The 230686-nt window shown below is 52.5% G+C and carries 215 protein-coding genes, 2 tRNA genes, 3 pseudogenes and 1 riboswitch (1 of these 221 cut by a window edge); of the genes and pseudogenes, 89 read left to right on the forward strand and 131 right to left on the reverse strand.

The window, feature by feature from the left end; all coding sequences use genetic code 11:
* Positions 1-1759, reverse strand: a 1759-nt coding sequence (locus ACRBCU_RS02190) for a Clp protease N-terminal domain-containing protein (RefSeq protein WP_431363726.1), incomplete at its 3' end; no start/stop codon positions are given.
* A gap of 225 nt (positions 1760-1984) precedes the next feature.
* On the opposite strand from ACRBCU_RS02190, the gene ACRBCU_RS02195 reads away from it, so the two are divergent.
* On the forward strand, positions 1985-2251 hold the full coding sequence (locus tag ACRBCU_RS02195) for a hypothetical protein (RefSeq protein WP_431363727.1): 267 nt from the start codon (positions 1985-1987) through the stop codon (positions 2249-2251).
* A 66-nt stretch (positions 2252-2317) separates the two neighbouring features.
* A complete protein-coding gene (gene pyrF, locus ACRBCU_RS02200; protein ID WP_431363728.1) occupies positions 2318-3028 on the forward strand; it encodes an orotidine-5'-phosphate decarboxylase in 711 nt (236 codons plus the stop codon).
* Here pyrF and ACRBCU_RS02205 read toward each other — a convergent pair.
* On the reverse strand, positions 3025-3297 hold the full coding sequence (locus ACRBCU_RS02205) for an NfeD family protein (RefSeq protein WP_431363729.1): 273 nt from the start codon (positions 3295-3297) through the stop codon (positions 3025-3027). The genes pyrF and ACRBCU_RS02205 overlap by 4 nt on opposite strands.
* On the reverse strand, positions 3297-4193 hold the full coding sequence (locus tag ACRBCU_RS02210) for an SPFH domain-containing protein (RefSeq protein WP_431363730.1): 897 nt from the start codon (positions 4191-4193) through the stop codon (positions 3297-3299). Before ACRBCU_RS02210 ends, ACRBCU_RS02205 begins: the two co-directional genes overlap by 1 nt.
* A gap of 126 nt (positions 4194-4319) precedes the next feature.
* Here ACRBCU_RS02210 and ACRBCU_RS02215 point away from each other — a divergent pair, with 126 nt between their 5' ends.
* Entirely contained in the window at positions 4320-5576 is a 1257-nt protein-coding gene (locus ACRBCU_RS02215; RefSeq protein ID WP_431363731.1) for a DNA polymerase IV, read from the forward strand.
* A gap of 2 nt (positions 5577-5578) precedes the next feature.
* Here the strand turns inward: ACRBCU_RS02215 and ACRBCU_RS02220 are convergent, their stop codons facing one another.
* A complete protein-coding gene (locus ACRBCU_RS02220; RefSeq protein ID WP_431363732.1) occupies positions 5579-6442 on the reverse strand; it encodes an N-formylglutamate amidohydrolase in 864 nt (287 codons plus the stop codon).
* 151 nt (positions 6443-6593) lie between these two features.
* Here ACRBCU_RS02220 and ACRBCU_RS02225 point away from each other — a divergent pair.
* Both ACRBCU_RS02225 and ykgO read left to right on the forward strand, forming a co-directional pair.
* A tRNA-Val gene (locus tag ACRBCU_RS02225) sits at positions 6594-6668 on the forward strand.
* A 67-nt stretch (positions 6669-6735) separates the two neighbouring features.
* Positions 6736-6861, forward strand: a complete 126-nt coding sequence (gene ykgO, locus ACRBCU_RS02230; protein WP_024810264.1) for a type B 50S ribosomal protein L36 — start codon at positions 6736-6738, stop codon at positions 6859-6861.
* A gap of 66 nt (positions 6862-6927) precedes the next feature.
* Here ykgO and ACRBCU_RS02235 read toward each other — a convergent pair whose 3' ends face one another.
* The 9 genes from ACRBCU_RS02235 to ACRBCU_RS02275 all read right to left on the reverse strand — a co-directional run bounded on the left by ACRBCU_RS02235 (position 6928) and on the right by ACRBCU_RS02275 (position 16402).
* Positions 6928-7497 (reverse strand): hypothetical protein, encoded by a 570-nt coding sequence (locus ACRBCU_RS02235; RefSeq protein ID WP_431363733.1) that lies wholly within the window; start codon positions 7495-7497, stop codon positions 6928-6930.
* A gap of 293 nt (positions 7498-7790) precedes the next feature.
* Positions 7791-8969, reverse strand: a complete 1179-nt coding sequence (locus ACRBCU_RS02240; protein WP_431363734.1) for a phenylacetate--CoA ligase family protein — start codon at positions 8967-8969, stop codon at positions 7791-7793.
* Between the two features lie 40 nt (positions 8970-9009).
* Complete coding sequence (locus ACRBCU_RS02245; protein ID WP_431363735.1) at positions 9010-9834, reverse strand: ABC transporter ATP-binding protein; 825 nt, start codon at positions 9832-9834, stop codon at positions 9010-9012.
* Between the two features lie 73 nt (positions 9835-9907).
* Positions 9908-11185, reverse strand: a complete 1278-nt coding sequence (locus ACRBCU_RS02250; protein WP_431363736.1) for an ABC transporter substrate-binding protein — start codon at positions 11183-11185, stop codon at positions 9908-9910.
* 69 nt (positions 11186-11254) lie between these two features.
* Positions 11255-12331, reverse strand: coding sequence for a branched-chain amino acid ABC transporter permease (locus ACRBCU_RS02255; RefSeq protein WP_431363737.1), 1077 nt, complete (start codon positions 12329-12331; stop codon positions 11255-11257).
* On the reverse strand, positions 12332-12574 hold the full coding sequence (locus ACRBCU_RS02260; protein ID WP_431363738.1) for a hypothetical protein: 243 nt from the start codon (positions 12572-12574) through the stop codon (positions 12332-12334).
* Positions 12575-12576: 2 nt separating this feature from the next.
* Positions 12577-13563, reverse strand: a complete 987-nt coding sequence (locus ACRBCU_RS02265) for a branched-chain amino acid ABC transporter permease (protein WP_431363739.1) — start codon at positions 13561-13563, stop codon at positions 12577-12579.
* A 36-nt stretch (positions 13564-13599) separates the two neighbouring features.
* Positions 13600-14418, reverse strand: a complete 819-nt coding sequence (locus ACRBCU_RS02270) for an ABC transporter ATP-binding protein (RefSeq protein WP_431363740.1) — start codon at positions 14416-14418, stop codon at positions 13600-13602.
* Between the two features lie 10 nt (positions 14419-14428).
* Positions 14429-16402 carry an AMP-binding protein gene (locus tag ACRBCU_RS02275; RefSeq protein WP_431363741.1) on the reverse strand — a complete coding sequence of 658 codons (1974 nt, stop codon included), beginning with the start codon at positions 16400-16402 and terminating at the stop codon, positions 14429-14431.
* 184 nt (positions 16403-16586) lie between these two features.
* On the opposite strand from ACRBCU_RS02275, the gene ACRBCU_RS02280 reads away from it, so the two are divergent.
* Genes ACRBCU_RS02280 through ACRBCU_RS02290 form a run of 3 tightly spaced genes read left to right on the forward strand, consistent with a single transcriptional unit; the run spans position 16587 to position 20215 of the window.
* On the forward strand, positions 16587-18503 hold the full coding sequence (locus tag ACRBCU_RS02280; RefSeq protein WP_431363742.1) for a PAS-domain containing protein: 1917 nt from the start codon (positions 16587-16589) through the stop codon (positions 18501-18503).
* Positions 18500-19204, forward strand: coding sequence for a response regulator transcription factor (locus tag ACRBCU_RS02285; protein WP_431363743.1), 705 nt, complete (start codon positions 18500-18502; stop codon positions 19202-19204). Before ACRBCU_RS02280 ends, ACRBCU_RS02285 begins: the two co-directional genes overlap by 4 nt.
* 36 nt (positions 19205-19240) lie before the next feature.
* A complete protein-coding gene (locus ACRBCU_RS02290) occupies positions 19241-20215 on the forward strand; it encodes a formylglycine-generating enzyme family protein (RefSeq protein ID WP_431363744.1) in 975 nt (324 codons plus the stop codon).
* 41 nt (positions 20216-20256) lie between these two features.
* On the opposite strand, the gene bktB is transcribed toward ACRBCU_RS02290, so the two are convergent.
* The gene (gene bktB / locus ACRBCU_RS02295; RefSeq protein WP_431363745.1) at positions 20257-21441 is read right to left on the reverse strand and encodes a beta-ketothiolase BktB; all 1185 of its coding nucleotides are present in this window, start codon (positions 21439-21441) and stop codon (positions 20257-20259) included.
* Between the two features lie 225 nt (positions 21442-21666).
* Between bktB and ACRBCU_RS02300 the strand changes: the two genes are divergently transcribed.
* A complete protein-coding gene (locus ACRBCU_RS02300; protein WP_431363746.1) occupies positions 21667-22656 on the forward strand; it encodes a 2-hydroxyacid dehydrogenase in 990 nt (329 codons plus the stop codon).
* A gap of 53 nt (positions 22657-22709) precedes the next feature.
* Here the strand turns inward: ACRBCU_RS02300 and ACRBCU_RS02305 are convergent, their stop codons facing one another.
* A complete protein-coding gene (locus ACRBCU_RS02305; protein ID WP_431363747.1) occupies positions 22710-23744 on the reverse strand; it encodes a zinc-binding dehydrogenase in 1035 nt (344 codons plus the stop codon).
* Positions 23745-23971: 227 nt separating this feature from the next.
* Between ACRBCU_RS02305 and ACRBCU_RS02310 the strand changes: the two genes are divergently transcribed.
* From ACRBCU_RS02310 to ACRBCU_RS02320, 3 genes are all read left to right on the forward strand, one after another.
* Positions 23972-24871 (forward strand): LysR substrate-binding domain-containing protein, encoded by a 900-nt coding sequence (locus tag ACRBCU_RS02310; protein WP_431363748.1) that lies wholly within the window; start codon positions 23972-23974, stop codon positions 24869-24871.
* A complete protein-coding gene (locus ACRBCU_RS02315) occupies positions 24871-25614 on the forward strand; it encodes a sulfite exporter TauE/SafE family protein (protein WP_431363749.1) in 744 nt (247 codons plus the stop codon). The genes ACRBCU_RS02310 and ACRBCU_RS02315 overlap by 1 nt, the downstream gene beginning before the upstream one ends.
* Before the next feature lie 65 nt (positions 25615-25679).
* Positions 25680-26084: an acyl-CoA thioesterase gene (locus ACRBCU_RS02320; protein ID WP_431363750.1), complete on the forward strand. Its 405-nt coding sequence runs from the start codon at positions 25680-25682 to the stop codon at positions 26082-26084.
* Positions 26085-26101: 17 nt separating this feature from the next.
* On the opposite strand, the gene ACRBCU_RS02325 is transcribed toward ACRBCU_RS02320, so the two are convergent.
* The 8 genes from ACRBCU_RS02325 to cysQ form a co-directional block, all read right to left on the reverse strand.
* On the reverse strand, positions 26102-27532 hold the full coding sequence (locus ACRBCU_RS02325) for a nodulation protein NodH (RefSeq protein WP_431363751.1): 1431 nt from the start codon (positions 27530-27532) through the stop codon (positions 26102-26104).
* Between the two features lie 3 nt (positions 27533-27535).
* Positions 27536-29233: a beta-1,6-N-acetylglucosaminyltransferase gene (locus ACRBCU_RS02330; protein WP_431363752.1), complete on the reverse strand. Its 1698-nt coding sequence runs from the start codon at positions 29231-29233 to the stop codon at positions 27536-27538.
* Entirely contained in the window at positions 29230-30240 is a 1011-nt protein-coding gene (locus ACRBCU_RS02335; RefSeq protein WP_431363753.1) for a glycosyltransferase family 2 protein, read from the reverse strand. The genes ACRBCU_RS02330 and ACRBCU_RS02335 overlap by 4 nt, the downstream gene beginning before the upstream one ends.
* 44 nt (positions 30241-30284) lie before the next feature.
* Positions 30285-31532 carry a glycosyltransferase family 4 protein gene (locus ACRBCU_RS02340; RefSeq protein WP_431363754.1) on the reverse strand — a complete coding sequence of 416 codons (1248 nt, stop codon included), beginning with the start codon at positions 31530-31532 and terminating at the stop codon, positions 30285-30287.
* Positions 31533-31557: 25 nt separating this feature from the next.
* Positions 31558-32451: a UTP--glucose-1-phosphate uridylyltransferase GalU gene (gene galU, locus ACRBCU_RS02345; RefSeq protein WP_431363755.1), complete on the reverse strand. Its 894-nt coding sequence runs from the start codon at positions 32449-32451 to the stop codon at positions 31558-31560.
* Between the two features lie 133 nt (positions 32452-32584).
* Complete coding sequence (locus ACRBCU_RS02350; protein WP_431363756.1) at positions 32585-33814, reverse strand: glycosyltransferase family 2 protein; 1230 nt, start codon at positions 33812-33814, stop codon at positions 32585-32587.
* The gene (locus ACRBCU_RS02355; RefSeq protein ID WP_431363757.1) at positions 33811-34611 is read right to left on the reverse strand and encodes a 3-deoxy-manno-octulosonate cytidylyltransferase; all 801 of its coding nucleotides are present in this window, start codon (positions 34609-34611) and stop codon (positions 33811-33813) included. The genes ACRBCU_RS02350 and ACRBCU_RS02355 overlap by 4 nt, the downstream gene beginning before the upstream one ends.
* On the reverse strand, positions 34612-35409 hold the full coding sequence (gene cysQ / locus ACRBCU_RS02360) for a 3'(2'),5'-bisphosphate nucleotidase CysQ (protein WP_431363758.1): 798 nt from the start codon (positions 35407-35409) through the stop codon (positions 34612-34614). It abuts the gene before it with no gap.
* A 123-nt stretch (positions 35410-35532) separates the two neighbouring features.
* Between cysQ and ACRBCU_RS02365 the strand changes: the two genes are divergently transcribed.
* Both ACRBCU_RS02365 and gcvA read left to right on the forward strand, forming a co-directional pair.
* The gene (locus ACRBCU_RS02365) at positions 35533-36354 is read left to right on the forward strand and encodes an ABC transporter permease (protein ID WP_431363759.1); all 822 of its coding nucleotides are present in this window, start codon (positions 35533-35535) and stop codon (positions 36352-36354) included.
* Between the two features lie 298 nt (positions 36355-36652).
* Complete coding sequence (gcvA, locus tag ACRBCU_RS02370; protein WP_431363760.1) at positions 36653-37576, forward strand: transcriptional regulator GcvA; 924 nt, start codon at positions 36653-36655, stop codon at positions 37574-37576.
* Here the strand turns inward: gcvA and ACRBCU_RS02375 are convergent.
* Positions 37573-38175 (reverse strand): alpha-ketoglutarate-dependent dioxygenase AlkB family protein, encoded by a 603-nt coding sequence (locus tag ACRBCU_RS02375; protein ID WP_431363761.1) that lies wholly within the window; start codon positions 38173-38175, stop codon positions 37573-37575. The genes gcvA and ACRBCU_RS02375 overlap by 4 nt on opposite strands.
* 226 nt (positions 38176-38401) lie before the next feature.
* Between ACRBCU_RS02375 and dnaK the strand changes: the two genes are divergently transcribed.
* The 3 genes from dnaK (at position 38402) to radC (ending at position 42415) form a co-directional block, all read left to right on the forward strand.
* Positions 38402-40315, forward strand: a complete 1914-nt coding sequence (dnaK, locus tag ACRBCU_RS02380; RefSeq protein WP_431363762.1) for a molecular chaperone DnaK — start codon at positions 38402-38404, stop codon at positions 40313-40315.
* An 85-nt stretch (positions 40316-40400) separates the two neighbouring features.
* Positions 40401-41552: a molecular chaperone DnaJ gene (gene dnaJ / locus ACRBCU_RS02385; RefSeq protein WP_431363763.1), complete on the forward strand. Its 1152-nt coding sequence runs from the start codon at positions 40401-40403 to the stop codon at positions 41550-41552.
* Positions 41553-41653: 101 nt separating this feature from the next.
* Positions 41654-42415 carry a RadC family protein gene (radC, locus tag ACRBCU_RS02390; protein WP_431363764.1) on the forward strand — a complete coding sequence of 254 codons (762 nt, stop codon included), beginning with the start codon at positions 41654-41656 and terminating at the stop codon, positions 42413-42415.
* On the opposite strand, the gene ACRBCU_RS02395 is transcribed toward radC, so the two are convergent.
* The 3 genes from ACRBCU_RS02395 to secA form a co-directional block, all read right to left on the reverse strand.
* Positions 42412-43971, reverse strand: coding sequence for a phosphate ABC transporter substrate-binding/OmpA family protein (locus tag ACRBCU_RS02395; RefSeq protein WP_431363765.1), 1560 nt, complete (start codon positions 43969-43971; stop codon positions 42412-42414). The genes radC and ACRBCU_RS02395 overlap by 4 nt on opposite strands.
* A 27-nt stretch (positions 43972-43998) precedes the next feature.
* Positions 43999-45036: a hypothetical protein gene (locus ACRBCU_RS02400; RefSeq protein ID WP_431363766.1), complete on the reverse strand. Its 1038-nt coding sequence runs from the start codon at positions 45034-45036 to the stop codon at positions 43999-44001.
* Positions 45037-45155: 119 nt separating this feature from the next.
* Entirely contained in the window at positions 45156-47858 is a 2703-nt protein-coding gene (gene secA, locus ACRBCU_RS02405) for a preprotein translocase subunit SecA (RefSeq protein ID WP_431363767.1), read from the reverse strand.
* A 175-nt stretch (positions 47859-48033) separates the two neighbouring features.
* Between secA and ACRBCU_RS02410 the strand changes: the two genes are divergently transcribed.
* From ACRBCU_RS02410 to ACRBCU_RS02425, 4 genes are all read left to right on the forward strand, one after another.
* Positions 48034-48879, forward strand: coding sequence for a peptidylprolyl isomerase (locus ACRBCU_RS02410; RefSeq protein WP_431363768.1), 846 nt, complete (start codon positions 48034-48036; stop codon positions 48877-48879).
* A gap of 3 nt (positions 48880-48882) precedes the next feature.
* On the forward strand, positions 48883-50109 hold the full coding sequence (argJ, locus tag ACRBCU_RS02415) for a bifunctional glutamate N-acetyltransferase/amino-acid acetyltransferase ArgJ (RefSeq protein WP_431363769.1): 1227 nt from the start codon (positions 48883-48885) through the stop codon (positions 50107-50109).
* A complete protein-coding gene (gene mutT, locus ACRBCU_RS02420; protein ID WP_431363770.1) occupies positions 50106-50504 on the forward strand; it encodes an 8-oxo-dGTP diphosphatase MutT in 399 nt (132 codons plus the stop codon). Before argJ ends, mutT begins: the two co-directional genes overlap by 4 nt.
* Positions 50505-50632: 128 nt before the next feature.
* Positions 50633-50767, forward strand: coding sequence for a hypothetical protein (locus tag ACRBCU_RS02425; RefSeq protein ID WP_431363771.1), 135 nt, complete (start codon positions 50633-50635; stop codon positions 50765-50767).
* A 160-nt stretch (positions 50768-50927) separates the two neighbouring features.
* Here the strand turns inward: ACRBCU_RS02425 and infB are convergent, their stop codons facing one another.
* The 5 genes from infB to pip form a co-directional block, all read right to left on the reverse strand.
* Positions 50928-53411 carry a translation initiation factor IF-2 gene (gene infB, locus ACRBCU_RS02430; protein ID WP_431363772.1) on the reverse strand — a complete coding sequence of 828 codons (2484 nt, stop codon included), beginning with the start codon at positions 53409-53411 and terminating at the stop codon, positions 50928-50930.
* Positions 53412-54041, reverse strand: coding sequence for an RNA-binding protein (locus ACRBCU_RS02435; protein ID WP_431363773.1), 630 nt, complete (start codon positions 54039-54041; stop codon positions 53412-53414).
* Positions 54042-54066: 25 nt separating this feature from the next.
* A complete protein-coding gene (gene nusA / locus ACRBCU_RS02440) occupies positions 54067-55677 on the reverse strand; it encodes a transcription termination factor NusA (protein ID WP_431363774.1) in 1611 nt (536 codons plus the stop codon).
* Between the two features lie 2 nt (positions 55678-55679).
* A complete protein-coding gene (gene rimP, locus ACRBCU_RS02445) occupies positions 55680-56261 on the reverse strand; it encodes a ribosome maturation factor RimP (RefSeq protein WP_431363775.1) in 582 nt (193 codons plus the stop codon).
* 317 nt (positions 56262-56578) lie between these two features.
* Positions 56579-57556, reverse strand: coding sequence for a prolyl aminopeptidase (gene pip, locus ACRBCU_RS02450; RefSeq protein ID WP_431363998.1), 978 nt, complete (start codon positions 57554-57556; stop codon positions 56579-56581).
* 58 nt (positions 57557-57614) lie between these two features.
* Between pip and ubiG the strand changes: the two genes are divergently transcribed.
* Positions 57615-58361: a bifunctional 2-polyprenyl-6-hydroxyphenol methylase/3-demethylubiquinol 3-O-methyltransferase UbiG gene (gene ubiG, locus ACRBCU_RS02455; protein WP_431363776.1), complete on the forward strand. Its 747-nt coding sequence runs from the start codon at positions 57615-57617 to the stop codon at positions 58359-58361.
* 2 nt (positions 58362-58363) lie between these two features.
* On the opposite strand, the gene ACRBCU_RS02460 is transcribed toward ubiG, so the two are convergent.
* From ACRBCU_RS02460 to ACRBCU_RS02475, 4 genes are read right to left on the reverse strand one after another with little or no spacing between them, the layout of a single operon-like run.
* Complete coding sequence (locus tag ACRBCU_RS02460; protein ID WP_431363777.1) at positions 58364-58798, reverse strand: MarR family winged helix-turn-helix transcriptional regulator; 435 nt, start codon at positions 58796-58798, stop codon at positions 58364-58366.
* A complete protein-coding gene (locus tag ACRBCU_RS02465; RefSeq protein ID WP_431363778.1) occupies positions 58798-59628 on the reverse strand; it encodes a carbon-nitrogen hydrolase family protein in 831 nt (276 codons plus the stop codon). Before ACRBCU_RS02465 ends, ACRBCU_RS02460 begins: the two co-directional genes overlap by 1 nt.
* Complete coding sequence (gene grxC, locus ACRBCU_RS02470; protein WP_431363779.1) at positions 59628-59885, reverse strand: glutaredoxin 3; 258 nt, start codon at positions 59883-59885, stop codon at positions 59628-59630. Before grxC ends, ACRBCU_RS02465 begins: the two co-directional genes overlap by 1 nt.
* Positions 59886-59919: 34 nt before the next feature.
* Positions 59920-60663, reverse strand: a complete 744-nt coding sequence (locus ACRBCU_RS02475) for a ComF family protein (RefSeq protein ID WP_431363780.1) — start codon at positions 60661-60663, stop codon at positions 59920-59922.
* On the opposite strand from ACRBCU_RS02475, the gene ACRBCU_RS02480 reads away from it, so the two are divergent.
* Positions 60664-61461 (forward strand): SAM-dependent methyltransferase, encoded by a 798-nt coding sequence (locus ACRBCU_RS02480; protein WP_431363781.1) that lies wholly within the window; start codon positions 60664-60666, stop codon positions 61459-61461.
* Positions 61462-61518: 57 nt separating this feature from the next.
* On the forward strand, positions 61519-62583 hold the full coding sequence (gene hemH, locus ACRBCU_RS02485; protein WP_431363782.1) for a ferrochelatase: 1065 nt from the start codon (positions 61519-61521) through the stop codon (positions 62581-62583).
* Positions 62584-62756: 173 nt separating this feature from the next.
* Here hemH and ACRBCU_RS02490 read toward each other — a convergent pair whose 3' ends face one another.
* Both ACRBCU_RS02490 and ACRBCU_RS02495 read right to left on the reverse strand, forming a co-directional pair.
* Positions 62757-62942, reverse strand: coding sequence for a hypothetical protein (locus tag ACRBCU_RS02490; protein WP_431363783.1), 186 nt, complete (start codon positions 62940-62942; stop codon positions 62757-62759).
* A gap of 147 nt (positions 62943-63089) precedes the next feature.
* Positions 63090-63701 carry a L,D-transpeptidase gene (locus ACRBCU_RS02495; RefSeq protein WP_431363784.1) on the reverse strand — a complete coding sequence of 204 codons (612 nt, stop codon included), beginning with the start codon at positions 63699-63701 and terminating at the stop codon, positions 63090-63092.
* A 165-nt stretch (positions 63702-63866) separates the two neighbouring features.
* Here ACRBCU_RS02495 and ACRBCU_RS02500 point away from each other — a divergent pair, with 165 nt between their 5' ends.
* Positions 63867-64409, forward strand: a complete 543-nt coding sequence (locus ACRBCU_RS02500) for a CAP domain-containing protein (protein WP_431363785.1) — start codon at positions 63867-63869, stop codon at positions 64407-64409.
* Here the strand turns inward: ACRBCU_RS02500 and ACRBCU_RS02505 are convergent, their stop codons facing one another.
* From ACRBCU_RS02505 to ACRBCU_RS02540, 8 genes are all read right to left on the reverse strand, one after another.
* Positions 64410-64904, reverse strand: coding sequence for a L,D-transpeptidase family protein (locus tag ACRBCU_RS02505; RefSeq protein WP_431363786.1), 495 nt, complete (start codon positions 64902-64904; stop codon positions 64410-64412).
* A gap of 81 nt (positions 64905-64985) precedes the next feature.
* Positions 64986-65774: an ion transporter gene (locus ACRBCU_RS02510; protein ID WP_431363787.1), complete on the reverse strand. Its 789-nt coding sequence runs from the start codon at positions 65772-65774 to the stop codon at positions 64986-64988.
* A 19-nt stretch (positions 65775-65793) separates the two neighbouring features.
* Positions 65794-67020, reverse strand: a complete 1227-nt coding sequence (locus ACRBCU_RS02515; protein ID WP_431363788.1) for a class I SAM-dependent RNA methyltransferase — start codon at positions 67018-67020, stop codon at positions 65794-65796.
* A 15-nt stretch (positions 67021-67035) separates the two neighbouring features.
* The gene (locus tag ACRBCU_RS02520) at positions 67036-68874 is read right to left on the reverse strand and encodes an ABC transporter ATP-binding protein (RefSeq protein WP_431363789.1); all 1839 of its coding nucleotides are present in this window, start codon (positions 68872-68874) and stop codon (positions 67036-67038) included.
* A complete protein-coding gene (locus tag ACRBCU_RS02525) occupies positions 68871-70706 on the reverse strand; it encodes an ABC transporter ATP-binding protein (RefSeq protein ID WP_431363790.1) in 1836 nt (611 codons plus the stop codon). The genes ACRBCU_RS02520 and ACRBCU_RS02525 overlap by 4 nt, the downstream gene beginning before the upstream one ends.
* A gap of 132 nt (positions 70707-70838) precedes the next feature.
* Positions 70839-71984 (reverse strand): CCA tRNA nucleotidyltransferase, encoded by a 1146-nt coding sequence (locus tag ACRBCU_RS02530; protein WP_431363791.1) that lies wholly within the window; start codon positions 71982-71984, stop codon positions 70839-70841.
* Positions 71981-72580 (reverse strand): CoA pyrophosphatase, encoded by a 600-nt coding sequence (locus tag ACRBCU_RS02535; RefSeq protein WP_431363792.1) that lies wholly within the window; start codon positions 72578-72580, stop codon positions 71981-71983. The genes ACRBCU_RS02530 and ACRBCU_RS02535 overlap by 4 nt, the downstream gene beginning before the upstream one ends.
* Positions 72573-73550 carry an Hsp33 family molecular chaperone HslO gene (locus ACRBCU_RS02540; RefSeq protein WP_431363793.1) on the reverse strand — a complete coding sequence of 326 codons (978 nt, stop codon included), beginning with the start codon at positions 73548-73550 and terminating at the stop codon, positions 72573-72575. The genes ACRBCU_RS02535 and ACRBCU_RS02540 overlap by 8 nt, the downstream gene beginning before the upstream one ends.
* Positions 73551-73626: 76 nt before the next feature.
* On the opposite strand from ACRBCU_RS02540, the gene ACRBCU_RS02545 reads away from it, so the two are divergent.
* Entirely contained in the window at positions 73627-74073 is a 447-nt protein-coding gene (locus tag ACRBCU_RS02545) for an NUDIX domain-containing protein (RefSeq protein WP_431363999.1), read from the forward strand.
* Here the strand turns inward: ACRBCU_RS02545 and ACRBCU_RS02550 are convergent.
* Entirely contained in the window at positions 74066-75334 is a 1269-nt protein-coding gene (locus tag ACRBCU_RS02550; protein WP_431363794.1) for a PP2C family protein-serine/threonine phosphatase, read from the reverse strand. The two genes, ACRBCU_RS02545 and ACRBCU_RS02550, sit on opposite strands and share 8 nt — an antisense overlap.
* Positions 75335-75480: 146 nt before the next feature.
* On the opposite strand from ACRBCU_RS02550, the gene ACRBCU_RS02555 reads away from it, so the two are divergent.
* Positions 75481-75810, forward strand: a complete 330-nt coding sequence (locus ACRBCU_RS02555) for an Hpt domain-containing protein (RefSeq protein ID WP_431363795.1) — start codon at positions 75481-75483, stop codon at positions 75808-75810.
* A 1-nt stretch (position 75811) separates the two neighbouring features.
* Here ACRBCU_RS02555 and ACRBCU_RS02560 read toward each other — a convergent pair whose 3' ends face one another.
* Together ACRBCU_RS02560 and ilvA are read right to left on the reverse strand one after the other, a co-directional pair.
* On the reverse strand, positions 75812-76618 hold the full coding sequence (locus tag ACRBCU_RS02560) for an SDR family oxidoreductase (protein ID WP_431363796.1): 807 nt from the start codon (positions 76616-76618) through the stop codon (positions 75812-75814).
* Between the two features lie 9 nt (positions 76619-76627).
* A complete protein-coding gene (ilvA, locus tag ACRBCU_RS02565) occupies positions 76628-77866 on the reverse strand; it encodes a threonine ammonia-lyase IlvA (protein WP_431363797.1) in 1239 nt (412 codons plus the stop codon).
* Between the two features lie 116 nt (positions 77867-77982).
* Here ilvA and ACRBCU_RS02570 point away from each other — a divergent pair, with 116 nt between their 5' ends.
* Positions 77983-79200, forward strand: a complete 1218-nt coding sequence (locus tag ACRBCU_RS02570) for an argininosuccinate synthase (protein WP_431363798.1) — start codon at positions 77983-77985, stop codon at positions 79198-79200.
* A 6-nt stretch (positions 79201-79206) separates the two neighbouring features.
* Here ACRBCU_RS02570 and ACRBCU_RS02575 read toward each other — a convergent pair whose 3' ends face one another.
* Entirely contained in the window at positions 79207-79920 is a 714-nt protein-coding gene (locus tag ACRBCU_RS02575) for an HAD family hydrolase (RefSeq protein ID WP_431363799.1), read from the reverse strand.
* A 144-nt stretch (positions 79921-80064) separates the two neighbouring features.
* Between ACRBCU_RS02575 and msrA the strand changes: the two genes are divergently transcribed.
* On the forward strand, positions 80065-80727 hold the full coding sequence (gene msrA, locus ACRBCU_RS02580; protein WP_431363800.1) for a peptide-methionine (S)-S-oxide reductase MsrA: 663 nt from the start codon (positions 80065-80067) through the stop codon (positions 80725-80727).
* Here msrA and ACRBCU_RS02585 read toward each other — a convergent pair.
* Positions 80724-81599: a ribokinase gene (locus ACRBCU_RS02585; protein WP_431363801.1), complete on the reverse strand. Its 876-nt coding sequence runs from the start codon at positions 81597-81599 to the stop codon at positions 80724-80726. The genes msrA and ACRBCU_RS02585 overlap by 4 nt on opposite strands.
* 21 nt (positions 81600-81620) lie before the next feature.
* Positions 81621-83876: an NADP-dependent malic enzyme gene (locus tag ACRBCU_RS02590; RefSeq protein ID WP_431363802.1), complete on the reverse strand. Its 2256-nt coding sequence runs from the start codon at positions 83874-83876 to the stop codon at positions 81621-81623.
* A 128-nt stretch (positions 83877-84004) separates the two neighbouring features.
* On the opposite strand from ACRBCU_RS02590, the gene mutS reads away from it, so the two are divergent.
* Complete coding sequence (gene mutS, locus ACRBCU_RS02595; protein ID WP_431363803.1) at positions 84005-86650, forward strand: DNA mismatch repair protein MutS; 2646 nt, start codon at positions 84005-84007, stop codon at positions 86648-86650.
* Positions 86651-86696: 46 nt separating this feature from the next.
* Here the strand turns inward: mutS and ACRBCU_RS02600 are convergent, their stop codons facing one another.
* Positions 86697-87266, reverse strand: coding sequence for a nucleotide exchange factor GrpE (locus tag ACRBCU_RS02600; RefSeq protein ID WP_431363804.1), 570 nt, complete (start codon positions 87264-87266; stop codon positions 86697-86699).
* Positions 87267-87276: 10 nt separating this feature from the next.
* The gene (gene hrcA / locus ACRBCU_RS02605; protein ID WP_431363805.1) at positions 87277-88338 is read right to left on the reverse strand and encodes a heat-inducible transcriptional repressor HrcA; all 1062 of its coding nucleotides are present in this window, start codon (positions 88336-88338) and stop codon (positions 87277-87279) included.
* 114 nt (positions 88339-88452) lie between these two features.
* On the opposite strand from hrcA, the gene rph reads away from it, so the two are divergent.
* Genes rph through hemW form a run of 3 tightly spaced genes read left to right on the forward strand, consistent with a single transcriptional unit; the run spans position 88453 to position 90921 of the window.
* A complete protein-coding gene (gene rph / locus ACRBCU_RS02610; protein ID WP_431363806.1) occupies positions 88453-89166 on the forward strand; it encodes a ribonuclease PH in 714 nt (237 codons plus the stop codon).
* The gene (rdgB, locus tag ACRBCU_RS02615) at positions 89163-89777 is read left to right on the forward strand and encodes an RdgB/HAM1 family non-canonical purine NTP pyrophosphatase (protein WP_431363807.1); all 615 of its coding nucleotides are present in this window, start codon (positions 89163-89165) and stop codon (positions 89775-89777) included. Before rph ends, rdgB begins: the two co-directional genes overlap by 4 nt.
* A complete protein-coding gene (gene hemW / locus ACRBCU_RS02620; protein ID WP_431363808.1) occupies positions 89767-90921 on the forward strand; it encodes a radical SAM family heme chaperone HemW in 1155 nt (384 codons plus the stop codon). The genes rdgB and hemW overlap by 11 nt, the downstream gene beginning before the upstream one ends.
* On the opposite strand, the gene ACRBCU_RS02625 is transcribed toward hemW, so the two are convergent.
* From ACRBCU_RS02625 to hemJ, 7 genes are all read right to left on the reverse strand, one after another.
* Positions 90918-91808 carry a ParB/RepB/Spo0J family partition protein gene (locus ACRBCU_RS02625; RefSeq protein ID WP_431363809.1) on the reverse strand — a complete coding sequence of 297 codons (891 nt, stop codon included), beginning with the start codon at positions 91806-91808 and terminating at the stop codon, positions 90918-90920. The two genes, hemW and ACRBCU_RS02625, sit on opposite strands and share 4 nt — an antisense overlap.
* 11 nt (positions 91809-91819) lie before the next feature.
* On the reverse strand, positions 91820-92629 hold the full coding sequence (locus tag ACRBCU_RS02630) for a ParA family protein (RefSeq protein ID WP_431363810.1): 810 nt from the start codon (positions 92627-92629) through the stop codon (positions 91820-91822).
* Positions 92622-93236, reverse strand: a complete 615-nt coding sequence (gene rsmG / locus ACRBCU_RS02635; RefSeq protein WP_431363811.1) for a 16S rRNA (guanine(527)-N(7))-methyltransferase RsmG — start codon at positions 93234-93236, stop codon at positions 92622-92624. Before rsmG ends, ACRBCU_RS02630 begins: the two co-directional genes overlap by 8 nt.
* On the reverse strand, positions 93237-95096 hold the full coding sequence (gene mnmG, locus ACRBCU_RS02640) for a tRNA uridine-5-carboxymethylaminomethyl(34) synthesis enzyme MnmG (RefSeq protein ID WP_431363812.1): 1860 nt from the start codon (positions 95094-95096) through the stop codon (positions 93237-93239).
* Between the two features lie 12 nt (positions 95097-95108).
* Positions 95109-96401 (reverse strand): tRNA uridine-5-carboxymethylaminomethyl(34) synthesis GTPase MnmE, encoded by a 1293-nt coding sequence (mnmE, locus tag ACRBCU_RS02645; RefSeq protein WP_431363813.1) that lies wholly within the window; start codon positions 96399-96401, stop codon positions 95109-95111.
* Between the two features lie 21 nt (positions 96402-96422).
* Entirely contained in the window at positions 96423-97694 is a 1272-nt protein-coding gene (gene rho / locus ACRBCU_RS02650) for a transcription termination factor Rho (RefSeq protein ID WP_431363814.1), read from the reverse strand.
* A 133-nt stretch (positions 97695-97827) separates the two neighbouring features.
* Complete coding sequence (gene hemJ, locus ACRBCU_RS02655; protein ID WP_431363815.1) at positions 97828-98277, reverse strand: protoporphyrinogen oxidase HemJ; 450 nt, start codon at positions 98275-98277, stop codon at positions 97828-97830.
* A gap of 384 nt (positions 98278-98661) precedes the next feature.
* Between hemJ and ACRBCU_RS02660 the strand changes: the two genes are divergently transcribed.
* The 4 genes from ACRBCU_RS02660 to dnaQ are packed head-to-tail and all read left to right on the forward strand — an operon-like array spanning position 98662 to position 101363.
* Entirely contained in the window at positions 98662-99261 is a 600-nt protein-coding gene (locus ACRBCU_RS02660; RefSeq protein ID WP_431363816.1) for a Maf family protein, read from the forward strand.
* Positions 99258-100091, forward strand: a complete 834-nt coding sequence (locus ACRBCU_RS02665) for a shikimate dehydrogenase (RefSeq protein ID WP_431363817.1) — start codon at positions 99258-99260, stop codon at positions 100089-100091. Before ACRBCU_RS02660 ends, ACRBCU_RS02665 begins: the two co-directional genes overlap by 4 nt.
* Positions 100088-100681 (forward strand): dephospho-CoA kinase, encoded by a 594-nt coding sequence (gene coaE, locus ACRBCU_RS02670; RefSeq protein WP_431363818.1) that lies wholly within the window; start codon positions 100088-100090, stop codon positions 100679-100681. The genes ACRBCU_RS02665 and coaE overlap by 4 nt, the downstream gene beginning before the upstream one ends.
* Complete coding sequence (dnaQ, locus tag ACRBCU_RS02675; RefSeq protein ID WP_431363819.1) at positions 100674-101363, forward strand: DNA polymerase III subunit epsilon; 690 nt, start codon at positions 100674-100676, stop codon at positions 101361-101363. Before coaE ends, dnaQ begins: the two co-directional genes overlap by 8 nt.
* On the opposite strand, the gene secB is transcribed toward dnaQ, so the two are convergent.
* Both secB and ACRBCU_RS02685 read right to left on the reverse strand, forming a co-directional pair.
* Complete coding sequence (gene secB, locus ACRBCU_RS02680) at positions 101356-101850, reverse strand: protein-export chaperone SecB (RefSeq protein ID WP_431363820.1); 495 nt, start codon at positions 101848-101850, stop codon at positions 101356-101358. The genes dnaQ and secB overlap by 8 nt on opposite strands.
* 60 nt (positions 101851-101910) lie before the next feature.
* Positions 101911-102384 carry an FxsA family protein gene (locus ACRBCU_RS02685; RefSeq protein WP_431363821.1) on the reverse strand — a complete coding sequence of 158 codons (474 nt, stop codon included), beginning with the start codon at positions 102382-102384 and terminating at the stop codon, positions 101911-101913.
* A 106-nt stretch (positions 102385-102490) separates the two neighbouring features.
* On the opposite strand from ACRBCU_RS02685, the gene ACRBCU_RS02690 reads away from it, so the two are divergent.
* Genes ACRBCU_RS02690 through ACRBCU_RS02700 form a run of 3 tightly spaced genes read left to right on the forward strand, consistent with a single transcriptional unit; the run spans position 102491 to position 104761 of the window.
* Positions 102491-103138: a Tim44/TimA family putative adaptor protein gene (locus ACRBCU_RS02690; protein WP_431363822.1), complete on the forward strand. Its 648-nt coding sequence runs from the start codon at positions 102491-102493 to the stop codon at positions 103136-103138.
* Positions 103139-103179: 41 nt separating this feature from the next.
* Positions 103180-104172, forward strand: coding sequence for a murein transglycosylase A (gene mltA / locus ACRBCU_RS02695; RefSeq protein ID WP_431363823.1), 993 nt, complete (start codon positions 103180-103182; stop codon positions 104170-104172).
* Position 104173: 1 nt separating this feature from the next.
* Positions 104174-104761 carry a Smr/MutS family protein gene (locus ACRBCU_RS02700; RefSeq protein ID WP_431363824.1) on the forward strand — a complete coding sequence of 196 codons (588 nt, stop codon included), beginning with the start codon at positions 104174-104176 and terminating at the stop codon, positions 104759-104761.
* Here ACRBCU_RS02700 and ACRBCU_RS02705 read toward each other — a convergent pair.
* The 13 genes from ACRBCU_RS02705 to regB all read right to left on the reverse strand — a co-directional run bounded on the left by ACRBCU_RS02705 (position 104744) and on the right by regB (position 122133).
* Positions 104744-105964 (reverse strand): MFS transporter, encoded by a 1221-nt coding sequence (locus tag ACRBCU_RS02705; protein ID WP_431363825.1) that lies wholly within the window; start codon positions 105962-105964, stop codon positions 104744-104746. The genes ACRBCU_RS02700 and ACRBCU_RS02705 overlap by 18 nt on opposite strands.
* Positions 105961-107064 (reverse strand): alpha/beta hydrolase, encoded by a 1104-nt coding sequence (locus tag ACRBCU_RS02710; protein ID WP_431363826.1) that lies wholly within the window; start codon positions 107062-107064, stop codon positions 105961-105963. The genes ACRBCU_RS02705 and ACRBCU_RS02710 overlap by 4 nt, the downstream gene beginning before the upstream one ends.
* 64 nt (positions 107065-107128) lie before the next feature.
* Positions 107129-108436, reverse strand: coding sequence for an ATP-dependent protease ATPase subunit HslU (gene hslU, locus ACRBCU_RS02715; protein ID WP_431363827.1), 1308 nt, complete (start codon positions 108434-108436; stop codon positions 107129-107131).
* Positions 108433-109503, reverse strand: coding sequence for a hypothetical protein (locus ACRBCU_RS02720; RefSeq protein WP_431363828.1), 1071 nt, complete (start codon positions 109501-109503; stop codon positions 108433-108435). The genes hslU and ACRBCU_RS02720 overlap by 4 nt, the downstream gene beginning before the upstream one ends.
* Positions 109500-110057: an ATP-dependent protease subunit HslV gene (gene hslV / locus ACRBCU_RS02725; RefSeq protein WP_431363829.1), complete on the reverse strand. Its 558-nt coding sequence runs from the start codon at positions 110055-110057 to the stop codon at positions 109500-109502. The genes ACRBCU_RS02720 and hslV overlap by 4 nt, the downstream gene beginning before the upstream one ends.
* A gap of 123 nt (positions 110058-110180) precedes the next feature.
* Positions 110181-110501 carry a thioredoxin gene (gene trxA / locus ACRBCU_RS02730; protein ID WP_431363830.1) on the reverse strand — a complete coding sequence of 107 codons (321 nt, stop codon included), beginning with the start codon at positions 110499-110501 and terminating at the stop codon, positions 110181-110183.
* Positions 110502-110546: 45 nt separating this feature from the next.
* Positions 110547-113930, reverse strand: a complete 3384-nt coding sequence (addA, locus tag ACRBCU_RS02735) for a double-strand break repair helicase AddA (RefSeq protein ID WP_431363831.1) — start codon at positions 113928-113930, stop codon at positions 110547-110549.
* Positions 113927-116869 carry a double-strand break repair protein AddB gene (gene addB / locus ACRBCU_RS02740; protein ID WP_431364000.1) on the reverse strand — a complete coding sequence of 981 codons (2943 nt, stop codon included), beginning with the start codon at positions 116867-116869 and terminating at the stop codon, positions 113927-113929. Before addB ends, addA begins: the two co-directional genes overlap by 4 nt.
* A complete protein-coding gene (locus tag ACRBCU_RS02745; RefSeq protein WP_431363832.1) occupies positions 116862-117557 on the reverse strand; it encodes a nucleotidyltransferase family protein in 696 nt (231 codons plus the stop codon). Before ACRBCU_RS02745 ends, addB begins: the two co-directional genes overlap by 8 nt.
* Positions 117533-118558, reverse strand: a complete 1026-nt coding sequence (locus tag ACRBCU_RS02750; protein ID WP_431363833.1) for an aminoglycoside phosphotransferase family protein — start codon at positions 118556-118558, stop codon at positions 117533-117535. Before ACRBCU_RS02750 ends, ACRBCU_RS02745 begins: the two co-directional genes overlap by 25 nt.
* Positions 118555-119028: a tRNA (adenosine(37)-N6)-threonylcarbamoyltransferase complex ATPase subunit type 1 TsaE gene (gene tsaE, locus ACRBCU_RS02755; RefSeq protein WP_431363834.1), complete on the reverse strand. Its 474-nt coding sequence runs from the start codon at positions 119026-119028 to the stop codon at positions 118555-118557. Before tsaE ends, ACRBCU_RS02750 begins: the two co-directional genes overlap by 4 nt.
* 48 nt (positions 119029-119076) lie before the next feature.
* Positions 119077-120669: a PAS-domain containing protein gene (locus ACRBCU_RS02760; protein ID WP_431363835.1), complete on the reverse strand. Its 1593-nt coding sequence runs from the start codon at positions 120667-120669 to the stop codon at positions 119077-119079.
* Positions 120670-120738: 69 nt separating this feature from the next.
* Positions 120739-122133 (reverse strand): sensor histidine kinase RegB, encoded by a 1395-nt coding sequence (gene regB / locus ACRBCU_RS02765; protein WP_431363836.1) that lies wholly within the window; start codon positions 122131-122133, stop codon positions 120739-120741.
* A gap of 121 nt (positions 122134-122254) precedes the next feature.
* On the opposite strand from regB, the gene ACRBCU_RS02770 reads away from it, so the two are divergent.
* The gene (locus tag ACRBCU_RS02770) at positions 122255-122875 is read left to right on the forward strand and encodes an SCO family protein (RefSeq protein ID WP_431363837.1); all 621 of its coding nucleotides are present in this window, start codon (positions 122255-122257) and stop codon (positions 122873-122875) included.
* An 85-nt stretch (positions 122876-122960) separates the two neighbouring features.
* Entirely contained in the window at positions 122961-123515 is a 555-nt protein-coding gene (locus ACRBCU_RS02775) for an ActR/PrrA/RegA family redox response regulator transcription factor (protein WP_431363838.1), read from the forward strand.
* On the opposite strand, the gene ACRBCU_RS02780 is transcribed toward ACRBCU_RS02775, so the two are convergent.
* From ACRBCU_RS02780 to ACRBCU_RS02795, 4 genes are all read right to left on the reverse strand, one after another.
* Positions 123512-124066: a hypothetical protein gene (locus ACRBCU_RS02780; protein WP_431363839.1), complete on the reverse strand. Its 555-nt coding sequence runs from the start codon at positions 124064-124066 to the stop codon at positions 123512-123514. The genes ACRBCU_RS02775 and ACRBCU_RS02780 overlap by 4 nt on opposite strands.
* 41 nt (positions 124067-124107) lie before the next feature.
* The gene (locus ACRBCU_RS02785; RefSeq protein WP_431363840.1) at positions 124108-124830 is read right to left on the reverse strand and encodes a hypothetical protein; all 723 of its coding nucleotides are present in this window, start codon (positions 124828-124830) and stop codon (positions 124108-124110) included.
* Positions 124831-124981: 151 nt separating this feature from the next.
* Positions 124982-125470, reverse strand: coding sequence for an N-acetyltransferase family protein (locus ACRBCU_RS02790; protein ID WP_431363841.1), 489 nt, complete (start codon positions 125468-125470; stop codon positions 124982-124984).
* The gene (locus ACRBCU_RS02795) at positions 125470-126060 is read right to left on the reverse strand and encodes an HD domain-containing protein (protein ID WP_431363842.1); all 591 of its coding nucleotides are present in this window, start codon (positions 126058-126060) and stop codon (positions 125470-125472) included. Before ACRBCU_RS02795 ends, ACRBCU_RS02790 begins: the two co-directional genes overlap by 1 nt.
* Before the next feature lie 91 nt (positions 126061-126151).
* Between ACRBCU_RS02795 and ACRBCU_RS02800 the strand changes: the two genes are divergently transcribed.
* From ACRBCU_RS02800 to ACRBCU_RS02815, 4 genes and pseudogenes are all read left to right on the forward strand, one after another.
* Complete coding sequence (locus ACRBCU_RS02800) at positions 126152-126616, forward strand: YHS domain-containing (seleno)protein (protein WP_431363843.1); 465 nt, start codon at positions 126152-126154, stop codon at positions 126614-126616.
* Between the two features lie 108 nt (positions 126617-126724).
* Positions 126725-127707, forward strand: a pseudogene (locus ACRBCU_RS02805) (adenosylhomocysteinase); the annotation flags it as partial.
* A gap of 2 nt (positions 127708-127709) precedes the next feature.
* Positions 127710-128073, forward strand: a pseudogene (locus ACRBCU_RS02810) (adenosylhomocysteinase); the annotation flags it as partial.
* Positions 128074-128174: 101 nt separating this feature from the next.
* Entirely contained in the window at positions 128175-128804 is a 630-nt protein-coding gene (locus ACRBCU_RS02815; protein WP_431363844.1) for an extensin family protein, read from the forward strand.
* A 79-nt stretch (positions 128805-128883) separates the two neighbouring features.
* Here the strand turns inward: ACRBCU_RS02815 and ACRBCU_RS02820 are convergent, their stop codons facing one another.
* The 3 genes from ACRBCU_RS02820 to ACRBCU_RS02830 all read right to left on the reverse strand — a co-directional run bounded on the left by ACRBCU_RS02820 (position 128884) and on the right by ACRBCU_RS02830 (position 131136).
* A complete protein-coding gene (locus tag ACRBCU_RS02820) occupies positions 128884-129753 on the reverse strand; it encodes a sterol desaturase family protein (protein WP_431363845.1) in 870 nt (289 codons plus the stop codon).
* Positions 129754-129852: 99 nt separating this feature from the next.
* On the reverse strand, positions 129853-130485 hold the full coding sequence (locus ACRBCU_RS02825; protein WP_431363846.1) for a CDGSH iron-sulfur domain-containing protein: 633 nt from the start codon (positions 130483-130485) through the stop codon (positions 129853-129855).
* A 45-nt stretch (positions 130486-130530) separates the two neighbouring features.
* Positions 130531-131136: an HD domain-containing protein gene (locus ACRBCU_RS02830; protein WP_431363847.1), complete on the reverse strand. Its 606-nt coding sequence runs from the start codon at positions 131134-131136 to the stop codon at positions 130531-130533.
* 242 nt (positions 131137-131378) lie between these two features.
* Between ACRBCU_RS02830 and ACRBCU_RS02835 the strand changes: the two genes are divergently transcribed.
* A complete protein-coding gene (locus ACRBCU_RS02835) occupies positions 131379-131720 on the forward strand; it encodes a DUF2853 family protein (protein ID WP_431363848.1) in 342 nt (113 codons plus the stop codon).
* 254 nt (positions 131721-131974) lie between these two features.
* On the opposite strand, the gene ACRBCU_RS02840 is transcribed toward ACRBCU_RS02835, so the two are convergent.
* Genes ACRBCU_RS02840 through tsaD form a run of 4 tightly spaced genes read right to left on the reverse strand, consistent with a single transcriptional unit; the run spans position 131975 to position 134255 of the window.
* Positions 131975-132370, reverse strand: coding sequence for a DUF1761 domain-containing protein (locus tag ACRBCU_RS02840; RefSeq protein ID WP_431363849.1), 396 nt, complete (start codon positions 132368-132370; stop codon positions 131975-131977).
* 50 nt (positions 132371-132420) lie between these two features.
* A complete protein-coding gene (locus ACRBCU_RS02845) occupies positions 132421-132837 on the reverse strand; it encodes an EVE domain-containing protein (protein WP_431363850.1) in 417 nt (138 codons plus the stop codon).
* Positions 132837-133109, reverse strand: a complete 273-nt coding sequence (locus ACRBCU_RS02850; protein ID WP_431363851.1) for a YciI family protein — start codon at positions 133107-133109, stop codon at positions 132837-132839. Before ACRBCU_RS02850 ends, ACRBCU_RS02845 begins: the two co-directional genes overlap by 1 nt.
* Positions 133110-133160: 51 nt before the next feature.
* Positions 133161-134255, reverse strand: a complete 1095-nt coding sequence (tsaD, locus tag ACRBCU_RS02855) for a tRNA (adenosine(37)-N6)-threonylcarbamoyltransferase complex transferase subunit TsaD (protein ID WP_431363852.1) — start codon at positions 134253-134255, stop codon at positions 133161-133163.
* An 80-nt stretch (positions 134256-134335) separates the two neighbouring features.
* On the opposite strand from tsaD, the gene ACRBCU_RS02860 reads away from it, so the two are divergent.
* The 3 genes from ACRBCU_RS02860 to ACRBCU_RS02870 all read left to right on the forward strand — a co-directional run bounded on the left by ACRBCU_RS02860 (position 134336) and on the right by ACRBCU_RS02870 (position 137771).
* Entirely contained in the window at positions 134336-135019 is a 684-nt protein-coding gene (locus tag ACRBCU_RS02860) for a uroporphyrinogen-III synthase (RefSeq protein WP_431363853.1), read from the forward strand.
* A gap of 71 nt (positions 135020-135090) precedes the next feature.
* Positions 135091-136269 carry a COG4223 family protein gene (locus tag ACRBCU_RS02865; protein ID WP_431363854.1) on the forward strand — a complete coding sequence of 393 codons (1179 nt, stop codon included), beginning with the start codon at positions 135091-135093 and terminating at the stop codon, positions 136267-136269.
* 11 nt (positions 136270-136280) lie between these two features.
* The gene (locus ACRBCU_RS02870; RefSeq protein WP_431363855.1) at positions 136281-137771 is read left to right on the forward strand and encodes a heme biosynthesis protein HemY; all 1491 of its coding nucleotides are present in this window, start codon (positions 136281-136283) and stop codon (positions 137769-137771) included.
* Here ACRBCU_RS02870 and ACRBCU_RS02875 read toward each other — a convergent pair.
* Positions 137768-138547 carry a metallophosphoesterase family protein gene (locus tag ACRBCU_RS02875; protein WP_431363856.1) on the reverse strand — a complete coding sequence of 260 codons (780 nt, stop codon included), beginning with the start codon at positions 138545-138547 and terminating at the stop codon, positions 137768-137770. The two genes, ACRBCU_RS02870 and ACRBCU_RS02875, sit on opposite strands and share 4 nt — an antisense overlap.
* Positions 138544-139371: a glycosyltransferase gene (locus ACRBCU_RS02880; protein ID WP_431363857.1), complete on the reverse strand. Its 828-nt coding sequence runs from the start codon at positions 139369-139371 to the stop codon at positions 138544-138546. Before ACRBCU_RS02880 ends, ACRBCU_RS02875 begins: the two co-directional genes overlap by 4 nt.
* Positions 139372-139496: 125 nt before the next feature.
* On the opposite strand from ACRBCU_RS02880, the gene ACRBCU_RS02885 reads away from it, so the two are divergent.
* Positions 139497-142034, forward strand: a complete 2538-nt coding sequence (locus ACRBCU_RS02885) for a hypothetical protein (RefSeq protein WP_431363858.1) — start codon at positions 139497-139499, stop codon at positions 142032-142034.
* Between the two features lie 3 nt (positions 142035-142037).
* Here ACRBCU_RS02885 and ACRBCU_RS02890 read toward each other — a convergent pair whose 3' ends face one another.
* From ACRBCU_RS02890 to ACRBCU_RS02900, 3 genes are read right to left on the reverse strand one after another with little or no spacing between them, the layout of a single operon-like run.
* On the reverse strand, positions 142038-142808 hold the full coding sequence (locus tag ACRBCU_RS02890) for a sulfotransferase family 2 domain-containing protein (protein ID WP_431363859.1): 771 nt from the start codon (positions 142806-142808) through the stop codon (positions 142038-142040).
* A 41-nt stretch (positions 142809-142849) separates the two neighbouring features.
* A complete protein-coding gene (locus ACRBCU_RS02895; RefSeq protein WP_431363860.1) occupies positions 142850-143515 on the reverse strand; it encodes an ABC transporter ATP-binding protein in 666 nt (221 codons plus the stop codon).
* A gap of 3 nt (positions 143516-143518) precedes the next feature.
* The gene (locus ACRBCU_RS02900; protein ID WP_431363861.1) at positions 143519-144568 is read right to left on the reverse strand and encodes a capsule biosynthesis protein; all 1050 of its coding nucleotides are present in this window, start codon (positions 144566-144568) and stop codon (positions 143519-143521) included.
* A 225-nt stretch (positions 144569-144793) separates the two neighbouring features.
* Here ACRBCU_RS02900 and ACRBCU_RS02905 point away from each other — a divergent pair, with 225 nt between their 5' ends.
* The 8 genes from ACRBCU_RS02905 (at position 144794) to ACRBCU_RS02940 (ending at position 154779) form a co-directional block, all read left to right on the forward strand.
* The gene (locus ACRBCU_RS02905; protein WP_431363862.1) at positions 144794-145600 is read left to right on the forward strand and encodes an ABC transporter permease; all 807 of its coding nucleotides are present in this window, start codon (positions 144794-144796) and stop codon (positions 145598-145600) included.
* Between the two features lie 107 nt (positions 145601-145707).
* Positions 145708-148248 (forward strand): glycosyltransferase, encoded by a 2541-nt coding sequence (locus ACRBCU_RS02910; protein ID WP_431363863.1) that lies wholly within the window; start codon positions 145708-145710, stop codon positions 148246-148248.
* On the forward strand, positions 148181-148924 hold the full coding sequence (locus tag ACRBCU_RS02915) for a CatB-related O-acetyltransferase (RefSeq protein ID WP_431363864.1): 744 nt from the start codon (positions 148181-148183) through the stop codon (positions 148922-148924). The genes ACRBCU_RS02910 and ACRBCU_RS02915 overlap by 68 nt, the downstream gene beginning before the upstream one ends.
* A gap of 81 nt (positions 148925-149005) precedes the next feature.
* Positions 149006-149836, forward strand: a complete 831-nt coding sequence (locus tag ACRBCU_RS02920) for a flagellar motor protein MotB (RefSeq protein WP_431363865.1) — start codon at positions 149006-149008, stop codon at positions 149834-149836.
* A gap of 88 nt (positions 149837-149924) precedes the next feature.
* Positions 149925-151226, forward strand: a complete 1302-nt coding sequence (locus ACRBCU_RS02925; RefSeq protein ID WP_431363866.1) for a flagellar hook protein FlgE — start codon at positions 149925-149927, stop codon at positions 151224-151226.
* A gap of 18 nt (positions 151227-151244) precedes the next feature.
* Positions 151245-152669: a flagellar hook-associated protein FlgK gene (gene flgK, locus ACRBCU_RS02930; protein WP_431363867.1), complete on the forward strand. Its 1425-nt coding sequence runs from the start codon at positions 151245-151247 to the stop codon at positions 152667-152669.
* A gap of 74 nt (positions 152670-152743) precedes the next feature.
* Positions 152744-153676 (forward strand): hypothetical protein, encoded by a 933-nt coding sequence (locus tag ACRBCU_RS02935; protein WP_431363868.1) that lies wholly within the window; start codon positions 152744-152746, stop codon positions 153674-153676.
* Positions 153676-154779 carry a flagellar basal body P-ring protein FlgI gene (locus tag ACRBCU_RS02940; protein WP_431363869.1) on the forward strand — a complete coding sequence of 368 codons (1104 nt, stop codon included), beginning with the start codon at positions 153676-153678 and terminating at the stop codon, positions 154777-154779. Before ACRBCU_RS02935 ends, ACRBCU_RS02940 begins: the two co-directional genes overlap by 1 nt.
* A gap of 15 nt (positions 154780-154794) precedes the next feature.
* On the opposite strand, the gene ACRBCU_RS02945 is transcribed toward ACRBCU_RS02940, so the two are convergent.
* Positions 154795-155703, reverse strand: coding sequence for a rhodanese-related sulfurtransferase (locus tag ACRBCU_RS02945; RefSeq protein WP_431363870.1), 909 nt, complete (start codon positions 155701-155703; stop codon positions 154795-154797).
* Between the two features lie 83 nt (positions 155704-155786).
* Between ACRBCU_RS02945 and pncA the strand changes: the two genes are divergently transcribed.
* From pncA to pncB, 3 genes are all read left to right on the forward strand, one after another.
* Positions 155787-156392, forward strand: coding sequence for a bifunctional nicotinamidase/pyrazinamidase (gene pncA, locus ACRBCU_RS02950; protein ID WP_431364001.1), 606 nt, complete (start codon positions 155787-155789; stop codon positions 156390-156392).
* Positions 156393-156607: 215 nt separating this feature from the next.
* Positions 156608-158683, forward strand: coding sequence for a response regulator (locus tag ACRBCU_RS02955; RefSeq protein ID WP_431363871.1), 2076 nt, complete (start codon positions 156608-156610; stop codon positions 158681-158683).
* Between the two features lie 54 nt (positions 158684-158737).
* Positions 158738-160027 (forward strand): nicotinate phosphoribosyltransferase, encoded by a 1290-nt coding sequence (gene pncB, locus ACRBCU_RS02960; protein ID WP_431363872.1) that lies wholly within the window; start codon positions 158738-158740, stop codon positions 160025-160027.
* Positions 160028-160030: 3 nt separating this feature from the next.
* Here the strand turns inward: pncB and arfB are convergent, their stop codons facing one another.
* From arfB to ACRBCU_RS02990, 6 genes are all read right to left on the reverse strand, one after another.
* Positions 160031-160453 carry an alternative ribosome rescue aminoacyl-tRNA hydrolase ArfB gene (arfB, locus tag ACRBCU_RS02965; protein ID WP_431363873.1) on the reverse strand — a complete coding sequence of 141 codons (423 nt, stop codon included), beginning with the start codon at positions 160451-160453 and terminating at the stop codon, positions 160031-160033.
* 265 nt (positions 160454-160718) lie between these two features.
* Positions 160719-161351, reverse strand: a complete 633-nt coding sequence (locus tag ACRBCU_RS02970; protein WP_431363874.1) for a queuosine precursor transporter — start codon at positions 161349-161351, stop codon at positions 160719-160721.
* Positions 161352-161441: 90 nt separating this feature from the next.
* Positions 161442-162266, reverse strand: coding sequence for an esterase-like activity of phytase family protein (locus ACRBCU_RS02975; RefSeq protein WP_431363875.1), 825 nt, complete (start codon positions 162264-162266; stop codon positions 161442-161444).
* Positions 162267-162298: 32 nt separating this feature from the next.
* Entirely contained in the window at positions 162299-163171 is an 873-nt protein-coding gene (mepA, locus tag ACRBCU_RS02980) for a penicillin-insensitive murein endopeptidase (protein ID WP_431364002.1), read from the reverse strand.
* Entirely contained in the window at positions 163171-164532 is a 1362-nt protein-coding gene (locus tag ACRBCU_RS02985; RefSeq protein WP_431363876.1) for an MFS transporter, read from the reverse strand. Before ACRBCU_RS02985 ends, mepA begins: the two co-directional genes overlap by 1 nt.
* Before the next feature lie 55 nt (positions 164533-164587).
* Positions 164588-165124, reverse strand: a complete 537-nt coding sequence (locus ACRBCU_RS02990; RefSeq protein WP_431363877.1) for an acyl-CoA thioesterase — start codon at positions 165122-165124, stop codon at positions 164588-164590.
* Between the two features lie 124 nt (positions 165125-165248).
* Between ACRBCU_RS02990 and ACRBCU_RS02995 the strand changes: the two genes are divergently transcribed.
* The 3 genes from ACRBCU_RS02995 (at position 165249) to yaaA (ending at position 168455) form a co-directional block, all read left to right on the forward strand.
* Entirely contained in the window at positions 165249-165536 is a 288-nt protein-coding gene (locus ACRBCU_RS02995; RefSeq protein WP_431363878.1) for a YggT family protein, read from the forward strand.
* Between the two features lie 76 nt (positions 165537-165612).
* A complete protein-coding gene (gene recQ / locus ACRBCU_RS03000; RefSeq protein WP_431363879.1) occupies positions 165613-167655 on the forward strand; it encodes a DNA helicase RecQ in 2043 nt (680 codons plus the stop codon).
* A 29-nt stretch (positions 167656-167684) separates the two neighbouring features.
* Positions 167685-168455: a peroxide stress protein YaaA gene (gene yaaA, locus ACRBCU_RS03005; protein ID WP_431363880.1), complete on the forward strand. Its 771-nt coding sequence runs from the start codon at positions 167685-167687 to the stop codon at positions 168453-168455.
* On the opposite strand, the gene ACRBCU_RS03010 is transcribed toward yaaA, so the two are convergent.
* Positions 168443-170671 carry a response regulator gene (locus ACRBCU_RS03010; RefSeq protein ID WP_431363881.1) on the reverse strand — a complete coding sequence of 743 codons (2229 nt, stop codon included), beginning with the start codon at positions 170669-170671 and terminating at the stop codon, positions 168443-168445. The genes yaaA and ACRBCU_RS03010 overlap by 13 nt on opposite strands.
* Before the next feature lie 140 nt (positions 170672-170811).
* On the opposite strand from ACRBCU_RS03010, the gene ACRBCU_RS03015 reads away from it, so the two are divergent.
* The 5 genes from ACRBCU_RS03015 (at position 170812) to ACRBCU_RS03035 (ending at position 179997) form a co-directional block, all read left to right on the forward strand.
* Positions 170812-176247: an alpha-2-macroglobulin family protein gene (locus ACRBCU_RS03015; protein ID WP_431363882.1), complete on the forward strand. Its 5436-nt coding sequence runs from the start codon at positions 170812-170814 to the stop codon at positions 176245-176247.
* Entirely contained in the window at positions 176248-178290 is a 2043-nt protein-coding gene (pbpC, locus tag ACRBCU_RS03020) for a penicillin-binding protein 1C (RefSeq protein ID WP_431363883.1), read from the forward strand.
* Between the two features lie 133 nt (positions 178291-178423).
* Positions 178424-178618, forward strand: a complete 195-nt coding sequence (locus ACRBCU_RS03025; protein WP_431363884.1) for a YgaP family membrane protein — start codon at positions 178424-178426, stop codon at positions 178616-178618.
* A gap of 174 nt (positions 178619-178792) precedes the next feature.
* Positions 178793-179266: a rhodanese-like domain-containing protein gene (locus ACRBCU_RS03030; RefSeq protein WP_431363885.1), complete on the forward strand. Its 474-nt coding sequence runs from the start codon at positions 178793-178795 to the stop codon at positions 179264-179266.
* Positions 179267-179325: 59 nt separating this feature from the next.
* Positions 179326-179997: a Crp/Fnr family transcriptional regulator gene (locus tag ACRBCU_RS03035; RefSeq protein WP_431363886.1), complete on the forward strand. Its 672-nt coding sequence runs from the start codon at positions 179326-179328 to the stop codon at positions 179995-179997.
* Here ACRBCU_RS03035 and ACRBCU_RS03040 read toward each other — a convergent pair.
* The 9 genes from ACRBCU_RS03040 to ACRBCU_RS03080 are packed head-to-tail and all read right to left on the reverse strand — an operon-like array spanning position 179994 to position 188805.
* Positions 179994-180485 (reverse strand): hypothetical protein, encoded by a 492-nt coding sequence (locus tag ACRBCU_RS03040; RefSeq protein ID WP_431363887.1) that lies wholly within the window; start codon positions 180483-180485, stop codon positions 179994-179996. The two genes, ACRBCU_RS03035 and ACRBCU_RS03040, sit on opposite strands and share 4 nt — an antisense overlap.
* A 55-nt stretch (positions 180486-180540) precedes the next feature.
* The gene (locus tag ACRBCU_RS03045; RefSeq protein WP_431363888.1) at positions 180541-181266 is read right to left on the reverse strand and encodes an SDR family NAD(P)-dependent oxidoreductase; all 726 of its coding nucleotides are present in this window, start codon (positions 181264-181266) and stop codon (positions 180541-180543) included.
* Positions 181263-182036: a cyclase family protein gene (locus ACRBCU_RS03050; protein ID WP_431363889.1), complete on the reverse strand. Its 774-nt coding sequence runs from the start codon at positions 182034-182036 to the stop codon at positions 181263-181265. The genes ACRBCU_RS03045 and ACRBCU_RS03050 overlap by 4 nt, the downstream gene beginning before the upstream one ends.
* Positions 182033-183283 carry an SDR family NAD(P)-dependent oxidoreductase gene (locus tag ACRBCU_RS03055; protein WP_431363890.1) on the reverse strand — a complete coding sequence of 417 codons (1251 nt, stop codon included), beginning with the start codon at positions 183281-183283 and terminating at the stop codon, positions 182033-182035. Before ACRBCU_RS03055 ends, ACRBCU_RS03050 begins: the two co-directional genes overlap by 4 nt.
* Positions 183280-184449, reverse strand: a complete 1170-nt coding sequence (locus ACRBCU_RS03060) for a thiolase family protein (protein ID WP_431363891.1) — start codon at positions 184447-184449, stop codon at positions 183280-183282. Before ACRBCU_RS03060 ends, ACRBCU_RS03055 begins: the two co-directional genes overlap by 4 nt.
* Complete coding sequence (locus tag ACRBCU_RS03065) at positions 184446-186050, reverse strand: AMP-binding protein (RefSeq protein ID WP_431363892.1); 1605 nt, start codon at positions 186048-186050, stop codon at positions 184446-184448. The genes ACRBCU_RS03060 and ACRBCU_RS03065 overlap by 4 nt, the downstream gene beginning before the upstream one ends.
* The gene (locus ACRBCU_RS03070) at positions 186047-186520 is read right to left on the reverse strand and encodes an aromatic-ring-hydroxylating dioxygenase subunit beta (protein WP_431363893.1); all 474 of its coding nucleotides are present in this window, start codon (positions 186518-186520) and stop codon (positions 186047-186049) included. Before ACRBCU_RS03070 ends, ACRBCU_RS03065 begins: the two co-directional genes overlap by 4 nt.
* Positions 186517-187848 (reverse strand): aromatic ring-hydroxylating dioxygenase subunit alpha, encoded by a 1332-nt coding sequence (locus ACRBCU_RS03075; RefSeq protein ID WP_431363894.1) that lies wholly within the window; start codon positions 187846-187848, stop codon positions 186517-186519. Before ACRBCU_RS03075 ends, ACRBCU_RS03070 begins: the two co-directional genes overlap by 4 nt.
* Positions 187849-187860: 12 nt before the next feature.
* The gene (locus ACRBCU_RS03080) at positions 187861-188805 is read right to left on the reverse strand and encodes a PDR/VanB family oxidoreductase (RefSeq protein WP_431363895.1); all 945 of its coding nucleotides are present in this window, start codon (positions 188803-188805) and stop codon (positions 187861-187863) included.
* 121 nt (positions 188806-188926) lie between these two features.
* Between ACRBCU_RS03080 and ACRBCU_RS03085 the strand changes: the two genes are divergently transcribed.
* The 7 genes from ACRBCU_RS03085 (at position 188927) to ACRBCU_RS03115 (ending at position 196661) form a co-directional block, all read left to right on the forward strand.
* Complete coding sequence (locus ACRBCU_RS03085; RefSeq protein ID WP_431363896.1) at positions 188927-189421, forward strand: MarR family winged helix-turn-helix transcriptional regulator; 495 nt, start codon at positions 188927-188929, stop codon at positions 189419-189421.
* 124 nt (positions 189422-189545) lie between these two features.
* Positions 189546-190565: a TRAP transporter substrate-binding protein gene (locus ACRBCU_RS03090; protein ID WP_431363897.1), complete on the forward strand. Its 1020-nt coding sequence runs from the start codon at positions 189546-189548 to the stop codon at positions 190563-190565.
* Positions 190566-190642: 77 nt separating this feature from the next.
* Positions 190643-191149, forward strand: a complete 507-nt coding sequence (locus ACRBCU_RS03095; protein ID WP_431363898.1) for a TRAP transporter small permease — start codon at positions 190643-190645, stop codon at positions 191147-191149.
* Positions 191142-192455: a TRAP transporter large permease gene (locus ACRBCU_RS03100; RefSeq protein WP_431363899.1), complete on the forward strand. Its 1314-nt coding sequence runs from the start codon at positions 191142-191144 to the stop codon at positions 192453-192455. Before ACRBCU_RS03095 ends, ACRBCU_RS03100 begins: the two co-directional genes overlap by 8 nt.
* Positions 192456-192507: 52 nt before the next feature.
* Positions 192508-192969, forward strand: a complete 462-nt coding sequence (locus tag ACRBCU_RS03105) for a MarR family winged helix-turn-helix transcriptional regulator (RefSeq protein ID WP_431363900.1) — start codon at positions 192508-192510, stop codon at positions 192967-192969.
* A 9-nt stretch (positions 192970-192978) separates the two neighbouring features.
* Positions 192979-195129 (forward strand): thiamine pyrophosphate-dependent enzyme, encoded by a 2151-nt coding sequence (locus ACRBCU_RS03110; RefSeq protein ID WP_431363901.1) that lies wholly within the window; start codon positions 192979-192981, stop codon positions 195127-195129.
* Positions 195126-196661, forward strand: coding sequence for an indolepyruvate oxidoreductase subunit beta family protein (locus ACRBCU_RS03115; protein WP_431363902.1), 1536 nt, complete (start codon positions 195126-195128; stop codon positions 196659-196661). Before ACRBCU_RS03110 ends, ACRBCU_RS03115 begins: the two co-directional genes overlap by 4 nt.
* An 83-nt stretch (positions 196662-196744) precedes the next feature.
* Here the strand turns inward: ACRBCU_RS03115 and ACRBCU_RS03120 are convergent, their stop codons facing one another.
* From ACRBCU_RS03120 to ACRBCU_RS03140, 5 genes are all read right to left on the reverse strand, one after another.
* On the reverse strand, positions 196745-197077 hold the full coding sequence (locus ACRBCU_RS03120) for a cupredoxin domain-containing protein (RefSeq protein WP_431363903.1): 333 nt from the start codon (positions 197075-197077) through the stop codon (positions 196745-196747).
* A 181-nt stretch (positions 197078-197258) separates the two neighbouring features.
* Positions 197259-198182, reverse strand: a complete 924-nt coding sequence (locus ACRBCU_RS03125) for an aminotransferase class IV (protein WP_431363904.1) — start codon at positions 198180-198182, stop codon at positions 197259-197261.
* A gap of 100 nt (positions 198183-198282) precedes the next feature.
* Positions 198283-199179, reverse strand: coding sequence for a nickel/cobalt transporter (locus ACRBCU_RS03130; RefSeq protein WP_431363905.1), 897 nt, complete (start codon positions 199177-199179; stop codon positions 198283-198285).
* On the reverse strand, positions 199170-199817 hold the full coding sequence (locus ACRBCU_RS03135; RefSeq protein WP_431363906.1) for a DUF1007 family protein: 648 nt from the start codon (positions 199815-199817) through the stop codon (positions 199170-199172). Before ACRBCU_RS03135 ends, ACRBCU_RS03130 begins: the two co-directional genes overlap by 10 nt.
* 51 nt (positions 199818-199868) lie before the next feature.
* Positions 199869-200846: a zinc ABC transporter substrate-binding protein gene (locus ACRBCU_RS03140; protein ID WP_431363907.1), complete on the reverse strand. Its 978-nt coding sequence runs from the start codon at positions 200844-200846 to the stop codon at positions 199869-199871.
* Between the two features lie 56 nt (positions 200847-200902).
* Here ACRBCU_RS03140 and ACRBCU_RS03145 point away from each other — a divergent pair, with 56 nt between their 5' ends.
* From ACRBCU_RS03145 to ACRBCU_RS03155, 3 genes are read left to right on the forward strand one after another with little or no spacing between them, the layout of a single operon-like run.
* Positions 200903-201418: a transcriptional repressor gene (locus tag ACRBCU_RS03145; protein WP_431363908.1), complete on the forward strand. Its 516-nt coding sequence runs from the start codon at positions 200903-200905 to the stop codon at positions 201416-201418.
* Positions 201415-202170 (forward strand): ATP-binding cassette domain-containing protein, encoded by a 756-nt coding sequence (locus tag ACRBCU_RS03150; RefSeq protein ID WP_431363909.1) that lies wholly within the window; start codon positions 201415-201417, stop codon positions 202168-202170. Before ACRBCU_RS03145 ends, ACRBCU_RS03150 begins: the two co-directional genes overlap by 4 nt.
* On the forward strand, positions 202170-202964 hold the full coding sequence (locus tag ACRBCU_RS03155; protein WP_431363910.1) for a metal ABC transporter permease: 795 nt from the start codon (positions 202170-202172) through the stop codon (positions 202962-202964). The genes ACRBCU_RS03150 and ACRBCU_RS03155 overlap by 1 nt, the downstream gene beginning before the upstream one ends.
* A 142-nt stretch (positions 202965-203106) precedes the next feature.
* Here ACRBCU_RS03155 and ACRBCU_RS03160 read toward each other — a convergent pair whose 3' ends face one another.
* From ACRBCU_RS03160 to ACRBCU_RS03190, 7 genes are all read right to left on the reverse strand, one after another.
* On the reverse strand, positions 203107-205896 hold the full coding sequence (locus ACRBCU_RS03160) for a bifunctional aconitate hydratase 2/2-methylisocitrate dehydratase (RefSeq protein ID WP_431363911.1): 2790 nt from the start codon (positions 205894-205896) through the stop codon (positions 203107-203109).
* Positions 205897-206212: 316 nt separating this feature from the next.
* Positions 206213-207676, reverse strand: a complete 1464-nt coding sequence (locus ACRBCU_RS03165; RefSeq protein WP_431364003.1) for a mannitol dehydrogenase family protein — start codon at positions 207674-207676, stop codon at positions 206213-206215.
* A 31-nt stretch (positions 207677-207707) separates the two neighbouring features.
* Positions 207708-208712 carry an ABC transporter ATP-binding protein gene (locus ACRBCU_RS03170; protein ID WP_431363912.1) on the reverse strand — a complete coding sequence of 335 codons (1005 nt, stop codon included), beginning with the start codon at positions 208710-208712 and terminating at the stop codon, positions 207708-207710.
* Positions 208713-208735: 23 nt separating this feature from the next.
* Complete coding sequence (locus ACRBCU_RS03175) at positions 208736-209569, reverse strand: carbohydrate ABC transporter permease (RefSeq protein WP_431363913.1); 834 nt, start codon at positions 209567-209569, stop codon at positions 208736-208738.
* Positions 209570-209575: 6 nt separating this feature from the next.
* Positions 209576-210514, reverse strand: a complete 939-nt coding sequence (locus ACRBCU_RS03180) for a carbohydrate ABC transporter permease (protein WP_431363914.1) — start codon at positions 210512-210514, stop codon at positions 209576-209578.
* Between the two features lie 179 nt (positions 210515-210693).
* On the reverse strand, positions 210694-211974 hold the full coding sequence (locus ACRBCU_RS03185) for an ABC transporter substrate-binding protein (protein ID WP_431363915.1): 1281 nt from the start codon (positions 211972-211974) through the stop codon (positions 210694-210696).
* Positions 211975-212098: 124 nt separating this feature from the next.
* Positions 212099-213124 (reverse strand): LacI family DNA-binding transcriptional regulator, encoded by a 1026-nt coding sequence (locus tag ACRBCU_RS03190; protein ID WP_431363916.1) that lies wholly within the window; start codon positions 213122-213124, stop codon positions 212099-212101.
* A 1190-nt stretch (positions 213125-214314) separates the two neighbouring features.
* Here ACRBCU_RS03190 and ACRBCU_RS03195 point away from each other — a divergent pair.
* Positions 214315-216525 (forward strand): hypothetical protein, encoded by a 2211-nt coding sequence (locus ACRBCU_RS03195; protein ID WP_431363917.1) that lies wholly within the window; start codon positions 214315-214317, stop codon positions 216523-216525.
* Between the two features lie 264 nt (positions 216526-216789).
* On the opposite strand, the pseudogene ACRBCU_RS03200 reads toward ACRBCU_RS03195, so the two are convergent.
* The 3 genes and pseudogenes from ACRBCU_RS03200 to ACRBCU_RS03210 all read right to left on the reverse strand — a co-directional run.
* Positions 216790-217089 (reverse strand): annotated as a pseudogene (locus tag ACRBCU_RS03200) (thermonuclease family protein); the annotation flags it as partial.
* Between the two features lie 12 nt (positions 217090-217101).
* Positions 217102-217395: a thermonuclease family protein gene (locus ACRBCU_RS03205; RefSeq protein WP_431363918.1), complete on the reverse strand. Its 294-nt coding sequence runs from the start codon at positions 217393-217395 to the stop codon at positions 217102-217104.
* Positions 217396-217620: 225 nt separating this feature from the next.
* Positions 217621-217696: transfer RNA gene (locus ACRBCU_RS03210), tRNA-Lys, on the reverse strand.
* 106 nt (positions 217697-217802) lie between these two features.
* On the opposite strand from ACRBCU_RS03210, the gene dapF reads away from it, so the two are divergent.
* From dapF to ACRBCU_RS03230, 4 genes are all read left to right on the forward strand, one after another.
* On the forward strand, positions 217803-218624 hold the full coding sequence (gene dapF, locus ACRBCU_RS03215; protein WP_431363919.1) for a diaminopimelate epimerase: 822 nt from the start codon (positions 217803-217805) through the stop codon (positions 218622-218624).
* Positions 218621-219874 (forward strand): tRNA (N(6)-L-threonylcarbamoyladenosine(37)-C(2))-methylthiotransferase MtaB, encoded by a 1254-nt coding sequence (gene mtaB, locus ACRBCU_RS03220; RefSeq protein ID WP_431363920.1) that lies wholly within the window; start codon positions 218621-218623, stop codon positions 219872-219874. Before dapF ends, mtaB begins: the two co-directional genes overlap by 4 nt.
* Before the next feature lie 83 nt (positions 219875-219957).
* Positions 219958-220587 (forward strand): FMN-binding negative transcriptional regulator, encoded by a 630-nt coding sequence (locus ACRBCU_RS03225; RefSeq protein WP_431363921.1) that lies wholly within the window; start codon positions 219958-219960, stop codon positions 220585-220587.
* Between the two features lie 22 nt (positions 220588-220609).
* The gene (locus tag ACRBCU_RS03230) at positions 220610-221221 is read left to right on the forward strand and encodes a glutathione S-transferase (protein WP_431363922.1); all 612 of its coding nucleotides are present in this window, start codon (positions 220610-220612) and stop codon (positions 221219-221221) included.
* 43 nt (positions 221222-221264) lie between these two features.
* On the opposite strand, the gene ACRBCU_RS03235 is transcribed toward ACRBCU_RS03230, so the two are convergent.
* Positions 221265-221924 (reverse strand): outer membrane protein, encoded by a 660-nt coding sequence (locus ACRBCU_RS03235; protein WP_431363923.1) that lies wholly within the window; start codon positions 221922-221924, stop codon positions 221265-221267.
* 247 nt (positions 221925-222171) lie between these two features.
* Between ACRBCU_RS03235 and petA the strand changes: the two genes are divergently transcribed.
* The 3 genes from petA to ACRBCU_RS03250 are packed head-to-tail and all read left to right on the forward strand — an operon-like array spanning position 222172 to position 224907.
* Entirely contained in the window at positions 222172-222750 is a 579-nt protein-coding gene (gene petA, locus ACRBCU_RS03240; RefSeq protein ID WP_431363924.1) for a ubiquinol-cytochrome c reductase iron-sulfur subunit, read from the forward strand.
* Between the two features lie 14 nt (positions 222751-222764).
* Positions 222765-224090: a cytochrome b gene (locus ACRBCU_RS03245; protein WP_431363925.1), complete on the forward strand. Its 1326-nt coding sequence runs from the start codon at positions 222765-222767 to the stop codon at positions 224088-224090.
* A gap of 16 nt (positions 224091-224106) precedes the next feature.
* A complete protein-coding gene (locus ACRBCU_RS03250; protein WP_431363926.1) occupies positions 224107-224907 on the forward strand; it encodes a cytochrome c1 in 801 nt (266 codons plus the stop codon).
* Positions 224908-224963: 56 nt separating this feature from the next.
* Here ACRBCU_RS03250 and ACRBCU_RS03255 read toward each other — a convergent pair whose 3' ends face one another.
* Genes ACRBCU_RS03255 through thiB form a run of 3 tightly spaced genes read right to left on the reverse strand, consistent with a single transcriptional unit; the run spans position 224964 to position 228152 of the window.
* Complete coding sequence (locus ACRBCU_RS03255) at positions 224964-225659, reverse strand: thiamine ABC transporter ATP-binding protein (RefSeq protein WP_431363927.1); 696 nt, start codon at positions 225657-225659, stop codon at positions 224964-224966.
* Positions 225652-227199, reverse strand: coding sequence for a thiamine/thiamine pyrophosphate ABC transporter permease ThiP (locus ACRBCU_RS03260; protein ID WP_431363928.1), 1548 nt, complete (start codon positions 227197-227199; stop codon positions 225652-225654). Before ACRBCU_RS03260 ends, ACRBCU_RS03255 begins: the two co-directional genes overlap by 8 nt.
* Positions 227175-228152: a thiamine ABC transporter substrate binding subunit gene (gene thiB, locus ACRBCU_RS03265; protein WP_431363929.1), complete on the reverse strand. Its 978-nt coding sequence runs from the start codon at positions 228150-228152 to the stop codon at positions 227175-227177. The genes ACRBCU_RS03260 and thiB overlap by 25 nt, the downstream gene beginning before the upstream one ends.
* Positions 228153-228194: 42 nt before the next feature.
* A riboswitch (TPP riboswitch) is annotated at positions 228195-228297 on the reverse strand.
* Between the two features lie 382 nt (positions 228298-228679).
* Here thiB and aroC point away from each other — a divergent pair.
* On the forward strand, positions 228680-229780 hold the full coding sequence (aroC, locus tag ACRBCU_RS03270) for a chorismate synthase (protein ID WP_431363930.1): 1101 nt from the start codon (positions 228680-228682) through the stop codon (positions 229778-229780).
* An 84-nt stretch (positions 229781-229864) separates the two neighbouring features.
* On the opposite strand, the gene ACRBCU_RS03275 is transcribed toward aroC, so the two are convergent.
* The 3 genes in view from ACRBCU_RS03275 to ACRBCU_RS03285 are tightly spaced (at most 26 nt apart) and all read right to left on the reverse strand, a layout consistent with a single transcriptional unit that may run on beyond the window.
* On the reverse strand, positions 229865-230176 hold the full coding sequence (locus ACRBCU_RS03275) for a YciI family protein (protein WP_431363931.1): 312 nt from the start codon (positions 230174-230176) through the stop codon (positions 229865-229867).
* A 26-nt stretch (positions 230177-230202) separates the two neighbouring features.
* Entirely contained in the window at positions 230203-230637 is a 435-nt protein-coding gene (locus tag ACRBCU_RS03280; protein WP_431363932.1) for an SRPBCC family protein, read from the reverse strand.
* 3 nt (positions 230638-230640) lie between these two features.
* A protein-coding gene (locus ACRBCU_RS03285) for an ArsR/SmtB family transcription factor (protein WP_431363933.1) crosses the window boundary here: on the reverse strand, positions 230641-230686 show its 3' end. The gene runs 290 nt beyond the window's last position; only the last 46 of its 336 coding nucleotides appear in the window; its start codon lies off the right edge, out of view — the gene reads right to left on this strand; its stop codon occupies positions 230641-230643.

Below are 230686 nucleotides of genomic sequence, written 5' to 3' on the forward strand. Positions count from 1 at the left end.
GCGCGCGGCGCACCGCATTGGCAACGGAGGTCACCGCAGATTGCTGCCCGATCACGCGGCCATGGAGCGCATCTTCCATGCGAAGCAGCTTGTCGCGCTCGCCCTCAAGCATTTTGGACATGGGGATACCTGTCCAACGCTCAACCACCGATGCGATTTGCTCAGGGCGCACAGCCTCTTCGACCATCACACCGTTGTCTTCGCGATCCTCGGCATCACCCAATGCCTTTTCCAGATCAGGAATAACGCCGTAGGACAGCTCACCCGCTTTGGCGAGATTGCCCTCACGTTTGGCGATATCCAGCTCCGCGCGTGCTTGATCGAGCTGCTCTTTCAGATCACGGGCACCTGCGAGTTTATCGCGTTCCGCCTGCCACTGCGCGGTCATCTCGCTTGAGCGTTCTTGCAGATCAGCCAGATCTTTCTCAAGCGTTTCGAGACGGTCCTTGGACGCCTGATCATCCTCAAGCTTGAGCGCTTCCGCCTCGATCTGCTTTTGCATGATCTCACGGTCAAGCGCGTCCAGCTCTTCTGGCTTGCTGTCCACTTCCATACGCAAACGCGACGCGGCCTCGTCCATCAGGTCGATGGCTTTGTCAGGTAGGAATCGGTCGGTGATATAGCGATGCGACAAGGTTGACGCCGCCACAAGCGCGCTATCAGAGATGCGCACACCGTGGTGAAGTTCGTACTTCTCCTTAATACCGCGCAGGATAGAAATCGTGTCCTCAACGGTTGGTTCTTCCACCATCACAGGCTGGAAACGACGCGCAAGCGCTGCGTCTTTTTCAACGTGTTTACGGTACTCATCCAATGTGGTCGCGCCCACGCAGTGCAATTCTCCGCGCGCAAGTGCTGGTTTCAGCAGGTTAGATGCATCCATCGCACCATCGGCCTTGCCCGCGCCAACAAGCGTGTGCATTTCGTCGATGAAAAGGATGATTTCGCCAGCCGCAGACGTAACTTCGCTCAGGATCGCTTTCAAACGTTCCTCGAATTCACCGCGGTATTTTGCGCCAGCGATCAAAGCACCCATGTCGAGCGACATCAGCTTCTTGTTGCGCAGGCTTTCTGGCACGTCGCCATTGACGATGCGTAGGGCCAAACCCTCGGCAATCGCGGTTTTACCAACGCCGGGCTCACCAATGAGAACGGGGTTATTCTTGGTTCTGCGCGAAAGAACCTGCATCGCGCGGCGAATTTCCTCGTCGCGGCCAATGATCGGGTCAATCTTGCCCTGCTCCGCCATTTCGGTCAGATCCGTCGCGTATTTCTTGAGCGCGTCATAGCCTTCTTCGGCGCTCGCGCTATCGGCGGTGCGACCCTTGCGAATGTCATTGATCGCGGAATTCAAACTCTGCGCTGTCACAGCGCCAGCCTCCAGAGCCTCACGCGCCTTGGATTTCACCAGTGCAAGCGCCTGCAAAATGCGCTCAACAGGAACGAAACTATCGCCCGCCTTCTTGGCCAGCTTCTCGGCCTCATCCAGAACCTTGGCAGTCTGCCCATCCAAATAGACCTGCCCTGCATCGCCGCTCACTTTGGCGATCTTGCCAAGCGCTGTTTCAAGCGCTTCGACAACGCGCGCGGGTGCGCCGCCAGAACGGGTAATCAGGTTGGATGCCAGACCTTGGTCGTCATCCATCAATGCTTTGAGAATATGCTCAGGCGCGAGGCGCTGATGATCTTCGCGCTGTGCAATGGTTTGCGCCGCTTGGATAAATCCGCGCGAACGCTCAGTGAACTTGTTAAGGTCCATAGTCGTACTCCTTCTAAAGCGCCCGTCTAAATATTGCGCCTGCTTGGCAGCACGCTTGGCGTCGGGCCTCATCCATAATGTGGGTATTGCAGGTCATTCTATCAAGAGAGTGTCGCCACGATATTAACGCTCATTTGGACACATTTTGCCCAGATTCGCCTGTTTAAGGTCATAGCAGTTAACAATCAGAGGCTCCCAAAGCAGGAGCACAGCAGGAGCAAAACAATGATCGTAAAGCGTATCGACATCACGCCCACAAAAGAATTCACGCCAGAAACTGGTGGCGCTGGAAAAGTATCGTTCATTACAGACACAGGAGACGTAATCTTTGACTGTCAAATCAAACCCGGCCACGAAGCCGAAAAGCGCAACCCCGTCGTTGCCCTCATCTCCGAAGCAATGCGCCAAGTGCAGCGTATGCCGGAATATCGCATCTCTAAATCGTACATGAAATTCGCGCCCGGCGTTTTGCCAGCAGAATTCGCGCTGTAAGCCCTTCTGCTTGACCTGCACCGCCCCTCCGCGCGATAGGAGGGCGTATTCAGCAGGAGAAGCAATATGTCCGATGATCGTTTGATCGTAGCCCTTGATGTGCCAAACGCATTGGAAGGGCTAAAAATGGCCGAAACCTTGGGCGATACTGTATCGTTCTACAAAATCGGTCTCGGCATGCTGACAACTGGCGGACTCGCCCTCGCGAATGAGCTGAAGGCCGAAAAGGGCAAGCGTATCTTTCTGGATATGAAGCTCTTTGATATCGGCGCGACTGTCGAGGCTGCGGTGCGCGGCCTAGCGCAATTTGATCTCGACTTCCTGACCGTTCATGGCGACCCGCATGTTATTCGCGCCGCCAAAGAAGGCGCGGCAGGCAGCAACATGAAAATTCTTGGCGTAACGATCCTTACGTCGCTAGATCGCGGTGATCTGGATGATTGCCTGATCCGTGACGGCGCTGTGCCTGATCTGGTCGTTGATCGCGCGGGCCGAGCGCTGGACGCTGGCGCAGATGGCATCATCGCCTCCCCGCAAGAAGCGGCTGCCATTCGTGCGCTTCCAGAATCCGATGGCCGTTTGATTGTGACCCCTGGTGTCCGCCCAATAGGAGCCGAGCTAGGCGATCAAAAACGTGTCGCGACGCCCCTTAGTGCAATTTCTGACGGCGCAGATCATGTCGTAGTGGGACGCCCGATCCGTGATGCGAAAGATCGTAAAGCAGCGGCAGAAGCAATCCTTTCCGAACTTGCAACCGCAGGGCATAATCGCGCCTAGTCGTTAATATCTTCGTCGAAGACTTTCACCTGACCACTGCGCACGCCAAGCACGCGGCGCAGTGCGATCCATGAGATCAGTGATACAACAGCAAACACCAGAAATGTCATCGGCAGGCTAAGGCTGATGGCAGAGCCTCCGACCATCAGGATCAACCCGACCAAAGCCGCGCCAATCGCGAAGCCAAGGAAGATGAAGCTTGGCGCAAAGACTTCTAGGATGGCCAAAGCAACCGCCGCGATCATCCAAAATACCCAAGACGTCCACATTATTTGGCCCCTCCTTTGAGCATTTTGAAGGCATCGCCAAAGGCATCCATCGCGCTGGCAGGAACGACAACCGTTTGCGAACCATTGCTTGTTCCGAGCGCTGTCAGCGCCTCAACCTGTTTCAACGCCACCTGATACTGCGCCGCTTCCAAGCCGTTCTCGGCAATCGCGGCGGCCACAACGCCCGTCGCATAGGCTTCGGCATCGGCCGCAATGCGGCGCGCTTTGGCGATTTGTTCAGCGGCGTAAAGTTCTGCATCCGCGCTCAATTCAACGGCACGCTTTGCGCCTTCGGCCTCGGTCACCTGCGCGCGGCGGGCGCGTTCTGCGTTGAGTTGCTGCAACATCGCATCGCGGGTTGCTTGATCGAGGTTCACATCCAAGATTTCAGCGCGGGTCACTTCAATGCCCCAATCATCCACAGCGCTTTCGACAAGTTTTTTGATCTCGGAAATAAGCTGCGTGCGGTTGGACTGCACTTCGTCCAGCTCCATCTTACCGATCTCGGAACGCACCATACCCGCAACTGTCGTCGCAATCGCGCCGTCCACATCACGGATCCGGTACACTGTCTTTTCTGGCTCAAGAATACGGTAGAACACCGACGTTTCGACCTGCACCAACACGTTGTCGGCCGTAATCGCGTCTTGAACAGCATTGGGAAGCTGACGCTCAAGAATAGAAATTTTGTGCGCGACCTTATCAAGGAACGGCACAATCAGGTTGATGCCTGGCCCAAGCACCGAACGCAGACGCCCAAAACGCTCCACCACAAATTTCTCGGACTGCGGAACGATCCGCACGCCAAGCAGGATACAGATAATAATAAAGACGGCGAGCAACACGATAAACGTGTTCTGGCTCAGAAAATCTAAAGCAATTTGATCAAGCGACATAAATTTCTCCCTAGGATTATGTTCTACATAGGGATGAAACGGGCAAAGTTCAAAGACAGCTTGTTTGAATTTACGCGCCCACGAAGATAGTCTGCCTATTCAATTTAGACGAGGTGACGTCAACACATGCCCGCTCTTTGCAGAGATTGCCTGACAGATTTTGAAAGCGGCTCGCGTTGCCCCGCTTGTCGCTCTGTGCGGGTGATTGAGCATCCTGAATTGATGTCGCTCTCGATTGCCCATATGGATTGCGATGCCTTCTATGCAAGCGTGGAAAAACGCGATGATCCTTCGCTTGCGGATAAACCTGTCATCATCGGCGGTGGCAAACGCGGTGTGGTGTCAACGGCCTGCTATGTAGCGCGGATGAAGGGCGTGCGCTCCGCCATGCCAATGTTTCAAGCGCTGAAGCTCTGCCCCGATGCCGTGGTGATCAAACCCCGCATGAGCGCCTATGTAGAGGCGTCTAAGGCGATCAAACAGATGATGCTGGACCTTACACCTGCAATTGAACCGCTTTCGCTTGACGAAGCCTTCATGGACCTGCGCGGCACGCAGCGCCTGCATGGTGCCCCTCCTGCTGTGATGCTCGCGCGGCTTATCAAGCGCATGCGTGATGAGGTGGGACTAAGCGGATCAATCGGACTGTCCCACAACAAATTTCTCGCCAAGGTTGCCTCTGATTTGGATAAGCCACGCGGGTTTTCAGTGATAGGCGAGGCTGAAACCGCCGCGTTTCTCGCAGGAAAATCAGTGCGCATGATTTGGGGCGTAGGGCCTGCGGCACAAGCTTCGCTAGAGAAAGTCGGCATTCGCACTTTTGATGATCTTTTGCGTTGGGAAAAAGTCGATCTCATCGCACGGCTTGGCGGTACAGGCGAACGCCTCTATCACATTGCGCGCGGCGAAGATTTTCGCCGCGTCTCAGCCCATGCGCCTGTGAAAAGTATCTCCAAAGAAACAACCTTTTTTGAGGACACCGCCGATCTGGACGTGCTTGATGGGCATATCTGGCGCTTGTCCGAGCAAGTCGCAGATCGGGCCAAGGCAAGGGATCTTGCTGGACGCGTCGTAACCCTCAAACTCAAACGCGCAAACTTCAGCCAAATATCTCGCCGTTTGTCGCTTCGCGAACCAACGCAGATGACTGATCGAATCTACCGCGAATCGCGCGCGTTGTTCGACAGTGTCGCCAAAGAAGGTCCATTCCGTCTCATAGGCACCGGACTATCTGACCTGTGTAAAGCAGATGGCACGGCGGATATGAACGGGGATCTGCTCGATCCAAATGCAGAAAAGCGCGGCAAAGCCGAGCGCGCGACCGATGCGATACGCGCGCGTTTTGGATCGGATGCTATAAAAAAGGGGCGCTCGCTGCGCTGATTTTATTCTGCTGCCAATGGCAAACGATCTAGCCGCCCAATGTTACAAACATCAGCCAATACAGACTGCAAAGAGCGTTTGACGCAATCAAAGGACTCGTTCGGAGTAAGGTCACGCTCGTTCATATAAATCGATCTATCTATCTCAACCTGAACCGCGTGTTGATTGCGCGACGGGCGACCGTAGGTTTGTGTAATATATGCACCCGCAAACGGCGTGTTCCGCGATACAATAAACCCAGCATTCACAAAGGCCGCTTCAATTTGATCGACAATCAAATTGCTTGCTGAGGCCCCAAACCGGTCCCCCAAAACAACATCTGGTCGCGTCTGCGAATTTCGCGCAACCCCGTCAAGCGCCTCTCGGGGCATCGAATGAAAATCAACCAAAATGCCCTGACCAAATGTCTGGCTCGCCTCTTGGAGAAGGCTTGCCAGCTGGCCGTGATAAGGATGCCAGTAATCGAGTAAACGCTTGCGTGCCTCAGCCAAGGAAATCTTACCTCGATAGATGGCGCGACCATTGGAAACGACTCGTGGAATAACGCCGAGTCCCGACGCAACACGTGGATTATGTCCGCTCTTCGCAACGCCTTCAATCAAAGCAGAGTCCAGTTCTTCTGAACTCCTGTTCAAATCTACATAAGCGCGCGGCACATTAGCAGTCAGTAAAGGCGCACCAAATGTCGGGGCGTGATCAATAAGTTGATCGACAAAAGCATCTTCGGACGAACGGATGGCTAGCTCGCTCAATGCAGATCGGCGCATAAACGACCAAGTGTAATCGCGGCCACTATGCGGTGATGCGAATACGACGCTTGTAGAAAGCTCAATTGGCCGAATAAGTTGAAAGCCGGATCGTGGCATGAATGCTCCTGTTAGCGTGCTTGACTATAGCCATAACAAAGCAATTACCAAAAGCCCTTGATCCCGCGAACGACTCCTTTTATAGCCCCCGTACTGACGCGGGATTCTGCGCCCCATTTTGTATAGGGCAAGCGTTTCGTAACGGTTTCATGGGCGATTAGCTCAGCGGTAGAGCACTTCGTTGACATCGAAGGGGTCACAAGTTCGATCCTTGTATCGCCCACCATGAATTTTTGCCCATTTTGGGCGCTAACCCCGAGGCGCACGCAGCGCCGCGTATGAGGAGATAACCGATGAAGGTTAAAAACTCGCTCCGCTCGCTGAAGCAGCGTCACCGCGATTGCCGCGTTGTGCGTCGTAAAGGCCGTGTTTATGTGATCAACAAGACACAGCCTCGCTTCAAGGCCCGTCAGGGTTAAGAGCAAGTAGCTTTTGAATTGATTGGGCCGTCTCTTTTGAGGCGGCCTTTTCTTTTGCACCTATCTTTAACAACTTGTGACGCCTGCCTGACACAGTGTTTCGTGATCGGGGAACCAGATTTCTTCGAAAGGAACTGAAAAGGCGCGCTTAAGAAACAAGGAATCTACGCCGCGTTTCTCAAACATTTTTTGATCGCGCAACTGCTCTGTTTCAGTGTCGATCGTCTGAATTCCACTCAATAATTTGTACCCATGAAATCCAATCCGTCCTTCTTGCGTTAACCTTCGTTTTTCACCAGCAATGAACACAAGTGTGCATGCAGAAGAACAGGTTCCGCTGGTGAGTGTGTCCAACTTTGCCTCCGACACCAATCGGGCCATACCGCGCGCCGCCGCAATCCTTCCGCCGGCACTATCAAGTGACAGGGTCTTAAGCCGAGGGTTTTGATGAAGCGTCCTTTCCAACGCATCAAAACTATCGAAATCTATTGGGCCGAGCCAATAGACGACAGTTCCGCGCGTTTTTAAAACAGGCGCTTCAAGAGGGGGCATAGGTGGTCGCATGGCGCGCAGAGCGACGGCGCTTACCCAGTGATTTGCGCTGACAAAAAGGGCGATGATGACCGACAGTGACATCAACCAAAACGACAACGTCTGAGGATGCAATCGGATCAATCGAACCGCTAAGGCAATCGTGGCAATCAGGATGAGAAAATCTAGGCAGAAAATTCTTACAAATGCCGTTGAATCAATGCTCGCGTCGTTCGGAAGACCGAGAAAAACCCCCAGCCTCCCAAGCCACAAAAATGCGAGCGTTAACAGTATTTGAACTTCAGGCGATCGCCTCAACATACGTCAATAAGGCAACTAAGCACGCGAATTAGCAACATTCAAATTTGATGCACGTGTTTGCTGCCGTTCGATCGGTCTTAATCGTAGCTGCGTTGATCCTCGATCACCAAACCATCGCGCGGCAAAGCGCCGGGCGCAACGAGCTCTACGTTGCCCTTCATTTTGAGCGTGGATTGCACAGCGCTGGCAAAGCCGTTCGGATCAGTGTCAGACGTCTCGATCTGCACCGTCAGCACGTCTTTCTCAGCCTCACGCGTCGCAACAACGCGCGCGCGCGCGATTCCGTCATGGCTTGCGACCAGGTCAGCAACCTGTTCAGGGCGCACGAACATACCTTTGATTTTGGTTGTTTGATCCGCGCGGCCCATCCAGCCTTTGATCCGCATGTTGGTACGTCCACACGAAGACTGCCCTACCATCACCGCACTTAGATCGCCTGTCGCAAATCGGATCAAAGGGTAATCAGGGTTCAGTGACGTCACGATCACTTCGCCAACTTCGCCAGGTTCAACAGGGGTGCCTGTACCGGGAGTTACAATCTCAACGATCACGCCCTCATCGACAATCATACCTTCCGCAGCGGGGCTCTCGTAGGCCACATTGCCAAGATCGGCCGTTGCGTAGTTCTGCAAGCAAAGCACACCGCGATCTGCGTATTCTTGGCGCAAGGACGGGAACAAGGCACCGCCACCAACAGCGGCCTTTGTAATGCCCAACTCAATGCCCATCGCGTCAGCTTTATCAAGGATAACCTTAAGATAATCAGGCGTTCCAGCATAAGCCGTCGAGCCGACATCTTTAGCTGCGCGCACCTGCAATTCGGTTTGACCTGTTCCCGCTGGCAGCACAGTCGCGCCAACCGCGCGCGCACCGTTTTCAAAGATCGAACCAGCTGGGGTCAAGTGATAGCCAAAGCAGTTCTGAACAATGTCCCCTTTGCCAATGCCAATCGCATGGAGAAAACGCCCAATGCGCCACCAATCATGGCTGACACCGCCGGGCTCATAGATCGGGCCGGGGCTTTGGAAAACATGCGCAACATTGGACACATTGAGCCCACCGAATGGCGGCTTGTCCGCTTGCAGGCTCACAAGGTCAGACTTGCGAAACACCGGCAGCTTTGGAAGGTCCGCGATTGAGCTTATCCCGCTCGCATCTGCACCTGCACGCGCCAATTGCTCAAGGAGTGCAGCGCTTTGCTGCGTCATGCGTTCGTCAGCGGAACGTGTTTCTAACGTGTCGAAAAAAGAGGTCATTGAGCGGCTCGCAAGCAAAAGGGAAATCAGAAAGGGCGGCTTAGCTCAGCCAACGCTTGCGACGGCGGTAAGAGCGCACATCACGGAAGCTCTTACGGCCATCATCGGACATGCCAAGATAGAACTCCTTAACATCGGGGTTCTCACGCAGTTCGGCGGCAGGACCGTCCATCACGACGCGGCCGCTCTCAAGAATATAACCATAGTGCGCGAAACGCAGCGCGACGTTGGTGTTTTGCTCAGCCAGAAGGAAGGTCACGCCTTCTTCTTCGTTCACCTTTTTGACGATCTCGAAAATCTGCTCCACCAGTTGCGGAGCAAGACCCATAGAAGGTTCGTCCAGCAAAATAGTTTCAGGTCGGGACATCAATGCACGGCCCATCGCAACCATCTGTTGCTCACCGCCCGATGTGTAGCCCGCTTGGGACTTACGACGTTCCTTGAGGCGTGGGAAATAGTTGTAGACCATCTCCAAATCAGAAGCGATTGCGCCCTTGCCGTCAGTGCGTGTGTACGCACCCGTTAGCAGGTTTTCCTCAACAGTGAGGTGTTCGAAACAGTGACGGCCTTCCATCACTTGAATGACGCCAGAGCGGACCAAATCGGCAGGGTCTCGCCCCGCGAGATCCGCGCCGCGATAGCTGACGGAGCCTTTGGTAATGTCACCGCGCTCGGACTTCAAAAGGCCGGAAATCGCTTTAAGCGTCGTTGTTTTACCAGCACCGTTGCCGCCAAGAAGCGCAACGATACCGCCTTTGGGCACATGAAGGCTCACGCCCTTCAACACAAGGATCACGTGGTTATAGATCACTTCAATGTTGTTAACTTCGAGAAGTTTTTCGGTGCTCGGAGCAGCATCTAGCATGTCAAACGCCCTGTCATGAATTAGGTTAGGGGATGGTTCGGCCAGCATAGGGCCGGCCGAACCTTAAAGAGGCTTACTTGCAGCCTTCTTCGATTTTGTTTTCCGCAGCATAAGCCATGGAATCCGCGTCGATGAGTGGCTGGATCACGTCCATGTCGCTAGGTGCGAAGTCAGAGATCAATGTCCACTTTTTCGCAGCAGCGTCCCACTGAGTCATACCAACGAGACCTGGGCCACCGTGGTTCTCACAGGTGACAGAGAAAGATGGACCAAAGCCCGGCAGGCCAAGAGCAGCCATTTTCTCTTCTGTGATTTCCAGCGCTTCCATGCCGTCCATCATCATCGCAGCGTCGATATCTGCTGTGCCGTGGATACCTTGCGCTGTTTTCACAGCTTCAGCGGCAAGCATCGCAGCGTAAAGACCGCGGTTATAAAGAACCGTACCGATCTGATCGCCAGCGCCAGCCGCTTTGCCTGTGTCTACAACGTGCTTCTGGATGTCTGCGAAGACTGGGAAGTCATTGCCAACGCCGTGGAACGTAAGTGCTTTATAACCGTTCGCCTTGTCGCCTGCTGGAAGAACGTCGTTCTCAGAACCAGACCACCAGATGCCGATGAAGTTTTCCATGTTGAAACGGATGTTCGCTGCTTCTTGAACCGCAACTTGGTTCATGACGCCCCAACCGTACATGATCACGAAATCAGGCTTTTCACGGCGAATTTGCAGCCACTGTGATTTTTGCTCCTGACCAGGGTGGTCAACAGGGATCAACGTCAGATCATAACCGTGCTTTGCAGACAGCTCTTCCAATGTACGGATAGGCTCTTTGCCGTAAGCAGAGTTGTGATAAACCAGCGCAACTTTCTTGCCGCTCAGATCGCCCTGAGACTTAAGATAGTTGATCGCGCCAGATGCACCGTTCCAGTAGTTCGCAGGGTAGTTGAAGACGTTGCTGAACACTTTACCGTTCGCCGCAGATGTACGACCGTAACCCATTGAGTGGATCGCGATGCCGTCAGCTGTTGCTTTCGGGATCAACTGGTATGTGATGCCTGTGGAGAGCGGCTGGTATACCAACGCGCCTTCGGCTTTTGTGGACTCGTAGCACTCAACGCCTTTTTCTGTGTTGTAGCCTGTCTCGCATTCCAGAACACGCGCAGGAACACCGCCGATGCCGCCATCACGCTCGTTGAGCAATGTGAAGTAATCCGCATAACCATCCGCGAATGGGATGCCGCCAGCCGCGTAAGGGCCTGTGCGATAGGAAAGTGACGGGAACACAAGATCCGCCATTGCGGGGCCTGCGGCCATCAGCGCTGTAAGCGCCATTGTTGTTAGTTTCATCTTCATCGGTTTCATCCTCCCATGGTTATTCCGATGTGGCGGGCTTTCACCCGATATTGAACTCTGGCCCAACGCTTAGTGCGGGAAGGGCCAAAGGCGTAGTTTCTCTTTTGCAACGCGCCAAAGCTGGGCGATGCCGTGTGGTTCTGCGATCAAAAAGACGATGATAAGTGCGCCCACGATCACCAAGTTAAAGTGCGCAACGATATCTGTTGGCCACCCGAGCATATCCACACCGATCAGCTTAAGCAGAACTGGCAGCAGCACAAGGAATGCAGCGCCCGCGAAAGAGCCAAAGATAGAGCCAAGCCCGCCGATGATGATCATGAAGAGCACAAGGAACGATTTTTGAATGCCAAAGGCTTCGCCAACCTCAACCGCACCAAGATAGACCGCAAAGAAGAGCGCGCCAGAGATACCAATGAAGAAGCCTGATACGGCGAAGGCGCTTAGCTTTGCACGTAGCGGGTTCACGCCAATGATCTCAGCCGCAATATCCATATCGCGGATCGCCATCCATTTACGCCCCTGCATGCCTCGCGTCAGGTTACGGGCGATGATCGCGCTGATCGTCAGGAAGACGAGGCAGAACAGATAAGTCGCCCAAGCATCCGTGTTTGCGCCAGTGACTGGTACGCCAAAGACTGTGCGCTCTGGTGCGTTGATCTGACCAGAGGCAGAATAGTTGTAGAACCACTCAACCTTGTTGAAGAGCCAAACCAGAAAGAACTGAGCAGCCAGCGTCGCCACGGCGAGATAGAAACCTTTGATCCTAAGCGAAGGCAGGCCAAACGCCGTACACACAACGGCTGTAATTCCGCCGGACAGAATGATGTGGAAAAAGATGTTCACCTCAGGAAACGAGGTCATCAGCTTGTAGCAGGCATAGGCCCCCACAGCCATGAAACCGCCGGTTCCGAGGGAAACTTGTCCGCAATAGCCGGTTAGAATGTTCAGTCCAATCGCCGCGATCGAATAGATCAGGAAGGGCAGCAAGAACGCGTTTGCCCAATAATCATTGATCAGGAATGGAATGACGCCGAAGGCGACTGCCAGAACGAAGTAGTAACGATACCGGTCAAACTTAATCGGGAACGTCTGGTTGTCATCGGTGTAGGACGTTTTGAAATCGCCCGCTTCACGGTAAAACATTTATGCCGCCTCTTCGTCTGCGCGCTGATACACGCGGTTTGGTTTCTTGGCGTAGCCTGTCGCTTCGCTATGTCGGATCAATTGGAAGTATGCCCAAAGCCCGACTGCAGCCCCTGTTGCCGCAAGCACGGCAGCAATTGTCATTTGCCCGCTATCCGCTGGCTTGGTGGTGAGGGCGAGATAGCCAAAGGCCCAAAAGCCGCCCCATGCAATAACATTCACGATTGCGATGATCTTATGCATAGCTACACCCTCTCAATGATCTTCTCGCCGAACAGACCCTGAGGGCGGAAGACGAGGAAAATGAGAGCAAGCACATATGCGAACCAGTTCTCTGTCGCGCCGCCCACCATCGGGCCGATTGCGAATTCAAACAGTTTCTCGCCAACGCCAATGATCAGTCCGCCAACAATCGCGCCGGGAATGGACGTAAAGCCGCCGAGCATGAGAACAGGCAGAGCTTTCAAAGCGATCAAGGACAGTGAGAACTGAACGCCCGACTTTGTACCCCACATAATCCCCGCAACCAGAGCAACGAAACCCGCAACGGACCAAACCATGATCCAGATAAAGTTGAGCGAAACACCCACTGACAAGGCAGCTTGGTGATCGTCCGCAACAGCGCGCATCGCGCGGCCTTCTTTGGAGTACTGCGAGAAAATCACCAGCGCGATCACGAGAAGCGCAGCAATCACAGTGGCGACGAGATCGAGGTTATCGATGAAGAAACCGTAATCGAAGATGCCAAAGGTAAATTCATCAATCGCAAGGTTGATGCCCTGTGGCAGACCAACGTCGAGCTTCTTGATCTCAGAGCCCCACATCAGATCGCCCACACCTTCAAGGAAGTACGCAAGACCGATGGTTGCCATGAACAGAATGATCGGCTCTTGACCCACCAAGTGGCGGAAAATGTAACGCTGCACGATCCAGGCGAACAGCACCATCACTGCCATTGTTAAGAGAATCGCGAGCAGCGCGGGGACATGCCAGCCAAAGTGGTGAATTTCAGTGCCAAACACCGCGTTGATGATGTGGCTGAAGGGGATTTGCCCTTCCATGATGCCGACCAGCGTCAGCGCCGAGAACAGCGCCATAACACCTTGGGCGTAGTTGAAAATGCCGGACGCTTTGAAGATCAAAACAAAGCCCAGCGCGACGAGCGCGTAGAGAACCCCGGCCATCAGACCATTGAGGAAAACTTCCATCGCAAAGACGAGTTGTTCAGCCATTAGAAGGTCTCCAGAGTTTTAGTGTTGAGGATGAAATTAGTCATGTGCCACCCCCAAATACGCGTCGATAACAGCTTGGTTGTTGCGGATGTCGTTTGGCGTGCCGTCGCCGATCTTCTTGCCGTAATCCATCACAACAACGCGGTCGGATAGGTCCATAACAACGCCCATGTCGTGCTCGATCAGGGCGATTGTCGTGCCGAATTCGTCGTTCACATCAAGGATAAAGCGGGACATGTCCTCTTTTTCCTCAACGTTCATACCTGCCATCGGCTCATCGAGCAGCAGGATGGACGGCTCTGACACAAGTGCGCGCGCAAGTTCGACGCGTTTCTTCAAACCGTAAGGCAAACGCGCAACTGGCGTTTTGCGAATCGCTTGGATTTCGAGGAAGTCGATGATTTGCTCCGCCTTCTCGCGGTTCTCAACTTCTTCGCGCTCTGCTTTGCCCTTCCAAATGGACTGCGCCAGCAAACCTGAACTCATATTGTTCAAACGGCCCGTCATAACGTTGTCCAAAACGGTCATACCTTCAAACAAAGCAATGTTCTGGAATGTCCGTGCGATGCCCTGTTGAGCAACCTCGTAAGGCTTCATCTGCGGGCGCGGCTTGCCTTGGAACATCACCTGACCTTCTTGGGGCACATAAAAGCCCGAGATCACGTTCAGCATCGAGGATTTACCAGCACCGTTCGGGCCAATAATGGCACGAATTTCGCCCTGACGGATGTCAAAGCTGATGTCCTTGATCGCAACCACACCGCCAAAGCGCAGTGTGATGTTTTTCATTTCCATCACCACGCCGCCAATCGTGCGGCCATCCTCGGTGACGTATCCTTCTGCGTTATCCAGCATCATACGTTCCTTATTCAGCAGCAATCTTGGAGGTGGTCACAGGGACAACCTTCGCATCGCGAATTTCCAGTGTCGCCGTGATTTGACCCTTGCGGCCGTCTTCATAGGTGACTTCTGTTTCGGTGTAGATTTCAGATGAACCGTCATAAAGCGCGGTCACCAGATCTTCGAACTTCTCGCCAATGATCTTGCGGCGCACCTTTTGTGTACGGGTCAATTCGCCGTCATCCGCATCGAGCTGCTTGTGAAGCACGAGGAAGCGGTGAACCTGGCACGCAGACAACATCGGATCTTCGGCAACGGATTTGTTGACCGTCTCAACATGCTCTTGGATCGTGTCCAGAACCTTCGGGTGACCCGCGAGTTCCTGATAGGACGCATAAGCAATGTTGTTCCGCTCGGCCCAGTTGCCAACCGCGTTGAGATCGATGTTCACGAAGGCTGTGCAGTATTCTTTGCCAGCACCGAAAACGACAGTCTCAAGGATGTTGGGATAGAACTTCAATTTGTTCTCAACATACTTCGGCGCGAACATTTCGCCGCCTGCCATTTTAGCCACGTCTTTTGCGCGATCGATAATGCGCAGATGGCCTGTATCTTCCTCAAAGAAGCCCGCATCGCCCGTTGCGACCCAACCCTCCGGATCTTTGGTGTCAGCGGTGCTTTCAGGGTTCTTGTAGTACTCAACAAATGTGCCGGGGCTGCGATAGAAGACCTCGCCATTGTCGCCAATGCGCACTTCAACGCCGGGGCTAGGCACGCCAACCGTATCTGCACGCACTTGGCCGTCAGGTTGCTGCGTGATGAAAACACCCGCTTCGGTCTGGCCGTAAAGCTGCTTCAGATTGATCCCGAGAGAGCGGTAAAAGCTGAAAATCTCAGGGCCGATCGCCTCACCAGCGGTATAGCCAACGCGCACACGGCTAAAGCCGAGCGTGTTTTTCAGCGGGCCATAGACCAGCATATTACCCAGCGCATATTTCAACTTGTCCATGCCACTAACGGAATTACCGTCGAGGATATCAGGGCCAACTTTGCGCGCGTGCTCCATGAAATAGTGGAACATCTTTTTCTTGAAATTACCCGCGTCTTCCATGCGGATCATCACATTGGTGAGCTGGGTTTCAAAAACACGCGGAGGGGCGAAGTAGTAGGTCGGGCCGATCTCGCGAAGATCGGTCATCATTGTGCTTTCGCTCTCGGGGCAGTTGACGCAGAAACCAGTCCAATACGCTTGACCAAGCGAGAAGATAAAGTCACCAACCCATGCCATCGGCAGGTAAGCGAGGATATCTTCGCCAGCGCTCAGCTTATCAAACTCGGACGAGCTGCGCGCGACTTCGATGATGTTGCGGTTGCTCAGAACAACGCCTTTAGGCTTGCCTGTTGTACCAGAGGTATAGAGCATCACGCAGGTGTTGTCGTAGCTCAACGCGTCGCGGCGGCGGTTCAACTCTTTGATGTATTCATCATAAGCCGCGCGGCCTTGGTCTTGCACATGGGAGAACTGATGCAGCGTTGTATGGTCATACTTACGCAGACCGCGCGGATCGAGGTAAATCAGATGTTCGAATTGGTGCAGATCGTCCTGCACCTCGATAACTTTATCGACTTGTTCTTGGTCGGCAACGATCACAAAACGCGCGCCGCAATGATCGAGGACGTACTGCATTTCTTCGGCAGCCGCGTCGGAATAAAGAGGCACAGGAACAGCGCCAACAGATTGTGCTGCAACCATAGACCAATATAGATAAGGGCGGTTGCGGCCGATCACTGCAACAAAGTCGCCTTCATTCACACCAAGGTTTAAAAGCCCGAGCGCAAGCGCTTCGATCTCTTTTTCAGCTTCCGCCCAAGTCCAACTTTGCCAAATACCGAATTCTTTTTCACGGTAAGCGGCTTTGTCGCCAAACTTGGTGGCGTTTCGATGCAATAGCGCTGGAACGGACGTGAGTCCGTCAACGCCTTCCGACGTTTGTGACAATGATTTCTCCTCCCAATGCACGCTAGTAGACGCGCCAAGTCGCCTGTCGCGACTCGTTTGCCATACCGTGCCAGCAAATTCTTGAACGTCAACTTTTTCTGCAAGTTTTCTGAATCCTAACGAATTGTAACAATGCTTGCTCGGGGCTTTTCGCACCCCTCTTTCCGGTGGTAACGCTTGGAATATGAAGCGCACTGACACCCACGACGCGATGATCGCAGCTGGCTTGAATTTCATTCAACAAGCCATGTCGATTTTCGATTCCGAATTACGTTTGGTGCTTATCAACCGCCCGATGCAGCAGATGTTCAATCTTCCAAACGCGCTTGTTGAGCCAGGCGTTAGCTTTGAGAGCGTTATTCGCTATCTCGCGGAAGGTGGCGAATATGGCGTCGTCGATGACATTGAAGATTTTGCAAAGACACGGGTTAACTTGGCTCTCAACTTCGAAGCGCACTATATGGAACGCACCCGCGCAAACGGACGCGTCATTAGCGTCGAGGGTGCGCCCCTTCCGGAAGGTGGCTGGGTTACCGTTTATACAGACATAACAGAAATCAAGAGCCAAGAAGCCCTTCTGCGCGCGCGATCCGAGGTTTTGAGCGAACAGGTTTTGGCTCGCTCGGAAGAGCTATCCTCGACCAACCGTGCGCTGGCGTCGAGCAATGCTGCTCTTGAAGAAGCCAAGCATCAACTAACGAAGATGGAAGAACGCACCCGCCTTACAACGCAAATGATGCCCGCCCATATCGCGCATATTGATTTGAACGAACGCTACACTTTTTCCAATCGTCGATTGCAAGATGTCATGCCCGGCAGCACCGATGAAATCGTCGGACTCACCACGACGCAGGCGCTTGGCGCACCAACACAAGCCATCATCGGCCCGCATATTCAACGCGCTTTTGACGGTCTGCCATCGGTTTTTGAATTCACGCACGAACCAAGCTCACGCCGTATTCGCGTCGCGCTAACCCCTGATGTAGACGCAAAGACGGTTCAGGGCGTTTATGTTCTTTCGATGGATATCACTGAGGAAACCCAAACACGCGTTGCTTTGCAACAAACCCGTCGCCGCGAAATGGCGGCGCAACTGACCAGCGGATTGGCGCATGATTTTTCAAACCTTCTCACCATTATCCTTGGGATGCAGAGCAAGCTGGAGCGCATGCAAAATCTGCCTAGCGAAGCAGATCCCCTAATTACAGCAACCTTGTCTGCCGCACGGCGCGGTGGTGGGCTCTTGCATCGCATCGCCGACATGACAGGCCCGCGCAATTTCCGCCCAGCGCCAATTCGATTGTCGGCTTTTCTTAGCGAATTGCAGATCATGGCCAGCCCGACGATAGGCCAAGATCACCTGCTAAAGATCGAACAAGAAACTGAAGACGGTACATTCAACATCGACGCGGGGATGCTGCAAGATAGCCTGTTGAACCTTATTCTGAATGCACGCGATGCAACGCCCCCCGGTGGACAAATCACCCTTAGCGCGCGCGCGCTGCAAGACACTTGGTTAGAGCTGGAAGTTGCCGACACTGGCACTGGCTTTACCGAAAAAGCGTTAAAAAACGCCACACAACCATTCTTTACCACCAAGGGTGGAGAAGGTTCAGGACTTGGTCTTGCGATGGTCTATGACATGACCAAACTCGCTGGCGGCGACGTGCGCTTATTCAATGACGGCGGCGCGCATGTTGTGCTGCGCTTGCCGCTACGCCCTGCTGATGCGCAATTGCCGCCCGGCCTTGTTTTACTTGTGGAAGACAGTGAAGATCTGCGGATGTCGATCCGCGATATGTTGGTCGCACAGGGCCACTTGGTACTGGAAGCCACAAGCGTCCACGAAGCTGAAATGCTCCTCAAAACTGTCTCTGATATCGCTTATGTTTTATCTGATATCCAACTTAGCGGCGCTCGCACCGGGCTTGATTTGGCACAATTGACGGATCTACCCACAACGCTCATGACATCGCTTCCTGCAAGCGATCCGCGACATCAAAGCGCTGCTCGCTCAGGCGCGTTTCTGCACAAACCATTCGCCGAGGATGCACTGCGCGCCGCGCTTGCAAGTGCTGTCCTTAAGGAGACCTCGCAATGAGCGAACTACCATTTGTCACAATCCTCGACGATGAACCTGAAATCCGTGAAATTCTGACCGAAACGCTGGAGGATGCAGGTTTTCAAACCCTCAGCTTTGGACGCGCCCGCGAATTCGAAGCCGCCCTGCGCACAATGACGCCTGATGTGTGTTTGGTTGATCTCTCTTTACCTGACAAAGACGGGCTGACGCTCGTGCATCGGCTTGCACTGGAACAAGGCGCGATCGTGATTATCATTTCAGGCCGCGCACAGGTGCAAGACAAGGTGACTGGCCTTGAGCTAGGCGCAGATGATTATATCATTAAGCCTTTTGATCCAGGCGAAGTTGTAGCTCGCATTCGAGCGCGACTGCGAAAGAGCAAACCCGCTGAAGCCACATCAAACACCGCTCGCTTTTCAGGATGGACCGCTTTTTTCGATCGCTATCTGTTAGAGGACGATGAAGGCAGCGAAACCACGTTTAGTCATGCAGAAGGTGAAGTGCTGCGTCTTTTCCTTGAAAGTCCCAAACGCCTCATTTCGCGCGCGCAAATGCAAGACATGCTTGGGGGAGGTGCAGGCGAGAGTTTTGATCGCGCGATGGATGTTCGTATCTCACGATTGCGCACAAAGCTTCGCGAAGACCCAAAGAACCCGCAACTGATCAAGACGATTTATGGGGCAGGTTATATATTCCTTGGCGATGTAGAATGGCGCTAAGAACAAGTCAGTGCGCTGAGCGTTGAGGACAATCTTATGGGACTAAATGACGGCGCATGTTGCCCAAAAGGAAGCGCTGAAACTGGTCAGGCACCGCATCACATTTATCGCAACGCTGCCTTGGCAGTTCCTAAGGCATCTCCTGAGGTTCGCGATAAATTGCGTGAATCGCTCGTAGAAATCCGCGGCGGAATCTTTGAGATGGGTGCCCGAAAATCAACGTTTCCTGCGGATCTCGACAGCCCACGCGCTAAAGTTAAAGTATCGTCCTTTCTGATATCCCCGTACTCGGTCACGAACGCGCAATTCGCAGCATTTGTGTCCGACACAGGCTATGTGTCCGTCGCTGAGCGCGAAGGTTGGAGCTTTGTGTTTCACCTATTCCTCGATCAACCTAATAAATGGCAAATTTCGCCCCCCGGCCTGCCCTGGTGGCGCAAAGTAGATGGCGCTTATTGGGCGGCGCCACGTGGGCCAGAAAGTAGCTGGCATGACATTCCCGACCATCCTGCCGTCCATATCACTTGGTCAGACGCTTTGGCCTATTGCACATGGGCAGGGCTAAGATTACCGCGAGAAGCCGAATGGGAACGTGCCGCACGTGGGAAACTGGCAAAGGCTAAATTCCCTTGGGGGAACGCGTTTAGACCGAATGGCGAAACTCAGATGAATACGTGGCAAGGCGATTTCCCGAAGACTAACACAGGTGCCTTCTCTCGAACGGGAACTGCGCCTGTTACGGCGTATGAACCAAATACCTTTGGCCTATACAACATGACGGGAAATGTTTGGGAATGGGTTCAAGATTACTTTGGCCCGATCCCCAGCAGCGCAAAACGCCCTGTGTTTGATCCAACTGGCCCGAAAAATGGAGATTGGCGGGTCCAACGTGGCGGGTCTCATCTATGCCATGTCAGTTATTGTGATCGTTATCACGTCCACTCGCGTAGCTCCAATGATCCAGATAGCTCTACCGGAAATTGCGGCTTTCGTGTTGCTGCTGATATCTAAAAAGAAGCGAGGGCAATCGCCCCCGCTGCAATTTGTTTGATTTAAGCGATGTTTTCGATCGCCAGTGCAATGCCCTGTCCGCCACCGATGCACATCGTCACAAGACCATAACGACCGCCAGCGCGTTCCAGTTCATTCAACGCTTTGATTGTAATGATCGCACCCGTTGCACCAACGGGATGGCCCAGCGCAATTGCACCGCCATTTGGGTTTACCTTGCTCACATCCAAGCCAAGCTCTTTGTTGACGGCACAGGCCTGCGCCGCAAACGCCTCGTTGGACTCGACGACATCAAAATCACTAGCCTGCATTTTCAGGTTGCTCAGCAATTTTGTCACCGCGCTCACCGGCCCTATCCCCATAACTTCGGGACGCACCCCAGAATGCGCGTATCCAAGCAACCGCGCGCGTGGCTTGAGGCCCATTTTGTCAGCCGTCTCTGCGGATGCCAGAACCATTGCCGCCGCGCCGTCATTTAGACCAGACGCATTACCAGCAGTAACAGAACCATCCTTCCGAAATGCAGCGCGCAAATTCGCAAGGCTTTCGGCTGTCGTTGATGATTTTGGATGTTCATCAGTGTCAAAGGGCACCAACTCGCGTCGCCGCTTTACTTCGATTGGCATAATCTGACTTTTGAAGCGACCTTCTTCGATAGCGACAGACGCGCGCCGTTGGCTCTCCGCTGCAAAGGCATCCTGATCTTCTCGGGTGATCCCATGCTCGTCCGCAACGTTTTCAGCGGTCACGCCCATATGACCCGTTCCAAATGGATCGGTCAGCGCCGCGATCATCATATCCGTCATCGCCATATCGCCCATCTTCTGACCAAAACGCGGGGATTGGCTGGAAAAAGGCGAGCGCGACATGCATTCGGCACCACCCGCCAAAGCAAAGTCTACATCGCCAAGCATAATATGCTGCGCAGCTGAAACGATCGCCTGAGCGCCCGATCCGCAAAGCCGGTTAACCGTTAGCGCCGGACTTTCAATTGGGATGCCTGCTTCAACAGCCGCGACGCGGCTAAGATACATATCGCGACCCTCTGTATTGATCACATGACCAAATACCGAGTGACCAACGAGCTTTGGATCAATGGAGCTGCGCGCGATAGCTTCTCGTGCAACCGCCGCCGCGAGCGCAGTCGGCGCAGTTCCTGCAAGTGATCCGCCAAACGTGCCAATCGCTGTGCGCGCACCATCCAAAATTACAACGTCTTGAACCATTTTCTTTTCCTTCAAAGTTTAAGCCGAGCTTAGAGAAAAACCTACGGTGTTAACAGAGCCAGTCCTTCCGCGACGTGACTGATCGCCGCAAAGTTGCGAAACACACATTGCGAATAGGCATGGAAACCAACTACAAAGTTGCCTAACTTTTAAACAGCACGTCTCCCTGAACGGCCATACTTGGGCTGGCGAAAACAGATTGTTAAAGACTGAAGGAAACACTTGATGCCATCTACACGACTAAAGGTAATTGTCACGCGGCGCTTACCCGAGCCAGTTGAGAAACGATTAAGTGAATTTTTCGATGTTTCCTTGCGAGACACAGACGAGCCAATGACACGGGCTGAATTGGTGGAAGCAGTCAAGAATTGTGATGTTCTTGTCCCAACGCTCACCGATCGCATCAATTCCGGCCTCATTGGCCAAGCGGGCGAGCGCCTTAAGCTGATTGCCAACTATGGGGCTGGCGTGGATCACATCGATGTTCACACAGCGCGTCAACGCGGCATTCTTGTGTCCAACACACCTGGCATTCTGACCGAAGACACCGCTGATATGACCATGGCACTGATCCTCTCTGTGACGCGCCGCATGAGCGATGGCATCGCGCATATGAAGTCTGGTGAATGGCAAGGTTGGTCACCAACGGCCCTGCTCGGCAGTCGCATTTCTGGCAAGCGTTTGGGCATTGTTGGCATGGGTCGGATCGGCCAAGCAGTCGCCAAACGTGCAAACGCATTTGGGATGCAAGTACATTACCACAGCCGCCAACGTCAGCGCCCTGCAATCGAAGAACCGCTCGAAGCAACCTATTGGGAAGATTTGGACGAAATGGTCAAGCGCATGGATGTAATCAGCATTCACTGCTCCCACACCGCGGAAACATATCACCTGATGAACGCGAAACGCCTGAAATCGATGAAATCAGACGCAGTGATTGTGAATACGGCGCGCGGCGAAATCATCGACGAAAACGCCCTTAAGCGCATGTTGAATGATAAAGAGATCGCAGGTGCTGGATTGGACGTCTTTGAGCACGAAAACGATGGCGAGGGGATCGACCTGACGCCCCAGAGCAACGTCGTTCTTCTGCCGCATATGGCATCAGCAACAGTCGAGGCGCGCCAAGAAATGGGTGATCGCGTCGTACTGAACATCAAAACTTTCGACGACGGTCACCGTCCACCGGATCAAGTCATCCCAGCGATGGTTTAAGGCCTCGAAAACAAGCATAGGCGCTTTTGCAGTAAAATGCGAAAGCGCCTTTTTTATCTCGTAAAGTCGGTGATCACCGCAGTTCCGGGCCGCGTTGGTCCCTTCATCGCGCGAAGCTCAGCGCTCGCCGCAGACAAGGGCACAACGCGATCCAGCATCGGGGTCAGATCGACCTCACCGCGTTCTATCATTCCCAATAGTGACGGATACTTCCAAGCAGGCATGCCGCGTGTTCCATAAAACGCCAATTGTTTGGAATAGATCGCACGCATATTTATCGACATCACGCCATCCCCTGCTGGCATGCCAACGTGAACATGCCGACCAAGCGTAGCGAGACACTCGACCGAAGCATTTGTCGTCGCTTCAATACCTAGCGCCTCTAGTGAAACCTGCGCGCCGCCGCCTGTTATCTCTCGGATCGCTTCTGGTACATCTGTTTCCAGTGCATTTACCGCAGCGTCAGCACCAAGTTGTTTGGCATGAGTCAGTTTTTCCTCGACCACATCGACAACAACAACGCGCGCACCAAGCATTTTCGCTAGTAGCAATGCAGATAGGCCAATACCGCCAGTCCCATGTACAGCAACCCATTCACCGGCGCGTACATTGGCGCGATCCGTCAATGCATGCCACGCCGTTGTCACACGGCACCCAAGGCCCGCGGCAAGCGCGGGAGAAAGCGTTTCGGGTAAGTGAACTAGGTTATGATCAAACGGAACAGCCACATATTCGGCATAGGCACCAGGCGCACCAAAGCCGGGCACAATTGCGCTTTCGCACGCATTGGATGTACCCGTCTGGCAAGCAGGACAATCACCGCATCCCAAGATAAAGGGTGCGATCAACTTGTCGCCGATTTTGTGTTTTGCCTGCGCCCCCGCTTCAACAACGGTGCCACAATATTCGTGCCCCATGATTGAGCCATTCACCACCTTGGGGTGCCCCCCAACCCAGCCATGAAAATCCGATCGACACACACCACAAGCCGCAACCTCCAGCACCACGCCATTATCTGGGCAAGTCGGATCAGCGACGGTTTCTATCGACAGGTCTTCGTTGAATTCTCGAACGACAGCTGCACGCATCGTATGACCTTTCCTAGTCTTTAGCGCGCTGAATGCCACCAAACGTCGCCTCTACGGCAGTGCTCAGACCAGAGTTGAACCACGCTTGGCGTAGTCGGCAACTGCAGCAGTTACGCCAATTGTTGTTAGATCGTCGAGAAATTTGTAGCAGTAAGAATTTCTTTATTATAGTAAAATCAATTAACAAATCTTGTAAGAAAAACTTTCTAATTCCTGGGTGAGTGTCCATGACAATCAGGCTATTGCGAACTCTTGTTGCGATTGCAGATACGCGCACGTTCAGTGCTGCCGCAGATGTCGTGCATGTGACCCATGCCGCGGTGAGTCAGCAAATGCAGACCCTAGAGGCAAACTTGGGCATTGCCCTATTCAATCGCGAGACACGCACGCCCGAACTAACGCCAATTGCCCATGAAATCGTCCGAAATGCACGCAAACTCATCGCGGACTACGACAATCTGGTACCCTCGGTACTCGCAGATGATGGGCTGAGCGGAACTCTTACCTTGGGCGCGCTGCGCACAACGTTGACGGGACTTACCCCGCAAGCAATGGCGCGGTTGACGAAGCACTACCCCGATCTCACCCTTCATATCAGACCGGGGTTAACCGAAGCGCTTTTGACAGATATCGAAAGAGGAACTCTCGACGCGGCGATCATCACCAAACCACACTTGCTGCCGGTCGATATTCAATTTCGAGAATTATGCCACGAGCCAATGGAGCTAATCGCAGCCACCGAGGAAACCGAGACCGATCCGATCGTCCTTTTGACCTCGCGTCCCTTTATTCGTTTCAATCGAAATGCGGTTCTCGGCGCATTGATCGACAACTGGCTGCGAACCAATCAAATCCGCGTCTCTGAAACGATGGAGCTTGATAGCCCAGAGGCGATTGCCAGCATGGTCCACTCTAATCTTGGCGTGTCGATTGTACCCAATCTCGCGGTGAAGCCGCTCAATCGTATGCCTGTAAAAAGAATTTCCCTCGGTGCCGAAGCGCCTGTTCGCTCTTTGGGTCTGGCCTATCATAAGAACCAGTTGAAAATGCGAGTCATTGACGAGGTTTTTGCCGCTCTCTCAAACGTCGTTCAGGCGCAGCACCCTGTGAATGGAAGCGATTCCTAATGAGCTTTGAGGTCGCGCTTTTTCTCACATTAGGCGCTGCTGCGGGTGGTTTCATAAACGGCCTCGCAGGCACAGGCACCGCGCTGTTTGCGCTGGGCTTTTACTTGCTCGTTTTGCCCCCGATCAGCGCCGTGGCAATCGTCGCTTTGATGTCCGTTCTGGCTGGGCTTCAAGGATTATGGGTCGTGCGCCGTGAAATTCGCGCCAACCCGATCCGATTGCTCAGGTTCCTCATACCCGGCCTCGCGGGTGTTCCGATAGGACTTGCCTTGCTTTCGGCAATCGACGCAGGCGCATTGCGTATCGCGATAGCTGCGCTGCTTATCATATACGGTGGCTATTTCAGTTTACGCAAATCACTACCGGCATTTTCACGGCGAACGCCTATCATCGACAGCTGCGTTGGCTTCATCGGTGGCGTGTTAGGCGGCGCTGCGTCTGTATCTGGCGCACTTCCCGTCATTTGGCTGTCGCTGCGCCCATGGCCAAAGGCAGAAACGCGTGCGGTGCTACAGCCCTTCAACGTTGTCATTCTTAGCACGACAATCGTTCTGCTGTTTTTTAAGGGTGCCTATGATGACACATCCGTCAAAGCCTTGTTCATCACCATCCCCATCGGGATGATCGCCGCACAAATTGGGATTTTTGTCTTTAATCGGTTGAATGATGACATGTTCCGTAGATTGCTGATTGGCCTCACTCTCTTGATTGGTGCAGGAATTTTCGTAAGCGAAGCCTTTTGAGTAAGGCAATAGCCTGCTAACAGGCGCAAACTTTCTACAACGCAATGTTTAAAGGGCGCGTTTCAATGATCTATGAATTTCCGCAAAAAATTCTGTTCAAACACTGTGATCCCGCCGGCATCGTGTTTTATCCCCGCTATTTTGAAATGCTTAATGATTGTGTCGAAGCCTTCTTTGCCGACATTGGCTTTGCTTTCGAAGAAATCCACGAGATCGGGCGTGTCCCAACGGTTCAGATCGAAGCGCACTTTGCCAGCCCCAGCAAACACGGCGATGCAATGGTGATCGACTTGCAGCTTACCAAGATCGGAAGCAGCAGTATTGGTTTGGAGTTTCATGCGCATTGTGGCGGCGTTACACGCCTAACTGCGAAATCGACGCTGGTTTACATTAGCCCAAACAATCAATCACAGCCAATCTCAGATGAGCTACGCGCTGCGCTGATGCCTTATCTTCGCTCAGATCAATAGAGCGACGTGCAGCCAAATCAGGCCCAGCGCGAGAAACCGAACATGAGATAATCGCGCTGATAAGCATCATGAACCGCTTTTTCGATGTCGTCATTATAGACATCCGCCAGATCAAAGAAGAGCGGCTGGTCTTCGACCAAATCAAGATCACTCTCTTGCTCGCATCCCGCTGATTTTGCGAGCATCGGGAGCATCTCAGGCAATTGATCTTCGCGCAGCACCATATCCGGAAGGGCAAACTCACCCATATTAGAAATCGCCTGCGATTGGCTGCACCAATGCGCGTCAACGCGGATAGATGTTTGGCCTGATAGGTTCATCTTCACAAACTGTGCAAACGCTATGAAAGCCTCTTGATGAGCTGCAATATGCCAATTGCCACCTGGCTCTTGGCCCGGGATTGGCAACTTGTGAAAGCGGCGCAAGGTATTGCGGATTTTGCTAAAACTTCCTGCGCCAGTTGTCAGAATTTTAGTGCAGAACGCGTCATGCAATCGCGCAACTGGATGGCGTAGCACCGTAAACGTGCGGTGCCCAAGATGGTCGCGCTTCCATTGCCGCAAGGTCTTTTGATTGAAACCTGTTTGAAGCCCATCGACCGTTGTTCCATCCAAGGATGCGAGCCAGCTTTGCACCAGCGCCTCAGGTCCAGACCTTATCGGTAAATACAAAAGAGGGGATTTCGCGGCTGCGATATAACTTGGAACAACGGGCCCTCGACGTGGTTCGAAATTTGGAGTGCGCGAAAGATTGAAGCGATCAAGTCGCGCCAGACCACGTTCTAAATCACCGCGGTTTTCTACCTTTTCCTCCAAAGCAACAGGGTTCTGAGGCTTGAGTGAATCATCTAGACTGTCAAGGCGCGCTTCGATGTCTAGATAAGTCGCCAATCCGTTCATGACCTCAACACTTTGAAGGTCTTCATATGCAACATAGAAGGCCGTTTGGCCCGTTGCTTGAAGGCGATTGAGCAGAGTGACCTGAAACTCTTGCAACTCTTCTACATGCGTCTCGAATTCAGCAGCACTAAACGTCGCTTTCGCTTCGCGCCGGCGTTTGACGTTCGTCAGTTTCCACTGACCTGTTTCCTGCGCGATTTTCCAAGACACATAGCTTTCAAGCGGATTGCGCGTCAGAATAATCTTCGCGCAACGCGGATCGTCCAGGGCAATATCCATGACGCGAGGATCATGATCGTGAAAATAGCGAAACCCACCTAAACCATCTGAAAACTTCTTAATCGTTTCGATCAACTGGACCGGGCTGCTTTCACGCATCTCCCGCGTTACGCCCAAAATCTCGGTTTTATTCGGAAAGCCGATAAAATGCGGATTGAACGCTTCACCATGACACGTGACTCCATCCATTGCGTTCAAATTCGCTTCAAGGAAGTTCGAGCCCGTCCGCATTTCTGCAAAGACGATGAAGTAGTCGAAGTGTTCACTCATGATTTACTTTACCAAATATGGCTTGCGCGGTTTCTGAATGGACACAGCAGGACCATCATTGATTGGGAAATCACCCATAAGATGCGGATGCATCCCTTGGTTCTTAAGGTTTTGCAAAAACTGCCCAAAGCCTTTTAAGTCGGCCATTTTCGGAACCTCTGATAAACGACGTTGCGGGGCGTTGCCGATCTCGTCGATGATCGTTTGAAGCGGCTCCATAGGGCTTTCGATAAACTCTGCCATTGTCCAAATCCGAATGCGCGCTTTCGCATTTGGACTACGCAGTTTGTAAAGAAACTTGTTTTCGATCTTTTGCAGACGCGCAGCTTCGCGGCGCAGGTCAGAAAAATTGTGATTGGCACGAAACAAAGGTACGGCCCAAGCACCACTTATAACAGACACCTGCGCATTCGGATCTTTGCTGATCTTTGTGCTAATCTTCTGACTATCCATCGGCCCATACTGAAAGCACTGTCTTTCGCCGCGCGTATTCCAAATCAGGTTCGTAAGGAACGCCGCGCCATTGTAGTCACGCAGGTTAGGATCATCACTTAAGCCGCCGTTGATCACCTTTTGATTTCCTGAAAACTCAGCGCGTTCTGGCGAAAAAAGATGGCCGTGAACCTGCGTTCCCGTAGCCTTGGACAACCAAGGTTCAAAATCTTCAAACAGCTCTGTGAAGCCTTGAAACACAGAATAATTGGAGCAAGTCAGACCGTTTTCCCAGCCTTCGTTCGGGAAACGGCTGTGCATCACCAAACCCGCACGACCGCGCGTACGGCGCTCGACCGCTTTGGCGAAAATGCGGTCTATCTTCCCAGGATTAGGCTCGGCGCGCTTCATTGCACCGTCTTCGTCAGTCAAGAACGCGTTATAGACCCGATTGGCATGCGGCCAAATTTTGCGTGCTACAAAACAATCTGAACGGCGCAATAGCTGCAAGTGATCGTCATAGAAAATATGCGGCTTGCCTTGGAAATCAAACTTGGACAAGGTCAAAGAGCGGCTCTCGATGTTTGAAGAATACTGTCGAGATAACGTTTGAAAATAGCTCTCGTCAGGGATCCATACTTTTCGAAAATACCGATCATAAGTTGCGCGCTCTGGGTCTTCCAAGATCGCAGACAACGTTTGACGGGTCAGGCACCACCACTGCGATCCCATATGAGGCACGATACCTTTGGGAATGCGCCGCTTTAGCCCAATACGGCGCTGCAATGCGGTATATTTATCGAACAGGCGGCGTTGCGTTTTCCAAGAGAACGGGAACCGCATGGTAAAGCGTTCAATATCAAGACCGCCAACTGTCCACGGAACATCAGACGTCGTTGCGGATTCGATAAAATCAGTGCGCGGACGTGCGTCGAGATATTCAATTAGCTCACGCACGGGACGCAAAGGCAGACACGATCCCGAAGCCAGAAAAACATGGCGCACATCTGTAAATTGCGCGAGCATTTTTTCAGAAGCAACCTGCGTTGCCGCCGTTATGCCCCAACCGCCCCATTCGCAATAATGTCGCTTGCAAAAATCAATCTCTGGTACGTCTTGCATGGACGCTTGAAACTCTTGGTAAGTCTTGCGGTCCACCTTCTTGTCGACATGAATAACGACAGGGCACCCCGCCGTTGCCCAATGACGAGCAACTTGTTCAGCGCGGCCAAGGGCCGTGTGAACCAGCATGACGATACCAACACTCATGCCCAGTTCCCTTTGGACATAAGACCCAGAATTTCAAGTTGGCGCCAGTTGATGTATTTTTCTGACCACTTGCACCAGAGTTCAGGGTTCTCCGCCAAACGCTCCGCATAGGCTTGGTATTCAACGCTGGCTGAATAATGCTGCTTACGCTCTAGCTCTTCCTGCGCCTTTTCGGTGAACGTGTTCAGGAACTTCGTGTGAAGCAACACACCTGACGCTTTCTCACCACCCCATTCATCGTAAACGAGGTTTAAGCCACGTGGCAAAAGGTTATGGGTAGAGCTGACGTAAGTGTACTTGCGATCCCATTTCACCAGCGGAATTTTGTTAAGCGCAGGCGCTTTCTCTGGCTCATCACTAAAGAACACACGCGCGCGCGGTCCCCCTTGAATCCAAAGGTTTCCGAGTTTTTTGTTCTTTTCAATCGTGTAGTTGCCTGCATCAAACCAGCACGCCGTATCAATCGGGTTTTGCCCGGGCATGTATGGCTCGGCGTCAATGCGGCCCTTCGGGTACATATCCAAAAGCATTGCACTAAAGGATTTGATCGAGGATGCATCAAGCCAATCAGTCAAAGCGCGGATCGGACGCGTATCGCAGAACGGGAACAAGAAAAACTCGTCCGGATCAACGGTCAAGCACCAGTGCCCATGCGCATAACGCAACTGCAACCAGTTCAGCCAATCCACACCATAACGCGATTTCTTATAGCTGCTTCGACTGTGCCAAACAGAAACATCAGGCTGATCCGCGAGATACTCAAGCCCGCCATCATTGCTATCATTGTCCACAATGAAAAAGTGGTTCACGCCCATGTCGCGGTAATACTTGAGGAAGTATGGCAAACGCACATGTTCGTTGCGCATCGTGGAAAACAGGAAAATGTCACCTGGTTTGATCTGGCTGGTACGATTGCGGATTGGTTGCAACTCGCGACGCTTGCGGAACGCACGAATGCGCCAACGCTTGCGTTGCAGCCGAAGCCTATATGACCTGACGATGCCCACGTGTGCTCTGCCTCCTCATAACCCTATCAACCGCGCTGTTCCGCTTAACCAAAGTGTTTCAACACGAGGTTAAAATGTGCAGCCCACTGCGGCGGTGTAAATCGGGCCTGATCATTACCTACTCTACCTCGATCATCGCTATCTTTTTGCAGCAGTTTTTCAATCTCGGTGCGCCAAACATAGGCATTCGAGGTCTCTGCGTAAACGGGGAATTCTCCTAGAACTTCGCGATATATGTCCAGATCGCCACAAATGACGGGAACGCCCAAAGCAAAGGCTTCGACTTGGGGCAAACCATAGCCTTCAGCCAAGCTTGGGAACAGCGCGGCTTCCGCGCCTTTCATCAGCCCCATCATCTGCGCATCATCAAGGCCGTTGAACTCTAAAATGGGTAAACCGCTCGCTTTGACACCGTCCAGACGCGCGAACACATCTTCATTCTTCCAGCCACGATTGCCACAAATCACCAAATACGGCGGAGAGCTTTCGCTAGAGCCGCTCCAATCCTCCCAGAGATCCAGCAAGAACGCGTGGTTCTTGCGTGGCTCAATCGTACCAATCGAAATGACATAAGGCGCGGGAACATCGGGCAAGCGAACATCAGGAGTGTTCGGAATATCAACACCAAGATGCGCGACAATCGCATCGGGCACGCGCCCAAAGCGGGTCATATGTCGCTCTGCGTCAGCGCGGGTTTGTTGTGAATTACAGATCAAAGCGTCGGCATATTGCGACACGATACGCATACGCTTTTCAAAGGCTTCAACCGTGCCATCACGTTGATGATCTGGCCAATCCAGCGGGATCATATCGTGAATAAGAACAACGCATTGCGCCGTCTTCAACGATTTGAACGCACCAAAGACACGGCGCGTTAGATTGCTATGCCCTGTGTTGAGGTAAAGAACATCGTCAGGAAAAGCACGCCGCAGCATCCGCGCGAGACGCGCCGGTGTGGAACGAGCAATGGCTCGTTTGCGCAGCGCCGTTTCTGCCGCGCGCCGTTGGGGACTAAGCTTTAGAGCAAATCGGGACAGCAAATCAGGATCACCCCAATCCGCTGCTCTTAGGTGCTGATGCGCGAACGCAAGGCCTGAGCGATCCAAAAGCACATAGCCAAATGCGCTGCGGAACAGACCGTAGATCGCCCGATCTAAACTTAGGCACCATTCAAGATAGGCCCATTCCACCCGATCCACCCCAGTGTGAACCAAACCCGTTCGACTGAGCAAACGGGTTAGGTCAAGGCAGATAGGCCGTTCATTTTCAGAAATGCTGTGCGCGCGTGTCACTTGAGACCCTCGCTCACTGCCGCTCCTACTGGGCTGCTTTGTCAGTTGCCATCACATCAGTGAGATAGGAATGCAAATCATCGCGCAGATCATCGCGAGACAAGCCGAAGGCCACAGTCGCTTGCAAGAAGCCCGACTTAGATCCGCAATCGAAGCGCTGGCCGCGGAAGCGATAACCGTACACTTCCCGCTCTGTTCCGATTTCCTGCGCGATCGCGTCTGTTAACTGGATTTCACCACCTGCGCCGGATTTGATTTTGTTCAAATTCTTCAAAACATTTGGCGACAGGATATAGCGGCCGATTACAGCAAGATTAGAGGGCTCTGTGCCAGGTGCTGGCTTTTCAACCATGCCATTGACCGAAACCATTGATCCCATGTCTTCCTTAATGTCCAACACACCATAGGAAGAGGCTTTTGCAGCGGGGACTTCCATTGCGGCAACCATGTTACCGCCTGTTTCTTCGTATGCTTCTACCATTTGCTGCAAGCATGGCTTTTCAGCTGCAATCACATCGTCCGGCAGGATTACAGCAAACGGTTCATTGCCGATCAACCGACGCGCACACCAAACCGCATGGCCAAGGCCAAGCGCCTTGTGCTGGCGCATGTAGGCGATCGCGCCGCTATCCATATTGGTGGTTTTTAGAATATCAAGCAGCTCTTGCTTGCCCTTTTTGCGAAGCTCGTTCTCAAGCTGAGGCGAATGGTCAAAATAGTCTTCAAGCGCACCTTTGCCGCGCGAAGTAACAAAGATAAATTCCTTGATGCCAGCCGCACGCGCCTCATCAATGGCATATTGAATGAGCGGTCGGTCCACCAACGTCATGATCTCTTTAGGTACAGATTTCGTTGCCGGAAGAAACCGTGTGCCTAGACCTGCTACTGGAAAAATCGCCTTCGTTACTTTGTTACGCATCGCTCTCGTCCTCGAGTTCAAACATTATTATCTACTTGCCATGCTCCTAATATGGAATTGGGCCTAAATCATGTCCATTCGACGGTTTTTAAAGTTTTTGTTTCCAAAATTTAGCATATTGAGCAAGCTATAGTCAAAAATCACGAAGTTTGGCAAGTCTACTCAACTCTAGGGAGAGCCTTCGCGCGCGCGACACAATAGAAATTCTGCGCCCGCTCCGCACGCTTCGGCCAAAAAGACCGCCCGATTGAACCCAAACGCCTTGGCGCGTGAATCGCACGGAATGTGCACGTGCTCCGCTTGAAAATATGAAAAGTGAGGCACGTCTTCCCGATTTAACGGCGCTCGCCGCTTCTGCTAACAACGACTCGCGTGCGGAAGGCCGCCCAGACGCAACAAAATGAGTGCCGGAAAACACACTTCGCCAAGACTTCAGCCCTTTTTGCGCCTCAAAAATTTCAGGCAGCGGCTGAATACTACGTATCGCCCCTTCCTTAGCACCTTCATCAAATGATCTTAGTAGGCGCTTAACTTCGCTCGGCTCAATCGCACCACGCACCATATGGCCAAGCACTCTGCGCCGTTGCTCTTCGCGAAAAGAGGCCATCGCACTTGCATGCCTATCGACTGGTGCGTGTTTGCGTAGAAAGATTACCGAACTCGCCGCAATTTCAAACAGATCAGTAGGAGCGCGATCACGACGGCGTGTCGCGCTCGCTTTGTATCCGTGATGAACAATCGCCAACGGAGAAATTGCCGTTCGGAATCCTTGCCCCATAAGGCGATAGTTCACATCAGTTTCATCAAGAAAAAACTTAAAGGCCGGATCAAACCCACCCATCTTCGCAATCACATCACGCCGCAGCGCCATGTTCGTTCCTTCAGTCTTTATCGCCTGGCCGTTTTGAGGCGACAAAAGGTTCGTATTGCTCTCATCAACACCCAATGCACTTGCAACGCCAAGGCAATTTACGGTGCGCGCCTTCCACTGAAAGCTTATCCCGTTGCGACCAATGACAAACCCGCCCGAGGCCGCGACATCTGCTTCGCTAAAACCTTCGACAAGATAAGTTAACCAACTCGGCTCCGGGACAGCATCATCGTCGATAAAGGCTATGATTTCACCAGCCGCGATTTCTATCCCGAGATTGCGAGCCTTCGAAATATTAGCTTCATCGAACTGAACGACTTTAAGATCGTCATAAAAAGACAATGAGCGCGCAGCTTCGAGCCCGTCCTTGTCCGCAACAAGAACCACTTCAAACGTTGGATAATCAAGTTGCGTGATGCCAATCAGACAGAGTGGGAGATCAGCAGCGCGGCCTCGGCTGACAACAATGACAGAGACCGAAGGGGCGTTCATTCAATCCCCATCTCCAGCATCATGCGCTCGATCACAGGGACATCTTCGGGATTGTTCAACTCCCAAAATTGCTTTCCACGAGCGTCTACTTCAACGCATCGAACTGTTCCGCCTTGCTCCATAAAGCGGAGCTGCTCAAGACCTTCGAGCTGTTCGAGCGGACCGATGGGCCAGCTGGGATAGGCCGCCAATGCGCTCGGCCGGTAAGCATAAACACCAACATGATGGAAAACTGGGGTTTCAGTGGCATCGTCGTAGGTTTCAGATGTGAATGGCACGACTTCTTTCGAGAAATACATCGCGCGCATATTGGCATCGAAAACAGCGGTGGTGCCACCAACGCGCCCCGCTTTGCGATCAGCGAGAAACCCGTTCAAAGCGCGCCCATCACAGCGCAAAACTGGGGTCGCAATATCCGCCTCTGGCGCAGCTTTCATAGCGCTCACCAGATCTTCAACAAACCAATGTGGTGTTAGCGGCGCATCACCTTGCAAATTCACCACAATTTCCGCATCGCTGCCCAGCGCCTCATAGGCCGCTGCGCAACGCTCTGTTCCGTTAAAACAAGTATCAGGTGTCATAACGACCTCAGCGCCGAACGCCTCGCTTGCCGCTTTGATCCGATCATCATCCGTGGCAACGACAACGCGATCCACCCCGCTTACAGCACTTGCCGCTTCCCAAGCGCGCTGGATAAGCGAGCGGGATTGACCGCTCGCACCTTTCAGCGCTGCTAGAGGCTTTGCAGGATAGCGCGTTGATGCATAGCGTGCGGGAATGACAATCAGAACAGACACTTACGCTTCTTTCAGCTCAACATCAGGAGAATAGGCGATAAAGAACGGGTTCGCGTAATCGTCTTTGCCATACCGCAGGTCTTCATGGTTATCGAAACGCACCACACGCCCACCAGCGCCGGTTAGAACAGCATGGCCCGCGGCGGTGTCCCACTCCATCGTGCGGCCAACACGCGGGTAGATGTCCGCTTCGCCCGTCGCAATCAGGCAAAACTTAAGAGAAGAACCCGCACTCTTCATGTCGCGCACTTGGTACTTGTTGATGTAATCGTCCGTCGCTTGATCGCGATGGGATTTCGAGGCCACAACAAATAGCGCTTTGTTGTCTGGTTTGCTCACGCCAATGACATTTTGCTGACCGACAACATCCGGGTGCAAAGGACCAGTCTCTTCGATCGACTGTCCATCCGCTCGGGTGTAGAACATACGCTTTTTCGCAGGCGCATAAACAACACCGCGCGTTGGTACACCGTTCTCAACAAAAGCGATGTTCACAGTGAAATCACCGCGGCGGTGAATGAATTCTTTCGTACCATCCAAAGGATCCACAATCAGGAACGTCTCGCCTGATGTTTTATGGGAATCCGACTGCTCTTCGGTAACAAGCATGACGTCCGGGAACGTTTCGCGAAGACCTGCCGAGATCAGTTTGTCTGCTGCTTCATCCGCAGCCGTTACAGGGCTGTCGTCCGACTTGGATTTTACATCGAAATCGTCCTGACCATAGATGTCCATAATGACATCGCCCGCCGCGAGCGCCAATCGACGCATCGTTTCTTCTAGCTGTTTGTAGTCCATTTGCCCGATCCTTGCCTAATATCGTTCGATAATGTTGATAAAATATCTACGCCTCTTATGATATGTAGCTGCGAGAACGGCAATAATCTTCAAACAATTCGTTCGGCATCAGGCAGAGTAAACATGTTTCAAGTACGAAAACGCGAGACCACGTTCAGGAAAATCCTGACCTTCAATGAGCTCGTTTACCATAATATCGTGCGAACGATCCGCAAAACGCATGGCAATGCGTTGATGAGTATCGTGATGAATTTAATGCAAATGATCATCTTTGTTCTCGCGTTCTATTTCATGTTCTCGATTCTTGGCCTGCGCGGCGCGGTTCTGCGTGGTGACTTCATGGTTTACATTATGACAGGCATTTTCCTGTTCATGACCCATATCAAAACGGTCGCGGCTGTATCCGGTTCTGAGGGACCAGCATCTCCGATGATGAAGCATGCCCCAATGAACACCTCGATTTCGATTGCCGCTGCCGCGCTCAGCCAGCTCTATATTCAAATGCTGTCGCTTGTTGTGATCATGTTCGCCTACCACGTTCTTGTCACACCGTTCGAAATTCAAAGCGTCACGGGCGTGATGTTCATGATCATCTTGGCGTGGTTTACCGCAGTAGCCGTCGGCATGGTGTTTCTCGCGATCAAGCCATGGTCACCGGGCCTGTCATCGCTACTCTCTACGATTTACCAACGCGCGAACATGATTGCTTCGGGCAAAATGTTTGTGGCCAATACCCTGACACCGCAGTTGTTGACGATGTTTGACTGGAACCCACTGTTTCATTGCATCGACCAATCGCGTGGATATGCCTTTGTGAATTACGCACCGCGCAATTCTTCGTGGGAATATGCGTTCTACGTCGGAGTTATTCTGTTGGTCATTGGCATGATGGGCGAATTCTACACACGCAAACACGCATCTGCCAGCTGGAGCGCGCGCCAGTAGCGCACGCCCCGTCAGTGTATTCGCTCACTCCACCCGACCATCAGGGCCGAGTCGATTTCGGGTGAAAGATCCGAACGAGGCGTGCCAAGCCCGTATGAAACACGGCGCTGCGCTCATAGCGCGCGCGTTCTTCGTAGTTTGGTTGTCCCGCTGGGGTGTTTGAATTTTCAATGAACATTTTCTTTCCTTCGAAGTTCAAATTCTCTGCATTTCGCGTCTGAATCCAATATGATCATTGACTTCACCCCTGACAAACGAGAGCTTTGCGACAGCCAGTTAAGAAAATCTTGTGTAAAAAATGGATCGCATCGCCCCCTTTACCGCCCTCAGAGCCTTCGAAGCTGCCGCACGGCATTTGTCTTTTGCCGCAGCTGCGGAAGAGTTGAACGTCACGCCCGCTGCGCTTTCTTTTCAAATCCGCTCCTTGGAAGAACATCTTGGTGCACCTGTCTTTCACAGGCGCAATCGGGCAGTTGATCTAACAGAAATCGGTGCAACTCTTTATCCAGAAGTTGCAGAAGGACTTGGCACTCTGTCGCGCGCTTGGAGCGCTGTTCGGCGGCGCATCACGGCATCCAGCCTAACGATCACCGCTGGCCCCGCTTTCACTGCAAAATGGCTCGCGCCGCGCCTTTTCACATTTGCCCAAGCCAATCCAGATCTAGAGCTTCGCTTTGCGGCAACTCTGCGGCTGCTTGATTTCACGCGCGATGAAATTGATGTCGCGATCCGCTTTGGCACTGATGACACAGCCGGTCAGTTTAACGAGGTTATTGTGCGCGAATGGGTAACGCCAATGATGCACCCTAATCTTGCCCACGCGATCGAAACGCCAGAGGATTTGCTGACGCTTCCTTTTATTCATGACAGCAGTCTTGATTTTCTCCCAAACTGGGACGGATGGGCCACATGGTTCGATGCAATGGATATGAAATTCGCGATTAAACAAGGCCCTCGCTTTTCCCAAGCGGACCATGCCACGGACCTCGCCTTATCTGGCGGCGGTGTATTGCTTGGGCGTGCCTCGATCACAGAGCGTTCATTGAAGGAGGGATTGTTGGTAGCCCCCTTTGCCCAGAGCCTTCGTGTTCCGGCGAGCTATCGTTTGGCTTGCCCGCTCGGGCTAGAAACGACCTCCGCAGTAAAATGCTTGCGCGATTGGATTTCTGATGAGCTCGAAAGTTTTGATCAGCTTTCGGCGACGCGTGATTTTCTAAACTAGCGCACGACACGCAATGTCAGATTTAGCCGACCGCCTTTTGCCAACAAACGTGACGAGCCAAAGCGGATGCGATCAACCCCGTGATACGTCAAACGCGCGTCGCCGCCCATTACAACGACATCACCAGAACTTAGCCAAATCGAGTCCGTTTTGCCGCCACGCTCTAGATTGCCAATGCGAAACAAACCATCGTCGCCAAGAGAAATGGAAACAACGGGCTGAGAGAAATCCCCTTCGTCGCGGTCCTGATGCATCCCCATGCGTGCGTCTTCACCGTAGTAGTTGATCAAACAGCATTCAGGCGCGCGCGCCGACCCACTCACCTCATTCCAAATATCTAAGATCGGTTCGGGAATTGCTGGCCAAGCATTTCCGTTTGGGTGCTTTTGCTCGTAGCGATAGCCGGTGCGATCAGAGACCCAGCCAAACTGCCCAGCCGAGGTCATCTTGACCCGCATCGGCTTTCCATATGGGGTCATAGGAGAAAACATCGGTGCAACTTCTACTACGCCGCGCACAGCTTTAACCAAAGCCTGCTGCGCCTCCTGCGAGAGCAACGACTTGTAGATTTCGAAGCCGCGAATGTTCAGCTTTTCCACCGCTCAATTAACCCCTTATTCACCTTCAAGACGAAAATTCTGCCACAGAGCAGGAAAATCGCAAAATGAGTTGCATTGCAACGCTTGCAGCACCCTTTTGCGCTCCCTATATACCCCTCGAACGTTGGTTTGCAGCATTGCAAATCACTAACCAATCGGGGCGCGGATGCCATAACGGGTTTGCGTCTCGTGACATCGCCTTGAACATTATAAAGGGATCGAAAACATGGCCAAAGTAATTGGTATTGACCTTGGAACGACAAATAGCTGCGTTTCCATCATGGACGGCTCTCAGCCACGCGTGATTGAAAACGCTGAAGGCGCGCGCACGACACCGTCGATCGTTGCTTTCACTGACGAAGAGCGCCTCGTAGGCCAGCCGGCAAAACGCCAGGCGGTTACGAACCCAGACAACACTGTCTTTGGTGTTAAGCGCCTCATCGGTCGCCGTTTTGACGACGCGCACCTGAAGAAAGACATGAAAAACCTGCCATTCGCTGTTGTCGACGGCGGAAACGGTGACGCATGGGTTGAAGCAAAGGGTGAGAAATACTCCCCAAGCCAAATCTCTGCCTTCATCCTTGGTAAGATGAAAGAAACCGCAGAGAGCTATCTCGGCGAAGACGTCACGCAAGCGGTTATCACCGTGCCTGCGTACTTCAACGACGCACAGCGCCAAGCGACAAAAGACGCGGGCAAGATTGCTGGCCTCGAAGTGTTGCGTATCATCAACGAGCCGACAGCGGCTGCGCTGGCCTATGGCCTCGATAAAGAAGAAACTCAGACAATCGCGGTTTACGACCTCGGCGGTGGTACATTCGACGTTACCATCCTTGAGATCGACGACGGCCTCTTCGAAGTGAAATCCACCAACGGTGATACGTTCCTTGGCGGTGAAGACTTCGACATGCGCATCGTGAACTACCTCGCGGATGAGTTCAAAAAAGAGAACGGTGTTGACCTGACGCAAGACAAGATGGCGCTTCAGCGTCTGAAGGAAGCGGCGGAAAAGGCTAAGATCGAACTCTCTTCTGCGAACCAGACAGAGATCAACCAGCCGTTCATCTCTATGGACCCAAAAGGTGGTCAGCCACTTCACATGGTTATGAAGCTGACGCGCGCCAAGCTGGAAAGCCTCGTTAGCGATCTGATCAAAGCCTCTATCAAGCCTTGCCAAGCAGCACTTAAGGATGCGGGCCTATCCACATCTGACGTAGACGAAATCGTTCTCGTTGGTGGTATGACACGTATGCCGCGCGTTGTTGAAGAAGTGACAAAGTTCTTCGGTAAAGAGCCACACAAGGGTGTGAATCCTGATGAGGTTGTTGCGATGGGCGCGGCTATTCAGGCCGGTGTTCTTCAAGGTGATGTAAAAGACGTTGTTCTTCTCGACGTTACACCACTGTCCTTGGGCATTGAGACACTCGGCGGCGTGTTCACACGTTTGATCGACCGCAACACGACGATCCCAACGAAGAAGTCTCAGATCTTCTCGACTGCGGAAGACAGCCAAAGCGCCGTGACCATCCGTGTTTTCCAAGGTGAGCGTGAAATGGCCGCCGACAACAAAATGCTCGGTCAGTTCAACCTTGAGAACATCCCACCAGCGCCGCGCGGTCTGCCACAGATCGAAGTGACCTTCGACATTGACGCAAACGGCATCGTTGCTGTTGGCGCGATGGACAAAGGCACAGGCAAAGAGCAGAAGATCACGATCCAAGCCTCTGGCGGTCTGTCCGATGACGATATCGAAAAAATGGTCAAGGACGCGGAAGAGAACGCTGATGCGGATAAAGAGCGCCGCGAGCTGATCGAAGCGAAAAACCAGGCGGAAAGCCTCATCCACTCGACTGAAAAGTCCATGGAAGAGCATGCCGACAAGGTTGATCCGACGACAATCGAAGCGATCGAGCTGGCAATCGCCGCGCTCAAGGACGAGCTGGAAACAGAGAACGCCGACAAGATTAAGTCCGGCATCCAGAACGTCACTGAATCTGCGATGAAGCTTGGCGAAGCGATCTACAAAGCGAGCCAGGAAGAAGGCGACGATGAGCCAATGGCGGCAGATGCTGGCCCTGCGGATGATGACATCGTTGATGCCGACTTCGAAGATCTGAATGAGGACGAGAAACGCGGGTAAGTCGCACTTTATGTGTAATTAACCCTTAAGGGCCGGCCTGTTTCACCGGGCCGGCCCTGTGCGTTTTCCCAAAGGGGGAACTAATATGTCAAAACGAGACTATTACGATGTTCTCGGCGTCTCAAAAGGGTCGTCAGCAGACGAGATCAAAAAGGGCTATCGTAAGAAAGCCAAAGAACTGCACCCAGATCGCAATGCGGACAACCCAAAGGCTGAAGAACAGTTCAAAGAAGCCAACGAGGCTTATGAAGTTCTGAAAGATGCTGACAAAAAAGCGGCTTATGATCGCTACGGTCATGCAGCCTTTGAAGGTGGCATGGGCGGTGGCGGTGGTCAGCGCGGCGGCGCTGGTCATGGCGACTTTGGCTCTGCATTCTCCGATGTCTTTGATGATCTGTTCGGTGACTTCATGGGCGGCGGTCAGCGTGGCGGCGGTGCACGTAATCGTGCGGCGCGCGGCTCTGATCTGCGTTTCAACCTGCGTATCACGCTGGAAGAGGCTTTTGCAGGCATGCAAAAGACCATCAACGTACCAACGGCGGTCAATTGCACTAGCTGTGATGGCACTGGTGCCGATGGCGGCGCTGAACCGACGAATTGCCCGACATGTTCAGGCATGGGTAAGGTGCGTGCGCAGCAGGGTTTCTTCACTGTTGAACGAACCTGCCCGACCTGCTCTGGCATGGGTCAAATCATCAAGAACCCTTGTAAGTCTTGCTCTGGTCAAGGCCGCGTTGAAAAAGAACGTGCGCTTAGTGTGAACATTCCGGCAGGTGTGGAAACTGGCACCCGTATCCGTCTTGGCGGTGAGGGCGAAGCTGGTTTGCGCGGCGGCCCAGCAGGCGATCTCTATATCTTCATTGAGGTTTCCAAGCATAAGCTGTTTGAACGCGAAGGCACAAACTTGTTCTGCAACGTCCCTGTATCCATGTCCTCTGCGGCGCTGGGCGGTGACATTGAGGTGCCGACAATTGACGGGGGTCGCTCTCGGGTAAAGATCCCAGCAGGTAGCCAATCAGGTCGTCAAATGCGCCTACGCAGCAAAGGCATGCCAGCACTTCGCGGTGCGGGAACGGGTGATATGTTCATCGAACTTGCAGTTGAAACGCCTGTGAACCTGACAAGCCGTCAAAAGGAACTTCTCAGAGAGTTTGAAGAGCTTTCCGAGGACAATAACCCAGAGAGCAAAAGCTTCTTTTCTTCTGTGAAATCCTTTTGGGATGGCATGAAGGGATAAAGCCCAAACAAACGCTTCTGAAAGCCCGACCAGTTTTTACTGTGTCGGGCTTTTTATTGCCTTTAACACAAAATTTATCGAATCGACCCATCAAGGTCGACATGAGCATTCAAAACACACACTTCACCGATGTAGCCACGCCCGCATTTGACCCCAGAACAGCGGATCGCAAAAGCAGACGCCGCCTTGGGCTCATTGATAGCAAATTGCGCGATAGGCACATTGAAATTCGAACGAGGTTTCAGAACCACGGCGCAGATCACTTGGATGACGCTGAACTACTGGAGTTGATGTTACTCCATTCTTCGCCTCGCAAAGACACCAAGCCGATGGCGCATGAGCTCATTGCTGAGTTTGGCGACATAGCCAGCGCTCTTTCCGCAGATACTGCGCGGCTAGAAGCAATTGTTGGCACCACAGCGACCCAGGACCTAAAACTCATTCACGCGGCCTCTGCGCGACTCGCTAAAGCGCGCATCGCGCATCGTCCGCTAATCTCTAGCTGGGACGCGGTCCTTACCTATTGCCGAACAGCACTAGCGCACAAAGAAACCGAAGAGTTTCATGTTCTCTTTCTAGATCGACGCAACATGCTGATCGCTGATGAAGTGTTGGGCGTCGGCACTGTTGATCATGTACCTGTTTATCCGCGCGAGGTTCTGAAACGCGCGTTAGAACTCAACTCCTGTGCGATCATTCTGGTCCACAACCATCCCTCTGGCGATCCTTCGCCTTCCCCTAGCGATATCGAAATGACCAAGCTTATCAAGCAAGCTGCCGACAGCCTGTCGATCACGCTTCATGATCATCTGATCATTGGCGCAACGGGGGAAACGAGCTTTGTCAGCAAAGGATTGCTTTAGTGTACCCACACCTCTACGCGGCGATTCACTTGGCGGCCCCAAGCACTATCATCGCACGCCATTGGGAGCGTTTCGCCAAAGGCATCAACCGATATATCTAGATCATCCAAACTCACAGTTTCCGCAGCCTGTTTGACCGCGGCAAGAACCGCACGCGCCCGCTGCATCGAAATACGTTGGTTGCCATTTGCTGGCCCCTGACCGTCGCTGAAGCCAACAAATTTGATCGAACGCTCGTCGTATTCGCCCGTTTCAATTGCTCGAGCCAACTGCTGAACGTTCGACAACGATTGCGCGTCCAGCGCGCTTGATCCAGCGCGAAAGCGGAACGATGTGCTCAGTCGTTTCATCGGCGACAGAACTTTCACCAAGCGCTTTACTTCGCTCAAATTGATCTCGGTACCAATCAACGAAATCGCGTTAGCAAAACGATCACCCTGCTGGTTGATGGAAAGCTCTTCTGGAGCTTGGTCAACAAACCCAGCACGGCGAATTACGATCTGAGCCGAAGGCGAGCGTGTAAATGTTAAGAATTCGCGCGCCAGCTTTGGCAGCCGACGGGCAGGAATATAGAGGAACATCGGCGCGGTAAGGGGGTAGTCTTCCGTCTTGATCGTGACCCGCCCCGCGCGCAAAGAAAACCCACAGGTACCAGTGAGAACCAAAACATCTGCATTCGCTGTTTCTGAATAGCTGGAAATTCCAATCGCAAAGGGATCGTTTGTGACGGCCTCAGTCAGCGCTTTGTTCGTCGTATGACGCACAATGGTGTTATCCAAAACAAGCCCCGCTGGCGCCATTAGGCGATCTTGAACCGCTTGAGATAGCCCTGACTTGGAATCCCTCAGGTGCACCGAAATAGGCGCATCGGGGCCGCCAAGCTGGGTCCAATTGGTCACGCGCCCGGCGAACACACGGGCCAATTGCGCGGGCGAAATGGAATCCACAGGATTGCCGGGCGCTGTTATCGGCACCATAGCATCCAGCGCCAAAACGCGGCTTCTGTTTGGCCCGGTCAGATCACCCAAGGCCGACTCACTCGCGCGGCGATTCTCAGTTAGGCGAATTTCCCTCAACGCCATAACAATATCTGCGTCATCTGCTAGCAAATCCGCAAAGCCAGTGTCGGTGTTCGTGATACGAAATGCAAACTCACCAAGAAGCGTTTGATCGGCGCGATTTCGCAGCATGTAGGTAAAGTGCGTTGCGTCAACCCGAACACGTTCAACACTGTACCCACGCCTAAGCGCAAAGCCCTCTATCAGCGCAGGCATCAGAACTTCGCCAATAGTAGCGGATCCAGAAATGGACAATTTCGCCACATAGTTTTGAAGATCAGGGCAAGCAGGCCCAGTACAATTCACCCCTGTGCCATCAATCGTCAGCTCGCCGTAAATTGTTTGAAGTCGATAAAAATCACCATCGAAACCCAAGAGGGTTCCACTTACCTCTACCGTTCCATCGGGCGAAGTTAGGGTGACGTCCTGCGCTGCTAACGGGGCAGCAAACATAAAAAGGAAAAATGCGGCAAAACGCGCCGCATGTTGAACCATCATAGATTTTTTGCCCCGAATGTCGCGCGCTTAGTTACGCGCAACTTTCAGGTCTTGGAGCAGATTTTGCAACACAAGAAAGTCACCTACCGCCTCGCATGATGGGATTGGCAGGGTCAAATCCTGTACTTTCAGCGCGCCTGCGCCCGATACTTCTAGGGTTTGAGCCTCGACACGCAGTCCGCAATTGGCTGAAGTGACTTCCGCATCCACCGAAACGTGAACCTCGCCCTGTTGCTTCACCGTGCTGGTCGGGAAAGTATAAACTTCCGCAACGAGCGCTTCGGCTTGCGACGCATCACCAAGCGATGTGATGAAACCGCCCTTGCCCTTGGCTGCATCAGCCATGGAGCGATCAGATTTCAAACTCACATGACCTTCGTCACGGAAATCCGCGCCAAATTCGAACGCATTGATATGCAATTCACTGCTGGCTTTGGATTGGACAACCATACGGTCATAGAATTCCAGCGAAGGTACCTTTGCATCTGCAAGCGCGCCTTCTCCGTTCGCAAAAGCGGCGATAAATACCGCGCTTTCTGACATTGCTGGGATGCTAACGCTCAGATTCCCATCTTTATCAGTCTCCTCGGTGAACATCATTCCGCTATGGTGAAGCGTCACGCGCTCATTCGGATAACAATTCGCAGCGATCGCAATGTCGACCATAGCCGCAGCAACCGGCGTTGCAGTCATTTCGATATCACACAGAGACGCAGGAGGTGCGAGCGCGTCAGTTTCAGGCGCAACATCTTCATCAAGCGCGGCTGTCTTAACCTCGACAACCGGGGCCTCTTTCGCAGGAGCATCCATGGATCCTGCAACAGCCGCATCTTGTTGGGCTTGCATTTCGGTTCTCGGCTCAGCAACGTTCGCTTTTGCGCCAATGACTGATGAGGTCAACGCAATCCCCGTCACTTCCATCGGTTCTGCAGCTGTGCCCGAAATATCAGGGACAGAGGCTTGTGCGTATCTTGCTTTCGCCGACTCGCCGTTTTGCATGACAAATCCGATTGCGCCAGCCGTTGCCAACACTCCGCCCGCCATAACGATCCGCTTAATATCCATGGTACTGCCCTCCGAAGGGATATCTATTCGGAGGTAAGAGTCGCTCTCAAACAGGGCGACATTAGGACGGCAGCAAGGAGTCTTTCAGACCCCTTACCGTATTCTTGCCATTTTTGAATTTAGGCCAATCTGCCGTGGCAATGTTTGAATTTCTTGCCTGACCCACATGGGCAAGGATCGTTACGACCCGGATTTCCCCATGTCGAACTGTCGTTCTCGTCAAAGCCTTCAACCTCTGGTTCAGGCGACTGAGATGCCTCTGCTGACGCTTCGCGCGCCGCTTCCTGCATCAAAGCCTGCTGCGCCTGCATCTCGGCAATAATCGCGGCTTGCTCTTCTTCAGTTCGCATTTGAACACGGCCCAATGTCTGTGTGACGTCCGTGCGCAGGCTATCAAGCATGCTTTCAAACAGTTGGAAGCTCTCGTTCTTATACTCGTTCAACGGATCACGCTGCGCATATCCACGGAACCCAACGACAGAGCGAAGGTGTTCAAGTGTCACAAGATGCTCACGCCACTTTCCATCAATCGTTTGAAGCAAGACCTGCTTTTCGATTTGGCGCATGTTCTCAGGACCAAAGGCAGCCGCCTTTTGCGCCATCGCCTCGTCGGCAGCTTTCTCTAGACGCTCACGAATGATCTCGTCATCCGCGCCTTCTTCGACGCCCCATTCCTGCACAGGCACATCAATATTGATTGCTTCGGCAACAGCAGCATGCAGGCCTTCCATATCCCACTGATCAGCGTAGGTTTTGGGCGGCATATATTGGTCGATCAGGTCCTCAATCACCTGATAGCGCATATCCTGCGCGATCTCAGATAGGTCCGCCGCTTCCATGATTTCACGGCGCTGACCAAAGATCACTTTACGCTGGTCATTCATCACATCGTCGAACTTCAAAAGCTGCTTACGAATGTCAAAGTTACGGCCCTCAACCTTCGCCTGCGCGCGCTCAAGAGATTTGTTGACCCAAGGGTGAACAATCGCTTCGCCTTCTTTCATACCAAGCGAGGACAGAACCTTGTCCAAACGCTCAGAGCCGAAAATGCGCATCAGATCGTCATCGAGCGATAGGAAAAACGCAGAGCGACCCGGATCACCCTGACGACCAGAACGACCGCGCAATTGGTTATCAATGCGACGGCTTTCGTGGCGCTCTGTCGCGATGATATAAAGACCACCGGCGTCGAGAACCTTCTGGCGCCAAACCTGATGCTCTTCTTCGATGCGCTTGCGCAGCTCTTCTGGATCTGCTTCTGGCTCTGCCGCGATCGCTTCCAGTACCTTCAATTCAACGTTGCCGCCAAGCTGAATGTCAGTGCCGCGACCCGCCATGTTTGTCGCAATCGTAATCGCGCCTAGCTTGCCTGCATCACCAACAATCTGCGCTTCTTGTTCGTGCTGACGCGCGTTCAAAACGTTGTGCGGCAAACCTGCCTCTTTCAGCAGATTCGACAGGAATTCAGATTTTTCGATCGACGTCGTGCCCACAAGGCAGGGTTGGCCCTTCTCGTGAGCCTCTTTAACGATCACAACGATTTCGTCGTATTTCTCTTTTGCGGTGCGGAATACCTGATCGTGCTCATCAACACGCGCGATGGGGCGGTTTGTCGGAACTTCAACAACACCCAGCCCATAGATTTCAGCGAATTCTTCCGCTTCGGTCATCGCCGTACCCGTCATGCCAGACAATTTGTCATAAAGACGGAAATAGTTCTGGAACGTAACCGAGGCCAGCGTGACGTTCTCAGGCTGGATCGGGCAGTTCTCTTTGGCTTCAATCGCCTGATGCAGACCATCAGACAAACGACGACCAGACATCATACGGCCCGTGAATTCGTCGATCAGAACGACTTCGCCATCACGTACGATGTACTCTTTGTCTTTCTCAAACAGCTTGTGCGCGCGCAGACCTTGGTTCACGTGATGCACAATCGTCGTGCTTTCAGGATCGTAAAGCGTCGCGCCTTCGGGCAGCAAACCCTGCTGAAGCAAAAGCTGCTCGAGGAATTCATTGCCTTCCTCGGTGTAGGAGACGTTACGCGTCTTTTCGTCCAGTTCGTAATGCTCAGGCAAAAGCGACGGGATCACCATGTCGATTGCGAGATAAAGCTCGGAGCGATCTGCGGCAGGGCCGGAAATAATCAGCGGGGTACGCGCTTCGTCGATCAGAATGGAGTCAACTTCGTCCACAATCGCAAAGTTATGTTCGCGCTGGAACATCTGGGACAACTCGGCTTTCATGTTGTCGCGCAGATAATCAAAACCCAACTCGTTGTTTGTGGCGTAAGTCACATCACAAGCATAAGCCGCTTTCTTTTCATCATCTGGCTGGTTGGGATAGATCACCCCCGTGGTCAGGCCCAAAGCGCCAAATACTTTGCTCATCCACTCAGCGTCACGCTTTGCGAGGTAGTCGTTCACCGTCACAACGTGAACGCCCTTACCCGTTAACGCGTTCAAATAAGCAGGCAAAGTCGCAACGAGCGTTTTGCCCTCACCTGTTTTCATTTCAGAGATATTGCCCTGATGCAGGAAAATGCCGCCCATCAACTGCGTATCAAAAGCACGAAGACCTAACGCACGGCGCGCGCCTTCACGGCAGTTGGCAAAGGCTTCGGGCAGAAGGTCATCAAGACTTTCGCCGTCCATCGCACGTTTGGCGAGCTCTTCAGTCTTTTGCTTGAGACCTTCATCGCTGAGTTTTTCAAATTCAGGTTCCAGCGCGTTGATCGCCTCAACGATCGGGCGTGTCGCCTTAACTTTGCGGTCATTCGGCGTTCCGAACACCTTTTTAGCGAGTTTTCCAAGTCCTAGCATCTGCGCTCATCCATCCTTGACGTCTTTGTGCATAGGCTCACCTTGCTCGCCCTGCACGCAACCCATAGATACGAGAGTGAAAGACGGCCTGAACCAGTGCCTTAAGGCGATGTAAGGGGCGGGTATGCCAGTGTCAACGGCGCGAAGGAAACGCGCATGAAACAAGGAAAAAACGATGTTAAAACGCACCCAATTGATGGCTAGTGTGGCCTTTGCTGTAACTCTCGCCCTACCTGTCTACGCTGAAAATGGCGCAGATACGGTTGTCGCGACGGTAAATGGCGTGGACATCACGATGGGTCACATGATTGTGGTTCGCGCCGGATTGCCCGAACAATATCGGAACTTGCCGGATGATGCGCTATTTACAGGCATTCTGGACCAACTCATCCAACAAACGGTTCTTGCCGATGCTGCTAAAGGCGACACACCCCTTCGCGTTGAACTCGCGCTAGAGAACGAACGCCGCGCGCTAATGGCGGCAGAGCACATGGATAGCGTCCTCGCCGATGCGGTGACGGACGATGCGGTGCAAGCTGCTTATGACGCCAAGTATGCGGGCGCTGAACCTGAAAAGGAATTTGATGCGTCACACATTCTTGTTGAAACAGAAGACGAAGCCAAAGACCTCGTCACAACGCTAGAAGGTGGCGCAGATTTTGCCGAACTGGCCAAAGAAAAGTCCACAGGCCCTTCTGGTCCTCGTGGTGGGGCGCTTGGCTGGTTTGGCAAAGGCATGATGGTTCCGGAATTTGAAACTGCCGTGATGGACATGGAGGTCGGCGCAGTTTCCGCGCCCATCAAAACGCAATTTGGCTGGCACGTCATCAAACTGAACAATTCCCGCTTTAAGGACGCTCCCAAGATGGAAGACGTTCGCGAAGAATTGGAACAGCAAGTGCGCATGGATATCGTTGATAGCTACATTTCCAAATTGACGGACAGCGCGACTATTTCTAGAAAAACAAGCGTGGATGTTGATACGTCCAAACTTAAAGATCTTTCACTTCTGGAGAAATAGGACATGGCAGGCACGCCGCCCCGCTCCCCGCTTGCGCCGGAGCAATTTCCTGACCTACCGATCATCGACGGCGTGTCTTTTGCCGCTGCTCAAGCGGGTGTCAAATATTCTGGGCGCGCTGACGTTATGCTTGCCCAGATTTGCGCAGGCAGCACGATTGCCGGGGTCTTCACCAAATCCGCAACGCGCTCTGCTCCGGTGCTTGATTGTCAGGCAAAGCTTGGCATCATCAGCGATGCTGGCGCGGCGATTATTGTGAATTCCGGCAATGCAAATGCCTTTACTGGAAAGAACGGTACCGATGTGACGCGCGCTGTAACAAGCAGCGTCGCTTCTGCACTCGGTCTGCCCGATGATCGCGTTTTCTCGTCTTCGACAGGCGTCATTGGCGAGTCACTGCCACATGAAAAAATCACCAGAAAGATTGAAGAACTAAAATTGGCTTTAAGCCCAACAGCCATCAAAGCTGCGGCTGAAGCGATCATGACGACGGATACCTTTTCCAAAGGGGCCTCTGCTCAGATTACGATCGACGGCAAAACCGTTTCCATCGCAGGCATCGCCAAAGGCTCTGGCATGATCGCACCAGATATGGCGACAATGCTGGTCTACATCTTCACCGATGCAAAGATCGCGCAACCTGACTTACAGGCCATGCTGTCAGAATTGAATGAGGTTACATTCAACTCCATCACAGTAGACAGCGATACCTCAACATCCGACTCCTTGCTGCTCGCTGCAACTGGAACAAGCGATGTTGACGTTGCTGGGAACGGGGCATTTCGCGAGGCACTACATGGCGTCATGAAAGACCTCGCGCTTCAGGTCGTTCGCGATGGCGAAGGCGCAACCAAGTTGATTGAAATTCAAGTCACCGGAGCCGCCAATGATAGCGATGCGCGGATTCACGGCCTTTCAATTGCAAACTCGCCACTGGTTAAAACCGCTGTTGCCGGCGAAGATCCAAATTGGGGACGCGTTGTCATGGCGATTGGCAAATCTGGCGCTGCTGCCGACAGAGACCTACTCAACATTCGCTTTGGCGATATTGTTGTGGCCGAGAAAGGCTGGGTTAGCCCAGACTACAACGAAGAGCTTGGCGCAACTTATATGAAGCAATCCGAGCTCGTGATTGGGGTCGATCTGGGTCTTGGGACTGGCAAAAGCACGGTTTGGACCTGCGATCTTACCCATGGTTACATCACCATCAACGCGGATTACCGTTCGTGAAGGTTGTTCATGTTAGCGCCGTAGCGCTTATCGATGTGGACGGACGTGTGTTGCTTGCGCAACGCCCCGAAGGGAAATCCATGGCGGGTTTGTGGGAATTTCCAGGCGGAAAAATTGAAGCTGGAGAAACGCCAGAAGCCGCTTTGATCCGGGAATTACAAGAAGAGCTAGGGATTGATACCTGGGCCAGTTGCCTCGCACCATTGACCTTCGCAAGCCATAGTTATGATGATTTTCATCTACTTATGCCCCTGTTTGCCTGCCGCAAATGGGACGGCATTCCGCAGGCAAAAGAGAATCAAACGCTAAAATGGGTAAAGGCAAGCGACCTAAGCAAATATCCGATGCCCGCGGCCGATATTCCGCTGATTCCTCACTTGCGTGATTGGCTGTAAGGGGAAAAAGCCGAAAAAAACATCACAAATGAAAAGTTTGTTATAGGAATGTTAGTAGTTTTCTGACATTTTAACGTAAATTTACTGCATGTCTCGGTTGCCACGCCGAATTCTTGGGGGAGAAATCCATGCTACAAACAATCATCATGGGAACCTGTGTTCAGGTTCAGGGAACATTTGTGCGCGCTCTGTCAGACGGACGCATCATCGTAGCTGTAGGCGATCGCAACTACACAGGCACGCCAGTCGCAAACGCGGCTTAACTCGAATTCTGAAATCCTCGTTTAAAACGAAAATGGCCCAAACTTATGTTCGGGCCATTTTGCTGTGTTTGTAGATAGCTTTAAAGCGCTTCGGCTTAAACCGTACCACCAACGCGTCAGCATTGGTGATACCAGTTTTCCAGACTAGAGCTATGACGCTCTAGTCAAGCTTGCGTTCAATTGATTCACGCTCGAAGATCTCGATAACGTCGTCAGCACGGATATCGTCATAGTTCTCAAACGCCATACCGCATTCCTGACCTGACTGAACTTCCGACACTTCATCCTTGAAGCGCTTGAGTGTCTTAAGCGTGCCTTCGTGAATAACAACGTTGTCACGCAGCAAGCGCACGCCCGCAGAACGACGCGCGACACCTTCGGTAATCAGACAGCCAGCAACTTTGCCGATACCTGTAACCTTAAAGACCTCTTTGATCGCCGCATAACCGATGAAGTTCTCGCGAATTTCAGCAGACAGAAGACCAGACGCCGCCGCTTTCACGTCATCCACGAGATCGTAGATGATGGAGTAGTAGCGAATTTCGACGCCTTTCTGGTTCGCAGTGTTACGCGCAGACGCATTCGCACGAACGTTAAAGCCCATGATCGGAGCGCCAGACGCTTCCGCCAAGCCAATGTCGCTTTCAGTAATCGCGCCAACACCAGAGTGAAGAACGCGAACGCGGACTTCATCGTTGCCGATTTTCGCCATCGCCTGAACAATCGCTTCGGCAGAACCTTGAACGTCAGCTTTAACCAAGATTGGCATCTCAGAGACGTTCTCGTCAGCCTTGGCATTTGCCATCAACTGCTCAAGCGTGGTTGCAGCGCCAGCGGCAGCACGTTTGTCTTTTGCAGCTTTCTCACGATACTCGGCGATTTCGCGCGCTTGTGCATCGGTATCAACCACGTTCAGAACGTCGCCTGCCTCTGGTGTGCCGTTGAGGCCAAGGACCTCAACAGGAACCGACGGAGCCGCTTCTTTCACGCGCTGACCATGATCATTGATCAATGCACGCACTTTACCGTGCTGCTCGCCCACAACGAAGATGTCGCCAACGCGCAAAGTACCCGTTTGAACAAGAACCGTCGCGACGGGGCCACGGCCCACATCAAGCTGCGCTTCGATAACAGCGCCAACCGCGGCGCGATCTGGATTTGCTTTCAGCTCAAGAATTTCCGACTGAAGCGCAATCGCTTCAAGCAGTGTATCAAGGCCTTGACCGGTCAACGCAGACACTTCGACGTCCTGCACTTCACCAGACATTTTCTCAACGATCACCTCGTGCTGAAGCAGATCAGTGCGAACTTTGTCTGGGTTTGCGCCCGGCTTGTCGATCTTGTTGATCGCAACGATCATCGGAACGCCCGCCGCTTTCGCGTGGTTAATCGCCTCGATAGTCTGCGGCATCACAGCGTCATCCGCCGCAACAACCAGAACAACAATATCCGTGACCTGTGCACCGCGTGAGCGCATCGACGTAAACGCCGCGTGACCCGGAGTATCCAAGAAGCTCAATACAGTGCCGTTGTCGGTCGTGACCTGATAGGCACCGATGTGCTGCGTAATGCCGCCAGCCTCGCCAGCCACGACTTTTGCGTTACGGATCGCATCGAGAAGCGATGTCTTACCGTGGTCAACGTGGCCCATGATCGTAATGATCGGCGGACGTGATTTCAGGTCTTTTTCATCGTCTTTTACTTCTGCGATAACATCTTCGACGTCCGCATCGGAAACACGTACGACCTTGTGGCCGAACTCTTCGATGATCAGCTCGGCAGTATCCGCATCAATGGTTTCGTTCTGCGTTACCATCATGCCGTTGGTCATCAACGCCTTAACAACTGCGCCTGTCTTTTCAGCCATACGAGCGGCCAGTTCAGAGACAACAATTGCTGGCGGCAGCTGAACTTCACGAATGATCTTTTCGCGCTCAACGGTGCCACCCATCGCTTTTTGACGCGCGCGCTCTTGCTTACGCTTCATAGCAGCCATGGATTTGTGACGACCGTCACCACCCGACAGCGCTTGGTTCAACGTCAGCTTACCAGAACGACGACCATCGTTGCCGCCTTTGCCGCGCTGATTTCGCTGATCGCGCTCGCGGTCAGCTTTGCGCGGCGTTGCAGCTGGCGCAGGCTTGTTCGGAGCGGGGCGAGACGCAGGGGCAGGTTTGTCCGGCGCGGGCGCCGCAGCAACGCGTGCTGCTTCTTCCGCAGCTTTCTTAGCCGCTTCCTCAGCTTCCGCTTTCGCCTTTGCACGTTCAGCGCGCGCGCGCTCTTCGGCTTCTTTGGCTTCCGCTTCTGCGCGGCGACGTTCGCGATCGGCAGCGCGGGCCTTTTCTTCTGCTTCACGGCGCGCAGCATCTTCGGCTTCGCGCGCTTTCGCAGCTTGAACGGCCTTTAAACGGCGCTCCATTTCCGCATCAGTGATACCTGCCGGACGCTTGGCTGGATTGCCACCGCCCACAGAACCAGCACCCGCAGGCTTTGCTGCGCCCGGCTTAGGCACGACAATGCGCTTGCGCTTGGTCTCAACCACAACATTCTTCGTGCGACCATGGCTGAAGCTTTGCTTTACATTACCGGGACGCGAACCAGCGCCACGCACACCCAATGTCTTTTTGCCGTCGTTATCGCTCATTTAGCTGTCTTTTCCTTTCGGACGGCCCCTGCCGTCGCTAACTTCTCGTATCGCTTTTAATCTTTGGGCTTCCTCTACTACACGAGAGGTGAGTCCACCAGCGCTTAGCGCGCCATGTATCACAGTCTGTCGCCCAAAGGCCAATCCAAGTTCATCTGCGGTCAACCAACCGATGAAACTGCCGTAATGCGGCGTGCTTAGCTTCGATTTACCACGTTCTGACCCGTCTGACGCCTGAATAAGCACTTCTGCTTCTTCATTCATCAACCAGCTCTTAACTTTTTCGTATCCCGCAACAGCGCTGCCTGACTTGCGTGCCAAGCTGATAAGCTCAACCAAACGGCGCGTCACTTGCGTTTCAACCTCAGCGACCAATCCTTCAGGCACTTTCACAGGCATCTTGGCGCTACGTGCAAATAGGTTCTTTGATGTCGCCTTTTCAAGGGCAGCTTTATCAGCAGAGACCCAAATACCACGCCCCGGCAGTTTGCCCAGAATATCTGGCACAATCTGCGCGTCCGGCCCAACGACAAAGCGGATCATTTTTGACATAGGAAGATTTTCCTGTGTCGCAATGCACTTGCGCTCTGGTCCGCTGGACCGATCTTTATGTGTGCCGCCGCGCGTCACTGTCAGAAACCTCTGAGGCCTGAGATCAGACCTCAGCCTCCTCGGTGGCGTCTTCGTCGTCGTGAGCTGCTTCGAGTTCAGCAGGATCAACCCAACCGAGCAGAACACGGGCTGTCATAATCATGCTTTGGGCTTCCTCAAGCTCCATACCGAATTGCTCTAGCAGACCGTCGTCTTTAACGCGCTCGCCATCAACAGTCGTCCAGCCGCCAGCCAACTCCCAGTCAGCACAGGTTGCGAAGTCCTCTAGCGTTTTGACGCCGTCAGCCGCCAACACTTCCGCCATTTGCGCTGTGATGCCGTCAAATTCGATCAGGCTGTCCTCTGCGCCAAGCTCACGGGCTTTTGCAAGTGCAGCTGCGGCTTTTGCTTCCAGATGCTCACGTGCACGGGTCTGCAATTCGCCAGCTGTATCTTCATCAACACCGTCGATGACCAACAATTCGTCAACTTCAACGTAAGCAACCTCTTCAAGGTTGGTGAAGCCTTCGGACACAAGGAGTTGAGCGAAGAATTCGTCAACATCCAGCGCGTCCATGAAGAGTTTCGTGCGCAGCTCGAACTCGGCCTGACGGCGCTTGCTCTCCTCTTCCTCGGTCATGATGTCGATGTCGAGAGCGGTCAACTGAGACGCCAAACGCACGTTCTGACCACGACGGCCAATCGCGAGAGAAAGCTGCTCGTCTGGAACAACAACTTCGATCTTGCCCGCTTCTTCGTCCAGAACAACCTTGGACACTTCCGCTGGCTGCAATGCGTTCACGAGGAACGTTGGCTGATCTTCATTCCAAGGGATGATGTCGATCTTTTCGCCCTGAAGCTCGTTCACAACAGCCTGAACACGAGAGCCACGCATACCAACGCAGGCACCGACGGGATCAATAGAACCGTCATGTGAAATCACGGCGATCTTTGCACGGGAACCCGGATCACGCGCGACAGCTTTGATATCAATGATGCCGTCATAAATCTCGGGCACTTCCATCTTGAACAGCTCAGCCATGAATTCAGGCGCTGTACGAGAGAGAAAAATCTGAGGACCGCGCGCTTCGCGGCGCACATCTTTGATGTAGCAGCGGATACGATCATTCGGGCGATAGCTTTCGCGGCCGATTTTCTCGTTACGGCGCAGGATGCCCTCGCCGCGACCTACGTCAACGATCACGTTGCCGTATTCTTCACGTTTCACAACACCATTGATAATCGTGCCTGCACGATCCTGGAACTCTTCGAACTGGCGATCGCGCTCAGCTTCGCGAACCTTCTGCAAGATAACCTGCTTCGCCGATTGGGCAGCAATACGGCCCATTTCGACTGGCGGAACTTCTTCAGTGAACGTCGCGCCAACCTCTGGGTCAGCCATGTACTGCTTGGCCTGCTCAACAGTGAACTCGGCCTGATAATTCTCTAGCTCGTCATCCTCAACAACTGTGCGCACACGTGTGAATGTCGCGCGGCCCGTCTTGCGGTCGATAGACACGCGAATGTCCATTTCAGCGCCGTAGCGAGACTTCGCAGCGCGCGCGAGGCTTTCTTCCATGGCCTCGATTACAAGACCCGGATCAATCATCTTTTCGCGCGCGACCGCTTCGGCGGTTTGCAGCAGCTCAAGCTGGTTTGCTGAGGTAATAGCCATGGTTACTTCTCCTCTGACAACGGCGTATCGTCCGTTTCAATTTCGTCAAATTCATCTTCGTTAACATCGCCAGCCGCTTTGCGCTGGCGTAGCATTTCTGTGATCAACTCATCCGTGAGAACCAGCTTGGCATCGCTGAGCCAATCAAAGTTCAGACCGATCGTGCCTTCTTCGACGTTAATCAAAACATCGTCACCCTCAACGCCAGCCAGCTCACCCTTAAAGCGGCGGCGACCGTCGATCAGCTCTGTCGTTTCGATCTTGGCCTCATAGCCTTCAAACGTCTCGAAATCCTTGAGGCGGGTCAAAGGGCGATCAATTCCTGGGCTGGAAACTTCCAGCGTATATTCGTCCACGATCGGGTCTTCGACATCGAGCGTCGCGCCAACAGCCGTGCTGATCTCGGCGCATTGATCAACCTCGATACCGCCCTCGGGGCGTTCGGCCATAATCTGCAATGTCGTGGACTTGCCAGACATCAGGCGCACGCGCACCAATTCATACCCGAGATCTTCGATCACAGGCGTGATAATCTCGGCAAGGCGCTGGTCGATGGCAGCTTTGGCAATCAAATCGTTGTTCATATCTCATCCAGCCTACGTCTAGGCACAAAAAAACGGGCGCGCGGCCCGTTGATCGTTCTCGGTGGAGCGTTTGGTTTGGACCCAGCCGCGCCGCTGTTACGAGCCATATAGACAAGCATTACTGAGTCCGCAAGGCCAGATGTTAGAGAGTTATGGCTGGCAGTTTAGACACGCTTTCAAGTTAGCGACGAAACTAGAGTTGAATCCCTATCTCCCCATGGGATACTTGATCGACAGGAAATGCACTTTATGCGTGCAATTCTCGTTTGCTAGTGATCCGTTCTCAGTAGGGGCCGCCTGATTTCAGGCGGTCCTCATTATTTATATCGTTGCGCAATTTCATCCATCGCACCGACCAATTCCGCACTGATTCCGGGTTCACTCAAAGCATGACCAGCATCCCGCACCATTCTCAGCTCGGCATTCGGGCATGCTTGCGCCACTTCAAATGCGGATCGGGGAGGACAAATCATATCGTACCGCCCCTGAACTATCACTGCTGGAATATGCGCAATGCGTCTAACGTTTTCCAAAATCTGGCCATCTGATTCCAAGAACCCTCCATGCACGAAATAGTGGTTCTCAAGTCGCGCAAACGCGCGCGCATATTCGCCGGGCGCGTCACCGCTTTGTCCATTCGAAGCGACAGAAGCCAGCGCATTTTCCCATTTCGACCACGCCTTGCCAAAGCGCACTTCGGTTGCGTGATCTCCACCAAACAGCCGTCGGTGATAGGCACCGATCATGTCATCGCGCTCCGCTTCTGGGATGGGGCTCACAAACTCTTGCCAAGCTTCCGGCCAAAACTGCCCAGCGCCACCACCATAAAACCACTCAAGTTCTCGCTGCATCATCAAAAAGACACCGCGCAAAACCAACTGCGCGACGCGCTCTGGATGGGTTTGAGCGTAAATCAGCGAAAGTGTTGCGCCCCAGCTTCCGCCAAAAACAATGAATTTTTCAATGTCCAAGACTTCGCGAATACGTTCGATGTCAGCAACAAGATCCCAAGTCGTATTGTTCTCAACACTTGCGTAGGGGCGTGAACGCCCACAGCCACGCTGATCAAACAACACAACACGATAAACCTTTGGATCAAAATAGCGCCGCATCGACGGGCTACAGCCCCCACCCGGGCCACCATGTAAAACGATCACAGGTATCCCATTCGGGTTACCACATTGCTCAACATAGATCGTATGACCACCCGGCATATCCATCATCCGTTGATCAAAGGGATCAATTTGCGGGTAAAGATAATGTACCGCGCTCTTTTGGCCTGAGATTTTATCCATATCCATCCTATATACCCCTTAGGGCTAGTCGCGCCCAATTGAGCATACGGAGACAGGAATGCAAACCGCACAAACCACAGTTGACCCCGCTGAGGTCGCAAAGTTTGAAGCTATGGCCGCTGAATGGTGGGATCCCAAGGGCAAGTTCAAACCCCTTCATATGCTTAATCCCTGCCGTTTGGATTACATCACCCGTCAAATCGCCGGCGAGTTTGATCGCGACCTCACAGCACCCGAACCGTTCAAGGGTCTGCGCATACTTGATATTGGCTGCGGTGGCGGCTTGCTCTCTGAGCCAATGGCGCGCCTTGGCGCAACTGTCGTTGGCGCGGATGCAGCATCAGGCAACATTCCCGTGGCGCAAATCCATGCTGAACAATCTGGCCTGACAATTGATTACCGCAACACCACTGCCGAAGCGATGGCGGAAGCTGGAGAGCAGTTTGATGTCGTCATAAACATGGAAGTTGTCGAACACGTCGCCGACCCGCTGGCGTATCTCACTGCATGCCAGCAACTATTGAAACCTGCAGGCTTGCATCTTTGCTCAACCATCAATCGCAACCCAAAGAGCTATGCAGTTGCTATTGTTGGCGCCGAAGTGATCATGCGCTGGCTCCCGAAGGGAACACATGAATGGAACAAGTTCATTACGCCTGATGAGCTGTATGATCTGCTTGAGAAATCTGGCGTAACGCCCGTTGATCGCAAAGGGTTTGTATTCAATCCAGTGCTTTGGAGCTGGAGCATCTCAGATCGAGATCTGAGTGTGAACTACGTCACCGCAAGTACGAAACCTGCGTAACGTTATTCAAGCTTAAGGCGGAGTTCGCGAATAATCGGCAGCACGGTTCGTATCTTGTCGCTGCCCATATCGCTAACGATGCCTGCGATCACGGGCTCCATGCCAACAAGCGCTGCGTCACGCGCGGCGCGCCCTGCTGGACTAAGCGAAACGAGCTTGCGCCGCGCATCATCCCAGTCAGGGCGGATATGAATATACCCTGCCCACTCTAACTTGCCGAGCGTGTTGGTCATCGCTCCACGCGTCAGGTGCATGCTTTTGGCCAATTGCGCAGGTGTGCGTTCGCCAGATTGGCTTGCGAGCTGATTGAGCACAGAGAAATGTGAAATCTCCATTCCTTTTGGCAAGACGCGCCCAAGCCGCGTACGCAGCAATTGATCCGTTGTCAGAATTTCACTGAGCAACATCACAGCGAGGGCGTTTGCCTCATCAATCATTACGGACCTTCAAACTTACGATCGTGGCCAAGCGCCGCAATCTTCCCCCGTGCTTTTGCCACTTCATTGCGATCGATTTCAACTAAGACCGTGCCAACATCTGTGCCGCCATCCCCCAAAATCTCTCCCCACGGAGAAATTGCCAAAGAATGCCCAAAAGTTTTGCGTGGTTTGCCAACGCTCGCCTCATGAAGCCCCGTCTGCGCAGGCGCAAGAACATAGCACCCCGTCTCAATCGCGCGCGCGCGTAGCAAAGTTTCCCAATGCGCCGCCCCCGTGACATAGGAAAACGCCGCAGGTACCGTCAAAATCTCCGCGCCAGCCTTGGCCAATGCGCGATAAAGATAGGCAAAGCGCACATCGTAGCAAATACTCAGCCCCAATGTTGCGAACGGCGTTTGTGCCACAACCGCCCTATTTCCCGGGCGATACCCATCAGATTCGCGATAGGTTTCTTCCTTGGTGACATCCACATCAAACATATGGATCTTGTCGTAGCGCGCGGTGACTAAGCCATCAGGACCGATCAAAACAGATCGGTTGGCGAAACGTCCGTCCGCATCCTCGGTCTTAAGCGCAAGCGAGCCGATTAGCAGATGAATTCCAAGCTCTGCCGCCAAAGCCCTATAAGCTGCCAGCGAAATATCCGCCGCTTCATGCTGCAAAACGGCATTTTGATGAGAACGGCTAGAAGACAGGCAATTGCTTACTTCTGGCGTAAGCACGAAACCAGCGCCGTCGTTTACGGCACCCCGTATCTGCGCCGAAATCCGCGCGAGGTTCTCGCGCGGATCATCGCTAGACGTTGTTTGAATTAGCGCCGCTAACATCAAGCAGCCAGCATTGCATCTAACTTGCCCGCGCGCTCGAGCGCATGCAATTCATCACATCCGCCAACATGTTCGTCGCCGATAAATATCTGTGGAACCGTGCGCCCCCCATTCGCGCGCTGAATCATCTCAGCCTTGCGTGTCGGATGCACAAGAACATCCACTTCCGAATAGTTTACGCCTTTGGATTTCAGCAAGCGTTTAGCTGCGTGGCAAAAGCCGCAAAGCGGCGAAGTGTAGATCTCTACTTGTTTCATGGGTTTTGGTCTTTCTTGTCAGATTAACCACAAGTTAATCATCCTTTGCCACGCGCGCTAGGGTAACAACGCAAACCTCACTCGCTTGTGCATTTATGCAAGCCTCTGTGCAGGCCGCGAGAGTTGCTCCTGAGGTCATTACATCATCAACCAGCAAAACAGATCGCCCCTCTATCCTCTGTTTGCGTTTGGGATTGGGGGAAATTGCGTCGGAAACCTCGCGAAACCGCTCGTCTCGTGATTTTCCGTCCAATGAAGCCGTTGAACGAGTCCGCAATAGCAAATCAGCGCAATAGGATATGTTCAGCTCCCTTGCCATAGCCTGAGCGATCAGTCCCGATTGGTTGTAGCGTCGCTGGATCATGCGCGACCAATGCAGTGGCACAGGGGCAATCACCATGTTCTCCCGCAGAATATCCTGCGACGCGCGCGCCATCCAGCGCGCAACAGGGCGCACAATGTCGTGGCGATCCCCGTGTTTCAGTCCCAAAACCAGCGCCCGCGCGCGATCTTTATACAAAAGCGCCGATCGCCCCTGCGACCATGGGCGCGCGACTCGCAGGCATTCGTCGCACCTGTCACCGCTCTGAACATCACCGCGCAAAGGAACGCCGCAAGCATCACAAACAGCGCCAGAAATGAACGCAGTATCGCGCCAACAAGGGCCACAAAGCCCGTCATCGCTTGCAACGCGCGCTCGGCAAGACAAACACTCTGGCGGAAAAACCGCATGGATGAGGGTTTGAAACCCAGCGCTGCGCGCAATAAGAGAGGGCATATGCAAACTCCACCACTCTTGACAGATCGCTCTGCACTGATCCGCAACCGCGCCCGCGCCTGCGACAACTTCCTGCGCGATATTGCTCAGGAAGAGTGCCTTGATCGCCTGAGTCTGGTTAACAGGACGTTTACAAACCCCTTGCTCATTGGACCCGCGCCAGCATTTCTTGAAAAGGCCAAGATGGTCGCGGATTCCGAAACTCTTGATGTTACCCAACAAGAGCATGATCTCGCGATTCACTTCATGGCATTGCACTGGGCCAACGATCCGGTTGGCCAAATCATCCAAAGCACGCGCGCACTTCGTCCAGACGGGTTGTTCCAAGCGGTTTGTCTTGGCGGACAAACCTTGCACGAATTGCGCGCCTCCCTTGCCCAAGCCGAAAGCGAAATTACGGGCGGTCTTTCACCGCGCATCGCCCCTATGGGTGAAATCCGCGACCTTGGCGCATTGCTCCAACGCGCGGGTCTTGCTCTCCCCGTCGCTGACAGCGTGACAATCAAAACCAGCTACACCAGTGCCTTTCACTTGATGCACGATCTTCGCAAGTTTGGCGAAACCAATGCACTCAATGCGCGCTTACGCCACCCGACGAAACGCTCTGTATTCGAGCGCTGTGCGGAAATTTATATGGAAAACTTTGCTGAAAACGGCAAAATCATCGCCACCTTCGAGTTTCTGTTTCTCTCAGGATGGGCACCGTCAGCAAGCCAACCCAAACCTTTGCGGCCCGGTTCTGCGACAACCCGCCTCGCTGAAGCACTAAAAACCCAAGAAACGCCTCTGCGCGATTGACCTATCTCAAATTCTGCATATCTCATCACAACGCCAATCCAAACAGAGCGAGCCAACATGCCAGATGCAACGATCCCCGCGATCTGCCCAGCCCATGCGCCAAGCGATCACCCGAAGATTCCAGCGCCAAAAGTCGGTGTTTTGCTCTCCAATCTAGGAACGCCAGATAACACCGATTACTGGTCCATGCGTCGCTATCTCAATGAATTCCTCTCGGATCGTCGCGTGATCGACTATTCACCTTGGAAATGGCAACCGCTGCTACAGCTGATTATCCTGACCAAGCGTCCCTTCACCTCAGGCGCTGCTTATCGCACGATCTGGAACAACGAAGCGGACGAAAGTCCACTGATGACCATCACCAAACAGCAAACAGCTGCGATCACCGAAAGCATGAAGGCCCGCTATGGCGACAATGTCATGGTTGACTTCTGCATGCGCTATGGCAACCCATCCACCAAGAGCAAAGTGCGTGCGATGATCGATGCGGGTTGCACCAAAATCCTGTTTGTCCCGCTCTACCCACAATATGCAGGCGCGACGTCAGCAACGGCGAATGATCAGTTCTTTCGAGTGCTGATGGAAGAGAAATGGCAACCCGCCAGCCGAACGATCGAGCCCTATTTCGAACACCCGCAATATATCGAAGCGCTCGCGCAGTCCGTTGAGCGCGCCTATGAGGCGGCCGACAAAAAGCCAGATATTCTTGTATGTTCTTATCACGGTCTGCCACAGCGCTACTTGCAAGAAGGCGATCCATATCACTGCCAGTGCCAAAAAACGACGCGCCTGCTGAAAGAACGTCTTGGATGGCCTGACACAGCTATAACCACAACCTTCCAATCTCAGTTCGGACCGGAAGAGTGGCTCAAGCCTTATACAGTCGACGAAGTGGCTCGTCTCGCAAGCGAAGATGGCAAGAAAAATATAGCTGTCATCGCGCCCGCTTTTTCAGCCGACTGCATCGAAACGCTTGAAGAGATCAATGAGGAAATCAAAGAGAGCTTTGAAGAAGCGGGTGGTGAGCACTTCACCTATATCCCATGTCTCAACGATGATCCCGCACATATCTCAGCGCTTTCATCTGTGATCCAAGAGAACTTGAAAGGTTGGCTGGACTAACCCCCCAGACCTTCCTCTTTCCAGAAATATCCCCGCCGGAGGCAATCCGCATGTCTTTTAAGACATGCCAAACCTGTGTGCGCATAGCGCACTCAATTAGGAAACGGTTCGCAAAATAGAAAAAGGCGGCACCGAAGCACCGCCTTTCGAAACTTTAGCTTCTAAGCGTAAGCTTAGCTAGCTGCAGCTGCTGCAACTACTGCAAGAATGAGCAGTGGAACCAGGATGCCGGAAGAAGAAGAGCCAGCTGCTGCTTCTTCAACGATGATTGGAGCTTCCATTACTGGTGCAGCCATGTTGCCAGCGAAGGCAGTGGAAGCAGCAACAGACAGAGCAGCGGCAAGTGCGATTTTTTTCATAGTACTATCCTCTAGAAATTTGCCTATTGCCCATTTTATAGACAACAAGCACCCAAGACTTAAACCTCGTAACCCGTTCTAAACAGGTATTATCGCGGAATGCAAACCCATCTTTTCACGGTAAGACTCAAGATCGCCCCAATGTCGTCAAATAAGCAACACTTGTGTGCCTACTTTGGCGAAGCTGAACAGCTCAGCGATATGCTCGTTGTAAAGGCCAATACACCCATTGGATGAGCGACGACCAATTTTGCGTGTATCATGCGTGCCGTGAATGCGATAATATGTCCAACTCAGATACAATGCATGTGTTCCAAGTGGATTATCTGGCCCTGCAGGAACAAAGTCTGGCCACTCCGGATTGCGCTTTTTCATCGACGGAGTTGGGCGCCATGTAGGACCTTCAACTTTGCGAACAATTTTAGTGCGACCCTTTTTCGTCAGGTCAGGTGTTAAAGGAACGGACGACGGGTACAATTTGTAGGTCGCACCGTCTGCGGACCAATAGTGCAAAGCGCGACTCGAGATATCGACAAGAATCGCCCCGTTGTTCAAATTCGTGAAATATGGGCGCCAATCCAGCGTGCGAAAGCTGGAAATATTCCGGCGCACCGCTTGGCTGATGTCTTGTTCGATCTCAACAGTGCCCGTGCTCGGTTGCCCTGCTTGCTGCGCAATTGCAGGTGCCGCGAGCAAAGATGCGCCCGCCGCACCGATAAAACTACGTCGATCCAGCACACTCTTTTGGTTGCCACTCATCTTACTCTCCAATTTAGACCTACGTCTTTTCGGGCTTACGTTAGTGCGCGAAAGCCTCACTCGCAATTCAAACGCACGTGTTTGTGCGATTCAAAACCGATTGTGGGTTTGAATCGCAACGCATTGAAGAGTAGTCCTAAGCAAATTCAGTTGGGGTACTATACTATGAAGCGCATCGGTTTTCTTCTTGTTTCGGCAACACTCGCCCTATCTGCCTGTGGCGGATCGCAACAAACAACCATTGCGCCTGACGGAAAACCATTACCCAAAGTCTACCGTATCGGTTCTGGCGATTCATCGAAAATCCAGTTCCGGATGCTCGACTCGATCAACTCTCTGCGTCAGGCCTCTGGTGCAGCACCACTTCAGCTTGATGCAAAACTAAATGCTGCCGCGGCGACCCATTCACGGGACATGTCGATTCAAAACCGTCCTTGGCATTTTGGCTCCGACGGCTCCTCGCCAATTGATCGCGTGCGCCGCGTCGGATATTTCGGCCAACTCAAGGGCGAGAATATTTCTGAAACCTATGAATCAGAACTAGAGACACTCGGTGCATGGATGGAAGACCCAAGCACACGCAATGTGATCATGGACAAAACAGCCACCCATATGGGCTTTTCCTACTTCCAAGAGCAATCGGGTAAAATCTGGTGGACCTTGGTTACTGGCGCACCAACAGGAAGCCTTCAGCTCGCAGCGAACTAATCACGGATAAATAGAGATAGGCGTGCCATTTTTTACCATGGCATAGATCCGTTCCATTTCCTTGTTGGTTACCGCGATACAACCTGCCGTCCAGTCACGTCCGCCGCTCGCGTAGATGCTGGGGCGTCCGTGAATAAAGATATCTCCACCCGGGCTAACCCCTGCCGCGCGCGCTTTGGCTACGTCTTGGGCATTGGGGTAATCAATCCCAAGCGAGAGATGAAACTTTGAATTCGGGTTGCGCCGATCAATGATGTACTCACCTTCGGGCGTACGTCCGTCACCTTCTTCACGTTTGTGCTCATAGGGTGCAAAGCCCAGTCCGATATCGTAACTGCGCAACGCTTTGCCTTTATGCATCAAGTGCATTTTGCGTTGACCCTTGTAGACAATCACTCGGGTTACGCGTGGGCCGTTGTATCGCTTAAATTTGCTCGCACAGGCTGTCAGCACGAACGCTGATGCTGCCGAAAGAAGAAAAATACGTCTTTTCATTGAAAATCTGCCCTGAAAAATACTGCGCTTTATAGTTGCACTCTTCTTAAACCTTATCGGGCATCTCTCAAACGACTTTCGTCACTCGTGCCGGTTTTGTGACTTGGCAGCGTCCTGCAGCAGCGCCTCGATCGCATTCAATCGCTCCAACACATCGTCGCGATAGGCATCCGTGCGCTGAACATCTTCTTCTTGGTGCGCGTCTTGCATCGAGTTCACAATCAAACCAACCAACAAGTTTACGACAGCAAACGTCGTTACCAAAATGAAGGGGACAAAGAACGCCCAAGCATAGGGGTAGGCTTCCATCACAGGGCGCACGATGCCCATCGACCAGCTTTCCAATGTCATGATCTGGAACAACGTATATCCCGATTGCCCAAGCGAGCCGAACCACTGAGGAAAGGTCGCTCCGAACAGCTTTGTTGCCATCACAGCGCCGATGTAAAAGATGATCGACATCAGCAAGAACACACTGCCCATTCCGGGCAACGCGGTGATGAAACCCTCTACAACGCGGCGAAGACGGGGTGCGGCAGACACAACACGCAAGACCCTCAAGATACGCAACGCTCGCAAAACAGAGAACGCGCCCGCAGAAGGCACAAGCGCAATGCCAACAATCACAAAGTCAAACACATTCCAGCCATCGCGGAAAAACCGACCACCACGAGCAAAGAGCTTTGCGACAATTTCAACCACAAAGATCGCGAGGCAAAGTGTATCAATCGCAGAAATCAGCCCGCCTATTCGGCCCATCACTTGCTCTGACGTTTCTAGACCCAGCACCACGGCGTTCAGAACAATAACGCCGATGATGAAATTCTGGGTAAGCGGCTTTTCAAGCCAAGCGTTGATCGTTTTCTGCATGTGAAGTCCCAGCTAAATCTCAGCCCTGCATATGTGCGCGCGCGAACTTCGCTGCAAGCTCTACATGCGGTGACCAACGAAATTGATCCACGACCTGCACCCATTCTAGGCAAAATCCAGTGTCTATTAGCGTTTTGGCGTCCCGTGCGAATGTCACCGGGTTGCAGGAGACATAAGCAATCTCACTCAAAGCACTTTGGGTGATTTCTGCGATTTGCGCCTCTGCACCAGCACGTGGTGGATCAAGAACCGCAAAATCAAAGTGCTTTAATTCGTCTGGCATTAACGGTCGACGGAACAAATCGCGCGCAACGGCTTGGACCTTCTTTAGTCCGCTCGCTTTGCGCCAACCTGCATCCAACGCCTGCGTCATGGCCTTGTCGCCCTCGACACCTAACATTTCAGAGCGCTCTGCGAGCGGCAAAGTAAACGTGCCGCAACCTGCAAACAGATCAACGCCGCGCGCACCGCTGACAGCTTCCATCACTGCATTTGTCAGAACGTCCTGCCCATGATGGGTCGCTTGCAGGAAGGCACCGGGCGGCGGAGTAACGCGCGCGCTGCCAAACCGCTGAAACGGAGGATTGCGCATGCCGATGACCTCATCGTCCCACGTCAATCGCGCGAGTTGGTGCTTTTCCACCAATCCTGACAGCCCAAGCGTCAATTCGCGATCCAGCGGTTTGCCGCCTTTCACAAACACATCCAACCCAACTTCAGACGTCGTAACAGTCACGGCCATCTCACCCTTGCGAGAACCGCCGATCAACGCCAAATCATCGAGCAAAGGCGCGACCAACAACAGATCTTTCTGAACAAGTTGACAGTCAGGCACAGCGATTACCGTGTCAGATCCGCGTGAATGAAACCCCCAAAGCGCGCCTTTCTTGGTGCGCCGGACTGCAAATGTAGCGCGGCGGCGGCTTTGCGCAGGCGACGTTTCGATCGGGCGCAACTCAGTCTTGATCCCATGTGCCTCAAGCGCACTTTGAACAATCTGCTGCTTGTAGTCCGCTACAAAGGGTTCAGCCGCATGTTGCAGCGAACACCCGCCACAGCTTTTGTAATGCTTGCAAACGGGTGAAACACGCGTTTCGGAAGGTTCGATGATCTTCACATCACTCAAACGATCCCCATTGCGAATGCCATGCACGCGCTCACCTGGCAAAGTGCGCGGCGCAAAAACAGGACCAACGGCGATCCCGTCGCCTTGATGCCCTAAACGTTCAATCAGAAATTCTTCCATACCCGCGCTAGTGCCTTATTTCGAAGCAGAACGCACGTCGATAAACCCGCCAGACTGTCGATTCCAATACCGCGCATAAAGCCCGTCTTTGCTCAAGAGGCTATCATGGGTGCCATCCTCAACAATGCGCCCTTGGTCCAAAACAATGATGCGGTCCATCTGCGAAAGCGTCGAAAGTCGGTGCGCAATCGCAAGCACTGTCTTTCCCTCCATCGCTCGCTCTAGCGCACTTTGGATCGACGCCTCGACTTCGCTATCAAGCGCGCTGGTTGCTTCGTCCAGCACGAGGATCGGTGCGTCCTTCAAAATGGCACGCGCTAGGGCAATGCGTTGACGTTGACCGCCCGAAAGCTTTACGCCCCGTTCACCCAAATGCGCATCATATCCCGCGCGCTGTTTGCCGTCCCGCAAGTCAGCGATAAATCCATGCGCCTCTGCTTGCTCAGCGGCATGGATCATTTCGGCCTCACTTGCACCATGACGCCCATAGAGAATGTTCTCGCGTGCAGAGCGATTGAACATGGCAGTTTCTTGCGTAACCATACCGATCGACTGCCGTAGCGATGTTTGCGTTACGTCTTGCAAGGGTTGATCGTCTATCAAAATGCGACCCTGTTCCGCCTCATAGAGTCTAAGTAGAAGCGAAACCAAAGTGGATTTCCCCGCACCCGACCCGCCAACAATGCCGATCTTTTCACCCGCTCTGATGTTCAAACTCAGATCAGACACACCGCCCAGCGCATTGCCATATTGGAAACTAACGTTGTCAAACTGGATTGCACCATTTGGCACCGCCAATTCGTGTGCATCCGCACTATCCTCTACTCTGACAGGTGCCGCTAATGTGTTCATTCCGTCTTCGATCTCGCCAATATTCGAATAGATCGCCATCAGCGTAAACGACACCCAGCCCGTCATTTGCGCAATGCGGATCGATACTGCACCAGCGGCTACAATATCACCTGGCGTTGCTTGTCCCAGCTGCCAAAAATAGACCGCTGAGCCCATCAATAGCACCGGCAGGATACCCGCAATCACCATTAGGCAAAATCGAAACCCAGCTGCGAGCCAACCATAGTGCAACGACTGCGCGCGAAACTTGGCCATGGCGTCTAGCGCAACTTCATCTTCATGCACGTCATGGGCAAAAAGTTTAACTGTTTTAATATTGGTAATCGTATCGACCAACTGCCCTGACACAACGGCCCGCGCATTCGCTCTCGTCGCCGCGCGCACACGAATGCGGGGAAGGAACCAAGCAATCAGCGCAAAATAGAAGACCAACCAAATCAGGAAGAACCCGGCAACTCGCCAATCAATTGCGCCCAACAGTGCGAAGCTACCGAGCAAAGACGCTAGGGCAAACGCCACAACATTGATCGTTTCCGACACAACATCGGTCACCGCACGCGCCGTTTGCATCTGTTTTTGCGCAATGCGCCCGGCAAAATCATCATCGAAAAACGTGACGGATTGCCCAAGCGACCAACGGTGCAAACGCGACTGAACCAGCGTTGCAATATTAGGCATCACAACAATATGGTTTGCACCAGACGACAGCGCAAACATCACAGGCCGCGCGACGATGAAGAAGCCAATGGCAAAAAGAGCCATTGTAATATTAACGGGCGTATAGAAATTCTCCGAACCCGTCGCGACCACCGCATCAACAACCAGCCCAAGAATTAGCGCAGTTCCCGCCTCCATCGCGCCAGCGCCAGCGGACAATAGCGCTGCCAAAATCAACATTGGCCAAGCGCTGGACAAGCACCAGCCTATGAATGCCTTCAGCGTTTTGGGTGGCGGACCATCCGAAGGGCGAAACGCCTCAATCCAGTTTTCAATTTTCTTCATGTGTCCTCGGCATTCAAAAATCCGCCAGATTGACGCGCCCAGAACTCGGCGTATAGCCCCTGCCCAGCTAATAGTTCATCGTGGCTTCCATCTTCAACGATCTGCCCGTGATCAAGCACCAAAATGCGGTCCATCTGAGCAATGGTCGACAGTCGATGCGCAATAGCGATCACAGTTTTCCCTGTCATCATCCCATAGAGCGTACTTTGAATTGCGGCTTCCACCTCGCTATCAAGCGCGCTCGTAGCCTCATCGAGCAACAAGATCGGCGCGTCCTTTAGCATCACCCTAGCCAGCGTAATGCGTTGGCGCTGACCACCTGACAACTTCACCCCGCGTTCACCAACCCGCGCATCATATCCACTTCGCCCTTCGGCGTCCGAAAGGCCCAGAATAAAATCATGCGCTTCCGCTTTTTTCGCTGCGGCGATGATGTCGGCCTCACTCGCATCGGGTCGACCATAAGCGATGTTCTCTTTTACTGAACGATGCAGAAGCGAGCTATCCTGTTGCACCATTCCGATTTGCGCGCGAAGGCTGTCTTGTGTGACTTTAGAAATATCCTGCCCATCAATCAGAATGCGGCCCCCATCAGCATCGTAAAAACGCAGAAGCAACTTAACCAACGTACTTTTCCCGGCGCCTGATCGCCCGACTAGTCCGATCTTTTGGCCCGGCTCAATTTGCAAGGAAACAGTGTCTAAACCTCCTGTTTGTCTCCCATAGTGATGGCTAAGCTTGTCTATTTCGATCAACCCGCTTCGAAATTCCAGCGCTTTGGCTTCCTGTGTATCGACCAATGTAATCGGCTGCGCTATCGTCTGCATGCCCTCCTTCACAACGCCAAGCTGGCGGAAGAAACTGGTAAGCGCCCACATGATCCAAGCGGTCATCGCATTCAACCGCAGCGCCAGCGCTGTGGTCGCTGCAACCACGCCAACAGAAGCCTCTCCTAGCATCCAAAGCCAAACAGCACCGCCAACAATACCGATTATCAACACGCCATTTAGCATGACTAAAGTCACATCCATTACTGTGAAGATGCGCATTTCGATCTGGAACGTGTGGCGCGCTTCCTCGATCGCTTCTTGGGCATAGTCCATTTCTTGTGACCCATGACTAAACATCTTGACGGAATGAATGTTTGTGTATGCATCAACAACACGGCCAGTCACGTTTGAACGCGCATCGGACGCAGCTTGTGACGCAGGTCCAACCCGTTTGATCGTCCACATCACCAAAGCGCCGTAGAGACTAAGCCACACAATCAAGGGAAGCGCCAAACGCGGGTCAGCTTGCGCAAGCAAAAGAGCCGAGCCAACAACATAAGCAAGCGAAAAAGTGATCGCATCGAACACCTGAAACACCGCCTCGCCCGCAGCGGGCGGCGTTTGCATAATCCGGTTCGCAATACGCCCAGCGAAATCGTTTTCAAACCAACCCACCGATTGCCGCAGTACATGTTTGTGCGCGCGCCAGCGAATTAGCGTTCCAAAATTCGGTAAAATCGTGTTGTTCAGCAAAGCGACATCAATGCCTTGCAAAATTGGTCGCACGAACAGAATGAACAGTCCGACAACAATGAATTCGACTTTGTACGTTTGCCAAACTTGCGCGGGATCTCCCTGTAGAATGTCGATGACACGCCCCATGTAGGAGATCAGCCAAATTTCTACAAAAGCGACGACAACCGACATAATGCCAGCCAACCAGAAGACCCGTTTAAACGGCTGAGAATAAGCCTTCATGAACGGCCAAAGTTTTTGCGGCGGCGTATCCGTTTCTGGAAAACTCACATAGGGATCAACAAGGCGTTCGAAAAAGCGAAACATTGCAATCAGCTTTCGTTAAAGGGTCAGGCGATGACCATGAGCGAAAAAGCTGCCAAGGCCAAGGTCATGACGCCCAAGTTAACAAAAGAGGCGTATTTCACATTTCAAAAGCTGGGACCGACAGCGCGCGCTTCAGTCCAAAAGATCACCGCGCGAAAGCGTGAATTCTGACTTGATCCAAGCTGCTTCCAGTTCTTTCAAACGCGCGCCCAGCGCGCGCCCCGACAAATCAGGCAGGTCAGCGGCCTTGATGGGAAACTGCGCAGCATCCCCTTTTTTCACGTTTGAAATGTCTCGTGCCGAAACAGGCTGTTCCAAAATCGCGCTGCGTAGAACCAACACATCTAGCGCCAGATTTGCGCCATGCAGATAGCCAAGGTGGCCTGCTGAGTTCATTGATCCGATTTCATCGCGCAAAATCGCCCAGCGTTTTTTATCCGCTTTGCTTAGACGCATCTCATCGGCATTCTGAGTGCCGACCAAAGCGCTAAGACGTCGAACAGGGTCCGGCGCTAGCCCAAGCGATTGTTCATAATGAGCTAGCGGCGCCAAAGCTCTGTCATCAGCGCCAATCAAAACTTTCGCCAAAACACCTGCACTTCGCATCGCTGCAATGGCGGGTGAAGGATCGGGCGCCGTCAGCAGCTTCATCAACTCTGTATCCACGCGTTCGCGAGACAATTGATCCAAGCCATCCAAATTGGCAGCGACCGAGGCCAAGCCTTCCGCATCTATTCCCAATGCGGAATTGCCATACCAAGCTGTAAACCGAAAGAAACGCAAGCTGCGCAAATAGTCTTCCTGAATGCGCGTGTCCGCATTGCCGATGAATCGAACGTGGCGGGCATTTAGGTCTGCAAGACCACCCAAAGGATCAATCACGTCACCATTGGCCTGCGCATAGATTGCGTTCATGGTGAAATCACGCCGCGCCGCATCATGTGCGACACTCTTGGAAAAACGCACTTTCGCATGACGGCCATCAGTTTCAACATCATCGCGAAAAGTCGTAATTTCGTGGGCGATACCGCCAGACACAACGGTGATTGTACCATGCTCAAGACCTGTGGGGATCGCGCGCAAACCCGCATCCTTAGCGCAGCGCATCGTATCTTCTGGCAAAGCGTCCGTTGCAATATCTATGTCAGTGACAGCAACGCCAAGGAGCGCGTTGCGCACACAGCCGCCAACAAACAACGCTTGGAACCCTTGAGAGGTTAGCGCGTGACACACAGCTTGCGTCGCAGCATCCTCTATCCATGGGCCCTGAACCCTCACTTTTTCGCCACCGCATCGGCAAACACGCGCAGCATCCTCGCAGTGGCACCCCAAATATAGTAGGGGCCATAGGGTATGGTGTAATAATACCGCCTTGAACGAAGCCAGCGCCGTGACTGAATTTGAAAGGCACTGTCGAGAGTCAAGAAATCAAGCGGTACGGTAAACACTTCTGCTACCTCTCCCTTTTCGGGGAGGGCAGTAAATTCACCTGTCACCACGCCAACAATCGGAGTGACGGAAAAGCCCGTCACGGTCTCATGTGTCGGTAACTTTCCTAAAATTTCCACCTGCGTTCGTGAAAGCCCGATTTCCTCTTCTGCTTCACGCAGCGCCGTATCGCTCAAAGACAAATCAGTGCTATCTTGCTTACCCCCTGGAAAAGCAATTTGCCCCGGATGATGCTTAAGCGCGCTGGATCGCATGGTAAGGATTACATGCCAATCATCGCCTTTTTGAATAAGCGCAATAAGAACAGCAGCAGCGCGCAAACGCCGCCCCTCTGGCAGTGCAATTTCAGGGTTTAGATCATAGTCGGACGAAGGCGCGCGCGCCTCCGTCAGCTTTTCTTTGATACGCTTAATTTCGTTAAGCATTTGCCTCAAATCCTACGGTTGCAGGATCGAGGTCGTAATGAGCACCGCAGAACTGACAATCCGCAGTTACGCGCCCCTCGTCTATCGTCATTTTCTCAATGTCTTTTGCCGAATAAATCGAAAGACTTTGGCGCACGCGATCTTCAGAGCAAGTGCAACCAAATCGAACAGGTTGCGCATCATAAACGCGCGGTGCTTCTTCATTGAAAAGGCGCAGCAATAAAACATCGGGCGAAATGCTAGGCCCGATGAGCTCCAACTCTTCTACCGTATCAAGCAGGACATTGGCACGCGTCCAGTTTTCGCCATCGTCACCATCAGCGGCCACATCCTGCGCTGTGAGCAAGCCGTCCGCACCAGTCGCCTCCGGAGCAACAGATGGCGACGCCTTGGGCATATGCTGAAGCATAACACCGCCTGCCCGCCAATGTGGCTCGCCATCTTCTGTGGAAACGCCAAAACTTAACTCAAACCGCGTCGGAATTTGCTCTGACTGCGCAAAATACGCCTCTGCGCAGGACCGAAGAGATCCACCTGCAATAGGGGTAATGCCCTGATAAGGCTTCGTACCTTCGCCCTGATCAATCATCACTGCGAAATAGCCGTCTCCGATCTGATCAAACGGCGCCGCGTCAGTAATTCGATCCGCATCAAAGCTGGCGTAGGCCCTTATACGAGCCGGCTCACCCTCCTCCGTTGGACCATAATAGTCCGTCGCGATCATACGAACCGCGCCTTTTGACTGCACCTGCAGCGAAAGCTTCCAGCGCAGCTTGATCGTCTGCCCGATCAATGCCGTCAGCAGAGCCATTTCAGCCACCAAAGCTTCAACAGCTGGGGGATAGTTGTGTTGTGCAAGAATACCGTCAAGCACGCCATCAAGGCGTGCAACACGGCCACGGATATCGGACGCATCCAATTGGAACGGCAGGACTGAATCGTCCCAAGTAATTTTCTGGCCTAGTGACATGGGGTTTCCTTATTCGCAGGCTCTTGGCATACCGCGCCTATATAGGCGCTTCAAGCTGAGGTCCAAGGGCAGGCAAATGATCAGACGTTTTGGTACTTTACCGAAGAAAGACACAAAATATCGCAGTCGTCCGGGCGCTTACGCTGTGTTGGTTCGTAACGATCAGATTTTATTGACTTTTCAACAACACCCGACCCCGGAATTCCAACTTCCGGGTGGCGGAATTGATCCACACGAAAATACGATCCCAGCTTTGCGCCGTGAAATCATGGAAGAAACAGGTTGGACGATTGGAGCCCCGCGCCGTCTGGGTGCCTTTAAAGAATTCACTTTCATGCCAGAATACAATCTATGGGCAGAGAAAATTTGCCACGTCTATTTTGCGCGACCCTCTCGGCAGGTTTGCGACCCGACAGAAGAGGGCCATACCAGTCACTTGGTTTCTGTTGAGGAAGCAGCAAGGCTGGTACCAAACAAGGGTTCGCGCCACTTTCTAAATCAAGCAATCTGCGCGCTTAGATAGGTTTTTGTTCATACAGAACAGCTGATACGTCATCCGGAAACCCTGCCTCATCCGCATACTCGGACAACATCCAAACCAAAGTTTCTAAAAACTGCGGGCCCTTTGATCCATTCAACGATCGAACGAGCCTTTCGAAACCCTCTTCTCCGAGCATAACATCTGACGCATCGGGGCATTCAGTAAATCCGTCAGACGCGAGTACGAGCTGATCCCCCGGATTGAGCTGTATCTGAAACTCTTCGAAACCCACATCTTCGAACAGGCCAACGGGCAGTCCGCCTGTCCCAGTCTGCTCGATCGCGCCATTCGCGCGCCGCACCAATGGATGCGGGTGGCCAGCCTGACAAAGAGTTGTCAAACCCGTTTTCATATTTGCGATAGTCAAAATCACGGTAAAGTAGTGATCCGTTTCCATTTCTTCGAGAACAATTCGATTGAGGTCCGCAACAACTTCGGAAGGTGGACGCGGGCAAATTTCGCCATCTGCCCCATAGATCAACGCTATGTTTTGCTCTGGCGAAGGCGACGTTAAATACCCTGCCAATCGCGCTGTCATAAGGGCGGAGCTGACGCCATGCCCTGATACGTCAATCGCGAAAAAACCGACCTCAGTCTTGGAAATCGGAAAGTAGCCGACAAGATCGCCACCAACGTGACCAGCGGATAAAAGAACAAATGACAAAGAGGCATTCTCAAACTCTTTATGCTTTTCGCGCACCAAGGATTGTTGAAGCTTCTTCGCTTCGATCAGATCCTGATTAAGTGAATCATGTACTGCGCGAAGCTCGTTGAGCGTGTCCGACATGACTTTTGCCTGACTGATCAGCGTGCGTTGCATTTGAATAATACGTTCGCCTGCCGCCAATCGTGCCCGCAACTCAATGCTATTTACGGGTTTAGATAAAAAATCATCTGCGCCCCCTTCCAGACCCTTCGCGACATCGCCTTTCTCGCTCTTGGAGGTTAGCAGGATGAAGTATCCATATCCTTCACGCGGCATTTTCTTGAACGCTTCACAAAACGCCAAGCCATCCATTCCGGGCATCACCCAATCGCTTAACACGAGGTCGGGTGGCCATGAATTACATACGTCAAGCGCGTCTTTGCCTGATTCAGCTTCACGTACATCGTACCCCATGCGAGACAGCGACGCCGAAAGAATTCGGCGCTGCAATCGGCTATCATCAACAATGAGAACTTTGATTTTCTCGTTCACATCTGAGACCGCTTGGACATGCTCTATTTTCTGGATCGCGCTCACATAATTACTCCTGATCCTGCTCTCTGTATGGCCAAGGTGCTAAGGAAACATGAATGTTAAAATGCTCTACAAATCCTGCGCCATTGCTCTTGGAGTGAAACGGAAAGTTAACACTGACTTCGTTAGATACCTGTGTTGGAGGTGCCATGATCAACTGGGCTAGAATAACGGAGCTGCGCGAAGAAATTGGCGCAGAAGATTTTGAAGAAGTGGTCGAATTGTTTTTAAGCGAAGTTGAAGAACGCTTGGAAACGGTGAGTGCCGACAAAAGCTTTGAAGATTTCGAAGAGGATATGCACTTCTTAAAGGGAAGCGCGTTAAATTTGGGGTTCGAAGAACTCGCAAGGCTTTGCAGCGACGGCGAAAGCCGCGCCGCTTCAAAAGACGCGATTAGCGATATCGCTTCGATCTTTGCGGCCTATGAAAAATCCAAACAAATCTTCTTGTCGAAACTCTCTGGCGAACAAGCTGCGTGACTTAGATGAACTTGTGCATCTCTTTAAGGTCACCGCACTCGGATTCACGAAGAAATTTGCGGCGAAGATCCTTCATGCCAGCGACCCAACGCGCGTGATCTGTTGCTTTCAACGCAACAAATTCAGACACTTGTGGATGGGGTAGAATAAAGAATTCTTTCTTCTTCATTCCTTCAATAACACAATTTGCAACGTCTTCAGCGCTAATCAAAGAGCCTGTAACCTCGGTATCATCATTCATACTGAGTAGCGGTGTTGCGACGTATTGCGGGCAAACGACCGAGACATCGATCCCATCGTCATTATGCGTGATCGCCAAAGACTCGGCAAAGCTCACCGCGGCATGTTTGGTCGCTGAATAGGCCGCGTCGCCAATTTGATTCAGCAAACCTGCGGCCGAAGCAACATTCACCAAATAGCCACTGCCACGCGTGATCATCTCAGGCAAAACCGCACGTGCTGCGAAAACATGCGACATTACATGAACGTCCCAGTTAAGTTGCCAAACCTCTGTGCTGGCAGATGCAGCATGTTGCGGTTCTCCCATCGCCAATCCTGCGTTTGAAATAAACACATCTATCGGCCCATGGGCCGCCTCGACATCCTTAACAAGCGCCGCAATGTTGTCTTCAACGCGCACGTCGCATTGCAGGGCAAGCGCTCCGATTTCTTTCGCGACGCTTTGCGCCGCCTCCAAGTTCAGATCAGACACGCAAACTTTCGCACCTTGGCGAGAGAACGCCCTCGCGATAGCGGCACCGATGCCGCTGCCAGCCCCGGTTACAACTACGGTTTTGCCTTCAAACACATGCGTCTCCTAAATCAAAAACTGCGCCAAAATTTCGTCGTCTGTAATATCTGTATAAGTGAAGCCAGCGTCTTCGAGCTTCGCGAGCAAGATATCAAAACTCTCTGGTTTCTTCGTCTCAAGCCCGATCAAAACAGAACCGAAGTTGCGCGCTGACTTTTTCAGATACTCAAACCGACTGATATCGTCATCCGGGCCCAATATGCCTAAAAATTCCTTCAATGCTCCGGGACGTTGCGGCATACGAAGGATAAAATACTTCTTCAAACCTGCAAATCGCTGCGCGCGCTCTTTGACTTCGGGCAATCGTTCAAAATCAAAGTTACCGCCAGACGCGATGCAAACAACCTGCTGACCCCTGATCTCGTCTCGCAAATCTTTCAATGCATCAAGCGCCAAAGCGCCCGCTGGTTCAAGCACAATGCCCTCGATATTCAGCATTTCGAGCATCGTAATACAAAGGCGATCTTCGCTGATTTGAAGGGTGTCTTCGAGCGAGACATCCTTCAATCGTGCGAATGTCTTTGCACCAATTCGCCCAACCGCAGCCCCGTCCGCAAAGGTATCAACATTCTCAAGATCAACTGGTTTGCCCGCCTTCAAAGCCTCGTAAAGACATGCGCCCCCCATAGGTTCAACAAAATTGAGGGCGCAACGATCCCCGACATAGCTGCGCACACCCGAAGACAAACCGCCGCCACCAACGGGCAGAATGATTCGATCTGGCAGCTTCCCTAGCTGAGATTCAATTTCCACAACAACAGAGGCTTGCCCCTCGATCACGTCCTCGTCGTCAAACGGTGATAAGAAATGCCCGCCCATTTCAGCGCAATAGGCTTGCGCGGCGCGCAACGTGTCATCAAAATAGTCACCGACGAGCCTTACATCCACATGATCACCACCGAAAATTCGCGTCTTGTCGATCTTTTGCTGCGGCGTCGTGACGGGCATAAAAATCGTACCCTTCACCGCAAAATGCTTGCTCATATACGCCACGCCTTGTGCATGGTTACCAGCGCTGGCGCACACAAATTGTTTCTGTTCGGGCGCAGCATTCAGCACCTTTCGCATTGCATTGAAAGCTCCGCGAAGCTTGTAGCTACGCACTGGCGAAAGGTCTTCGCGCTTTAGCCAGATATCGGCATCAAAGGCCTCTGACAAATGCACATTCCGCTGCAACGGGGTGGCTGGCAGAACGCTTCGAATAGCGTGTTCTGCGAGGATCGCTCTATCTTGAAAACTGGTCATTTCATGTGTCTGACGCAGCGCTCGCGCGCATTCAAGCCCTTTGCGCGCTACGTCGTCTTGCCGAGCCTTGCAAAAAAGGGTATCGCGCGCTCAAATTCTCCTGAAAGGAACCCGCGATGACTGCGCCTAAAAAAGTCGTTTTGGCCTATTCTGGCGGCCTCGACACCTCCATTATCTTGAAATGGCTCGAAGCCGAATACGGTTGCGAGGTCGTAACCTTCACTGCCGACCTCGGCCAAGGCGAAGAGCTTGAGCCAGCCCGCGCCAAGGCGGAGCTAATGGGTGTTAAGGACATCTACATCGAAGACGTACGCGAAGAATTCGTGCGCGATTTTGTTTTCCCGATGTTCCGCGCCAATGCCGTGTACGAAGGTCTTTACCTGCTCGGCACATCCATCGCACGTCCGCTGATTTCCAAGCGTCTGATTGAGATCGCTGAAGAAGTCGGCGCCGATGCCATCGCGCATGGCGCAACGGGCAAGGGCAACGATCAAGTTCGTTTTGAACTGGCGGCCTATGCGCTGAACCCCGACATCAAGGTGATCGCGCCTTGGCGTGAATGGGATCTGACCAGCCGTACCAAGCTGATCGACTTCGCAGAAAAGCACCAGATCCCAATCGCCAAAGACAAACGCGGCGAGGCACCATTCTCAGTCGACGCGAACCTCTTGCACACTTCCTCCGAGGGCAAAGTGCTGGAAGACCCAGCCGTGGATGCGCCAGAGTATGTGTACCAGCGCACGGTCAGCCCAGAGGAAGCGCCGAGCGAGCCAGAATTCATCGAGATTGGCTTTGAAAAGGGCGACGCCGTTTCCATCAACGGTGAGGCGATGAGCCCAGCGACCGTTCTGACGAAGCTCAACGAACTTGGTGGCAAGCACGGCATTGGCCGTCTGGATTTCGTTGAGAACCGTTTCGTCGGCATGAAGTCCCGCGGCATTTATGAAACGCCCGGCGGCACTGTTCTGCTCGAGGCGCATCGCGGTATTGAGCAGATCACGCTCGACAGCGGCGCGGGTCATCTCAAGGACAGCCTAATGCCTCGCTACGCCGAGCTGATCTACAACGGTTTCTGGTTCTCTCCAGAGCGTGAAATGCTGCAAGCGGCAATCGACAAGAGCCAAGAGCATGTCACAGGCACGGTTCGCCTGAAGCTCTACAAAGGGTCTGCAACAACGGTTGGTCGTTGGTCCGATCACAGCCTCTATTCAGAGGCCCATGTGACCTTTGAAGACGACGCAGGCGCCTACGATCAAAAGGACGCCGCAGGCTTTATCCAGCTCAACGCGCTGCGCTTGAAACTGCTGGCCGCTCGTGAGCGTCGCCTGAAATAATAGACCCTAAATTGACAGTTTAAGCGCTGCCAGTCTCTCGTAGATTGGCAGCGCTTTTTCGTTGATGGCCTCAAGGTCGCTCGAAAGCGCGGGCAATGGCCCCTCTGCGCCAGCAAAACCAGTAGAGCGATGCACGGCGTCATACCAATGCTCGCCCCACACTCCGTCATAGCGCTTTGCTCCGCTTGGCCAGGACAACATGGCATCGTCCCAATTCAACCCAATTGCATTGCACAAGGCACGTAGCGTCCCTTCAGCATCTTCGCGAATATCATTGGAATCTACGATCACCGGCGTTTGCCCCAAGGAGCAGGCGAATTCATATAGCTCAAGTTGCTGCACAAACCCTATATCATCTAGCGTTAGCACATCATGCTTGTTTGACCAGCTGGCCAACACGCGCGCCGGGTGACGAATTAGAAAAACATTTGTTACTTCAGACATCCAAGCGCGAGGAAACCCTGACAACATGTGTTGGGTCATATGTTTTTGATACTGATGATTGGTTCTATCAGGCTCTAACAAGGCCGATGCGATCTGGTTTGCATCTTTACTTTGCGAGGTAAGTACCTTGTCTCGCATTGGGTGATCCAAGCCTGACTTTGCCAAATATGCCGCATAGAACGGTTCATCAATTGCGCTCATATCGCTTCGATTGCCAAAGCTATACATTAACGCTGTCGATAGGTTTCGCGGTCCTGACCACATTGCGATCTTCATAACTTGCTCCTTGTTGGTCGAACGCTAAGCGTCTCTTGATCCATTCGACAAGCAGTAAAATATGCTCACCAAGCTGTGACATTCGATGTCACCCAATTGATTGCACCCCAAAAGCTGCGTTAGCTGGCAGAAAGGGAGAGAAGCATGTTCCATCTTAAAAACATCAAACCCGCGATTTTGGCCGGACTCATAGTCGTCGGTTTAGCGCTTCACAGCCAACCCGCAAAAGCTGCCGGAACCGAAGTTCTTACAGTCGCTGGTGGTTGCTTTTGGTGCGTCGAGAGCGATTTTGAAAGCGTCAAAGGCGTGAAAGAGGTCGTATCTGGATACACAGGCGGCAAAACACAAAACCCGACATACAAGCAGATTACAAAGGGTGGCACGGGTCACTATGAAGCCGTTCAAATCACGTTTGACCCCGCAAAGGTAAGTCGCGATCAGTTGCTTCATATGTTCTTTCGCTCAGTCGATCCAACGGACGCAGGAGGTCAATTCTGTGATCGCGGTGAAAGCTATCGTACCGCCATTTTCGTCTCTGACAATGCGCAGAGCGCCTCCGCAAAGGCCGCAAAGCAGGCGGCACAAAACGCTCTAGGCAAAAAGATCGTAACCCCGATTTTGCAAGCTGGGAAATTCTACGACGCCGAAGCTTACCATCAAGACTACTACAAAGGTTCTAAACGCGTTTTGACCCGCTTTGGTCCGATCAAACAGTCTGACGCATACAAACGTTACCGCAAAGGATGTGGAAGGGACGCACGCGTAAAGCAGCTTTGGGGCAATGACGCACCATTTGTCGGCCATTAAACGCCTGAAAACGCCTCGACCTCTTTCAGGTCGGGGATCACATCCGCCGTTCCCATGCGCGTCACCATCAAAGCGGCAGCGCGCGTGGCCAGAGACATCGCTTGCCCCATCGACAAACCACGATCGAGCGCAGAAAGCACATATCCCGTAAACGTATCGCCCGCCCCCGTCGTATCAACAGGCGTCACGTTGATCGCATCGAAATGCTGATCTATACCTGCGCCAGCATTGATCCATCGCGCACCTTTGCTCCCAAGAGTTACGATGATGTCAGTGACGTCCATCGCATCAATGCGTGTTGAAAGAGCCGCTTCAAGTTGAGCCGCCTCAACCTCATTCAGTATCAGAAAATCTAGATACGGCAGGACGCGTTCCACAGCTTGAGCATCAAAGGGAGCGGCTGCATAACAGACACGAAACCCCAGCGTAGAGGCTATTTTAGCCGCATCAGCCTGTGCATTCGTTTCATTCTGGGTAACAAAAATGTCGGCTGTGGTGCCTAAACTCAAAGCTTGTTCAATTGACGCAATTGGTATGGCCTGATTTGCACCCGACAATAGTGTAATTGCATTCTCACCAGCGTCATCAACGTTGATAATTGCGTGACCCGTGGGAGTGTCTATTGACGAGATATGGCGCGTATCAACCCCGTATTCCATCAATCGATCTCTCGCCCAAAGCCCATCTTTGCCAACCGCGCCTATGTGCGCCACATGGCTACCTGCTCGCGCAGCAGCGACCGACATATTTGCGCCCTTGCCGCCCAAGCCCGTTTGCAATGAATGTGCCGCCAAGGTTTCCCCTGCGCCCGGCAAATGCGGGACACGGTAGACGTGGTCAGCGTTGATCGATCCAAGATTGAAGATGGTCATATGCGCCCCTTAAAGGCGGGATTAACCCACCTTACAGGAAGCCAATACCGCCATATTCAAAATGTCATTCGCCGTCGCAACAGTTGAACAAATCTGAATCGGCTTATCAACGCCGCTTAGAATTGGACCAATCACCGTCGCACCTGCCATTTCCTGCATCAGCTTAACGGAAATACTGGCAGAGTGGCGCGCAGGCACAACCAAAACATTTGCGGGGCCAGTCAAACGCGAGAATGGGTATTGCTCAGCCGACTTGGCATTCAGCGCTACATCAACCGTCATTTCGCCTTCGTACTCAAAATCTACACCGCGTTCTTGTAGAACGCTTGGTGCAATGTGCATCTTTTCCGCGCGCTCCGAAACAGGATAGCCAAAGGTTGAGAAGCTAACAAAAGCGACACGCGGCTCAAGCCCCAAGTGACGCGCAACCGCTGCTCCGCGCTCTGCAATCGTCGCAAGATCGTTCTCGTCAGGCCATTCATGCACCAACGTATCCGCCATCAAGACGATTCGACCTTTGTGCAGCAATGCTGTAACGCCAACGGCACCGTTCTTGGCATCTGCGTCAAATACGTGGTTCACCAGCTCAAGCACATGCGCAGATTTGCGTGTTGCACCGGTCACAAGGCCATCACCATGCCCGTGCGCCAACATCAAAGATGAAAATACGTGACGATCCCGCGTTGCAAGACGGTGAACATCGACGCGGTCAAATCCTTTGCGCTGCAAGCGCTCGTAGAGATACTCTTTGTAGGTATCGAGATGCTGCGTATTTGCCGCGTTTACCACTTCCAACTCACGATAGGCATCTCCAAGGCCAGCTTCTTCAAGCTTGACCCTCACATCCTTTTCGCGTCCGACAACAAGCGCTTTTCCAAGGCCATTACGTTGATACGTGACCGCAGCGCGCAAGACGCGCGGATCGTCACCCTCTGCAAAAATCATCCGTGCCTGCGCAGAACGTGCGCGCGCATTAATACCGCGCAGAATGCTTGCCGTTGGATCCATACGCGTTTTTAGCGAAAGCTCATATGACTCCATGTCGATGATCGGACGGCGCGCAACGCCAGTGTCCATACCTGCCTTAGCCACAGCAGGGGGAATGCGGTGGATCAAACGCGGATCAAACGGCGTCGGAATGATGTAATCACGGCCGAACGTCAGGTTTTTGCCATAAGCCAGTGCCACTTCGTCAGGCACATCTTCACGCGCCAAGTTCGCCAAAGCGTGGGCGCATGCGATCTTCATTTCATCGTTGATCGCACGTGCGTTAATGTCCAAAGCGCCGCGGAACAAATAAGGAAAGCCCAATACGTTGTTCACTTGGTTCGGGTAATCACTACGGCCCGTCGCAACAATCGCGTCTGCGCGCACTTCATGGGCGTCTTCTGGCGTGATTTCCGGATCAGGGTTCGCCATCGCGAAGATAACCGGGTTATCCGCCATCGCCTGAACCATCTCTTGCGTCACGGCACCTTTTACCGACACACCAAGAAAGACATCTGCGCCCTTCATCGCTTCTTCAAGCGTTCGCAATTCCGTTGTAATCGCATGCGCCGATTTCCACTGGTTCATACCCTCGGTACGACCCTGATAAATCACGCCTTTGGTATCGCAAACGATGCAGTTTTCGTGTCGCGCGCCCATGGATTTGAGCAACTCGATACACGCAATGCCAGCAGCGCCTGCTCCGTTAAGAACGATCTTCACATCTTCGATCTTTTTGCCAGACAAATGCAAAGCGTTCAAAAGACCTGCCGCACAGATAACAGCCGTGCCGTGCTGGTCATCGTGGAAGACAGGTATGTCCATTTCTTCCTTAAGGCGCTGCTCGATGATGAAACATTCTGGTGCCTTGATGTCCTCAAGGTTGATGCCGCCAAAAGTTGGTCCCATCAAACGCACGGCTTCACAGAACTTGTCGGGGTCTTCTGTATCAAGCTCGATATCGATGGAATTCACATCCGCGAAACGCTTGAACAGAACCGCCTTACCTTCCATCACCGGCTTGGAGCCAAGCGCGCCAAGATTGCCGAGGCCAAGAACCGCAGTACCGTTGGAAATCACCGCAACAAGGTTGCCCTTGTTGGTATAATCATAGGCCAACTCGGGATTTTCAGCGATTGCTTCACATGGAACAGCAACGCCCGGCGAATAGGCCAACGATAAATCACGCTGCGTTGTCATTGGCACGGTTGCGCTAATTTCAAACTTGCCCGGCGTCGGCTCTAGGTGGAACGCAAGAGCGTCTTCATCGGTGATCTTTTGCTTGGACATTTCGGTGCATTCCCTATGGCGTTTCGGCCTCATATCTTATGCGCGTGCCACGCTCAACACCCCTTGGTTTTCAGCTTTCACCTTGGTAGCGCTAAAGGTAGTCTACCCTTCAAGTTCAGGGGAATTTCATGAGCACTGCCAAACCATCCGTAACGCCAATGATGGCGCAATTTCTGGAGATCAAACAAGATTATCCCGAAGCGTTGCTGTTCTACAGGATGGGTGATTTTTACGAACTGTTTTTTGATGACGCCGTTGCTGCGTCCGAAGCACTCGACATTGCGTTAACCAAACGCGGCAAACATGAGGGGAATGAAATTCCCATGTGCGGTGTTCCGCATCACGCCGCCGAAGGGTATCTGCTCACGCTTATCCGCAAAGGGTATCGCGTTGCCGTGTGCGAGCAAATGGAAAGCCCCGCTGAAGCAAAGAAGCGCGGCAGCAAATCTGTTGTGCGCCGCGAGGTTATTCGCCTCGTCACACCCGGCACCTTGACCGAAGAAAGCCTGCTGGAAGCACGGCGTCATAACTTTCTTGCTGCCTATTCCGATGTGCGCGGCGATGGGGCTCTTGCTTGGGCCGATATGTCCACAGGTGCGTTTCACGTGATGCCTGTAAATGCTGTTCGTCTTTCACCTGAACTTGCCCGACTTGCGCCAAGCGAGGTAGTCCTTTCGGACACCTCAGACATTGAAACCCTCAATTTAGTCTCTGAATCTGGCGCATCTACATCACCCTTGTCACCCAGCGCATTTGATAGTGTGCAAGGTGCAAAACGTATTTGCGATGTTTTTCAAATCGCCTCGCTTGATGCATTTGGCGAATTCACGCGCGCTGAAATTTCAGCGATGAGCGCGTTGATCGAATATTTGGACATAACCCAAAAAGGCAAGCTCCCCCTGCTGCGCCCACCCCAAAAAGAAAGCAGCGGTGGCACGATGCAAATCGACGCTGCAACGCGCCGCAATCTCGAGCTCACCCAAGCTTTGAACGGCGGGCGTGCCGGCTCGCTTTTGGCAGTGATAGATCGCAGTGTCACAGCGGGTGGTGGTCGTTTGCTTGAGCGACGCTTGTCCAGTCCGTCGCGCGATCTACAGACGATACAAGCACGATTAGACGCGGTGTCATGGTTCTTCAAAAACGACCGTGCCTGCGAAGACTTGCGCAGTTCTTTGCGAAAGGTCCCAGATTTGGATCGCGCTCTTTCGCGCATTTCGCTGGATCGTGGCGGACCTCGGGATATCGCAGCCATCCGCAATGGTCTTGAGCAAGCAGAGGTTATCCAAACCAACGGCTTTGACGCCGCACCTGACCTGTTGAGCGAAAATCTTCATGCGCTTGGCAACCACATAGAACTCATCGAGCTTCTGAGCGATGCGCTGGTGGCCGAACCTCCCCTTCTCTCTCGTGATGGCGGGTTTATCGCATCTGGCTTTGACGAAGAGCTCGATGAAACCCGTGCCTTGCGCGATGAGGGGCGCGGTATCATTGCAAGCATGCAAAAGAGCTATGCTGATACCGCCGGCATTGCGTCACTTAAGATCAAGCACAATAACGTCCTTGGCTACTTCATTGAAACCACGGCCACGCATGCAGAAAAGATGCTCGCGGCACCGCTGAATGAGACCTTTATCCATCGTCAAACCACAGCGAACCAAGTGCGTTTTACCACCGTTGATCTGTCCGAACTTGAGACCAAAATTCTCAACGCTGGCAACCGAGCTTTGGAAATCGAAAAGCGCCACTTTCAGACTCTAACAAATGCAATTCTGGCGAAGGCGGCTGAGGTATCCAACACCGCCCGTGCCCTTGCAGAGCTTGATCTTAACGCAAGCCTCGCCGCGCTTGCGCGTTCCGAAAATTGGAACGCACCCAAGGTCGACGGAACCCGCGTTTTCGACATCCGCGGGGGGCGTCATCCAGTCGTCGAACATGCCCTTCGCAGCCAAGGCGGCGCGCCTTTCATCGCCAATGATTGCGATCTGGCAGATGATATTGATGGCGCCGCGATTTGGTTACTCACTGGTCCCAACATGGCGGGTAAATCTACGTTTCTGCGTCAGAACGCTCTCATCGCTGTATTGGCGCAGATGGGAAGTTTTGTGCCAGCGCAATCTGCACATATCGGTGTTGTCAGCCAATTGTTTAGCCGTGTTGGCGCCTCTGATGATCTCGCGCGAGGGCGCTCTACTTTTATGGTAGAAATGGTCGAAACCGCTGCGATCCTTAACCAAGCGGATGATCGCGCGCTGGTCATTCTTGATGAAATTGGCCGCGGCACTGCGACCTACGATGGTCTTTCCATCGCTTGGGCCACGCTCGAACATCTACATGACGTCAACAAATCACGTGCGCTTTTTGCCACGCACTATCATGAGTTGACCAACCTCACTGCCAAGCTTGACGGAGCGGAAAATGCTACAGTTTCCGTGCGTGAATGGGAGGGAGATGTCATCTTTCTTCACGAGGTCATCAAAGGCGCCGCAGATCGCAGTTACGGTGTTCAGGTCGCCAAGCTTGCTGGCCTACCAAGCGCAGTTGTTGAACGCGCGCGCATTGTTCTGGATGCGCTCGAAAAGGGCGAGCGCGAAGGCGGCGGGCAAAAGGCCGTTATCGACGATCTTCCTCTATTCTCAGCCGCTCCGCCCCCTGCACCAGTTCAAACGAAACAATCCCCTGCGGTCGATCTACTCGAAACGATCCATCCTGATGAACTCACACCAAAAGATGCGCTGGATCTTATCTATCAACTGAAAGAGGCGTCTCGAACCTAATCGAAACGCCTCGTATCTTCTTTATGTAATCCTCAAGTCCGATGGATTACTTAGGAGTTGAGCTAACCCCAACCTGTGCAGGACGCAGCAAACGGTCATGCAGCATAAAGCCTTCTGCCGCGACTTGAATAATGTCGCCAGCAGTCGTGCCCGGAACCGGCGCTTCGAACATTGCTTGATGCACTTGCGGGTCAAACTTGTCGCCAACCTCTGGAGAAACAGGCGAAATTCCGTGTTTTCCAAAGACGTTAACCAACTCGCGCATGGTTAGCTCGACGCCTTCAATCAATGCAGCGGAAACTTCGCGTTGCTCGTCAGTCGCCGCCTCCAAGGCGCGTTTCATGTTGTCATAGACAGGCAGCAAATCGCGGGCCAGCTTGGAGCCGCCATAATTTTCCGCTTCTTTGCGATCACGGTCCGAACGCTTGCGCGCGTTCTCTGCATCTGCCAAAGCGCGCATAAAGCGGTCTTTAAACTCGTCGCGCTCTGCCGTTAGTACGGCCAATTCATCGGCAGCTAACTCTTCTTCAGTCGGCTCTGCCTCTTCCTGTTCATCAAATTCCGCTTCCAGCGCATCTAAGTCGTCTAGAAATTCGTTTTCGTCACGCTTTGCCATTTCTCTACCTTTAGCTTCGGTCGGAAATGAGCTTGCCGACCAGCTGTGCCGTGTAATCAACAATTGGAACGATCCGTCCGTAATTCAAACGAGTCGGGCCAATGACGCCCACAGCACCGATAATTTTTCGATCAGCGTTCATATAAGGAGAAACGACCAAAGAGGAACCCGAAAGTGAGAAAAGTTTGTTCTCAGAGCCAATAAAAATGCGCACACCGTCGCCGTCTTGGGTAAGTTCCAGAAAATCAGCGATATCTCGCTTGCGTTCAAGGTCATCAAACAGGGTTCTGATGCGTTCTAACTCTTCTTCTTCCGCCTCTCCCGCCAGCAAATTGGAGCGCCCACGCACGATCAAACGCTCATGATGCTCGCCCTCATTTTCCCAAACGGCCAATCCGCTATCAATCAAGTCACGCGCCAAGGCATCTATTTCTTGACGACGCGCCAAGATTTCATGGCGAATCACTGTTTGTAACTCGCTCAGCGTACGCCCTTCCATAAGCGCATTCAGAAAATTCGCGGCTTCACGCATAGAACTAGGGGTTTGGCCGGGCGGCGGTGTGAACAAGCGATTTTCAACATGGCCATCGCCAAAAACCAGCACCACCAACGCACGATCTGTGGAAAGCGATACAAACTCAATGTGCTTGATTGGCGCTTCGTGTTTCGGGGTCAAAACCAGCGAGGCCCCTTGCGTTACACCAGATAGCGCTGACCCAACGCGATCCAACAAATCACCAACGTCAGATCCGTTCCCGACAGTCGTGTTTATCTTGTCGCGATCGCTGCTATCGAGGTCGTCGACTTCAAGTAGGCCATCAACAAACATGCGCAGACCTTTTTGCGTCGGCACGCGCCCCGCGCTCACATGGGGGCTGCCAAGAAGGCCAAGAAATTCCAGATCCTGCATCACATTACGGATGGTCGCTGCGCTTACCTTTTCCGACAGCGACCGCGTTAAGGTACGCGATCCGACAGGTTCGCCATTGGCGAGATAGCCCTCGACGATCTGGCGAAACACTTCGCGCGAGCGATCATTCATCTCCGACAGTAATTGTGGTCCGTCCTGCATATTCTCTTTCCCAAGGAACGCCCCATTAAGACCGCTCTCAAAGCCAAAGGTCAATCGGGGTTGCGTCCCGATGCAGCGCGCCTGTATCTCATAGGCAAATCGAAAGGATACTTTATGCGACCCTCTGGACGTAAACTCGACGAAATGCGCGCTGTTTCTATCGAAACCAATGTGACGAAACATGCCGAAGGGTCTTGCATGATCAAGATGGGCGATACCCATGTTTTGTGCACCGCCACGCTTGAAGCCCGGGTTCCTCCGTTTATCAAAGGGTCAGGATTGGGTTGGGTAACCGCTGAATATGGCATGCTTCCCCGCTCCACCACATCACGTATGCGCCGCGAAGCGACAGCAGGCAAACAAGGAGGTCGAACCGTCGAAATTCAGAGACTAATAGGGCGTTCTTTGCGTGCTGGCGTCGATCGCGTTGCATTGGGCGAGCGTCAAATCACCATTGATTGCGATGTCATTCAGGCCGACGGCGGCACGCGCTGTGCCTCCATCACAGGCGGCTGGGTCGCACTGAAACTTGCAGTGAACAAGCTGATCAAGGCGGGTGACGTGATCTCTGATCCGCTCATCAGTCCCGTTTCTGCGGTCTCTTGCGGCATCTACGCGGGTCAACCTGTGTTGGACCTTGATTATCCAGAAGACAGCGAAGCAGGCGTCGATGGTAACTTTATCATGCTCGCCAATGGCCAAATGATCGAAACCCAGATGAGCGCTGAAGGCAGCACATATTCGCGCGATCAAATGAACCAATTGCTCGATCTCGCTGAAAAGGGCGTTAAAGAGTTGTCAGAACTGCAATTGGCAGCAACAGCATGAGCCGAAAGTTCACTGAGCAAACCCTTCTCATTGCAACGCACAACGCTGGAAAGCTCGAAGAAATGCGCGAATTGCTTGCGCCTTTTGGGGTGAGTGTTGTTGGCGCAGCGGAAAAGAACCTGCCAGAGCCTGAAGAGACCGAAAACAATTTCGTAGGTAATGCGCGCATCAAAGCCCACGCGGCGGTCAAGGCGACGGGCTTGCCTGCGTTGTCTGACGACAGCGGAATTGAAGTTGAAGCGCTTGGGAACGAGCCGGGCGTTTACACTGCTGATTGGGCAGAAACGCCAAACGGGCGCGACTTCGTTATGGCGATGACCAAGACACATAACAAGCTGGAGGCGATCAACGCTCCCCACCCTCGCAAGGCGCGCTTTTGCTCGACGCTTGTTCTCGCTTGGCCCGATGGACACGACGAAGTGTTCGAAGGAAAAGTTAACGGATCGCTCGTTTGGCCGATGCGTGGCTCGGTTGGTCATGGCTACGATCCGATGTTCATGCCAGATGGTTATGACATCACGTTTGGCGAAATGGCGTTTGAGAAGAAAAACGAAATCAGCCATCGCGCAGACGCGTTTGCCAAATTGGTAAAGGGCTGTTTTGAACGCTGATTGGCAAAACGGCGGCTTTGGCATTTATGTCCACTGGCCGTTCTGTCAGGCCAAGTGTCCCTATTGTGATTTCAACAGCCACGTTTCACGTGAAATAGATGAGGCGCGCTGGTTGCGTTCCTATCTCGCTGAACTTGATCGCGCGGCGCTTGAACTTCCAAATCGGATCGTCACCTCAATCTTTTTTGGCGGCGGCACGCCTAGCCTCATGCATCCCGATAGCGTCACTGCAATCATTGAGCGGATCCGCAAGCATTGGCCGATGTCCAACGACCCAGAAATCACGCTCGAGGCAAATCCCGGTTCGGTCGAGGCTGGCCGCTTCCGTGGTTATGCGGATGGCGGTGTTTCCCGAATCTCGATGGGTGTTCAGGCGCTGAATGATCGCGACCTAAAACGTCTCGGACGCATCCACTCTGTCGAAGAAGCCAAGCACGCCTTCGACATTGCGCGCAGCACATTTGAACGTGTGAGTTTCGATCTTATATACGCACGACAGGACCAAACCCTCGAAAACTGGAAAAATGAGCTAAATGAAGCCCTTTGTTTGGCAATTGATCATCTGTCACTTTATCAGTTAACTATCGAAAAAGGCACAGCTTTTTCGGCTCGTTACGAAAAAGGCGGTCTCACAGGGCTTCCTGTCGAGGACCTCGCCGCAGATATGTACGATATTACCAACGAGCTCTGCGAGAGAGCCGGCTTTTCAGGCTACGAAGTTTCCAATTACGCCAAGATCGGAGCCGAGTCGCGGCACAACCTGATCTATTGGCGCTATGGTGATTACCTCGGAATTGGCCCCGGCGCGCACGGACGGTTGACGATCAACGGTCAACGTCACGCGACAGAACATTATAAAATGCCAAACGCCTGGTTGGAAAATTCCGAGCGCGGCACAGGCGAGAAGGTTCGCAACCAATTGTCCGCGACGGATCAAGCCAACGAATACCTCATGATGGGTTTGCGCATTTCTGAGGGCATTGACGTGGCCCGCATTGAAGCGCTCGCAAAACAGCCATTGAATGAAATCGCTCTATCGCATCTCATCGAACTGGGCCTACTCAAAAGAAAAGGCCCGCAATTGCGGGCCAGCTCTCAAGGTCGTTTGTTGCTGAACTCGGTCATTGCCGAATTGATTTTCTAGGTGATGCTTAGAATACGGCAGATTTCGTCCAACTGATCGAGCGATGCATATTTGATCGAAACCTGACCCGACTCGCCGCCTGCCTTGTGATCCACTTGGACAGGCAATCCGACTGCTGCGCTCAAATCTTTTTCAAGCGCCTTCGTGTCGGCATCTTTTTCCGTACCAGCAACGCGGCGTTTCGAGGAAGACCCACCACCCGTATCTGGCTTTTTCTTCGCCAATGCTTCTGTTGCACGTACCGACAAACCTTGCGCAACAACTTGCTTTGCCAACGCCGAAGGGTCGTCGGATGTTATCAACGCGCGCGCATGCCCTGCCGAGAGCTGTCCTGCCACTAGCATGTCCTGAACATCTGAAGGCAATTGCAAAAGGCGCATTAGATTTGCGATATGGCTGCGACTTTTGCCCATTTCTTCGGCAAGTTTTTCCTGCGTATGGCCAAATTTGTCCATGAGCTGGCGATAGCCTGTCGCTTCTTCGACCGGATTCAAATCAGCGCGTTGAATGTTCTCGATAATCGCGACTTCAAGTACCTCAGTATCGGTAAATTCCCGAATTAATACTGGAATATCATGGAGTTGCGCTATTTGAGCAGCACGCCAACGACGTTCGCCCGCTACGATTTCATATTCGCCTTCGCCTCTTGCACGCACGATAAGCGGTTGAATGATACCTTTGGCCTTTATAGACGCCGCCAAGTCTTGCAGCTGATCTTCTGTAAAGCTACGACGCGGCTGATCAGGGTTTGCGAACACCTTCTCAATCGGAACCATCATATCCGGACGCGGAGGACTTGTTCGCGAACTTGTCGGCTCTGGCCCGACATCTGCCATCAATGCAGATAGTCCACGTCCCAAACCACGGTTTTTTCTTCCTTCAGCCATGACTTATCCCCTTAAACCGCTGTTTTCTGATTTTTCTCGATCACTTCTCGCGCCAGCGATCTGTATGCCTGCGCCCCCTTGGAGGTTGGATCGTACTCCAACACAGACTGGGCAAATGATGGCGCTTCGCTGACACGCACATTTCGAGGAATCTTGGTGTCAAAAACAATATCGCCAAGATTGTCTCGCGCATCGGTCTCAACTTGCTGTGACAGGTTATTACGCGCATCGAACATCGTCAGAACCACGCCTTCAATTCGAAGATCGGGATTGGCCGTTTGACGTACTTCACGAATGGTTAGCATTAACTGAGACAAGCCTTCTAGCGCGAAAAATTCGCTTTGTAGCGGCACCAAAACGGAATGAGCTGCGACCATCGCGTTCACAGTCAAAAGGTTAAGCGAGGGTGGGCAATCAATCAGAATATAGTCGAACTGATAGCCATCCATCAAAGGTTGGCGCAGGGCGTCGTGTAGCAAAAAGCTGCGCTTTTCATTCGCCATAAGTTCGATATCAGCTGAACTTAGATCGACCGTTGCTGGAACGATGAATAGGTTGTCTGTGGAGGTTTTCTGAATGACATCATCAAGAGCAACGTCATCCAAAATCAGCTCGTATGTGGTTAACTCGCGCGCAGTTGCGTCGATGCCAAGTCCAGTAGAAGCGTTACCTTGAGGATCAAGATCAATGATCAAAACGCGGCGACCTTCTGCTACCATTGCCGCCGCGAGGTTGATCGTCGTTGTCGTCTTTCCTACGCCACCCTTCTGATTCACCACCGCAACAATTTTGGTACCATTCGAACGGGTAGGATCAGACATGTTCAATCTCTTCTATCTTTAGTATCACGGCTTGGTCTTGAGTTTGACTTTTAGTTATTTCGCAAGAAAAGCGCCATGATTCATGGGCCTTATCCACTTCTTTTTCCCAAGTATGTCCCTTTGGAAACAGGCAAGTGCCTTTTGCTTCTAAATGCAGCTTTGCAAAGCCTAGCAATGCATCAAGATCAGCAAGCGCTCTGGCTGAGAGAACATCGGCATTCAACGGAGGGACGTTTTCTATCCTTTCCGCAACGATGTTGGCCTCACATCCTGTTTCACGTGAAACAGTACGCAAGAACGCGCTCTTGCGTTTATCGCTCTCAACCAGAGTTACCTTCATACTTGGCGCAAACTCCATAGCGAGAATAGCAATCACCAAACCAGGGAAACCGCCACCACTACCCAAATCGACCCAGCGTTTCGCACTGTTGTTTCTCAATTCGAAAATTTGCGCAGAATCTACAATGTGCCGTTCCCAAAGATCATCAATCGTGCCTTTTGAAACAAGGTTGATCTTGGGATTCCACTTTTTCAACAGATCTGAATAAGTTTGCAGTCGTTCATATGTTTCACGTGAAACATCGAGATCACCAAGTCGATAACCCATCTAAGCACTCTTTCTCTGTCGAAGCTTCGCCATAATGAGAGTTAAAGCAGCAGGTGTCATTCCATCAACACGTCCCGCTTGCGCTAGATTATGAGGTCTAACGTTCGTCAACTTGTGTTTCAATTCGTTGGATAAGCTTTCAATTTCGGCATAATCGAACTCTTTTGGAATAGTCTGCGCTTCATCGCGACGAAGCGCATCAACATCCTTCTGTTGACGATCGATATAGTTGGAATAAAGCGCGTCTCGTTCAACCTGATCCCTGATCGGTTTTTCAGTCGCCTCAAGATCGGGAAACAACGGTAGGATATCCTCAAATTTGACATCAGGAAAGGCGAGCACTTGGATACCATTACGACGATTTCCATCCTGCTTCACGCTAATGCCTCCGGAAATGACCTCCTTGGGAGTGAGAGACTTCGACTTCAGCTGCGTAACAACGCTTTGAATCTTGTTCTGTTTATCACGGAACAGGTCTTCACGATCGGAAGCAACGCAACCAATCTCAATCCCCAGAGGCGTTAACCGTTGATCAGCGTTATCTGCCCGCAGGGACAAACGGAATTCGGCCCGCGAGGTAAACATACGATAAGGTTCAGCAACACCACGTGTCGTGAGATCATCAACCATCACGCCAATATAGCTATTGGTTCTGCTGAAAATCACAGGTTCACGTTCCTGAACAGCAAGAGCAGCGTTCAAACCAGCAACGAGACCTTGCGCCGCTGCTTCCTCGTAGCCCGTTGTTCCATTGATCTGCCCAGCTAGATAAAGCCCCGGCACGGTCTTGACCATCAAGCATGAATCAAGCGCACGAGGATCAACATAATCATATTCAATCGCATATCCGGGTTGAAGGATTTTGGCCTCTTCCAATCCCCGAATAGAGCGCACGTAATCAAACTGAACGTCTTCAGGCAAGCTTGTCGAGATACCATTAGGATAAACTGTGTGATCGTCTACACCTTCTGGCTCCAAGAATATCTGATGTGAGGTTTTGTCAGCAAATCTAACGACTTTGTCCTCAATCGAAGGGCAATAGCGCGGGCCAATACCATCAATATGGCCACCGTACATCGCACTTCTCTTTAGGTTATCTACGATTAGGCGGTGCGTTTCTTCGTTTGTGTGTGTGATCCCACAGTTCACCTGCTTTGCACTTATGCCTTTCGACATAAATGAAAATAGAACTGGATCGTCATCACCGGGCTGGCTATCGAGGATACTCCAGTTGATAGTGCGTCCATCAAGTCGCGGTGGCGTCCCTGTTTTCAGCCGACCAAGAGCAAGGTTGAAGTCGTCCATACGCTCTGCAAGCTTGATAGACGGTTTATCACCCATGCGACCGCCTGGCTTTGCAACATCACCAATATGAATGACGCCACGCAGGAATGTCCCTGTTGTAAGGATGGTCGCACCTGAATTCAGAACTCTACCGTCCGCCAGAACAACCCCGCGAACAACGGTACCGTCCATCACAAAGTCAACAGCTTCGCCCTCAATGATATCGAGATTGGCTTGTGCTTTGATCTCGTGCAGCATTTCCGCGCGGTAGATTGCTCTGTCAGACTGAGCTCGCGGTCCTTGCACGGCGGGGCCTTTGCGACGATTGAGAAGGCGAAATTGTATGCCTGCCTTATCCGCTACCCGCCCCATGACGCCATCCAGCGCATCGATTTCTCGAACGAGATGACCCTTCCCCAGCCCTCCGATGGCAGGATTACAAGACATGACACCAATACCATCTTCGGTTAGGGTAACCAATGCGGTCTTGGATCCCATACGTGCTGCGGCATGTGCTGCATCGCATCCCGCATGACCACCGCCAATAACGACAACATCGTAATTCGATTGTTTCACGTGAAACACTCCTTACTTGCCCAGACAGAAACTCGAAAAAATTTCGTCCAAAACATTCTCGACATCCACATGCCCGATTAAACTATCCAAGGCACGTATAGCAGATCGTAAATCCTCTGCGACGATATCGTAAAGATCTGGGCCATTCTCTAGCCCCGCCTTTGCCGCATCAAGAAACTGTGTCGCGTTTTCAAGCGCTACACGATGACGTTCCCGCGTCGCGATTCCCGCATTCGCAGAGCGCTCTTTCAAAACTGAAGAAATCTCATCGACGAGTAAATCTACGCCCTGCCCCGTTATACCTGAAACGCTTAAGACCTCAGTAACCGTCTTGGTGTCAGCTTTTCCAATGACCTGTAAATCTTGTTCTTCCGCCTCAAAAGGCAACGCTTCCTCAGTTGAGGACTTCAGAAACACTCGAAGATCTGCATCTTTCGCGCGTGACAGAGCGCGATCAATCCCAATTCTTTCGACATGATCGCTCGTTTCCCGAAGCCCAGCGGTATCAAGTAAAGTAACTGCCAAACCATTTAGGTCTAGCTTTACCTCAATCACATCCCGCGTGGTGCCTGCATATTCAGATGTAATAGCAGCTTCGCGGCCAGCAATAGAATTGAGAAGTGTCGATTTACCAACATTCGGTGCCCCAATGATCGCGACTTCAAAACCTGACCGAATGCGCTCTGCCACTCGCACACCTGCGGCTTCTTTTTCAATTGCGGTTTGACTGCGAACCAAAAGTTCACGAACTTCGGGTGTGACATCAACCGGGACATCTTCGTCAGCGAAATCAATAGTCGCTTCGAGGAGTGACGCAGCACGAATAAGATCGATCCGCCAAATTCCTGCGACTCGGCCCAAGTCCCCAGCTAGTATTCGAACCGCTTGCTTACGTTGAGCTTCCGTTTCTGAGTCGATGAGATCAGCAAGCCCTTCGACCTGCGCGAGATCGAGTTTTCCATTCTCCAGAGCACGACGCGTAAACTCACCTGCCTCTGCCAATCTCAGGTCAGGCAGTTGGCTAAGCATTTCCATGACACGCGCTACAATGGCGGTACTGCCATGTAAATGCAGCTCGACAACGGATTCGCCAGTAAAACTTTTGCGATCTTCGAAGGGAAGAACAAGAGCTTGGTCAACCAAAGCTCCTTGCGTATCCCTTATATTGCGAAGCCCCGCTTTGTGCGACGCTGGCAAATCACCACAAAGCGCCTCACCCGCATTCCACGCCATTGGACCAGAAATGCGAATGACAGAAACGCCGGCTTTGCCATGGGCTGTGGCTAATGCGTAAATTGTATCCATGACACCCGCCCCACAAAAGGCTTAGGTATTCATTGAATCAAAGAACTCGGCATTGTTCTTGGTTTGCTTGAGTTTCCCAAGCAGGAATTCCACCGCATCGGTTGTGCCCATCGGGTTAAGAATACGGCGCAGAACAAAGGTTTTCTGAAGATCGACCTTGTCGATAAGCAGGTCTTCCTTACGCGTACCTGACTTGAGAATATCTATCGCTGGGAAGACACGTTTATCAGCAATCTTACGATCAAGAACGATTTCTGAGTTACCCGTACCTTTGAATTCTTCAAAGATAACTTCGTCCATACGCGAACCTGTGTCGATTAACGCAGTTGAAATAATTGTAAGCGATCCGCCCTCTTCAATGTTACGCGCAGCACCGAAGAAGCGCTTTGGACGTTGAAGGGCGTTTGCATCAACACCACCTGTTAGAACCTTACCAGAAGACGGCACCACAGTGTTGAAGGCTCTACCAAGTCTTGTGATCGAGTCGAGAAGGATCACAACATCTCGCTTATGTTCCACGAGACGTTTGGCTTTTTCGATAACCATTTCAGATACAGCTACGTGGCGCGTTGCTGGTTCGTCAAAGGTAGAGGAAACAACCTCACCCTTCACAGAGCGCTGCATGTCGGTCACTTCTTCAGGACGCTCGTCAATCAGAAGAACGATCAAATAGCACTCCGGGTGGTTCGCTTCGATGCTTGCGGCAATATTCTGCAACAGAACCGTTTTACCAGTGCGCGGTGGGGCAACGATCAAAGAACGCTGACCTTTACCAATCGGAGCAACCAAATCAATGATACGCGCAGAGCGATCTTTGATTGTTGGATCTTCAATCTCCATCTTGAAACGTTCGTCAGGATAGAGCGGTGTCAGGTTATCAAAGGCAATCTTGTGCTTGGTCTTCTCTGGTGCCTCAAAGTTAATCTGCATTACGCTAACCAAGGCAAAGTAACGTTGGTTTTCATCAGGCGCTGTAATGACACCATCAACCGTATCACCAGTACGCAAAGAATATTTCCGGATCATTTCAGGCGAAACATAGATGTCATCTGGGCCTGGAAGATAATTCGCCTCTGGTGAGCGCAGGAAACCGAATCCGTCTTGAAGAACTTCAAGAACGCCATCACCCATGATCTCCCAACCTTCATCTGCGCGTTCACGCAGGATTTGGAACATCATTTCGCCTTTGCGCATCGTCGATGCGTTTTCGATTTCAAGCTCTTCAGCCATCGAAACCAGATTTTTGGGGCTTTGCGCCTTAAGTTCGGACAGCGTTAGCGAATTCTGAGACATGGATATATCCTTACGCAGCACAAAGGGTCAGGGCTGCATTCATAAGTCTAAAAATGGGAGTGCGCGTTGGTTCCCGGACGGGCGCGCGTTAAAGGCCAAATACAGCGCTTACTCTTACGTGTCAATTCGGCGCTTAGAACTTCACCACGACCGAGATTACGATGAGGGCCATCAAAACCGTCGGAACCTCATTCATGAGGCGATACTGGCGGCCTGAGAACCTATTTGATCCATTAACAAAGTCTTTACGACGCCGTCCAAGCCAATGATGAAACCAAGTCATGCCGCTCACTGCGAGTGCTTTGGTCCAAGGCCAGATTTCTGACCAATCAACGATTCCTGGTGTGAAGACCAAGCAAAGTCCAAAAATCCAAGTTGCCATCATGGCTGGATTCATGATGACCTTGAACAGCTTCAGTTCCATATCTTGAAAGGTTTGATCAAGAAGACCTGTCGGATCGTCCCGTTCTGCATGGTTCACAAGCAATCTAGGGAAGTAGAACAACCCTGCCATCCAAGATATCACTGACATGATATGCAAGGACTTGATCCATGGGAAAGCGAGAGCAAGGAAGTCGGACATATCTATCCTTAGTAATAATAAAGAAAAGATTAAAGGTTGATGATTATGTAGGGTGAACAAAACCTGTGGATTACTCGGTTTTCCACAGAAAAACTAACAAAAACAAACAATCTTATGAATACATACACACAAGTGGATAAGTTATTTTTTTATTTATAAATCAAACGGATAGAGGAAATTTTGGTGTGCAAAAAAACGCGCAAAGAGTGTGTAGTTTTGCCGTCTCACCCTCGGAACAGGTGTCAGAGTTATTCTATTCCACAGAGGACAAAACAGCGTGAAACATCATGAAACAGACGCACGTTCCGAAACTTGCCAACAGACGCGGAGTTGCCCAGTAATGTTCCTTAACAAATCCTTATCTTAGTCCACGGAATTATCCACATGCCTGCTCCCCTTATCCTTGCTTCAGGATCCGAGACGCGTCGTCTCATGCTTGAAAATGCCGGTCTTTTGATCGAAGTTGTCAAACCCCGTGTTGATGAAGATATGATGCGTGATGCGATGGTGGCAGACGCTGCGACGCCGCGCGATATCGCAGATGCGCTTGCCGAAATGAAAGCGCAGCGCGTTGCGTCTAAACACCCAGAGCGCTTGGTTCTGGGTTGCGATCAAGTGCTTGATCTCAAGGGGACGCTTTTTTCCAAGGCACGCACAAAAGACGAGGCTCGATCTCAACTTCAAGAGCTACGTGGGAAGCGGCACTCTCTTTTGTCCGCAGCGGTGCTTTATGAAGAGGGCAAACCGATCTGGCGCCATGTTGGCCAAGCTCGGTTGACGATGCGTGTATTCTCTGACGAATTCCTTGATAGCTATTTGGAGCGCAATTGGGACGATGTGCGTCACTGCGTTGGTTGCTATAAGCTGGAAGCAGAAGGCGTGCGTCTGTTTGCGCAGGTTGAAGGCAATCATTTTACCGTCCTTGGCCTTCCGTTGATTGAGTTGGTGAACTATCTCACCCTCAAAGGAGAGCTACAGCAATGAGCGATACGAAAATTCCACTGGCCGGTGTTCTTGGTCACCCGATTGCCCATTCTAAATCGCCGCAGCTTCACGGGCATTGGCTCCGAATATACGCAATTCGGGGACACTATATTCCCATCGATATCGCCCCTGAGAACCTAGAAAGCGTCGTTCGAATGTTGCCGACGATGGGCTTTGTTGGTGTGAACGTAACCCTGCCCCATAAAGAAGCCGTACTGGAACTGGCCGATCTTGTGACAGATCGGGCAAAGCTGATCGGTGCTGCGAATACGCTGATTTTTCGTAAAGACGGAAAAATTCATGCGGATAACACGGATGGTTATGGCTTTATTCAAAACCTTGTCCAATCTGCCCCCAAATGGAACCCAAAAGCTGGTCCCGCGCTGGTTCTAGGTGCTGGTGGTGCCTCGCGTGCGGTGTTGGCGTCGCTTGTTGATATTGGCGTGCCTGAAATTCGACTGACCAACCGCTCTCCAGAGCGCGCAGAACAGCTGGCGAAAGAATTTGGCGAAACGATCAAAGTTGTCGACTGGGTACAAGCAGGTAACGCGATGGAGGGCGCAACAACGATTGTGAACACCACGTCCCTCGGCATGGTTGGCAAGCCCGAGATGCGTATTCCGCTTGATGCGCTTGGCCCAGACATGGTGGTGAGCGATCTGGTTTATACACCGATGCAGACAAAGCTCTTGCGCGCTGCGACAGAAGCAGGCGCGACGGCTGTTGATGGGTTAGGCATGTTGCTTCATCAGGCTGTTCCAGGATTTGAGCGTTGGTTCAAAACACGTCCAGAAGTGGATGATGAGCTTCGCGCGGCAGTCTTGCGATGACGTTTAAGCTAGGTCTCACTGGGTCCATTGGAATGGGTAAATCCACTACGGCAAAGATGTTTGCGCAGGCGGGTTGTGATGTGTGGGACGCGGATGCGGCCGTGCATCGTTTGTACTCAAAAGGCGGCGCGGCGGTTGCGCCAATGAGTGTAGCCTTCCCTTCCGCGATTGCCGAAGGCGCTGTCTCTCGTGACGCTTTGCGCGAGGTTATCGGCGCTGACCCAAGCGCATTGAAGATCATCGAAACCATCGTTCATCCACTTGTTGGTGAAGATAGAGCGCGCTTCATAGCAGAGTCTAATAAGGACATTTTGGTCTTTGACATACCGCTTTTGTTCGAAACAGGCGGCGATCAACGTATGGATGCAGTCGCTTGCGTATTTACTGACGCAGATACCCAGCGCACTCGTGTTTTGGAGCGTGGTACAATGAGCGAAATGCAGTTCGAACAGATCCTTGCCAAGCAAATGCCCATTGAAGAAAAGCGTGCGAGGTCGAACTATGAAATCGAAACAGACACGCTAGAACATGCACAAGCGCAGGTCTTGGCGGTGATAGAAGATATCAAAGGGATGATGCGCGATGCGTGAGTTGGTTCTAGATACGGAAACGACAGGCTTTGATCCGCAACAAGGTGATAGGATCGTTGAGATCGGCGCGGTTGAATTGATCAACCAGATGCCGACTGGAAAAACCTACCACCAATATATCAACCCCGAACGCGCAATGCCGCAAGAGGCGTTCGAGGTGCATGGATTGGGTGATGATTTCCTACGTGACAAACCCGTTTTCAAAGACATCGCGCAGGAGTTTTTGGACTTCGTCAAAGACGACAAATTGGTTATCCATAACGCCGCCTTTGATATGAAGTTTCTCAACGCGGAACTTGGTTGGCTCAACCTGCCGCAATTGCCGTGGGAGCAAGCGCTCGACACTTTGGCGATTGCGCGCAAACGCTTTCCCGGATCGCCCGCATCGTTGGATGCGCTTTGCCGCCGCTTCAACATTGATAACTCAAACCGTACCCTGCACGGCGCGTTGCTCGATTCCGAGATTTTGGCGGAAGTTTATCTTGAATTGCTTGGTGGTCGTCAGCCCGGTCTTGTGCTTGCAAGCTCAGGTGGGAACACGGCGGGTAATGCAGAAGATGAATGGCGCGCGTCCAAGCGCCCTACCCCACTGCCTTCGCGCATCACAGAGGAAGAAGCCAAAGCGCACGCCGCTTTTGTTGAAAAGCTTGGTGAAGGTGCGCTTTGGAATAAGCTTAGTTAGGCTGGGCTTGCGCCGCTGCTTCTGCCTGACGGCGCTCGATCTCTGAACGATAAAGCGCAACAAAGTCGATGTTCTCGAGGTTCAGTGGTGGGAAACCACCATCGCGCGTGACGTCAGAAACGATACGGCGCACGAATGGGAACGTCATGCGTGGGCATTCGATCAAAAGGAACGGGTGAAGCTGATCCTCTGGAACACCTTCGATGTGGAACACACCAGCGTACTCAAGCTCAAGCAGGAACAATTGCTGACCTGTGTCTTTCACCTTTGAGTTAATCTCAATCTTGGTGATCACGTCATACTGGTTGTCGGCCGCACGCTTTTTCGCGTCCAGATTCACCTGAACCTGCACGTCTGGGTTCACTTCGCCCTGAATGCCTTTTTGCGCAAGGATGTTTTCAAATGACATATCGCGAATGAATTGCGCGAGGATGTTCATCTTGATTTGCGGTGCTTCGGGCGCTGCCGCTGTTTCGTTCTCAGCCATGGGAAATCTCCAGTTAAAATGCTCAGTTGGCGCTGTGCTTAACAGTTAGATGCGCAGGTCTCAATGCTTGGTCCAACCAGACGGCGGGGCATTTGGATCGCGGGACACCTCTTCGAAGTCTCCTTCGATAATGTCAGCGCGCTGAGGGTGTTGTCTGGGTTGGCCGCCGCCCATTTCAAAGGTTTGCACTTTGACGCGCGCCTTAAGGTAGCGAAACACTGCAGATCTAACTGCGGGAATGAGCAAGGCAAAGCCGACAGCGTCAGTAAAGAAGCCCGGTGTCAGCAAAAGCGCGCCAGAAACAAGGATCATTGCCCCGTGAGCGAGGGGTTCGGACGGATCAGAAAGGGTTCCAAAGGACTGACGAAGGTTGTTCATCGCCAAAGCGCCCTGCGTTCGAACAAGAAAAGTGCCGATTACCGCGGTTAACACGACGATTCCCAAGGTGGACCAAAGACCAATTGCCCCACCGACTTGGATAAAAAGTGCAATTTCTATCAAAGGTACAGACAAAAAGGCTAAAAATAACCACATCTTTCAAGTTCTCCTATCACTTGGCGGTGTAGTGGACTTGACCGCCGTCCTTGCGTACATAAGTGCGCAATACACGTGTTGCTATGCCATTAAGGACGACCCATACATGAATTCGCCTATTATTCAGCTTTTGGTGCTTGCTGGCATCGCAGTTTTTCTCATCTTACGTTTGAAAAACGTTCTTGGCACGCGGGAAGGTTTTGAAAAACCCCCAGCGCAAGTGCAATCAACGCGTAAACGCCCCGACTTTGAAGTGATCGAAGGTGGCCCTGATCCCGACATCGCTGATCATACCGAAGGTATGCCTGAAGCGGCTGAAGCCTTGGCAAAAATGAAAGCAGCAGAACCTTCCTTTGGTGTTTCCGATTTCCTTGGCGGTGCGCGCGGCGCTTATGAAATGATCCTCATGGGGTTCGAGCGTGGTGATATGGCAGATATCAAGCCATTCCTTGATGACGACGTCTATGCCAGCTTTGCCGAGGTGGTTGAATCTCGCGAAAAGCAGGGCCTCACCGTAGAAGCGCAATTCGTCGGCATTCGCGAAATGGCTCTTACGAACGCGACGTTCGAAGATGGTATTGGCGAAGTCACGGTGCGTTTTATCGGTGAAATGACGTCAGTCGTGCGCGACAAAGCCGGTGAAATCGTTGAAGGCGACGAGACCAAGGTTAAGCGCCAGAAAGATATTTGGACCTTCGCGCGCCGCATGGGTTCCGACGATCCTAACTGGCAACTTGTTGCCACTGGCGAATGATCAGTGCCCTCAGGGCATTTTTATTTGCAGGGGGCGTCTTAATGAGCGCCCCCGCACAGGCGGAAACCGTCTATAGCATCCTAGATTTCAAAGACCTTGACGGTTGGGCTGAAGACGACCACGGCGCTGCACTTGAAGTGTTTCGCAACACCTGCCGGGACATGAAATCCTTGGATTGGCAGGCCCTATGCGCTGCTGCCGAAGACCAAAAAAACCCGCGCGCTTTCTTTGAGTTGTTCTTTCGTCCACTTTTAATAGAAGACGGCAAGGACGCACTGTTCACTGGCTACTTCGAGCCAGAGCTAGACGGGTCACGCACCAAGACAGCGCGTTATAAATACCCTGTTTATGGGATGCCCGAAGACGCCAAGACTGCATCGCAATGGCATACACGGCGCGAAATTCTAGAAGATGGCGTGATGGATGGCCTCAATCTTGAGATTTGCTACGTCGATGATCCTGTTGAGCTGTTCTTTTTGCAAATTCAGGGGTCAGGCCGCGTTCGTTTGCCCAATGGTAGCTATTTGCGCCTAGGATACCGAGGTTCCAATCGGCACAACTATCGCTCTATTGGTCAGGAAATGGTGCGCCGCGGCATCTATAAACCGCATCAGGTTTCCGCTGAGGTGATCAAGAACTGGGTTCGCCGCAATCCTGAAGATGGTAAGAATTTGCTCTATCACAATCCGTCTTATGTCTTTTTCCGCGAAGTGAGCGAAGTGCCTGCCGATAAAGGCCCGCTTGGCGCGATGAATCGTTCGATCACAACGATGCGGTCAATTGCGGTTGATCCAAAATTTACCAAACTCGGATCGCCTGTTTGGCTTGAAAAAGACGGGAAAAACCCAATTCGCCGTTTGATGATCGCGCAGGATACCGGGTCGGCCATCAAGGGTGCGCAACGCGCTGATGTTTTCTTTGGCACGGGTGATCAAGCAGGCAAAGACGCGGGTCGCTTGCGTGATCCGGGACGTATGGTTGTTCTGATGCCAATTCAACGCGCCTATGCCTACTTGCCAGAGAACGTTCAGTAACATGTCGCGACGTCGTTTGAAGCCGGAAGAGCTAGATCTATGGAATCAAGTTGCGCGCACCACAGAGCGTCTTGCACCGCCAAAACGTGCACCGATAGAAGATCTGCCGATACTCAACAAACCAAAGAAACCTGAGCCAAAGTCGATCGCGCCGTTCACGCTTGGCGCTGTTCCGACCGCTAGTCGCGAGATGCGCGACGTGTTGCCAGCTTTGAGCGAACGTTTGCGCAGCGCGCCGTTGAAGATGGATGCGAAGTCTTTCAAAGGAATGCAGCGCGGCAAACTCAAACCCGAAGGGCGCATTGATCTTCATGGCATGACAGTCGCGCAGGCGCACCCTGCGTTGATCTCATTTATTATGTCAGCGCAAAGTTCGGGAAAGCGTTTGGTGTTGGTGATTACGGGCAAGGGTGGCAAGCGAGATGATCCGGGTGAGATCGCACCACAACGCATGGGCGCGTTAAAGCGGCAGGTTCCGCACTGGTTGACTATGGCACCCGTAGCTAGCGCTGTATTGCAAGTCAGTGAGGCGCATATTCGCCATGGCGGTACTGGCGCTTACTATGTCTATCTAAAGCGACTGCGTTAGCTTTGCGCGCGAAGTTGCGATGCCAAGCCACATCATTCCGGTTGTGAGAACGAAGTAGCACGCGATCCAAAGATACTGCGTTTCAATCCCTACACCAAAATCGATCAGGGCTCCCGTTAGGCCCGGCCCAATCGCAGAGCCGAATACCATGATTGCCGCAGCCATTGCTTTGATAGCGCCAAGATGCGCCGTTCCGTAAAATTCTGCCCAAAAGGCGGCAATCAGGGTCGCTTGCGCACCTGTTGTCAGCGCAAGAAAGAAAAAGCCGACGCCTAACCCGAAGATGTGTGTTGAGAAGATTATAAAGCTGCAAACCATTGGGAGTTGGTGAAGCGGAAGCAATCGCGCAGTACCGAAGTGGTCAAGCAAGGCGCCAGATATCAACATGGCACCGACAGTAATTAGCGTAAAGAATGGGAAGTAGCTGACCATCTGCATAGTCGAAATCTCAACTACGCTGGCATAATGAACCTGATGAAAAAAGAATGCAGTGCTAAAGGCAGGCGGGCCCAATAGGGCAGGGACCATCAGCCAGAACAACGGGTGCCGTAGAACGCTTTTGCGATCCCAATGGCGTCCACACATGCCGAGGCTCTCGCTCTTTTTGGCCATAGAGGCAGGTGTGCGTTCTTGCGACAAGAGTTGGAGCAAAACCGGTATGCCAAGAAATGCGACGCCTGCGCATAAAAGCCAGATAGTTTGCCATTTGAGATAGGCCATGAGCGCGACAACAACGATTGGCAGGAATGCCTGGCCAATCGAAAATCCTAGCGCTGAAATTGATAAAGCACGTCCGCGTGAGGCAACGAACCATCGTGCCATCGCGACAGCTGCGATATGACTCATCATCCCTTGTCCTGCAAATCGCAGAGCGAAAATCACTATGGGCAGGAACCATAGCCATGGATTTATTGCCATGGCTATGCAGGCGATCGCCAACGCGGCCAGCGAAAGTGCACCCAACGTGCGCACGCGAAAGATGTCAGCCTGACGGCCAGCCCAGATCATCACAAGGGCAGATGCCGTTGTGCCGATCGTATACATAGCACCCCAAGCGCCATGGCTTAGATCAAATGCGATTTGGATATCGGCGGCAAAAAGCGCGATGAAAAATGTCTGTCCAAAGCTGGACAAAAACGTCAACAACACCCCCGCAGCAAGCCAGCGCGCGTTATTGAATAGGAACTCTGGAAGGGGTTTCAAAACGAGCCTTCTCGCAGTGGCGACCATACGACACGCGTTGCCTTGCGCACATTCAATGCAGCCCCCGGAAGAAGGCCGGGGCGGCCAGCGGCGTCGTTTTCAAAGGCAGTCTCGATATCGAGGCCTTTTTTCAAGATCGAAATCAATGTGGGTGAGGTGCCTGGAACAAAATGCTTATCAAGACCACGACCGCTGAATTGCGTGACGTCAATGACAGTCACCGGCAGATCGGCAAGTTCCTCAGCATTGTCTATATTGCCGAGCCTCTCGCTCACTGCGTTTACCCGCGCGGATAGCTTGAGAACCGGGTCCTTTTGCGAAACGAAAATCGCAAACGGCTGTGGCAGGGCCTTGAAGCGCGCGGCCTGTTGCTTGAATACGTCGAGCGAAATGTCAGGAGCAATCAAGGCTACGCCACCAAGTGCGTTTTTTGTCCAACCCGGCTTTTCAATCTCGATCTGACGCAGTGTTTCCATCGTCAAAAGCGCACCCATTGAATGTGCAACTACGAGAATTGGGGCCTTTGTGTCTTGGTGAATTGTCTCAAGAGATTTTTGGAAACTGTCCCGCGCAAAGAGCATGGAATCGCGATCATGAGAGTAGCCCAGCGGATTAGCTGCGGTTGGCCAAGAGTAGTTAACCATCACGCCCGGAACATTGAGGTCATTAAGTAGCTGCGCGCTTCGGAAGACGCCGTCAGTATAGGAAGAATTGTATCCGTGCACAAAAACAACGACCTCTTGCGCGGACTTCGGTTGCTTTGCGAGCTCTCTTCGAAGTTCGCGGGTAAAGCCGCCTTCGCTACCCAGCGGTTTTTGTTTTTCGATGACAAAGACCGCGTTGGGATCGGGGTCGCGATAAGATAGTTCGATATCGCCGGATTTATGCCCAGCAGGGATTGCGACAGTATTGTTGAAGTAGCGCGTTTGCGCCGCCCTTGCGGAGGTGAAATTCCCTGCTTCGTTGATGTCCCTATTGGTGATTGTGAGAACGGTCGCCTTGGTAGCGGTTTCAGGCACATCGCTGACATAAGGCGCATCTGTGCGATCCGTGCAGGCGCTTAGGATAAGCACAGAGACAAAGGCAAGCGCGCGGCGCATAGGTTGGTCCAGTTCCAAAAGTTAGGCCAACCTAACGCGCATTCCTGACAATGAAAATGCTGGCTTACAGCACGTAACGCGAAACATCGGTCGAGCGCGCCAGTTCTCCCAAGTGTGTCTCTACAAAGTCGGAATTAACAACCACCTCTTCGCCCTGACGATCAGGCGCGCTGAAAGAAAGCTCTTCGAAAACGCGCTCAAGCACCGTGTAAAGACGTCGCGCACCTATGTTTTCGATGCTTTGGTTAACTTCTGCTGCGATCTTGGCGAGGGCTGAAATGCCGTCGTCGGTGAAAGTGACGATCACCTCTTCCGTATGCATAAGCGCTGTATACTGCCGTGTGAGCGCGTTGTCGGTTTCCGTCAAAATCCGCACGAAATCTTCTTCAGTTAGCGCGCGTAGCTCAACACGGATAGGCAAACGCCCTTGGAGTTCTGGAAGTAGATCAGAGGGCTTGGCAATGTGAAACGCACCTGAGGCGATGAACAAGATATGATCGGTTTTCACAGGCCCATGCTTGGTGCTCACAACTGTGCCCTCGATCAAAGGGAGCAAATCGCGCTGAACGCCTTCACGGGACACATCGCCGCCGCGCGCGTCAGCGCGGGTGCAGACCTTGTCGATCTCATCAAGGAAGACAATGCCGTTCTGCTCAACCGCTTCAAGGGCTGCGCGGGTTACGCTTTCATCGTCCAGAAGCTTGTCCGCCTCATCACCGATCAAAACGTCATAGCTTTCAGCGACGGTCATCTTTTTGCGCGTCGTGCGCCCGCCCATTGCTTTGCCGAACATATCACCAAGGTTCATCATACCCATGTTCTGACCAGGCTGACCCGGGATTTCAAACATCGACATAGGGTTTGAGGTATCGGCAAGTTCCAGTTCGATCACAGTGTTATCCAGATCGCCCGAACGTAGTTTCTTGCGGAACATTTCGCGGGTTGCCTCGCGCGCATCTGTACCTGCAATAGCTTCGATCACACGCTCTTCCGCAGCGGCTTCCGCCTTGGCTTTTACGTCTTCTCGCATGTATTCGCGAGTTTCCCCAATGGCGGCATCGACGAGGTCACGAATGATTTGCTCAACGTCTCGGCCTACATAGCCAACTTCGGTAAACTTCGTCGCTTCAACCTTGATAAACGGCGCGCGCGCGAGCTTGGCAAGGCGACGGGAAATTTCGGTTTTACCAACGCCAGTTGGCCCAATCATCAGTATATTCTTGGGATAGACTTCGTCCCGCAGATCATCCGCCAATTGCTTGCGACGCCAGCGGTTGCGCAAGGCAACAGCAACAGCGCGTTTGGCGTCGTTCTGGCCAATGATAAAGCGGTCCAGCTCGGACACGATTTCGCGTGGGGTTAGGTCGGTCATAGTGATGTCTCCGTCAGGCCCCATGGGGGTAGTTTGTCTTTACCGGGAAAGCTTGGCAGCGATGACATGATCAGCGCGCGCAGCTTTTCCCATTGGGCACCTAGAAATACGAGGCCGATGCCGAGAATTAGAATAACGATTGCAGCATTGCCGCTTAGAACGGTGATGGCGATGGCAACGATGTAGCCGATGCCAGCAACGAGAAAGCTGCGTCGATCAATGATAATCGCGAAAATCGCCATAAGCGCGAGAAAGGCCAGCAATACGATTTGCGAACCCGTGCTACCCGTTTCAAGCAGGGTTACTCCGATGGTGTTCACAATCGCGGGTGCGGCGATCACATGCAGCCAAAAGCCAGCAGAGGCACGGCGCGTGACGCGATGCGGATCGGACGTATCGAACCTAAGCGCTATGGCAAGGCAGATCAGCCCCAGAACGATTGTGATGATCGCAAACGGGCCTTCGTTGGTTAGCTTGAAGATGTCATCAATGGATGGTGTTTCTGCACCGCTTTGAACAAGCATCGCACCGACACTGACAAAAACGCCAAGAGCAATGAAGAACACAGTGATCGGGATGCGGAAAACCACATAGAATGCGGCCAGCACAGCGGTGGCAAAACCAGTCGTTATCGCCACAAAAAGCGCGTTTTCAAAATCGTACCAATCCGTAAGACCAGCGCCAACTTGCAATCCGCTCAACCCCATCATGATAACCAACATGATAGAGGGGGCGACCATACGCCGTTTCAGAGTAAAATACCGCGTGAGATAGTAGGTCACGATGATCGAGATGGTGCCGTACATGACAAGGCTGACACCGACAGCATTGCCGCCGAAAAGATTGATGCCTGTGAAACCCATCCAGCCTGAATAAAGAATGATCAGACCAATAACGATGAAGACTTCGTTGAACCCGCGAAAAAGCTCAAACGGTTCGTCCAGCCCATCCATGTTCTCGCGCGTTCCACGACGTTGATCTGCGAGCGCCATAAGCGACGCAGCTTGCGGTTCAGTCAGAATGTTGCCTGCAACAGCGGCGCGAATATCGTCTTTATCAAGGCTCATGCTTTGATGGTCTCCACTGTGAGTTTACCGTTTGTGTAGACGCAAATGTCAGACGCAATCGCCATCGCTTTGCGGGCAATTTCTTCTGCTGATCCATCGCTATCCATTAGCCCCCTTGCAGCAGCGAGCGCGAAGTTCCCGCCAGAGCCGATTGCAGCTACATCATGCTCTGGTTCCAGAACATCGCCAGCGCCCGTAATGACAAACAAATCCTTACCATCGGTGACGATCAGCATCGCTTCGAGCTTTTGCAGGTATTTGTCGGTGCGCCAATCTTTGGCCAGTTCGACAGACGCGCGCGCAAGTTGGCCGGGGGTGGCTTCCAGCTTGGCCTCAAGGCGCTCTAGCAGTGTGAAGGCATCAGCTGTGGATCCAGCGAAACCAGCGACAACATCATAGCCACCCGGCGAAAGGCGGCGCACTTTCTTGGCGGTGCCTTTGATAACTGTGGGTCCGAGAGAAACTTGCCCGTCGCCAGCAATAACCACTTCGCCGCCTTTGCGAACGCCAATAATCGTAGTGCCGTGCCAACCGGGGAATTCGTTACTGCTCATATGCTCTCTCCACATTTGTTAGCGTCTATATGGAGCGCAGCGGCGAGCGGTGCAAGAAACGGGCGCAAAAAAGCAAAAGGGCGCGCCATTGGCACGCCCCTTCGTGAAACTTATTAACGTCGCTTAGATTGCGTCGTTGATCCAGCTTTGCAGCGCGGCTTTTGGCGCTGCGCCTGCGCGGTTGGAAACAACCTCGCCGTCTTTGAAGATGAACAGCGCAGGGATGCCGCGCACGCCCATTGCAGCCGCAGAGTTCGGGTTGCTGTCTACATCAACTTTAACAACCTTAACCTTGTCGCCGTATTCGTCGGACAATTCTTCAAGCGCTGGGCCGATTTGTTTGCATGGGCCACACCATTCCGCCCAGAAGTCTACAACGACTGGAACAGAGGAATTCTTGACTTCAGCGTCAAATGTGGCGTCGGTAACGGCAACAGTAGCCATGGGGCGTCTCCTAGGGAATATCGCAGAAAATCTTGCTGTGCGAACCTAGGTATTGGGGGTGGCGACGTCAAGATGCATAGATGCACCCGCTCTACTCAAAGCATCCTCGACTAATGTTGTGGGAAGCTCCATCAAAGTGGCGTCTCTGGTCCAAACAATGGCTGGGCGAATGGCATGATTGGGATAAATCTGTTGCAACGCCGCATGATAGGCCCCCATTTGGCGCAGGACACCTTCGGGGCAAGTCTCGGCAGTTGTTGGCACAGCGACGTTGGTTTTGAAATCGACAACCCAGATTTCTTTTTCGTTCACGATTAGGCGATCAACAATTCCATTGATGGGCTTGTCCCCTAAAACGTTCAGTTGCGCAGTAATTGGAACCTCGGAAATCGTGCCTTTGGTGAACAGGAAGGAAAGATTTTCATCTTTCATCACCTTGCTGGCTTCGTTTACCAATTCGTCAATGTCGGTGACTTCGGGTAGCAGCGTTTTTGCGATCTCTTCCCAGCGATCAGATGGTATTTCGGCAAAGTGTTCCAACAGCAAATGAACGCGCGTGCCTCGAAGCTTGGCAGCGTCTTCGTCTAAAGCCAACTCGCTTGGTAGTGCTTTTGCACCCCCTAGATCGGACGGACTAAGCGACGTTTCGGTTTGCAAAGGTTTACTCGCAACCGAGTCAAATGGCGGCTCTAATTCGGGAATTTCTTGCGTCTCCGCGATTTTCGGTGGTGCGCTGATGTCACCCCACGGCATTGGTTCGATCCGCAGGCCTTTCCCAAAACCAAAGTCATGTTCTACATGCCGACCCGCGCGAACAGCGGCGCTTACGGTGCCATACCAACTGTCGTTGTCAGCTTTGCCGAGGTCGCCAGCGGCACCCAAGATGAGCCACTTTTCAGCGCGTGTCATAGCGACATACAGCAGGCGCATTCGTTCTTCGCTTTGCTTTTCCTCGCGTTGCGCTTTCGCCAATCGAACGAGGTCGGGCGCATCTTCGTTGCGCACACTCCAAACAGCCAGATCATCAGTTTCAATTATTGAGCCGCCTGCGGGGCTCTTGCGCTTTTGTGTTTCGGGCATGATGACAATCGGGGCTTCCAAACCTTTTGCGCCATGCACTGTCATAACGCGAATTTCGTCGCGATCCTGACTGAGCTGTCGTTTGATCGTGAGATCATCGCTTTCCATCCAAGTCAGAAAGCCAGTCAGAGAAGGGATGCGAGAACGTTCAAACGAAAGAGCTTGAGCGAGCAAAGCGTCAATTCCGTCCTCTGCTTCGCGCCCAAGGCGGCCAATAAATCGTTTTCGTCCCTCATGTCGGGTAAGAACCCTTTCAATCAGATCGTAGGGCCGCAAAAAGTCGGCCTGTTTGCGCAGGTCTTCCAAGATGGAAAGAACGTTCGGGAATTGAGCCTTTTGCTCGCGCAAAGCCTGCCAAAGAAAGCGTGTCCCACGATCATGAGCCAGATCGAACAACTGCTTTTCGCTCCATCCGACCAGTGGAGATTTTAGAACAACGGCCAATGCATAGTCATCCTCTGGCGTAGCAAGAAAACTTAGCAAGGCCTGTAGATCGCGCACGGCCATTTCCGCGCCCACCTTGAGGCGGTCAGCGCCTGCGATAGGTAGATCCGCGGCTTTGCAGGCGCGAATTATTTCTTCGAACAAATCAGAGCGGCGTTGGACAAGGATTAACACATCACCAGCGCGCACTGCACGAAACCCGCCCACATCATTGTCAAAGATAGCTTCTGGCGCACCGCCATTTGCACCCGTCATTCGCGCAATTTCATCGGCGATGCGGCGCGCCATCAGAACGACTTCGTCGTTTTCACCAAGCTTATCAACGGTATCGGACCAATCGCCAGTGTCATCGGGTTTTTCTGGTTTGGGGATGGCAGGCCAGATGTCCACGCGGCCCGGAGGACCGCCATCAAATGCAAGGTGACTGGTGCCTTCAAACCCTGCTTGGCCATGTCCTTCAAAAGTACGATCAACAAGTTCCAGAATACATTGAGCAGAGCGAAAGGAATAATGCAGTTCCGCGTTCTCAAGCGGGTAGTTGGTTGGTTGCAAACGCAGGTCAAATTCACTGCGCATGCGGTCAAACTCGCGCGGATCAGCTCCTTGGAAGGAATAAATCGACTGCTTTTTGTCTCCAACCACAAAGATCGTGCGCGGAACGTCCCCGCGCGCGCCTTCTCCCGCGGTGATTTCCGATGTGAGGCGTTCGATCACGTCCCATTGCGCTGGGCTGGTGTCTTGGGCTTCATCGACGAGGATATGATCAATGCCGCCGTCGAGTTTATACAACACCCATTGCGCCATGTCAGAACTGGCGAGAAGGTCACGTGTTTTCAGGATCAAATCGTCAAAGTCGAGCCACCCTCGCGCTTGCTTGCGGGCTTCGTAGTGCTTGAGGAAAGACGCGGCGAAGCGATTTAGATGCAGGGTTTTTTGAACTGCTGCCAGTTTTAGTCGCGTCATACGCGCGTTTTCTACGCGCTCAATCCAAGCATCAAGTTGCGCTTGGTGTTCGGTAAACTCTTGCTGGGCTTTCTTGGCGGGTATCTTGCCTACTTTGGAGCGGCCATCATTGGTCAAAAACGCGCTTTCCAGAGCGGGTAGGGATTTGGCGTTAAGCTCACCGATCAAAGCTAGTTTGGCTGCGAGTTTAACATCGTTAACGCCAGAGCGGTTTAGGACTGGAATGAGGGCAGAAAGAACCTCTGCTTCACCTCCAAGAAAGATAGAAGAGGCGATCGTGCTTTCATCGACCTGCGGATCAAGATCAAAGGCTTCAAAAACCGCGTCATCGGTGGGCGGCGTTCTCAAGGCAGAGCGGTGAGAAACGATTTCACGGCTCAAGCTGGTTAGATCGTACGCGCCCGTAACTGTCGCAAGCTCCATTATCGTGCTGGCATCGCTGCCCTCAGCCATGTCTTCGATAATTTCTTCGCGTAACAGATCCGCCGCGCGCTCTTCCATTTCTGCAAACTGAGGGCTGACGTTTGCCTCTAAAGGGAAGCGGCGCAAAACCGTGGAACAAAAGGAGTGGATGGTCTGAATTTTCAGCCCGCCCGGTGCTTCTATCGCGCCCGCGAACAAGGTGCGCGCCGAGCGCAACGCTTCATTGTCGATTTCACCCTCTTCACCAAGGTCGCGCAGCTCAGCGCGTAAAGCGTCGCCTTCCAGCATTGCCCATTCGCCTAACCGTTTGAACAACCGGTTTTGCATCTCCGCGGCGGCGGCTTTGGTATAAGTCAAACAAAGAATACGTTCGGGCGGCACTTGCGCCAAAAGCAAGCGCGCTACGCGATCGGTCAAAACTCGCGTTTTGCCTGATCCTGCGTTGGCGGATAGCCATGTGGACATGTGCGGACGAGCAGCATCGACCTGTGCTTGGGTTGCATCGTTTCGCTCAATCATGAGGTCACCCCTCCTTTATCGGGTGGGCTCGTTTCATCCCACTCGCCAAAGCGCGAAAGCTGATCATATCGCCCAAAGCTTTTGGATTTTTCCATCGCTCTACGAGACGTAAAGCCCTTATTAGAGTCTTGATAATCCGAGATGAGCTTGATTAATTCCATCCAGACCTGTTTTGTCGGTTTTTCATCCAAGGGTGCAGGCACTGCCTTTAATCCAGCGCCAACTCCAAGGTAGGTCGCGCTTTCTACGTGACGCGGTTGCAACCCATCGAAATCGCCACGTTCGGCCATCGCGGCTTCTAGCAGAAGCTGCATGTCAAAGGCGATTTGTTGGGATTTGGATGGGATTGCGCCTGTTTTGTAATCAAACAAATGCGCGCCGCTTCTTGCATCCAGATCTATGCGATCTGCCTTTACAGTTAGCGTAAAGTTGAGACTGGGGATCGTGCTTTTGCCTTTGACCTCTAGATGCGTGGAGACTGCATTGCTTTGTCTGTCGGCTTCTTGCGCGACGAATTCTTCAGCCAATCGCGCTATGCGAGCGGCCCACATGATGCGCGCGGATGGCCAATCGACATCGCTCGCAAAGATGCGATGAGCGTGCGCCATAAGATCGCTCGCGCTTTGCCCCGTGTCCCAGCTTTTGACGAAATCCTCGAAAACTTGGTGCACCGCGATGCCACGAAGCCGCGCGTCTGCGGTCTTCACGAGGCTGTCGAGCGGATTCAGTTGAAGCACATGCTTGGCATAAATCGCATAAGGATCACGAACTAGCGTCTTTATCTCGGTAACAGAGAGCCTGTTCGGTCTCACTTCAGGTGCGGGGCTTGGCGACGGGCGAATTGCTGGCGGCGCATCAATTGGGCGTTCCAATTGGTGCGCACGATCTAGCCAAGCCTGCCCACGCGCTTGCATAGCCTTGATCGCGTCTGGACCGTTTTGGTTGGGCAATCCTCCCATAAGATTGGTTAACCTATTGAGCCAACGGGACGGTACTGTTTGCGCATCATCTGAGCGCTGCGCGCGTGTCAGCCAGACCTCTGGCGCGGCAATGGCTTGCTGAAAATCATGCGCTGACAGACCGATCCGACGTTCTGGCAACAGTAAACCAGAATTCGCGCGCATACGTCGGTTGAGCCAGGGATCGGGGCTAGGTGCTTCTGGCCAGCTTCCTTCGTTGAGACCTGCTAAAATCAGCAAATCAGCGCCCTGAACCCTTGCTTCTAGCGTACCCCAGATCAACACGTTTGGATGACCTGTATCCGGATCGCGCACCTCGCCGCGAGAGAGAACTCCGCCGAACAAATCAGCATAATCATGTGCATTTAGGTCAGGTAGTGCGCTTAGTGCGGCTTGTAGCTCTTCCCATTGCTTGAGAGCAGCGCGGCCAGCCGCCTCGTTCCACAACTCACCAGTACCAACGCCGTTGGGCCCCCGCGAAATTTGCTCCGACAGCTCAATGTGTCGCTCGGCTAGTTCGAGAGCATTTTGCGCGCCCTCGCTGAGACGACCACAAAAGGTTTCACCAATCCAGGTCGCCCAGTCAGCGGCGCCTTCAAGCTTGTTCTTATCGGCCCATTTGGCCAAGCTCTCAGGGCTAGGAAATGCTGGTCCGTCCTTTCGGAGCGATAGTTCCAATTCACGCGTCAACAGCAAGTGATTGCCGCGCCCTTCGCCGGAATGCGTAAGCGGATGCTTGAGCAAGGTAAGCAACGCTTCCGCATCTAGCGGGCGTGTGAAAAGTTCCAAAACATGGCGCAAGAATCGCCCGGGTGGTGAGAGCTGCAAGGGCATTCCTGCACTGTCATCTGGCTTTAAATCCCAACGGTCCAACGCGGCGGTGACCTGCCGTGTAAGCATACGATCTGGCGTAATAAGCGCAGCGGTTTTGCCCTGTTCCGCAGCCAAGCGCAGGCGCATCGCAATTGCCAATGCCTCTTCGCGCGTCGTTTGGGGTTCGAGTAGCGTAACGCCCTGCATCGCTTCGGATAAATCGCCCAAATCAGGACCATCACGCAACCAGCCGTCTGTCACAGGCACAGGGCGTAATGCGAGTGAAACCACCTTGTTGCGAGCGCTATCTGCGGGGGCATCATTTGTCCAAAGCTTGATCTTTGAAGGATGCGTGCCAAGTGCTGACAGTAGCTTGGCGAAACGATACTGCGGATGATCTTCTGGCGGCATGCGCGATGGATGTTCTTCAATCAATCCTTCCCACACATGCTCTGGCATATCGGTATCAAAGCCGGGCAAGATAACGGCTCCAAACGGAAGCTTTGCAACAGCCTCCATAAGAAGCGCTGTTGTTCCGCGCGAACCCGTAGACCCTGCGAGAATGACAGGATGTGTCGGTGGGTTCTCTTGCCAATCTTTGATCTGCGCCAGAACAACGGCGCGCGCACGGGCTTCGGAGTCTGGATTGTCTTGCGATTGATCCAGAAACGTTCCGACAATGCCAATAAATTCCTGCGCGCGACCCCAGTGTCCCGAAATGTCGCTGACTTCGAGATCGGCAATATCTTCTAGCGATACGCCTTCGCCTTGCATCTCATCCATCAAGTTCGCAAGCGAATCTGCGAGATCAAAGAGCGAGCTGCGCGATGCAAGCGCCGGATTGCGCCGCAATAATGCGTCAACCAGCGAGATAAGCTCGATGCGACGTGACAACGGCGGAACTGGCTGTGGAATTTGGTGAAACTTGGGATCTTTTCCCAGATCTCCGAGCAGTGTAATTTTGGGGAGAAGTTGGGATGTGCCATCCAGAAACAACGACGACACACGTCGCCGCATGCGCGCGGTGTTTACGATCAACTGAACGCGCGCCATGTCTTCAGGCGGCGTTTCTTTCATGCGCTCTCTCAGACCCGAAACAAGAGCTTTGGGAAAATCTACACCAAGCCCAAGCGCATAGACGCGCGGCCTACTTTGAGGATCAAACATTGTTTCCATTCAGCATGTCTTCGGCCAAAGTGACCCCTTCCGGTGTTCCAACGTCGCACCATTTCCCAGTGTATTTCAGACCAAACATGCGGTTAGAGAAAAGCAGCTTTTCCCAAAGAACTTTCAAGGAAAAGGAGCTTTCTTCAATCTCGCAAAGCCGTTCTGTTCGGATAATTTGAATGCCTGTGTAAATGTCACCAGGCCCGTAGGTTATGCGATGATCTGTATCGAGTACGAAATCACCGTTTCCCTTGTGCCCGATAGCGTTCGCCTTGGGTACACAGAGCAAAAGCGCATCCATTTTGGCGGGCTCCCACGCATTCAAAAGAGCGCTTAGTGGGTTAGGCCCGAGCCAAACAGCATCTGTGTTTGAAGTGAAAACAGGGCCTTCACCGAGCTGTGGCAGCGCGTTCTTTAACCCTCCACCCGTTTCGAGGATTTCATCCTTCTCAAAAACGATGGTTGTATCATTGCGATTAGCTAGATGCGCTTTGATCTGGTCTGGAAAATAGTGGCAGTTCACGACTTTTCTGGAAAGCGGAACATTTTCCGTAAGGTCCAATGCGTGATCTAACAACGCGCGCCCGTTTACGGGCACCAATGGCTTTGGTCGATCTTTGGTAAGCGCGCCCATGCGCGTTCCAAAGCCAGCTGCGAACAGCATTATAGCGTCGGGTTGGTCGCGCATTTGTCTTTCAACCTTTGTAAAATTTCAGCACTGGGGACCGGTAACTCATTAGATAGCAATTCGGCGACAGGTGCATTCACGGGGTGCTTTAAATCGCTCTGAATGTGGTTCCAAACGCGTGGAATAAGGCCAATATACGAAGGTTTTCCATAGTGCATGGAAAGTCGTGCAAATACACCAAGGATACGCAGGTTTCGCTGTAGGCCCAACACATGATATGCGTTGCGAAATTCAGTGTCGTTGGACTGCGATATTGAGACATAGTGCGCGATCATCGCTTCTTCGATGTCGCCAGAAACATCCCTTCGGGCGTCCTTCAAAAGCGAGACGAGGTCATAAGCGGGATGCCCTAGCAACGCGTCTTGATAATCGAGCAAACCAACCCGACGATTGCCGTCTCTGTCGGGAAGCCAAAGCAAGTTTTCCGCATGGTAGTCGCGTTGAATGAGAACGCTTGGAGCGCCAACATGAGTGTCTAACAAGGCCGAGAACGCAGTTTCAAACGCGGTTTTGGCCGTGGCGTCGCATGAGTCAAGCGCACCAAACTGATACCAATCAAACGCCAATGCAGCCATTTCGCACATCAAGGCAGTGTCGTAGTGATCAAGCGTGGGCGGCGGCGCACAGTGTAATTCGAACAGGGCGTCGGTTGCGGCTTGATAAAGAAGAGTTTCTTGCGCGGGGTCTTTTTCGAGCACACGGGCATAAAGCGCGTCGCCAAGGTCTTCGAGTAGAAGAAGCCCGTTTGCGTCGTCTTGCAGATAGACTTCTGGCGCGCTCAAATTGAGGGACCGAAGATAAGTCGTAATGCGCACGAAAGGGCGCACATCATTTCCAAGCGCTGGGTCCGCATCCATAAGAACGGCTATGCGCCCATCCACGCCTGCGCCAAGACGCTGGTATTTACGCATAGATGCATCCCCCGCCAAAGGTGCGCGGCTTGCATTTTCCCAATTCGTTCCCGTTAGAAACTGCGTTATCGATGCGTCACGTTGTGTCATTCAAAAACCTTTAGAATTCTAGTTTGGAGTTCGCCCTTTTCTCCACTGAGGGATACGCGTCTTTGATCATCGAGTTCAGTGGTTTCAAACGTCAAAGTTTGCGCTCCTTCGGGTGCCAATGCTCCAAGACGATCGGGCCATTCGATCAGGCAGATCGCCGCGGCGAAAGCTTCGGTTAGTCCCAATTCATCGGCCTCACTTGGCGCGCTGAGGCGGTACAAATCTGCATGCCAAATTTCGCCTGCGCGGGTGTCATAGGTCTGAACAAGCGTGAAGGTGGGAGAGGGGACATCCTCTGGCACATCCTGTAGCGATTGAATGAGCGCGCGCGCGAAGAAACTTTTCCCGCCGCCGATGTCACCCTGAAGAAGCAGTGTATCGCCCGCGCAAAGGGTCTTTGCGATTGTTTGGGCAAAAACCAGTGTTTCGTCAGGAGAGTTCAGTAAGCGTGGAAAACAAGAATGAGACATGCCGCCAAGCTACGGCACCTTTCGAACAGGGGAAACCGTGAAATGCGATTAGGCGGCGACGGTTTCAGATGCGCGCTTTTTGGAGGGTTCTTTGTTGAGAAGCAAAGGAGCTGTTGCATCAAGTGACAAGGTAACCAGAGTAGCGCCAGATGACAGTGGCGAAATCTTAACATAGAAACGTTGCCCATCTTTGCGATGGATTTCTGCGCTCCAAGCTGCGCGTTCTGTGTTGCCAGAAACAAAGTCGCGGATCTCTCCCCAAACGGGGCTTGGTTTGCAGCGGGCCTGCCAAAGTCTCGTAATATCTTGTGCGGTCAATTGCTCGAGTTGACGATCATCGCCCAGCTCTAAAAACCGCTCCATCGCGCAGTTGCTTTGCTGCAAAAAGCCCGCAGAATTGAAAATCGCGATCCCGTCTTCCAACGCATCAAGGGCCGAGCGCGTGACTTCCGCTTCGGCGCGAAACCTCCGTGTCAGCGAGATTTCAGCGCTGATATCTTCGAACAAAAACGCGATTGCGCCATCCGGATGGGGCCTGCCTGTTACGCGGTAAGTCAGCCCGTTTGGGAGGTGCCAAGTTTCGCTGAAATTATCATCGCTGGCGGCTGTAACAACATCAGCGATACGCTCGCGCCAATTTGCATAGCTTTTTGGTTCGGGCATTACGTTGTTGTTGCGAAGTTGATCGAAAAACGAAAACAGGTTGGGCCGAGCGATCAGAAATTCCGGGCGCATTTCCGTAAGATCAATTAGCGAAGGGTTGAACAAAACCAATTGCCGATTGCGATCAAAAATAGCCAATCCTGTCGCGAGATGCGCAAAGGTTTTTGTCAGTGTTTGTACGAAATTGCGCTGGGCAGATTCAGCGTTAACGACGGCATGGATGTCCATAGCAAAGTTGAGGCAACCATCCTTGAAGGGGTGGCGTGACACATCAAACCAGTAAAGTCGGTTATGCGCGTCGTCTTTTAATGACAGACGAACAGGTTTGGTGGATTCGTTTGTAAGGGCTGGAAGATCGAACAATGGCCTGTCTGGCTCGCTAACATTCGGCTCGATGAGTTCATCTAGCGCTCTGTATCGCGCATTGGACCAGCCGACGGTGCCGTCACCAAGCGTTTGCCAAACTGGAAACGGGGCGTGTTCGCTCGCGGACAGGATCAAGTCTAGGATGTTCATGCTGGACAGCGCCGCATGAAGATCGCCCTGATGTGCGACGGCATTCTGGTTCTGACTGCGGATACAAATGGTCAGCCCGTTTTCATGTCGCTCTAATTCTAATTCCATTGGGTCAACGATTGATTTTGAAGCGTGGTGAGCAAGGGTAGGTCGGTTAACAGCAGCAATGTGGACGGGTAGATCAGAGAACCGATTGGATAGAACTGCGCGAAATTGTGGCCAATCTGGCGAGAGCAACTCAAGATCCTCGAGGAATTGAGTACCCGCTTCGTTTGTGCAAACCAAAGTGTTACTGAGATCGAAGTCGAAAGTCAGAGCTTTGCTAGTCGCCAAGGCCGCTGAATAGTCGGTTGACGGCATAGGTTTGGATTGCAGGCCATAGCAAAGGGCGAGCAAAGCCAACGTTGCCAATGAGACCAGCACAATGATGCCTAAATCAAGTAGTGTAAGAGTTGAGAGCATAATAGACCCCGTCGGAACACGATCTTGATGCTAGGGCGAATAAAGTTAACGAACGATTAAGGGCGGCAATTAGTGGGCTGGATTGGGAACATTTTGCCCCACAAACTGTCCGATATCCGCATAGGCGGCATCAATGGCTTCGCGTGGCCAAGAAATTTCGACAATGGCACCGCCTTTTCGCGTGCCTTTCTTACGGTTCTTCTTGGACCCATTCGCAAAACTCAATTCTGCGCCAGAGCGTTCTAGCAGCGTTTTGGCAATGAACAATCCAAGTCCCATGCCTTCGTATCCCGGGCGAGCATTGCGATCTGCTTCGGTTTTGCGTTTGCCCAAATCGGGATCGCCAATGCGCCCGATCAAGTGGGCGGGAAACCCGTTGCCGTCGTCGATAATGCGAACTGTGACAAACTCGTCGTTCCAATCGCTTTCTACCCAAACATTTTCTTCGGCAAAGTCGACCGCGTTCTGGATGAAGTTTCGCACGCCATGAATGATCTCTGGCTGGCGTAAAATTTCGGGTTGGGGGCCAAAATCAAACGACGTTTCACTTTCTTCAAATGTTATGCGTTTGCCCCGATCACGATGCGGTTCTGCGGCATCTTCCAGCACAGTCGTCAACGGCGCTTTTCTCAGGTGAAGATCATCTTTTCCAGCGCGCCCCATGGAGTGAAGAATTTCGCGGCACCGCTCGGCCTGCTCGCGGATCAATGACGCATCCTCAGCTAATTCGGGGCGATCTGATAGCTCCTCAAGCAACTCGGCACTCGCAAGCTTGATTGTGGCAAGCGGCGTGCCAAGCTCATGAGCAGCAGCGGCAACGACACCACCAATATCGGTCAATTTCTGCTCGCGCGAAAGTGCGAGATGGGTTGCCTGGAGCGCTTCTGACATTGTGTGCATTTCGTTCGTGGTTTTCCACGAATAGGCACTGAGAAAGAGCAGCGCGATCACAAAGGCGATCCAGTTACCAAAAACGATGACATTGGGAACACGCAGGATAAAGCCCTGCTCGGTACGAAGCGGATAGTGATATTGCGCCAAGATTGTCACAATTATGAGCGCCAAAATAGCAAGCACAACCGATGATCGAAGCGACAGAATAGCGGCGGATACTGTGACCGGCCCAAGCAACAAAAGCGCAAAGGGGTTGTGCAATCCGCCAGTCAGAAACAGCAAGAATGACAATTGCAAAAGGTCAAAGATAACCATCTTTAGGTTTTCTTTTTCTGACAAGCGCTTGTTTTCAGGGAAGACGAATATCGCGATAAGGTTGCCAGTGATAGAAAGCCCGATTGCCAGATAGCATAGGCCGATTTCGAGCTGGAGATTGTACATGAGCTGCGCGACAGTGATCGCTGCAATTTGCCCGACAATCGCAACCCATCTGAGCAAAACCATTGTGCGCAAACGGACCCAGTTGTGACGTTGTGCACCAAAGAGTGAAGGGGAATCTATGAGCATCATTCTGATCACCATGGGTTCACACGAAAGCGTGACGCTTTGGTGCATTTGCAACATCTATCTCAAATGATAGTCGCTGCATGAGTCATAGATCAATGGCCCGAGGGACAAACTGGAGACAACCATGGCCCGTATTTACGCAATCATCGCAGCACTTGTCGTCGCTTTGGCGCTCGTAGGAATTTGGGTATTCACATTGTTCGGCGGTTCCTCGGATCAGTTTGCGCAGTGCAGGATCGGGCAAGTTGCGGGCGGTAGTGCGCAAATTGGTGGTCCTTTCACTTTGCTAGATGAAACGGGCAAAGAGGTTACCGATAAAGACATTATCACCGAGCCTTCCTTGCTCTATTTCGGGTACACCTTTTGCCCGGATGTTTGCCCGCTCGACACCTCGCGCAACGCCGAAGCCACGGATTTATTGCTAGAGAACGGCACGAAGATCACGCCGGTGTTTATTTCGATTGATCCGCAACGCGATACGCCACAGGTTGTGGGCGAGTTCGCAGACAATCTGCATGAGCGGATGATCGGTTTGACGGGATCGCCAGAGCAAGTCAAAGCAGCGAGCCAAGCATACCGCACATATTACAAAGCGCATCCTGCGGACGATGAGTATTACTTGGTCGATCACTCTACTTTTTCTTATCTGGTGCTGCCAGAGCATGGCTTTGTCGAGTTTTTCAAGCGCGAGATTTCTGCTGAACAGATGGCGGAAACGATCCAGTGTTTCGTCGACAACAGTTGATGCGTCACTAAATCGCACAATGGTTTGACCATTCCCGCAAGATGCGCGATTGTACGGAACGCCGCAGCTTTTGGGAGGTTCCCGCGTGAATACAACAGCGCAACGCGAAATTGGTGAAGACAAAAGCCTGTTGCTTGTCGATGACGATGAGCCATTTCTGCGTCGCTTGGCCAAGGCAATGGAAAAACGCGGATTCGAAGTTGAAACCGCTGGATCCGTCGCTGCTGGAAAAGCGATTGCTACAGCGCGACCAACCGCTTTTGCAGTTGTTGACCTGCGCCTTGAAGATGGGAATGGCTTGGATGTTGTTGAAGTTCTTCGAGAAAAACGCCCTGAGAGCCGAATTATCGTTCTGACGGGGTATGGGGCGATTGCGACAGCTGTTGCTGCTGTAAAAATCGGCGCAATTGACTACCTGTCGAAGCCAGCTGATGCGACGGATGTCACCAATGCGCTTTTGGCAGCTGATGACGAGCTTCCACCGCCACCAGAAAACCCAATGAGCGCGGATCGTGTGCGTTGGGAGCATATTCAACGCGTTTATGAGTTGTGCGATCGCAATGTGAGCGAGACGGCACGCCGTTTGAATATGCACCGCAGAACTTTGCAGCGCATTCTGGCCAAGCGGAGCCCGCGTTAAAGTTGCATTTCAATCATTGTGCGCGCGGCTTTGACGTCGCGCGACAGTGCTTTTGCCGTGTTAGCATGGCCGGATAGATCGCTTCGTCCTGATTGATGTGCCGCCGCAAGCGCGTTGCTTGTCAGGTTCGCGCGCGATTCACTTGCGCTAAGGGATGTAATCAGTGCCTTGCGATAAGTTCTGATGTCCTGTGCGCGTGCTTTCAAAGTTGATTTACCGATAGCGCCCTCAGCGAGCAAGGCGCGTAGCTCGGCCAGTTCTACATCTTGGTGCGCGAGCAATGTCGGCAAGTTCAAGTGAAGCTGATCCATGTGGATGACGGTTTTCTCAAGATCATTCGCCAGCTTTTTGGGGGCCGAGAAGTGTTTTGCAGCGCGAGTTTCAAGGTTCTGCGTAAGGGAAAGCAAGTCGTTTGACTGACCGCGCACGAGTGAATGAAGATCAAGTTCAACCTCAGCGTTTCGCGACGCAAAGCTTGCTTCTGTGTTGCTGACGCAGCCTGACACAATGATGCTTAGACCGATTAGAACTCCGCTCGTAAAATTTCTCATGCCCGTTACCCTCAAACTTTCTATGGTTAATATTCTTGTGCTTACAGCAAGGTGATTGCTGAACGTGCAGACGTCGCATCACGCGCCAAATTTTTGGTCGCGCTCAGATGCCAATCCAAACCGCTTTGTCCCTTTGCTTGGGCCTCTTGCAGGTTGCGATGTGCTTCATTTGCTTGGGTTGCACTCAAGCTTAGTGCCTCAGCAAGCTGCGCACGGTTGGCTTTGATCACTTCAAAGCGCTGTGTATATTGCGCCTCGGTGATTTCTCCCTGAGCCATTTTTAATGTAAGCGTATTCAATTCCGCATCTTGTGCGGCAAGCATTCCGGGTAAATCCCGAGACACCACATCCATGCGATCATCTGCTTTTCCGATAGAGCGCACCAGAGCACTGGGCGAAACAAGCTGAACGCGGTTTTGCGCTTGTTTTTTTCCAACTGCATTTCCGGTCAAAGCACCAACAGCTCCGCCGGCAATCACACCTGTCACACAGTTCTTTGCGTTGGATGCAGATAGAATAGCCAAGCCGCATCCAGCAACGGCACCGACCGCAGCGCCTTGCACGGTAGATTTACGAATGATGTCTCGCGTCATTTTGGTCAAGGCGCCTGCTTGTTCCATCATGACTTCTTCATTGGCCAAGGATGATGCCAAGACGTGCTCTGATGCGGCTCCGCGAGAGCTAATCATGGGTTCGTTGTGCTGGTTACAGCCAGCAACACCTAGCGCAAGTGCACCGCAAAGCGTGATACGAATTGCAAACATCTTGAATATCCTTGTCTCACAACAGGTCGAATGACCCCTCTTCTGTTCACGAATAGAGGCCATTTGAGGCAGAATTGTGGAGATTGTTCACAAAGATTTATTAAAATGCGTGCCTTATCAGGGGGATAACCCCTTCAGGTTGTAGACTGATTCACAAATCAAAGCGCTTGTGCGTTTTGCCGGTAATGCGCCCATCCGTCAGCGCGGCATCGGGCTCAATGTGCCAATCTTGGAAACCCATCTTGGTGTAATAACGCAGTCCGCTGTCATTATCGGAGCGGATCGTCGCATTTATCCAAGTGTACCCTAGCGCGCGCAAACTGTTGCAGGTTTGAGTAAACAACTTGCTTCCAATACCACCGCCGACAACGCCAACGCGCACAAAGCTTGCAATGCTGGCGGCGTCCGCTGGCAATCGCTCGCGCGGCTCAGCAGACTGATATCCGACAACTAAACCGTCTTCATCTTCGGCGACTAGCCAAGTGGCGCGGCCATCATCCTTGGTCATCCATTCTTGCATAAGCTCAGGTGATACAGGATCCAAGAACGCTGTCGTGCCACCGATTGCAATGATCTCGTTCAATAACTCGGACATTTGCGAAGCATCATCCAATTTCGCGTTTCGGATCTGAATGGTCATTAAAGTTGCTCCAACAGTTCAGCATGGCGCGCTGTAAATTCATTGCGCACTTCAACAGGCGCGCGAAGTCGAATGCTTAACCCATCGATCATCGCCGGCTCGGGCGCGCCAAATAGCTGGTCGGCTTCATCTTCAGTAAAGCCAGCGATCTGCACAGCTTCAAGCCAAGCGCTAATCTTGTCGGCTTTCTTTATCTGCTTTTTCACTGTGGCAGGCAGGGCTGCGGGCAAGCCAAATCGAATGTGGATTGCTGCTGTTAAACGTTCGTCAAGCGTTCCGTAGCTGGGCCCAATCGCAGCTTTCACTGGGCTAATCATGTCACCAATGACATATTCGGGCGCATCATGTAACAAAGCGGCCAATTGCCATTTTGCGGGTGTTTTGGGCTGCATGCGAGTGAAAAGCGCTTCAACAAGAAGCGAATGCTCTGCTACGGAATAGGCGAAATCCCCTTTAGTTTGACCATTCCAGCGCGCAACGAAGGCAAGACCATGCGCGATATCTTCGACTTCTACATCCACGGGCGTTGGGTCCAATAGATCGAGTCTGCGACCCGAAAGCATGCGCTGCCAAGCACGTTTTTGTGACATGGGGAGACTCCGCGAAGTTCATTTCCTAGCTTGTGTTCCAGATGTAGCGCACGACGCGCCCAATTGAAAACCGTAGAAAAGGATACTGAACATGAACCTGTCTCGCCGCTCTTTTGCCCTGCTCGCCGCTTCAAGTTTTGCGTTGCCCGCGTTTGCCGCGTCCGAGCCACGTTGGTACAATAATGGCAGCGACCTTGCTGCTAGCGGGCGCGATGTCGTCGCCTATTTTTCGCTTGATAGTGGTGATAGCGTCATGGGTAGCGCTGAGTTCATGGTGGAGCACAAGGGCATTACCTTTCACTTTGCGAACGCTGAGAACCTAGCAACATTCCAAGGTGATCCAGACAAATATGCCCCGCGCTTTGGTGGCTATTGTGCCTTTGCGATGTCACGCGGCTACTTTGCCCCAGGTGATCCCGATGCATGGACGGTGCACGACGGCGCGCTTTATTTGAACGTCTCCAAAACCATCCGCGCGCGCTGGGCGCTGCGCCGCGCAGCCAATATCGAGGCTGGCAATGGTCATTGGGAAGGTTACTTTCCGAGCGAGCGTTGATCACAAAATTGCCTATCTCTAACCCTTGCTTCGGCTTTTGTTTGTAGCATCGCCTGCTCGGTGCTATCTGCACAGCAGAATAAGAGAGTTTTTTGAGGAGAGCGGCACATGACCGACGACTATATTGTAAAAGACATCGCGCTTGCGGACTTTGGTCGCAAGGAGCTTGATATCGCTGAAACCGAGATGCCGGGCCTTATGTCCCTGCGCGCAGAGTATGGTGCTGAGAAGCCTCTGAAGGGCGCGCGCATTGTTGGATCGCTTCATATGACGATCCAGACTGCGGTTCTGATCGAGACGCTGGTTGAGCTGGGCGCGGATGTGCGCTGGGCGTCGTGCAACATCTTCTCGACACAAGATCACGCGGCAGCGGCAATTGCAGCAGGCGGCACGCCCGTCTTTGCGATCAAAGGTCAAAGCCTTGAAGAGCATTGGGATTACCTCGACAAGAGTTTCATGTTCCCAGAGGGCGCAAACATGATCCTTGATGATGGCGGCGATGCAACGCTCTACATCCTTTTGGGTGCGCGCATGGAAGCGGGCGAAGATGTGCTGGCTGTACCGTCTTCTGAGGAAGAAGAAGTCATCAAAGCGCAAATTCAAAAGCGCATGGCAGAAACGCCGGGTTGGTTCACCAAGACGAAAGCCGACATCAGAGGTGTATCTGAGGAAACAACAACAGGTGTTCACCGCCTTTATGAACTCCAGCGCAATGGCCAACTGCCATTCCCTGCGATCAACGTGAACGATTCTGTGACCAAGTCGAAGTTCGACAACAAATATGGCTGTAAAGAGAGCCTCGTTGACGGCATCCGCCGTGCGACGGACACGATGATGGCTGGCAAGGTTGCCGTTGTCATGGGTTACGGCGATGTGGGCAAAGGCTCTGCCGCGTCCCTCTCTGGTGCTGGTGCACGAGTGAAAGTAACCGAGGTCGATCCAATCTGCGCATTGCAGGCTGCGATGGACGGCTTTGAAGTTGTTACGCTTGAGGATGCGGTTGCTGACGCTGACATCTTCATCACCACAACTGGCAACAAGGACGTGATCCGCATCGAGCATATGCGCGAGATGAAGGACATGGCGATCGTNNCCTGAAGAACCACAAGTGGACCAACATCAAAGAGCAAGTGGACATGATCGAGATGCCAAATGGCCATCGCTTGATTCTGCTCTCTGAGGGTCGTTTGTTGAACCTTGGTAACGCGACGGGCCATCCGTCTTTCGTGATGTCTGCATCCTTCACCAACCAGGTTCTGGCACAGATGGAAATCTGGCTGCGCGGCGATGAGTACAAGAACGAAGTGTATATCCTGCCCAAGCACCTCGACGAAAAAGTTGCGCGCCTGCACCTTGAGCGTATTGGTGTGAAACTGTCCAAGCTCGACCCAGAGCAGGCCGCTTATATCGGCGTATCGCCTGAGGGTCCGTTCAAGCCTGAGCACTATCGTTACTAAGTCTCTTGGATACTGAAGACACAAAGAAGCGCCGCAGACCGTATATCAGGTTTGCGGCGCTTTTTGTTTTGGTGGGTTTGGCCTTATTAGGCTCTGCTTTGTTGCGCCACCCTGATACACCGCTGCCGCCCCGTTGGAATGTGTTTGAACCGCTTGTCGTAGCTGATCCGATTACACCGATTACCAATTGGAAGCTTGATTGGGCTGCCAGTGATCCGCAGCTTTGCGCAGAGATCATGCAAGAAGCAGGTCGTATTTCCGTGATGGATGATCTTATCAAAGACGACAATTGCGGCATCAAAGGGCGCGTGAACTTGCGCCGTGTCGGTCTGGCGAAGATTGACCCTATCGAGACCGCGTGCAGCACAGCGTTACGCTTAGCGATGTGGGAGCGGCACGGTATTCAACCTTTGGCTCGAGACATGCTTGGCGCAGAGGTCAAGCAAATCAGGCATGTCGGTTCATACAACTGTAGACGCATAGCTGGTACAGACAGGATGAGCACGCATTCGACCGCTGAAGCGATTGATATCATCGGGTTCGATTTGGTTGATGGTACACGTATTCGCTTGCTCAAGGACTGGGATGATGATGGTCCCAAGGCGCAGTTTTTGAGGCGGGTGCGCGATACATCGTGCGATTGGTTCGGAACAACACTTGGACCGCAATACAATGCGGCACATAGGGATCACTTCCATCTGCAAAACAAAGGTTGGGGAACTTGCCGCTAAGGGTGGGTGCGTGGAAACCACGCACCTTACGTGTGATCGGCAAAGTAAGGTGTGTGATACTCACGCACCTATCGCGCGCTTAGCTTGTTGTCGGCTTAAGCGCACGCCATTTGCGCTTCATTAGCTTTACGAATGGCACATATGCCTTTGGCGTGAATGCATACCCAAGCTGTCCGCGCAGCGTTGGTTCCATCGCGTGATGCACCCCAAGTGGGCCTTCGCAAGGGCCAGGCAGATAGAACGTGCCAAACGTCTTGTCGAAGATGCAAAAGAACTCACCAAAGTTTTTGTCGAACGCTTTTGCTTCGGACGAATGATGCCAGCGGTGCATTGCAGGTGACACAAAATAATTGCCCCATTTTCCATAGGTCCAAGGCACATCCGCGTGGATGAAAAACCCATAATAGGCGCGTACGAACGAGTTGAAGATGATCGCCACCGGCGGAAAGCCCATGAGCAACATCGCTGCGCCGCCAATACCGCGCATTGTTAGCAAGTTAATTGGGTGCCAGCGCGCAGATGTGAACCAAGACACATGCGTATCAGAGTGATGCACCGCGTGCGCAGGCCAAAGCAGACGTGTGTGATCAAGGCGGTGACGCCAGTAGTGGAAGAAATCACCAACAAAGACAGCCATGAACAAAACAAAGACCAAAGGAAGTGCATCCCAAGAACCCGGCTTGATGAGATGCAACTGGTTCTCGATCATAAAGCTGTGGATCGCTGTGACGTAGATCGCAACGAAGGGTGCTGAAAACAGGACGTTCACTAGTTGAAGCTGCACGTTCAATTTGAATTCTGGCAGTGCTGATTTGAGTGCATTCAAAAATTCACCGCGTTTGACGATATGGCCCAAGCATATGAAGAAAAATGCAGGGATCATAAAGGCCCCGAATGCGCTTAGCAGGTTGATCCAGCTTTCATGTAGTGTCGAAATTATCCAGTTCATGGTCTTTTGCCCCTAGCCCGAAATTCAATTGTACTTGAGTAGAAACAATAGGGATGAATGGGGCAGGATTGTGCATGATTTGCGGAAAACTAAGGCAACTTAGTCCATTGGATCGCTAAAACCACCGGCTTTATGCGTACCATCGCAGTAAGGTTTGTTCTTGGAAAGGCCGCAGCGACAAAGAAAGGCTGTGGAGTGATTGGCAATTTTCATACCTGTGCCGCTGGTGATTTCGATATTGCCCTCAACCTTTAGCGGCCCGTTGGGAATGCGGAACGTTTTGACGGTGCCACCGCGTTCATCGGTAGTTGGCGGAGTAACGGGCTTTGGCTCGCCCGTTGCCTGAAATCCACCTTCAACATGAGAATAATCGCAATAGGGTTTGTTTTTCGACAATCCACACCGGCAGAGCGTGACGCGGGTTTCAGCATCGCTATCGTCAGTTGCGACATCACCCGCAAAGGCCAGCGGCCCATTTTCGAGCACCGAAATTCGATTGACTGTTGGCACCATTTCTTCAGCGCCGTCTTTGCGAAATCCTAGCGCGCCAGAGGGGCACGTGCGCACCAATGCGGCGACTTCTTCAGCGGGAGCATTGTCAGGTTGCACCCAAGGACGCTGGGCTGGATCAAAGACCTGCGGAAGCTTCAGAAAGCAATTGCGCGCATGAATGCAGCGTTTCAGATCAAAAGTAACAGTGATCTCCTCGCCCGTATATTCTTTGCGTCTCATGTTGGCTCTCCTTGTTGGCTAAAACCTAGCAAACGCGAAAGCGGGTTAACGGGTCAAGGGTGATACATATCCTTCGCGTAGCACATCTTTGTCATAGGCTTTGCGCGCGAAGACCTCGTGCACGAGGGGTTCAAATTCTTCCAGCGTCCCTTGGTCATACATCGGATCGAATGATGATTGATCCCAAAGCTCACAAAACGTGGCGCAGCTGTCAAAGCAAGGATGGTCTTTGTATTCGTCGCGCGCATTTTCGTCCCAACCGTAGTGACGGCCATAGTAAAGCATTTGAAAAATGCCGTGATGCTCTACGACCCAAGCCACATCCCAGCGCACGAAAGGGCGAATAACCTCTGCGGAAAAGCGATCATGGTTCTGCGGTGCGAGCCCGTCGCCAATGTCATGAAGGAGCGCGGCAACAATCCAGTCGATGTCAGCGCCATCGCGCTTGGCCCGGGTGGCCGCTTGTAGCGCGTGATCAAGGCGGGTGATCTTGTACCCTTCCAAAGAGGTCTCGCCTTGCCTGCGCAGCTCATCAAGAATGCGCGCAGCGGTCATGCCCAAATAGGGTTTTTCCAGCTTTTCGAGAAGATCGTAATCTTCCTTGGTTCCATCTTTCATTTGTGTGAATGAAACAGTCGGTGAATCGTTCATGGCGTGGCCCTGTTCAAATCGAGTTTGATCGGACCACTGTGTTCGGTAAACCTAGCAAAAAGCAACAATTTGCGATCGTTTGGCTCTCAAGCTGATCAAGATCGCCCTGAGTCCTACGGTTTGCGGGGAAATTCGTTTTACAATCACCATTGATTTGAAGGCGTTAATCGTTACGCTCTGCGCTGCTAGAGCACTCACAGTGAACAATTTACGCAGCACCTGCTGCAAAAGGGAGAAATTTGATGGGAAAACGTGACGATCTGATCGTGCAGTATGCGGATGACTTGAAGAACAAATGCGGTATGACGCCGGATATGGATCTGTTGACAAAAGTAACGATTGGTTGCGGTCCAGCGATCTATAACGCGGACGCTTCGACAGTTGCGGGCAGCCAGCCGTCAGAACTCGAAACTGTTAAGAACAATTTCCTTATCAAGAAGCTTGGCCTGGCAGATGGTCCTGAGTTGATGGATGGAATTAACAAAGTCATCGAAGTCTATGGAAAATCCGAGCGCAACAAATACCGCGCAGTGGTATATTACATGCTAACAAAGCACTTTGGCAAAGAAGCCGTCTACGGTTAACTTGTCAGAGTTCACGATCTAAGAGAGCGTCCAAAGGGGCGCTCTTTTTGCATTTTGTCGCGATCTCACAGCCTCTTAGCTTTGAAATTGTCTTTAATGCAAAATACTTGGCGTTTGATTGGCGGCAAAAATTGCCGTACCTTCAGTTCAGGTCAGGACGGCCAATTCCAGTTTTTCGCGTGTGGTGCCTGTGGGAGGCAAGTACGCGGGGTGACAGGGGATGTGCTGTTCATGACGCATCCCCTGTTTTTGGATCAAAAGGCGGCTAACACCAATCCGATCGCCGCGCTGCCAACGGCTGCATAACCACCATCAATCAGCAAAAGCTGACGTGGACGCCCAGCGAAACCATAGCAAATCATGAGCCATGGCGCGGCGAGAAATAGACCGATACCAAAGCCGGAAACCAGACCTTTGCCGATCGTGTCGATATCGCTCAGCGCAAAAACGTGGCGCATCATGCCTGCAACCAAGATCATCGCGATAAAGCCCATGATGAATGGCATGGGGTCCGAGTTATTTGCCGGTTTACCATCCTCACCAACTGCGACGCCCGATGCTTCCATCCACTGTTTGGACAGCACGCCATACCAGATTGCACCAACTCCAAAGCCAGCTGCTGCGGCAACCAGAACATTCACTAATTCCATTTAACCCTCCTGTTTTTTCTTATGTAAAGACTATGGAAGGGGATGAAAAATTAAGCAATTCCTCCAAGAGCGCATATGATTTTCCATTGCGTCTCGGTGACAGGTTGTACGGAAAGGCGAGAGTTCTTGACGAGTACCATGTCTTCGAGGCGAGGGTCTGCCTTGATGTCATCTAGCGAGACCGGAGTATCAAAAGGGGCGAGTGCCTTGATGTCCACGCACTCCCAACGATCATCATCAGTCGTGCTGTCAGGATGGGCTTCGGCGCTGACCTCGACGAGCCCAACCACAGATTTTTCTTTCTGTGAGTGATAGAAGAACCCTTGGTCACCAAGCTTCATCTCTCGCATGAAGTTGCGGGCTTGGTAGTTGCGTACTCCGTCCCACTCTTCGCCGATGTCGCCTTTCGCTACCTGATCATCCCAGCCCCAAACTGAGGGTTCGGATTTGAAAAGCCAGTAGCGCATTAGCCGATTACCTTGTTCCACTGGATCAATTCTGCAGAGGCAAACAAACCCGCCTTCGCATAAGGATCATTTGCCGCCCAATCTTCTGCTGCCGCCATATCGGCTACATCCAGAACCACCAACGAGCCGCACATCTCGCCATTCTCATCAAGGAATGGGCCAGCGTGGGTCACAACCCCTGTTTCCTTGAGGTAAGCAACATGCGCATCACGGTTATCCTTACGCACTTGTAGTGCGCCGCTTTTGTCCTTGGCCATCAATGCAATCAGCATGGTCTCTCCTTTTATGAGCGGTTCGATACACCCGTGTTATTACGTGATACTTTAGGCTTTCGCACCCTTTTTCCCGCTACCCAGCATCGGGGCGCTGGCGCTGTCAAGCGGCCAGCGGGGCCTTGCGACAAGATCCATTCCATCGCGCTGACCTGCTTCGAAGAGTTCTAAGCCAGCATAGGCGATCATAGCGGCGTTGTCGGTGCACAAAGCGAGTGGCGGCGCGGTGAAAGTGATGTTCATCTCGGCGCAAACAGACTCTAACTTTGCGCGAATTGCTGTATTGGCGGCAACGCCACCGGCAACGGCCAAAGCTGGAAATTCTGGCGCTTCTGCTAGATATAGCGTCAAAGCGCGGCGGGTTTTTTCCGCCAAAACATCGACTACAGCAGATTGAAACCCTGCGCAGAGATCACGTACGTCTTGGATGCGTATCTTTTGATCAACCATTACGTCGTTGCGCGCGCGCAGAACGGCGGTTTTCAAACCAGAGAAAGACATATCGCATCCCTCGCGATCCAGCATGGGGCGAGGAAAGCGAAAACGCTTGGGGTCACCTAGATCGGCTTCGTTTTGAACCGCCGGTCCGCCAGGTTGTGCAAGGCCTAAAAGGCGCGCCGTTTTATCAAACGCTTCGCCTGGCGCGTCGTCGATCGTGCCGCCTATGCGCGAGAAATCCGTCGGGCCGCGTGCGATCAGAAACTGACAATGCCCACCAGAGACAAGCAGCATGAGGTAAGGATAGGCAGGATCATCTGTCAGGCGCGGCGTAAGAGCGTGACCCGCAAGGTGGTTTACACCGATCAATGGCTTGCGCGTCGCTGCGGCCAAACCTTTGGCGCACATGACACCCGACATCACACCACCGATAAGGCCCGGCCCTGCGGTGACAGCAATGGCATCGACATCATCCAAGGTAACACCTGCTTTGTGCAGAGCGTTTTCAACACAATGGTCGATCTTTTCGGCATGGGCTCGGGCTGCGATTTCTGGGACGACGCCACCAAAGGCTTTGTGCAAATCGTTCTGTCCAACAACAACGTTAGACAGCACATTTGCTACGCCAGTTTCATCGCGCTGCACTACTGCTGCTGCCGTATCATCGCAGCTGCTTTCCAATCCTAGCAAAGTTAGCGTGCGCGGCACGGGCAAGTCTCCTCCATTGCAGAAGCGTTGTGCAGCAGCTACCACTCTCACTTGTCGCAAACAATCCCGGCTTCGCTCCTATGACGCAACCTGCAACCTTGCTTTTGACCCGCCCTCGCGAGGCGAGCGAGAGGTTTGCGAGACAAGTGAGTGATGCGCTGGGCCCAACGTCGATCCATATTTCACCTTTGATCGAAATTGAGTTTGTGGCGCTAAGACGCATACCAAAGCCACAAAATGTTGTCTTTACCTCGCGCAATGGGATCGAAGCATGGAAGCGAGCAAACTTTCCGACCGATATTCAATGCTTTTGCGTGGGGCAGGCGACAGCGGAAGATGCGCGCGCGCTTGGATTTGAGCCGCATATCAGCGCTGGGACCGTTTCGCATCTGATTGACGATATCCTAAAGTGGGCACCAGTCGGCGAAGTTCTTCATGTACATGGGCGCTATGTACGTGGTGATTTGGTTGGAAAACTCCGTGAGGCAGGGCTAAGCGCTAGCGGCTTGCAGGCTTACGAGCAAAACCTGCGCGCGCTCGACGATGAAGCAAACAGGCTTTTGCAAGGGGGAGCGCAAGTCATAGTTCCCCTTTTCTCGCCGCGCAGTGCCGCGCAATTTACAAGGGTAGGTATGTTTGGTCCGCAAATAGACGTTATTGCGATTTCTCAAGCCGCGGCAAATGAATGCGAAAGTGCGCGCATAGCACCATCACCTGATGCAAAGGGGATGATTGCGGCAATTTCGCAGGGGTTGATCGCTTGAGGCTCGTAGAACGCGCAAGTAAGGTTGGCTTAGACCAGTAATTGGGTTTCAGAATCGAAAGGGTGCGTAACGTGGCAGATCCGACCAAAGGCGAGAGCGAAATCGCTCAGGAGCCAACTACCGTTGAAGAGATCGTGGAAGACGCGGTTGAGACGGTGGAAGAAAGTGTCGAAGAAGAGAGCGACGTCACGGATGTCCCCGTCGAAGACGCTGAAGTCGATGAGATAGACGATGCGCCAGCGCAGGATACCGAGGAAGAAATAGCACCGGTTGCTGCCCAGCCCGAGGTTGTTCGCGAAACTATCGTGCAGCGAAAAGGTGGCTTTTTGCCTATGGTGCTTGGCGGCGTTGTTGCGGCGGGCATAGGCGTTGGTAGCGCGGAATACATCTTTCCAGACGGTTTGCCCTTTGGTTCGGCCGCAACTGAGAAGGTTGATCTGGCGAGCGCGCTCAAGCTTCAGACCGGCCGCATTGATGATCTCACCAAACAGCTAGACGCAGTGCCTGTTGTAGACACAAGCGCCCTCGATTCAGCGGTAGAAGAACTAAATGCTACGATCGCAGGTCTTGATGAGACAGTTAGCGGTTTTGAAGAGCGCATCGCTCATTTGGAATCGCGCCCATCTGGAGATGGAAGCGGCGTTTCTGCGGCGATGGAGAATGAACTAAAAGCACTTCGTAGTGCGCTTGACGTGCAAAAGGGTGAGCTTGCCTTGATGATTGACGAAGCTCAGGCAAGCAAGCAAAGCGCTGAAGACACGGCGCGCAACACTTTGGCGCGCGCTGCCGTAACGCGCATTTTGGTTGCGCTCGAAAGCGGAGCGCCTTTCGAGGATGCACTGGCCGAAGTTCAAGCGAATTCTGACATCGAAATTCCAGCGGCTTTATCGCAATCCGCGACCGACGGTGTTCCAACTTTAGCTGCACTGTCAGAAACATATCCTGACGCCGCGCGGGCCGCATTGGCTGCGGTTCGCAGCGAAGACACAGGCGGCGGCGTTGGCAATTTCTTTGCGAAACAGTTTGGTGCACGCTCTATCGCGCCGCGCGAAGGGGATGATCCAGACGCGGTTCTATCGCGTGTCGGTGCGGCCCTTGCGGAAGGACGCATTGCAGATGCCCTTTCAACTGCCGAGGCTTTGCCTGATACGGCGAAAGCCCCACTTTCTGATTGGATGACGCAAGCTGATTTGCGTCTGTCCGCCGCGCGAGAGGCTGAAGCCCTCGCTACTTCTTTGAACTCTCAATAAGGCGCTTTTGAATGCTTTGGTCTTTGCTAAAAGTTCTCGTTTTTGTGGCAATAATAGCGGCGCTTGCAGTCGGTGCCGGATATTTGATGGAAATGGGTGGCGGCGCTGTCGTCACGATGGGTGGGCAAGAATTTACACTAAGCCCGCTCAAACTGGTCTTGGCCCTGATCGTTTTGATCATCGCGCTTTGGATTGTGCTCAAACTTTTGTCGCTTCTCGTTGCGACGCTTCGTTTCATTAATGGTGATGAAACAGCGATCACACGTTATTTCGCAAAGGGGCGCGAGCGCAAAGGCTACCAAGCTTTGTCAGAAGGCATGATGGCGCTTGCTTCTGGCGATGGGTCTGTGGCGATGAACAAAGCAGCCAAAGCAGAGAAGTTTCTAGCTAAGCCCGAATTGACCAATTTGTTGACAGCACAAGCCGCTGAGATGGCAGGCGATACGCGCAAGGCAGAAGAAACCTATAAAAAGCTGGTGAAGGATGAAGCCACGCGCTTTGTTGGTGTGCGCGGTATCATGAAGCAAAAGCTGGCTGAAGGTGATACAGACACTGCGTTGCAACTGGCGGAGCGCGCATTCGCGCTAAAGCCCAAGCATGAAGAAACCCAGGACATTCTTCTTAAGCTGCAAGCGCAAGGCGAGGATTGGACTGGCGCTCGTAAAACCTTGGCGACCAAACTGAAGACAGGAACTTTGCCGCGCGATGTGCACAAGCGTCGCGAAGCCGTTTTTGCATTGTCTCAAGCAGAGGCGCTATTTGACGACGGAGAAAGCACTAAAGCCCGCGAAGCTGCGATTGAAGCGAACCGCCTTTCCCCCGATTTGATCCCAGCGGCTGTTTTGGCTGCGCGCAGTTACATTGAGCAGGATCAAAAGCGATACGCCGTACGTGTTCTCAAGAAAGCATGGGATGCACAGCCTCATCCAGAATTGGCAGCAGCTTTTGCAGCTATTGAGCCGGATGAAACGCCTGTTCAACGTATCAAGCGCTTTGCAAAACTGACCAAAGCTACGGCAGATCACCCAGAAACGAAAATGCTGAATGCAGAACTGTTTATCGCAGCGGAAGATTTCCCATCTGCGCGTCGTGCGCTGGGCGAATTGATTGAAACGGCACCTAATGCGCGATCGTTGACCATCATGGCAGCGATCGAGCGTGGCGAAGGTAGTTCCGATGCGGTCGTTAAGGGTTGGCTTGCGCGCGCGCTTAGCGCATCGCGTGGTCCGCAGTGGGTCTGTGAATCCTGCAATCACATTCATGCAGAGTGGGAGCCTGTGTGCCAAAACTGTGCGAGCTTTGATACGCTGAGCTGGAAGACACCGCCTCAAGCTCAGATTGCTGAACCTACGGGCGTTGCGATGCTACCGCTAATCGTTGGCGCGCTTGAGGACCATTCTGATGAGCCCGAAGAGGTCGTCGTTGAGGATGTCGCCGAAGAAGCGGACGTTGTCGAAGCAGAGGTGGTTGACGACGCGGCGGAAGACACCAAACCCGCTTAAAGAATACGGCAGGTGTTGCTGGTAAATGCAGCAGCTGTCAGCTCTCCAGTGAAGTAGCAGCCGGTATCCAATGATATCCGGCTGTTTTCCCATATGGGTTTGTCGACAATGGTATGACCATGAACGACCCAGTTTCCATCTGAGCGGGGCGTTTTCAGGAATGCGTTACTTCCCCAGAGCATCACATCTTGGGATTGTTGTTTGATGGACGCCACGGGGTCTAGTCCAGCATGAACGCAGTGCATATTCCCTGTTGACCAATGTAAAGGCAGATGACGAAGCCAGGCTTCGGTGCCTTCCGGCATGGCATCCCAAAGCTCTTCGCACGCTTCATAAAGTTGCTCTTTGCCCGCTTCGGCGTCCACACCAGTAATGCCATAGCTTTCCAAGGTTTCTCGCCCACCGAATTTTAGCCACTGGGGCCCCGCTTTCAATGGATCATCCAGAAAATCCAGCATCATTCGTTCGTGATTACCCATAAGGCAAACGACGGCATCCGGATCAGACAAGCTAAGCTGAATTAACTCTTCCAAAACTTGAGCAGACGCAGGTCCACGATCCACATAATCCCCAAGGAAGACCAAAGTTGGATCGTCAATGTTCAGCGCTTCGACGTCATCATCCACGCGATTGAGAGCGGCGTGCAATTGATCGAGACATCCATGAATATCGCCAATCGCATAGAATGGGCGCTCAGGTTTCATTTCGACCTGCATGGGGCGCAGATTGATCGAAGATGCGGAGCTACCGCGTTTGTTACCCAACCTGCCGATCATAAGCGTGCCATTTGTTTGTGTTGCTCTTTGCTTAGTCTAGCTCGGAATGGGAGGCAAATGCCAAGCGTTGCTTTGATCCTTAGGGGAAAGTGTTGGCGATAGTGCCAAAGAGCAGCATGATTAGCGGAAAGCCATTTGCGATAGGTTCCATCACGGATCAATTTTACCCGTCCTCCCATTGCGCCCAAAACATTGGCCTCGTGTTGTCGATAATAGAGGCTTGGGTAGGGATCATGAATAAAGCGCGCTCCTAGAGCGCTTAGAACGAGCATTGCCCACCAATCGTGGAATGGCACGTTCGGGGCGGGTGGAAAGCGTTTAAGCATCTGAACAGCTTGCGGCGAGAGCACACAAGTGTGTCCCGCGACTTGGTTTCGAAACAGCGAGCGGGCGAAGCTTTTCACGAGCGATCTGGATTGCTCACCAAGTACATTTAGTTGAGCATCCGTCACATAGCGCCCACTCGAATAAAGAGCGGGACAGGCATTCCCGTGGAGCGCCATAAAGGCGCGCTCAAGCTTGTTGGGGTGCCACACATCGTCTTGATCACAAAACGCGGCATAGTTGCCGTCAGGCACTTTCATCAATGCGTTCCAAAAGTTCAGGGCGATGCCGCGCTGCGGGCCTTGAAAAATATCCAAACGCTCCTTCGATATACAGGCTCGTGCAATTGCCAATGTGTCGTCGCAAGACCCATCGTCGCTCAGAATAAGTGACCAGTCTTTGTGGCTTTGCGCGTGGATCGACGCAAGTTGCTCTCGCAAAAATGCGCTGCCGTTATAGCTCGCAAGCAGGATGCTAATCGTTTGAGGGGCAGAGGGCATTTCAAAGAAATCGCAGAAAATTCCTATCAAACTCTAAAGGCAAACCGCATTTGCGCCGCAAATGGCCCCCTTTGTTACCAAGCCTAGTTTCTAAGCTGGACTCTCATTCAACGCTTGGGGGCGAGATGACATATTTAAATGTTCAGAACACATGGAATTTGGGGCCTGTTTCGCATCAATTGAATCTGCGCGACATGGATTTGGTAAGCACTGCGGCTGGCACCGTTCTTTACGCAACAAATGGATCATCGGGGGGCGTCGTTAGCTACCTTGTTAATCCGAACACTGGCGCGTTGAGTTATCTAGACGCGTTAACGCTCGCGCCGCTGATATCTGTCGATGGCCCTGCGCATTTGGAACAGGTTAGCTTTGGGGGGCAAGACTTCATCGCAAATTTGGGTCGTCACGCAGATGGACTTGATGCGATCCAAATTGGCATGGGTCAGAACCTAGATACACAAGTTGGCATGGCTGGAGCAGATGGCCTTGGGATCAGCTCGCTGGTTTTTCATGCGTCTGAAACGCGAGACGTTGTTTATGCCAGCTTCTGGGGAAGCTCTGAGCTAGGTATTTTTCAAGTGGGTGCGACGGGCGCGCTGAGTGAGCTTGGCCAGATCGGGTCTGCATTTGAAGCGCAAGGCGTTGATCTTTTGGGGATGCAGGTTACGCAGGTCCAAGGACAAGACGTTCTGGTTTTTGCAGCAAGCGAGCAAAACGCGGTTTACAGTTATACGATCAATGCCAATGGCGGATTGGCCATCGCGGATGTCGTTAGGATGAGCGATGGTTTACCCGTCGATACGCCAACGGCAATGGAAATCATCGAACATGGCGGGCAGAGATTTGCTGTGCTCGCGTCGGCAGGGACATCGTCGCTGACCGTTATGAAGATTTCAAACACGGGTCAATTGACGCCGACGGATCACATCAATGCAAGCCTCCACACGCGTATCCAGTCGGTTGTGGCTTTGGAAACCGTTAGCTTTGCCGATCGTCATTTTGTCATTGCAGGGGGTGCAAACGATGGGATCAGCTTGTTTCAGCTATTGCCAGATGGGCGACTGTATCACCTTGATGCTCAGGAAGATTTGGTTGGCACCTCGCTCGCGAATGTAACGTCCATCACTGCACAGGTGCGTGGGAATGGCATCGACATCTATGTCGCGTCAGAAAGCGAGGCTGGCATAACCCAATTGCGCTACGAGCTTGGAGCGCAGGCGCCGACACAGATTGGCGGCAATAGCGATGCCATGCTTACGGGAGGGGCGAATGGCGACTTTCTAATAGGCGGTGCAGGCGATGATACGATCAGCGGAGGCAATGGCGCAGACATGATCCTTGATGGCGCTGGCGTCGACAAAATGACGGGTGGCAATGGTGTTGATACCTTTATTTTGTCACGCGATGGGGTGCGCGATGATATTCTGGATTTTGATCCAACGCAGGACCGGATTGACTTGTCTGGATGGGGCCGAATTTACGATGTCAGCGCATTGACTTGGTCTTTGCGGAGCAATGGGGCGGTGATCTATTATGGGGACGAACTTTTAGTTGTCCGAACTGTGGATAATACCACCCTCCACAGCGACGACTTGGAGGCGCATCAGCTTTTTAACCTATCCCATACCGATCTGACATATATGACAGGTGGGACAGATCCTTTGTTGGATGATACCGAGCCAGGTAATTTCGAAGGCAGCGCGGGTGAAGACACGCTGATTGGAACTGCGCTCAACGATACCATTCGTGGCAACCTAGGGGATGATTCATTAGTTGGCGGCGCTGGTGACGACATTCTAAATGGCGGTGCTGGTGCAGACTTTATTGACGGTGGCGCAGGAAGCGATTGGATCAGTTACGAAGGATCGCGAGGGTCGTTGCGAGTTGATCTCATGTATTCGCACATCAATACAAACATTGCGTTTGGCGACGTCTATGCGTCGATTGAAAACCTGATCGGCTCGCAAGGTTTCGACAATCTGCGCGGGACACTTGGTGACAACATCATTCGAGGCGAGCGCAATGTGGACTACATTTTCGGACGTCGCGGAAACGATACGCTAGAGGGCGGGATCGGTGATGATGTATTGTTTGGCGGAACGGGTGCTGACGTGTTGATCGGCGGTGCGAACCGAGACCGCGCGCAGTATTCCGAAGCGTTGAGCGATGTACGGGTCGATCTCGCAAATGCGTCTCAAAACACAGGCGAAGCCGCAGGCGACGTGTTTGATAGTATCGAAGATCTCGCAGGAAGCCGTTTCAATGACCGCCTCTATGGAGACGATGGCAGCAATCGATTGTTTGGGCGCGAAGGCGCAGATATTCTACGTGGTAGAGAGGGGAATGATTACCTGAATGGCGGCGCTCATGACGACATTTTGTTCGGCGGGCGAGGCAATGATACTCTTAGAGGTGGAACCCACTCCGATACGTTTGTTTTCACCGAAGGAAATGACGTCGTAGAGGATTTCAATGACATCATTGACGTGCTTCAGCTTGATGACGCTTTGCTTGGTGGCGGAGCAATAACGGCCGCGCGTGCGCTTGAGTTTGCGGATGTCATTGAGGGAAACACGATTTTTGACTTCGGCGAAGGCAATCAGCTGACGTTATTGAACGTTACAGATACCGCCGCGCTTTTGGATGACATAACCTTCAATTGATCATCAAAGCTCAAGTCGTTGCATAAGCGATAGATCAAGCTCAACAAACTGTTCCAGTCTTTCCCGGCTTGTATCGTCTTCTAGTCGTTCCATTAAGCGGGGCCATCGAGGTTCTGAAATGGGGCGATCCCCTGCGTTGTCCCGCTTTCCGGTGAAATCAAGATCAAAGCCATAAAGTGAATTCAGGTCAGACTGCAGCCCATCCAAATTATTCAAAGAATAGACCCAATCAATCTTGGACATATTGCGCAAAGCTCCTCGTAGTTTGCGCCGCTCTGGCATCACTGTGAAACCTTGCCCTGCCCGGATGCGTCGGGAGCCAAAGTAGCGGCAGTAAAAATTGTCATAATGATCCTCGATAAAGGCCTGCCAAGCCGCGTCACCACCAAAAAAGTAGTCGTCGGTGCTGCGCTCTAAGACTGCGCGCTTGCCTGCGTTTTGTGGTCTCGAGCGTTGTTCTTCGCTTAGCGCAGCGGCTTCTTTTCGTAAGTAAAAGTAGAATGAAGCAATTCGTTCTCGAGGATCTCTTAGGATAGAGAATACAAACCGCGGTTTTGGGATTTGATCGAGAGCAGTCCAGTCAATATGGCCCGAATATAGGCTATACCCCTTCGGCAACTGCGCCTCTTGCGAAGCGGCCTGTGTGTGGAGGCGAATAGGGCAAACTTCGCGTTCTCCCACCGCTCTAGAAAGCTCATTGTGAACTGTCTGACCCGCAGTTTTGGGAATGTGTAAAAAGACGATTGGAGGCGGGGTGTTTTGAGAATCTAACATAAAGTCGGACTTAGACGATGCGCCTTTATAGCGGGTAAACGCTAGCGCGTTTCGGTCTTCATATTGGATTCATGTTTAGCGATCGCCTCTTCCAAGTCAGTGAAGTAGGTTAGTTCACCGTTCTCCAAAACCGCACCGGACGTGCAAAGCTGTCGGATCATCCCCATCGCATGAGAAACAACAATCGCGCCTGCATTTCGTGTGCGATGCGTCAGCAGATCGCGACTTCGGCTTTGAAAACTTGCATCTCCCACAGAGGTCACTTCGTCAATAAGGTAGGTGTCAAACCGCACACCCATCGAAACACCAAAGGCAAGACGAGACCGCATACCTGACGAGTACGTTCGAAAGGGTTGGTGAAAGTGAATGCCGAGTTCAGAAAAATCATCCACAAAATCCACTAACTCTTCGGTGTCGCATCCATATATTCTAGCAATAAAGCGTGTGTTCTGTGCGCCGCTCAATTCAGGATGAAAAGAACCCGCAAACCCAACAGGCCATGAAACTGAACCGCTATGAATAATTTGGCCTTTGCTTGGCGCGAGCGTGCCGGCGATCATTCGCATGAGCGTAGATTTACCAGTTCCATTTCTGCCCAGTAAACCAACGCATGCTTTGCTGGGGATGGTGAGCGAAACGTCCTTTGCGATGACTTTGGTTTTGCCGTTTAACTCGTAAGTTTTGCTAACGTTCATGAATTGAATCATCAGTTAACGCCTATCCAGAAAGCTGAATCCGATGAGCGTGATAAGTGACCAAACCAAGAAACATGCGAGCGTTACAAGCCCAAGGATCAAACCACGCTTGGGAAAAAGAGATTGCTCTGCTCGGGTTGGAAGAACATGAGCGGCAAGATATCGCGTTTTTCTGCGCGCATCTGAAACGGCTGCCTCAAAGCTAGCGCGAGCAGCTTGATAGCTTTGTTCCGCAAACTCCACCTCAACAATTAACCGCTCGTAATCCCCATAGAGGCGCGCTAGCCCGACTTGGCCGCCATTGCCCGCTTCGAGCGTGCGGTTCGCGCGCTCTTCATCAATTCTGGCTTGCAGAACCGCTCTGCGCTGTTTCGCTTGCGTTAGCCGAGTATCAGAGCGCCGCGTATTGGCGGACAGCATTTCAATATCGATCAAGGTTTCCGTCAGCTGGGATTCCAGCGTTGAGAGCAAAGATTCTTGCGATCCCATGTCTATGCTTGGATCGATCATTTGATTTAGGACGCGATATTCAGTCAACTCGGTGCGCGCGTCGGTAAGTCGGGTTTTGGTGCGCTGTAGATCGTCCAATGCATATCGAACCGCATCTTCGTGGGCGATACTATTGATCCGGTTTATCAACTCGCTACAGAGCCGTAGAATTTCTTGATTTATCTTCACAGCGGTTTCAGCGTCGAACGCCTTTGTACGCACCTCGATGATTGCGCGTGTGCTGTCATGAGACACGTCTACCATCCGTGTCCAATGCTCATGCAAATCTTCTATCAGACCTGTATTATCATAGGTAAAAATGGGATCCCGCTTCGGTGTCGCCCAAAGCTTTGCAATATTGAGCGATGCTTGAAGTTTTTCAACTAAGTGTTGGCTGCGCAGATAGTCATAGATGACATCGCTATCGTTCGCGCCCGACCCCGAAAAATCTGCTATTCCGCCAAGCAACTCTATGCCGCTGCTGGTTTCTTCGCTTCGAATGCTGAACGCGAATGTTGATGCATATTGATCCGCCGCGCGCATCCAAAGATACCAAGCAGAGATCAACACAGGCAAACAAACAACCATAGCAAAGCTAACGAGCGTTGCGATGTGTCGTTTTCGAAGCCTTGCCACTCTAACGGGAGGTCGATGCGCTGAACCAACGGGATGTGGTCCCTTCGAACCCGTCTTAAGGATAGAGATGTTTTCTGCCAATGCCACGATGCGCCCTCACAACTTGGTGTGTTTTCGCAAATCGCCTTAAACAATGGGTAAACACTTGCGCCTAAACACGGGGCAATGACGGACCAAGTGTTTAAAACGCAACCTATCCGACGGTTAGGCTTGCCGCGCGCCTTGCAAACCATACTTGCGCTTGTGTTGCGCGAGATGGCGACCAGCTATGGGCGCTCCCCGGGTGGCTACATTTGGGCCATTGCAGAACCAGTGGCAGGTATTGCCTTGCTTACCTTTATTTTTTCACTTGGCTTTCATGCGCCGCCGCTGGGAACCAGCTTTGCGTTGTTTTATGCCTCTGGCTTGGTTCCGTTTCTGATTTACACCGACATAAGCGGAAAGCTCTCGCAAGCGATCAATTTTTCTTTGCCATTGCTCAGCTATCCAAGGGTAACTTTGGCCGACGCAGTTTTAGCGCGCGCAATGCTTGGCATTATTACGCAAACACTGGTGTTCTGTTTGGTTTTAGGGGGCCTTATTACGTTCATCGGAACACCCGGCCGCCTTGATTACGGCGCAGTTAGTCTAGCGGTGCTACTCGTTTTTGCCCTTGGTTTTGGCATCGGGACAATAAACTGTTTTCTTGTGACCCTGTTCCCTGTCTGGCAACGCATTTGGAGCATCATTAACCGCCCTATGTTCCTGCTGTCATGTATTGTTTTTACGTTCGACTCTATCCCGATGCCCTATCGCGATTGGTTATGGTTTAACCCAATTGTTCACATCGTTGGATTGACGCGCAGGGGGCTCTTTTTCGGCTACGCGGGCGAACATGTATCGGTGTTGTATGTGTTGTTCCTGTCGCTCTCGTTGTGCGCCGCTGGCTTTTTCCTGATTTGGCGCTTCAGGGATAGGCTGCTTAACAGGTGACGTTGACCTTTTGTCGCCAAAGTGGAGCGAAATCTGCTTGGGATTAGGCAAAAATTCAGAAGTTGAGCTTAGGAATAGCAAAACTATTCAACCAGGATGTTTGCTACGTGTTCTCGACACTTTCTAGATTGTTCCAGCGCTATTGCGATCACCATTATTCGATCCCTGTAGATGGGTTCACCGTTTACGATGCAAATGGAGGCAAGATCGCGCAAGTAGAACGCATTTGTTTCGGGCAACGTAGCGTGCGCATCGAAGGGTGGAGCATTTCGAGTGAGGTTGCGCTAGGGTATCCTGCACAGCAAAAATGGGTCGCGCCAGACATACTGCGCTCTGATGTGACTATGGAATTAAATCTTCCAGCAGAGCAAAAGTGTGGTTTCAATCTGGCGTGGTTTGACAATCCCCTAGGCGCGTCATTGTCTTTTAGATATGGCGGCAACACCACGCAAATCATGTGTCCTCAACCTGGACGATTGAATCGTGCAAAGGCCTTGGTTCACATCAGGTTTAGCTTTGCAAAAGATGTGCTGCGCGCGAGCTCAGTCCTGTTGCGTGCGTTTTTCAATCCTAACCTTGTAAACAAAACGCGCGCAAAACGTGCGCTGCGCATGGAGCAAAAACATCCAAGTCATATTCTGGACGCGCGTGTTTTTGAAGTTGTGCGAACGAAGCAACGCGCACCAAAAGTGACCCTGATCATGCCCGTCTTCAATGCGTTTGAAGTGATGCAAAACGCATTGAACCGCGTTGCAGAGAACACCGATCTACCTTGGCGATTGATCTTGGTGGAAGATTGTTCATCCGATCCCAGAGTGCGCCCATTTTTGCGTAGATGGTGCGCCCACAATCGGGTCAAAGGGTCGGAGATACTGCTGCTAGAAAACAGTGAAAATCTTGGCTTCATCGGGAGCGTGAACAAAGCTTTTGAGCGCGCACTTGAGCACAATGACCATGTCGTTTTGATTAACTCAGATGCTCTGGTTCCTAAACAATGGGCAACAAGGTTGATCCGGCCCATTCTTACGAATTCTAACGTAGCGAGCGTGACGCCGTTTTCCAATGATGCGGAAATTCTTTCCGCGCCAATTATTTGCGGTTCGAGTGAAACCCCTGACGGCGTGGCGGAGAAAATTGATCAAGCTTTGCTCGAGTTCATTTCGCCAAATATCTGCCAAGATGTTCCCACGTCGGTTGGTTTTTGCATGGCCATTAACAACAAATTCCTGCGAAGGGTCCCGCAGTTCGATACGGTATTTGGAAAGGGCTATGGCGAGGAGGTTGATTGGTGCCAACGTGTTTCTGCCCTAAAGGGACTCCATAAAGCGGTGCCAAATCTTTATGTTGAGCATCGTGGAGGCTCGTCTTTTGGGGATGCGCATAAACGGGCGGCGATTGCAAAAAACAACCAGTTAGTCGCGAAGCGTTATCCGTCGTTTGATCAAAGGGTTCAGCACTTCATTGCAGATGATCCTTTGCGAACTATCAGACTTTTTGCAGGTATCGTTGAGCTTGCTAGCTCATCCTCAGAAACCCCAATCTACATTGCGCATTCTATGGGCGGAGGCGCGGAGCTTTATTTGCAAGAGCAAATTAAGCAAAGAATTATGGACGGTGAGGGCGTGGTTGTATTGCGTGTTGGCGGCGCTTTGCGTTGGCGCATCGAGCTGCACACACAACAGGGCGTGATCTTTGGGGACACTGATGACACGCGCTTGGTTCATAAAATTTTGAAGCCCCTGACATCTGCACATATCATCTATTCCTGTGCGGTTGGGGATCGCGACCCATTTGGCCTAACGCAAGAAATTGAAGTTCTTGCGCGTTCAAAGGCGGGGAGATTCTCGTTTTTGGTGCATGATTATTTTGCGCTTAGCCCGTCCTATTGCCTGCTCGGGTCCAACAACACGTATCGTGGCGTCGATCCGCAAGCGATGACGGACACCAAACATATGTTCCAAGATGTTTCGGGCAAGCTTCAAAGCAATGCACTTTGGAGAGATTGCTGGGGAAAATTGCTCAATATCTCTGACAGTATTATTTGCTTTTCCAGCAGTAGCGCAAAGCTGATGGTGCAAGCCTTCCCGGAAATCGTCGACTTCATTGTGACGCGGCCGCATGCGATTTCCACAATTCAAAAGATGAATGCACCCTCAAGTCCAGACGCTTTGACGATTGGTGTTCTGGGTGACATTGGCGTTCAAAAAGGTGCGCAGGTTTTAAGTGATCTCTCTAGACAGCTAAGGTTGAAGAAGAACGCTCGGATAGTTGTGATTGGCCGAGTTGATCCTCAATTCGAGCTTGGTCAAAATTGCATCGAGACCGGGCCCTTCAAGCGACGGGACATAACTATGCTGGCGGAAAAACACCAAATATCAGAGTGGTTGATTCCAAGCATTTGGCCAGAGACTTTTTCCTACACGACACATGAGGCTTTAGCGACGGGCGCTCCAGTTTTTTGTTTCGACCTAGGCGCTCAGGGCGAAGCGGTGGATAGGGCCGAGAATGGATATTCTATGCCTCTAGAATGGGCGGGAAAGCCGCACAAAATAATATCCGAAATTGAAAAGGTGCACAGCCATGGCTCAATCGATCAATATAGGCATCGCGCACCTAAAAGCGGCCGGGATCGAGGTTTTGCCGCGTAATCCGGGTAAGCAAATCAATCTGCCCCAAGGCGCGCTAATCGAAGCGCCCAGTAGCTTGAAGTGGACCGAGTATCACCATTCGTTAGAGCTTGGTGCCTTTTCTTATCATGTTTCTGGTTACGCATTTGCTGCGCGGATCGGACGCTATTGCTCGTTCGGTGAAGACGTTCAAATCGGGCGACAAAATCATCCAATGACATGGTCTTCTACTAGCCCCGCCTTTTATCTTCGAACGCCGCTTTTTGATATTGGCGAAGATTTTAATGGCGCCGAGGAGTATCGTAGCGATCAAACGTTTGCGGTGGGCCCGTCGACACATGTGCGGGAAACGAAAATTGGAAACGATGTATGGATTGGCCATGGGGCCTATATCGCCGCCGGGGTCACGATAGGTGATGGCGCAGTTATCGCAGCTAAGGCGGTAATCGTAAGGGACGTCCCGCCTTATGCAGTTGTCGCTGGTAATCCCGGTGTGATCAAAAAATGGCGTCTTGCGCCTGAACATATCTCTCCGATGCTTCGATGTGCTTGGTGGCGTTTTGCGCCTTGGCAACTGAAATCTTTGGCACCAGCTGATCCAGCACGATTTATTCACAACGTTATGCACTTGCCAGAAAGCGCTGAATTTCGACCAAGTCGCTTTGAAGTTAGCTCAAAGGGGCTAAACCCTTGCTAATTCCTTACAACTGTATTTGTTGAGCATTCCTTAACAATTCGAATGCTATCCTCCACCTGGGTGAGAAAATAGGTGGTGTAAATGGCGACGGGTAACTCTGTTGCGCCAGTTATCATCAAACGGAAAAAGGTCGTTGGCGGCGGCGGGCACCATGGTGGTGCTTGGAAAGTTGCCTATGCAGACTTCGTGACTGCAATGATGGCGTTTTTCATGTTGATGTGGCTGTTAAACGCAACGACAGAAAAGCAACGCAAAGGGATCGCGGATTACTTTAATCCTACGATACCAATCAATCGAATTTCGGGTGGCGGAGATGGCGCTTTCGGAGGAGATTCAATTTTCTCTGAAAACACACTAGCTAAATCTGGGACTGGTTCTTCTGGTGTAAAGCCGCCTTGGTCGATTGAGAGTCCTAGCGCGGCCAGCCAAGGCATCAAGCGACAGAAAGCAGAAGACTTATTGGATACGCTCAATGCGCAATTGCTTGGCAACGGCGGCGAAAGTGATCTTTTAGAGAATGCTCTGAAGCACGTTGTTTCCCGAATTTCGGATGAAGGCGTAGTTATCGAAATATTCGATCTTCCCGAGAGTCCATTGTTCGATGGCGAAGGTAAAGCGATGCCGATTCTTGATCAGCTTTCGAGCAAAATTGCGCAAATCGCTGCAAATGCCGAGAACAAGCTCGCGGTTAAGACACATGTACGGACGCAACCGATTGTTCGCACGAACACTGATCCATGGCGCAGTACAATGAAGAGAAGCTTAGCTATGCGTCGAAAGCTGGCGTTGGCGGGCATTGAAGCTGAACGTTTTGATCGCATTTCTGGCTTGGCCGATACTGACCTTGTCGCGACGGATCCGCTTTCCGTTAGAAACAATCGCATCGAAGTGGTCTTTCTCATTCCAGATTGAATTAGTTCCGAACAATTTGAACTGTTAGGTCTGTCTTAAGCTCTGTTCTCTATCTGTGCTGCAACGAGGCAGCGCAGAAAGGCTGAGCATGACGATTTCTTCTTCTTTGAACGCAGGTGTGGCGGGACTAAACGCGAATGCGACGAGACTTGGGACAATTGCCGACAATATTTCGAATGCGTCGACATTCGGGTACAAACGGGCAACTACAGATTTCCATTCGATGGTCATTTCTTCTCGTGGCGCGACTTATTCAGCAGGTGGTGTTCGTACAACGACCCAACGCTTGATTGATCAACGGGGTTCTTTGGTATCGACATCAAATCCTACCGACCTTGCCGTTCGGGGCGGTGGTCTTTTGCCCGTCGCGCTTGAAACCGAAGTTACAAGCAATAATGGCGCGCCGCAGATGTATCTTTCAACGACAGGGTCGTTCAGAACAGACGCCGATGGATTTCTAAAGTCTCCATCTGGGATGGTTCTAATGGGATGGCCTGCGCTGCCCGACGGATCTATCCCAGCTTATCCGCGAGACACCCAAGATGCGCTAGAACCTGTTAAGTTGAATGTTAATCAGTTTACCGGGGAACCAACGACGCAAATTGATATTGCGGTAAATTTGCCTGCAACTCAAACCGAGGCAGACGCAGCTGGTGAACTTCAGCAGCTTTCGATTGAGTATTATGACAATCTGGGAACCTCTGAAAACGTAAAAATGGAGTTTTCGCCCACTGTGCCGGCTAACGGTACATCAAATGAGTGGACCCTTACTTTGAAAGACACCGCGCAGAACGACGCCGTCATAGGCGAGTATACGCTTGTGTTTGATGATAGCCGTTCTTCGGGTGGTACTTTGCAGTCAGTCACAACAATTAGCGGCGGTGCTTATGATCCCACGAGTGGGGCGATGATCGTAAATGTTGCGGGCGGACCATTAGAATTGAACATTGGCCGAGCGGGTAGCTCTGACGGGTTAACACAACTATCAGACAGTTTCGCACCAGTTTCGATTTCAAAGGATGGATCGCCTGTAGGCAATATGACTGCCGTTGAGGTTGATGCAAACGGCTTCGTTCATGCCTATTTTGACACAGGAATTACGCGAACCATATATCAGGTGCCGCTTGTTGATGTGCCAAATCAGAACGGGATGGTTTCGCTCGACAATCAGACTTATCTGCCCTCGCCGGACAGTGGTTCGTTCTTCTTGTGGAACGCGGGTGATGGTCCAACAGGCGACATTGTTGCTTTCGCACGTGAAGAAAGCGCAACGGATGTGGCGGCCGAATTAACCACAATGATCCAAACTCAACGCGCCTATACATCGAATGCAAAGGTTATCCAAACCGTGGACGAGATGTTGCAAGAAACAACAAATATCAAACGCTAAAGTAAAAGGGGTTGAGCGATGAGTCTTTCGAGCTCCATTTCCAATGCACTGTCTGGCCTTTCTGTTACATCAAGAGCGGCACAACTTGTTTCTGAAAACCTCGCTAACGCGATGGATGCGAATTTCAGCCGCCGAGGACTCGAGCTTACGAGCTCGCGTGAAGGCGGTGCAAGCATATCAGGTGTCCATAGGTTTGTTGATGCGGCTTTGCTTTCTGATCGGCGAAATGGTCTCGCACGCGCGGGGCTGGCGACAGAAAGTGCCAGTTCTGCGCGGGCTTTGGAACAGGTGATAGGTAGCCCGGACGATCCGTCTTCAATCCCAGCGCTTTTGAACAATTTTGATGCCTCCCTCCGGTTCTTGGAGGGGGACGCAGGTTCGGAAATTCGTCTAAAGGACACTTTTGCATCGGCAAAGGCTCTCGCAAATCGACTTAATTCAGCACAAGACAGCATCCAAGCGCAGCGCTTGAACGCAGACCAAAAAATTGCCAGCGAAGTGCGTTCGCTTAATGCGAATTTACGCCAAATTGTCGATCTAAACGAGCAGATCGTCGCGGCGAATGTAAATGGCAGAGATGCCAACGCATTGCTCGATCAACGCCAGAAATTGATAGACAGTGTGAGTGAAATTGTCCCAGTTCGCGAGATGCCTCGTAATCACGGGTCGACGTCTCTGGTAACTGCAAATGGCATGATGCTTGTCGATGATAGCGCGGTTGAGATTGAGTTTTCTTCTGCCAACCAAATTCTTCCTCACATGACCTTCCAAGCCGGCCATTTAGGTGGTTTGGAAATAGATGGACAGACGATACCTTTCACCTCGGATACCAGCCCTCTAGCTGGCGGTCGGTTGAATGCCTTGTTTGAAATACGCGATACGCTAGCGCCAAAGGCGCAGGATCAAATCGATGCTTTTGCGCTTGATCTCGCAACTCGATTTCATGAATTGCCAAGGGATAGTGATGTAACACTCGGAGCGCCAGGGCTTTTCACGGACGATGGCGCCCGCGTGGAACAGGCGGATCAGGTAGGGTTGGCTGGCCGACTGCAGATCAATCTCAACGTGGATCCAGATCAAGGCGGTGCGCTTTGGCGTTTGCGATCTGGTATGAATGCTGCCACAGCACTGCCTCCTGGTGATGCCTCAATTGTCACCGAAATGATTGCTGCTCTTGGCATGCAATCGCCCTCAAGTGGTACGCTTTTCGAACATGCCGCATCACTTACATCGAATGCGGCGCAAACTTCATCGTCACTTGAAAATGAAGAAAGTTTTGCGAATGCTCGACTTAGCCAGCTTACACAAATGCAGTTGCAAAATGGGGTCGACACCGATGCCGAGCTACAAAAGCTGTTGTCGATTGAAATGAATTACGCAGCGAATGCGAAGGTCATTCAAACGATTGATGAAATGTTCGCAACAATTATGAGGATTAACTGATGTCCTTTAGTTCAATTGGTGATCTCGCAAGCAGTATGATGTTAAATCAGTCCAGTTTGCGAGCAAAGCACAGCATGTTACAGCTTTCACAAGAGTTGACGAGTGGCCTCACATCCGACACAGGTCAGGCTTTGCGAAATGACTTTTCCATACAAATGAGCTGGGAGCGAAGCATCGCATCCTCTCGAGTACGCGAACAGACGCTTGCGGAAGCGCTAACGAGAATTGAAATCAAGCAGGCAGCGCTTAGCTCTATTTCGGACTCCGTAGGGCAATTGGCAAACGATGCTGACCTCGCTCTCGCGAACGGCACGACCAGAGGCTTGGCAGCAATTTCGCAAAACGCGAAGGACAAGCTTGATCAAACTATTTCTAATCTAAATGTTCAGTCGGCTGGCAAGTTCCTTTTTTCAGGTTCTCAAACAAACCAGGCAGCACTCGCTTCCAAGCAAGACATTTTGGCATCCGTCGTGGCTGCGATATCTGGAGCATCGACAGCGACGGATGTCCTCTCAGGCGTTGAAAGCTGGATGAATGATCCTGTCGATGGTTACCCCGCAATTGCTTACGTTGGTGGGGCGGAGAGTTCTGCAAAAATTCGTTTGTCAGGCGATCGGTCGATCGAAGAAAACTCTCGCGCGGATGATCAAGGGTTACAAAAAGCGGTGCAAGGCTTGATTTTGGCGAGTTTGGCGATGGACCCTCAAGTGGGCTTGTCTAACGATGGCCGTGCCCTTTTGCTTAAGTCGGCAGCCGAAGAAATGCGTGTTGCTGAAGGCCAAGTTGTAGAGATGCAAGCGTCGCTAGGCTACATCGAGGCAGAAGTCGTAAAAAACAAAACACAAGCTACCACAGAAATTTCACTCGCAGAGCAGCTTCGCACTTCAACGTTGGGGATCGATCAATATGAAACGGCGAGCAAACTTCAGCAAGCAGAGCTACAACTTGAAAAAATTTACGCAATGACCGCACGATCTCAGAGGTTAAGCTTGCTGGAGTATTTGTGATGATCAAACTGCTTGTCGCGCTTTTGCTAAGCATTTCACTTGTCTCGCAAGCGCAAGCAAACCGAATTCGGATTAAGGATTTGGTTAGTTTTGACGGGGTTCGCGGTAACGATTTGGTGGGATATGGCCTGGTTGTTGGTCTAAATGGAACCGGCGACGGGATAAGGAACGCGCCGTTTACCGAAGAAATAATGTCAAACATTTTGGAACGGTTGGGGGTCAATATTACCGGTGAGCAATTCCGACCCAAAAATGTCGCTGCTGTATTCGTCACTGCTGAACTACCACCGTTTGCGCGTGCTGGCGGTTCAATAGATGTCACCGTGTCAGCCATAGGCGATGCCAAAAGCCTTTTAGGTGGCACGCTCATAATGACGCCGCTTAATGCTGCTGATGGGCAGATATACGCGGTGGCGCAAGGGACGATTATTGCAGGCGGTGCGGCGGCTGAGGGCGATGGCGCGGCAGTTATTCAAGGAGTGCCAACCTCTGGTGCAATTCCTGCAGGCGCGCGCGTTGAACGCGAAGTAGATTTCGATTTTGGTGGGTTAAAGACACTAAGAATGGCACTTCGGGAGCCCGATTTTACGACTGCAAAGCGAGTTGAAAGCGCGGTCAATCGAACATTTGGCAGGCGCGTAGCTGAAATGATCGATTCTGGGACTGTAACAATTGATATCGAAAGAACGCGGGCAAAATCTCCTGCGCATGCAATTAGTCGACTCGAAAATGTCCTTGTAAAACCGCAACGAAAAGCGAAAGTCGTCGTTGACCAAAGATCAGGCACGATTGTCATGGGGGAAGATGTCCGGATTTCGCGGGTTGCCATTTCCCAGGGCAACTTAACCATCCGCATTCAAGAAAAACCAATCGCTGTGCAACCCAACCCGTTTGCTCAAGGAGAAACGGTCGTTGTTCCGCGTACCGAAGTTGATATCGAAGAAGACGAGGGCGTCGGCATGGCTGAACTGCGAGGCGGCACATCGCTGTCTGAAGTTGTTTCAGGCCTAAATGCGCTGGGCGTAGCGCCGCGCGATATGATCGACATCCTGAAAAGCATTAAAGCAGCAGGAGCTCTCCACGCTGAATTCGTGGTGAGATAGCGCAAAAGCGGCCGCTTAGATGGCTTTAACTTGCGACTTTCTTTTGCGCGTTTTCTCAAGCTCGATTTGTTTTTGCCGCTCACGAAAACGAGCTTTGTCGTTCTCGCTGGTTTCATCAAAACACTGATGGCAAGAAACGCCTAGCTCAAAACTTGGGTGCTTTACGTCCTCTGGCAGGATAGGTCGTCTGCATCCAAAGCATAGTTGATGGGGTCCAATTTTCAGCCCGTGGCCAACAGAAACGCGGCCATCAAAAACAAAGCACTCGCCATTCCAAGTGGTCTCTTCTTCTGGAATTTCTTCAAGATATTTCAAAATTCCGCCTTTGAGGTGATAAACGTCATCGATACCTTGGCTTTTCAGAAAACTGGTCGATTTTTCACAGCGAATACCACCGGTGCAGAACATAGCGATGCGTTGATTGGCGAACCGTTGCTTGTTTTCTTCCCACCACTTTGGGAACTCGCGAAAACTATTGGTTTTGGGGTCAACCGCACCGTCAAACGTGCCTATTGCGACTTCGTAATCGTTGCGCGTGTCGATAACGACAACATCGTCGGATTGGATCAATTCATTCCATTCGCTGGGCTCAACATAATGACCAACAGCACCGAGAGGATCGACGTCTGGCTGACCCATCGTCACAATCTCGCGCTTGAGGCGAACTTTCAGTTTGCCAAACGGGGCGTCGGGGCTGTGACTTATTTTCCAATCGAGATTAGCAAACCCGTTAAGGGTTTTCAGAAAACTCAAGATGCCCTGAATGCCGGAATCTGACCCTGCGATCGTTCCGTTGAGCCCTTCGGGAGCAAGCAAAAGTGTACCCTTTATGTCAAATTGTTCGCACTTTTCGCGAACAATAACCTGTAGATCTTCGAGGTTGGACACCGGGGTGAAGTGATAGAGAGCAGCGATTGTAAACATGGCCATCGCGTAGCGGATTTTGACCGACTAACGCAAGTGGCCTATGAGTGAACCTGCGCTATTTAGCGCTCACAAAGGAGAAGATTTTGACAAATTCATCTGCGTTGCTTGTTATCGATGTTCAAAATGACTTTTGCGAAGGTGGGGCACTGGCAGTACCTGATGCGCAGGCAATCATTGACCCGATCAACACATTGATGCCGAGCTTTGACACAGTTGTGTTTTCTCAAGACTGGCATCCATCAAATCACGAATCGTTTGCGAGCAATCACCAAGGAAAATCGCAATACGACGTCATTGATATGGACTATGGACCTCAGGTTTTATGGCCGGATCACTGCATTCAAGGAAGTCAGGGCGCTGATTTTGACCCTCGTCTTGATACTGACAAAGCACAGATGATCGTGCGAAAGGGATTCCGCGCATCTATTGATAGCTATTCCGCTTTCTTTGAAAACGATAGATCGACACCCACAGGTCTGGATGGGTACCTCAAAAATCGAGAGATCACCGAGGTTACTTTGGTTGGCTTGGCTCTAGATTTTTGTGTTCAATACACCGCGTTAGATGCCCGCCGCCTTGGCTACAAAGTGACTGTGCTTCAATCGGCGTGTAGAGCGATTGATTTGGATGGCAGCCTAAAAGCTGCTTTGGATGCGATGAAAGCCGCTGGTGTCGTCTTAAAGTGAGAGTTGCCGACTGATTCGTTAAGGAATTTGACCGATACCGTGTGAAAGCAGCGATGCGAGTAACAAGGGTGGCCCAATCTATTCAGGATAGTCGTGATTTTTCGTTGAGCGCAGAATCGCTGGTCGGGCGATTCAAACGCTATGCGAATGGGCGCGTAGCTCATTTTTGGAAGCGCCAAATATTAACGGCCGTAGGAGGCGCGTATCTTTCGTTGATGGCTTCGCCGATGCTTGGGCTGTTGGCGTGTAGCGTAGCTTTGATCGGCGAGGTATTGGATTGCCTCAATTTGCGACATCAACTTCGCGCGCTAGATCGGGGAAAGCCGTTTGGTAAAGCGAGTTTTGCCGCGACCCTGTCGGGCACTTTGCAAGCGATTAGTATTTCGATTTGTATTCTTATTGCCTGGTTTGCTCCCAGCATCGGTAACGGTATGCACTTTGCGTTGGTGTTTCTCATGTCCGCCTCGCTGAATGCAGGGCTGGTTTGGCCCTATCACAAATCGAGCGCCTATGCCCGCCTTTGCGTGTTCGGGATGACTTTTTTGGGTGCTGTTGGGCACCATTTTTGGACTTGGGACGCTGGTGTAAAAGAGTACCTCTCCGAAGTCATTTCGATGCTTTTGATGTGCTATATTGTGTCTATTATCCTGCAATTTGTCGTCGGCAATCACTCGCGTCAAATGCGCGATGCGGCGAAAATGATTGCAGCGTCAAAGGCTTTGGAAACATCGGATAAACAAAAGAAAAAATCGCAAGACGAGGCGAGACGACTGTCTCTTGTCGCGCGGTATGCCAATGACAGCATCGTAATTTCAAGCCCGCAAGGGCGTATTACTTGGGTTAACGAAGCCTTTACCCGAATAACAGGCTACACCGCCGAAGAAGCGATTGGCTGTCGACCTGCTGAGCTGCTCAATGATGTCGAGACATCAGAGGAAACGACCAGTGCGATCTCGAACCATATTCAGCGAGGGGTTCCTATTCGCACTGAAGTTCTTAACCGGCGAAAAGACGGGAATAAGATTTGGGTGGAAACGAATATTGTCCCGATCAAAACTGCGAGTGATGACGTAGAAATTGTCGTCGCAATCGAGCGGGACATAACTGCCTTGAAAGAGCATGAGCGTGAGCTGGCGGAGGCGAAGATCCTCGCCGAGAAGGGTGAAAAGTCAAAAGCTGAATTTCTCGCAACGATGAGTCATGAAATCCGAACGCCAATGAATGGAATTATGGGTCTTTCAGACCTTTTGGCAGAACATGACTTACCGGAGGATCTTCACAAATATGCGGTAACGATCAAAGAATCCGCTGGCGCGCTTCTTACCATTATCAACGACATTCTGGACTATTCAAAGCTGGATGCAGGGCAGCTTTTGATTGATCCGATAGAGTTTGATCTGCGCGCATGTTTTTCTGCCGTGATCGAGTTACTTGCTCCCCAAGCGACGGCAAAAGGCATATTCCTTGATGTCGAAATGGATGACAAACTACCCGAACTTGTCATCGGCGATGACGGTCGCGTGCGGCAAATATTGCTGAATATGATTGGAAATGCGATCAAGTTTACCTCTCTAGGCGGGGTCACGATACAGCCGCGGGTTCGTGAGAATGAAACCGAATTTCTGTTTTCAGTCGGTATCAAGGATACGGGCATTGGCATTGAAAAAGAGCGAATAGGTCAGATTTTTGAGAAATTCCAACAAGCCGATAGCAAAACAACACGCAGATTTGGCGGAACGGGCCTAGGGCTATCGATTTCCAAACAGCTTGTTGAACGAATGGGCGGGGCTATTTCGGCCCAATCAGAACTTGGCGTTGGGTCGACTTTTCTGCTTGAGTTACAGCTCGGCAAGCCAAGGCGAAAAGGGGATGCAGCAAAAGGGATTGCAAAAGCCCATGTTGAAATCAACCCGATGAGCGTTCTGGTCGCCGAAGACAACAAGACCAATCGATTTCTAATCAGCAAATATCTTCAGGGCTTGCCGCTGGACGTTTGCTTTGCTCGCGACGGTCGCGAGGCGGTCGATAGCACGCTTGAGATAGAGCCCGACCTGATTTTTATGGACATGTCGATGCCAGAAATGGACGGGCTCGAGGCAACGCGAAAAATTCGTGAAAGGGCTCATGTTCGGCCCTATATCATTGCGCTGACGGCCAACGCTTTTGCGAGTGACCGTGAAGCCTGTTTTCAAGCGGGAATGGATGATTTCCTGTCAAAACCTGTCAAAAAATCTGACCTTCATGCGAAGCTCAGTGAATTCAGCGCCTTAAGGCAAACAAATCCGCTTTGATCCGATCAGCTAGATGGCGTATCAACACAAAGCAGTCTTAGGTGAGGGCCGGTTTTGGATATTGCAACACGAGTGTGGAATCACAAATGGAAGATTGATCCAATCGTCCGCTCGCTGATTGATGATGACTTTTACAAACTTCTGATGTGCCAATCGGTGTTTCGAAACCACCCCGATACGCATGTTACGTTTAGTTTGATCAATCGAACAAAGTCGGTGCGTTTGGCTGAATTGATCGACGAAGGAGAGCTGCGAGAGCAGTTGGATCACATTCGATCGTTGTCGTTAAGCCGTGGGGAAAGCACGTGGTTGCGGGGTAATACCTTCTACGGCAAGCGGCAGATGTTTCGACCTGACTTTATGGAGTGGTTTGAAAACCTGAGGCTTCCTGAATACCATCTTGAGATCAAAGACGGTCAGTTTGAACTGACGTTTGAAGGAAAATGGGCCGAAGTTATGCTCTGGGAAATTCCAGCGCTTGCGGTTTTGATGGAGCTGCGCAGTCGTGCGGTTCTGGATGACATGGGCAAATTCGAACTTCAGGTGCTTTATGCCCGGGCTATGACGCGGGTTTGGGAGAAGGTCGAACGCCTCCGCGCTGTTGATGGGCTTCGGATAGCTGATTTTGGCACGCGCCGGCGCCATTCATTCCTTTGGCAAGATTGGTGCGTTCAAGCCATGCAAGAGGGACTTGGTGACAAGTTCGTCGGCACGTCGAATTGCAAAATCGCTATGAAGCGCGACATCGGTGCGATTGGAACAAACGCGCATGAATTGCCGATGGTTTATTCCGCTCTTGCACAGGACGACGCAGCCTTGCGCCAAGCGCCTTATCAAGTTCTTAAGGATTGGCAGGAGGAGCATGACGGCAACTTGCGTATAATTCTGCCTGATACCTACGGCACGCAAGGCTTTCTGAAAAATGCTCCTGATTGGCTCGCGGGCTGGACTGGTATTCGTATCGATTCTGGCGATCCTGCGACGGGCGCAGAGAATGCGATTAAGTGGTGGAAAGCGCGCGGTGAAGATCCTCGTGAAAAGCTAGTGATTTTCTCTGATGGTCTCGATGTCGAAAAGATTGTCGAGCTTCAAAAGCAATTCTATGGCCGTGTTCGCGTCAGCTTTGGGTGGGGTACTTTGCTTACCAATGACTTCCGCGGACTTGTTCCGAACGAAGGGCTGAATCCGTTTTCAATCGTTTGCAAAGCGGTCAAGGCGAACGGTCGCCCAACCGTGAAACTGTCTGATAACCCGCGAAAGGCGATGGGGCCTGCGGATGAAATCGAGCGTTACAAACGCGTGTTCGAGGTTGGCGAACAAGATCAGCAAGACGTGATTGTTTAAGCGTTAATCTTCGCCAGTCACGCGCCCGCGCAGAGCTTTCACTTCGCCGCGTTCTTTTTTGGATTTCAGCCGACGTTTCTTGCTACCTAGGGTCGGGCGCGTGGCGATACGACGTTTTGGTGCAATCAGTGCCTTTCGGATCAATTCGGCCAGTCGTTCACGCGCGATGGCCCGATTGCGGGCTTGGCTGCGTTCTTCTTCGGCGCGGATGATCAAAGCGCCATCTTGGGTCCAACGCCGTCCGGCCAATCGCTTGAGACGCGTCTTTACCGGTCCCGTCAAATTTGGCGAGCGTTCGGCTTCAAATCGCAATTCGACAGCCGTGGATACTTTGTTCACGTTCTGACCACCCGGGCCTGACGCGCGGGTGAAGGTTTCCGTGAGCTCCCAATCAGCGATCTCTAAGGTGGGTGTGATTTGCAACATGCGTCTTCATGACATGAGATGCGGTCAGACGCAAAAAGGGCCACCCAATTTTGAGCGGCCCTTAATTTTAGTTTCGGAGGTGACGCCAGTTAGGCTTACACCAATTTACGTGGTCATGGTCATTAGGGGCTGCCCTAACGAGCTGCCTCGCAAATTGTCCCAACGCCTTTCTCCAATACCTTTATAGACACTGAAGTACCTCCTTTCTTTTGTTTCAACTAAAAGAAGGTTTGCACAAAATTTCCCAAGCGCAAAATAAAAAATGCTAGAGCGCGGCTTCGCGATGATTTTGCCAGCGCATCACGATAGTTTTGAATGGAATCAAAGCAATTAGCGCCAATGAGAGCTTAACACCCCAGTCTGCGAATGCGAGCGAGACCCACAATGGAACGACGGGGCCAAAGCCAAGCAGCGGCAGCGCTTCATTCGCCCAGCTCACGTCATTGGCGGGTTCAAGAAAGACCAACGCACTTGAAAACGCGATGGTAAAGAAAAGCACAGTGTCCAGGCTTGAGCCAACTATCGAAGACGCGAGCGGCGCGCGCCACCACTTGCCACTTTTTAGCGCATCAAAGATTGAGACGTCGATCATCTGCGCGATAAGGAAAGCAGTACCAGAGGCCAAAGCAACACGAAGTGTTACAAGCGGTCCGAACTCACCTTGAATTTGTGTGCCGATCAAAGAGCAAACAACGCCAACGATAAATCCGACGATAATAACGCGGCGCGCGGCACTTGGACCATAGATGCGGTTCATCAAGTCGGTCACGAGGAAGGCGAAGGGATAGGTAAACGCGCCCCACGTCAGCCACTGGCCAAACAGAAATTGAACAAGAATGTTGGATGCGACAACAATAGTTGCCATGGCAAGAATGCCAGGAAGGTGAGAACGTGTCATTTTGTATGCCCGTTTTTTACAAGGTTGCGGCGACTTCCTCTCGGATTCGAGAGTCGAGGCCGTTTAGGCATAGGTGATCCGCAACGCAAGCTATTCTTTTAGGCGGAACTCAACAATCTCGGTTGATTGTGCGCGGCTAAAGTTGTCATCGGAGATTGCATAAAGCCGCAGATCATTTTCGCTGGCGGCCCAAACCGAAAGCCCCTCAAGGTTATCAAAAGCGCCAAACCTGCTCGCGAAAAGCTTCTCATGCGTGATCGGAGCATCGTCTTTGAAAAGGATCCGCTCGATCCGCGTTGCGAAACCAAATCCATTAAAGGCACGTGTCAAAACATAAAGATGCCCATCTGGTCCAAAATCTGTGCCGACGGGACGAAAACCGCCATGACGGGGCAGGTCATATATCTTCGTCCACCCGTTCGCGTTGCTTTCGTACACAGTGTAGGGAGCGCGAATACTTCCTGACCCTTCAGGCAGGGCCACAAATTTCCCCGATGCGGAAATCGCCAAAGCTTCAAAACCGGTGTTCTTTGGCATCTGCTCACCAGTAAGAGGCAGTGAATGCGCTGTAGGTGTGCCTTGGCTGTCGCGATAGGACAGAATGCGCGCATTGCCCTCTACAGACACATCGAATCCGTCATCTTTGCGCAGTGCGAGCCCCTCAATATCGCGATAGCGTTTCTCGCTAGGGTGCTCGCCTGTTTCGAACAAAAGTGGGACGGTTTGGATCAGTTGCGCAGCGGTAATATTGCCCTTCTCGCGGTTGAAACGACCGCGATAGAGAACACCATTATCGCTAACAGCAATAAAGGTCTCGCCGTTCAAATCGACCTCTAGGCCAGAAAGGCCACCGAAACCTTCAACATCAGGTTCCCAGATGAAATGGCTAAGGACATCGATTTTTGGCTCAGCCATTGCAGGTATCGCAAGCAGAGCGAGACCGATCGTTAGCGCGACTGTAAAACTTGGGAACATTGCGTTGGCAAATCCGAAAGAATGATTGCGCGGCGTGGTGGCTTTGGTTTGGCCTTCGGCGCATTTGGATCGCGGGGCTTTGGCTTTGGTGGGTTAATGATATCGTCCACCCATTTTTGTGCATCAGCGCAACCATCGCCCTTTGGAGGCGGGTCTTGGTTGATACAGCCCTTGGCATTCTTGGGACAAGCCAGCCGCACATGGAAATGGTAGTGATGCCCGAACCACGGACGGATTTTACGAAGCCACTTTCGGTTGCCTTTTTCGGCATTGCACATCGCGACCTTCGCGCCGGGAAATACGAAAATACGTGCGGTGCGTTTGTCTTTTGCAGCGGCTTTCATCACTTCCATATGCTGGCGTGTGAAATTTTCATTGATGTAGGCACCTTTGGCACGGCGTAGGGAAATCGAGCTGATATTCTCCCGCTCGCGCCGCGTAAGGTTTAAACGATTAGGCGGAAGCATCCAGATGTCGACGTCGAGCCCAATTTGATGGCTGCGATGACCCGAAAGCATCGGCCCGCCACGCGGCTGACTAATGTCTCCAACATAAAGCCCCTCCCAACCGGGTAGGCGCGCGGCTTTCGCAGAAAGTTTCTTGATGAAGTCAATCGTTTCGGGGTGTCCCCAATTACGGTTACGCGAAAGACGCATGGCTTGCCACGTGGGGCCAGTTTCGGGCAATTGTTCCGTGCCTGCGACGCAACCTTTGGAGTAAGAGCCGAACGAGGCCGCGCGTTGGTTAGACCCCTTTTGGGCAGCGCCAAAAAGTTGCTTCGCTTCTGGGGCGGCGGACAAAGGCAGGGCAACAAGAGCACTCAGTACAATGGCAATAACGCGTATCACTTTTTAAAACTTCCATTCTTATTCACATAGGCCAACAGGATCAGACCGATCAAGAATAGCCCGATCACTGGAGAAACGCCAATGCGTGCGCTTTGGCTTAGCGTGGTCGCAACGCCAATCAAAAGCGGTGCAAGAAACGCCGTTGCGCGACCAGACAGACCGTAAAGACCGAAATACTCGGTCGCATTTTCTTCTTCTGTGTGACGGACCATGAGGGAGCGGCTAGCAGATTGTAGCATTCCGCCCATTCCACCTATCAGAATGCCGCAGACGATAAACACAAGATCAGGTGTGCCCTCGGCAACAGTGATGCCGTAAACCGTCTCTGGAGTGATATTGATAATTGTAAGACTGACAAACATCAGAACAAGGATCGCGAAGACGATCACAGGTTTGGGTCCAAAGCGACGGTCTGCGAACCCCCCAACGTAACTGAAAAACGCCGCACCGAGCGCAGCTACGACGCCAAAAACACCGATCTGGGTCACTTCCCAATCAAGCACCAGTTTGGCGTAAACGCCGCCAAATGTATAAAGCCCGTTCAGCGCGTCGCGATAGAACATCGAACCAATGAGGAAGACGCCCAAAGACTTTCGGTTTTTAAGCCCTTTGATAGAAGCGATAACCTGTGACGTGGATTCGGAAAAGCTCGCCCTGACTTGATCGGTGCGCACTTCGCGTACCCACAGGAAATAGGGAATCATAAAGAGTGCGAACCAGATCGCCGTGAATGGTCCAGTTGCACGGGTGCCCTCGCGTGCGGATGGATCAAGGCCGAACAGCGGTTCAAGCCCAATGATAGTTTTGCCGTTCCCTTGCTCAACCAATAGCAACAAGGCGATCGCCAGCGCAACAACGCCGCCCAAGTAGCCAAAGGCAAAGCCAGAGCCAGAGATTTTGCCGATTTGCTCACGCGTGCCAAGGCCCGGTAACTGCGCGTTTGTAAAGATCAACGCGTACTCAGCGCCAATAAAGCCGATGCCAAATGCGGCAAGCATCCAGAACAAATTGCTCGCGTCGGGCGCTGTAAACCATAGCGCTCCCGAGCCAAGAATATACATGACGCTAAATCCGACGATCCACGGCATTTTGCGGCCTGTGCTATCGGCCATGGCGCCGAATATCGGGGCAGAGAATGCGATGATCAGGCCAATTAGCGCGGTTGTCCAAGCCCACATTGCTTGTGCGTTGGCATCGGCAACCCCTTCAACCTGACCTTGGCCAAGATAGTAAGCCGCAGCAATCGCGACAAAAAACGGACCGAAAATAAAGGTATTGAGAACCGTATGATAGGGCTGGCTTGCCCAATCAAAAAAGTACCAACCCCAGATGCGTTTGCGCAGTGATGTATCCGTCATTAGCTTGATCCCCTATTTGGGGCGATAGAACAGCGCTTGGCGTTGCAGCGCAAGGTTAATCCTGCATTGGTGGCCATGGAGGGGTTGCGTCTGCGTCGATCCAGTTTTGAACCCAATCGGGAATGGGCGGCGAAATAGCATCGCTTTGCATCGCCTCAATCACACGTGCTGGCACAACGATACCGTTTTCGTCTGTTACCGCAGCGCGATAGAGCGCGTGATTGGCGACTTCGCCATCGCCCTTAACCATGCATTGCTCAAGGTACATAAACTTGTCATCCCAACACAAAGCGCGCGATTTCATCGTAAATTTTTCAAAAGTACGAATGCGGCGGCGATAGCGTACTGAGACGCCTGCCATCGTCAGCGCCCAGCGTTTGCCGCGTAGCGTCTCAATCAAACCCGTGCGCTGCGCGAGAGGGATGCGTCCAAGATCAAGCAGCGTTAACGTGCGACCGTTGTTGAGCTCCATCCACATATCAATGTCCCAAGGCCAGCAACGATGGTGTGAAACATGAGTTTCATGAAACCCCATAGGCGGCGCATTGCGAACTTGCCACATGGCTTTGATCATTCGAAAAAATGGGTACATAGCGAAATTCCTCTTTGCATCCATCTGCTCATGCTGCGGTGCAGCGTCAAGTCACAACCCGACGGCACTTGCCGTGGCACCGTTGCGCGACTACCTAGTGATCAAATTCTAATCGGAGCCTGCTATGTTATCGCTTTTACAAATTCTCTTGCTAATCCTCGACATCGCGTGGTTCTTCATCGTCGCTCATGTCATCATGAGCTGGCTGATAAATTTCCAAGTCTTGAACCTTGGCCAACCTATCGTTGCGCAAATTTGGTACGGCATTAACCGACTGCTTGAACCCGTGTATTCCAAAATTCGCAGCTTTTTGCCGAATATGGCGGGTATTGATCTAGCGCCATTGGTGGCTCTGGTCGGTATTTATGCGCTGCGCATCATAATTCAGAACAACATGTCGGCATTCTACTAACACTTCATCTTGTGTGAGTTGTTAACCTATGGGACATATCCTGTAAGAGCAGATCAATGCCATTACAGGACTTCCCATGGACCGCGCCACCTCGCTCCTTAGCGACGTATTCGGATTTGATGCCTTTCGCCCTGGTCAGCGCGAAATCGTGGATGCAGTGGCAAATGGTGAAGACGTCCTTGCGATTATGCCCACGGGTGGGGGTAAATCCCTCTGCTATCAGCTTCCTGCGCTTATTGATGAGGGGTTAACGGTCGTTATTTCGCCGCTCATCGCGCTTATGCGGGATCAGGTCACAGCGCTGAAAGCAAGCGGCGTTGCGGCGGGCGCTTTGACTTCGGGCAATACCGAAGAAGAAACGAGTGAGGTGTTTGAAGCGCTTGATGCTGGCACGCTCAAGCTCTTGTATATGGCGCCTGAACGCCTTGCGTCTGGCGGCGCTGTTAATCTTTTGCGCCGTGTCGGCGTGCGCCGGATCGCCGTGGACGAAGCGCACTGCGTCAGTCAATGGGGCCATGACTTTCGTCCCGATTACCTACGTATCGGCGATCTGCGCCGGGCGCTGAATGTTCCTGTTGCGGCCTTTACAGCGACCGCCGACGCAGAGACCCGCACAGAAATTGCCACGCGATTGTTTGATGGCGCAACACCGCAGACGTTCCTGCACGGATTTGATCGTCCCAACATCCATTTGGCCTTCGCTGCGAAAGACAGTCCGAGAAAGCAAATCCTAAACTTCGCCGCCGCGCGAAAGGGTCAATCGGGCATCGTTTATTGCGGTACACGCGCCAAGACCGAAGGGTTGGCCGGTGCCTTAAGTCAAGCAGGGCATAGCGCGTGTTTTTATCATGGCGGCATGGACCCCGACGCGCGCCGAAATGTTGAAGCGAGATTTCAGCGCGAAGATGGTCTAATCGTTGTAGCGACGGTTGCCTTTGGCATGGGCGTTGACAAGCCTGACATCCGTTGGGTCGCGCATGCAGATCTGCCAAAATCCATCGAAGCATATTACCAAGAAATTGGTCGCGGGGGGAGAGATGGTGCGCCTGCCGAAACGCTCACGCTGTTTGGTGCAGATGACATTCGTTTGCGGCGCAGTCAGATCGACGAAGGGCTTGCCCCACCCGAGCGCCGCGCCGCAGATCACGCGCGCTTGAATGCGCTCTTAGGGCTTGCCGAAGCGCTTGATTGTCGCCGTGCCAGCCTGCTCGCTTATTTCGGCGAAACCAACGTAACCTGTGGAAATTGCGATTTGTGCGAAACGCCGGTGGACGTGTTTGATGGCACAACCGCCGTGCGCAAAGCGCTTTCCGCGATCCTGCGTACAGGCGAATACTTTGGCGCAGGGCATTTGATTGATGTGCTCATGGGGATTGAAACCGACAAAATCCGAGCGCGTGGCCACGATGGATTGCCGACGTTTGGCGTTGGAAAAGAATACGGTAAACGCGAATGGCAGGCCGTCTTTCGACAAATGATGGGCCATGATTTGGTCCGTCCCGATCCCGAGCGCCACGGTGCATTGCGCATGACCGATGAAGCCTTGCCCATCCTGCGTGGGGAGGCGTCCATAAGACTGCGCCGTGATAGCATCAACAAAGCGTCGAAATATTCACCGTCCGTCAAAGCATTGATCGGCGAAGAGGATGCGCCGCTATTGTCTGCTTTGAAAGCCAAACGTCGGGCTTTGGCAGAGGCAGCGCGTGTGCCCGCGTATATTGTTTTTAACGACAAGACGTTGATCGAGATGGCACAAACCAGACCTGCGACCTTGGATGATATGGCAAGAGTTGGCGGCGTTGGTGCGAAGAAGCTGGAAACCTATGGGGCTGCATTTCTTGAAGTTATCAACGGCGAAGTTGAAGCGCTTCATCCGGCGCGGCGCAAGCTCGCGGGACGCGAAAGCGGCACGCTTTATGATCGTTTGCTAGAAGTGCAGGCCGATCTGGCAAGGGGACGCGATGGGGTAGATAAGCCGCTGAGTTGTTCCGCATCGTTGCTTGCCAAGATTGCCGATCAAAAACCTCAGAACGAAGGCGCGCTAGAACGTATATTAGGTGAAAAGCGTAGCGAGAGATTTGGCAGTGCCTTTCTGGACGTGCTGCGAGAAGCAAGTTAAATCAAAGGCAGGTTGATGCGGGGACGAATATGCTAGTTGTGATTTCACCAGCCAAGCGGTTGGATTGGGCAGAGCGAGACGTCGAAATGACTGCGCCAGATCTGCAAGAAGACGCTGTTCGCCTTGCGAAAACCGCGAAAAACCTCACGCTCGGGAATCTGCAAAAACTGATGGATCTCAGTCCCGATTTAGCGCGGCTTAATCGGGATAGATTTCAAGCTTTTCAGGCGGAACCAAGTGTAGAGGCCATTCGCCCTGCGGCTTTGGCCTTTGCGGGAGATACCTATCAAGGCTTAGAAGCAGCAACGCTTGATGCAGATGAGATGCGCTGGGCGCAAGATCACCTGCGGATTCTGTCGGGGCTTTATGGCTTGTTGCGCCCGCTCGATGCTATTCAACCTTATCGTTTGGAAATGGGTTCGCGGCTAAAGACCCGTCGTGGTGCGTCGCTTTATGACTACTGGCGCACTGATCTGTCGAAGATGTTAAATGCCCAAGCGGAGGCTATTGGAACAGATACCTTGATCAACTGTGCCAGTCAGGAATATTTCGGTGCGGTTGCGCCAAAGGTGCTAAAGCTGCGGGTCATCACCCCGGTGTTCATGGAACTTAAGGATGGCAAAGCGAAGATAGTTAGCTTCTTTGCCAAAAAAGCACGTGGCGCGATGGCGCGCTACGTTATTCAAAACCGTTTGAACAACGCCGAAGACATCAAGTCTTTTGATAGCGGCGGTTATGCCTATCAAGCGGACATGAGTGAAGGCGATCGCTGGGTGTTTTTGCGCGACTATCCAACCTGATCCGACAACGGCGGGCGCGTATCTGGAATCTGCAATTTGGTAATTTGTTCTATTACCAGTGCTTTCTTTAAGGGTTTGGTGAGGTAGTGATCCAATCCAGCGGTTAGGATCGCCTCTTGATCACCAGACATCGCGTGAGCAGTCATCGCGATAATTGGTGTATGCTTGCCACTTTGTTTCTCTAGCGCGCGTATGTCTTTTGTCGCCTCTTTCCCGTCTTTCTTGGGCATAGAGATATCCATAAAGATGACATCGGGTTGCACCGTTTCAAAAAGCTCGACCGCTTCCAAGCCATTGTTGGCGATGGTGAGATCAATATCCAAGGTCTTTAGCATTTTGCTGAAAACCAGTTGATTGGTCTTGTTGTCTTCTGCAGCAAGGACACGCAAAGGTCGCAGTTCTGATTTGACGGGCTCAGGCGTGGCCAGCGGTTTAGATGTTCGCGCATGGACGAACATTGGCTTTTCAGGCTGATTTGGCTGAGAGACTTCAATGCACGTCTTTTGCGGGTTGATAGACATTAAATGGCGGAACAACACTTGTCGCGGAACAGGCTTTTGCAACACAGCTGTTACGGCGCTGCGATCGGGGTCGTTTTCTGCGATGGCGGCATTTGAGGTCATTAAAAGAATTGGCAGTTCTGGAAGCGAGCTACGCATATCGCGCGCCAGATCAAATCCGTCGAGCGCCCCTTGGGCATCGTCTAGAACGACCAGATCACAGCCCGATTTTAGGGCCTCTTGCGCCTGTTCTGCAGTCTCGACAACTGTACATTCAATACCCAATTGTTTGATCTGTTTTTGCAAAATGTCACGTGTTTGCTGAGATTGATCAACAATAAGCGCGGATCCAATCGTCGGCTTCACTATTTCTATCTCGTCGCTAGGATCGTGTTCCAATGTCACTTGGAAACCAAAGCACGATCCAACACCCTCTTCGGACGTGACCCAAACCCGACCACCCATCATTTCGATAAGACGTTTGGTGATCGCAAGACCGAGGCCAGTTCCTTCAAATTGGCGATTTTTCTCACTTTCGACCTGATTAAACTCTCCGAAGACATGACTGATTTTGTCCTCGGGAATGCCAATACCTGTATCTTGAATCGTGACGTGCAGTTCACATTTACCGTCGGAAGTGGTGCCCGTTATGGAAATAAGAACATGGCCCTCGGCGGTGAATTTGACCGCGTTGCCAAGAATGTTGGTCAAAATCTGACGAATGCGCCCTGGATCGCCGATGAAACGCGTGGCCAAGAACAGATCATAATCAATTGATAACGCCACCCCTTTGTCACGGGCGGAGGGTTGGAGGAGGCGCATAACTTCATGGATGCACTGTTCGAAATCAAAGTTTGTCGGGCGAAGTTCGAGCTTCTCAGCCTCAATTTTCGAGTAGTCGAGAACATCGTTGATGATTGTCAACAAAGCCTCGCCCGAGTTGCGAATGGTGTCCACAAAGAGCATCTGTTCTTCGCCTAGCGAAGTTTCTGTCAGCAAGTCAGCCATGCCAACGATACCGTTCATAGGTGTGCGAATTTCATGGCTCATGTTGGCGAGAAACGCCGATTTGGTGCGTGACGCTGCTTCCGCTTGGTAGCGTGCTTTTTTCAACTGGTTTTCATAGCGAATTGTGTCTGTGATGTTGAGCGCGAGAGAAACGACATCGCCGTCCGCGCCGCGTTCATCAATGAGTTTGGCGTAAAGACCATTCCAGAATTTAATAATTCTGGGCTTGGGGTTCGGTTCATTCCAACGATCCTGCATCGAAGCGCGCCATTCAGAAGCGGATAGATCTTCGGTATCGACGATGCCTTCTTCGGTCAGAATGAGGAGCATTTCAGGGTAGGTTACGCCCGGCTTCATGTCTTCCAAATCGTCGAAAACGCTAAGATAGGCTTCGTTCGCACCGACCATTTCATTGTCGGGGTTGAAGAATGCAAAGCCGTCTTGAATGGTTCGGATTGATTGCCACAATCGTCGCTCGGCAATCTCAATTTTTTGATGCGCGACGGAGAGATCAGATTTAACCTTCCGATTTTCGTCGCGCACATTTGCGACTTCCGCCTCTGTGCGTTCAATACGATCAGACAAGGCGCGCGCATGTCGACCAAGTTTGCGATTGGCCGAAAATAGTTCGGCCTCTTTCATTTCTAATAGCCGCTCCGCCGCTAATCGGGCGCGGCGTTCATCGGCAAGCTTGTGGGCAAGCGTCATACGGGTGTCACAGGGCTCTCGTTAAGTTCAATCGCGACAATCCGCTTAGTTCGTGAAGATTGCTTTAATCACCAAGCAGAAAACTTGCCAAAAGCGCGCCTGACGTGTCACGCTATGGCTATTGTTTAAAGGAGCTTTCCATGCGCCGCATTATTTCCGCCGCCTTTCTTGCTATTTCTTTTGCTGCGCCTGTCGTCGGGCAGACGAGCGATGTGATACCAGATAAGAGATTGGTTTATTCGAAAGACATAGACTTTTTCGGAGCGGACTTAACGAACCTGTTTGATACAACGTTAGAAGCATGCGAGCGGGCGTGTCTGAGCAATGCACAATGCACTGCGTTTACGTTCAATCAGCGCTCTAGTTCTTGTTTTCCAAAGAGTGGTGTGAGCGAAAAGCAAACCTATGAGGGCGCGCTTTCGGCTGAAGTTTATCGTACCAGTATGCGCGCCCTGACTTCGGGCATTGTTCTAGGTGCTAATCTGACCTTTCTAAGAGAGGGGGATCGTGTCGCGATGCGCGCGCAAGCGGATGGATTAGGCAAGCTGCACCCAGGTGGGCAATGGACGGTCCAAGTTTTGCTAGATGCTGTGCGCGATAGACGCGCCGATAAGAACCTGAATAGCGCTATGCATTGGATGGGCGCTGCTACAGCCCAATCAGATGCCAGTGATCATTGGGCAGAATATGCGCGTCTTGCTCTTGAGGTTGAGGGTAAAAATCGTTCGGAGCGACGTAAGTTGCATCAACGCGCGCTTAATGCAGCTGGCAACGCCTACTTGCGAGCGCCAAGCGCCGCTGCACAGGTCAGCGCGTTGCAAATCATGGCGGACGCGATGGAAAAGCTGGGGCGCGGACGGGATATGATCCCGACGCTGCGCCTTGCGGAAACCATTCAGCCGCGTGATGACATCACTGCTGCTCTCGACAAGGCCATTGGTAAATACGGGTTTCGTATTACAGAACATCGCGCGGACAAAGACGCCGCCGCGCCACGTATTTGTGCGGAATTTTCGGAACCCTTAGTCAAGGTTGGCGTCGATTACACGCCTTTCGTCAAGCTGCCTGACCAAAGCCTTGTTGTGCAAGCGGATGGCAAACAGATTTGCATTGATGGTGTCGAGCATGGCGCGCGTTACCAAGTGACGTTTCGAACGGGTCTGCCAGCGTTAAGCGGCGAAAAGCTGGTGAAGGACGTTCCGCTGACGCTCTATGTGGGAGATCGCACCGCTTCGGCGCGATTCCCCGGTCGTGCCTATGTGCTGCCAAAGGCGGCGGATGCTGCGATTCCCCTTGAGACGGTGAACTTGGATGAGGTTGATCTCTTGCTGCGCCGGGTGAGCGATCGCAACGTGCTGCGCACGATGCAGGAGGATATGTTTGGTCGACCCTTAAGCCAATATGAAGACGAACTATTTAAGCGAAACATTGGCGAAGAAATCTGGACTGGGAAAGGACAGGTCGAAAACACGCTAAACCAAGACATGACGACTCGCCTGCCTATGGGAGATTTGATCAAAGAGCTACCTGCGGGTCTCTATGCGCTTACTGCGCGCGTCCCAGGCGTTGATCTTTATGACGATGCAGGCGCAACGCAGTGGTTTATTTTGTCTGACCTTGGCTTAAGCACGATGAAAGGCGCAGATGGCGTGCATGCTTTTGTGCGTGGTTTGTCTGATGCGGACGCAAAGAAGGGCGTCGAGGTTACGCTGTTGTCGCGCTCAAATCGCGTTCTGGGTGCAGCGGTGACAGATGCCGAAGGATATGTGCATTTCCCAGCAGGCCTTGCACGCGGTACAGGTGGCGCTGCGCCAGCCTTGGTTCTGGCAAAGCAAGGCGCTGATGATTTGGCGTTTATGTCCTTAACAGAGCCTGCTTTCGATCTGTCTGATCGCGGCGTTGAGGGCCGCGAGCCCTCTGGCCCGATTGATCTGTTTCTAACGACCGATCGAGGCGCTTACCGTGCTGGCGAGACAATCTATGCAACTGCCTTGGCAAGGGATGGCACTGCATCCGCGCTGACTGACTTACCGATAACAGCGATCCTGACGCGCCCTGACGGGGTGGAATATGCGCGAAAACTCTCAAGCGAAGACAGCGCAGGCGGGCATGTCTTTGCCATGGCTTTGGGCAATACGGTGCCGCGCGGAACTTGGACGCTTGATATGAAGGCAGATCCGGACGCACCAGCGCTTGCCAGCCAGAAACTGCTGGTTGAAGATTTCTTGCCCGAACGCATCGACTTTGACCTTACCTTACCGAACACTCCCATTCGTCTCGGCGATACGCCTCCTTTGACGATTTCAACGCGCTACTTGTTTGGTGCACCGGGGGCAGATTTGCCAATCGAAGGGACTGTGCGCCTAAGCGCCATTCGCGAGTTGGATGGTTTCAAAGGTTATAGCTTTGGTCGATATGACGATCCTGTACGTCCGCGCACCAAATTTCTGTCTGGCGCAGGACGCACGGATGCAACGGGCAGCGCAACGGTTGCGCTTGAGATGCCTGAAATGGACGGTGTGGCTGTTCCAATGGAAATGCGAGCAACAATACGCGTGTCTGAAGGTAGCGGACGACCCGTTGAGCGCCGCATCACGCATGCGTTGGCCCCAAATGGCCCGATGATCGGCATCAAATCGTTGTTCGAAGATGTGGTTGCAGAAGGCACAGAGGCGCAGATGCAGATCATCGCGATCAATGCTGAGTTGAGGCCAGAACCAATGCAGGTTCGTTGGACCGTGAACCGTGTTGAGACGCGTTACCAATGGTATCAGCTTTACGGCAACTGGGATTGGGAACCTGTTACAACGCGCAAACGTGTCGCGAGTGAGGTTATCACACTTGGTACTGAGCCAGCGACGATAAGCGCGCCTGTTGAGTGGGGTCGCTATGAGGTGATCGTCGAGCGTGTCGGCGGTGAGTATCTCGCGGCGTCCAGCGATTTTTACGCAGGTTGGTATGCGCCTGCGGATGCGTCTTCGACGCCTGATACGCTTGAGCTGTCCCTAGACAAACCGCGCTACAAAAGCGGTGATACGGCCAAGCTACGCCTTGTGCCGCGCTTTGCGGGCACTGCGTTGGTAACGGTCGTGTCAAACCGCGTCATTCACATGGCAACGGTAGAGATCACCAAAGGCGAAAACCTGATCCCTCTGACTGTGACGGACGAATGGGGCGCTGGTGCTTATGTGACCGCCAACGTGATCCGTCCGATGGATGTAGCCTCTGGTCAAAACCCTGCCCGCGCACTTGGCCTGTCCTATGCAACGATTGAGCCGGGTGCCAAGCAACTGGCTGTTTCGATCAAAGCACCAGACACATCACCGCCGCGCGCGCGTATGGATGTTGAGGTTCAGGTGGATGGGGTTAGCGAAGGAGAAACGGCCTACGTCACGCTCGCCGCGGTTGATCTTGGCATCCTAAACCTAACGGGATTTGATAGCCCTGATCCGTCCTCTCATTACTTTGGCCAACGCCGCCTTGGTATGGAAATGCGTGACGTTTATGGACGATTGATTGATGGAATGAACGGCGCAATGGGCCAAGTGCGCTCGGGCGGTGATGCAGCCTCGCGTTTGCGCTTGCAAAGCCCGCCCCCGACCCAAGAGCTGGTCGCATATTTCTCTGGTCCTGTAGACCTTGGTGCAGATGGCACTGCAAAGGTGACGTTCGATATGCCCGCATTCAACGGAACTGTGCGTCTGATGGCGGTTGCTTGGTCGCCTACTGGCGTCGGGCAGAGTGAAGCCGATGTCTTGGTGCGCGATCCAGTTGTCGTGACGGCCTCGTTGCCGCGTTTCCTCGCGCCGGGAGATCAATCAACTGCGCTGTTGGAAATCGTGCATGCCACTGGTCCAAGCGGGCGCATGGGGCTGGATATTTCCGCCTCAGGCATTGCGCTTGATGCGGCTGCTATTCCATCGGGTCTGACGCTGGAAAATTTGCAAAAACAGACACTACGTGTGCCAATCAGAGCCTCAGGCGTTGGCGATCACACGATGCGAATCGCGCTGACAACACCTGATGGCAAGCAACTGATACAGACCCTAACGCTACCTGTACGCGCCAATGATCCTGAGGTCAGCGAGGTCCGCCGAGTGAGCCTTGCAGCGGGCGAGACCTTTAGTCTTAACGATGCGGTGTTTGCAGATTTCAAAGGCGGAACTGGCGTGGCGATGGTATCTGCGGGGCCGTTGGCAAAGTTGAACGCGCCGGGTTTGCTTCAGGCATTGGATCGCTACCCTTATGGCTGCACCGAACAAATCACGTCGCGTGCTTTGCCGTTGCTCTATTTCGATGAAGTCGCGCGCGCGATGGGTTTGGATGAACGCGCAACTGTGCAAAAACGCGTGGATCAAGCGATTGCGCAAGTGCTGACGCGTCAGTCCTCTAATGGAGCTTTCGGGCTTTGGCGTCCTGCATCGGGTGAATTCTGGCTAGATGCTTATGTCAGCGATTTCCTTTCTCGGGCAAAGGCGCAGGGTTACGAGGTGCCGCGCCTCGCGTTTCGTATCGCGATGGATAATCTACGCAATCGGATCAACTATGCCGCTGATTTTGATGAAGGAGGCGAAGATATCGCTTATGCGCTTATGGTGCTTGCGCGTGAAGGCGCGGCATCCATGGGGGACTTGCGATACTACGTTGATGTTAAATCAGAGGCGTTCACAACGCCTCTTGGTGCCGCTCAACTTGGCGCCGCCTTGGCATCTTACGGCGATCAAACGCGCGCCGATACGATGTTTGCCCGCGCTGCGCGCCTAATGGTTCCCCGCATGGGAGACGAAGCACGTGTATGGCGCTCTGACTTTGGCACCAACCTGCGCGACGCAGCGGGTGTCCTGACGCTTGCGGTTGAGGCAGGAAGCCAGACCGTCAATACAGCTGCGCTTTCCGACCGCCTTGCAAGCGCTGGGCGGTCTCTTTCAACGCAAGAGGCATCGTGGACGTTGCTCGCTGCGCATGCGCTTGTTCAAAACCCTGCCTCTGCGGGTTTGACAGTAAATGGCGAGGTTCATGCTGGTCCGTTGATCCGTCGCTTTGAAAGTGGCGCTGAGCCGCTGTTGATTGCAAATACAGCGGATCGTGCTCAAGACATTACGTTGAGCACGTTTGGTGTACCCGAAATCGCGCCTGATGCGGGTGGATATGGCTACAAAATCACGCGCGATTACTACACGATGGATGGCGATTTGGTGATCGAGCCAACGCTGCAAACGGGTGACAGAATGGTTGCTGTCCTCACAATCACGCCGTTTGAAGATGGCGCGTCGCGCTTGATGATTAGCGATCCGCTGCCTGCTGGTCTTGAGATCGACAATCCTAACCTCATTCGCGGCGGCGATATTCGTGCGCTCGAATGGTTGAAACCCGTCAATGCAACGCATTCAGAGTTCCGCTCTGACCGTTTCCTTGCGGCAGTGGATTGGCGAAAATCGGACGCGTTCCAGCTTGCCTATATCGTTCGGGCTGTTTCCGCAGGTACCTATCATCACCCCGCAGCGTCGGTTGAAGATATGTACCGCCCTCAATACCGTGCGCGCACCCAAACCGGTCAATTGAACGTCGCCGAATAAATGCGCCGTTTTGCGCCCTTTCTTGTCGTTCTAACGCTGTATTGCTCAGCGTTAGGGCGAGATGCATTTGATAACTGGATCTCTGCAACGGTCTTGCCAAGTGTCTTGCCAGAAACATCTGTCGAGGTGCGCGATCGGAACAATCAATTGTTGCGCGCCTATACCGTCGAAGATGGGCGCTGGCGACTTGTCGTGAACACCGAGCAGGTCGATAGACGCTATCTCGAAATGCTGATTGCTTATGAAGACAAGCGGTTTTTTTCACACAGTGGCGTTGATCCATTTGCAGTTCTGCGCGCAGCGAAACAGGCTCTAACAACGGGAGAAATTGTCTCTGGGGCATCCACGTTGACAATGCAGGTGGCGCGGCTGTTGGAGCAAAGCGGAACGGGCGCGTGGCGCGGTAAGTTGCGCCAGATGCGCGTTGCGCTTCGCTTGGAGCAGGTTCTGAGCAAGGGAGAAATTCTGAATCTCTATCTCATGCTTGCCCCCTTTGGCGGGAACATCGAAGGGATACGCGCCGCAACGCTAAGCTACTTCGGGAAAGAGCCGCGCCGTTTGACCGCTGCGGAAGCGGCGTTGCTGGTTGCGCTTCCGCAAGCGCCGGAAGCGCGCAGACCAGATAACAACAAAAGCGAAGCGAAAAAGGCGCGTCAAATCGTTCTGGATCGTTTGATCGCCACGAGTCTTGTGAGCAGTGAAGAGGCTCGAACTGCCCATTTAGAGCCTGCTCTTACAGCGCGAAAACCCTTTCCAAAGCTTGCTCCCCATCTCTCAGATCGTGCGCGTCGCGGTGCTCCCGAAGCACTGGTTCATCGCCTGACTATTGAGGCCGGTTTGCAAAAGCGTGCCGAAGTTTTGGCAAGAGCAAGCGTTCAAAACAAAGCGGAACGGCTTTCAATTGCGATGGTGCTAGCAGATCATCAAACAGGCGAAGTCATCGCCCATGTTGGGTCGGGAGGCTATTCTGACACGCAGGGTCGGCAAGGATTCATAGACATGACCCGCGCGCTTCGCTCGCCCGGCTCGACGCTGAAACCTTTGGTCTATGGTTTGGCCTTTGATCAGGGTCTCGCGCATCCTGCCAGTTTGATCAATGATCGCCCCGTCGCCTTTGGAAATTATGCGCCGCAGAATTTTGATGGGGCGTTTCGCGGTGAGTTGCGTGTTGATGATGCCTTGCGACAATCTCTCAACCTACCTGTCGTTCTGCTTCTGGAAGAACTTGGCCCTGCACGTTTGATGTCTGCCCTTGGAAAAGCGGGACTTGAAGCCAAAGTGCCAGGTGGAAAACCTGGTTTGGCGATTGCTTTGGGCGGGGTAGGGACAACACTGGAAGGGTTGGTTCAGCTTTATGCAGGCCTCGCCCAAGGCGGTAAAAAGCGGTCTCTAAATTGGGGGTTTGATACTGATCACAAGACGCAAGAAAGGTTCCTTAGTCCTGCTGCCGCGTGGCAGGTATCGCATATTCTGGCAGGGCTGCCGCCACCAGAACGAGCGGCGCAAATGCGTTTGGCTTATAAGACGGGTACATCATACGGGCATCGGGATGCGTGGGCGATCGGGTTTGACGGTCGATACGTCGCTGGGGTGTGGATTGGTCGGCCCGATGGAACACCTGTTCCCGGAGCCTTTGGTGGCGATCTGGCCGCGCCGATCTTGTTCGAGTTGGTAGGCTTGGTATCTGACCAAGCAATTCCATTGCCACCGCCGCCGCCTGAAACGCTGCTGCTGGAAACGTCAGAGCTTCCGCAGCCATTAAGACGGTTCAAGGGAAGACGCGCAGTGTTTCAAGCCGCGCCCGATGCACCGAAACTAGCGTTCCCGCCAAATGGTGCGCGCCTAGCGAAAAGCGAGGAAGGTTTGATTGTAAAAGTGCGCGATGGTCGCCCGCCCTTTACGTGGTTGGCCAACGGCGCGCCAATCTTACGCATGGTGCATTCGCGAGAGGCGCAATTGCCTCTCACCGAGGAGGGGTATGTGCAACTGTCAGTCATAGATCGTGATGGCCGTTCAGCGCGCGCAAACGTGAGACTGGATTGACTAGGTGAATTGAAAGGTCAGCGTTCACGCCGATGTTACTATTTCGGGCGACATCGGCGGAAAAATTGGTGACAATGTCACCGTCGAACAAGCGGCTTCTAGATTAAGTTCCCCTAAGAAATGGAGAACCGAAATGAAATTTTCACGTAACCTTGGAAACCTCGATCGCATCCTTCGCTTTGTCGTTGGAGCGTTGCTCATCCTGTTGGCAATCACTGGCACAATCGGCGTTTGGGGTTGGATCGGCGTTATCCTTCTCGCGACGGCGTTTGTGAACTTCTGCCCAATCTATCGCATTATTGGCGTAAAAACCTGCTCGGACTGCTAAGTATCCTTTGTGATGCTTTTAATCCTACCAACTTTGGTTGGTAGGATCGCCAGCTTTGGCAAACCAACCTCACATGACAATGTGGTGAGGTGCTTCAATGTCGATTGAAACCTTGCGCATCGCGCGGCAAAAATAACGCGTTCCCTGCTGACCCAATCCCAAACGAAGGTTAGAATGATGCAAAACATCTTTTCGCGTCGCGCCGTTCTGTTCGCGCTATTTCTTGTTGCAACACCAGTCGCTGGTTTTGCTCAAGCGCTAAAGATGAGCGCACCAGAAGCGCTGGCCGCTGTTCAAAACGGGGACATCGTTCTTCTGGATATTAGAAGCCCTGGTGAGTGGAAGGAAACGGGCCTCGCTCAAGGCGCATGGCCTGTGACAATGCACGACCCTAGTTTTGGTGAGAACCTTCAGAGAATTCTAAGCCGCTATCCTGATACACCGCTCGCTTTAATCTGCGCGACAGGTGGGCGAACCGAGTATGTAGCCAGCGTGCTTCGGCAAAACGGCTTAAGCAATGTTATTGACGTGTCTGAGGGGATGTTTGGCAACGGCGCTGCCCCCGGTTGGATAGCGCGTAAAATGCCGATTATCGATGAAAAAACCGCACGCGCAAATTATACCGCAGGAATTCTTGCAAAGCAGTGATGCCATTTCTGCTTGGTCCAGTTAGTATCCCGAAAAGAGATCAAGGATGAATTGGCGCGATGGCAGAACAATCAGATTGGGTTGAGCGGTTCTATGGTCTGTCACGACTAGATTTGCCCACCAAACAACTGCTCACAACCCGTTCAACCATCATTGATGTTGCCAAGGATACGATGCTCTTCGGGCCGGGTAATTCGCCAGAAAACATGCTGTTTTTGCTCGACGGTACAGTGCGGGTTCAGCAGGTGTCGGAAACGGGGCACGAAATCGTGCTTTATCGCATTGAAGCTGGGCAAAGCTGCGTACTCACAACGGCTTGCCTGCTTGCCTACGATGATTATTCCGCGGAAGGGATCACCGAAACACCCGTGCGCGCCGCTGCGGTGCCGCGCGGCGTTTTTGATGATCTTGTCGCTCAGTCCAAATCCTTTCGCGACTTTGTGTTCGCGGCCTTTTCAAAGCGCATTACCGACCTGTTCTTGATGATCGACGAAGTTGCCTTTCAACGGTTGGACGTGCGACTTGCAGGCGTGTTGATAAAGCTTGCTGGCGAGAGTGACAAAATCTCGACCACGCACCAAAAGCTATCTGTAGAATTGGGGACGGCGCGCGAAGTGGTTTCGCGCCAATTGCAAGAATTTCACCGTCGTGGCTGGATCGAAACAGGGCGGGGATCCGTGACCCTGCTTGATCGCGCTGCTATTGGAAAACTAGCTGGGCAAGAAAGCTAGTTCAGGGTTTCGGCGGTGTTTTCGTCCTCTGCCTCTGCCTGAACAGAAAGGGCTTCTTGCTCATCCGTCTCTTCGACAGGTTCTTCAAGCGTTGCCTTTACCTTTTCAATTCTCTCCCGAAGGCTTGTTTTGGACGGCTCTTGCATCATTTGTTTTGCCGCGCGGCCAGTGACGCGCGCAAATCTGTCCGCCAGCGGATCGACAGTGCGGCTAATCCCAATTGCATTGGGCGCTGACACTGTTTTGGTTTTTACGAGCTTTGCAAAAATCTCATTCGCAACATCCGCATTAACATTCAGCTCTGAAGCGAGAAGCTCTGCGGAACAGGTCTTGTTCAAGCGAGCGGTATACCAACCCACAAAGTACATTTTTTCCGCTGACGCCGCAGCGGAGATCGATCCAACCGAACCAGCACCAATGGCTTGGGTCGGAATGGCAGGCACAAGGCCAAGGGAAGCAAGGCCGCGTGTAAACTGTCTTCTATTCATGGCCTTGATATAGGTGCGATTTGCCAAAATACTAGGAAATAAGCGATTTTAGGGGCTAAAGCGCCAAAGTTCCGACGCTTCCGCCGCCGCAAACATACAGTGTTTGACCCGTAACAAACCCGTTTTCAGGGTCGCAAAAATAGAGGAACGCATTGGAAATATCGCGCACGGTACCAAGGCGACCGACAGGGATACGTTTAGCAAGCTCGGCCTCGCGTTCACTGCCTTTTTCGATGATGCCCCAGAAATTATCTGTTTGAACCGGACCCGGTGCGACGACGTTCACAGTAATGCCGTGTTGCGCTAATTCTAACGCCCAAGTGCGGGCCATACCGATGATGCCAGCTTTGCTCGCCGAATAAGCGGTGCGTGTCGGCACACCAAGCGCCGCGCGAGAGCCGTTGAAGAGAACGCGCCCAAACTGCTTTTCTTTCATTGAAGGCAGGCAGGCTTGCAACAAAGTGAGTGCACTACCTAAATGAAGCTGGGTCAAGTTGATCAGATCACTCGGCTTGGCGTCTTCGATCAAGTTCGGCAGGATAATTCCTGCGTTGTGAATGAGATGCGAGATTTGGTGCTGCGCCGCTATTTCTTCAGCGACCTGTGCAGTTTCGTCAGCGTCTAGCAAGTCGACTTCTACATGCACCAGCTTGGCGTCATGCCATTCAGGAGCGCCGCGTGACAGGGAAACAACGGTGTAGCCTTTGGCGATCAAACGTTGTCCAAGGTCCGCGCCGATCCCTTTGCTGCCACCTGTTATAAGTGCTGTATATTCGCTCATGCCGTCACCATCGCCAAGACACGTAACGGGCTGCCAGTGCCGCCCTTGATCTTAAGGGGCGGCGCGATCAGGAGCGCACCTGTGGCGGGTAGTTGATCGAGGTTACGCAGGCATTGCAGTCCGTATTTGCCAGCGCCGTGCAGCAGATAGTGGGCGGGATAGGGCGGTACATAGTGCATACCTTGTCCCGCATCCGTTCCGACGGTTTCTGTGCCAAAGCCACGAAAATCCCGCTTTAGTAGCAATTCAATTGCGGCGGGTGTTGGCCCTGGTGAATGTGGTCCGTCGCTCGCCATGTTAAGGTATTCTGCACCGCTGCGTTTCGACCAATCTGTACGCATCAAGACCCATGAATTTGCGGGGATGGTGCCGTGTTCGACTTCCCACGCTTCGATGATCTCAGGGGTCAGTTCAAAATCGTCGTTCGTTGCCGCGCCTTCTGTGCAATCAATTACAACTACTGGCCCGACAAAGACAGCGGGGTCAATTTCATCGACAGCGCCATTTGGCACGTCCTTTCCCGAAATCCAGTGACTGGGCGCATCGAAATGCGTGCCTGTGTGTTCGTTCAATGTTAGATTATGCCACTTCCAAGCAGGTCCGCGATGGTCGTATGCGCTGACTTCTTCCATGCGAAAGCGCGCGCATTGGCCAAACTCGGGCGGTAGGACGATAACAGGAAAATCAGGGTCTAACGTGTGGGTTAGATCCACAATTCGGGCGGTGCCGCTGGCCAAAGCGCTGCTGACATCTGCAATAAGGTCGCTCATGATCCGCCTCCTGTGATCTCGCGTTCAAGAAGCAAAGCATTCGCTTGCCAGCGCGCATAGACATCTTTTGCAATGTCACCGCATGGAACCTCTTCAAGCCCGTCGACAAGCCCAGCAACCGTTGAGCGTGCCAATGCATTTGGTGTGACTTTGGGTGGAGGTAAGTGTTGGAACCACGGATCGCCTTCGATCGGCCCCGTGTAAACATTCATCACACGCAAGCCAGAGCCACGAAACTCGGCGCGCAGGCTTTGCGAGATCGAGCGTGCAGCGGCTTGGCTCGCGCCATATGCGCTAAAGTTTGGGTCAGGCATAAGAGCTTGGATCGACAGAACGTTGACGATTGCAGCCGCAGAGTTGATGCCATCTTGTACGCGCGCTGCCATGCCCGGACCAAAGCCCTGTACGAGCCGCATCAGGCCAAGCGTGTTCACATCAAAGCTATCGCGCGCGAAAGTGGTGTCATTGCCCATCACGCCGCCCTGTCTGCTAAAACTGGCGGTGTTGATCAGGATGTCGACCTTGCCACCAATCTCAGCGCTGAGTTTGGAAATCGATGAAACGTCTGTGACGTCTAGTGGCAGTAACGATACGTTCTCTAACGCTTCAAAAGCTGCGCGTTCAGGCCAAGCGCGCCATGCTTCGGGCTCGCCTAGGAACACATGGCTCGCGCCTGCTTTCAGCAAGGCTTGCGTCATCGCCAATGCGATCGGTGCGCGTGCGTCGCTGATTAGGATGCGTCGGCGCTTAGGATCGCAGGACATAGCGCGCAATACTGGATCATCTGCCATGTTTTCGCTTCCTTCCAAGGGGAGCGCGACCAAAACCCCTTGGCCTGCTCGATCTAATTTCAATGTCATGCGCACATCATGGCCGTGCCCTACTTCGCCATGCAGGTGGCAGTTTAAAACGGGCCCCGCAGCGAGTTTCACGGAACCCATGCGCCAAGGCATCCGCTCGCGAAAGTAAGGTTCTGGCGAAACGCGAATAGTGGTTTCGGCCAACACGGTGCCAGAGGGGTCAACGTCTTGCCAGTTCAATTCACTTGAAAGACATTTCAAACAGGCATCGCGCGGTGGATATTGCACGGCTTGGCACTCTGCGCAGACTTGCAAGCCAAAGCGTCCCTGCGCCGCCATGACGCCAAGTCCCAATGACGCTCGTGAGCGCGGCATAGGCGGCAGAACGGGTGTGCGTGTCTTTTTCTGAGGGTCTTTCTTGGGAGGGAAGGGGAGCGCTTGGGTCATGCATTTGCCCCCGTGATGATAGCCGCGGAAGAGCAAAGCCCACGGTCATAGTTGATCACGCCGAAGCCTGACACCAAAGCGCGGCGCGCGTTTTCAACTTGGGTACCGCCTGCCTGACCTGTGACTTGGCGGATCGCTTCGACCAGTCCAAGATAGCCGCCTGCGGCACCAGCTTGGCCCACGGAAAGCTGCCCACCCGAGGTATTATGCGGAAAATCACCGCCGATCGTGAGATCATGCTTGCGCACAAATTCGGGGCCTTCCCCTTTGGCGCAGAAACCGAGGTCTTCGAATTGCATCATACAGATCACAGGATAATCGTCATAGGTTTGCAGCAGGTCAATCGCCTCTGGACCGTGGCCCGCCATCGCCCAAAGGTCATCAATATCAACAGTCCAACCACCACGAAGCTGGATGGCGTCGTCTGGAAAGGCATTTGTACGTTCAATGGTTGAAGCAATCCGCGCAAAGGGCAGGCCTTTGGCGATTGCCATGTCTTCGCGCATCATCACGAAAGCCTCTGCGCCTGCGCAGGGCATGACGCAATCAAACAGGCCGATGGGATCAGAAATCATCCTCGCGTCCATGTATTGATCAAGGCTCAGGGGTTTTTTCATGATCGCGTGTGGATTGTTAAGCGCGTTGGCGCGCTGCGCCACGGCGATGCGGCCAAAGTCTTCGCGCTTGGCCCCGAATTCTTGCATGTAGGCGTCTTGCAACAGGGCGAAACTGGCGTTTGGACCGCCAAACCCATAGGGAAACGTTGCATCCATCGCAAAACGTGAAAACGCGCTAAGAAGATTGCGGAAGCTGTCGATGCGGTTGGTATCACCAGACACGCAAGCAACGACATCAACATCCCCTGCCTGAAGCGCGCGTGCGGCGCGGCGCATGGCGGCAACGCCACATGCACCGCCCATAGGAACGGTATCAAGCCAGCGCGGCGAGATACCGAGGTGCTGGGTCAATCCAACCGGTGTATCAGGGGCGAGCGTGAAGCTGGAGACAGACAACCCGTCGATCTCTTGTGGAGTCATTTGCACAATGCCCAAGGCTTCGCGCAGTGCTTTGGCAATCCACCAATGGGCAGTTTCATTGGTGTAGCGCACATATGGAACAGAGACGGGGGCGGTTAGGACCACTCCATCGTAGGAGTGTCTATTCATGCCGCGACCCGTTTTTTGAGGTGACGCACATCATTTGTGTCAGGGCTTTGCAAAAGCTCGCTCGCGAGCGTCTTGAGCGCTGCGCGTTGTAGCTTTTGTGTGGCTGTGACAGGAAGTTCGTCAACGAAAGCGATATACCCTGGTGCTTTGTAGTAGGCCAACTGAGTCAGGCACCAATGGGTGATTGCATGGGCAAGGTCCGAGCTTGGAGCACCGTTGGGGATGATGCAAGCGAAGACTTCGTCACCTCTTATGGCATCGGCTACGGCAGCGACGGCAACACCCTTTATGTCAGGATGTTTCGCAAGCGCGCTTTCGACCTCGACGGCGGCAATGTTTTCGCCTGAGCGACGGATCACGTTTTTCTTGCGGTCTACGAAATACATGGTGCCGTCTGCTTCGCGGCGCACGATGTCGCCTGTGTGGAACCAGCCGCCGTCCCATGCCTCTTGTGTGGCGTCCTCGTTCTTGAAATAGCCTGCGAAGAAACCCTTTCGCGGATCAGCGCCAGCCGCGCGCACAAGCAATTCGCCCTGATCGGCGTCTTTGCCCGCATCATCCACAAGTCGCGCTTCGACCTTTTCATCGGGCGAGCCGATTGAACTGCGACCAATCACACGCGGTTCGCGATTGGCGCAGATTGTGCCGCCTGCGCCTGTTTCGGTCATTGCCCAGCCTTCGCTGAGCGGAAAGCCAAAGCGCGCCTCGAAGGCTTCATGCAGCTTGGGATCAATGCCTGCACCAAAGCCGAACCGCACGGCGTGATCGGTGTCATCCGCAGATGGTTCTGCCCCCATCAACATCGAAGGCATGACGCCCAAATAATGTAGACAGGTGGCATTGCTTGCCCGCACCGACGCCCACCACGAGCGAGGATGAAAGCGATCTAGCGCGGTAAGACAACCACCTACTGCGACCATCGCCATGAATGAAAACGCCATCGCGTTCATATGAAAGATTGGCAGCGGCGTGATCATCCGCTCGCCGTCGGTGTTGATCGCGCAGACGCCTGTCGCGGTAGAATACCAACGCCCTGCTTCAATGAAATATTCATTGGTCAAGATGCAGCCCTTCGGGTTGCCAGTCGTACCAGAGGTATAAAGTAGTGCGGCTTCGGGATCGCCTTGGCGCGCTGCGATGCTGGTTTTGATGGTGCATTTTGGCAGTGGCTCGCCAAGCGAGACAACAGACAAAGCATGACCCGCGCTCTCGGCTGCTTGGCGCAGTTCCGCGCAGCGGCTTGGAATTGCAAGGGCCAGCACCGGCTCTGCGTGTTCGATCATATAAGCAAGCTCAGCGATGCGCAGATCGGGATTGATGGGCACGACAGAAATATCCAGCGCGTTGAACGCGAGCCACCAAAGGAAATAGTCGGGGCGGTTCTCAAGCAAAAGCATCACGCGTTGGCCTGCGAGATACCCTGATCGCTCTATTTCTGCTTTTCGTTCGTTTATCTGAGCGCGCGACGCGCCATAGCTGATTTCACCAGCGTCGATTTCATAGATTTTTGCTGTTTCTGGCAAAACGTTCAGAAATGCGCGCTCTGGCCAACGTTCCGCAGTATCGCAGAATGCGTCGTAGACTGTGTGTGCTGTAATCATGGCAGCAACTGGATATTGCGGAATGCGGCATCGCAATTCAAAATATCAACGCGTTTGTTCGCAATACGTAATTTACCATCGACAAGTGCCAGATCATGCCGCGCTGTAAGGGCGAGCAACTGTTGCTCATCAAGGCGGGTTTCAACGTAGTGCATTGCCGTGTTGGTTACAAAGCTATCGCCATTCATTTCATCGACAAAAGGGCGTTGAATGACATGGTGGCAGCGGCTTTTGGGTTTTTGACTAAAGGTGCGCGCGCCGTTCAAACGTTCGACCCGTAGCTTGAGCATGAACATATCTTCATAGAGCAAAGAAGTCTCGTTGATCGGGTCGCTTTGCTTGTAGTCAAGCGGCATCCAATAGTGCCCATCAGGAAGCCAAAGCGCGAGCCACTCGGTATAGCGACCCTCGTCAAGCATACGTGCTTCGTCATAGATAAAATCAATGATTTGATCTTTGGAGATACTCATTCTGTGGCCCCTTGATCGAAGGTCATAAACTTGCGCCATGCATCAAACTGATTACGCATCTGGCGTTCGGTTGTGCCATTCAAAACGGCCTCTTCCGAGAAATCTTCATCGTCTTCCAAGAGGCGTTGGATATTGACCCATTCAATGCCGTTCACATGCAGACCCTCTTGAGCACGTTCATACATTTCCAGATCGTCGTGTCCGACAATTGAAGTTGGGGCATTGATCATGCGGTTATACATCGCCGTGCGCGCTGTTAGCTCGTCGGGCGCACCGACAAGACGATAGATATAGCTTTCAACGATAGTTTTATCAGCCGCCAGTGGAATGAAGTTGCGCAGTTGCTGGATCGGGCCTTTGATCATGATGTTAGGAAAATACACCGTGTTATGGCGATTTTCGTCGAGTATTTCTTTGGCTTTTTCGGTGCCATATGTTTCTGACATGGCTTCAAAATAGCCGGGAATGGCAGAGTAATCAGAGTGGATTGAGTGATGTACGCCCGTGTGGCCATGCCCATTTGGCCATGTGCGAATGCCCATGCCTTCGAAGAATTCATAAGGGCTCATGAAGGGGGCGATGATTTCCATCGCGGGGGGCTTTGGAGCGCCTTCGGGTAGACCGAGTTCCTCATAAAGCCTTACGGCAGTCCCTGCGCTGCTTTCATGCGCGACCATTGGATGGCAGGTATCTGTTTGGTTCTCGACCAGCATTTTCCAGTTGCAGTGATGCAGATACCGCAACGGTGGGCCAACGACTTCTAGGCGACCTTCAGGCGAGCGATCCACCATGTTGTCGAGCGAACTCAGGCTATCACCGAAGAACTCTTCAAAGCTGATTCCCTCTTCAGCGAGTCGCGCGAAGATGAAGCCGCGATAATTCTTCATCGCTCCAACGGCCTTCATTCCCTTGCCGCTCTCTGTTTTGTCTAGCTCCGTGCCTTCGTATCCCTTCTTCAAAGGGATCGCGAGCAAGCAACCGTCGGTCTTGAAGGACCATGCATGGTAAGGGCAGCGAAAGAATTTGCCTGTGTTGCCCTGACGGTCGATGACAATCTTGGTGCCTTTGTGGGGGCAGCGATTGTAGAGTACGTGAATGTCATCAGGCTTGTGGCGGACTTGGATAACCGGCTGATTGCCAACCTGTGTGGCGAAGTAGTCGCCTTTGTTTGGTGTCTGGCTTTCGTGACCGACAAAAACCCATGAATTGGCAAAGACATTCGCCATTTCAAGCGCGTAAATATCATCGTTGATATAAACATCACGGTGAACTTGGTTGGGCTGGACGAGATCAGCTGCTTTGGCTGGATCGTTGATGTAATTCGCCATCCTCAAGGTCTCCTAAATATCTAGAACAAGTCGCGGGGACTTCGCCCTGCTTACACAAATCTGCATTACATCACCCGCGTCGCGCTCTGATTGCGAAAGAACAACGTCCCGATGGTCGGGAATGCCTTCAAGGACATCGCATTGACAGATTCCACAATCACCGCGTTGGCAATCATACATCACATCAACGTCGTTCTCTTCCAAAACTTCGACGATGGTTTTGCCTGCGGGAATCTCAAACACACTGCCGTCATTGATTTGCACTTCAAATGCAGCGTCCGAACTGTCTGATTTTGCCGCTTCGAATAGTTCAAAATGTATGCGCTCAGAAGGAACCCCAGCACCTTCCGCGATCGAGCGTGCCGTATCAATCATCTTGCGTGGCCCGCAAACATAAAGGTGCGCGGCGCCAAGATTGGCAATGACGCTCTCAAGGTCGATTATGCCCGACTTATCATCAAAATGCAGGCGAAGTTTGTCACCAAGCATTTCGCGTAGATCGGACGTATAGGCCATGTCCGCCTCACTGCGCCCTGCAAACACGAATGAGAACTCTTGCCCTTTGGCCAAAAGCGCGCTGGCCATTGAAATCATTGGTGTAACGCCAATGCCACCTGCCAGAAGAATTGCGGGGGCTGAGGTATTGAGCGGAAAATCATTTTTGGGCGCGCTGAATGAAACTGAGGTGCCCACTGTCAATTCATGCATTGCTTTTGAACCACCTGAACCATCCGCTTCGCGTTGTACTGCAACGAGATAATGTCCAGGGGTATCGAACTTCGCATCAAAGCTGATCAGCGAATAAGCGCGCGTTTCGCCGTTCGGCAAATCGAACTCAATATGCGCGCCTGCTGCATAGCTGGGCAAAGGATTGCCATCGGCCGCGCGCACTCGAAACGCACTGATGCGTTCGGTCAAAGAGGTTATTTCAACAATCGTACCTTGAATATTTGACATTTCCAGTCTCCCAAAATTAATATGAATTTTCATATAGTTTTGGTCAAGACATTTTTGCACATACCGTTGACTCCAGCTTCAAGCCCGCGCAGGCATGTCTGGCTAGACAAGAGGACAGTCTTTGACACGACATGGAAAAGAGGAACCTGAAGGCCCAACAGGATTCGTTGGGGACTACCTTCTTTATCTATTAGCTGCGGCGAGCGATGCCTCAAGCGCCCAGTTCCATGCGCGCGTTCGAAAGGCTGGGTTACGTGTCCCTGAATGGCGCGTCCTTGCCTGTCTCAATGACCGCGATGGCGCGATGATCACTCAGCTCGCTGCAATTGCGTTGGTTGAGCAATCCAGACTTACGCGGATTATTGTGCAGATGGAAGATCGAGGTCTCATAATGCGCAAGAGCGATCCAGAAGATGGTCGACGCGTTCGGGTTTACCTTGCTGATGCGGGTCGTGCCCTCAATGCGCAACTTGTCCCGCAAGCGCGCGAGCACGAGGCATTGTTGCTAAAACTTCTTGGCGAAGGCGATGGTAGAAAGCTCAAATCAACACTTCGTGCTTTGCTCGAAATGAAGGCTTCAGATATCGAGAAGGCCATTAACCGACCAAGCGGTTAATAAAAGAGTTTTCAAATGAGAATATATGTGATTGCATGTATTCACATATTTTTGCGTAGCTTCGATTCAGAGCGGCGGGAGGTCGCTAGGTTTCGAACAAACTGATCAACGGGAGAAAGATCTTATGGGTAAGCTTACGAATTTTCTAGGTAGCGCGGCATTGGTTATCACCACTGCATCAAGCGCATTTGCAGCGGAAACTGTTACGATTTCAAATTGGCTTCCGCCATCCCACCCTGTTGTGACAGGCATGTTTGCTCAACTTGGGGAGATGATGGCTGAAGCGACCGGTGGCGAAGTGACGACCGAAATTAAGAATGGCCTCGCATCCCCGCCCGCACAAATGGATCTGATTCTTGACGGCGCTGCGGACATCGCAATTTTGTTCCACGGTTACACACCTGGCCGTTTCGTAAGCACAAAGATCGCTGAAGTTCCCGGTTACAAAGGCAATGCTGAAGCCGCTTCTGTTGCGCATTGGCGTGTGCACGACGCAATGCTTAAGGACCTGAACGAGCACCGTGGCGTGAAAGTTATCGCGCTGACAACGCATGGTCCGGGCCAAATTCACTCAACGAAACCAGTCAACAGCTTGGCTGACCTGAGCGGTCTCAAGACCCGTCTTGGCGGCGGCGTTTCCGCTGATGTCGGAGCATCCTTGGGTCTTGTTGGCATTCAGGTTCCTGCTCCTAAGGTTTATGAAACTTTGGATAGCGGCGCGGCAGACGCGGTCGCGATGCCGCTGGAAGGGCGCATAGGCTTCAAATTGACCGAAGTCGCGGAGCATCTCTACGAAATGCCAGAAGGCTTCTACCGTGGCTCTTTTTCAGTCATCATGAGCCAAGAGAAGTTCGACAGCTTGCCTGCGGAAGTGCAAACAGCGCTTGATAGCAATGTCTTTGGTGAACCTGCTTCTCGCATGATGGGTGCTGTTTGGGACGCTGCAGATGCGGCTGGCCGTCAAGCAACGCTAGATGCTGAAGGCAACTCTCTTGTTGTTGCGAGCGAAGCTGATCAAGCGGCGTTCGCTGAGATTGCAGCAAAAGTTCAGGCCAAAATCATCGCAGAGCTGACAGAAGCTGGCGTCGATGGACAAGCCGCATACGACATGATGGTCAAAGAAATGGCCGCTGAATCGATGTAAGCGAGCCGCTTGCTCAATCTGGGCGCGCCCGAAAAAGGCGCGCCCATTTCGATATGCCAACCTTCCAAGGATAGCTCATGCAACCCTTGCTTCGTTTCCTAAAGACCCTCTCCCGCATCCCTATGGTCGTCGCTTCAATCGCACTTTTCGCGTTGATGTGCCTGACCTTCGCAGATGTTTTGATGCGCTCGATCTTCAATGCCCCTATCGAGGCGGCGACTGAATTGATCCGTATGGGAATCGCTCTGATCGTCTTTGCCGCGCTGCCTGTTTTGTCTGCCCAAAATGGTCACATCGCAGTTGATCTGCTCGATGGCCCGTTTCGCAGGTTTAGCCTTGAGCGGGTTCGCGACGCGCTTGTTGCGCTGGTATGCGCTGTGATGCTCTGGTGGCCCGCTGGTCGGATTGTAGATCTCGCAGAGCGTGCGCGGGGTTATGGCGACGTTACCGAGTATCTGGAAATCCCGACCTTCTATGTGGCCTACTTTATTGCAGGCATGACCTATTTGACCGCGCTGGCTCTGCTCGGTCGCGCTGCTTTGCATATCTTTGCGCCTCAAACTTTGGTGTCCCAACATGATTGAATCTGCCATCGGCTTTGTTGCTGTTTTCTTGCTTGTGCTTTTGCGCATTCCCATTGCTTTCGCGATGGGATTGGTTGGCATGATTGGTCTTGTTTACGAAACAAGCTATCGCGCTGCGATTTCTATGGTCGGGCGTTTGATTATCGACACGTCGCAAGACTACGGTCTTTCAGTCATTCCACTGTTTATCCTGATGGGCCTGTTTGTGAACAAGGGTGGAATTAGCCGAGAACTTTATAACGTATCCAACGCGTTTCTCGGGCACTTTCGAGGCGGTCTTGCTATGGCGACGATCGTTGCCTGTGGCGGCTTTGCTGCGATTTGTGGATCTTCTTTGGCAACCGCGGCGACAATGTCCAAAGTTGCGATGCCAGAGATGCGAAAATACGGATATACCGACAGCCTTTCCACGGCGTCGATCGCTGCTGGCGGAACGCTCGGCATTCTTATTCCGCCATCTGTGATCCTTGTGATTTACGGTCTGTTGACCGAAACCTCGATTGGCAAACTGTTCGTTGCGGGCATCATTCCCGGTTTTCTGGGGATCGCGCTTTATCTGGTTGCCGTAAAAATTACGGTGGTTCGTGATCCAGAGGCTGGGCCAGCGGGCCCGCGCGCAACGCTAAAAGAACGTATGAGTGCGCTTAGCCATGTTTGGGCCGTACTGTTGCTGTTTGGCCTTGTCATCGGCGGGCTTTATGGCGCGTTGGATTTCTGGCCGCTTCACCTTGCGTTCTCTCCAACCGAAGCGGCTGGTATGGGGGCTGCTGGTGCCTTTCTTATTGCCCTCGCGCGCGGCGGCATAAACTGGTCGGGTCTGCGTGATGTGCTTGAAGAAACCACACTCACAACCGCCTCTTTGTTTGCAGTGCTTATCGGCGCTTGGATTTTCTCGAACTTCGTTAACCTTGCTGGTCTGCCAGAAGGGTTATTGGCGACGGTGACGGCGCTAGATATGGCACCGTGGATGGTCATGGGTCTGATCCTTTTGATCTACATTGCGCTTGGGTGCATTTTTGAAAGCATGTCGATGCTTTTGCTGACTGTTCCGATTTTCTTTCCATTGGTGACAAGCCTTGGGTTTGATCCAGTTTGGTTTGGTATCGTTGTTGTGGTGGTTACCGAAATCAGTCTCATCACCCCACCTGTCGGTTTGAATGTTTTCGTCCTCAAGAACGTTGTCGGAGACGTTACCACAGGAACGATATTCAAAGGTGTGACGCCGTTCTGGTTGATGGACATTGTGCGACTGATCTTGCTGTTGGCGTTCCCCGCGTTGGTTCTATTCCTGCCATCCCAGATGTAGCTGATCGGTTAATCTAATTGCATATGCATATAGTTGTGGGTATCCTGATTCCATGACTAAAGATGCCATTGCCCTTGATGATCTCGGCTTAGAAAGCTTCGTGCCATATCTCATGAATCGCATCATGGGACGCTATAACTCTGCGCTTCACACAGAGGTCGTCGCTTTGGGGCTCACCACCCCAAAGCTGCGCGCGCTCGCTGTTTTGTCCGTCAAGGATGGCATTTTGATACGCGAACTTGCTGTCTATGCCGTTGTCGAACAATCCACGTTGAGCCGCGCGTTAGATGGTCTCGAGAAAGACGGATTGATAGAACGTAAAGCCGATGAGGACGATGGGCGAGCGTTTCACATTTTTCTCACCGACGCGGGGCGAGACGCCCATTCGCGTCTTTGGCCGCATATGTTTGAAGCCAGCGAAGCAATGTTCAAAGGCGTGTCACAAGAAGAGCGAACGGCGCTAACGAATACGCTGCAAAAGATGCTGCGAAACATTCGCAAGCACGATTTCTAAGAGGCAAATATGGCAGAGCGATCCTTCAAGGCCGAAGTCGAACATTTGCGCAAAGGCGACGGTGACACCTTCACGGGTGAGGGCATTTTGGCGATTACCAAGGCGCTATTGGAAAATGGCGTAGGGTATGTAGGCGGCTATCAAGGCGCACCGATTTCGCATTTGATGGATGTTCTTGCTGACGCTGAAGATTTGATGAGCGAGCTGGGTGTGCGATTTGAAGCAAATGCATCAGAAGCGGCGGCGGCTGCCATGCTTGCGGCTTCGGTTCACTACCCCATCCGAGGAGCGGTCACATTCAAAGGGCCTGTAGGCGTCAATGTAGCGTCTGACGCAATCGCCAATCTTAGCTCGTCAGGTGTGACAGGTGGCGCGCTCATGATCGTGGGCGAAGACTACGGTGAGGGGTCTTCGATCATGCAGGAACGCAGTCATGCGTTTGCGATGAAGTCACAATTCTGGATGCTCGACCCGCGACCCAATCTGCCTTCGATCACAAAGGCGGTAAAGGATGGCTTTGAGCTGTCCGAGGCGTCTAACACACCTGTTATGCTGATTGCGCGCATCCGTGCGTGCCATGTAACTGGCAGCTTTGAAACACGCGACAATCAACCACCGAAACTGACGGTTGAAGACGCAGTTGCAAATCCTCAGAGCGATTTTAAGCGCGTTGTCCTGCCGCCATGGAGCTATGTCCATGAGCAAGACAAAATCAAAACGCGCTGGCCAGACGCAGAAAAGTTTATCGTCGATAACAAGTTAAACGAACATTTCGGAAGCCAAGACGCGCCGTTTGGCATCGTGTTGCAAGGGGGCATGTACAACGGCGTTATTCGTGCGCTTCAGCGGCTTGGGCTGGCGGATGTCTTTGGCAACACGGATGTTCCGCTTTATGTTCTGAACGTCACCTATCCGATTGTACAAAGTGAGTTTGATGCTTTTTGCGAGGGCAAAGCTCACGTGATGCTGGTTGAGGAAGGTCAGCCGGATCACATTGAACAGCAGCTCGGCAGTTTCCTCTACAAAGCGCAGCGGCGCGTTAAGCTGCATGGCAAAGATATTCTGCCTATGGCGGGGGAATATACGGGGCAAGTGTTGCTTGATGGAGTAACGGCTTTTCTCAAAGTGGCCGCGCCTGATCTGTTGCCTGCGGTGGTGCGCGCCCCGAATATGGATGCGCCTGCGATCCCGGATTTGAGCAAGACCGTACCCATTCGCCCGCCTGGGTTTTGCACAGGTTGCCCTGAGCGGCCAATCTTTGCGGCTATGAAATTGACCCAAGAGGAGTTGGGAAAACATCAAATCTCTGGCGATATCGGCTGCCATTTGTTTGGCTCTTTACCACCTTTCGAAATTGGTGGTGCCACAATGGGGTATGGGCTTGGCCCCGCCTCAAACGCGGCTTTTGACGCGGGAGGCAAGCGCCGAGCGATTTCAATGCTGGGAGACGGTGGATTTTGGCACAACGGGCTTAGCAGCTCGATCGGAAACATGGTGTTCAACAAATCTGATTCCGTCGCTGTAATCGTTGATAACTACTACTCCGCTGCGACCGGCGGGCAAGATGTGATGTCTTCTCGCGCGCGAAACGAATCCAAGGCGACGAACAATCCGATCTCGAAGGCGTTAGAAGGCGTAGGCGTGAAGTGGGTGCGCCAGATTGATCGTACGTATGATGTTGGCAAAATGCGGGCGGTTCTCCACGAAGCGCTGACGACGGACTATGATGGGCCAAAGGTGATCGTGGCCTCAAGCGAATGTATGCTGAACAAGCAGCGTCGCGAAAAGCCTTTGCGCGCGAAAGCGATCAAAGAGGGCCGCCGCGTAGATGTTCCGCGCTTTGGTGTAGATAGCGATGTGTGCACCGGCGATCACGCTTGTATGCGCCTGTCAGGTTGTCCTTCGTTGTCGCTTAAGACTCTGGATGATCCGCTGCGCGATGACCCAGTTGCGCATATTGATCAAACCTGTGTTGGGTGTGGAAATTGCGGCGAAGTCGCGGACACTGCCGTGCTGTGCCCATCGTTTTATCAGGCAGATGTTGTACACAACCCATCCGCCTTTGAAGCGTGGCGCGCTAAGCTGCGCAATCGCATCATCGCGAAACTGCAAGCGCGCCGCGATTCAAAACGATTGCGCCTATCGGGGAGCGTGACATGAACGCCTTTTTACCTGACCGTGGGCCAGATGCTCAAACCGAGGCTATTTTAAAAGTCGCCGTTATGGCGGTTGGTGGGCAGGGAGGCGGCGTCCTTACCTCTTGGATAGAAACCTTGGCTCGCGCCCAAGGATATGTCTGCCAAGCTACGTCGGTTGCTGGAGTTGCGCAGCGCACAGGCGCAACGATTTACTATGTCGAAATGACACCCGCAGCTGAGCAGCAGCCTGTGTTTTCGCTCGCGCCATCTGCAGGTGATGTGGATGTGCTAATCGCTTCCGAAATGATGGAGGTTGGGCGCGCGATCATGCGGGGTTTTGTGACACCTGATCGCACGACACTAATTGGCTCAACCCATCGCGCTCTGGCTTATAGTGAGAAAGCGGTTCCGGGAAATGGTCTTGCTGATAGCGATGAAGTGAGGGCAGGGGCCGAAATCGCGGCGCAGCGGCTGATCCTAGCGGATATGGATCAATTAGCCCGCGAGCAAGGATCAGTCATATCTTCTTCCTTGTTTGGCGCTTTGGCGGCTTCAGGTGCGCTACCGTTTGAACGAGCAGCGTTTGAAGATGCGATCCGCACATCTGGCAAGGGCGTTGAAGCATCTTTACGCGCTTTCGCAGCTGGATATGACGCGGCACTTCAAGGCGTCGAGCCTTCGACGACGTCATTACCCAGCGAAAAGCGCCAGATTGTCGGGCCACAAAAACACCTGTCAAAATGGGAAAAACTAGCAGTGCGCGTGCAGGACTTGCCAATTGACGTGCAAGACATCGCTTTGGCAGGTTTGGCGAAGACGGTCGACTTTCAAGACTGCGCTTACGGATCGCTCTATCTTGAGCGTCTCGAAATAATCATCAAACGTGACAATGCATTGCAGGGCTGGTTGCTGTCCAAAACCGCCGCAAAATACCTCGCAAATGCGATGTGTTATGATGACATCATTCGGGTTGCTGATCTAAAAACGCGTGCACCACGGTTTGAGCGCATTCGCGATGAAATGCGCACGAGCGACGAAAACGTGATGCAGCTCACCGAGTATTTTCATCCGCGCGGGGAAGAGATCACCGGCTTGATGCCTGTAAAACTCGGCGCGCGCTTGGAAGCCAACCCTAAGATCATGGACAGGCTTACGCGATGGTTCGGAAAAGGGCGTCGTTTGCGCACGGACACTTTGCCTGCCTTTGCCCTCTTGCACGTTCTAGGTGGGCTGAAATCCTATCGCCTCAAGACGCTTAGGCATTCGCTCGAAACCGAGCATCTGGAACGTTGGCTCGAAGCGTCACTGGCTCCGTTGAATGACGATTACGCTCTGAGCGTGGAGTTGCTGAAAAACCGACGGTTGATCAAAGGATACTCGGACACACACAAGCGCGGACTTAGCAAGTTTGACAAGGTCATGGGCTCTGTTCATTTGCTCAAAGGGCGATCGGATGCATCTGATTGGATTGCGCGCCTTCGCGAAGCCGCGCTAAAAGACCCAGAAGGCAAAGCGCTAGACGGGGCCATCGAGACCGTTAAGTCATTTGCGTGAAGTACCTAAAACGGACAGTCAGTGCCGTAAGGAACATCAATCACATTTTGAGCGCAAAAAGTGAAAGGTTTGGCTGTTCGCCCTTATTCGACAGTAATCTTGCCTGTCATCGAGCGATGGAATTTACAGAAGTATTCAAAGTCACCAACGTCTGCGAATTTGACCGTACCGCTTTCACCTTTTTTCAGGCGCTTGGTATCAAACCCCTTGTTGTTTGCCGTAGCGGTATGTGGGGCACCGTCTTGGTTAAGGAACGTCACTGAATCCCCCGGGCTTATCGTCAGACTTGCGGGTGTAAACGCATGGCCCTTTATGATCACTTGGTGGGTCTTGGCATGGCCATCAGCGCGCGCTTTTGCTGCGAGCGTGACTGCGATTGTGCTTGCGATAAATGTTCGGCGATTAAAGGTCGTCATTCTAAATCTCCTTGAGTTGGCGTCTAAAGCTAAGTCATTGGTCAAGAGCAATTGGATTGAACGTATTTTTGCCAGTCCCGAATAGTACCATCAAACAGGCAATTTTTCTACAAGAGTCGCGGAATGATCTGCGTGAAGAGCAGCAGGTAAGGCGAAACGAGTCTCGAAAAACCAGTCCTTACTAGAAGATTGCACCCGTTTCTTTCGCAATCAGCTCTTTGTAGAGCGCTTGAATTCGAGACATCACAGGAGTGTCGCCGTTTCCAATTTGCTTGCCGTCAATTTCAGACACCAGAGTCTGAGCGCCAAAAGTACCGGTCATAAATGCTTCGTCTGCGCTATAGGTCTCAAACAGTGAATAATTGCGCTCGAACACTGGAATATCGTTGTCACGGCAAAGGTCGATGACTTTCTGGCGGGTCACACCGTTCATGCAGTAATCGCCCGTTGACGTCCAAACCTGACCCTTTCGCACGATGAAGAAATTACAAGCATTGGTGGTGTTCACAAACCCATGAGGATCAAGCATCAATCCTTCGTCCGCGCCTGCTTGTTCAGCCTGAAGACAAGCAAGCACGCAGTTGAGCTTGGAGTGGCTGTTGTATTTGGCATCTTGGCTCATTGGAAGGCCGCGCACTTGGGGCACGGTGGCAAGGCGAATTCCCTTTTTCAAAGAACCAGACGGCTTTGAATGCTCGATGATAATGACAAGGGTTGGACCTGAGCGACTGAGCGAAGGATGCTGAAAGGGTTTGACCTTGGTGCCCCTGGTCAACATCAAACGACAGTGCGCATCGTTGGTCATGCCATTTGCATGGGCGGTCATATTCAACGCTTTGAGAATGTCGCCGCGATCCATTCCGATATCCAGTGACACCGCCTTACACGACCCAAAAAAGCGGTCCATGTGCTCGTCAAAAAAGGACCACTTTCCGTTATAGAGGCGCATTCCTTCCCACATGCCGTCGCCCAGCATAAAGCCACTATCGTAGACCGACACCTTGGCTTCGTCGCGGTGAAACAGCTCGCCATTAATGTAGATTTTGATGTCTCTGTTACGGGGATCATCGTCTGCATCATGAGTGGTGATTTTGATTTCCGACACTGGCGATTTCCCCTTGGTTTTCGCTAGACTATGGGCGTCGGCAAGATCAAATCAATAGCTCAGATACGACAAGTATGTTCATTAAAGCGCTGGCGTGGCTTTAGACGGCGAACACCAGATCAAACAAAGGCAAAAGCATGCTCAGGCTAAGCGCAACAATGAGCGCACCGCCCAAGATATGCAGCGCGGCTGATACGGTTTGCACAGTGTTCTGATCTTGAGCACCAAGCCGAGCGAGCCGCTGCGCCGCGACGCCAGACGCCGCGACTGTAAGGTTAAAGGCAGCGGTGCCGAGGCCCATGGTGACCACTGCGAGGCAGCCGACGGCAAAGGCATCAAAGCGGGCCGCAATGACCAAAACAAACAGAGCGCCGGTGCAGGGCCTAATCGCAATGCTTGCAATCAGGGCGATTACATCACGTTTAGAAGTGAGCGTTGTGACGTCTTCGACGCTAGGTCCATGCGCGTGACCGCAGCAGCCATGGTGTACCTTGCTTGCTTTGGCCAATTTGTACCACGAACGCAGGCCACGCAGTATGAGTACGCCGCCGATTACGGCAATGGCTAAGTAACTGGCAGGGGCCAGCCACTCTTCTGTAAATTCGGCGAGATCACCGGAGCGCATCCTTAGTAAGAACACCAACGCGCCAACCAAAAGAATGGCGGTTGCTGCTTGTGCGAGGCTGGACAGGATGGTGATGACGCTTAACCGTCTAAACGTCGCTCCGCTTGCAAGTGCGGCACCGCCGATCAGCACCTTTCCGTGCCCGGGGCCAAGCGCATGGAAAAACCCATAAGCCGCGGTTGCGCTGCACAGGATCCAAACGGCAAGGGGATCGCCCGCTTGAACGCCTTTCAAAGCGCGCGCCATCACGTTTTGGAAATTGCGCTGCTCGCTTGCGGCCCAGCTTTGAATGTCTAGCCAAGGAACCCAGGTCCACAAGACTAAGCCCGCTATCAAAAAACCGATTAAAGGCAGCGCAATTTTCATTCGCATGACAAACGCACCTCGTCGGAAAACAGCTGCCCTACGTTTTGTTGTGTTGGAACCTCTTCGCGGGACAAGGCGGATAGTTCCTTTTGCAGTGCTTGTGTTGTGGCATCTGCTTTGAACGTGTTGATTTGCGCTTGGCACCCTTTTGGAAGGTTCTGAAAGCGCTGGTTCGGCAAAATAGCATAGGCGTAGTAATAGGATGGGTCATAAAGCCTAAGAATGGCAGGAGAGCCAGATAGGTCATGGGGCTGTGACAAAGGCAGGTCAAACGAGACAGTGATTTTACCGTCTTCGAGCTTTGCTTTGCCTGACTTTGGACGTCCCAGAGGATAGTTTTTTCCAGCCACATCGAAGTAGATATCGCCCTTATATTCGCGATCCCAGTTGGTTTCACCTTTCACTACTGCCGCGCGATCCTCGTCGTTGAAAATGCCGTCACCATCTCGGTCCAAATTCAGCGTTTCAAACAGGACAAGTGTCGTGAACTCGTCATATGTCCATGAAATGCGCAGACCTGTAAGGCGTCGCGCCTTATCAAAGATGAAGCCCGTGTTTGCATCGACAAAAACGTGGGGGTGTGCCTTGGCTGGTTGGCCAAGGCACATGGTTAAACAGACCAAACTCATGAACATGCGAAACATCTTGGGTCTCCACATCAGATACACGTTCGATCCTTTACGGGTTCTATTTTCCTACAGGCACTTAGCAAGTGTACTGGAAAGATCCCGAAGCAATTGCGGATAAAGAGCCGAGCCCAATTCCAAGCTGGAACCGAGCGGATCGGCGACGCCCGTTTTTGCTTCAGTGCCATCCAACACGGTCGCAACGAGACCGGGGTTGAATTGTGGCTCGGAAAGAACACAATCAATTCCCTCATCCGCGACGCGTGCTTGGATTTCAGCAATCCGTGCAGGGCTTGGATCGGAGGCATCGCTAATGGAAATGGCACCAGCTGCCGGAAAATTGAAGTCGTTTTCAAAATATTGATAGGCGTCATGGAACACAACGAATTGAGAGCCGCGTACCGTATCGAGTGTCGCGTTCACTTCGGCCATTACGGCTTCGATTTCAGTGCGTCCGGCAGCTGCGTTGGCAAAGTACGTACCAGCATTTTCTGGATCAGCAGCGGAAAGTTGACCTGCAATCACATTCAACCACGTCATAGCATTTTTTGGTGAAAGCCAAGCGTGGGGGTCGCTTTTCTTGTGGGCATGGTCATCATGGTCATCATGCTCGTTTTTTGCATGATCATCGTGATCGCTATGCTCGTCTTCGCTATGATCATCGTGATCGCCGTGGACATGTTTCTCAAACAGTGCGTCATTGCGCGATGACAACTCAATGATGCCATCTGCTTCCATCAATTCTGTTGTATTCGCATCGTCCGCGAGCGTTTCAATCGCTTCCTCAAGCCAAGGCGACAAACGAGCGCTTACCCAGAACACGAGATCTGCGTCTTGGAGCGATTGCGCTTCCGAGGGTCGCAGGTGATAGCGGTGGGGGCTTGCGCCGGGCTGGACGATAAGATCCGGCGTTCCGACACCTTCCATAACACGAGACACCAACGAGTGAATTGGAGCAATATCGACGGTGACCTTTGGAACCTCAGCGAAAGCAGTTCCCGCCATCAGGGTGGCTGTCAACGAGAGTGGGATAAGCGTTCTGGACATCATAGTCTCCGTGTGATTTTATAACATTTCCGGTTGACTAGATGAAATGTAATAACATGACAAGTGACTCAAGCAAAATCATGCCAAAAAAGCACCCGTTGGGGTTTGCTGAGCATGATCACAGTAGCTGTGTGAGTGATGGGCTTGTTGCGGCCGAGGCCGTTTGCGCTGAGGGTGGGCTTCGTTTCACGCCTGTACGCCGCAAAGTCCTTGAAATTTTGCTACAGGAGCATCGCGCACTAGGGGCATATGCCATTTTGGACCGCCTTCGCGAAGCAGGGTTTGGATCGCAGCCGCCAATTGCCTATCGTGCGCTGGATTTCCTTGTCGCGAATGGATTGGCCCATAAGATCGAGCGCTTGAACGCGTTTATTGCGTGTGTCCATCCCAGCCAATCGCACACGCCAGCTTTTATGATTTGTCGTCTTTGCGATGTGGTTGCCGAAACGCAATCTTCGCCTGCGCGCGGTGCTTTGGGTGACGCTGCGCGTGCGTCGGGCTTCAAGATTGAACGTACCGTTGTTGAAGCTGAGGGCGTTTGTCCTGCTTGTTTAGCCGAGGCAGGCGCATGAGCCTTTTTCAAGTAGAGAACTTAAGTCTGCGCTATGGCGCGCGCAAAGTTCTGACTAACGTGTCCCTCTCTGTTTCGCGCGGTGAGATCGTCACGATTGTTGGTCCGAATGGCTCTGGCAAGACGAGCCTGTTGCGAGCAATTATCGGAGCGGCAAAGCCCTATGCGGGGCGCGTTGTTAAGGGCGAGGGGCTCAAGATTGGGTATGTTCCTCAAAAGCTTTATATTGATGAAACGTTGCCAATCACCGTTTCGAGATTTCTGAAGTTACCTTGGGGTGTTTCAGCGTCCGAAATTGACCAAGCCCTCGCTCAAGCAGGGGTGCCTGACTTGGCCAAGTCACAGCTTTCGCAGCTTTCTGGCGGACAGTTTCAACGTGTTCTTTTGGCGCGTGCCTTGATTGGTCAGCCTGATTTGTTGCTTTTGGACGAAGCTACGCAAGGATTAGATCAACGCGGGTCTGCCTCGTTCTATCAACAGATCGAAACCGTTCGCCAAGAAACGGGTTGCGCAATTTTGATGATTAGCCACGAATTACACGTTGTTATGAGCGCCTCAGATCGCGTTATTTGCCTCAATGGGCATGTGTGTTGCGAAGGCACGCCAGATGTCGTCGCCTCAGCCCCTGAATATCGCGCGTTGTTTGGAACAGGAACTGGCGGCGCCCTCGCGCTGTACCGCCATGAACACGATCACGCACACGACAGTTGCGATCATTCGCATGAACATACTCACACCGAGGCTGCAGAATAATGCTCGATGATTTTATGGTACGGGCCTCTCTTGCGGGGGTTGGCGTGGCAATTGCAGCTGCGCCTTTGGGATGTTTCGTCGTTTGGCGGCGCATGGCCTATTTTGGCGATGCAACGGCACATGCCGCGATCCTCGGTGTTGCCTTGTCTTTGTCACTGTCCATGTCGATCTTTCTCGGCACGATGTTGGTCGCTCTGCTTATGGCGCTAACTGTCACGGTGTTGTCGGGTCGGGGCTATGCCATGGACACGTTGCTCGGTGTAATGGCGCATTCTGCGCTTGCCTTCGGCCTTGTTGCGGTCTCGTTTCTTTCGGGCATTCGCATTGACCTGATGGCCTACCTCTTTGGAGATATTCTTGCAGTTTCGCGCGGTGATCTTTCGGTGATTTGGGGCGGCGCTACTTTGGTTGTCCTGCTTCTTGGTTGGCGCTGGTCCGCGTTGTTGACGGCAACTTTGAACGAAGATCTGGCACATGCGAGCGGAATTGACCCCAAACGCGAACAAATGGTTTTAACATTGTCGCTCGCGATCACCGTTGCCGTTGCCATAAAAGTAGTCGGGGTTCTTCTGATCGCGGCTTTGTTGATTATACCCGCCGCCGCCGCGCGACCGTTGTCGCGAACCCCTGAGGGTATGGCGATCACCGCGGGGCTGATAGGCATGTTATCAACTATTGTCGGACTGCGTGCCGCTTATGTGTTCGATACGCCCGCAGGTCCGTCTATTGTTTGCGTGGCTGCGATAATTTTTCTGACGTCCAGTGTTATCAGAGGATCAAAGATAGCAAAATAAGATCGCGTTTGCGTATCTGGATACGACGGTTGCCCCGTGTGTCAGCGCCGAACACCCTGCTGACTGCCGAAGTCAATTGCCGAAAAGAAAATGGGGCGCCACAGCAATGTGACGCCCCATAGTCTTGGATGGTTTGCGCTTCTTAGAAGTGGGCTGACTTTGCGCCCGCTGGGACTTCCAGTGGGGGAGCGAACTTGGTCAAGTCGATGCCTTCCACTGCCGCTTTGTATTCTTCAAGCGTTGGAGTGCGTCCAAGAATAGCGGAAAGAACTACGACTGGCGTGGACGCTAGCAGAGACTCACCTTTCTTCTCTGGGCTGTCGGCTACGACGCGGCCTTGGAACAAGCGCGTCGAAGTGGCTAGAACTGTATCGCCTTTCGCCGCTTTTTCCTGGTTACCCATGCAAAGGTTACAGCCAGGGCGCTCAAGGTAGAGAATGTTCTCATACTCGGTACGCGCTTTCTGTTTTGGGAACATGTCATCGAATGTGAAGCCAGAATACTTCTCGAGAACTTCCCAATCGCCTTCTTCCTTCAACTCGTCGATGATGTTGTAGGTTGGGGCCGCGACAACCAGTGGTGCTTTGAACTCAACTTTGCCTTCGGCTTTTTCGAGGTTCTTTAGCATCTGTGCTGCAATTTTGATATCGCCCTTGTGCACCATGCAAGAGCCGACAAAACCAAGGTCCACAGTCTTTTCAGCATTGTAGAACGAGATAGGTCGGATCGTATCGTGTGTATAACGCTTGGAGACGTCGTCGTTGTTCACGTCCGGATCAGCGATCATAGGCTCGAGGATAGCGTCCAAGTCGACGACGACTTCTGCGAAATACTTGGCGTTATCGTCAGGACGCAACGCAGGTTTTTCACCTGATTTAATCTCGGCGATGCGGGCATCAGCGATATTGATCAAGTTCTGAAGCATGCCGCTTTCATGCTCCATACCTTTGTCGATCATAATCTGGATGCGGTGCTTTGCTAATTCCAAAGAACCGATCAACGTCTCATCGTTGGAAATGCAGACAGAGGCTTTTGCCTTCATCTCGGCTGTCCAATCGGTAAACGTAAAGGCTTGGTCTGCCAGCAAAGTCCCGATATGGACCTCGATCACGCGGCCTTGAAAGACGTTGTCGCCGTGCTGCTCAAGCATTTGCGCTTGGGTTGCGTGAACCACATCACGGAAGTCCATGTAGTCCTGCATCTGACCTTTAAAGGTCACTTTGACAGATTCAGGGATCGGCATTGAAGCTTCGCCTGTTGCCAATGCCAGCGCCACGGTACCTGAGTCGGCACCAAAGGCGACGCCCTTGGACATACGTGTGTGGCTGTCGCCGCCAATGATCACCGACCAGTCATCCACGGTGATGTCATTCAGAACCTTGTGAATAACGTCTGTCATCGCGTGATAGACGCCTTTGGGATCGCGACCGGTGACAAGACCGAATTCATTCATGAATTTCATGAGGCGCGGTGTGTTGGCCTGAGCTTTAACATCCCAAACAGATGCTGTGTGGCAGCCAGACTGATAGGCACCATCTACGCTTGGTGAAACAACTGTTGCTGCCATGCCTTCGAGTTCTTGCATGGTCATCAGACCAGTCGTGTCCTGCGAGCCAACGATGTTGACCTTTACGCGTACGTCCGAGCCTGCGTGCAGTGTTTTGCCCGGGGTCGTGCCAACGGCGTTCTTGTTGAAGATCTTTTCAACCGCTGTCAGGCCTTGGCCTTCATGCGTGATCTCTTTTGATTTGGCAAAGACAGGGCGAGCCTCGACGCCAAGTGTTTCCGCTGCAAATGTTTGCAACTTCTTGCCGAAGACGATCGCATAGGAGCCGCCCGCTTTCATGAATTCCATCTTCTGAGGGGTAAAGGAAGAGGCGACATCCACCAGTTCTTTGCCATCTTCGCTCAGAAGCATGTGGCTCTTTGTGTTGATCTTAAGAACGGTTCCTGTTTCGACGGAATAGGCTTGCTCGAGGATCGAGTCGCCATTCTCGTCGAGGATCGCGTTGCCATCGTTATCAACTTTCTTAACCCAGTTTTTCAGGTCCAGACCGATGCCGCCAGTCACGCCAACTGTCGTCAGAAAGATCGGCGAGATGCCATTGGTGCCAGCCACCACAGGGGCATAGTTCACAAACGGGACGTAAGGAGACGCTTGCTTACCAGTCCAAAGCGCAACGTTGTTCACGCCTGACATGCGTGATGAGCCAACGCCCATCGTTCCCTTTTCAGCAATCAGCATCACTTGTTTGTCTGGGTGCTGCGCCTTGAGGGCTTCGATTTCTTTCTGACCTTCTTCGGAGATCATGCACTTACCATGCAATTCACGGTCGGCGCGCGAATGCGCCTCGGCACCCGGTGACAAGAGGTCTGTTGAGATATCGCCTTCGCCAGCGATGTAAGTAACGATTTTGATTTCTTCATCAATTTCGGGAAGCTTGGTGAAGAACTCGGCTTCAGCATAGCTTTCCAGAATATCCTTGGCCACGGCATTGCCTGCCGCGTGAGCCTCTGCCAAGCGGGCAGTGTCTGCATCGTAGAGAAAGACTTGGGTTTTCAGAACTTCAGCTGCTTGTTTTGCCGTATCGGCGTCGTCACCTAGTGCCAGATCAAGGAGAACTCCAACGGAAGGTCCACCTTTCATGTGTGAAAGCAGCTCAAACGCGAATTCTGGGGCTATTTCAGCAACCGCAGCTTCGCCAAGAATGATCTCTTTCAGAAACTTCGCTTTTTCACTTGCGGCGCTCGTGGTGCCCGGCAAAGTGTTATAGATGAAGAAGTTGAGAGATCCTTCACGATGCTCGTTACCTGTGTCTTTGATCTGCGCGATGATCTCGGCCAAAAGCGCGCCATCATCGATGGGTTTTGGGTGCAGGCCTTCGCCCTTACGAGTTTCGATCTCGGCTAGGTAGTCAGTGTACAAGCTCATGTGGATCCCTACGAATTAGTTTCAGCAAAGCTTAAAAACCGGGCCGCAAAATTGCTGGAGCCCGACTCTCAAGTTAATTGTATGCCGAAGTATACCATTCAAGCCAGCACTGCAAGATCGACAACAATTGAGGTTCTTGGACCGCCTAACGAGATATCGCTATTTGGACCAGTTGAACCAAGCTTGTCATACATTCATTCGCAACAGCAGTACCACGCGACGGAAAGTAGCGACGTTGGCAACGCTCTTGCCGCTACTTTCAATCAAATTCCGCAAATGACGCGCAACAGCAATCCGAACCGCGATGGAAGCTCTCTTAGCCTTCAAGATAGGTGTGAATTGCTGCTTCGGTGCCTTGATCCCAAACCAAGGTCAGCCAGCGCGTGAAGCTTTCAGCGAAACGCGGGTTTTGGTTGAGATCCCCGTAATACTGGCTTTGAGCAATCCAAAGCGACGGATCATCTTTCGCAAAAGCCGCTTGTTCGACCAGCGTATCCCAGAACGGATCATTGGGTTCGATTTCGCTACCATCCTCGCGATTGCCTGCGCACATGCGCGCCCAAAGGGCTTCAATCAGGGCAAGCCCGTCGACAGGGGTGCCCGCTGACAAAGCATCGTGGATGATTGGATGCAGGAAACCCGCGTGGCGAGACGAGCCATCAAACGCAACTCGACGGGTGGTGTCGTAAATTTCAGGATTGGCGAACCGGTCGGTGATCAAATCAACGTATTCCAGAGGCGTCATGCCGCGCACGCCTTGCACATGAGGAACGATTTCGTTGGTTTCAATTTTGCGAAAAAGCTCTCGGATCAGCGGGTGTGCCATGGTGCCGGAAATGGTTTTGACGGACAGCAGTTCACCCGCCGTTGCAATTATCTGATGGCCTGCATTTAGCATGCGCAGCTTCATTGCTTCAAAGCCGTGCACGTCATTAGTAAAGGTTGCTCCAACGTGATCCCATTGGGGGCGACCAGCACAAAACTTGTCCTCAATCACCCATTGCCGAAAGTTCTCATGGGTAACGGGTGCTGCATCGTCGATCCCGAAGGACATCGCAAGATCAAGCTCTTTTGGGCCGGTCGCCGGAACGATACAATCGACCATGGAGTTGGGAAAAGTGACGTTTTCGTCGATCCAACTCGCAAGTCCAACGTCAGACATTGAAGCGAGGCCAATAACGACATTGCGTAAGATATCGCCGTTGCCTTGCAGGTTGTCGCAGCTTTGGCAGGTAAACGGACCTAAATTCGCATCGCGACGCAGTTTGAGAGCGGCGACGATGGCACCAAAGGCGGTCTTCGGTGAATTCGGGTTCGCGGCATCATACTTGATATCGGGATGATCCGTGTCCAGTTCGCCATCAACAGATTGATAGTACCCGCCTTCTGTAACTGTCAGCGAAACGATCCGAATGCAGGCCTGCGCCATCTGGTTGATCAATGGCGCGTTGTTCTCATCAACTTCGATGAAGTCGATCATCGCCCCTGTCACTTCAGCGGACTTGCCTGCGGGATCAAGTTCAATCAATGTTGTCAGGCAATCTTGCGCAAGCAGCCTGTCACGTTGCGCGGCATCATCCGCGCGCACACCTGCGCCAACAATTGCCCAATCGTGATCAAGCCCTTGATCCATCAAGCGATGCAGATACCAAGCCTGATGCGCACGATGAAAATTGCCCAGACCAATATGAACGATGCCCGCGGACAAACTGCCACGACTGTAGCTCGGTACGCGAACATCCGCAGGCAAACTGTCCAAATTGTCTAGATCAAACTTCATCATTTCTTCCAGCGGCAAAACACTCACAGCGTTATGCAATGCGCAGCCCCTGAGCATCAAAACGGTGCATCTTGTCCGCTTCAGGAGTGAGGTAGATCGTGTCCCCATGCTTGGCTTCGATGTCGCCAGAAATGCGAACCGTCATCATGTCCATAAGACCTGTGTCGTGCACGTGGATGAATGTATCCGATCCAAGATGTTCCGCGACGCCAACCCGCCCTTTCCAAGTACCTTCGGTTGTCGAAATAGAAAGGTGCTCTGGGCGAATACCAATTGTTGTTGCGTCATGCTTTGCAGCCTCAGCGCCCTCAATCAGATTCATTGTTGGCGAGCCGATAAAGCCGGCAACGAATTTATTGCGCGGCGCGTGGTATAGCTCAAGCGGGCTACCAACCTGCTCAATGACACCAGCCTGAAGCACAACAATCTTGTCGGCCATTGTCATAGCTTCAACCTGATCGTGGGTCACGTAGATCATCGTCGTGTTCATACGAGCGTGCATCTCGGAGATTTCCAGACGCATGCCGACGCGCAAAGCTGCGTCAAGATTGGACAGAGGTTCGTCGAACAAGAAAGCTGAGGGATCACGGACAATCGCGCGTCCAATGGCGACACGCTGACGTTGACCACCAGACAATTGACCGGGCTTACGGTCCAGATAGTCGGTGAGGTTCAGCGATTTCGCTGCCGCTTCGATCTTTGCGTTTTGCTCCTCTTCGGGAACACCCGCCATCCGCATCGGGAAGGCGATGTTCTTGCGTACGGTCATATGAGGGTAAAGCGCATATGACTGAAACACCATCGCCAAACCGCGCTTGGACGGGGAGACTTCGGTCACGTCTTGACCGTCGATCTTGATCTGACCAGAAGTGGTGTCTTCCAGACCCGCGATCAAACGCAACAGAGTGGATTTTCCGCAGCCAGAGGGGCCTACGAAGACAGCAAATTCACCGTCTTCAATTGCGAGGTTCAGCGGAGGAATAACCTCGGTTTCGCCAAACTTCTTGGTGACATTCTCAAGTACAATGCGTCCCATGTTCTTAATCCTATCTCTCTAGGTTATTTGACGGCGCCGAAGGTTAGACCTTGGACCAGTTGTTTTTGACAGAACCATCCCAGCACCACGATTGGGCCAACGGCAGCAGCCGAGACAGCGGAGAGGCGACCGAAGAAGAGACCTTCTGGGGCACGGTTACCTTCGATGAGTTTGGACAGTGTGGCCGCATCAGTCGTGGTCAATCGGACCGTCCAGTAAGCTTCGTTCCAGCAGAAAATGAAGCAAAGCAGCGCAGTAGACGCAATTCCACCCCAAGCCAGCGGCACAAGGATTTCCTTGACCTCGCCCCAAGTGCTGACCCCATCCATTTGACCCGCTTCGATGATGTCTTTGGGGATCTCCTTGAAGTAGGTAAAGAGCATCCAGATCACGATCGGCAGGTTGATCAGGCTAAGAACGATGATCACCAAGAAATGCGTGTCAAACAGGCCCATGCTCTTGGTGAGGAAGGTCATCGGGTACAAAACACCCGCTGCTGGCAACATCTTGGTTGAGAGCATCCACATCAGCACGTCCTTAGTGGCACGGCTTGGATTGAAAGCCATGGCATAGGCAGCAGGAATACCGACGACCAGCGTGAAGATTGTGGCGAAGACCGACGTGATGACCGAATTGGTGGCAAAGCGCCAGTAGTCATAGTTCTCGGTCATGTTCGCATAGTTTTCCAGCGTTGGCGTGAAGAAGAACAGGAACTCGGGTTTCACCGCATCTGCGTCCGTCTTGAAGGAGGTCAGAACCATCCAGAAAATCGGGAAGAAGAAGAGTAGCGCGACGATCCAGGCCAATACTGGGCGACCATATGTGCCGAAGCGAGATTGTTGTGCAACGATAGCCATCTCAAATTACTCCATTAGTGTCTTGCCGATCATCCGCAATAGGAAGATGGCGACGATGTTGGCAAGAATGACTGCGAAGATACCTGTGGCACTCGCAGCACCGATGTTGTTGTTGGCGAACTCACCGATCAGATACGGAAGGTTCTTGTTGCCGTTACCTCGGCTTACGATTTCGATCTCTGCATAAAGCGAGAGGTGGAAAATCGCCTGGATCATCACAACAATCGCGATAGGCCGTCCAAGGTGCGGCAGTGTCAAAAAGCGGAACTGCGACCAAGTGCTGGCACCATCAAGAATGGCGGCCTCTTTCTGCTGCTGGTCTTCCGATTGCAGCGACGTCATGAAGATCAAAACTGCGAAGGGGGTCCACTGCCACGTAACCATGATGATCACCGCATATGCAGAGGTTTGCGTGGCACGGAACGAGATCGGTTCTAACTGAGGCCAGAGGGAAAAGAACCACCCTACGAGCGGCGCATCCTGCAAAGCCGAAACCAAATCATTGATGCCCGCAACCGCAAGACCCTGCAAACCAAGCACCGGATCGAGGATCATGTTGATCCAAAGAACTGCGTTCACCGCTGGCATTACAAAGAAGGGTGAAATCAATAGAACCCGCACGATGCCTTGCCCCGGGAAGGCCTTGTTGATCAACACCGCGATCAAAATGCCCAAGGCAACCGTAAGAAATAGGATGGAACACACGATAAAGAGCGAATTTTGAACCGCGAACCAAAAGTCCTTGTTGTTCAAAACGAATTCGTAGTTTCCAAAGCCGCGCCAGTTTTCAATGCTAGGGGAGGTCCATTCCGGGTGCCGCAAATTGTTCAGCACATAGCGGATGAATGAGAAGAATAAGGTCATTCCAAGCGGAATAAGCATCCACACAAGCAACATCAAAACCGCCGGTGTTTGGAGCAGACGTGGGAGTGTTCTGTTAGACATAGCTCTACCGTCCCCGCAAAACGCCAGAAACGCTCTGCATAGTTAAAGGTTGAAGTTTATTCGGGTGATGGATTGTCACCAATTCGGTTCTATCAAACCAAACAGAATGGGAAACAACAGTCATCGAAAAGAAATTTGGGTGGCGTGGAAGGCCCAGTTAGGGCCTTCCTAAAAGAGACTTAGTAGCCTGCTTCTGTCATGATCGCTTCAGCAGCGGCCTGTGATGCTTCCAAAGCTTCGTCAACCGACTTCGCACCTGAGAGTGCAGCTGCGATTTCCTGAGCTACCGCAGAACCAACTTCTGGGAATTCAGGGATCGCTGCGAACTGAACACCGACGTATGGCTTCAGGTCTGTTGCTTCAGGAGCGGCAGATTCGATCGCTGCCATCTCAGCTGCTGCGAAACCTGCAACCGCTTGGAACTCTGGCAGAGCGTATGTGGAAGCACGCTGGCCTGTTGGAACTTTCGCCCAACCAAAGTCTGCGTGGTTGCCAACAGCTTGGACGTATTCTTTGGATGTCGCCCATTCGATGAATGCTTTTGCTTGATCAGCATTCTCTGTGCCTGCTGGTACAGCCATTGCCCATGCCCAGAGCCAGTTCGCACCGACTGGGTTGCCCGCATTTGGTGACTGAGCGTATGCAACACCGTCAACTTCCAAGAAGGATGCAGCGATAGTCGCGTCGATCCACATGCCGCACTTGCCTTCGTTGTAAAGCGCGAGGATCTCGTTGAAGGAGTTACCTTCAGAGCCGGGAGGGCCGTAGTTGCCCAGCAGATCTACATAGAAGTTGATCGCCGCTTTCCACTCGTCAGAGTTGATGGTTGGTTTGAAGTCTGCGTCGAACCATGCGCCACCGAAGGAGTTAACCACCGTAGTGACGAACGCCATGTTGTCGCCCCAGCCTGGCTTGCCGCGAAGGCATGCGCCATAAACGCCTGCATCTGGGTTGTGCATTGCAGCTGCTGCTGCTTTTACGTTGTCCCAGCTGTCGTTGTCGGCGATTGTAACGCCTGCTGCATCCGTCAGGTCCTTGCGGTACATGACCATGGAGCTTTCACCGTAGAACGGTGCCGCGTACATTGTGCCCTCGTGGGACAAACCTGCGCGGATTGCTGGCAGAATGTCGTCCGCGTCATAGTCTGCGCCGAACTCAAGTGGCTCGATCCAGCCTGCTGCACCCCAGATTGGAGCTTCCTGCATGCCGATGTTGATAACGTCGTACTGACCGCCACCAGTGGCTGTGTCGGACGTAACCTGCTCGCGCAGAACGCCTTCTTCCAGAGAAACCCAGTTCAGCTTAACGCCGGTTTCTGCTGTGTAGGCTTCAGCAACTTTCTGCATGTTGATCATATGGCCGTTGTTCACGATCGCGATCGTGAGTTCATCCGCAGATGCCATTCCAGCAACGAGGCCTAGGCTGACCGCACCGGTCAGCAGTGTTTTCTTAATAGACATTAGTGTCCTCCCATTTACACCTGCAAAACGTATGCGGCGGTAGGTAATCAAGTCAACAGATTTCTTTGCGCGCGTAAAGTTTATGATCGAATGTTAGCGTTAACAATCACTTGCCAATACCGATTCACGCCGAGGCGCGGAGTACGAGCTTGCCGTCAAATAGCTTTTCTTCCCGCGATTCGTTTTTTGGACCAGAGGTAACTATCTCAAAAAGCCTCTCAACGCTGCCATCCACAATTGCAGAATAGTCCTGACCTACAGTCGTAAGCGGCGGGCAAGTGAACTGCGCCCAGGGATGATCGTCATGCCCGGCAATTCGCATAGCGCACATTGGCCCCGCGCCCACGCGAAGGCCCATTTGATAGGCGGCGGCAAGGAACCCAATCGCAATCCGATCATTGCTGCAAAGCACGGTATTTGTTGGTAGCTTACCTTCGGTGATCAGGCGCTTGCCCTCGGAAAGGCCAATATGCTCGAACTCCCACGATTGCCCGCCAACACGAATGATCTCAGGCGTATGCCCGAGTTGCTCCATCGCTGATATATAGGCCTTGCGGCGCTTGATTGCGTTTGGATTGACTGGGGGCATCTCAAAAAAGCAAGGTGGCTCGCCCGTTCGACACAGGTAATCCACTATTAACATTATACTTTGTTGGTTATTCGATCCAACAAATGCTTCGCCGATCTGTTGGTTGCTGTCGAACGTAACTGTCGGCACTTCATCTGTAAATCTTTGGAGCGCTTCGAGATCAGACACCCGACCAAGTGGCGCAACCAAGGCACCAGCGGGCTTGAACGAAAGCAGTGTTTCAAGCGCTTTTATTTCCATTTCACGTTGTCCATGTGAGCTGAACAAAATCGGCCAGTAACCCGCATTGATACAGCGCCGCTCAATCTGGCGCGCCATTTCCGCAAAAAACGGATCAGCAAGATACGGTACGATAATTCCGATGTTCTTGGTCTTCCGCCGGTTCTGATTTACCGCAAAAAGGTTCGGCGTATAGTTATACTTTTCCAACGCAGCCTCGATCCGCTCGCGGGTTGAGGCACGCACACTTTCGGGGTCGTTGAAGAACTTCGAAACGGTAGGTCGCGAGATGCCGCTCGCAGCTGCAAAGCCCTCCATTGTCTGAATTTTACGTTCGCTCATCTTTCTTACCTATCGCTGACAACCTCACTCGACCTTATGCCAATAGCCGCACTTTACCAACCCATATTTAGCGCGTGTAAATTTTAAAATTGACAGTCGTTAAGTATTTGAGCCCAAAATTACGAAATCTGCAATATTTGCCGGCCGGCATCGACAAAACCCTTTTCTTGTTACCGTTAGCAAAGCCAAAAGGCCCTGTGCCTAGCGCAAACGGCGATGAATTGCTTGTTTGCCTGCCAAAATCGCGTGCTTTTGGGGGCAAACGTGATTGTTCAAAAACGAACTAGGTGGCGTTTGGTCGACTGTTCGAAGTTCAAATCTCAGTGCCAAATTCAGGTGGCAATCCAACTGGCAAGGAATTCTGACCCGAAGGCGATCAAGTAAGAGGGTGGAGTATCTATTTGTCGCCCGCATCGCACATGTGCGCAACAGTCCCGTTTTTACGTGTCTTGTTGCGCATCGCTGATAGTGCGGCGCTGACCTGACGGGTTTCCATTCAGACAACGTCGAAACCATTGTTGGTAGATCCACAGAACAGATGTTGGTTCATCGTGCCGGCTCCAAAGCCGATCCGAACTACTGGATGAACGAAGCCGTTTAAGCAACTCTTGATCTCTAGACATCACATGCCAACCCGCACTCCAGAATAATCGCGCCTTGGTATCTACAAGACACAGCACATGACCGCAGCGACACGTCCAGTTCGGCAAAATACTCCATCATCTTTCTCCTTTGCTCACAGACTTCCTGTGATCTTCACAGGAGCCCGGCCTCAAATCAGGGTCAGCCCAATAACGCATACTTTAGGCTGTAGGATCGATCATCCGATAATCGAGCGTCCTAAAGTCTGATTGCGTCTACCTGCAGGCTTTGGAGAAAGGCTCAGAGGCCAAGATCGGTATCATCAACTGGTTGGCTTACTAGTGCTCTGAGCGACCCCACTCAACACACGGGATCTTGCCTCCAGACGAGGTATCTTAAAACGAATGAAACCCAAGAGATTAGAAGCTTGAAATTGAAGACATGATCCAACTTAGTTAGGATGCAAACAGGTCGAAAAAGTGCGGTCATTTTTTCTATAGGGAAATCAACTTGATGGAGTGCCTTAAAAATACTAAAGTTTTTTTGACATTTGTTATGGAATTTCAACATTTACCATCGTGTAGTTTAAAATTTAGAGCGAATTAACAATGCGGTCGAGATTAGAGACTCAAGTAAATACCTATGTACTTGGAAGCCAAGTTGACCCCCAAATTACGACTCTTAGCGACGGGGGGTGGGTCATTGTCTGGGAGTCTTATGGGCAGGACGGGGATGCCGTAGGTATATTTGCGCAGGCTTATAATCCAGATGGATCGGCTCGAGGTGTCGAGACGCAAGTTAATACTTATACAAATAGTATTCAGGCGGACCCTCAAGTTACCGGTTTAAGTGATGGAGGTTGGGTTATTACGTGGGAGTCTTATCTTCAAGACGGAAGCGGATATGGCGTTTACACACAAGCCTTTAATGCGGACGGCACGGCGCAAGGCGTGGAAACACAAGTTAACACATCCACGTTAGGCTTTCAGAGGGATGCCGAAATAGTCTCGTTAGCAAATGGCGGGTGGGTCGTCACTTGGGGCACTACAACAAATGCAGGTCACAAATACTGGATTTTTTCACAGGCCTATAACGCTGATGGCACAACTTTGGCGGGTGAAGTTCAAGTTAACACGAGCGCTGACGAATCTCGATACTCTCAGAAGATTGCGGCCTTAAGCGACGGTGGTTGGGTCATAACCTGGACTTCGCGCGATCAAGATGGAGATTCTTGGGGGGTATATTCGCAAGCCTATAATGCCGATGGCACCGCCCAAGGCGTAGAAACGCTGGTGAACACAACAACGGCGGGCGAACAAGATTTATCAGAAATAGTTGCCTTGGTTGACGGAGGCTGGGTCATTATTTGGCGTGCTCGCGATCAAGGCGGTGAAAGTCGAGGTGTTTCTGCGCAAGCTTATAACTCAGACGGAACAGAGCGCGGCGGTGAAATCCAAGTGAACACTTATACCGACGCCTCTCAACAGTTGGCGAAAATCACCGCTCTCGTCGACGGAGGATGGGTCGTCACGTGGAATTCGTTTAAGCAAGATGGCAGCGATAACGGTATTTTTGCCCAAGCCTTTAACGCTGATGGCACGAAACGCGGTTCTGAAAGACAGGTCAACACGTATACGCTGGATGATCAATTCGAACCCGAAATCACCGCACTTACCACGGGTGGTTGGGTGATTACTTGGGTGTCGGAAGACCAAGATGGATCCGATGATGGGATCTACATGCAGTTGTTCAACTCATTTGGGATGCCATTGGGTGATGAAGTGCGCGTCAATGAATACACCAAACGCAGCCAACAAGATCAGAAAATAGCAGCGATCGATAATGGGGGCTGGGTGATTACTTGGCACTCTACTCAAGACGATCCTGGCAGTGAAGGAATCTATTCTCGGACCTTTCAACCCATTCATGCAGAAGACGTAGGTGTAACGCTATCGGGTGATCTAAAAACGGGTGAATTGCTTACGGTTGAGGTTGAAGGCGTCAGTTCTGATAATACGATCAATCTCACTTACATTTGGACGCTTGATGGCGAAATTATCGACACGACCACGAATCCAACGTTCCTGTTGTTGCCAGAGCATGTTGGCAAAGTTGTCGGAGTGTCTGTTTCCATTTTTGACACACTTTTCGAAGAAACTGTTGTGCAACACGCGCCAGAAACAGATCCAATAACCCTTACTATCATTGACGGCTCTAGCGGTGATGATCTGATCGACAGCAATTTCATTGATTTAGATGGCGAGAGCGTAACGTCTGGTGCAGATTTCGTTTCGTCAGGGTTGGGGAATGATACGGCTTTTGGCGGGAAGGGCCGAGACACTCTTATAGGAAGCGCCGGAGAGGACAGCCTTGTTGGCGGCAAAGGTGCAGATATTCTGAAAGGCGGAAAAGGCAAGGACATCTTATTTGGCGGCAAGTCCAACGACGCGCTTTACGGCAAAACCGACCGCGATGACTTGACAGGTGGCACTGGAGACGACTCTCTCTATGGTGGCAGTGGCCGGGATTGGCTAAAGGGAAGCAAAGGCGACGATTGGCTAAAAGGCGGTAGCGGCTCTGATGATTTCATCTTCAATAGTGGAGACGGCAACGACACGATTGAGGATTATGACGCGACTAATAGTAAGGAAGACATCGACTTAGCAGCAGTCCTGCAAATAACAGATTTTGCTGACCTGAACACTAATCACATGCGGCAGATAGGCAATGATGTGGTAATTGATGATGGTGACAATCTGACGATCACGCTATTGAACGTGAAATTTGAGGATCTCAACAACGCCGATTTCATCTTTTAGTCTATAAGACGAGATCCTGCCAACTATAGAGATGATGTGCCAACCAACATCGTTTCCATTTTTTGCGACATTTTTCTCTATTTCACTCAATTTTTACAATTCCCCAAATTAGGAGTGCATCCTGTTACGGCCTGCTCCTTGAAAAGTCCGCAATGCCAAACTCAAACACTACTGAACTCGCGCACCTGCTGCGAATGGCAGCTGTGGTGAGGCCGCAATGCGGCGCTTGATGTGAGGGCAGATGAAGGTCAAGTTTGGGCCGAATTAACCGCCCTTAGGACCTGCTTTGCGCCTTGCCTCAAACTGCTCCCAAACGTGCATGCGTCCCTGCTGACGCGCTGTAGCCAACCATAGCTTCTTACGTGCGTCAGGCGTCTCCAACGCTCGATAAATTCCCCCAGAGAACTTGGGCCAATCAATCGCCAAGCCGATCTTTACCATTTCAGCAGAAAGGTTACGACCATCTGGCAAATAGCATTTGGCGACAGTACGATCATAAGCATCTTTTTCGGTTAACACCGCTCGAACCTTTTGCCCTTTGCAGAGCTTGACCATCGCCCATTTTGCCTTCTTGCCTTACGGGTGTTCAAGTTCCGGTGCATCGATTCCAAACAAGCGAATCTGCGTCTTTTTGATAACGATGGTATCACCGTCGACCACAAAGGCCGCGCCAACCACTTCTGTATTCTTTGAAACCGGCGCGGCGCTCTTGTGCTCAAATGGCTTAGGAGACGAAATATATCGATTTCTGACAGGCGGTTTTTGCTGCTGAAGGTTTGCGCGTCGAGACGGATCTTTTGGACTACGGTTACTTATGAAAATCAAAACCGCGACGAATAGAAGTATCAAGAGAACTACAAGGGTTTCCAAAAATCAGCACCTTCATCAAATGCTGGTTAATGTAGAACCGTTTGCGTGAAACGCAAACTTAGGATGTCACCGTGGTTCCAGCGCGGTTTACGATAGAATCAACTGTATCCCTTACGTGACCCTGAAAATGTCTTGCACGTTGCTTCCGTATAGCTTCCGGCGCTGACAAGTCGCCAAATCGATATTTACGAAAAAAATGTAAATAGTTGATATCAAAAAAGAAAGTGGTGAGCCGTGATGGGTTCGAACCATCGACCTACTGATTAAAAGTCAGTTGCTCTACCAACTGAGCTAACGGCCCACTGAGCGCGTATCTAGAAAGAGTGGGCGATCTGGTCAACCCCGAAAATCATGTAATTGTGCACAATGTCTGGATTCATTTCGCGTGCGTCTCTATATGGCCCGTTATGGTGGAAAAAGCTGTAAATACATTGCCGTTCATGAAGATGCATGGATTGGGCAACGACTTCGTTGTTTTTGACGAACGCGCGCATGGTCCGTTGGTGACGCATGCTTTGGTGATTGCTATGGCAGATCGCCATTGTGGAGTCGGGTACGATCAGCTGGTCGCGATTCGCAACCATGCGACAGAAGACATGGAACTGATTTTCTGGAATGCCGATGGCAGCATCGCTGGCGCGTGCGGTAATGCCACTCGCTGCATCGCTGGGTGGGAATTGGCGCGCACCGGCAATGTGACTTTGAGCATCCGCACGGAACGCGGTGTTTTGCAGGCAACGGATGCAGGCGGCGGCAAAATTGAAGTGAACATGGGTCAGCCCTTTTTGCATTGGAGAGAGGTTCCGCTGGCGCAGGATGTCGACACGCTTCACCTACCGATAGAAGGCGATCCTGTCGCGACTGGGATGGGCAACCCCCACTGCACCTTTTTTGTGAACGATGTTGCGAGCGTTGATTTGGAAACATTCGGCCCTTTGATCGAGCATCATCCTCTTTTCCCTGAACGTACGAATGTGCAGGTTGCGCAGGTGTTGGCGCCTGACCGCATTAGAATGCGCGTTTGGGAACGCGGCGTTGGCATTACGCTAGCATCGGGATCATCGTCATGTGCGGTCGCAGTTGCCGCTTCGCGTCGTGGGTTGATTGGCACTGTCGCGACCCTAGAATTGGACGGTGGCGAAATTCAGATCAAAATACTGGAAAACGGTGTCCACATGACTGGTGCATGGGCGCATATGTTTGACGGGCAATGGCGGGGCGCAAGATGAGTGCGCCAAAGTTTACCACACTTGGCTGTCGGCTGAACGCTTATGAGACTGAAGCGATGAAGGAACTGTCGGGCGCGGCAGGTCTTGAAAACGCGGTTATTGTGAACACATGCGCTGTGACAGCAGAGGCAGTGCGCAAAGCGCGCCAAGAGATTCGCAAGCTCCGCCGTGAAAACCCAGATGCGCGCCTTATTGTGACAGGCTGCGCCGCTCAGACAGAGCCACAGACATTTTCTGCGATGGCGGAGGTCGATGCGGTCATTGGCAATACCGAGAAAATGCAGGCCTATACGTGGCAGGGGCTTGCGGCAGATTTCATCGGCGAAACCGAAGCCGTCCAAGTGGACGACATTATGTCAGTCACCGAAACCGCTGGACATTTGATCGACGGATTCGGAACACGTAGCCGCGCTTACGTTCAGGTTCAGAATGGATGTGATCATCGTTGCACGTTTTGCATCATTCCATTTGGTCGCGGAAATTCGCGCTCGGTCCCTGCCGGTGTGGTGGTTGAGCAAATCAAACGTTTGGTTGGCAAAGGCTATAACGAGGTTGTGCTGACAGGCGTCGATCTTACGTCATGGGGTGCTGATCTGCCTGCCGAACCAAAGCTTGGTGACTTGGTGATGCGAATCCTCAAATTGGTTCCGGATTTGCCACGACTGAGGATTAGCTCGATCGATTCGATCGAAGTCGATGAGAACTTGATGCAAGCCATCGCGACTGAGCCACGTTTGATGCCTCATTTGCATCTGAGCCTGCAAGCGGGTGATGACATGATCCTTAAGCGCATGAAACGACGTCACTTGCGCGATGACGCAATCGCGTTTTGCGAGGAAGCCAAACGCTTGCGCCCAGATATGACGTATGGAGCGGACATCATCGCAGGCTTTCCGACGGAAACAGAAACGATGTTCGAGAATTCGCTCAAGCTAGTGAGTGACTGTGATCTAACGTGGTTGCATGTCTTCCCTTATTCACCTCGCAATGGCACGCCCGCGGCGCGTATGCCTGCGGTGAACGGAAAGGTGATTAAGGAGCGCGCGGCACGGCTTCGCAGCGCAGGTGAGGCGCAAGTCAGTGCGCATCTTGCAGCGCAAATCGGGAAGACCCATCATATTCTGATGGAAAACGCGCGCATGGGCCGCACAGAGCAGTTTACTGAGGTGACATTCGGGAGCGATCAAGTCGAGGGACAGATCGTGACTGCGCCGATCAACGGTGCAAAAGGTACACAGCTGACCGCCTGAGGGGTACAATTCTTTTTGCAAAAAGAATTGCAAAAGTCTTCCGTAAGACTTTTGGTGCCTCCTAGAAACCACTGGCGAGACAAATGCACCCGAACCCCACTTTCAGAAATGCTGATACCAAAGCAAGCCTCGCGTTCACAAGCGAACGTAGCTTCGGGACCCTTGCAATGAACGCGGATCCCGTCCCTTTGCTTGCGCATGTGCCTTTCCTTTTGAACGAAGAGGCCAATCAGGCCGATTTGCACTTGGTGCGCTCAAACCCGATCGCGCGTGCGCTGCGAGATGGGCCGAGCAACGTCAAACTCGCGGTCACTGGGGCGGACAGTTATATTTCGCCTGATTGGTATGGGATTGATGATCAGGTCCCTACTTGGAACTATATTGCGGTACATTTTACAGGCAGGTTGGAATTGCAGCCCGCCAACACCCTGCGCGATCTCCTAGATCGCCAATCCGCGATGTTTGAGCGACGCCTCATGCCCAAACCGCCTTGGACCACTGCGAAGATGACGCCAGACGTTCTGGAGAAAATGATGCGCGCCATTGTGCCTGTGCGTTTGCATATCGAAGACATGCAAAGCACGTGGAAGCTCGGTCAAAACAAAACAGAAGACGCCCGCCTTGCTGCTGCTCAAGAAGTCGCAGATCATGGCATTGGGTCAGAAATACAAACACTTGCCGCTTGGATGCAAAAACCACCCACAAACTCTTAAAGCACCTTAGGAAGGGTTCCCCATGAAGCTCGCATTCTCCCCCGCTTCGCCTTATGCACGCAAAGTCAAAGTTTTGCTGATTGAAACGGATCAACTTGATGACATTGAAATGGTAGATGGCTCGGGCACACCCCTCGCGCCAAACACTGATACCGTTCAAAAGAACCCAATTGGTAAGCTGCCTGCGCTTGAGCGCGATGAAGGGCCAGCGATCTACGATAGCCGCGTGATTTGTGCGTTTCTAGACGCGCGCGCGGGTGATAGGCTCTATCCCACCAGCGGCAATCGTCGATGGGAGACCCTGACGTTAGAGGCGACTGGCGATGGTATCATGGATGCGGCTTTGCTCATCACCTATGAGGGGCGCTTGCGATCTAACGATATGCAGATGAGCGAATGGACCGACGCACAATGGGACAAGATCAAACGAACTTGCTCTGTGCTGAATTCCCGCTGGATGAGCCATTTGGCTGGACCGCTCGACATGGGGCAGATTTCAGTCGCTTGCGCGCTGGGGTATCTTGATTTCCGCCATGATGCGCGCAACTGGCGAAAAGGAAATGATGCGCTGGCTGCGTGGTTTGAAACCTTTAGCCAACGCCCATCGATGCAGGCGAGCATGCCGCCCGCCTAGACCAAGTTTGGGGTTTGCGAGCAATTTTCGGTAGGGTTGAGCTTTAGAAGCTAAAGCTAACGCCAACGTTGATCGCATTGGTGATGATATTTGTGTTCAAACTGCCACCCGCAGGCAATTTGGCTTTGTTTGATGAATACGTAAATTGGTATTCTCCAAACACTGCCCAACTATCCGAGAGGTCGTACTTTGCGCCAGCGGTCAGGCGCGCGGCAGGTCCGGTAACTTGATAGCCAAAGGACTTGAATCCGTTGGCGGACGTTACATCAACGTGGGGAAGCGCAATACCAACACCTGCACCGACATAAGGTGTGAATGGGCCAAAACGGTTATTCCATCGTTTCATCACGTTGAACGTCAGGATGTTATGGCCGTCAGAAAACTCCATACGGTTGAAGCCAATTGGCGTACGTTCAGCCGCAGGCGCATAGACTTTCGCATGGGTCAGTTCGATTCCATAACCAAGATCAGGACGGCGCCACCAAGTTGCGCGCGCGCCGTAATAGGGTGGGGAAGATAGGCTCTTTCCTTCCCATCCGATCAACGCGTTGTATTTTGCGCCTGTGCCTGGGAATGCACCAGATACACGGCTGTGCGGTGAACTTTGTGAACCGCCGTAAATGCTTAGCTCCATCTCTGCCGCTGCGGGCTGGGACGCGATTGCGAGGGCAAATGCTGCCAAAAGGGATGAGATTTTACGCATAAGAGCTCCAAGTTCTACACTAAACAGTTACCGCCAAGGCGAAGCGTTCTCAAGCGCGATATATGCAGACAAGCGTTGCATCACAACCGCGACACATCGGCGCTAATTACATTCCTTCGCTTTGCTTGCTGGACGGGGGCGTTTGGTGACGCTAATACCGCATCGAACCGGCTGTAGGGATTCCTGCGGCCTGACGCGTATTTGCCGCTTAAAGCACGTTTTGCGGCCCAGATATGGAGAATACCTCGTGTCCCACGCAGACGACCACGAAGGCACCCGTAGGGATTTCCTCTACTACGCGACAGCAGGTGCTGGCGCAGTAACAGCAGGTGCTGCCGTTTGGCCCCTAGTTAATCAAATGAACCCATCCGCAGACGTGAAAGCGCTGTCTTCGATCCGGGTTGATGTTGGTGACATTGAGCCAGGTACGCAGTTGACAGTTAAATGGCTCGGCAAGCCGGTCTTTATCCGCCGCCGTACAGCCGAAGAAATCGCAGAAGCAAACGATGTTGATCTGGCAACGCTGATTGACAACGATGCGCGTAACGCAAACTTGCCGAATGGTGGTGACGGTGCCGACGCTAACCGCTTCCTCGTTCCGCCAGAGAGCGAACTTGAGGGCGAATGGCTGGTCATGATGGGCGTTTGTACGCACCTTGGCTGTGTTCCGCTTGGCGATGGTGCTGGCGAATACCACGGTTGGTTCTGCCCATGCCACGGTTCGCACTACGACACGTCCGGACGTATCCGCAAAGGCCCTGCGCCTGAGAACCTCCCTGTTCCACCAGCGGCTTTCGAAGACGCTTCAACAATCAAACTCGGTTAAGGGAGAGATAACAGATGTCTGGAATTCCTCACGACCATTACGAGCCAAAGACCAAAGGCGAAAAGTGGGTTGAGTCCCGCCTTCCCGTGATTGGCTTGCTCTATAACACAATCATGATCCCCACACCCAAGAACCTGAACTGGATGTGGATCTGGGGCATCATTCTGACGTTCTGCCTCGCGTTGCAGATCGTGACTGGCATCGTTCTTGTGATGCACTACACTCCTCATGTTGACATGGCGTTCGCCTCTATCGAGCACATCATGCGCAACGTGAATGGCGGTCATATGATCCGCTACTTGCACATGAATGGCGCGTCGCTGTTCTTTATCGCGGTCTACGCTCACATTTTCCGTGGCCTATACTACGGTTCGTACAAAGCACCGCGCGAGATCACATGGATCATCGGCATGCTCATCTATCTTTTGATGATGGCAACTGGTTTCCTTGGTTACGTTCTTCCATGGGGTCAAATGTCCTTCTGGGGCGCGACAGTGATTACAGGCCTCTTCGGCGCTATTCCTTTCATTGGTGAAGGTCTTCAGCAGTGGCTCCTTGGCGGACCAGCGGTTGATAACGCGACGCTGAACCGTTTCTTCTCGCTGCACTATCTGCTGCCATTCGTCATCGCGGCGTTGGTTGTGGTGCACATCTGGGCGTTCCACACGACAGGCAACAACAACCCAACGGGTGTTGAAGTGCGTCGCACGTCCAAAGAGGATGTAAAGAAAGACACGCTGCCATTCTGGCCTTATTTCGTGATGAAAGACCTGTTTGCTCTTGCAGTGATTATGGTCGTCTTCTTTGCGGTAGTTGGTTTTATGCCAAACTATCTGGGCCACCCAGATAACTACATTGAAGCAAACGCGCTTGTGACACCTGCTCACATCGTTCCTGAATGGTACTACCTACCGTTCTACGCGATCCTGCGTGCCTTCACATCCGAAGTATGGGTCGTTCAGATCGCGAGCTTTGTAACTGGCGGCATCATTGACGCGAAGTTCTTCGGTGTTCTGGCGATGTTCGGTGCGATCCTTGTGATGGCTCTGGCACCTTGGCTCGATACATCTTCGGTTCGTTCCGGTCGTTACCGTCCGATGTTCAAGTGGTGGTTTGCAATTCTGGTTGTCGACTTCATCTTCTTGATGTGGCTCGGTGCAATGCCAGCAGAAGAACCCTATGCAACCTTCTCGTTGATCGGTTCTGCGTATTGGTTCGCATACTTCTTGGTTATCCTTCCGCTTCTGGGCGTGATCGAGAAACCTCTGCCAATTCCAGCAACTATCGAAGAAGACTTCGCCGCGCACTATGGCAAGTCCGACACGACTGCGGCTGAATAAGAAAGGACTGAGGACAATGTTTAAGAAACTCAGCATCGCGGCAATCACCGCACTGACCCTCACTTCCGGCGCATTCGCGGCGGGAGGCGGCGACGAACAGCACATCGAAAACATCGACTTTTCGTTCGATGGTCCGTTCGGCAAGTACGACCAAAACCAATTGCAGCGCGGTCTTCAGGTTTACACCGAAGTTTGCGCAGCCTGCCACGGTTTGCAGTACGTTCCCTTCCGCACACTTGCGGATGAGGGCGGCCCGCACCTGTCAGAAGATCAAATGCGTGCTTATGCAGAGCAAAACTTTGAGGTCTACGACGAAGATCTCGAAGATACGCGCCCTGCAAAGCCTGTTGATCATTTCCCTGCTAACACCGACGCTGGCGCCCCCGATCTGTCTATGATGGCAAAGGCGCGTGCTGGCTTCCACGGTCCTTACGGCACAGGCATCAATCAGCTTCTGAAGGGCATGGGCGGTCCTGACTATATCGCGTCCTTGCTGCTTGGCTACACAGGTGAAGAGAAAGAGGAAGCAGGCGTTACGCTTTATGCAAACACTGCGTTCCCAGGTGGCTGGATTTCCATGGCACCCCCTCTCGCGGGTGAAGATGTGGAATATGCAGATCATCACTCAAACGACTTGCATCACATTTCCGAGGACGTTTCCGCGTTCTTGATGTGGACAGCCGAGCCTAAGATGATGGCGCGCAAGCAAGCTGGTTTTGTCTCTGTTCTATTCCTGACAGTTCTTTCTGTTCTGCTCTATCTCACGAACAAGAAAATCTGGGCACCGGTTAAGGGCAAGGGTCGTAAGGAAAACTAATTCCTTCGATCTAGCTTAAAGAATGAAAACCCCGCTTGAGTGATCAGGCGGGGTTTTTATGTGCCGAGATATAGGCGCAAGGCTTCGGGCGGATTAGCCAAAAGCTCTTTAGTAAGAACGGGCGCATGCGCTCGCTCATCCGCGACAAGAATTGCGTGTTCGCAAATACGTGCCGCGTCGCTTGGATCATGGCTGACCATCAATAGCCCTGCACCCGTATCGTGGCTAAGCTGCTTGACCAAATCGAGCATCTCGTCTTTCAAAGCAGGACCAAGTGCCGCGAAGGGCTCATCCAGCAAGATGACCGGCTTATCTTGGACCAGCACACGGGCTAAGGCAGCACGGCTCTGTTGCCCACCCGACAACTCAGTAGGTTTACGCGCGCCCATTCCCGCTAGGCCAACCGCTTCTAATGCCGCCTCAACCTGAGATGTTTCTTTGGTGGACAGACGTAAAGACGGTCGAATTCCGAGGCCTACGTTTTGTGTGACGTTCATATGGGGGAATAGGTTGTTATCTTGGAACAGCACGGAAAAGGGCCGCTCGCGCGGGGCGGTTTTTGTAATGTCTTTGTCATGCCAAAGTATGCGACCGCGAACAGGGGCAAGAAAACCGCCCAGTGCCATTAGCAAAGTTGATTTGCCCGCGCCCGATGGACCGATCACAGCGCACCGTGCATTGGCTGGCAGCGTTAAAGTCGCGCTCATATGGAAACTGCCCTGAGCCAGCTCGATTTGTCTTAGTTCAAGCATTGCGTCGCCCCCATGCATCGCACATCCAAAACACGCCAAACGACAAGAGCGCCAATAAAAGTGCTGCGCCCGCCGCCACGTCCATTTTATAAGCGCCCATCAATCGGAATATCTGCAAGGGCAAAGTCGCCTCTTGGGTGCCAGCGAACAAGGCTACGACACCCAAGTCTCCCATAGACAGCGCCGCTGATAAGCCAATTGCAAACCCAAGTGGCGCGCGCACGCGCGGTAATATCACCATACGCACCATTGCCCAACGCGACATACCAAGGCTTAGCGAGAGGCGTCCATATCCATCGCAGGTATCTTGCACGGCTGGGATCAAGACCCTTAACGCGAAAGGCAATGCCATCACCGCGTTGACACAAGCGGTTACAAGCATTGCCCAGTCTTGCGGTGCAGCGAATGGAAAAATCAGAATAAACAAGCCGGTTCCGATGACCAAAGGCGACGCAGCAATTGCAAGCAAGCCAACCCCTTCGATCCATGCGAACCTGACAGCTGCAAGCGCGATACTCAGGCTCAAAGCAAGCGCGACGCAGGTTGAGATAAATGCTACTTTCAGCGACAGCAGTGCGGCAAGCCAAACCGAGAGGGGAAGCTCAGGCAGTGCGCTGATGCCTCGCACCGTGACCGCAACAAGTGGCACCAATAAAAAGAGCGCAGCACCCCCAATAACGAGAGCGTCTATAAATTTTGACGAGGTTGAAACGCTATCCCAGCGTTTAGGCACGCGATCCAAGCCTTTGCCGAACCCGCCTTGGCCAGCGCTAAGCCAAAGCGCCAAAAGCGCCGCGGATCCCGCCAAGCCAAGTTGTAGCGTCCCAAGGAGCGCTGCTTTCCCCAGATCAAAATCAAACCGAAACGCTTGATAGATTGCAAGTTCGACCGTCGTCGCGCGCGGCCCCCCTCCGAGGGTCAGGGCGACGGCGAAACTCGATAAGCAAATCGCGAAAATAATCGCGAAAGCACCGGGTGCAATGCGCTTGAGCATCGGTCTTTCAAGATGCCGCCAGATATCGATAGGCGAAAACCCGAGTTGTGCGGCAAGACGAAATCTCTCAGCGGGAATCCCGCTCCAGCCTTGCAAAATAATGCGTGTCGCGAGGGGTAGGTTGAAAAACACATGGGCTATGACAACCCCATGAAACCCGTAAATCGGGATCGCAGGCAGGCCGACAAGCTCAAGTCCCTGATTTACCCAACCAGAACGCCCAAAGACCGCAAGCAGGCCCATCACCGCGACGATTACAGGTAAAAGAAAGGGTGCGCCCAGTAGCGTGACAAGGAGGCCGCGCCCAAGAAAATGACGTCTACTTAGGGCGCGCGCCACAGGAATAGCTAGCGCGACACTCAACAACGCTGACAAGATCGCTTGGCTCACAGTAAACCGAACGGCTGCCCAATCGCTTGGTGACAAGCGCCCCGCATCTGGCGCAGCCCAGCCAACGACGCCAAGAGTGCCAAGTATCAGGGCAGCAACCAGCGTCGCTGCCCCAACACCAAACCATGGGTTTATTTGCTGAGCGCTGTGAGCCATTCGGCCAAAGCTGCATCGCGAACCGCAACGGCGTCTGCCGCTGGAACCAGCAAGGATTTCTCAGGTGTGACGAGTGTCTCGAACCCTTTTGGCAGACCGTCCGCTGGCGTCACCGCTGGATACATCCAGTTGGTTGTCGGAATAATGCTTTGGAACGTATCGCCAACCATAAAGGCAAGGAACTTGTCTGCCAGCTCTGGCTGATCCGTGGACGCCAATTTGCCCGCAACTTCGATCTGCAAGTAGTGACCTTCGTCAAAAGACGCGGCCGCATAGCCTGCATCCTCTTCTGCGATCAGGTGATAGGCTGGGGAGGTCGTGTAAGACAGCGCCATGTCTGCCTCACCCTCGAGGAACAGGCCATAAGCCTCGGACCAACCTTTGGTGACGGTCACGATGTTGTCGGATAGGCTCTCCCAGATCGCAGGGGCTTCATCGCCATAAGCGGCTTTCACCCACATCAGCAGGCCGAGGCCGGGCGTAGATGAACGAGGGTCTTGGATAACGATTTTCAGATCGCTTTCACCCAACGTCTTCAGGTTCGCTGGTGCCTTGGTGCCGTCCTCATGAACGAATGCGAAATAGCCCCAATCGTAGGGAACAAACGTTGCATCATCCCAAGCAATCGGCAGGCTGTACTCTGCGCTCACGCTGTGCGGCGCGAATAGTTCGGTCGCCATTGCACCCGCTGTCAAGTTGGTATCAAGACCTAGAACAACATCTGCTTCTGTGCGTGCGCCCTCAAGTTTGACCCGCGCCATAAGCGCCGCGCCATCGCCTGCGCCGACGAGTTTCAGATCGCAGCCACATTCCGCTTCAAACGCTTTTTCGACCGCAGGGCCGGGGCCCCAGTCGGAAACAAAGCTGTCGTAGGTGTAAACCACCAATTCAGGCGTTTCTGCCGCTGCCATTGAGGCCGCAAAAACACCCGCTACACATCCAAGATACTTCATCGGCATCCTCCATAAATGTAGGCGAGCGGATGGAACGGGTGTGGAAGTTGTCCAGACCTTCCCTCCGCCGGTCCTAACCGGTTCAGGTTCAACGGGTCATGCAACGTGCAAATCTCAGGTCCGAAGACCCCCCCGAGGTGCGCTCAGATATAGACAGGCAAAGGCAACGACACAAGCATGCTGTTTTCGTACCCGTTAAGGCTTTATTTTGTTTACTTTTTTGCCCCCTTATGTTAAAGATCATTACATTCACAAATCAAGAGAAAGGAAACGCCCATGGGATGATGAGGCTTGCAATTTTGTGTGTCGAGCTGATGGTTATTTGGCTCATTTATTTTTGGTTCGGTTTCGTTACGACCTACGACATGCCGCTTTGGATGACGACATTTATGGTCATCATCGTGGATCGGCTAACAAATCTCATTACAGATTTTGCTAATCGACGGCGAATACGCTTGTCACAATGACTTGGCTTTGGGTCGTGTCCCGCGTATGTCCCTTGCGGACACAATCGCGAGAACACACCCATGAGCCTTAACACATTCGGTCACATCTTCCGCGTCACCACTTGGGGTGAAAGTCACGGACCCGCGTTGGGTGCAACTGTGGATGGCTGCCCGCCGAATGTGGGGATTGATGAAAGCTCAATCCAGCAATGGCTCGACAAACGCAAGCCCGGCACGTCCAAATATACGACGCAGCGCCGTGAAGCGGATGAGGTCAAAATCCTCTCAGGCACGTTTGAGGGCAAGACAACGGGTACGCCTGTTCAATTGATGATCGAAAATACCGATCAGCGTTCAAAAGATTACGGCGATATCATCGAGAAATTCCGCCCGGGCCATGCGGATATCACCTATTATCAAAAATACGGCAACCGCGACTATCGCGGCGGCGGACGCTCTTCGGCCCGCGAAACAGCGGCGCGCGTTGCAGCGGGCGGCCTTGCCCGCGCAGCGCTTGCGAAGTTCGCGCCAAGCGTCGAAATCACAGGCTACATGACACGCATGGGCGTGCACGAGATTGATCGCGAGAATTTCGACTGGGATCAGATCGAGCAAAACCCGTTTTGGACCCCAGATGCCAAAGCCGCCGACACATGGGCCGACTACCTCGACGACCTTCGTAAATCAGGAAGCTCCGTCGGCGCAATCATAGAAGTCACCGCGCGCGGCGTGCCTGCAGGCCTCGGCGCACCTGTCTATGGCAAACTAGACACCGACCTCGCCGCAGCAATGATGAGCATCAATGCCGTCAAAGGCGTCGAGATCGGCGAAGGCATGTCTGCTGCGATGCTCACGGGTGAGCTAAACGCAGACGAAATCACAATGGGTAACGATGGCCCGCGCTATAGCTCCAACCATGCAGGCGGCATTCTTGGCGGGATCAGCACGGGCCAAGACATCGTTGTGCGCTTTGCAGTCAAACCGACCAGCTCAATTCTGACGACCCGCAAAACGATTACCAAATCTGGTGAAAACACAGAGATCATCACCAAAGGCCGCCATGACCCCTGCGTCGGCATTCGCGCCGTCCCTGTGGGAGAGGCCATGATGGCCTGCGTGATCCTCGACCACCTGCTTCTGCATCGCGGTCAAATCGGTGAAAACCAGGGCCAAATCGGCTGATCTTCATTTTTCCAAGTAAACTCTAGGGGGTCTGGGGGACTAGTCCCCCAGATGGTCCGATTGCCAAAGGCAATCGGAAATCATTTACATTTCCAGTTCCGGCGCAACCTCAACAGAACCGCCAGATTGCAAAATCGGGCACCCCTTTGCCATCTCTATTGCTGCGTCGATATCCGCTGCCTCAACAACTGAATAGCCAGAAATCGGATTTGCACCACCGTTGTCTACTACGCCGCTTTGCGACACTGTCTTCGACAGCCCAACGGCAGCGCCGCCGTTGACCAATGCTTCGCCCATACCGCCCATCCATGCGCCCCAAGCGGCCATGAGTTTTTCGCCCTCTTCAGGCGTGTCTGGCATCCCGTTTCCGTGGTATGCAAATACAAATTTCGCCATTTTCTTTCTCCCTTTTGAATCCGGTTTTATAAGCCCAAAACCTTGGGCAGCTTATTCAGCGACGATGACCAGCCGCTATTGTGGTTCGTGCATTGCTCTTCATCTGCAAGACCGCTGTGGGTTAGAACCAGTTTCGCCGATCCGTTACCCAAGTCCTCGACAGCAAACTTAACGGTGCTCTCATGCCCCCTGACGTCTTCGTCGTTATGCCACGCCCAGCTAAACTCGACCGAATTCGGCGCATCGACGCGCAACACCTCGCCCGACACTTTGTATTTGCCACCCTCAGAGCCGCGCATATCAGCATACCACGGCCCGAGCGTTTCAAAGGACAAATCGTGATCCACGACTTTCACACCTTCCGGTCCAAACCACCCAGCCAGACTATCGGACTGGGTCACCGCATCAAAAAGCTGCTGGGCACTCACGGCATAGGTCCGCTCAATTACGAGATCATCCATAGGTCAGTCCTTTTTCGGTTTTGGTAAAATTGCGTCCAAACGATCAAGC

Source organism: Planktotalea sp., from assembly GCF_050633725.1.
In the GTDB taxonomy this organism is placed as follows: Bacteria; Pseudomonadota; Alphaproteobacteria; order Rhodobacterales; family Rhodobacteraceae; genus Planktotalea.

Excerpts from the sequence above, each read along its gene's own strand:
- ACRBCU_RS02210 (WP_431363730.1), bottom strand. The coding sequence starts at position 4,193 with ATGTCGCTTGATCAAATTGCTTTAGATTTTCTGAGCCAGAACACGTTT.
- ACRBCU_RS02780 (WP_431363839.1), bottom strand. The coding sequence starts at position 124,066 with ATGAGAAATTTTACGAGCGGAGTTCTAATCGGTCTAAGCATCATTGTG.
- ACRBCU_RS02460 (WP_431363777.1), bottom strand. The coding sequence starts at position 58,798 with ATGATTGATGAGGCAAACGCCCTCGCTGTGATGTTGCTCAGTGAAATT.
- bktB (WP_431363745.1), bottom strand. The coding sequence starts at position 21,441 with ATGGTTCAAGACGTTGTAATTTTGGATGGTGCGCGCACAGCGATTGGC.
- rdgB (WP_431363807.1), top strand. The coding sequence starts at position 89,163 with ATGAGCCGAAAGTTCACTGAGCAAACCCTTCTCATTGCAACGCACAAC.
- ACRBCU_RS02685 (WP_431363821.1), bottom strand. The coding sequence starts at position 102,384 with ATGTGGTTATTTTTAGCCTTTTTGTCTGTACCTTTGATAGAAATTGCA.
- secA (WP_431363767.1), bottom strand. The coding sequence starts at position 47,858 with ATGCTAGGACTTGGAAAACTCGCTAAAAAGGTGTTCGGAACGCCGAAT.
- trxA (WP_431363830.1), bottom strand. The coding sequence starts at position 110,501 with ATGGCTACTGTTGCCGTTACCGACGCCACATTTGACGCTGAAGTCAAG.
- ACRBCU_RS02570 (WP_431363798.1), top strand. The coding sequence starts at position 77,983 with ATGACTGCGCCTAAAAAAGTCGTTTTGGCCTATTCTGGCGGCCTCGAC.
- ACRBCU_RS02205 (WP_431363729.1), bottom strand. The coding sequence starts at position 3,297 with ATGTGGACGTCTTGGGTATTTTGGATGATCGCGGCGGTTGCTTTGGCC.
- rsmG (WP_431363811.1), bottom strand. The coding sequence starts at position 93,236 with ATGGGTTATCGACTTGGTGATCTCGATGTTTCACGTGAAACATATGAA.
- ACRBCU_RS03275 (WP_431363931.1), bottom strand. The coding sequence starts at position 230,176 with ATGGCGAAATTTGTATTTGCATACCACGGAAACGGGATGCCAGACACG.
- ACRBCU_RS02860 (WP_431363853.1), top strand. The coding sequence starts at position 134,336 with ATGACGCAACCTGCAACCTTGCTTTTGACCCGCCCTCGCGAGGCGAGC.
- ACRBCU_RS03145 (WP_431363908.1), top strand. The coding sequence starts at position 200,903 with ATGACAAGTGACTCAAGCAAAATCATGCCAAAAAAGCACCCGTTGGGG.
- ACRBCU_RS03115 (WP_431363902.1), top strand. The coding sequence starts at position 195,126 with ATGAACGCCTTTTTACCTGACCGTGGGCCAGATGCTCAAACCGAGGCT.
- ACRBCU_RS02280 (WP_431363742.1), top strand. The coding sequence starts at position 16,587 with ATGAAGCGCACTGACACCCACGACGCGATGATCGCAGCTGGCTTGAAT.
- msrA (WP_431363800.1), top strand. The coding sequence starts at position 80,065 with ATGTTCCATCTTAAAAACATCAAACCCGCGATTTTGGCCGGACTCATA.
- coaE (WP_431363818.1), top strand. The coding sequence starts at position 100,088 with ATGACGTTTAAGCTAGGTCTCACTGGGTCCATTGGAATGGGTAAATCC.
- ACRBCU_RS02700 (WP_431363824.1), top strand. The coding sequence starts at position 104,174 with ATGTCGCGACGTCGTTTGAAGCCGGAAGAGCTAGATCTATGGAATCAA.
- mutS (WP_431363803.1), top strand. The coding sequence starts at position 84,005 with ATGAGCACTGCCAAACCATCCGTAACGCCAATGATGGCGCAATTTCTG.
- ACRBCU_RS02885 (WP_431363858.1), top strand. The coding sequence starts at position 139,497 with ATGACATATTTAAATGTTCAGAACACATGGAATTTGGGGCCTGTTTCG.
- ACRBCU_RS03010 (WP_431363881.1), bottom strand. The coding sequence starts at position 170,671 with ATGACGCTTGCCCACAAGCTTGCCGATGAACGCCGCGCCCGATTAGCG.
- ACRBCU_RS02690 (WP_431363822.1), top strand. The coding sequence starts at position 102,491 with ATGAATTCGCCTATTATTCAGCTTTTGGTGCTTGCTGGCATCGCAGTT.
- ACRBCU_RS03190 (WP_431363916.1), bottom strand. The coding sequence starts at position 213,124 with ATGAGCGAACGTAAAATTCAGACAATGGAGGGCTTTGCAGCTGCGAGC.
- ACRBCU_RS03015 (WP_431363882.1), top strand. The coding sequence starts at position 170,812 with ATGCGCCGCATTATTTCCGCCGCCTTTCTTGCTATTTCTTTTGCTGCG.
- recQ (WP_431363879.1), top strand. The coding sequence starts at position 165,613 with ATGGACCGCGCCACCTCGCTCCTTAGCGACGTATTCGGATTTGATGCC.
- ACRBCU_RS02365 (WP_431363759.1), top strand. The coding sequence starts at position 35,533 with ATGTTTCAAGTACGAAAACGCGAGACCACGTTCAGGAAAATCCTGACC.
- hemH (WP_431363782.1), top strand. The coding sequence starts at position 61,519 with ATGCCAGATGCAACGATCCCCGCGATCTGCCCAGCCCATGCGCCAAGC.
- ACRBCU_RS03030 (WP_431363885.1), top strand. The coding sequence starts at position 178,793 with ATGATGCAAAACATCTTTTCGCGTCGCGCCGTTCTGTTCGCGCTATTT.
- mtaB (WP_431363920.1), top strand. The coding sequence starts at position 218,621 with ATGAGTGCGCCAAAGTTTACCACACTTGGCTGTCGGCTGAACGCTTAT.
- ACRBCU_RS02330 (WP_431363752.1), bottom strand. The coding sequence starts at position 29,233 with ATGAGTGTTGGTATCGTCATGCTGGTTCACACGGCCCTTGGCCGCGCT.
- hslV (WP_431363829.1), bottom strand. The coding sequence starts at position 110,057 with ATGAGCAGTAACGAATTCCCCGGTTGGCACGGCACTACGATTATTGGC.
- tsaE (WP_431363834.1), bottom strand. The coding sequence starts at position 119,028 with ATGTCTCATTCTTGTTTTCCACGCTTACTGAACTCTCCTGACGAAACA.
- ykgO (WP_024810264.1), top strand. The coding sequence starts at position 6,736 with ATGAAGGTTAAAAACTCGCTCCGCTCGCTGAAGCAGCGTCACCGCGAT.
- ACRBCU_RS02785 (WP_431363840.1), bottom strand. The coding sequence starts at position 124,830 with ATGTTTGCAATTCGTATCACGCTTTGCGGTGCACTTGCGCTAGGTGTT.
- ACRBCU_RS02240 (WP_431363734.1), bottom strand. The coding sequence starts at position 8,969 with ATGACCTCTTTTTTCGACACGTTAGAAACACGTTCCGCTGACGAACGC.
- ACRBCU_RS03035 (WP_431363886.1), top strand. The coding sequence starts at position 179,326 with ATGGCAGAACAATCAGATTGGGTTGAGCGGTTCTATGGTCTGTCACGA.
- ACRBCU_RS02495 (WP_431363784.1), bottom strand. The coding sequence starts at position 63,701 with ATGAGTGGCAACCAAAAGAGTGTGCTGGATCGACGTAGTTTTATCGGT.
- radC (WP_431363764.1), top strand. The coding sequence starts at position 41,654 with ATGAGCATTCAAAACACACACTTCACCGATGTAGCCACGCCCGCATTT.
- rph (WP_431363806.1), top strand. The coding sequence starts at position 88,453 with ATGCGACCCTCTGGACGTAAACTCGACGAAATGCGCGCTGTTTCTATC.
- mnmE (WP_431363813.1), bottom strand. The coding sequence starts at position 96,401 with ATGGATACAATTTACGCATTAGCCACAGCCCATGGCAAAGCCGGCGTT.
- ACRBCU_RS02770 (WP_431363837.1), top strand. The coding sequence starts at position 122,255 with ATGGCCCGTATTTACGCAATCATCGCAGCACTTGTCGTCGCTTTGGCG.
- ACRBCU_RS02395 (WP_431363765.1), bottom strand. The coding sequence starts at position 43,971 with ATGATGGTTCAACATGCGGCGCGTTTTGCCGCATTTTTCCTTTTTATG.
- ACRBCU_RS03130 (WP_431363905.1), bottom strand. The coding sequence starts at position 199,179 with ATGCGAATGAAAATTGCGCTGCCTTTAATCGGTTTTTTGATAGCGGGC.
- ACRBCU_RS02870 (WP_431363855.1), top strand. The coding sequence starts at position 136,281 with ATGCTTTGGTCTTTGCTAAAAGTTCTCGTTTTTGTGGCAATAATAGCG.
- dnaK (WP_431363762.1), top strand. The coding sequence starts at position 38,402 with ATGGCCAAAGTAATTGGTATTGACCTTGGAACGACAAATAGCTGCGTT.
- rho (WP_431363814.1), bottom strand. The coding sequence starts at position 97,694 with ATGTCTCAGAATTCGCTAACGCTGTCCGAACTTAAGGCGCAAAGCCCC.
- ACRBCU_RS02270 (WP_431363740.1), bottom strand. The coding sequence starts at position 14,418 with ATGCTGGATAACGCAGAAGGATACGTCACCGAGGATGGCCGCACGATT.
- ACRBCU_RS03180 (WP_431363914.1), bottom strand. The coding sequence starts at position 210,514 with ATGTCTAACAGAACACTCCCACGTCTGCTCCAAACACCGGCGGTTTTG.
- ACRBCU_RS02660 (WP_431363816.1), top strand. The coding sequence starts at position 98,662 with ATGCCTGCTCCCCTTATCCTTGCTTCAGGATCCGAGACGCGTCGTCTC.
- ACRBCU_RS02945 (WP_431363870.1), bottom strand. The coding sequence starts at position 155,703 with ATGTTTACAATCGCTGCTCTCTATCACTTCACCCCGGTGTCCAACCTC.
- ACRBCU_RS02840 (WP_431363849.1), bottom strand. The coding sequence starts at position 132,370 with ATGGAATTAGTGAATGTTCTGGTTGCCGCAGCAGCTGGCTTTGGAGTT.
- ACRBCU_RS02920 (WP_431363865.1), top strand. The coding sequence starts at position 149,006 with ATGGCGACGGGTAACTCTGTTGCGCCAGTTATCATCAAACGGAAAAAG.
- gcvA (WP_431363760.1), top strand. The coding sequence starts at position 36,653 with ATGGATCGCATCGCCCCCTTTACCGCCCTCAGAGCCTTCGAAGCTGCC.
- ACRBCU_RS02995 (WP_431363878.1), top strand. The coding sequence starts at position 165,249 with ATGTTATCGCTTTTACAAATTCTCTTGCTAATCCTCGACATCGCGTGG.
- ACRBCU_RS03065 (WP_431363892.1), bottom strand. The coding sequence starts at position 186,050 with ATGATTACAGCACACACAGTCTACGACGCATTCTGCGATACTGCGGAA.
- ACRBCU_RS02510 (WP_431363787.1), bottom strand. The coding sequence starts at position 65,774 with ATGCAGAAAACGATCAACGCTTGGCTTGAAAAGCCGCTTACCCAGAAT.
- ACRBCU_RS02970 (WP_431363874.1), bottom strand. The coding sequence starts at position 161,351 with ATGACACGTTCTCACCTTCCTGGCATTCTTGCCATGGCAACTATTGTT.
- ACRBCU_RS02985 (WP_431363876.1), bottom strand. The coding sequence starts at position 164,532 with ATGACGGATACATCACTGCGCAAACGCATCTGGGGTTGGTACTTTTTT.
- ACRBCU_RS02540 (WP_431363793.1), bottom strand. The coding sequence starts at position 73,550 with ATGTCACTAGGCCAGAAAATTACTTGGGACGATTCAGTCCTGCCGTTC.
- ACRBCU_RS02350 (WP_431363756.1), bottom strand. The coding sequence starts at position 33,814 with ATGAACGCCCCTTCGGTCTCTGTCATTGTTGTCAGCCGAGGCCGCGCT.
- ACRBCU_RS02195 (WP_431363727.1), top strand. The coding sequence starts at position 1,985 with ATGATCGTAAAGCGTATCGACATCACGCCCACAAAAGAATTCACGCCA.
- dapF (WP_431363919.1), top strand. The coding sequence starts at position 217,803 with ATGGTGGAAAAAGCTGTAAATACATTGCCGTTCATGAAGATGCATGGA.
- ACRBCU_RS03100 (WP_431363899.1), top strand. The coding sequence starts at position 191,142 with ATGATTGAATCTGCCATCGGCTTTGTTGCTGTTTTCTTGCTTGTGCTT.
- ACRBCU_RS02325 (WP_431363751.1), bottom strand. The coding sequence starts at position 27,532 with ATGAGTGAACACTTCGACTACTTCATCGTCTTTGCAGAAATGCGGACG.
- ACRBCU_RS03025 (WP_431363884.1), top strand. The coding sequence starts at position 178,424 with ATGAAATTTTCACGTAACCTTGGAAACCTCGATCGCATCCTTCGCTTT.
- secB (WP_431363820.1), bottom strand. The coding sequence starts at position 101,850 with ATGGCTGAGAACGAAACAGCGGCAGCGCCCGAAGCACCGCAAATCAAG.
- ACRBCU_RS02235 (WP_431363733.1), bottom strand. The coding sequence starts at position 7,497 with ATGTCACTGTCGGTCATCATCGCCCTTTTTGTCAGCGCAAATCACTGG.
- ACRBCU_RS02475 (WP_431363780.1), bottom strand. The coding sequence starts at position 60,663 with ATGCCCTCTCTTATTGCGCGCAGCGCTGGGTTTCAAACCCTCATCCAT.
- ACRBCU_RS02250 (WP_431363736.1), bottom strand. The coding sequence starts at position 11,185 with ATGAAGATGAAACTAACAACAATGGCGCTTACAGCGCTGATGGCCGCA.
- addB (WP_431364000.1), bottom strand. The coding sequence starts at position 116,869 with ATGTTTGATCCTCAAAGTAGGCCGCGCGTCTATGCGCTTGGGCTTGGT.
- ACRBCU_RS02975 (WP_431363875.1), bottom strand. The coding sequence starts at position 162,266 with ATGGCTGAGCCAAAAATCGATGTCCTTAGCCATTTCATCTGGGAACCT.
- ACRBCU_RS02320 (WP_431363750.1), top strand. The coding sequence starts at position 25,680 with ATGATCTATGAATTTCCGCAAAAAATTCTGTTCAAACACTGTGATCCC.
- ACRBCU_RS02515 (WP_431363788.1), bottom strand. The coding sequence starts at position 67,020 with ATGGAAGAATTTCTGATTGAACGTTTAGGGCATCAAGGCGACGGGATC.
- ACRBCU_RS03055 (WP_431363890.1), bottom strand. The coding sequence starts at position 183,283 with ATGACCCAAGCGCTCCCCTTCCCTCCCAAGAAAGACCCTCAGAAAAAG.
- infB (WP_431363772.1), bottom strand. The coding sequence starts at position 53,411 with ATGAGCGATAACGACGGCAAAAAGACATTGGGTGTGCGTGGCGCTGGT.
- ACRBCU_RS03155 (WP_431363910.1), top strand. The coding sequence starts at position 202,170 with ATGCTCGATGATTTTATGGTACGGGCCTCTCTTGCGGGGGTTGGCGTG.
- ACRBCU_RS02710 (WP_431363826.1), bottom strand. The coding sequence starts at position 107,064 with ATGCGCCGCGCGCTTGCCTTTGTCTCTGTGCTTATCCTAAGCGCCTGC.
- argJ (WP_431363769.1), top strand. The coding sequence starts at position 48,883 with ATGGCAGGCACGCCGCCCCGCTCCCCGCTTGCGCCGGAGCAATTTCCT.
- addA (WP_431363831.1), bottom strand. The coding sequence starts at position 113,930 with ATGATTGAGCGAAACGATGCAACCCAAGCACAGGTCGATGCTGCTCGT.
- ACRBCU_RS02585 (WP_431363801.1), bottom strand. The coding sequence starts at position 81,599 with ATGACCATCTTCAATCTTGGATCGATCAACGCTGACCACGTCTACCGT.
- ACRBCU_RS02795 (WP_431363842.1), bottom strand. The coding sequence starts at position 126,060 with ATGTCACAAAAACGTGCTTGGCAGCGCATGCTTTCGGGTCGCAGACTC.
- cysQ (WP_431363758.1), bottom strand. The coding sequence starts at position 35,409 with ATGGACTACAAACAGCTAGAAGAAACGATGCGTCGATTGGCGCTCGCG.
- ACRBCU_RS02255 (WP_431363737.1), bottom strand. The coding sequence starts at position 12,331 with ATGTTTTACCGTGAAGCGGGCGATTTCAAAACGTCCTACACCGATGAC.
- ACRBCU_RS02820 (WP_431363845.1), bottom strand. The coding sequence starts at position 129,753 with ATGAACTGGATAATTTCGACACTACATGAAAGCTGGATCAACCTGCTA.
- ACRBCU_RS02905 (WP_431363862.1), top strand. The coding sequence starts at position 144,794 with ATGACGGACCAAGTGTTTAAAACGCAACCTATCCGACGGTTAGGCTTG.
- ACRBCU_RS02590 (WP_431363802.1), bottom strand. The coding sequence starts at position 83,876 with ATGTCCAAGCAAAAGATCACCGATGAAGACGCTCTTGCGTTCCACCTA.
- ACRBCU_RS02525 (WP_431363790.1), bottom strand. The coding sequence starts at position 70,706 with ATGTTTCGCTTTTTCGAACGCCTTGTTGATCCCTATGTGAGTTTTCCA.
- galU (WP_431363755.1), bottom strand. The coding sequence starts at position 32,451 with ATGCGTAACAAAGTAACGAAGGCGATTTTTCCAGTAGCAGGTCTAGGC.
- ACRBCU_RS02890 (WP_431363859.1), bottom strand. The coding sequence starts at position 142,808 with ATGTTAGATTCTCAAAACACCCCGCCTCCAATCGTCTTTTTACACATT.
- ACRBCU_RS03110 (WP_431363901.1), top strand. The coding sequence starts at position 192,979 with ATGGCAGAGCGATCCTTCAAGGCCGAAGTCGAACATTTGCGCAAAGGC.
- ACRBCU_RS02720 (WP_431363828.1), bottom strand. The coding sequence starts at position 109,503 with ATGAGCCTTGATAAAGACGATATTCGCGCCGCTGTTGCAGGCAACATT.
- ACRBCU_RS02790 (WP_431363841.1), bottom strand. The coding sequence starts at position 125,470 with ATGACCATTCAGATCCGAAACGCGAAATTGGATGATGCTTCGCAAATG.
- ACRBCU_RS02300 (WP_431363746.1), top strand. The coding sequence starts at position 21,667 with ATGCCATCTACACGACTAAAGGTAATTGTCACGCGGCGCTTACCCGAG.
- ACRBCU_RS03195 (WP_431363917.1), top strand. The coding sequence starts at position 214,315 with ATGCGGTCGAGATTAGAGACTCAAGTAAATACCTATGTACTTGGAAGC.
- ACRBCU_RS02665 (WP_431363817.1), top strand. The coding sequence starts at position 99,258 with ATGAGCGATACGAAAATTCCACTGGCCGGTGTTCTTGGTCACCCGATT.
- ACRBCU_RS03150 (WP_431363909.1), top strand. The coding sequence starts at position 201,415 with ATGAGCCTTTTTCAAGTAGAGAACTTAAGTCTGCGCTATGGCGCGCGC.
- ACRBCU_RS02480 (WP_431363781.1), top strand. The coding sequence starts at position 60,664 with ATGCAAACTCCACCACTCTTGACAGATCGCTCTGCACTGATCCGCAAC.
- ACRBCU_RS02845 (WP_431363850.1), bottom strand. The coding sequence starts at position 132,837 with ATGCGCTACTGGCTTTTCAAATCCGAACCCTCAGTTTGGGGCTGGGAT.
- hrcA (WP_431363805.1), bottom strand. The coding sequence starts at position 88,338 with ATGCAGGACGGACCACAATTACTGTCGGAGATGAATGATCGCTCGCGC.
- ACRBCU_RS03080 (WP_431363895.1), bottom strand. The coding sequence starts at position 188,805 with ATGTCAAATATTCAAGGTACGATTGTTGAAATAACCTCTTTGACCGAA.
- ACRBCU_RS02600 (WP_431363804.1), bottom strand. The coding sequence starts at position 87,266 with ATGGCAAAGCGTGACGAAAACGAATTTCTAGACGACTTAGATGCGCTG.
- ACRBCU_RS02940 (WP_431363869.1), top strand. The coding sequence starts at position 153,676 with ATGATCAAACTGCTTGTCGCGCTTTTGCTAAGCATTTCACTTGTCTCG.
- ACRBCU_RS02490 (WP_431363783.1), bottom strand. The coding sequence starts at position 62,942 with ATGAAAAAAATCGCACTTGCCGCTGCTCTGTCTGTTGCTGCTTCCACT.
- hemJ (WP_431363815.1), bottom strand. The coding sequence starts at position 98,277 with ATGTCCGACTTCCTTGCTCTCGCTTTCCCATGGATCAAGTCCTTGCAT.
- nusA (WP_431363774.1), bottom strand. The coding sequence starts at position 55,677 with ATGGCTATTACCTCAGCAAACCAGCTTGAGCTGCTGCAAACCGCCGAA.
- ACRBCU_RS02955 (WP_431363871.1), top strand. The coding sequence starts at position 156,608 with ATGGCTTCGCCGATGCTTGGGCTGTTGGCGTGTAGCGTAGCTTTGATC.
- ACRBCU_RS02245 (WP_431363735.1), bottom strand. The coding sequence starts at position 9,834 with ATGCTAGATGCTGCTCCGAGCACCGAAAAACTTCTCGAAGTTAACAAC.
- regB (WP_431363836.1), bottom strand. The coding sequence starts at position 122,133 with ATGATGCTCATAGATTCCCCTTCACTCTTTGGTGCACAACGTCACAAC.
- ACRBCU_RS02880 (WP_431363857.1), bottom strand. The coding sequence starts at position 139,371 with ATGCCCTCTGCCCCTCAAACGATTAGCATCCTGCTTGCGAGCTATAAC.
- ACRBCU_RS03185 (WP_431363915.1), bottom strand. The coding sequence starts at position 211,974 with ATGTCTATTAAGAAAACACTGCTGACCGGTGCGGTCAGCCTAGGCCTC.
- ACRBCU_RS03135 (WP_431363906.1), bottom strand. The coding sequence starts at position 199,817 with ATGTTTCGCATGTTCATGAGTTTGGTCTGTTTAACCATGTGCCTTGGC.
- ACRBCU_RS02895 (WP_431363860.1), bottom strand. The coding sequence starts at position 143,515 with ATGATTCAATTCATGAACGTTAGCAAAACTTACGAGTTAAACGGCAAA.
- ACRBCU_RS03280 (WP_431363932.1), bottom strand. The coding sequence starts at position 230,637 with ATGGATGATCTCGTAATTGAGCGGACCTATGCCGTGAGTGCCCAGCAG.
- ACRBCU_RS02760 (WP_431363835.1), bottom strand. The coding sequence starts at position 120,669 with ATGCTCTCAACTCTTACACTACTTGATTTAGGCATCATTGTGCTGGTC.
- ACRBCU_RS02875 (WP_431363856.1), bottom strand. The coding sequence starts at position 138,547 with ATGATCGGCAGGTTGGGTAACAAACGCGGTAGCTCCGCATCTTCGATC.
- ACRBCU_RS02745 (WP_431363832.1), bottom strand. The coding sequence starts at position 117,557 with ATGCGCGACCAACCCGACGCTATAATGCTGTTCGCAGCTGGCTTTGGA.
- ACRBCU_RS03225 (WP_431363921.1), top strand. The coding sequence starts at position 219,958 with ATGCACCCGAACCCCACTTTCAGAAATGCTGATACCAAAGCAAGCCTC.
- ACRBCU_RS03050 (WP_431363889.1), bottom strand. The coding sequence starts at position 182,036 with ATGAGCGACCTTATTGCAGATGTCAGCAGCGCTTTGGCCAGCGGCACC.
- thiB (WP_431363929.1), bottom strand. The coding sequence starts at position 228,152 with ATGAAGTATCTTGGATGTGTAGCGGGTGTTTTTGCGGCCTCAATGGCA.
- ACRBCU_RS03170 (WP_431363912.1), bottom strand. The coding sequence starts at position 208,712 with ATGGGACGCATTGTACTTGAGAATGTCACCAAGAAGTTTGGCGAAACC.
- ACRBCU_RS02465 (WP_431363778.1), bottom strand. The coding sequence starts at position 59,628 with ATGTTAGCGGCGCTAATTCAAACAACGTCTAGCGATGATCCGCGCGAG.
- ACRBCU_RS02520 (WP_431363789.1), bottom strand. The coding sequence starts at position 68,874 with ATGAAGAAAATTGAAAACTGGATTGAGGCGTTTCGCCCTTCGGATGGT.
- ACRBCU_RS02425 (WP_431363771.1), top strand. The coding sequence starts at position 50,633 with ATGCTACAAACAATCATCATGGGAACCTGTGTTCAGGTTCAGGGAACA.
- ACRBCU_RS03070 (WP_431363893.1), bottom strand. The coding sequence starts at position 186,520 with ATGAGTATCTCCAAAGATCAAATCATTGATTTTATCTATGACGAAGCA.
- ACRBCU_RS02630 (WP_431363810.1), bottom strand. The coding sequence starts at position 92,629 with ATGTCTGATCCTACCCGTTCGAATGGTACCAAAATTGTTGCGGTGGTG.
- ACRBCU_RS02290 (WP_431363744.1), top strand. The coding sequence starts at position 19,241 with ATGGGACTAAATGACGGCGCATGTTGCCCAAAAGGAAGCGCTGAAACT.
- ACRBCU_RS03175 (WP_431363913.1), bottom strand. The coding sequence starts at position 209,569 with ATGGCTATCGTTGCACAACAATCTCGCTTCGGCACATATGGTCGCCCA.
- rimP (WP_431363775.1), bottom strand. The coding sequence starts at position 56,261 with ATGAACAACGATTTGATTGCCAAAGCTGCCATCGACCAGCGCCTTGCC.
- ilvA (WP_431363797.1), bottom strand. The coding sequence starts at position 77,866 with ATGACCAGTTTTCAAGATAGAGCGATCCTCGCAGAACACGCTATTCGA.
- ACRBCU_RS02310 (WP_431363748.1), top strand. The coding sequence starts at position 23,972 with ATGACAATCAGGCTATTGCGAACTCTTGTTGCGATTGCAGATACGCGC.
- ACRBCU_RS03040 (WP_431363887.1), bottom strand. The coding sequence starts at position 180,485 with ATGAATAGAAGACAGTTTACACGCGGCCTTGCTTCCCTTGGCCTTGTG.
- ACRBCU_RS03160 (WP_431363911.1), bottom strand. The coding sequence starts at position 205,896 with ATGAGCTTGTACACTGACTACCTAGCCGAGATCGAAACTCGTAAGGGC.
- ACRBCU_RS03260 (WP_431363928.1), bottom strand. The coding sequence starts at position 227,199 with ATGGCTCACAGCGCTCAGCAAATAAACCCATGGTTTGGTGTTGGGGCA.
- yaaA (WP_431363880.1), top strand. The coding sequence starts at position 167,685 with ATGCTAGTTGTGATTTCACCAGCCAAGCGGTTGGATTGGGCAGAGCGA.
- pbpC (WP_431363883.1), top strand. The coding sequence starts at position 176,248 with ATGCGCCGTTTTGCGCCCTTTCTTGTCGTTCTAACGCTGTATTGCTCA.
- ACRBCU_RS02850 (WP_431363851.1), bottom strand. The coding sequence starts at position 133,109 with ATGCTGATTGCATTGATGGCCAAGGACAAAAGCGGCGCACTACAAGTG.
- ACRBCU_RS02500 (WP_431363785.1), top strand. The coding sequence starts at position 63,867 with ATGAAGCGCATCGGTTTTCTTCTTGTTTCGGCAACACTCGCCCTATCT.
- pip (WP_431363998.1), bottom strand. The coding sequence starts at position 57,556 with ATGGATAAAATCTCAGGCCAAAAGAGCGCGGTACATTATCTTTACCCG.
- ACRBCU_RS02535 (WP_431363792.1), bottom strand. The coding sequence starts at position 72,580 with ATGCTTAACGAAATTAAGCGTATCAAAGAAAAGCTGACGGAGGCGCGC.
- ACRBCU_RS03140 (WP_431363907.1), bottom strand. The coding sequence starts at position 200,846 with ATGTCCAGAACGCTTATCCCACTCTCGTTGACAGCCACCCTGATGGCG.
- ACRBCU_RS03235 (WP_431363923.1), bottom strand. The coding sequence starts at position 221,924 with ATGCGTAAAATCTCATCCCTTTTGGCAGCATTTGCCCTCGCAATCGCG.
- ACRBCU_RS02625 (WP_431363809.1), bottom strand. The coding sequence starts at position 91,808 with ATGGCTGAAGGAAGAAAAAACCGTGGTTTGGGACGTGGACTATCTGCA.
- ACRBCU_RS02800 (WP_431363843.1), top strand. The coding sequence starts at position 126,152 with ATGAACCTGTCTCGCCGCTCTTTTGCCCTGCTCGCCGCTTCAAGTTTT.
- ACRBCU_RS03255 (WP_431363927.1), bottom strand. The coding sequence starts at position 225,659 with ATGCTTGAACTAAGACAAATCGAGCTGGCTCAGGGCAGTTTCCATATG.
- ACRBCU_RS02990 (WP_431363877.1), bottom strand. The coding sequence starts at position 165,124 with ATGTACCCATTTTTTCGAATGATCAAAGCCATGTGGCAAGTTCGCAAT.
- mltA (WP_431363823.1), top strand. The coding sequence starts at position 103,180 with ATGAGCGCCCCCGCACAGGCGGAAACCGTCTATAGCATCCTAGATTTC.
- ACRBCU_RS02575 (WP_431363799.1), bottom strand. The coding sequence starts at position 79,920 with ATGAAGATCGCAATGTGGTCAGGACCGCGAAACCTATCGACAGCGTTA.
- ACRBCU_RS02545 (WP_431363999.1), top strand. The coding sequence starts at position 73,627 with ATGATCAGACGTTTTGGTACTTTACCGAAGAAAGACACAAAATATCGC.
- ACRBCU_RS02750 (WP_431363833.1), bottom strand. The coding sequence starts at position 118,558 with ATGACACAACGTGACGCATCGATAACGCAGTTTCTAACGGGAACGAAT.
- dnaQ (WP_431363819.1), top strand. The coding sequence starts at position 100,674 with ATGCGTGAGTTGGTTCTAGATACGGAAACGACAGGCTTTGATCCGCAA.
- hslU (WP_431363827.1), bottom strand. The coding sequence starts at position 108,436 with ATGACCGACCTAACCCCACGCGAAATCGTGTCCGAGCTGGACCGCTTT.
- ACRBCU_RS02915 (WP_431363864.1), top strand. The coding sequence starts at position 148,181 with ATGGCTCAATCGATCAATATAGGCATCGCGCACCTAAAAGCGGCCGGG.
- ACRBCU_RS02315 (WP_431363749.1), top strand. The coding sequence starts at position 24,871 with ATGAGCTTTGAGGTCGCGCTTTTTCTCACATTAGGCGCTGCTGCGGGT.
- pyrF (WP_431363728.1), top strand. The coding sequence starts at position 2,318 with ATGTCCGATGATCGTTTGATCGTAGCCCTTGATGTGCCAAACGCATTG.
- ACRBCU_RS03250 (WP_431363926.1), top strand. The coding sequence starts at position 224,107 with ATGTTTAAGAAACTCAGCATCGCGGCAATCACCGCACTGACCCTCACT.
- ubiG (WP_431363776.1), top strand. The coding sequence starts at position 57,615 with ATGCAAACCGCACAAACCACAGTTGACCCCGCTGAGGTCGCAAAGTTT.
- ACRBCU_RS02265 (WP_431363739.1), bottom strand. The coding sequence starts at position 13,563 with ATGGCTGAACAACTCGTCTTTGCGATGGAAGTTTTCCTCAATGGTCTG.
- ACRBCU_RS03165 (WP_431364003.1), bottom strand. The coding sequence starts at position 207,676 with ATGAAGTTTGATCTAGACAATTTGGACAGTTTGCCTGCGGATGTTCGC.
- ACRBCU_RS02215 (WP_431363731.1), top strand. The coding sequence starts at position 4,320 with ATGCCCGCTCTTTGCAGAGATTGCCTGACAGATTTTGAAAGCGGCTCG.
- ACRBCU_RS02400 (WP_431363766.1), bottom strand. The coding sequence starts at position 45,036 with ATGGATATTAAGCGGATCGTTATGGCGGGCGGAGTGTTGGCAACGGCT.
- ACRBCU_RS03075 (WP_431363894.1), bottom strand. The coding sequence starts at position 187,848 with ATGGCGAATTACATCAACGATCCAGCCAAAGCAGCTGATCTCGTCCAG.
- ACRBCU_RS02935 (WP_431363868.1), top strand. The coding sequence starts at position 152,744 with ATGTTACAGCTTTCACAAGAGTTGACGAGTGGCCTCACATCCGACACA.
- ACRBCU_RS03120 (WP_431363903.1), bottom strand. The coding sequence starts at position 197,077 with ATGACGACCTTTAATCGCCGAACATTTATCGCAAGCACAATCGCAGTC.
- ACRBCU_RS03245 (WP_431363925.1), top strand. The coding sequence starts at position 222,765 with ATGTCTGGAATTCCTCACGACCATTACGAGCCAAAGACCAAAGGCGAA.
- ACRBCU_RS02305 (WP_431363747.1), bottom strand. The coding sequence starts at position 23,744 with ATGCGTGCAGCTGTCGTTCGAGAATTCAACGAAGACCTGTCGATAGAA.
- ACRBCU_RS02830 (WP_431363847.1), bottom strand. The coding sequence starts at position 131,136 with ATGAACGATTCACCGACTGTTTCATTCACACAAATGAAAGATGGAACC.
- ACRBCU_RS02260 (WP_431363738.1), bottom strand. The coding sequence starts at position 12,574 with ATGCATAAGATCATCGCAATCGTGAATGTTATTGCATGGGGCGGCTTT.
- ACRBCU_RS02220 (WP_431363732.1), bottom strand. The coding sequence starts at position 6,442 with ATGCCACGATCCGGCTTTCAACTTATTCGGCCAATTGAGCTTTCTACA.
- ACRBCU_RS03090 (WP_431363897.1), top strand. The coding sequence starts at position 189,546 with ATGGGTAAGCTTACGAATTTTCTAGGTAGCGCGGCATTGGTTATCACC.
- ACRBCU_RS03060 (WP_431363891.1), bottom strand. The coding sequence starts at position 184,449 with ATGAATAGACACTCCTACGATGGAGTGGTCCTAACCGCCCCCGTCTCT.
- ACRBCU_RS02555 (WP_431363795.1), top strand. The coding sequence starts at position 75,481 with ATGATCAACTGGGCTAGAATAACGGAGCTGCGCGAAGAAATTGGCGCA.
- ACRBCU_RS03230 (WP_431363922.1), top strand. The coding sequence starts at position 220,610 with ATGAAGCTCGCATTCTCCCCCGCTTCGCCTTATGCACGCAAAGTCAAA.
- ACRBCU_RS02505 (WP_431363786.1), bottom strand. The coding sequence starts at position 64,904 with ATGAAAAGACGTATTTTTCTTCTTTCGGCAGCATCAGCGTTCGTGCTG.
- flgK (WP_431363867.1), top strand. The coding sequence starts at position 151,245 with ATGAGTCTTTCGAGCTCCATTTCCAATGCACTGTCTGGCCTTTCTGTT.
- ACRBCU_RS02285 (WP_431363743.1), top strand. The coding sequence starts at position 18,500 with ATGAGCGAACTACCATTTGTCACAATCCTCGACGATGAACCTGAAATC.
- ACRBCU_RS02925 (WP_431363866.1), top strand. The coding sequence starts at position 149,925 with ATGACGATTTCTTCTTCTTTGAACGCAGGTGTGGCGGGACTAAACGCG.
- ACRBCU_RS02835 (WP_431363848.1), top strand. The coding sequence starts at position 131,379 with ATGGGAAAACGTGACGATCTGATCGTGCAGTATGCGGATGACTTGAAG.
- aroC (WP_431363930.1), top strand. The coding sequence starts at position 228,680 with ATGAGCCTTAACACATTCGGTCACATCTTCCGCGTCACCACTTGGGGT.
- ACRBCU_RS02825 (WP_431363846.1), bottom strand. The coding sequence starts at position 130,485 with ATGAGACGCAAAGAATATACGGGCGAGGAGATCACTGTTACTTTTGAT.
- ACRBCU_RS03045 (WP_431363888.1), bottom strand. The coding sequence starts at position 181,266 with ATGAGCGAATATACAGCACTTATAACAGGTGGCAGCAAAGGGATCGGC.
- ACRBCU_RS03105 (WP_431363900.1), top strand. The coding sequence starts at position 192,508 with ATGACTAAAGATGCCATTGCCCTTGATGATCTCGGCTTAGAAAGCTTC.
- dnaJ (WP_431363763.1), top strand. The coding sequence starts at position 40,401 with ATGTCAAAACGAGACTATTACGATGTTCTCGGCGTCTCAAAAGGGTCG.
- ACRBCU_RS03095 (WP_431363898.1), top strand. The coding sequence starts at position 190,643 with ATGCAACCCTTGCTTCGTTTCCTAAAGACCCTCTCCCGCATCCCTATG.
- grxC (WP_431363779.1), bottom strand. The coding sequence starts at position 59,885 with ATGAAACAAGTAGAGATCTACACTTCGCCGCTTTGCGGCTTTTGCCAC.
- arfB (WP_431363873.1), bottom strand. The coding sequence starts at position 160,453 with ATGTTGCAAATCACACCCACCTTAGAGATCGCTGATTGGGAGCTCACG.
- ACRBCU_RS02410 (WP_431363768.1), top strand. The coding sequence starts at position 48,034 with ATGTTAAAACGCACCCAATTGATGGCTAGTGTGGCCTTTGCTGTAACT.